Origin of the sequence: Actinomadura litoris (assembly GCF_009733595.1) — a bacterium.
Taxonomy (GTDB): Bacteria; Actinomycetota; Actinomycetes; order Streptosporangiales; family Streptosporangiaceae; genus Spirillospora; species Spirillospora litoris.
In genome coordinates, this window is record NZ_WOFH01000001.1 from 395,978 (window position 1) to 626,663 (window position 230,686).

General features: G+C 69.9%; 193 protein-coding genes, 3 tRNA genes and 10 pseudogenes (1 of these 206 only partly in view). 108 read left to right on the forward strand and 98 right to left on the reverse strand.

Annotated features, from left to right (window positions below):
* The 5 genes in view from GNZ18_RS01805 to GNZ18_RS01825 are tightly spaced (each overlapping or abutting the next) and all read right to left on the reverse strand, a layout consistent with a single transcriptional unit that may run on beyond the window.
* Window positions 1–230, reverse strand: partial view of a hypothetical protein gene (locus GNZ18_RS01805; protein ID WP_156214300.1) — the 5' portion only. Its footprint begins 874 nt before the window's first position; only the first 230 of its 1,104 coding nucleotides appear in the window; the start codon lies at window positions 228–230; the stop codon falls past the left edge of the window.
* Window positions 227–2,056 (reverse strand): serine/threonine-protein kinase, encoded by a 1,830-nt coding sequence (locus tag GNZ18_RS01810; protein ID WP_156214301.1) that lies wholly within the window; start codon window positions 2,054–2,056, stop codon window positions 227–229. The genes GNZ18_RS01805 and GNZ18_RS01810 overlap by 4 nt, the downstream gene beginning before the upstream one ends.
* Window positions 2,043–4,625 carry an AAA family ATPase gene (locus GNZ18_RS01815; protein WP_156214302.1) on the reverse strand — a complete coding sequence of 861 codons (2,583 nt, stop codon included), beginning with the start codon at window positions 4,623–4,625 and terminating at the stop codon, window positions 2,043–2,045. Before GNZ18_RS01815 ends, GNZ18_RS01810 begins: the two co-directional genes overlap by 14 nt.
* The gene (locus GNZ18_RS01820; protein WP_156214303.1) at window positions 4,622–6,013 is read right to left on the reverse strand and encodes a coiled-coil domain-containing protein; all 1,392 of its coding nucleotides are present in this window, start codon (window positions 6,011–6,013) and stop codon (window positions 4,622–4,624) included. The genes GNZ18_RS01815 and GNZ18_RS01820 overlap by 4 nt, the downstream gene beginning before the upstream one ends.
* Window positions 6,010–6,723 (reverse strand): 4Fe-4S single cluster domain-containing protein, encoded by a 714-nt coding sequence (locus tag GNZ18_RS01825; RefSeq protein ID WP_214616231.1) that lies wholly within the window; start codon window positions 6,721–6,723, stop codon window positions 6,010–6,012. The genes GNZ18_RS01820 and GNZ18_RS01825 overlap by 4 nt, the downstream gene beginning before the upstream one ends.
* Window positions 6,724–7,436: 713 nt before the next feature.
* Between GNZ18_RS01825 and GNZ18_RS01830 the strand changes: the two genes are divergently transcribed.
* Window positions 7,437–9,065 carry a DUF4407 domain-containing protein gene (locus GNZ18_RS01830; RefSeq protein WP_156214305.1) on the forward strand — a complete coding sequence of 543 codons (1,629 nt, stop codon included), beginning with the start codon at window positions 7,437–7,439 and terminating at the stop codon, window positions 9,063–9,065.
* Window positions 9,066–9,068: 3 nt separating this feature from the next.
* Here the strand turns inward: GNZ18_RS01830 and GNZ18_RS01835 are convergent, their stop codons facing one another.
* Complete coding sequence (locus GNZ18_RS01835) at window positions 9,069–10,220, reverse strand: acyl-CoA dehydrogenase family protein (protein WP_156214306.1); 1,152 nt, start codon at window positions 10,218–10,220, stop codon at window positions 9,069–9,071.
* 137 nt (window positions 10,221–10,357) lie between these two features.
* Here GNZ18_RS01835 and GNZ18_RS01840 point away from each other — a divergent pair, with 137 nt between their 5' ends.
* Window positions 10,358–10,681, forward strand: a complete 324-nt coding sequence (locus tag GNZ18_RS01840; RefSeq protein ID WP_156214307.1) for a PspC domain-containing protein — start codon at window positions 10,358–10,360, stop codon at window positions 10,679–10,681.
* Here the strand turns inward: GNZ18_RS01840 and GNZ18_RS01845 are convergent, their stop codons facing one another.
* Window positions 10,682–11,965 carry an MFS transporter gene (locus GNZ18_RS01845; protein ID WP_312874246.1) on the reverse strand — a complete coding sequence of 428 codons (1,284 nt, stop codon included), beginning with the start codon at window positions 11,963–11,965 and terminating at the stop codon, window positions 10,682–10,684. It lies immediately after the preceding gene.
* A 156-nt stretch (window positions 11,966–12,121) separates the two neighbouring features.
* Window positions 12,122–12,472, reverse strand: coding sequence for a metallopeptidase family protein (locus tag GNZ18_RS01850; RefSeq protein WP_156214308.1), 351 nt, complete (start codon window positions 12,470–12,472; stop codon window positions 12,122–12,124).
* A gap of 17 nt (window positions 12,473–12,489) precedes the next feature.
* Here GNZ18_RS01850 and GNZ18_RS01855 point away from each other — a divergent pair, with 17 nt between their 5' ends.
* Both GNZ18_RS01855 and GNZ18_RS01860 read left to right on the forward strand, forming a co-directional pair.
* Window positions 12,490–14,070: a metallophosphoesterase family protein gene (locus GNZ18_RS01855; RefSeq protein WP_308165881.1), complete on the forward strand. Its 1,581-nt coding sequence runs from the start codon at window positions 12,490–12,492 to the stop codon at window positions 14,068–14,070.
* 71 nt (window positions 14,071–14,141) lie between these two features.
* A tRNA-Glu gene (locus GNZ18_RS01860) sits at window positions 14,142–14,214 on the forward strand.
* Window positions 14,215–14,825: 611 nt separating this feature from the next.
* On the opposite strand, the pseudogene GNZ18_RS43960 reads toward GNZ18_RS01860, so the two are convergent.
* From GNZ18_RS43960 to GNZ18_RS01880, 3 genes and pseudogenes are all read right to left on the reverse strand, one after another.
* A pseudogene (locus GNZ18_RS43960) lies at window positions 14,826–16,049 on the reverse strand (recombinase family protein); the annotation flags it as partial.
* 561 nt (window positions 16,050–16,610) lie between these two features.
* The gene (locus tag GNZ18_RS01875; protein WP_156214311.1) at window positions 16,611–17,492 is read right to left on the reverse strand and encodes a TRM11 family SAM-dependent methyltransferase; all 882 of its coding nucleotides are present in this window, start codon (window positions 17,490–17,492) and stop codon (window positions 16,611–16,613) included.
* Window positions 17,489–18,349 (reverse strand): hypothetical protein, encoded by an 861-nt coding sequence (locus GNZ18_RS01880; RefSeq protein ID WP_156214312.1) that lies wholly within the window; start codon window positions 18,347–18,349, stop codon window positions 17,489–17,491. Before GNZ18_RS01880 ends, GNZ18_RS01875 begins: the two co-directional genes overlap by 4 nt.
* 692 nt (window positions 18,350–19,041) lie before the next feature.
* Here GNZ18_RS01880 and GNZ18_RS01885 point away from each other — a divergent pair.
* From GNZ18_RS01885 to GNZ18_RS01920, 8 genes are all read left to right on the forward strand, one after another.
* Window positions 19,042–19,335 carry a pilin gene (locus GNZ18_RS01885; RefSeq protein WP_242891133.1) on the forward strand — a complete coding sequence of 98 codons (294 nt, stop codon included), beginning with the start codon at window positions 19,042–19,044 and terminating at the stop codon, window positions 19,333–19,335.
* 80 nt (window positions 19,336–19,415) lie between these two features.
* Window positions 19,416–20,996, forward strand: coding sequence for a TrbL/VirB6 family protein (locus GNZ18_RS01890; protein WP_512698843.1), 1,581 nt, complete (start codon window positions 19,416–19,418; stop codon window positions 20,994–20,996).
* Window positions 20,993–21,970 (forward strand): PrgI family protein, encoded by a 978-nt coding sequence (locus GNZ18_RS01895; protein WP_156214314.1) that lies wholly within the window; start codon window positions 20,993–20,995, stop codon window positions 21,968–21,970. The genes GNZ18_RS01890 and GNZ18_RS01895 overlap by 4 nt, the downstream gene beginning before the upstream one ends.
* 77 nt (window positions 21,971–22,047) lie before the next feature.
* A complete protein-coding gene (locus GNZ18_RS01900) occupies window positions 22,048–23,802 on the forward strand; it encodes a VirB4 family type IV secretion system protein (protein WP_156214315.1) in 1,755 nt (584 codons plus the stop codon).
* The gene (locus GNZ18_RS01905) at window positions 23,799–26,282 is read left to right on the forward strand and encodes a DUF8128 domain-containing protein (RefSeq protein ID WP_156214316.1); all 2,484 of its coding nucleotides are present in this window, start codon (window positions 23,799–23,801) and stop codon (window positions 26,280–26,282) included. The genes GNZ18_RS01900 and GNZ18_RS01905 overlap by 4 nt, the downstream gene beginning before the upstream one ends.
* Window positions 26,279–27,193 (forward strand): replication-relaxation family protein, encoded by a 915-nt coding sequence (locus GNZ18_RS01910; RefSeq protein ID WP_156214317.1) that lies wholly within the window; start codon window positions 26,279–26,281, stop codon window positions 27,191–27,193. The genes GNZ18_RS01905 and GNZ18_RS01910 overlap by 4 nt, the downstream gene beginning before the upstream one ends.
* A complete protein-coding gene (locus GNZ18_RS01915) occupies window positions 27,193–28,140 on the forward strand; it encodes a C40 family peptidase (RefSeq protein ID WP_156214318.1) in 948 nt (315 codons plus the stop codon). Before GNZ18_RS01910 ends, GNZ18_RS01915 begins: the two co-directional genes overlap by 1 nt.
* Window positions 28,137–28,787 carry a DUF2637 domain-containing protein gene (locus GNZ18_RS01920; RefSeq protein WP_156214319.1) on the forward strand — a complete coding sequence of 217 codons (651 nt, stop codon included), beginning with the start codon at window positions 28,137–28,139 and terminating at the stop codon, window positions 28,785–28,787. The genes GNZ18_RS01915 and GNZ18_RS01920 overlap by 4 nt, the downstream gene beginning before the upstream one ends.
* Window positions 28,788–28,834: 47 nt before the next feature.
* On the opposite strand, the gene GNZ18_RS01925 is transcribed toward GNZ18_RS01920, so the two are convergent.
* From GNZ18_RS01925 to GNZ18_RS01945, 5 genes are all read right to left on the reverse strand, one after another.
* Window positions 28,835–29,209, reverse strand: coding sequence for a hypothetical protein (locus GNZ18_RS01925; RefSeq protein ID WP_156214320.1), 375 nt, complete (start codon window positions 29,207–29,209; stop codon window positions 28,835–28,837).
* A gap of 208 nt (window positions 29,210–29,417) precedes the next feature.
* Window positions 29,418–31,160 carry a VWA domain-containing protein gene (locus GNZ18_RS01930; RefSeq protein ID WP_156214321.1) on the reverse strand — a complete coding sequence of 581 codons (1,743 nt, stop codon included), beginning with the start codon at window positions 31,158–31,160 and terminating at the stop codon, window positions 29,418–29,420.
* A 189-nt stretch (window positions 31,161–31,349) separates the two neighbouring features.
* A complete protein-coding gene (locus tag GNZ18_RS01935; protein WP_156214322.1) occupies window positions 31,350–32,528 on the reverse strand; it encodes an AAA family ATPase in 1,179 nt (392 codons plus the stop codon).
* 88 nt (window positions 32,529–32,616) lie between these two features.
* The gene (locus GNZ18_RS01940; RefSeq protein ID WP_173390601.1) at window positions 32,617–33,519 is read right to left on the reverse strand and encodes a winged helix-turn-helix domain-containing protein; all 903 of its coding nucleotides are present in this window, start codon (window positions 33,517–33,519) and stop codon (window positions 32,617–32,619) included.
* Between the two features lie 792 nt (window positions 33,520–34,311).
* On the reverse strand, window positions 34,312–34,803 hold the full coding sequence (locus GNZ18_RS01945; RefSeq protein WP_156214324.1) for an ATP-binding protein: 492 nt from the start codon (window positions 34,801–34,803) through the stop codon (window positions 34,312–34,314).
* A gap of 481 nt (window positions 34,804–35,284) precedes the next feature.
* Between GNZ18_RS01945 and GNZ18_RS01950 the strand changes: the two genes are divergently transcribed.
* The 39 genes and pseudogenes from GNZ18_RS01950 to GNZ18_RS02140 all read left to right on the forward strand — a co-directional run bounded on the left by GNZ18_RS01950 (window position 35,285) and on the right by GNZ18_RS02140 (window position 78,062).
* On the forward strand, window positions 35,285–36,082 hold the full coding sequence (locus GNZ18_RS01950; protein WP_156214325.1) for a sigma-70 family RNA polymerase sigma factor: 798 nt from the start codon (window positions 35,285–35,287) through the stop codon (window positions 36,080–36,082).
* A 240-nt stretch (window positions 36,083–36,322) separates the two neighbouring features.
* Complete coding sequence (locus tag GNZ18_RS01955) at window positions 36,323–36,871, forward strand: hypothetical protein (RefSeq protein ID WP_156214326.1); 549 nt, start codon at window positions 36,323–36,325, stop codon at window positions 36,869–36,871.
* Window positions 36,872–37,788: 917 nt separating this feature from the next.
* On the forward strand, window positions 37,789–38,358 hold the full coding sequence (locus GNZ18_RS01960) for an SAF domain-containing protein (RefSeq protein WP_156214327.1): 570 nt from the start codon (window positions 37,789–37,791) through the stop codon (window positions 38,356–38,358).
* 46 nt (window positions 38,359–38,404) lie between these two features.
* Window positions 38,405–39,166, forward strand: coding sequence for a CpaE/TadZ family protein (locus GNZ18_RS01965; protein WP_156214328.1), 762 nt, complete (start codon window positions 38,405–38,407; stop codon window positions 39,164–39,166).
* A 122-nt stretch (window positions 39,167–39,288) separates the two neighbouring features.
* Window positions 39,289–40,542 carry a TadA family conjugal transfer-associated ATPase gene (locus GNZ18_RS01970; protein ID WP_156214329.1) on the forward strand — a complete coding sequence of 418 codons (1,254 nt, stop codon included), beginning with the start codon at window positions 39,289–39,291 and terminating at the stop codon, window positions 40,540–40,542.
* The gene (locus GNZ18_RS01975; RefSeq protein ID WP_156214330.1) at window positions 40,542–41,423 is read left to right on the forward strand and encodes a type II secretion system F family protein; all 882 of its coding nucleotides are present in this window, start codon (window positions 40,542–40,544) and stop codon (window positions 41,421–41,423) included. Before GNZ18_RS01970 ends, GNZ18_RS01975 begins: the two co-directional genes overlap by 1 nt.
* Window positions 41,420–42,331: a type II secretion system F family protein gene (locus tag GNZ18_RS01980; protein WP_156214331.1), complete on the forward strand. Its 912-nt coding sequence runs from the start codon at window positions 41,420–41,422 to the stop codon at window positions 42,329–42,331. Before GNZ18_RS01975 ends, GNZ18_RS01980 begins: the two co-directional genes overlap by 4 nt.
* A 35-nt stretch (window positions 42,332–42,366) precedes the next feature.
* Window positions 42,367–42,591: a hypothetical protein gene (locus GNZ18_RS01985; protein WP_156214332.1), complete on the forward strand. Its 225-nt coding sequence runs from the start codon at window positions 42,367–42,369 to the stop codon at window positions 42,589–42,591.
* Window positions 42,588–42,983: a TadE/TadG family type IV pilus assembly protein gene (locus GNZ18_RS01990; RefSeq protein WP_376766255.1), complete on the forward strand. Its 396-nt coding sequence runs from the start codon at window positions 42,588–42,590 to the stop codon at window positions 42,981–42,983. Before GNZ18_RS01985 ends, GNZ18_RS01990 begins: the two co-directional genes overlap by 4 nt.
* 59 nt (window positions 42,984–43,042) lie before the next feature.
* On the forward strand, window positions 43,043–43,432 hold the full coding sequence (locus GNZ18_RS01995) for a TadE/TadG family type IV pilus assembly protein (RefSeq protein ID WP_312874247.1): 390 nt from the start codon (window positions 43,043–43,045) through the stop codon (window positions 43,430–43,432).
* Window positions 43,429–43,887 (forward strand): pilus assembly protein TadG-related protein, encoded by a 459-nt coding sequence (locus GNZ18_RS02000; protein ID WP_156214335.1) that lies wholly within the window; start codon window positions 43,429–43,431, stop codon window positions 43,885–43,887. Before GNZ18_RS01995 ends, GNZ18_RS02000 begins: the two co-directional genes overlap by 4 nt.
* The gene (locus GNZ18_RS02005) at window positions 43,884–46,601 is read left to right on the forward strand and encodes a BTAD domain-containing putative transcriptional regulator (RefSeq protein WP_156214336.1); all 2,718 of its coding nucleotides are present in this window, start codon (window positions 43,884–43,886) and stop codon (window positions 46,599–46,601) included. The genes GNZ18_RS02000 and GNZ18_RS02005 overlap by 4 nt, the downstream gene beginning before the upstream one ends.
* Before the next feature lie 287 nt (window positions 46,602–46,888).
* Window positions 46,889–49,342, forward strand: a complete 2,454-nt coding sequence (locus GNZ18_RS02010; protein ID WP_156214337.1) for a UvrD-helicase domain-containing protein — start codon at window positions 46,889–46,891, stop codon at window positions 49,340–49,342.
* A gap of 315 nt (window positions 49,343–49,657) precedes the next feature.
* A complete protein-coding gene (locus GNZ18_RS02015) occupies window positions 49,658–50,293 on the forward strand; it encodes an HAD family hydrolase (RefSeq protein WP_312874248.1) in 636 nt (211 codons plus the stop codon).
* A gap of 62 nt (window positions 50,294–50,355) precedes the next feature.
* The gene (locus tag GNZ18_RS02020) at window positions 50,356–51,546 is read left to right on the forward strand and encodes a helix-turn-helix domain-containing protein (RefSeq protein ID WP_312874249.1); all 1,191 of its coding nucleotides are present in this window, start codon (window positions 50,356–50,358) and stop codon (window positions 51,544–51,546) included.
* 403 nt (window positions 51,547–51,949) lie between these two features.
* Complete coding sequence (locus tag GNZ18_RS02025) at window positions 51,950–52,261, forward strand: hypothetical protein (RefSeq protein ID WP_156214338.1); 312 nt, start codon at window positions 51,950–51,952, stop codon at window positions 52,259–52,261.
* Between the two features lie 128 nt (window positions 52,262–52,389).
* Window positions 52,390–53,226 (forward strand): SAM-dependent methyltransferase, encoded by an 837-nt coding sequence (locus tag GNZ18_RS02030; RefSeq protein WP_173390603.1) that lies wholly within the window; start codon window positions 52,390–52,392, stop codon window positions 53,224–53,226.
* Window positions 53,223–54,104: an SAM-dependent methyltransferase gene (locus GNZ18_RS02035; protein ID WP_173390604.1), complete on the forward strand. Its 882-nt coding sequence runs from the start codon at window positions 53,223–53,225 to the stop codon at window positions 54,102–54,104. The genes GNZ18_RS02030 and GNZ18_RS02035 overlap by 4 nt, the downstream gene beginning before the upstream one ends.
* 635 nt (window positions 54,105–54,739) lie before the next feature.
* Window positions 54,740–55,234, forward strand: coding sequence for an HAD family hydrolase (locus GNZ18_RS02040; protein WP_173390605.1), 495 nt, complete (start codon window positions 54,740–54,742; stop codon window positions 55,232–55,234).
* A 158-nt stretch (window positions 55,235–55,392) separates the two neighbouring features.
* Window positions 55,393–57,501, forward strand: coding sequence for a tetratricopeptide repeat protein (locus GNZ18_RS02045; RefSeq protein ID WP_173390606.1), 2,109 nt, complete (start codon window positions 55,393–55,395; stop codon window positions 57,499–57,501).
* A 63-nt stretch (window positions 57,502–57,564) separates the two neighbouring features.
* Window positions 57,565–58,419 carry an endonuclease/exonuclease/phosphatase family protein gene (locus tag GNZ18_RS02050; protein ID WP_156214343.1) on the forward strand — a complete coding sequence of 285 codons (855 nt, stop codon included), beginning with the start codon at window positions 57,565–57,567 and terminating at the stop codon, window positions 58,417–58,419.
* Window positions 58,420–58,465: 46 nt separating this feature from the next.
* Window positions 58,466–59,344 carry a hypothetical protein gene (locus GNZ18_RS02055; protein ID WP_156214344.1) on the forward strand — a complete coding sequence of 293 codons (879 nt, stop codon included), beginning with the start codon at window positions 58,466–58,468 and terminating at the stop codon, window positions 59,342–59,344.
* A 128-nt stretch (window positions 59,345–59,472) separates the two neighbouring features.
* Window positions 59,473–59,802 carry a hypothetical protein gene (locus GNZ18_RS02060; protein ID WP_173390607.1) on the forward strand — a complete coding sequence of 110 codons (330 nt, stop codon included), beginning with the start codon at window positions 59,473–59,475 and terminating at the stop codon, window positions 59,800–59,802.
* A 96-nt stretch (window positions 59,803–59,898) separates the two neighbouring features.
* Window positions 59,899–60,471 carry a glycine-rich domain-containing protein gene (locus tag GNZ18_RS02065; protein WP_156214346.1) on the forward strand — a complete coding sequence of 191 codons (573 nt, stop codon included), beginning with the start codon at window positions 59,899–59,901 and terminating at the stop codon, window positions 60,469–60,471.
* Window positions 60,468–61,298, forward strand: coding sequence for a phosphotransferase (locus tag GNZ18_RS02070; protein ID WP_173390608.1), 831 nt, complete (start codon window positions 60,468–60,470; stop codon window positions 61,296–61,298). The genes GNZ18_RS02065 and GNZ18_RS02070 overlap by 4 nt, the downstream gene beginning before the upstream one ends.
* Window positions 61,299–61,437: 139 nt before the next feature.
* A complete protein-coding gene (gene fxlM, locus GNZ18_RS02075; RefSeq protein WP_312874250.1) occupies window positions 61,438–62,721 on the forward strand; it encodes a methyltransferase, FxLD system in 1,284 nt (427 codons plus the stop codon).
* Entirely contained in the window at window positions 62,721–62,873 is a 153-nt protein-coding gene (locus GNZ18_RS02080) for an FxLD family lanthipeptide (RefSeq protein WP_156214349.1), read from the forward strand. The genes fxlM and GNZ18_RS02080 overlap by 1 nt, the downstream gene beginning before the upstream one ends.
* A gap of 117 nt (window positions 62,874–62,990) precedes the next feature.
* On the forward strand, window positions 62,991–65,864 hold the full coding sequence (locus tag GNZ18_RS02085) for a lantibiotic dehydratase (protein WP_156214350.1): 2,874 nt from the start codon (window positions 62,991–62,993) through the stop codon (window positions 65,862–65,864).
* On the forward strand, window positions 65,861–66,934 hold the full coding sequence (locus GNZ18_RS02090; RefSeq protein ID WP_156214351.1) for a lanthionine synthetase C family protein: 1,074 nt from the start codon (window positions 65,861–65,863) through the stop codon (window positions 66,932–66,934). The genes GNZ18_RS02085 and GNZ18_RS02090 overlap by 4 nt, the downstream gene beginning before the upstream one ends.
* Window positions 66,935–66,950: 16 nt before the next feature.
* Window positions 66,951–67,724, forward strand: coding sequence for a thiopeptide-type bacteriocin biosynthesis protein (locus GNZ18_RS02095; protein WP_156214352.1), 774 nt, complete (start codon window positions 66,951–66,953; stop codon window positions 67,722–67,724).
* A gap of 510 nt (window positions 67,725–68,234) precedes the next feature.
* Window positions 68,235–70,691 (forward strand): EcoAI/FtnUII family type I restriction enzme subunit R, encoded by a 2,457-nt coding sequence (gene hsdR / locus GNZ18_RS02100; RefSeq protein WP_216651119.1) that lies wholly within the window; start codon window positions 68,235–68,237, stop codon window positions 70,689–70,691.
* Window positions 70,692–71,105: 414 nt separating this feature from the next.
* On the forward strand, window positions 71,106–72,581 hold the full coding sequence (locus GNZ18_RS02105; protein WP_156214353.1) for an HsdM family class I SAM-dependent methyltransferase: 1,476 nt from the start codon (window positions 71,106–71,108) through the stop codon (window positions 72,579–72,581).
* Window positions 72,578–73,714: a restriction endonuclease subunit S gene (locus GNZ18_RS02110; RefSeq protein ID WP_156214354.1), complete on the forward strand. Its 1,137-nt coding sequence runs from the start codon at window positions 72,578–72,580 to the stop codon at window positions 73,712–73,714. The genes GNZ18_RS02105 and GNZ18_RS02110 overlap by 4 nt, the downstream gene beginning before the upstream one ends.
* A gap of 742 nt (window positions 73,715–74,456) precedes the next feature.
* Window positions 74,457–74,618: pseudogene (locus tag GNZ18_RS02115) on the forward strand (helix-turn-helix domain-containing protein); the annotation flags it as partial.
* Window positions 74,619–74,835: 217 nt separating this feature from the next.
* Window positions 74,836–75,180: a hypothetical protein gene (locus tag GNZ18_RS43965; protein ID WP_216651120.1), complete on the forward strand. Its 345-nt coding sequence runs from the start codon at window positions 74,836–74,838 to the stop codon at window positions 75,178–75,180.
* Between the two features lie 271 nt (window positions 75,181–75,451).
* Window positions 75,452–76,246, forward strand: a complete 795-nt coding sequence (locus tag GNZ18_RS02125; RefSeq protein WP_156214356.1) for a transposase family protein — start codon at window positions 75,452–75,454, stop codon at window positions 76,244–76,246.
* A gap of 62 nt (window positions 76,247–76,308) precedes the next feature.
* Window positions 76,309–76,978: pseudogene (locus GNZ18_RS41675) on the forward strand (transposase); the annotation flags it as partial.
* A pseudogene (locus tag GNZ18_RS44195) lies at window positions 76,973–77,206 on the forward strand (transposase); the annotation flags it as partial. The pseudogenes GNZ18_RS41675 and GNZ18_RS44195, both read left to right, overlap by 6 nt.
* 38 nt (window positions 77,207–77,244) lie before the next feature.
* A pseudogene (locus tag GNZ18_RS02140) lies at window positions 77,245–78,062 on the forward strand (IS5 family transposase).
* A gap of 9 nt (window positions 78,063–78,071) precedes the next feature.
* Here GNZ18_RS02140 and GNZ18_RS02145 read toward each other — a convergent pair.
* Window positions 78,072–79,769 carry a GmrSD restriction endonuclease domain-containing protein gene (locus GNZ18_RS02145; RefSeq protein ID WP_156214358.1) on the reverse strand — a complete coding sequence of 566 codons (1,698 nt, stop codon included), beginning with the start codon at window positions 79,767–79,769 and terminating at the stop codon, window positions 78,072–78,074.
* A gap of 276 nt (window positions 79,770–80,045) precedes the next feature.
* Window positions 80,046–80,642: a winged helix-turn-helix domain-containing protein gene (locus GNZ18_RS02150; protein ID WP_173390610.1), complete on the reverse strand. Its 597-nt coding sequence runs from the start codon at window positions 80,640–80,642 to the stop codon at window positions 80,046–80,048.
* A 476-nt stretch (window positions 80,643–81,118) separates the two neighbouring features.
* On the opposite strand from GNZ18_RS02150, the gene GNZ18_RS02155 reads away from it, so the two are divergent.
* From GNZ18_RS02155 to GNZ18_RS02170, 4 genes are all read left to right on the forward strand, one after another.
* A complete protein-coding gene (locus tag GNZ18_RS02155; protein WP_156214360.1) occupies window positions 81,119–83,821 on the forward strand; it encodes an ATP-dependent DNA helicase in 2,703 nt (900 codons plus the stop codon).
* Window positions 83,822–83,860: 39 nt separating this feature from the next.
* Window positions 83,861–84,106, forward strand: coding sequence for a transposase (locus tag GNZ18_RS02160; protein ID WP_156214361.1), 246 nt, complete (start codon window positions 83,861–83,863; stop codon window positions 84,104–84,106).
* 1,330 nt (window positions 84,107–85,436) lie between these two features.
* Window positions 85,437–85,898 (forward strand): nuclear transport factor 2 family protein, encoded by a 462-nt coding sequence (locus GNZ18_RS02165; protein ID WP_156214362.1) that lies wholly within the window; start codon window positions 85,437–85,439, stop codon window positions 85,896–85,898.
* A 388-nt stretch (window positions 85,899–86,286) separates the two neighbouring features.
* Window positions 86,287–86,871, forward strand: a complete 585-nt coding sequence (locus GNZ18_RS02170; RefSeq protein WP_156214363.1) for a CGNR zinc finger domain-containing protein — start codon at window positions 86,287–86,289, stop codon at window positions 86,869–86,871.
* 27 nt (window positions 86,872–86,898) lie between these two features.
* On the opposite strand, the gene GNZ18_RS02175 is transcribed toward GNZ18_RS02170, so the two are convergent.
* The gene (locus GNZ18_RS02175) at window positions 86,899–88,350 is read right to left on the reverse strand and encodes an MFS transporter (protein ID WP_156214364.1); all 1,452 of its coding nucleotides are present in this window, start codon (window positions 88,348–88,350) and stop codon (window positions 86,899–86,901) included.
* A gap of 37 nt (window positions 88,351–88,387) precedes the next feature.
* Window positions 88,388–88,978, reverse strand: a complete 591-nt coding sequence (locus tag GNZ18_RS02180; protein WP_156214365.1) for an NADPH-dependent FMN reductase — start codon at window positions 88,976–88,978, stop codon at window positions 88,388–88,390.
* A gap of 151 nt (window positions 88,979–89,129) precedes the next feature.
* On the opposite strand from GNZ18_RS02180, the gene GNZ18_RS02185 reads away from it, so the two are divergent.
* Entirely contained in the window at window positions 89,130–92,360 is a 3,231-nt protein-coding gene (locus GNZ18_RS02185; protein WP_156214366.1) for an AfsR/SARP family transcriptional regulator, read from the forward strand.
* Between the two features lie 421 nt (window positions 92,361–92,781).
* On the opposite strand, the gene GNZ18_RS41065 is transcribed toward GNZ18_RS02185, so the two are convergent.
* Window positions 92,782–92,889, reverse strand: a complete 108-nt coding sequence (locus GNZ18_RS41065) for a recombinase family protein (protein WP_216651121.1) — start codon at window positions 92,887–92,889, stop codon at window positions 92,782–92,784.
* A gap of 394 nt (window positions 92,890–93,283) precedes the next feature.
* Between GNZ18_RS41065 and GNZ18_RS02190 the strand changes: the two genes are divergently transcribed.
* The 3 genes from GNZ18_RS02190 (at window position 93,284) to GNZ18_RS02200 (ending at window position 95,274) form a co-directional block, all read left to right on the forward strand.
* Complete coding sequence (locus GNZ18_RS02190) at window positions 93,284–93,775, forward strand: AMIN-like domain-containing (lipo)protein (RefSeq protein WP_156214367.1); 492 nt, start codon at window positions 93,284–93,286, stop codon at window positions 93,773–93,775.
* A gap of 357 nt (window positions 93,776–94,132) precedes the next feature.
* Entirely contained in the window at window positions 94,133–94,546 is a 414-nt protein-coding gene (locus GNZ18_RS02195; RefSeq protein ID WP_156214368.1) for a hypothetical protein, read from the forward strand.
* A complete protein-coding gene (locus GNZ18_RS02200; protein ID WP_156214369.1) occupies window positions 94,510–95,274 on the forward strand; it encodes a hypothetical protein in 765 nt (254 codons plus the stop codon). Before GNZ18_RS02195 ends, GNZ18_RS02200 begins: the two co-directional genes overlap by 37 nt.
* On the opposite strand, the gene GNZ18_RS02205 is transcribed toward GNZ18_RS02200, so the two are convergent.
* The 3 genes from GNZ18_RS02205 to GNZ18_RS02215 are packed head-to-tail and all read right to left on the reverse strand — an operon-like array spanning window position 95,251 to window position 97,688.
* Window positions 95,251–95,781 carry a nuclear transport factor 2 family protein gene (locus GNZ18_RS02205; RefSeq protein WP_214616218.1) on the reverse strand — a complete coding sequence of 177 codons (531 nt, stop codon included), beginning with the start codon at window positions 95,779–95,781 and terminating at the stop codon, window positions 95,251–95,253. The genes GNZ18_RS02200 and GNZ18_RS02205 overlap by 24 nt on opposite strands.
* Window positions 95,782–95,783: 2 nt before the next feature.
* Window positions 95,784–97,211 (reverse strand): MFS transporter, encoded by a 1,428-nt coding sequence (locus tag GNZ18_RS02210; RefSeq protein ID WP_216651122.1) that lies wholly within the window; start codon window positions 97,209–97,211, stop codon window positions 95,784–95,786.
* 24 nt (window positions 97,212–97,235) lie between these two features.
* The gene (locus GNZ18_RS02215; protein WP_156214370.1) at window positions 97,236–97,688 is read right to left on the reverse strand and encodes a nuclear transport factor 2 family protein; all 453 of its coding nucleotides are present in this window, start codon (window positions 97,686–97,688) and stop codon (window positions 97,236–97,238) included.
* Between the two features lie 312 nt (window positions 97,689–98,000).
* On the opposite strand from GNZ18_RS02215, the gene GNZ18_RS02220 reads away from it, so the two are divergent.
* Window positions 98,001–98,891 carry a LysR family transcriptional regulator gene (locus GNZ18_RS02220; protein WP_156214371.1) on the forward strand — a complete coding sequence of 297 codons (891 nt, stop codon included), beginning with the start codon at window positions 98,001–98,003 and terminating at the stop codon, window positions 98,889–98,891.
* Between the two features lie 10 nt (window positions 98,892–98,901).
* Here GNZ18_RS02220 and GNZ18_RS02225 read toward each other — a convergent pair whose 3' ends face one another.
* The 6 genes from GNZ18_RS02225 to GNZ18_RS02245 form a co-directional block, all read right to left on the reverse strand.
* Window positions 98,902–99,243, reverse strand: coding sequence for a CATRA system-associated protein (locus GNZ18_RS02225; protein ID WP_156214372.1), 342 nt, complete (start codon window positions 99,241–99,243; stop codon window positions 98,902–98,904).
* An 18-nt stretch (window positions 99,244–99,261) separates the two neighbouring features.
* Entirely contained in the window at window positions 99,262–102,030 is a 2,769-nt protein-coding gene (locus GNZ18_RS02230; RefSeq protein ID WP_173390611.1) for a CHAT domain-containing protein, read from the reverse strand.
* Window positions 102,027–103,451 carry a macro domain-containing protein gene (locus GNZ18_RS40685; RefSeq protein WP_173390612.1) on the reverse strand — a complete coding sequence of 475 codons (1,425 nt, stop codon included), beginning with the start codon at window positions 103,449–103,451 and terminating at the stop codon, window positions 102,027–102,029. The genes GNZ18_RS02230 and GNZ18_RS40685 overlap by 4 nt, the downstream gene beginning before the upstream one ends.
* On the reverse strand, window positions 103,448–105,460 hold the full coding sequence (locus tag GNZ18_RS02235) for a CATRA conflict system CASPASE/TPR repeat-associated protein (RefSeq protein WP_156214374.1): 2,013 nt from the start codon (window positions 105,458–105,460) through the stop codon (window positions 103,448–103,450). Before GNZ18_RS02235 ends, GNZ18_RS40685 begins: the two co-directional genes overlap by 4 nt.
* Before the next feature lie 71 nt (window positions 105,461–105,531).
* Window positions 105,532–106,437 carry an NADP-dependent oxidoreductase gene (locus GNZ18_RS41685; protein ID WP_312874251.1) on the reverse strand — a complete coding sequence of 302 codons (906 nt, stop codon included), beginning with the start codon at window positions 106,435–106,437 and terminating at the stop codon, window positions 105,532–105,534.
* An 89-nt stretch (window positions 106,438–106,526) separates the two neighbouring features.
* Window positions 106,527–107,000 carry an SLOG cluster 4 domain-containing protein gene (locus tag GNZ18_RS02245; RefSeq protein ID WP_312874252.1) on the reverse strand — a complete coding sequence of 158 codons (474 nt, stop codon included), beginning with the start codon at window positions 106,998–107,000 and terminating at the stop codon, window positions 106,527–106,529.
* Between the two features lie 514 nt (window positions 107,001–107,514).
* On the opposite strand from GNZ18_RS02245, the gene GNZ18_RS02250 reads away from it, so the two are divergent.
* From GNZ18_RS02250 to GNZ18_RS40690, 3 genes are read left to right on the forward strand one after another with little or no spacing between them, the layout of a single operon-like run.
* Window positions 107,515–108,357, forward strand: coding sequence for a peptidoglycan-binding domain-containing protein (locus GNZ18_RS02250; protein ID WP_156214376.1), 843 nt, complete (start codon window positions 107,515–107,517; stop codon window positions 108,355–108,357).
* Window positions 108,358–108,396: 39 nt separating this feature from the next.
* Window positions 108,397–109,284 carry a peptidase inhibitor family I36 protein gene (locus GNZ18_RS02255; protein ID WP_156214377.1) on the forward strand — a complete coding sequence of 296 codons (888 nt, stop codon included), beginning with the start codon at window positions 108,397–108,399 and terminating at the stop codon, window positions 109,282–109,284.
* 28 nt (window positions 109,285–109,312) lie between these two features.
* The gene (locus GNZ18_RS40690; protein ID WP_173390613.1) at window positions 109,313–110,242 is read left to right on the forward strand and encodes a SpoIID/LytB domain-containing protein; all 930 of its coding nucleotides are present in this window, start codon (window positions 109,313–109,315) and stop codon (window positions 110,240–110,242) included.
* Here the strand turns inward: GNZ18_RS40690 and GNZ18_RS02265 are convergent.
* The 6 genes from GNZ18_RS02265 to GNZ18_RS02290 all read right to left on the reverse strand — a co-directional run bounded on the left by GNZ18_RS02265 (window position 110,189) and on the right by GNZ18_RS02290 (window position 116,267).
* Window positions 110,189–111,253: an NBR1-Ig-like domain-containing protein gene (locus GNZ18_RS02265; RefSeq protein ID WP_156214378.1), complete on the reverse strand. Its 1,065-nt coding sequence runs from the start codon at window positions 111,251–111,253 to the stop codon at window positions 110,189–110,191. The two genes, GNZ18_RS40690 and GNZ18_RS02265, sit on opposite strands and share 54 nt — an antisense overlap.
* A 516-nt stretch (window positions 111,254–111,769) precedes the next feature.
* Window positions 111,770–112,051 (reverse strand): alpha/beta fold hydrolase, encoded by a 282-nt coding sequence (locus tag GNZ18_RS02270; RefSeq protein ID WP_246249333.1) that lies wholly within the window; start codon window positions 112,049–112,051, stop codon window positions 111,770–111,772.
* 64 nt (window positions 112,052–112,115) lie between these two features.
* On the reverse strand, window positions 112,116–113,711 hold the full coding sequence (locus GNZ18_RS02275; RefSeq protein ID WP_216651123.1) for an FAD-binding oxidoreductase: 1,596 nt from the start codon (window positions 113,709–113,711) through the stop codon (window positions 112,116–112,118).
* A 131-nt stretch (window positions 113,712–113,842) separates the two neighbouring features.
* The gene (locus GNZ18_RS02280) at window positions 113,843–114,268 is read right to left on the reverse strand and encodes a nuclear transport factor 2 family protein (protein ID WP_156214380.1); all 426 of its coding nucleotides are present in this window, start codon (window positions 114,266–114,268) and stop codon (window positions 113,843–113,845) included.
* Between the two features lie 137 nt (window positions 114,269–114,405).
* Window positions 114,406–115,815, reverse strand: a complete 1,410-nt coding sequence (locus tag GNZ18_RS02285) for a zinc ribbon domain-containing protein (protein ID WP_156214381.1) — start codon at window positions 115,813–115,815, stop codon at window positions 114,406–114,408.
* Window positions 115,816–115,856: 41 nt separating this feature from the next.
* Entirely contained in the window at window positions 115,857–116,267 is a 411-nt protein-coding gene (locus GNZ18_RS02290; protein WP_156214382.1) for a DUF302 domain-containing protein, read from the reverse strand.
* Window positions 116,268–116,421: 154 nt separating this feature from the next.
* Here GNZ18_RS02290 and GNZ18_RS02295 point away from each other — a divergent pair, with 154 nt between their 5' ends.
* Together GNZ18_RS02295 and GNZ18_RS02300 are read left to right on the forward strand one after the other, a co-directional pair.
* On the forward strand, window positions 116,422–117,048 hold the full coding sequence (locus tag GNZ18_RS02295; RefSeq protein ID WP_156214383.1) for a maleylpyruvate isomerase family mycothiol-dependent enzyme: 627 nt from the start codon (window positions 116,422–116,424) through the stop codon (window positions 117,046–117,048).
* 28 nt (window positions 117,049–117,076) lie between these two features.
* A complete protein-coding gene (locus tag GNZ18_RS02300; RefSeq protein ID WP_156214384.1) occupies window positions 117,077–117,469 on the forward strand; it encodes a helix-turn-helix domain-containing protein in 393 nt (130 codons plus the stop codon).
* On the opposite strand, the gene GNZ18_RS02305 is transcribed toward GNZ18_RS02300, so the two are convergent.
* From GNZ18_RS02305 to GNZ18_RS02325, 5 genes are all read right to left on the reverse strand, one after another.
* Entirely contained in the window at window positions 117,399–118,937 is a 1,539-nt protein-coding gene (locus GNZ18_RS02305; protein WP_156214385.1) for a DHA2 family efflux MFS transporter permease subunit, read from the reverse strand. The genes GNZ18_RS02300 and GNZ18_RS02305 overlap by 71 nt on opposite strands.
* Complete coding sequence (locus tag GNZ18_RS02310) at window positions 118,934–119,281, reverse strand: hypothetical protein (protein WP_156214386.1); 348 nt, start codon at window positions 119,279–119,281, stop codon at window positions 118,934–118,936. Before GNZ18_RS02310 ends, GNZ18_RS02305 begins: the two co-directional genes overlap by 4 nt.
* On the reverse strand, window positions 119,278–120,687 hold the full coding sequence (locus tag GNZ18_RS02315; protein WP_312874253.1) for an amidase: 1,410 nt from the start codon (window positions 120,685–120,687) through the stop codon (window positions 119,278–119,280). The genes GNZ18_RS02310 and GNZ18_RS02315 overlap by 4 nt, the downstream gene beginning before the upstream one ends.
* 160 nt (window positions 120,688–120,847) lie before the next feature.
* On the reverse strand, window positions 120,848–122,548 hold the full coding sequence (locus tag GNZ18_RS02320) for a hypothetical protein (RefSeq protein WP_156214387.1): 1,701 nt from the start codon (window positions 122,546–122,548) through the stop codon (window positions 120,848–120,850).
* A gap of 173 nt (window positions 122,549–122,721) precedes the next feature.
* A complete protein-coding gene (locus tag GNZ18_RS02325; RefSeq protein ID WP_156214388.1) occupies window positions 122,722–124,008 on the reverse strand; it encodes a tetratricopeptide repeat protein in 1,287 nt (428 codons plus the stop codon).
* A gap of 287 nt (window positions 124,009–124,295) precedes the next feature.
* On the opposite strand from GNZ18_RS02325, the gene GNZ18_RS02330 reads away from it, so the two are divergent.
* Window positions 124,296–125,021 (forward strand): hypothetical protein, encoded by a 726-nt coding sequence (locus GNZ18_RS02330; protein ID WP_156214389.1) that lies wholly within the window; start codon window positions 124,296–124,298, stop codon window positions 125,019–125,021.
* A 14-nt stretch (window positions 125,022–125,035) separates the two neighbouring features.
* Here GNZ18_RS02330 and GNZ18_RS02335 read toward each other — a convergent pair whose 3' ends face one another.
* Window positions 125,036–125,608: a GNAT family N-acetyltransferase gene (locus GNZ18_RS02335; protein WP_156214390.1), complete on the reverse strand. Its 573-nt coding sequence runs from the start codon at window positions 125,606–125,608 to the stop codon at window positions 125,036–125,038.
* 186 nt (window positions 125,609–125,794) lie between these two features.
* Here GNZ18_RS02335 and GNZ18_RS02340 point away from each other — a divergent pair, with 186 nt between their 5' ends.
* Window positions 125,795–126,643, forward strand: coding sequence for an aldo/keto reductase (locus tag GNZ18_RS02340; RefSeq protein WP_156214391.1), 849 nt, complete (start codon window positions 125,795–125,797; stop codon window positions 126,641–126,643).
* Here the strand turns inward: GNZ18_RS02340 and GNZ18_RS02345 are convergent.
* On the reverse strand, window positions 126,613–127,521 hold the full coding sequence (locus GNZ18_RS02345; protein WP_312874254.1) for a LysR family transcriptional regulator: 909 nt from the start codon (window positions 127,519–127,521) through the stop codon (window positions 126,613–126,615). The genes GNZ18_RS02340 and GNZ18_RS02345 overlap by 31 nt on opposite strands.
* Window positions 127,522–127,678: 157 nt before the next feature.
* On the opposite strand from GNZ18_RS02345, the gene GNZ18_RS02350 reads away from it, so the two are divergent.
* The 5 genes from GNZ18_RS02350 to GNZ18_RS02370 all read left to right on the forward strand — a co-directional run bounded on the left by GNZ18_RS02350 (window position 127,679) and on the right by GNZ18_RS02370 (window position 131,718).
* Entirely contained in the window at window positions 127,679–127,978 is a 300-nt protein-coding gene (locus GNZ18_RS02350; RefSeq protein WP_156214392.1) for a hypothetical protein, read from the forward strand.
* A 193-nt stretch (window positions 127,979–128,171) separates the two neighbouring features.
* On the forward strand, window positions 128,172–128,975 hold the full coding sequence (locus GNZ18_RS02355) for a glutamate ABC transporter substrate-binding protein (protein ID WP_312874255.1): 804 nt from the start codon (window positions 128,172–128,174) through the stop codon (window positions 128,973–128,975).
* Window positions 128,976–129,019: 44 nt separating this feature from the next.
* The gene (locus GNZ18_RS02360) at window positions 129,020–129,664 is read left to right on the forward strand and encodes a hypothetical protein (RefSeq protein ID WP_156214393.1); all 645 of its coding nucleotides are present in this window, start codon (window positions 129,020–129,022) and stop codon (window positions 129,662–129,664) included.
* A 14-nt stretch (window positions 129,665–129,678) separates the two neighbouring features.
* On the forward strand, window positions 129,679–130,737 hold the full coding sequence (locus GNZ18_RS02365) for an ImmA/IrrE family metallo-endopeptidase (RefSeq protein WP_156214394.1): 1,059 nt from the start codon (window positions 129,679–129,681) through the stop codon (window positions 130,735–130,737).
* 126 nt (window positions 130,738–130,863) lie between these two features.
* A complete protein-coding gene (locus tag GNZ18_RS02370; RefSeq protein ID WP_312874256.1) occupies window positions 130,864–131,718 on the forward strand; it encodes a helix-turn-helix domain-containing protein in 855 nt (284 codons plus the stop codon).
* Window positions 131,719–131,813: 95 nt separating this feature from the next.
* Here GNZ18_RS02370 and GNZ18_RS02375 read toward each other — a convergent pair whose 3' ends face one another.
* On the reverse strand, window positions 131,814–131,978 hold the full coding sequence (locus GNZ18_RS02375; RefSeq protein ID WP_156214395.1) for a hypothetical protein: 165 nt from the start codon (window positions 131,976–131,978) through the stop codon (window positions 131,814–131,816).
* A gap of 20 nt (window positions 131,979–131,998) precedes the next feature.
* Window positions 131,999–132,286 carry a hypothetical protein gene (locus GNZ18_RS02380; RefSeq protein ID WP_156214396.1) on the reverse strand — a complete coding sequence of 96 codons (288 nt, stop codon included), beginning with the start codon at window positions 132,284–132,286 and terminating at the stop codon, window positions 131,999–132,001.
* A gap of 103 nt (window positions 132,287–132,389) precedes the next feature.
* Here GNZ18_RS02380 and GNZ18_RS02385 point away from each other — a divergent pair, with 103 nt between their 5' ends.
* Window positions 132,390–134,366 carry an ABC1 kinase family protein gene (locus GNZ18_RS02385; protein WP_312874257.1) on the forward strand — a complete coding sequence of 659 codons (1,977 nt, stop codon included), beginning with the start codon at window positions 132,390–132,392 and terminating at the stop codon, window positions 134,364–134,366.
* 385 nt (window positions 134,367–134,751) lie between these two features.
* On the opposite strand, the pseudogene GNZ18_RS41690 reads toward GNZ18_RS02385, so the two are convergent.
* Window positions 134,752–135,714, reverse strand: a pseudogene (locus GNZ18_RS41690) (MFS transporter); the annotation flags it as partial.
* Window positions 135,715–135,761: 47 nt separating this feature from the next.
* Here GNZ18_RS41690 and GNZ18_RS02395 point away from each other — a divergent pair.
* Window positions 135,762–136,433: a pentapeptide repeat-containing protein gene (locus GNZ18_RS02395; RefSeq protein WP_156214398.1), complete on the forward strand. Its 672-nt coding sequence runs from the start codon at window positions 135,762–135,764 to the stop codon at window positions 136,431–136,433.
* A gap of 37 nt (window positions 136,434–136,470) precedes the next feature.
* Entirely contained in the window at window positions 136,471–137,097 is a 627-nt protein-coding gene (locus tag GNZ18_RS02400) for an alpha-ketoglutarate-dependent dioxygenase AlkB (RefSeq protein WP_156214399.1), read from the forward strand.
* Between the two features lie 92 nt (window positions 137,098–137,189).
* Here GNZ18_RS02400 and GNZ18_RS42975 read toward each other — a convergent pair.
* Together GNZ18_RS42975 and GNZ18_RS02410 are read right to left on the reverse strand one after the other, a co-directional pair.
* Window positions 137,190–137,441: pseudogene (locus tag GNZ18_RS42975) on the reverse strand (S10 family serine carboxypeptidase-like protein); the annotation flags it as partial.
* A gap of 48 nt (window positions 137,442–137,489) precedes the next feature.
* A pseudogene (locus GNZ18_RS02410) lies at window positions 137,490–137,789 on the reverse strand (S10 family serine carboxypeptidase-like protein); the annotation flags it as partial.
* A gap of 152 nt (window positions 137,790–137,941) precedes the next feature.
* On the opposite strand from GNZ18_RS02410, the gene GNZ18_RS02415 reads away from it, so the two are divergent.
* Entirely contained in the window at window positions 137,942–140,911 is a 2,970-nt protein-coding gene (locus GNZ18_RS02415; protein WP_156214402.1) for an AAA family ATPase, read from the forward strand.
* A gap of 10 nt (window positions 140,912–140,921) precedes the next feature.
* On the opposite strand, the gene GNZ18_RS02420 is transcribed toward GNZ18_RS02415, so the two are convergent.
* The 4 genes from GNZ18_RS02420 to GNZ18_RS02435 all read right to left on the reverse strand — a co-directional run bounded on the left by GNZ18_RS02420 (window position 140,922) and on the right by GNZ18_RS02435 (window position 147,052).
* Window positions 140,922–142,409 carry an alpha/beta hydrolase gene (locus GNZ18_RS02420; RefSeq protein ID WP_216651124.1) on the reverse strand — a complete coding sequence of 496 codons (1,488 nt, stop codon included), beginning with the start codon at window positions 142,407–142,409 and terminating at the stop codon, window positions 140,922–140,924.
* Window positions 142,410–142,585: 176 nt separating this feature from the next.
* The gene (locus GNZ18_RS02425) at window positions 142,586–145,408 is read right to left on the reverse strand and encodes an FAD-binding and (Fe-S)-binding domain-containing protein (RefSeq protein WP_312874258.1); all 2,823 of its coding nucleotides are present in this window, start codon (window positions 145,406–145,408) and stop codon (window positions 142,586–142,588) included.
* 292 nt (window positions 145,409–145,700) lie between these two features.
* A complete protein-coding gene (locus tag GNZ18_RS02430) occupies window positions 145,701–145,913 on the reverse strand; it encodes a DUF397 domain-containing protein (RefSeq protein WP_156214403.1) in 213 nt (70 codons plus the stop codon).
* A gap of 266 nt (window positions 145,914–146,179) precedes the next feature.
* Entirely contained in the window at window positions 146,180–147,052 is an 873-nt protein-coding gene (locus tag GNZ18_RS02435; protein ID WP_156214404.1) for a helix-turn-helix domain-containing protein, read from the reverse strand.
* 900 nt (window positions 147,053–147,952) lie between these two features.
* Here GNZ18_RS02435 and GNZ18_RS02440 point away from each other — a divergent pair.
* Entirely contained in the window at window positions 147,953–149,581 is a 1,629-nt protein-coding gene (locus GNZ18_RS02440) for a cyclic nucleotide-binding domain-containing protein (protein WP_156214405.1), read from the forward strand.
* A gap of 110 nt (window positions 149,582–149,691) precedes the next feature.
* Here the strand turns inward: GNZ18_RS02440 and GNZ18_RS02445 are convergent, their stop codons facing one another.
* Window positions 149,692–151,026: a sensor histidine kinase gene (locus GNZ18_RS02445; protein WP_156214406.1), complete on the reverse strand. Its 1,335-nt coding sequence runs from the start codon at window positions 151,024–151,026 to the stop codon at window positions 149,692–149,694.
* A 257-nt stretch (window positions 151,027–151,283) separates the two neighbouring features.
* Between GNZ18_RS02445 and GNZ18_RS02450 the strand changes: the two genes are divergently transcribed.
* Window positions 151,284–152,168, forward strand: a complete 885-nt coding sequence (locus tag GNZ18_RS02450; protein WP_156214407.1) for a LysR family transcriptional regulator — start codon at window positions 151,284–151,286, stop codon at window positions 152,166–152,168.
* 99 nt (window positions 152,169–152,267) lie between these two features.
* Here the strand turns inward: GNZ18_RS02450 and GNZ18_RS02455 are convergent, their stop codons facing one another.
* The 3 genes from GNZ18_RS02455 to GNZ18_RS02465 all read right to left on the reverse strand — a co-directional run bounded on the left by GNZ18_RS02455 (window position 152,268) and on the right by GNZ18_RS02465 (window position 156,615).
* Window positions 152,268–153,212 carry a glycerophosphodiester phosphodiesterase gene (locus GNZ18_RS02455; protein ID WP_156214790.1) on the reverse strand — a complete coding sequence of 315 codons (945 nt, stop codon included), beginning with the start codon at window positions 153,210–153,212 and terminating at the stop codon, window positions 152,268–152,270.
* A gap of 158 nt (window positions 153,213–153,370) precedes the next feature.
* Window positions 153,371–155,113 carry an adenylate/guanylate cyclase domain-containing protein gene (locus GNZ18_RS02460; RefSeq protein ID WP_312874259.1) on the reverse strand — a complete coding sequence of 581 codons (1,743 nt, stop codon included), beginning with the start codon at window positions 155,111–155,113 and terminating at the stop codon, window positions 153,371–153,373.
* A gap of 83 nt (window positions 155,114–155,196) precedes the next feature.
* Complete coding sequence (locus GNZ18_RS02465; protein WP_156214408.1) at window positions 155,197–156,615, reverse strand: amino acid permease; 1,419 nt, start codon at window positions 156,613–156,615, stop codon at window positions 155,197–155,199.
* 252 nt (window positions 156,616–156,867) lie between these two features.
* On the opposite strand from GNZ18_RS02465, the gene GNZ18_RS02470 reads away from it, so the two are divergent.
* Window positions 156,868–156,942, forward strand: a tRNA-Asp gene (locus GNZ18_RS02470).
* A 21-nt stretch (window positions 156,943–156,963) separates the two neighbouring features.
* Window positions 156,964–157,037 (forward strand) — tRNA-Phe (locus GNZ18_RS02475).
* A gap of 231 nt (window positions 157,038–157,268) precedes the next feature.
* Here GNZ18_RS02475 and GNZ18_RS42980 read toward each other — a convergent pair.
* Window positions 157,269–157,493 (reverse strand): DUF2188 domain-containing protein, encoded by a 225-nt coding sequence (locus tag GNZ18_RS42980; RefSeq protein WP_173390614.1) that lies wholly within the window; start codon window positions 157,491–157,493, stop codon window positions 157,269–157,271.
* A gap of 146 nt (window positions 157,494–157,639) precedes the next feature.
* Here GNZ18_RS42980 and GNZ18_RS43975 point away from each other — a divergent pair.
* Window positions 157,640–157,828: pseudogene (locus tag GNZ18_RS43975) on the forward strand (helix-turn-helix domain-containing protein); the annotation flags it as partial.
* Between the two features lie 186 nt (window positions 157,829–158,014).
* The gene (locus GNZ18_RS02485; RefSeq protein ID WP_246249334.1) at window positions 158,015–158,953 is read left to right on the forward strand and encodes a hypothetical protein; all 939 of its coding nucleotides are present in this window, start codon (window positions 158,015–158,017) and stop codon (window positions 158,951–158,953) included.
* Between the two features lie 86 nt (window positions 158,954–159,039).
* Here the strand turns inward: GNZ18_RS02485 and GNZ18_RS02490 are convergent, their stop codons facing one another.
* The 16 genes and pseudogenes from GNZ18_RS02490 to GNZ18_RS02560 form a co-directional block, all read right to left on the reverse strand.
* Window positions 159,040–160,443 (reverse strand): tyrosine-type recombinase/integrase, encoded by a 1,404-nt coding sequence (locus GNZ18_RS02490; RefSeq protein WP_156214411.1) that lies wholly within the window; start codon window positions 160,441–160,443, stop codon window positions 159,040–159,042.
* Complete coding sequence (locus GNZ18_RS02495; RefSeq protein WP_312874260.1) at window positions 160,443–160,640, reverse strand: helix-turn-helix transcriptional regulator; 198 nt, start codon at window positions 160,638–160,640, stop codon at window positions 160,443–160,445. Before GNZ18_RS02495 ends, GNZ18_RS02490 begins: the two co-directional genes overlap by 1 nt.
* Before the next feature lie 236 nt (window positions 160,641–160,876).
* A complete protein-coding gene (locus GNZ18_RS02500; protein WP_156214412.1) occupies window positions 160,877–162,868 on the reverse strand; it encodes a DUF3987 domain-containing protein in 1,992 nt (663 codons plus the stop codon).
* Window positions 162,865–163,032, reverse strand: coding sequence for a hypothetical protein (locus GNZ18_RS41695; RefSeq protein WP_246249447.1), 168 nt, complete (start codon window positions 163,030–163,032; stop codon window positions 162,865–162,867). The genes GNZ18_RS02500 and GNZ18_RS41695 overlap by 4 nt, the downstream gene beginning before the upstream one ends.
* A gap of 411 nt (window positions 163,033–163,443) precedes the next feature.
* Window positions 163,444–164,049, reverse strand: a pseudogene (locus tag GNZ18_RS41700) (DNA cytosine methyltransferase); the annotation flags it as partial.
* Entirely contained in the window at window positions 163,938–164,291 is a 354-nt protein-coding gene (locus GNZ18_RS02510; RefSeq protein WP_156214414.1) for a hypothetical protein, read from the reverse strand. The gene GNZ18_RS02510 and the pseudogene GNZ18_RS41700, both read right to left, overlap by 112 nt.
* Before the next feature lie 151 nt (window positions 164,292–164,442).
* Window positions 164,443–164,715, reverse strand: coding sequence for a hypothetical protein (locus GNZ18_RS02515; RefSeq protein WP_156214415.1), 273 nt, complete (start codon window positions 164,713–164,715; stop codon window positions 164,443–164,445).
* Window positions 164,716–164,872: 157 nt separating this feature from the next.
* Entirely contained in the window at window positions 164,873–167,170 is a 2,298-nt protein-coding gene (locus GNZ18_RS02520; RefSeq protein ID WP_156214416.1) for an FtsK/SpoIIIE domain-containing protein, read from the reverse strand.
* Window positions 167,167–168,468, reverse strand: a complete 1,302-nt coding sequence (locus tag GNZ18_RS02525) for a DUF2637 domain-containing protein (protein WP_156214417.1) — start codon at window positions 168,466–168,468, stop codon at window positions 167,167–167,169. The genes GNZ18_RS02520 and GNZ18_RS02525 overlap by 4 nt, the downstream gene beginning before the upstream one ends.
* On the reverse strand, window positions 168,465–168,884 hold the full coding sequence (locus GNZ18_RS02530; protein WP_156214418.1) for an RRQRL motif-containing zinc-binding protein: 420 nt from the start codon (window positions 168,882–168,884) through the stop codon (window positions 168,465–168,467). The genes GNZ18_RS02525 and GNZ18_RS02530 overlap by 4 nt, the downstream gene beginning before the upstream one ends.
* Complete coding sequence (locus tag GNZ18_RS02535) at window positions 168,881–169,144, reverse strand: hypothetical protein (RefSeq protein ID WP_156214419.1); 264 nt, start codon at window positions 169,142–169,144, stop codon at window positions 168,881–168,883. Before GNZ18_RS02535 ends, GNZ18_RS02530 begins: the two co-directional genes overlap by 4 nt.
* Window positions 169,141–169,593, reverse strand: coding sequence for a DUF3307 domain-containing protein (locus GNZ18_RS02540; protein ID WP_156214420.1), 453 nt, complete (start codon window positions 169,591–169,593; stop codon window positions 169,141–169,143). The genes GNZ18_RS02535 and GNZ18_RS02540 overlap by 4 nt, the downstream gene beginning before the upstream one ends.
* Window positions 169,593–170,486, reverse strand: a complete 894-nt coding sequence (locus GNZ18_RS02545; protein ID WP_156214421.1) for a DUF4097 family beta strand repeat-containing protein — start codon at window positions 170,484–170,486, stop codon at window positions 169,593–169,595. The genes GNZ18_RS02540 and GNZ18_RS02545 overlap by 1 nt, the downstream gene beginning before the upstream one ends.
* Window positions 170,483–170,656, reverse strand: coding sequence for a hypothetical protein (locus GNZ18_RS02550; protein ID WP_156214422.1), 174 nt, complete (start codon window positions 170,654–170,656; stop codon window positions 170,483–170,485). The genes GNZ18_RS02545 and GNZ18_RS02550 overlap by 4 nt, the downstream gene beginning before the upstream one ends.
* Before the next feature lies 1 nt (window position 170,657).
* On the reverse strand, window positions 170,658–171,071 hold the full coding sequence (locus GNZ18_RS02555) for a WhiB family transcriptional regulator (RefSeq protein WP_156214423.1): 414 nt from the start codon (window positions 171,069–171,071) through the stop codon (window positions 170,658–170,660).
* Between the two features lie 7 nt (window positions 171,072–171,078).
* Window positions 171,079–171,225, reverse strand: a complete 147-nt coding sequence (locus GNZ18_RS02560) for a hypothetical protein (RefSeq protein WP_156214424.1) — start codon at window positions 171,223–171,225, stop codon at window positions 171,079–171,081.
* Between the two features lie 169 nt (window positions 171,226–171,394).
* Between GNZ18_RS02560 and GNZ18_RS02565 the strand changes: the two genes are divergently transcribed.
* Together GNZ18_RS02565 and GNZ18_RS02570 are read left to right on the forward strand one after the other, a co-directional pair.
* A complete protein-coding gene (locus GNZ18_RS02565; protein WP_156214425.1) occupies window positions 171,395–172,162 on the forward strand; it encodes a GntR family transcriptional regulator in 768 nt (255 codons plus the stop codon).
* Between the two features lie 19 nt (window positions 172,163–172,181).
* Complete coding sequence (locus tag GNZ18_RS02570) at window positions 172,182–173,342, forward strand: type III PLP-dependent enzyme (RefSeq protein WP_156214426.1); 1,161 nt, start codon at window positions 172,182–172,184, stop codon at window positions 173,340–173,342.
* 40 nt (window positions 173,343–173,382) lie between these two features.
* Here GNZ18_RS02570 and GNZ18_RS02575 read toward each other — a convergent pair whose 3' ends face one another.
* The gene (locus GNZ18_RS02575; protein WP_173390615.1) at window positions 173,383–174,417 is read right to left on the reverse strand and encodes a DNA cytosine methyltransferase; all 1,035 of its coding nucleotides are present in this window, start codon (window positions 174,415–174,417) and stop codon (window positions 173,383–173,385) included.
* A gap of 165 nt (window positions 174,418–174,582) precedes the next feature.
* Between GNZ18_RS02575 and GNZ18_RS02580 the strand changes: the two genes are divergently transcribed.
* Entirely contained in the window at window positions 174,583–176,487 is a 1,905-nt protein-coding gene (locus tag GNZ18_RS02580) for an ATP-binding protein (RefSeq protein WP_173390616.1), read from the forward strand.
* Window positions 176,488–177,225: 738 nt separating this feature from the next.
* Here the strand turns inward: GNZ18_RS02580 and GNZ18_RS43510 are convergent.
* From GNZ18_RS43510 to GNZ18_RS02605, 5 genes are all read right to left on the reverse strand, one after another.
* Window positions 177,226–177,882 carry a site-specific integrase gene (locus tag GNZ18_RS43510; RefSeq protein ID WP_312874261.1) on the reverse strand — a complete coding sequence of 219 codons (657 nt, stop codon included), beginning with the start codon at window positions 177,880–177,882 and terminating at the stop codon, window positions 177,226–177,228.
* Between the two features lie 379 nt (window positions 177,883–178,261).
* The gene (locus GNZ18_RS02590; protein ID WP_156214429.1) at window positions 178,262–178,501 is read right to left on the reverse strand and encodes a hypothetical protein; all 240 of its coding nucleotides are present in this window, start codon (window positions 178,499–178,501) and stop codon (window positions 178,262–178,264) included.
* A 487-nt stretch (window positions 178,502–178,988) separates the two neighbouring features.
* Window positions 178,989–180,338, reverse strand: a complete 1,350-nt coding sequence (locus GNZ18_RS02595; RefSeq protein WP_216651126.1) for an MFS transporter — start codon at window positions 180,336–180,338, stop codon at window positions 178,989–178,991.
* A 300-nt stretch (window positions 180,339–180,638) separates the two neighbouring features.
* Window positions 180,639–181,217 carry a TetR/AcrR family transcriptional regulator gene (locus GNZ18_RS02600; RefSeq protein ID WP_156214431.1) on the reverse strand — a complete coding sequence of 193 codons (579 nt, stop codon included), beginning with the start codon at window positions 181,215–181,217 and terminating at the stop codon, window positions 180,639–180,641.
* Between the two features lie 42 nt (window positions 181,218–181,259).
* Window positions 181,260–182,693 carry an amidase gene (locus tag GNZ18_RS02605; RefSeq protein WP_156214432.1) on the reverse strand — a complete coding sequence of 478 codons (1,434 nt, stop codon included), beginning with the start codon at window positions 182,691–182,693 and terminating at the stop codon, window positions 181,260–181,262.
* A gap of 98 nt (window positions 182,694–182,791) precedes the next feature.
* Between GNZ18_RS02605 and GNZ18_RS02610 the strand changes: the two genes are divergently transcribed.
* From GNZ18_RS02610 to GNZ18_RS02620, 3 genes are all read left to right on the forward strand, one after another.
* Complete coding sequence (locus tag GNZ18_RS02610; RefSeq protein WP_216651127.1) at window positions 182,792–183,223, forward strand: HIT family protein; 432 nt, start codon at window positions 182,792–182,794, stop codon at window positions 183,221–183,223.
* A gap of 317 nt (window positions 183,224–183,540) precedes the next feature.
* Window positions 183,541–184,248 (forward strand): HEAT repeat domain-containing protein, encoded by a 708-nt coding sequence (locus tag GNZ18_RS02615; protein ID WP_312874263.1) that lies wholly within the window; start codon window positions 183,541–183,543, stop codon window positions 184,246–184,248.
* Window positions 184,242–185,279 carry a HEAT repeat domain-containing protein gene (locus GNZ18_RS02620; RefSeq protein WP_156214433.1) on the forward strand — a complete coding sequence of 346 codons (1,038 nt, stop codon included), beginning with the start codon at window positions 184,242–184,244 and terminating at the stop codon, window positions 185,277–185,279. The genes GNZ18_RS02615 and GNZ18_RS02620 overlap by 7 nt, the downstream gene beginning before the upstream one ends.
* A gap of 241 nt (window positions 185,280–185,520) precedes the next feature.
* On the opposite strand, the gene GNZ18_RS02625 is transcribed toward GNZ18_RS02620, so the two are convergent.
* The 3 genes from GNZ18_RS02625 to GNZ18_RS02635 form a co-directional block, all read right to left on the reverse strand.
* Window positions 185,521–186,081 carry a sigma-70 family RNA polymerase sigma factor gene (locus GNZ18_RS02625; protein ID WP_308165871.1) on the reverse strand — a complete coding sequence of 187 codons (561 nt, stop codon included), beginning with the start codon at window positions 186,079–186,081 and terminating at the stop codon, window positions 185,521–185,523.
* 913 nt (window positions 186,082–186,994) lie between these two features.
* Complete coding sequence (locus tag GNZ18_RS02630; protein WP_156214434.1) at window positions 186,995–187,579, reverse strand: MFS transporter; 585 nt, start codon at window positions 187,577–187,579, stop codon at window positions 186,995–186,997.
* 294 nt (window positions 187,580–187,873) lie between these two features.
* Window positions 187,874–188,911, reverse strand: coding sequence for a pyridoxal-phosphate dependent enzyme (locus GNZ18_RS02635; protein ID WP_156214435.1), 1,038 nt, complete (start codon window positions 188,909–188,911; stop codon window positions 187,874–187,876).
* 303 nt (window positions 188,912–189,214) lie between these two features.
* On the opposite strand from GNZ18_RS02635, the gene GNZ18_RS02640 reads away from it, so the two are divergent.
* The 5 genes from GNZ18_RS02640 (at window position 189,215) to GNZ18_RS02655 (ending at window position 195,567) form a co-directional block, all read left to right on the forward strand.
* Complete coding sequence (locus GNZ18_RS02640) at window positions 189,215–190,675, forward strand: ABC transporter substrate-binding protein (protein WP_156214436.1); 1,461 nt, start codon at window positions 189,215–189,217, stop codon at window positions 190,673–190,675.
* A complete protein-coding gene (locus GNZ18_RS02645; protein ID WP_156214437.1) occupies window positions 190,672–191,640 on the forward strand; it encodes an ABC transporter permease in 969 nt (322 codons plus the stop codon). The genes GNZ18_RS02640 and GNZ18_RS02645 overlap by 4 nt, the downstream gene beginning before the upstream one ends.
* Window positions 191,641–191,645: 5 nt before the next feature.
* The gene (locus GNZ18_RS40700) at window positions 191,646–193,556 is read left to right on the forward strand and encodes a dipeptide/oligopeptide/nickel ABC transporter permease/ATP-binding protein (RefSeq protein WP_173390617.1); all 1,911 of its coding nucleotides are present in this window, start codon (window positions 191,646–191,648) and stop codon (window positions 193,554–193,556) included.
* A complete protein-coding gene (locus GNZ18_RS40705) occupies window positions 193,550–194,299 on the forward strand; it encodes an ABC transporter ATP-binding protein (protein ID WP_173390618.1) in 750 nt (249 codons plus the stop codon). Before GNZ18_RS40700 ends, GNZ18_RS40705 begins: the two co-directional genes overlap by 7 nt.
* Window positions 194,300–194,364: 65 nt before the next feature.
* The gene (locus GNZ18_RS02655) at window positions 194,365–195,567 is read left to right on the forward strand and encodes an ATP-grasp domain-containing protein (RefSeq protein WP_216651128.1); all 1,203 of its coding nucleotides are present in this window, start codon (window positions 194,365–194,367) and stop codon (window positions 195,565–195,567) included.
* Here the strand turns inward: GNZ18_RS02655 and GNZ18_RS02660 are convergent.
* Window positions 195,564–196,301: a class I SAM-dependent methyltransferase gene (locus tag GNZ18_RS02660; RefSeq protein WP_156214439.1), complete on the reverse strand. Its 738-nt coding sequence runs from the start codon at window positions 196,299–196,301 to the stop codon at window positions 195,564–195,566. The two genes, GNZ18_RS02655 and GNZ18_RS02660, sit on opposite strands and share 4 nt — an antisense overlap.
* 97 nt (window positions 196,302–196,398) lie before the next feature.
* Between GNZ18_RS02660 and GNZ18_RS02665 the strand changes: the two genes are divergently transcribed.
* The 7 genes from GNZ18_RS02665 (at window position 196,399) to GNZ18_RS02695 (ending at window position 204,228) form a co-directional block, all read left to right on the forward strand.
* Window positions 196,399–197,451, forward strand: coding sequence for an enolase C-terminal domain-like protein (locus GNZ18_RS02665; protein ID WP_156214440.1), 1,053 nt, complete (start codon window positions 196,399–196,401; stop codon window positions 197,449–197,451).
* Window positions 197,448–198,194 (forward strand): class I SAM-dependent methyltransferase, encoded by a 747-nt coding sequence (locus tag GNZ18_RS02670; protein WP_312874264.1) that lies wholly within the window; start codon window positions 197,448–197,450, stop codon window positions 198,192–198,194. The genes GNZ18_RS02665 and GNZ18_RS02670 overlap by 4 nt, the downstream gene beginning before the upstream one ends.
* Window positions 198,191–199,372 (forward strand): MFS transporter, encoded by a 1,182-nt coding sequence (locus GNZ18_RS02675; RefSeq protein ID WP_216651129.1) that lies wholly within the window; start codon window positions 198,191–198,193, stop codon window positions 199,370–199,372. Before GNZ18_RS02670 ends, GNZ18_RS02675 begins: the two co-directional genes overlap by 4 nt.
* Window positions 199,369–200,526, forward strand: a complete 1,158-nt coding sequence (locus GNZ18_RS02680) for an acyl-CoA dehydrogenase family protein (RefSeq protein WP_156214441.1) — start codon at window positions 199,369–199,371, stop codon at window positions 200,524–200,526. Before GNZ18_RS02675 ends, GNZ18_RS02680 begins: the two co-directional genes overlap by 4 nt.
* 469 nt (window positions 200,527–200,995) lie before the next feature.
* Window positions 200,996–201,718: a helix-turn-helix transcriptional regulator gene (locus GNZ18_RS02685; protein ID WP_173390619.1), complete on the forward strand. Its 723-nt coding sequence runs from the start codon at window positions 200,996–200,998 to the stop codon at window positions 201,716–201,718.
* A 509-nt stretch (window positions 201,719–202,227) separates the two neighbouring features.
* Window positions 202,228–203,238, forward strand: coding sequence for an aldo/keto reductase (locus GNZ18_RS02690; RefSeq protein WP_376766256.1), 1,011 nt, complete (start codon window positions 202,228–202,230; stop codon window positions 203,236–203,238).
* 663 nt (window positions 203,239–203,901) lie between these two features.
* A complete protein-coding gene (locus GNZ18_RS02695; protein ID WP_156214444.1) occupies window positions 203,902–204,228 on the forward strand; it encodes a helix-turn-helix domain-containing protein in 327 nt (108 codons plus the stop codon).
* Between the two features lie 47 nt (window positions 204,229–204,275).
* On the opposite strand, the gene GNZ18_RS02700 is transcribed toward GNZ18_RS02695, so the two are convergent.
* On the reverse strand, window positions 204,276–205,127 hold the full coding sequence (locus tag GNZ18_RS02700; protein ID WP_156214445.1) for a hypothetical protein: 852 nt from the start codon (window positions 205,125–205,127) through the stop codon (window positions 204,276–204,278).
* Between the two features lie 1,519 nt (window positions 205,128–206,646).
* Here GNZ18_RS02700 and GNZ18_RS02705 point away from each other — a divergent pair.
* Window positions 206,647–209,679 (forward strand): AAA domain-containing protein, encoded by a 3,033-nt coding sequence (locus tag GNZ18_RS02705; protein ID WP_216651130.1) that lies wholly within the window; start codon window positions 206,647–206,649, stop codon window positions 209,677–209,679.
* A gap of 288 nt (window positions 209,680–209,967) precedes the next feature.
* Here the strand turns inward: GNZ18_RS02705 and GNZ18_RS02710 are convergent, their stop codons facing one another.
* Window positions 209,968–210,390 carry a winged helix-turn-helix transcriptional regulator gene (locus tag GNZ18_RS02710; RefSeq protein ID WP_156214446.1) on the reverse strand — a complete coding sequence of 141 codons (423 nt, stop codon included), beginning with the start codon at window positions 210,388–210,390 and terminating at the stop codon, window positions 209,968–209,970.
* 132 nt (window positions 210,391–210,522) lie between these two features.
* On the opposite strand from GNZ18_RS02710, the gene GNZ18_RS02715 reads away from it, so the two are divergent.
* Window positions 210,523–211,926, forward strand: coding sequence for an FAD-dependent monooxygenase (locus GNZ18_RS02715; protein ID WP_156214447.1), 1,404 nt, complete (start codon window positions 210,523–210,525; stop codon window positions 211,924–211,926).
* 87 nt (window positions 211,927–212,013) lie between these two features.
* Here the strand turns inward: GNZ18_RS02715 and GNZ18_RS02720 are convergent, their stop codons facing one another.
* From GNZ18_RS02720 to GNZ18_RS02730, 3 genes are all read right to left on the reverse strand, one after another.
* The gene (locus GNZ18_RS02720; protein WP_156214448.1) at window positions 212,014–213,036 is read right to left on the reverse strand and encodes a hypothetical protein; all 1,023 of its coding nucleotides are present in this window, start codon (window positions 213,034–213,036) and stop codon (window positions 212,014–212,016) included.
* A 706-nt stretch (window positions 213,037–213,742) separates the two neighbouring features.
* A complete protein-coding gene (locus GNZ18_RS02725; RefSeq protein ID WP_156214449.1) occupies window positions 213,743–215,389 on the reverse strand; it encodes a carboxylesterase/lipase family protein in 1,647 nt (548 codons plus the stop codon).
* 124 nt (window positions 215,390–215,513) lie between these two features.
* The gene (locus GNZ18_RS02730; RefSeq protein ID WP_156214450.1) at window positions 215,514–215,903 is read right to left on the reverse strand and encodes a RidA family protein; all 390 of its coding nucleotides are present in this window, start codon (window positions 215,901–215,903) and stop codon (window positions 215,514–215,516) included.
* Between the two features lie 65 nt (window positions 215,904–215,968).
* On the opposite strand from GNZ18_RS02730, the gene GNZ18_RS02735 reads away from it, so the two are divergent.
* Complete coding sequence (locus GNZ18_RS02735) at window positions 215,969–216,574, forward strand: CGNR zinc finger domain-containing protein (RefSeq protein ID WP_156214451.1); 606 nt, start codon at window positions 215,969–215,971, stop codon at window positions 216,572–216,574.
* 31 nt (window positions 216,575–216,605) lie between these two features.
* On the opposite strand, the gene GNZ18_RS02740 is transcribed toward GNZ18_RS02735, so the two are convergent.
* From GNZ18_RS02740 to GNZ18_RS43980, 7 genes are all read right to left on the reverse strand, one after another.
* The gene (locus GNZ18_RS02740) at window positions 216,606–218,108 is read right to left on the reverse strand and encodes a N,N-dimethylformamidase beta subunit family domain-containing protein (RefSeq protein ID WP_156214452.1); all 1,503 of its coding nucleotides are present in this window, start codon (window positions 218,106–218,108) and stop codon (window positions 216,606–216,608) included.
* A gap of 161 nt (window positions 218,109–218,269) precedes the next feature.
* On the reverse strand, window positions 218,270–218,692 hold the full coding sequence (locus GNZ18_RS02745) for a hypothetical protein (RefSeq protein WP_156214453.1): 423 nt from the start codon (window positions 218,690–218,692) through the stop codon (window positions 218,270–218,272).
* Window positions 218,693–218,697: 5 nt separating this feature from the next.
* Complete coding sequence (locus GNZ18_RS02750; RefSeq protein WP_216651131.1) at window positions 218,698–219,141, reverse strand: COG4315 family predicted lipoprotein; 444 nt, start codon at window positions 219,139–219,141, stop codon at window positions 218,698–218,700.
* Between the two features lie 43 nt (window positions 219,142–219,184).
* Entirely contained in the window at window positions 219,185–219,787 is a 603-nt protein-coding gene (locus tag GNZ18_RS02755; RefSeq protein WP_216651132.1) for a COG4315 family predicted lipoprotein, read from the reverse strand.
* A gap of 347 nt (window positions 219,788–220,134) precedes the next feature.
* Entirely contained in the window at window positions 220,135–220,605 is a 471-nt protein-coding gene (locus tag GNZ18_RS02760; protein ID WP_156214454.1) for a DUF8820 family protein, read from the reverse strand.
* Window positions 220,606–220,615: 10 nt separating this feature from the next.
* Complete coding sequence (locus GNZ18_RS02765) at window positions 220,616–221,734, reverse strand: DUF6745 domain-containing protein (protein WP_156214455.1); 1,119 nt, start codon at window positions 221,732–221,734, stop codon at window positions 220,616–220,618.
* Complete coding sequence (locus tag GNZ18_RS43980) at window positions 221,725–222,159, reverse strand: NADH pyrophosphatase zinc ribbon domain-containing protein (protein WP_376766257.1); 435 nt, start codon at window positions 222,157–222,159, stop codon at window positions 221,725–221,727. The genes GNZ18_RS02765 and GNZ18_RS43980 overlap by 10 nt, the downstream gene beginning before the upstream one ends.
* 565 nt (window positions 222,160–222,724) lie before the next feature.
* Between GNZ18_RS43980 and GNZ18_RS02775 the strand changes: the two genes are divergently transcribed.
* From GNZ18_RS02775 to GNZ18_RS02785, 3 genes are all read left to right on the forward strand, one after another.
* On the forward strand, window positions 222,725–223,543 hold the full coding sequence (locus GNZ18_RS02775; protein WP_216651133.1) for a hypothetical protein: 819 nt from the start codon (window positions 222,725–222,727) through the stop codon (window positions 223,541–223,543).
* A 573-nt stretch (window positions 223,544–224,116) separates the two neighbouring features.
* Window positions 224,117–224,914, forward strand: a complete 798-nt coding sequence (locus tag GNZ18_RS02780) for an SRPBCC family protein (protein WP_156214458.1) — start codon at window positions 224,117–224,119, stop codon at window positions 224,912–224,914.
* Between the two features lie 82 nt (window positions 224,915–224,996).
* A complete protein-coding gene (locus GNZ18_RS02785) occupies window positions 224,997–226,040 on the forward strand; it encodes an SRPBCC family protein (RefSeq protein ID WP_216651134.1) in 1,044 nt (347 codons plus the stop codon).
* 83 nt (window positions 226,041–226,123) lie between these two features.
* On the opposite strand, the gene GNZ18_RS02790 is transcribed toward GNZ18_RS02785, so the two are convergent.
* A complete protein-coding gene (locus GNZ18_RS02790; RefSeq protein WP_156214459.1) occupies window positions 226,124–227,362 on the reverse strand; it encodes an MFS transporter in 1,239 nt (412 codons plus the stop codon).
* A gap of 102 nt (window positions 227,363–227,464) precedes the next feature.
* Between GNZ18_RS02790 and GNZ18_RS02795 the strand changes: the two genes are divergently transcribed.
* Window positions 227,465–228,550, forward strand: coding sequence for a DUF5937 family protein (locus GNZ18_RS02795; RefSeq protein WP_156214460.1), 1,086 nt, complete (start codon window positions 227,465–227,467; stop codon window positions 228,548–228,550).
* Between the two features lie 25 nt (window positions 228,551–228,575).
* Here GNZ18_RS02795 and GNZ18_RS02800 read toward each other — a convergent pair whose 3' ends face one another.
* On the reverse strand, window positions 228,576–229,127 hold the full coding sequence (locus GNZ18_RS02800; protein WP_312874265.1) for a MarR family winged helix-turn-helix transcriptional regulator: 552 nt from the start codon (window positions 229,125–229,127) through the stop codon (window positions 228,576–228,578).
* Window positions 229,128–229,194: 67 nt separating this feature from the next.
* On the opposite strand from GNZ18_RS02800, the gene GNZ18_RS02805 reads away from it, so the two are divergent.
* Entirely contained in the window at window positions 229,195–229,914 is a 720-nt protein-coding gene (locus GNZ18_RS02805; protein ID WP_156214461.1) for an SDR family NAD(P)-dependent oxidoreductase, read from the forward strand.
* A 160-nt stretch (window positions 229,915–230,074) separates the two neighbouring features.
* Here the strand turns inward: GNZ18_RS02805 and GNZ18_RS02810 are convergent, their stop codons facing one another.
* Window positions 230,075–230,401: a hypothetical protein gene (locus tag GNZ18_RS02810; RefSeq protein ID WP_156214462.1), complete on the reverse strand. Its 327-nt coding sequence runs from the start codon at window positions 230,399–230,401 to the stop codon at window positions 230,075–230,077.
* Between the last annotated feature and the right edge of the window lie 285 nt (window positions 230,402–230,686).

Here is a 230,686-nt window from a genome sequence, read left to right on the forward strand (position 1 = left end):
AGGAAGTCGTTGGACTCCTCGTTCACGCCGTAGAGCATCCAGTCGCCGGAGGTGCGCAGCACCGCGACCTGGAGCGCGGCGAGGAACGTGGTCTTGCCGCTCTGCGGCGCGCCCCACAGCCCGATGCGCCGCAACTGCCGCTGGGGCTGGGCGATGTCCGGGGGCGGGGGCACCGGTTGTCCGGGCGCCGCGTTCTGCGGCGGCGGGGAGAACTGCGAAGGGGTGGTCACCGGGCACCTCGTTCCAGATCGGCCAGGGGAAGGTTGAGTGTCTGCGGCGCGGACGGGAGCAGGCCGAGCCCCACCCCGAGCCGCCGCGCGTCGATGTCGTCGAGGTCGTGGACGCCCGCCGCGCCGAGGGTGTCCCAGACGGGGTGGTCGCGGAGAGCGGCATCGTGCAGGACGGCCGCGCAGGCGACGCCCGCGTGGGTGATGGCGCCGAGGGCCGACGGCCAGCTCCGCTCGAACTGGCAGGGCAGGACGTCGTCGTCGCCCTGGACGGGCGGGTGCGGCGGCCGTCCGCCGACGGTCAGCAGGATGGTCCGCGCCGGGCGGCCGGGTGCGCGGTGGCGGAAGAGGCGCTCGGCGATCTCGTGCAGGGCGTCCTCGACCGGCGCCGCCTCCGGGTACTCGACCGGGCTCGGGCGCAGCCGCGCCAGGCCCGCGACGGCGGTGGCGGGGGTGTCGAGCCAGCCGCCGAGGACGGGCCTGCGCCCCTCCTTGCCGCGGCCGTAGGCGTGGTCCTGGTACCCGAGCACCGCCACCCGCAGGAGGCCCGAGCCGGGGTAGGTCGCGTCCACGGTCGAGACCAGCTCGCGCAGCAGCCCGAGCCTGCGCCGGACCAGCTCGTCCACGCCGCCCAGCTCGACCGCGCAGATCAGGTCGACGGGCTCGGTGAGGATCTCCAGCCGCTCGGGCAGGCCGTCCAGCAGTTCGGGCAGGCGCTCGGTCACCGGCGCCGGGTCGGCGGGCTCGGCGATGCCCACCCGGCCCGGCCCCTCCAGCACGAACCGGACGTCGGCGGGCAGCGGCACCGCGCCGGCCGTCAGCAGCGTCCAGTGCTCGGCGCTCGCGGCGACGGCCGCGAGCACCGTCGTCTCGGCGGCGCCCGGCGGGCTCTCCAGCCGCAGCGTCCGGACCGTCCCGGCGGGCGTCCCGGCGGGGAACAGCGGGATCAGCCGGGGGCTCACCCGGCGCGTGCCGGGCTCGACCCCGGCCGCGAGCAGGCCCACGTCGTGCCGCGTGGGCAGCGTGGCGATCAGCGGGCCGAGCAGGTCGCGGGCGCTCGACTCCCCGGCGGGCACGACCTCGGCGTTCTGGTGCCGCTTGCGCAGCAGCCGCACGGCCCGGTCGGGGACCGGCCAGCCGATCTCCCGGTAGGCGAGCACGACGTCGTCGCCGGGCTCGTCGAGCCGCGGCGGCAGGCCGTCGCGCAGCGCCCGCCACAGCGTGTCGCGGTCGAGGTCGGCGAGCCCGCCCGCGAGCTGGAAGCGCCGCTCGCCGGGGTCGCGGGACAGGAACGGCAGCAGCGTCTCCCACGGGGTGACCTCGGGGGCGTCGTACCCGCGCGGGATCATCAGCTCGTCCAGCACGACGCGGGTGACGCTCAGCCCGTGGTCGGCGCCGATCTCGGCGACGACCAGGCCCCGGCCCGGCCGCATCCGGTGCAGCGCGTTCCCGAGCACGGACTGGAGCGCCGCGTCGGGCATCGGCGGCGCGTCCACCGCCTGCCTGGCGCGCACCCACTCCTGCGGGGTCGGCGTGCCGCCCCGGACGAACAGGTCGTCGGCGAGGCCCGCGCGGACGACGGCCAGCAGGTCGCGTTCGCGGCGCGCCGCCGCGAGCCGCTCCTCGAAGTCGCGCGCGAACGCCGGGTCGGGGACGCCGAACCGCCACTCGCCGTGCAGCGGCCACCGGCACTCCGAGCAGCCCGCCTCCTCGCTCTTGATCGGGCACCCGCACACCGGGCATCCCGGGCGCGCCCGCATCATGGCGCCCGTGCCCGCGGACTGGTCGTCCGGGGGCCGGTCGCCCGCGGGCTGGTCACCGGTCGGCATGCGGCACCCCCTCGGAGGGCAGGTCGGGGACGTCCTCGGGCAGGAAGGTGTCGACGTCGGCGTCGGGCGCGTCGGCCGTGCGGGCGGCGAGCCGCACCTCCATCGCGGGGAGCAGCCGCTCCCGCACGGCGCGCGCGTTGCCGAAGTCGCCCGGATGCGCGCGGCGCTCGGCGGCCAGCCACGCGAGGGCGCGGGCGCGGGTCGCGTCCGGGACGCGGTACCCCTCGGCCCCGGCCATCTTCTCCAGGATCCGCACCAGCTCCTCGGGCGCGTAGTCGGGGAACTCCACCCGCACCGTGAACCGCGACCGCAGGCCCGTGTTGGCGGCGAGGAACGTCCGCATCTCGTCCGGATAGCCGGCGGCGATCACGGTGATCCGGCCGCGCAGGTTCTCCATCTCCTGGGTGATCGTGTCGAGCGCCTCCCGTCCGAAGTCGCGGCCGTCGTCGCCCCTGGCCAGCGCGTACGCCTCGTCGATGAACAGCACCCCGTCCATCGCCTCGCGGACCTTCTCGCGGGTGCGCGGCGCGGTGTGCCCGATGTACTCGCCGACGAGGTCGGCGCGGCCGGTGTCGACGACGTGCCCGCTGGTGAGCAGCCCGAGGTCGCGGAAGATCCGGCCGATGATCCGGGCGACCGTCGTCTTGCCGGTGCCGGGCGGGCCGAGGAACAGCAGGTGCGGCGCGACCACCTCGCCCCTGCCGCGCCGCTGCTTCAGCCGGACCTGCGCGACCAGGTCGCGGATCGCCTTCTTCACCGGGCCGAGGCCGATCATCTGGTCCAGCTCGCCGAGCAGGACGGGCAGCTCCGGCACCGCCGTGCGCAGGTGCACCCGCAGTCGCTCGGGCACGTCGCCGGGCTCCAGCGGACGGTCGACGTCCGCGCGCGTCCGCAGCACCCACCGGCGTTTCACGTCGTCGGCGAGGTCGCGCATCGCGCCCGCGTTCCCGAACCCGGGGCCGCGCGTGCGGTGCATGCCCGCGACGACGCGGCGCAGGTCGTCCTCGGTCTCCGGGGACCAGGTGAGGCCCTGCTCGCTGAGCCGCGCGAGCGCGATGCCCGCGAGCGTGCCGGCGTCGTAGTCGGGGAACGCGATGACGTTGGCCTCGGGGAAGCGGCGGCGCAGCCCGGGGTTGGCGTCCAGGAAGTCCTTCATCCGGTCGGGGTAGCCCGCCGCGATCACGACGAGCCGCCCCCGGTCGTTCTCCATCCGGGTCAGCAGCACGCCGATCGCGTCGCTCCCGAACCCCTCGGCCTGGTCGGCCAGCATGTACGCCTCGTCGATGAACAGCACCCCGTCGAGCGCGCTGTCGATCACCGCCTGGGTCTTCTGCGCGGTCTCCCCCACGTACTGGCCGACCAGCGTGGAGGCCGTCGCCTCCACCAGGTGCCCGCGCCGCAGCACGCCCAGCTCCCGGTACATCTCGCCGACGAGCCGCGCGACCGTCGTCTTGCCGGTTCCCGGGTTGCCGGTGAACACCAGGTGGTGCGCGGCGGGGTCGGCGGTGCCGCGCCCCTCCGCGCGCATCCGGTTCTCGGCCTCGATGAGCAGCCGCATGCCCGCGAGGTGCTCCTTGACCGCGTCCAGCCCGGCCAGCCGGTCGAGGCGCCGCCACACGTCCTCGTGGCCGGACGCGGCGGAGGTCACCCAGCCCCGCTCGCGCAGCACCGCGCCGTCCAGCGGGACGTCCTCGGCGGCGAGGCCGCGCAGCCGCTGCTCCCACGTCCGCGCGGGCTCGGCCGTCGCCGCCATCGCGCGGACGGTCTGCGCCAGCCCCGCCCAGTCGCCGATCCGCAGCCGGGGCCGCCCGGCCAGCCGCTGCACGTGGACGAGCCGCGCCAGCTCCTCCTCGTCGGGCTCGCCGACCCGACCCGGGCCGCCGCCGCGCTCGGCGAGCCGCCGCGCCCACTCCTCCAGCGTCGGGAAGCCGCGCACGTCCCGGATGAAGTCGCGGACGTCGGCGAGCGACGCCTTCCGCGACACCAGCACGCACTTGTTGCGGGCGCTGCCCCGGTAGGCGACCCACTCGGCGAACACGGTCGCGAGCGCCCGTCCGGCGACGGTGTGGCTCAGCACCTCCTCGGCGTGCAGCACGACGACCGCCGCGCGCATGGCGTCCTGGCGCATGAGGTGGTCGAGCGTCATCACCGCGTGCGCGTCGGACATGCCCGAGTTCGCGGCGGGCTCCTCCGGCGCGGGGGCGGGCGGCCGCGTCACCACCCGGTCGCCCAGCGGGCCGCCGAACCCCGGCCGCATGCGCCGGGGTTCGTTCACCACCGGCCGGGCCGCCGCCGCGTCCGGACGGACGAGCCGCCGCGACTCCGCGTCCCGGAAGTACACCTTGCGGTGCAGCGAGTAGAAGACGATCGCGTCGTACCCGGCGGAGTGCAGCGACTCCCACAGCGCGGCCTCGATCCCGAACGTGCGGTAGGCGCCGTCGACGAACGCGTCGTCGGCGCCGGGGCCGTGCACGATCATCACCGGGTCGCCGTCGACCGCCGCGCGGCGCAGCCCCGCCAGACGCCCCGCGGCCGTGCCCCCGGGCCGCTCCGTCGCCCCCGCCTTCAACGCCGCTCGCCCGGCCGGGACCGGCCGTCCCCGGCACGCGCGGAGATCTCGGTGCCCTCCGCGCGCAGGGAGTCGAAGTCGGTGAGCGCCGGGTCCGCGCGCGGGGCGTCGGCGGTCGGCTCGCCCACCGGCAGGCCGCGATCGCGCAGGCTCGTCGCTATCTCCCGCGCGCGTTCCGTCAGCTCCTCCTCCGACGCGGTGTCGCGGTCGTAGGACAGGATGCGGACGGCGAGCGTCCCCGGTCCGCCGTCCTCCTCCTCGTGCGCGACCTCGATGACGATCTCGTTGTCGTTGAGGTGGCGGAGCTTGCTGTAGAACGCGGCGCGCTGGTCGTCGCCCGCGTAGGCGTTCTCCGCCCAGGAGAACCCGGTCGCGTGCTCGACGGCGTCCACGACCTGCTCGGCGACGTTGACGCGCGCCTGCGAGGCCAGCAGCGCGGCGGTCGCGTGGGAGAGGGTCTCCTCCAGCCGGCGCTCCAGATCGGGCGCGTCCCGGCGGACGATCTCGCGCAGCTCCTCGGTCGTCAGCCCGGTGCCCTCGCCGACCCGGCCCCTGCGCTCCTCGACCTCGGCGCGCAGTTCGGCGAGGCCGCCGCCCGACCAGTGGTCGACGTCGAACGACAGCCCGTCGATCGGCTCGCCGCGCTCGTCGGGCGCCGGGAGGTCCGCGCTGAACCGCACCCGCTCGGCGACGACGGTCAGCGCGTCCAGCGCCGCGAGCCGCGCCGCCTGCCACTCCTGGTCGAGCAGGACGAGGTCGGCGCGCAGCTCCGCGAGGTCGAGGTAGGTCTCCTGGAGCAGGCTCAGCGACTCCGCCGCCAGCCCCGCCGCGAGGTTGGCCTCGGCGGTGGCGATGCGGCGCTCCAGCCGGTCGAGCCGTCCGGGCGCGAACCGCTCGTGCGGCAGCTCCGCGCGGATCGCGTCGCGCATCAGCCGCGCGTCGGCGAGCGCGTTCCCGGCCGCGACGGCCGCGCGGTCGCGGTCGGCGCGCATGCCGTCCAGCTCCCGGCCGAGCTCCTGGATCTCGGCGCGCTGCTCGGCCCGCTCGCGTTCGATCGCCGTGCGGATCCGCTCGTCCTGCTCGGCCCGGAGCTGCTCCACGGCCGAGCCGATCTGCCCGCGCAGCCGGTCGGACTGCTCGCGCAGCCGCTTGGCGGTGCGCAGCTCCGCCCGCTTCGCCTCGTCGCTGAGCCCGGTCAGGACCTGCTCGACGCGCCGCTGCCGCCCCTCCACCTGGTTGAACGTGCGGTCCAGCTCCGCGCGCTGCTCCTTCTTGACGGCCTCGACCAGCTTGGGCATGTCGCTGCGCACCTGGCGCAGCTTCCGCGCCGCGGTCTGCGCCTCGCGCCAGGCGCCCTCGTCCACCGTGATCCGCTTCGCCCCGCTCACCGCGCGCTCCTCCCTGGCGTCCGGCGGCCCGCCTCCGCGCCGTCCCCGTAGCCTCTGCCTTCACGAGGGAGACCGGTCCCCCGCGGTTGGACGCCCGGGGAGGCCGTCGCGTTCGCCTCGTCACCCAGGGTTACCGGCGGGTAAAGCTCGGCGAGCGCGCGGGACGGGACGCCGACGTAGAGCGTCTCGCCCGTCCGGACGCGGACCTCGACCGAGCGCGGCCCGCCCTCCAGCGCCTCGGCGGCCCCGCGCAGCCGACCGGTCAGGTGGTGGACGCGCTGGTTGGCGCTGCCGCGCAGGCCCCGGTCGTCGTTGCGCTCGGCGACGTACAGGCCGTCGATGAGCACGTCCACCTCGGCGAGCAGCGCGGCCACCCCGTCGTTCGGCGGACGGCTGCGAAGCCGTTCGAGCCGGTACCCCGTGAAGCAGACCAACGTCAGGCCGGAACGGTCCCGGCGGGCGATCCGCGCGACCTCCGCGAGCCCGGCGGCCTGCGCCATCGGCTCGCCGCCGGAGAACGTCAGGCCGGTCACGGCGGGGTCGGCGAGCAGCTCGGCGGCCAGCTCGGCCGGCGCGACCGACCGCGCCGGACGGTCGGGGATCCACTCGGGCGCCAGGCACCCCGGGCAGTGGAACGGGCACCCCTGGACCCACACGACCGACCGCGTGCCCGGTCCGAGCGCGCGGGTACCCACGCATGTTTCAGCCACGTTGAGCATTCGACCGTTCGGGGGGATCGGGGATGGGTGAGTGACCGGGTGACGCCTGCCAGTGCGCCGGATTGTACGGGGTTGCCTGCCTCGCACTAATGGCAGGTGACACAAACTGTTGGCGGCGGCTCGGGTATTTTCGGGGGCGGTGACCGGATCCGGTCAGGTTCGGGGAGTGCGCACACCGTGACGCGGAGTCGTTCTTGTTCGCGCGCTATCCTGCCAAATCGGCCCCCGCAGCCGGTCATCATTCCTCACCACCCCGTTCGCCCGAATGAACAGGAATGGCCACCTGACATGGTCCGCGCTCACGAGGACCCTCCGAGCCATGGGGATCCCACCCGGCTACCGCCCCTGCCGCGGGTCACCACGATCGTCCCGCCGGGGGTCATCTTCGACGAGGCCGCCCTCGTCCGCCACAGGCCCGTCATCGTGGGGGCCCGAACCCGGTTCGGCCGGTTCGCGACGGGCCCGCTGCTGCGGCGCCGCCCGCGGCTGCCGCGCTTCGCCGTGGCGCCCGGCCTGCCCCGGGCGCACTGGCAGATGCCGTCCGGCCCGTTCACGCGCTCGCCCGTGATGCGTTCGCCCACGCTGGGTTCCGCGCCGTCCGCCCGGGTGCCGCGGGCACCGGTTCCGGCCCCCCGCGGCACCGCCGTGACCTGGCGATTCCCCCTCCTCGACCGACTTCCCACTCTCCGCCGAAAGCAGCGTCCATGACGAGTGTCCCCAGGCGAACGGTCGGATTTCATCCGCTGATCTGGCTGTCCGGCGCCCGGCCGGAAATTCTCGCGCAATGCCCCACCGAGCGCGGGAAATACCAGGGCATCGGTGCGGCCGTGCTCATCACCGCCGGCATGGCGGCCGTCTCGATGGCGTTCGCGCTGTCGATGGCGATCAAGGCGCCGCTGGTGGTCGCGCTGGTGTTCGCCCTGCTCTGGGGTCTGGCGATCATGATGCTGGACCGCTGGCTGGTCACCACGATCCAGCGCCAGGAGCACAAGCGCCACGCGTTCTACCTCGCCGCGCCCCGGCTGCTGTTCGCGCTGCTGATCGGCATCGTCATCTCCACCCCGCTGGTCCTCCAGATCTTCAAGCCCGAGATCAACGTGCAGCTGGAGCAGATGAAGGCCGAGGCCGCCAACTCCAACGCGCAGAACGCGGAGGCCGGCAAGCTCGGTCAGCGGATCGCCAAGCTGGACGCGGAGGCCAAGCGGCTTGAGGGGATCATCAGCAACAACGGCGACACCGGCACCGACCAGAACGCCGACCGGACGCTCGCCGGGCTGCGCAAGCAGGAGGGCGACGCGCTGAAGCGCGTCAACGCCGCCCGCAAGAAGCTCGGCTGCGAGCTCAGCGGGCAGGGCGGCCAGTGCACGGCCGGCGACGGCCCCCTCGCGCGCCTGAGCAAGCAGGAGCTGGACGACGCCGAGGGCCAGCTCAAGAACATCCGCGACCAGATCGCGGCGCGCCAGGCCCAGTTGCAGCGCGAGGGCTCCACGTCCCGCCAGCAGAACCTCGCCACCGCGAAGCAGCGGCTCCCGCAGGCCCGCAAGGAGCTGGCCGCCGCGCAGCAGCAGCGCGACCGCCTCGACGAGGGCTTCGCCGACAGCAACGCCACCTCCGACGGGCTCCTGCTGCGGATCAAGGCGCTGAACGAGCTCACCGAGCAGCAGAGCACGCTGATGTGGGCGCACCTCCTGCTGCTCCTGCTGTTCACCTCGATCGAGTGCCTGCCGATCTTCGTGAAGCTGCTGCTCACGCTCATGCCGAAGAAGAACCTCTACGAGGAGATCCTGGAGGTCGAGGAGCACCGGCAGCTCCGCGTCGCCGAGGAGCGCGCCCGCCGCGAGCAGAACGCGCAGATCCTGGACGCCGAGGACATCATCACCCAGGCCCGGCTGCTCCGCGAGGCGCGCGACGCCGTCATCCCCCGGATGGTCGAGCAGACCGTCCGGGCGGAGGAGGAGATCGCGCAGGCGGTCCTGCACGAGTGGCGCAACCGGGAGCTGCGCAACATCCCGGGCAACGTCGACAACTACCTGCGCTCCGACCACTTCCCGCGCGTCGACCCGCATCCCGGGCAGCCGCAGGGCGGCGGGGTCCAGCCGGGCGCGCCGATCCCCGGCCATCCCGGACAGCCCGGACCCGCTCCGGTCCCGTCGGTGCCGCCGCGTCCGGGGCCGGGACGCGGGCCGCTCCCGCCGTCCGCGCCGCCGCCGTCGGGCCCGCCCGCGTCCGCGCCGCCCGCCCCGGCTCCGGCGCCCGCTCCGGCTCCGCCGAACGGCGTCCCGAGCAACCGCCACGGGCCGTGGCAGGGGCCGCCGCCCGGCTCGTTCTCCTGACGGTCAGCGGAACGCGTCGAGGCCCGTGACGGCCTTGCCCAGCGTCAGCAGGTGGACCTCCTGGGTGCCCTCGTAGGTGAGGACGCTCTCCAGGTTGTTCATGTGCCGGATCACCGGATACTCCAGCGTGATCCCGTTGGCGCCCAGCACCGTCCGGGCCTCGCGCGCGACGTCCAGCGCCGCGCGGACGTTCGCGAGCTTGCCGAACGACACCTGCTGCGGGGTCGCCTCCCCCGCGTCCTTCAGCCGCCCCACGCGCAGCGCGACGAGCCCCGCCTGGCCGAGCGCGACCTCCATCCAGGCGAGCTTCTCCTGCGTGAGCTGGAACGCCCCGATCGGCCTGCCGAACTGCTCGCGCGTCTTCGCGTACCCGACGGCCGCCTCGTAGCAGGACCGGCCCGCGCCGACCGCGCCCCACACGATCCCGAACCGCGCCTCCGACAGGCAGCCGAGCGGCCCCTTCAGCCCGCGCACGCCGGGCAGCAGCGCCGCGTCCGGCAGGCGCACGCCGTCCAGGACCAGCTCGGAGGTCACCGACGCGCGCAGCGACAGCTTCCGGTGGACGTCGCGCGCCGTGAACCCCGCCGTGCCCCGGGGGACGAGGAAGCCGCGGATGCCCTCGTCCGTCCGCGCCCACACCACGGCGACGTCGGCGACCGACCCGTTGGTGATCCACATCTTGGTGCCGTCCAGCACCCAGTCGGCGCCGTCGCGGCGGGCGCGGGTCCGCATGTCGCCGGGGTCGGAGCCCCGGTCGGGCTCGGTCAGCCCGAAGCAGCCGATCGCCTCGCCCGCCGCCATCCGCGGCAGCCACTCCCGCTTCTGCTCCTCCGACCCGTACCGGTGGACGGCCGTCATCGCCAGCGACCCCTGGACCGACACGAAGCTCCGCAGCCCCGAGTCGGCCGCCTCCAGCTCCCGGCACGCGACCCCGTAGGCGACCGCGCTCGTCCCGGCGCAGCCGTAGCCGCCGAGGTGCATGCCGAGGAGGCCGAGGGCGCCCAACTCGGGCGCCAGCTCGCGGACGGGGAAGGTCCCGTCCTCGAACCAGCCCGCCACGTGCGGCGCGACCCGCTCCGCCGCGAACGCCCGGACCGTGTCGCGGACCATCCGCTCCTCGCCGGTGAGCAGGTCGTCGACGCGCAGCACGTCCATGCGGGGATCCTCCTCGCGGCCGATGTCGCCGCCAGGCTACGGCCTCCGGTCTCCTCCGCCGGGCCAGGGCGCGGGTCAGGGACGAATCAGGGCGAATCCCGATGTCAGGGAACGCCCCGAATGGGCATGATCGGGGCATGGACTTCGAGAAGAGCACCACCACCACGGGCAAACAGCTGCGCCGCACCCGCGACGGACGCATGATCGCCGGGGTCTGCTCCGGCGCGGCGCGGTTCCTCGGCGTGGACGCGAACCTCGTCCGGCTGGGCATCGCCGTCTTCACGCTGTTCGGCGGCGCGGGCATCGCGCTCTACGTCATCGGCTGGGTGCTGATCCCCGAGGAGGGCGCGCCCACCTCGATCGCGGAGGACCTGCTGAAGAAGGCGAGCGACTCCCCCACCGTGCAGGACGCCGTCAACAAGACCAAGGACGCCGTCAACAAGAACCGCTCCCACACCTGATCAGGGCAGTGGGGCCGAGCGGCGGACGGCCCGCCCCGCGGCGAGCGGACGCGCCGCGCGGCCCGAGGCGTCCGCGGGGGCGGCGTCCGGCGGCGGCTCCTTGCGCATGGCCGCGATGACACCGCCGCGGATCTGGTTCCACGTGACGGTCAGCGTCGTGGCCGCCGACAGGCCGAGGACGCCCGCGAACGCGACCACGGTCTCCGGCCCGAGGACCTGCGCGGCGGCGCCGCCGACCAGGATCCCGAAGCCCTGGCCCGCGAGCAGGCCCGACTGGGCGAGCCCGAACGCCTGCCCGCGCCCCTCCGCCGGAACCGCCACCACGTACGCCGCGTTCGCCGCGATCTGGTAGGCGCTGCCCGCGCCCGACAGCGCCCACAGCACCACCACGCCCCACAGCGGCGGCCGCACCCCCGCGCCGATCAGCGGCAGGCACGCCAGCATCGACATCCACCCCATCGCCCGCAGCCGGTTCGCCGGACGGACGAACCGGCTGAACAGGAACGCCCCCGCCACCATCCCCGTCGGCATCGCCGCCATCAGCAGCCCGACCGTCGCCGCGCCGCCGCCGAACGTCGCCGCGTACGGCGCGGCCAGCCCCTCCGGCACCACGTAGAACGCGCACAGCCACGCGAACGACACCAGCGCGCGCAGCGTCAGGTCGCCGAAGACCAGGCGCGCGCCGTCCCGCGTGCCGCGCCACAGCCCGAGCGAGTCCCGTTCCCGGCGCTTGGACGCCGGACGCGGCGCCAGCCCGCCGACCAGGATCACCGCCGAGAGCACGAAGGTCGCCGCGTCCATCGCGAGCGTCCCGTAGGTCCCGACCGCCGCGACGATCGCGCCGCCCGCCAGGAAGCCGAGCATCTGCGTGGCCTGGTGGGTGATGTTGTTGATCGCCGAGCCCGCGACGTAGCGGTCGCCCTCCAGCACGTCCGGCAGGACGGCCGCGCGCGCCGCCGTGAACGGCGCGCCCAGCAGCACCATCAGGAACACCAGCGCGCACAGCCCCCAGAAGGGCATCGCCACCAGCGCCATCACCGTGACGAGCCCGGCCCGCAGCACGTCGCACACGATCATGACCGTCCGGCGCGGGAAGAGGTCCGCGAGCCCCGACAGCACCGGCCCGCCCACGATCGGCGGCACATAGGTCAGCGCGTACGTCAGCGCGGTCAGCAGCGCCGAGTTCGTATGCTCGTACACGAGCACGGCCAGCGCGACCTGGGCGAGCTGGTCGCCCACGAACGACAGCACCTGCGCCAGCCACAGCGCGCGGAACTCCCTCACCGCGAACACCTCGCGGTACGTCGCCTGCGCCTCCGGCGGACGACGATGCCGGCCACTGTGCCTTCCCGTCACGCACGCTCCCTGGGTTGGGCATCCCTCCCCATTAACTCACGCTGCGTGGCAGTTATGTGACCTACAGTGCCCAATTACTCGAATCTAGTAGCCGAGTTCGTGCAACCGCTCGTCGTCGATCCCGAAATGATGCGCGATCTCGTGGACGACAGTGATCCGCACCTCCCGCACCACGTCGTCCGCGGAGTCGCAGATCCGCAGGATCTCGTTACGGTAGATCGAGATGTGATCGGGCAGGACCCCGCCGTACCAGTCGCCGCGCTCGGTGAGTGGTACGCCCTGATAGAGACCGAGCAGCCCCCGCTCGGGCGCGTCGTCCTCGACGACGATGACGACGTTGCGCATGCGGGCGGTCAGCTCGGATGGGATGGTGTCCAGGGCCTCGCCGACCAGGTCCTCGAACGCCTCCCTCGATATATCGATCACACCGTCCATTGTGCAAGGGAGGCCCTGTGTCGCGGACCCCGGTCCGTACCGTCCTGACCGCCGCCGACCGGCTCCGCACCGCCCGGCCCCGGCTCCGCGCCGCCGCGACGGGCCGCTGGGCCAGGCTCGCCCTCGTCCTCGCCGTGGGCCTGCTCGGCGGCTACGCGGGCCTGCTCCTCGGCGGGCACGCCACCACCGCCGTCGGCCCCACCGACGTCCAACTCTCGTTCACGCCGTCCTGGGGCGGCGGCACCACGCTGAAGCTGCCGCCGCTCGGCGCCCTCCACCTCGACACCCACTGGGGCCCGGTCTCCCTCCAGGCCCGCGTCACCGACCTGCGCCCGGAGGAGGCGCGCAAGCTCATCGAGAACGACGCCGAACTCGACCGCGTCACCGACCAGATCGCCGAGCAGATCCGGCACGGCGTGATCGTCATGCTCGCCCGCGCGATCGCCTTCGCGCTGGCCGCCGGCTTCGTCGTCTCCCTCGCCCTGTTCCGCTCCTGGCGGCGCGCCCTGGTCAGCCTCGCCGCGTCCGCGACGGGCCTGGTCGCGCTCGCCCTCACCGCCGCGCTGACCTTCAACCCGCAGTCGGTCGCCGAACCCCGCTACACCGGCCTGATGGCCAACGCCCCCCAGGTCGTCGGCGACACCCAGAGCGTCGCCGCCCGGTTCTCCGTCTACCGCGCCCAGCTCGCCCACCTCGTCGGCAACGTCTCCAAGCTGTACGCGGCGACCTCCACCCTCCCGATCTACGAGCCCGACCCGTCCACGCTGCGCGTCCTGCACGTCTCCGACATCCACATCAACCCCGCCGCCTGGAACGTGATCCGCTCCGTCAGCACCCAGTTCCAGGTGGACGTCATCATCGACAGCGGCGACCTCATGGACCACGGCACCAAGGCCGAGGACAAGTTCGCCAACGACATCTCCGACCTCAAGGTCCCCTACGTCTACGTCCGCGGGAACCACGACTCCAAGAACACCCAGAAGGCCGTCGCCCGCCAGAAGAACGCCATCGTCCTGGACGACGCCACCCGCACGGTCGAGGGCCTGAACATCTACGGCGTCGGCGACCCCCGCTTCACCCCCGACAAGAGCACCCGCGACGACTTCGTCGGCGCCGACCAGCTCCGCGCCGAGGGCCTCTCGCTCGCCGACCGCCTCCGCGCCACCGGCAGGCTCCCCGACATCGCCGTCGCCCACGACCCGGCCGAGAGCGAGGCGTTCTCCGGCCTCACCCCCCTCATCCTCTCCGGCCACGCCCACACCCGCTCCACCAAACTCCTCCCCACCGGCACCCGCCTCTTCGTCCAGGGCTCCACCGGCGGCGCGGGCCTCCGCGGCCTGGAGAAGGAGCAGCCCACCCCCATCGAACTCTCCGTCCTGTACTTCAGCCGCGCCAGCCACCGCCTCCAGGGCTGGGACGACCTCCGCCTCGGCGGCCTCGGCCTCACCTCCGCCCAGATCGAACGCCACCTGGAACCCGACCCCGACCGCCCCATCAAGCCCCCGGCCCCCTCCCCGCCCCCGACTCCCACGTCCCCGTTCCCGTCCGGCGAGCCCACGACCACCCCGCCGACCAGCCCGTCCCCCGGACGCCGATAACCGCTTACCCGCGCCCCCCGGTTGTCCCCTACACTTGACCAGGTCGAGTGGCGGCCACCCCGCCACCCCGGGCCCCCTTCGTCTAGCGGCCTAGGACGCCGCCCTTTCAAGGCGGTAGCGCCGGTTCGAATCCGGTAGGGGGTACGCCTTAGACCGGCGCGCGCTTCCGTCGCGCCGGTGTCGATCGCCGCGCATGCCGCGTCGTGCTGGGTGCCCGCGGTTTCGGATGTGATGGTGACTTCGCACTCCACGAGATCGGCCGTCCGGTCGTACCGCATACGTAGTCGGAACACATCCAGCAGCCGCCGCAGCACCGGTTCGGGAACGCGCCCCAGGTCGATCGCTCCGACGGGGAGCGCGTCCAGCAGTTCGGGACAGGGCCGCTCGGGCGCCGCACTGCGCAGTTCCCGGAGCTTGGTCTGGGTGGCTTCCATGTCGGCGGCGATCTGAGCGGCGCGCTCGTTGATGTTCTGGACGAACGCCTGGCTGGGTTCATCGAGTTGTTCGAGCGGGTCCAGCACCCGCCCCCGGCGTCGCACCAGATCCGCGATCTTGGCTTCCAGCGCCGTGACATGCGCCGCGTGTTCGCGCAGGTGTCGATCATCCAGCCGGACGAGCAGCGTCTGAAGGCGCTCCCGGCGATGAATACCGAAGATCTCGCGGTTGAAGAAGTCGTTCAGGCCCGCCATCAGGGGCTCTTCGCGGACGCGTACCACTGCCGGATGCCCTTCAGGCAGGTGGGCGCGTTTCGGGCTACAGACGTAGTACACCCGTCCCCGATCGTTCTTGCCGAACATCCGGCGTCCGCAATTCCCGCAGAAGATGTAGGACCGCAGGATGTATGTCCGTTTGGCTTGTGTGTTTGGGTTCAGGCCGGAGCGGCTACGTGACCGACTCCGAACCAGCGCGACCTGCTGCGCCTCGATGAAAGTCTTGATACTGACCAGGCCCGGGTGGGTGGGTTCGCTGGACCACACCCAAGCCTCAGGCGGGTTGTTTTTTCCTCCCGCCGAAGAGGTGGCTCTGCGGTTCCACACCATGTAGCCGGTGTACTTGGGATTGGACAGGACGTCGCGGACCGAGGAGTAGGTCCATCTGCCCACTGTCCGGGCCTTGGCCGTGGCGATGGGAGCCGGGTACCGCTCCAGATCAAGGTTGAGCAGGTCAGCGATCGCCTGATATCCGAGACGTTCCGCAATACGAACCTCGAAGATCGCCTGAACGACCGGCCCGCACACCGGGTCTGGAACCAGGACATGCTTGGTCGCTCCCTGCTCGCGGCGCGCCGCGACCGGGTGAGGGACTTTTTTCGCTAGAAAGCCATACGGAGGTCGCCCCACGTTGAAGCCCTGCTCGGTATGGATCTCGAATCCGCCCCAAGCCTTCTCCAGCATCTCAAGGACGAACCACTCGGCCACCCCCTGCTTCACTCGCCGCGTCAATACCTGAGACGAGCGCTTGCCATTGAGGCCGATCGGTTCATCGGAGGCCCACAAGGGGATACCAAGACGTTCGAGATGATTCTCGATCTGTGTTCCCACGTAGGTACGGCGTGCGATCCGGTCGACGGACTCACAGATCACCACATCGAATCGCCGATCGGATTGGCCTGCCTCCAAGAGCAGGTCCTGGATGCCGCCATCACGCGGAACCGAGATGTTGAACCGCTCGTGTCCTCGCCCGAACCCACGTGCATCGAGGTCCTTGCGCCCGGACTCGATATCGTAGAAATGCGCCATGATGACGGCTCGCCCCGGCAGTGCATTGTTCAGCGCAGCCTGACTGTTGGCGAGTTGCCGCGGGAGCGACAGGGTCGGATCTTGCTTGTCCTCGGTCGAGGTCCGTCCTGCGAAAGCCACCCGTAGCGGCCCGTCTAGCCGGAATCCTCCACCGGGGCCAGTCAGCCTGGCGGATCGGCTGCTTTGGGTTCCCCTGGTGAACACGTCGAGTGGGATTGGGCTATGTGATTCACCCACCATTCCAACACCTCCTTGATCACGCCTGCCTGTGCTCGTGCGAGTTCGTCTTCGACAGATGGTTCAGCGAGAATAAGTCGCCAGTCCAGCTCGGGTGGCTCGCCGCTTACCTGCGCCCTCCTCTCCGGTCCACTCACCGTTTCGGCGACCATCAGAAGCCGTAGTCGGGATCGCAGGGATGGTCCAGGTATGACGGCACACCTTGAGGCCCAAGGACAAGGCTGGGGGAACGGTGATCGTTATGGCGCTTGCCGTTGTGCCCCGCAGAGACTCGACGAGTGGCGGGCCTCGCGAGGTCCCGACTGGTCGACGGCAGGGTGACCGGCGGGGTGATGAGCTGGGGACGTCCTGACGGGTTGGTGAGATGCCAGGCGTCGCCGCACCGGTAGGCGCGGAGCCGCACACCGGGAGCGGCGATACGGGCGGCATGCCGGGCAACACGGCGGGAGAGGTATCGGGCGCGGCCACAGCGTCCACACAGGCCGAGTTGGAGTAGGGCCACTATCTCCAGGGCCCGATTGTTTCGTGCTCGCCTACCGTGCCCATTTCTGCGACGGGTACCGGTCATCGGCTCACCTCGGGCAGGTGTGTGGCGAGTTGGAAAAGCAGCAGATCTTCGTGAGCGGTAGCGCATGCGGGGATACCGCGATCGCGGGCACGTCGGGTTTCGAGCATTTGGAAGAAGGAGGCCCGGTTGACCAGGCCGCCGTCCCGCAAGCCGGCGAGGAGGGCGGCGTACCGGCCGGTCAGAGCCAGGTCGTGATGGTGGGCAGTGTCGATGATCTGGCCGGGCAGGTCGATCAGGTCGCCCTTGATCCGGATCGGGCGGGCGGTCACGGCGATCACGCCGCCTGGCCGCAGGAGTGTGGCACTGCCGGCGAGGATGCGCCCGAATCCGGTAAGCAGGCCGGGAAGCGGCTGGTGGGCGAGGTTGCCGCGATCGGTGGAATAGCGGTGATGGTATTTGGTGACCTTGACGCCGCTCTTGTCACGGTTGGTGCGCAGATGTCCGTGGGTGTGAGCTCCGTAGGGCGGTGAGGTGAGCACCAGCGCCGCCCGACCGTGCAGGTCTCTATAGATCGTGGTGATGTTGCGAGCGTCCCCGCAGGCCAGTTGTGATCTCCCGGTGGCGCCTTGGGCCCGGGCGTGGCACAGGTTGTCCAAGGTGAGGTGGACGAAGTCGGGTTCGTACTCCACTCCGGCGGCGTCGCGGCCGAGGTGGATAGCCTCGACCAAGGTGGTCCCGATTCCGCACATCGGGTCGATGACCAGGTCTCCGGGACTGGTGAAGGCCTCGATGACGGTGGAGGCGATGGCGGGCAGCATCTTGCCGGGGTGCCGCATCGAGGCGGGTGTGTAGCGGCCGTGACGCTGGAGGCGAGAGGGCTGCTGACCGGTCGCCAGCACCGATGCCAACCCTCTCGGGATGACAGAGTCTGGGTTCATCGGGCGTCTCCGTCCTGGCCGCGTCGTGGTTTGGTGAACAGGCAGACGTCGGCGTGCACGTTCACCGGTGGAGGCATCGCTCTGGAGCGGGTGTCGCGTAGCTGCGCCAGGTCGGCGGGCCCGGCCTGGACGACCAGGGCGTCTCCGTCGATGGGAACGCGCAGGGCGATGACGTGCTGGACGTAGCGGAATCCCAGGCCTTGGGCTTGGCGGATGACGCGCGGGGCGGGGTCGATCAGCCGCCCGGCCTGCGCACGGGCGGTGGTGGTGATCGCCAGGACACCACCGGGTCGCAGGACCTTCCACGCTGCGGCCAGGAACAGTCCGAGTTGCTGGCTGGTGAGCTGCCACAGGACGGCCCGGCATGCTGGGCAACCGCGCTCCCTGATCGTGCGCGGCGCGTAGCCTCCAGCCTCGTAAGAGGGTGGAGCGGCAATGACCAGTGCGACGTCGCCGAGATGGTCGGCCAGTCCGCGGACCATCTGATCGGGCCGGACGGGTCGCATCTGCACCCGCTTCAACTCCTGCTCGGACAGTCCCGCGCGCAGGCGGGCGCCGACGTGCTGGGCCAGTGGGAAGTGCGGGACCAGCGCGATGGCGTGCCGACCAAGTCCAGCGGCGGCGGCCAGGGTGGCCTCGTTCACGGTGAATCCTTCGGCGATCAGGTCGCCCTCACGGGTGCAGGTGGTGATCAGGTGCCGGGCCAGTTCCCGACCGACCGCGTGACGGTGCCATAGGCACAGGTTTCTCGAGGTGGCGCCGCCGTCTGTGGCGCGGCTACCAGCAGCGCTTGGTTCGGGCGCGGCGCCGACGTCGGTGGTGGTGTCAGAACACAGCCAGACGGTCAGCGGAACCATTCGCCGAGTGGCGGCCGGATCCGCACCAGACCCGGTGGCCGACTGGTTCGGGTTGGACGGTGTGTGATTCATGCGCTGGGTGACCCGAGACGGCCACCCGATCCCCGTACAGCGATGAAGCACCATCGACCGGCCCTGTCTTCACCCCGACGCTCGGTCATGTTCTGGTCAAGCCCCGCCAGGCCCGGCTGCTGCGCTCCAACCCTCAACCGGGCCAGACCAGATAGGCGTGTTCGGCGGTCGGAGCAGGAATACGGAGGCATCAGGGGCCGGTGACGGATCAAGGTTCGGCAAAAGCTGCCGGATGGTGAGCGAATTTCAGCGTGAATCCCGGTGCTTCAGGGGCGCCAGTCGAAATCACCGGTGATGGTGCAGCTCTGGGGCGGACGGATCAGACACCCGGTCCCCGCCATATCCAACCCGTCATCTGTGTTCCTTTGAGGAGGACACCCGCAGCCTCTGGCCGCGCCCTCACCGGTGGTCTCGCCTGGCAGCCCATCTCACCGTCACCGAATCACCGGAGAAACGCTGCCATGCACATCCGCACACGCATTCGCGTCCAGCGTCCACAGCGGCCGCAAACAGACCAACCTGCCACCGCCCCATCTCCCGTCGGCACGCGAGGACGGCGCAGGCGTCCGCTCCGTCGTCGGCTGATGACCGCGTCGGCGTTGTGGACGGCTGGGTGCGGGGTGAGCGCCCTGCTGGTTCCCGGTATCGCCGAGGCGGGCACCGACCTGGCCGCGGCGACGTCGCTCGACCAGGTGATCACAAATCTGCGGAACGTGATCGTGGGTCTGCTCGTAGGGTTGGCAACGTTGTTCGCCACGATCGGCGGGGTCCGCTACATGCTGGCCGGAGGCGACCCGGGCGAGGTGGAGGCCGCCAAGAAGACCTTGCGGTACGCCGCGATCGGATACTCGGTCGCGGTGCTGGCGCCGGTGCTGGTCAAGCTGTTGCAGAGCGTTGTGGGCACGCCCTCATGACCTCAAGGCACATCCCGCGTGGGCCGGAATTGTTGGCGCAGCCAACCATCACGCCCACGGCGAGGGCGCGAGGCAGACTGATGGCTGCACTGGTGCTTGGGGCGTGGCTGTGGGTTTCGGTGCAAACGGCGGAGGCTGCGGCCGACCCACCACCGCGCGCGAATTCCGCCGTGCTCACCCGAACCCCACCCACGTCGCCTCCGACACCGTCATCGTCCCCGTCGCCCACGCCGCCCTTCTCGGCATCCCCGTCCCCGTCGACGTCGCCCGCGACGGGGCGCCCGGACGAACGTGACGATCAGGAGGAGGACGGTTGCGGGTTCACCGATGTGGGTTGTAAGGCTAAGCGGGCGGTGAACGGCTGGTTCACCGATCTTGTGAGCTCGGCCGCCAAGCCGATTTTCGAGGTGTTGCACCAGACGGTTTTGGGCACGCCGACGCTGGATTCACCGCAGATGGTGCGCCCGCGGAATCTGTGGGCGATGTCGCAGACGATCGCCAACACCTGCTACGTGCTGCTGGTCACCGCTGGTGGGGTTTGGCTGATGACGGGGCACAACCTGCCCGGCGCCGAACTCACTCCCGGGCAGCTGGCGGTGCGGCTGGTGGGGGCGTTCCTGGCATCCAACCTCAGCCTGGTCCTGATTGGTTACGGAATCGATTTCGCTAACGGGCTGGCCGGTGCGTTTCTGCAAGCCGGGGCTGGTTCGGTCGATCCAAGTGTGGTCGCCGATGTGGTCGCCGGGTTCGTCGGCACGAGCGCTGTGCCTTCGCAGCCGTTCTTGGCGCTGATCGGGCTGGGTGTGGTGGTGCTGGCGTTGTGTGTGGCGTTCGTTTATGTGATTCGACTGGCGTTGACGATGGTGCTGATAGCGGCGGCGCCGTTGGCGTTGATGTTTCATGCGCTGCCGCTGACGGATGGTTTGGCGCGGTTGTGGTGGCGCGGCATGAGCGGCATTTTGGCGATTCAGGTGTGTCAGTCGCTGGTGCTGGCGACCGCGTTCATGCTGGTGTTCTCCGAGACTGAGGACTCCAGCGCGAATTTGTTCGGTGATTTGTCGAACAACGATGTCACCGATCTGCTGATGGCGGCCTGCCTGTTGTGGTTGATGCTGCGGATCCCGTCCTGGGTGGCGCGCAGCATCTGGCGTCCTGCGCAGCCTCGCATGCTCGGTGGCCTGCTCAAGAGCCTGATCCTTTACCGAGGGCTGGGCGCCCTGTTCGGCAGAGGGAGCCGCATGGTCGCCCCGACACGGGCGATCACGCCGCAGCCTCCGCCACCTCCTCCACGACCGCCACGGATGCCAGGACCTCCCCCGCCCCCGACGCCCCCGACAGGGCCAGCACCAGCCACCTCGCCGACGCCACCGAGCGATCCAGGCGATCTCGATCACGGCCGTGAAGGAGGCGGACGTCCCATGCAGCTCGCGCTCCCGATTCCCCAGCCGCCTGCGAAACCGGTGCCGAGGCGGTCGGTGCAGTTGGCGTTGCCGATCCCGGTCACCCGCACTCCTCGGCCGCCCGCCACCGGTCCGGTGGTCGTGCCGCGGCCTCGGGTGCGGTCGCGGCAGTTGATGTTGCCCGGGATGCCGCGGCGACCGGTGCCGCACCGGCAACTGCCCTTGTGGATCGAGCCACCCAAACGAAGGAGGACCAGGTGAGCGGCTACCGCGAACAGCAGATGAGCGTGAAGATCCCCGCCGACATCGACCAGCCCGACAAGATTCTCTACGGACTCACCGCCCGGCAGTTGGCCGTCCTGGGTGGGACCGCCGCGCTCGTGCTGTGGGTGTTTGTGACCTTTCAGGCGCTAGTGCCGTTCCCGGCGCTGGTCGCGGTGGTGCTGCCTATGGCAGCGGCGGGCGTCGTGGTGGCGATCGCGCGCCACGACGCGATGAGCCTGGACCGCTACGCCCTTGCCGCGCTGAGGTATCTGCGTCAGTCCAATCAGCGGGTGAGCGTTGACGGGCCGGTGCAGGCGCCGCCCTCGTGGTGCCGGATGCGGGGACGGTTGCCGACGCCGTTGCGGCTTCCGGTGCGTGCGGTCCGCCAGGACGGGGTGATGGAGTTGGCCCAGGGCGGTGTCGCGGCGGTCGTCCGGGCCGGGACGGTGGCGTTCAGCCTGCGCACTGCGGGTGAGCAGGCGAGTCTGGTCGCCGGCTTCGGGCGGTGGCTGAACTCTCTGGACGCCCCCGTGCAGATCCTGGTCCAGGCCCGCCCGGTCGACCTTGGGGGTCTGGCCGACCACATCACCGCCCGCGCCACCGACCTTTCTGATCCGGTGTTGGAGCGGGCGGCGGGCGAACATGCCGCGTTCCTGTCCGAGATCGGCGCTGCCCACGACCTGCTGGTCCGCCAGGTCCTCATCGTGATCACCGATGCCGCCTCCGCCTCGTCCGCAACGCCGTGGTGGAAGAGCAGAGGGCAACAAATCGGTTGGGACGCGGGGGCGCAGGTGGTGTTGCGGCGGGCCGAGGAGGCCGTGCAGTCACTAGCCGTGCTCGGCGTGACCGCCGAAGTCCTGAACGCCGACGCGTGCACCGCAGTGCTCGCCGAATCACTGTCCCCAGGTGACCCCCATCCTGTGGATAACGCCGCCCCGCAGGAACTGGTCACCGTCAGGCAGGAGCCGTGATGGCCCAGCTCAGCGCCCTTCTTCGGACCCTCAGTGGCTCAAGGCAAGCCGGAAAGACTGATGATGATTTGTCGGGCATGTTCGGCCCGTCGGCGCTGCGGGTGAACCCGCGTTCGGTGGCGTTGCCAGGCGGGGTATGCGCCTCGTTCGCGGTCGCGGGCTATCCGCGTGACGTCGGCGCGGGCTGGCTGGAGCCGCTCCTCACTTATCCCGGACGCCTGGATGTGTCCTTGCACGTGGAGCCGGTGCCGCCGCTGGTGGCGGCACAACGGCTCCGGCGCCAACTCGCCCGGCTGGAATCGGCCTCCCGCACTGACGCCCAGCGGGGCCGACTGGCCGACTTCGCCGCCGAGGCCGCAGCCGACGATGCCGCCGACCTCGCGGCGTCGTTGGCGCGCGGGCATGGCCGGCTCTTTCGCGTCGGGCTGTATCTGAGCGTCCACGCCACCGATCCCGGCGAGTTGGAAGCACAGGTGCAGCGGGTGCGGGCCCTTGCGGCCTCGCTGCTGCTGGACGCTCAACCCACCACCTTCCGCGCCCTCCAGGGCTGGACCACCACGCTTCCGCTCGGCCACGACAGCGTGAAGACACGGCGGGTGTTCGACACCGCCGCATTGGCGGCGGCGTTCCCCTTCACCTCACCCGACCTCCACCCCAACCTCACCGATGCCCCGGTGCTGTACGGGTTGAACGCCTACTCCTCCGGAGTGGTGGTGTGGGACCGGTTCGCCCAGGACAACTACAACTCGGTCACCATCGCCCGCTCGGGGGCCGGCAAGTCCTACTTCACCAAACTCGAAACCCTCCGCCTGCTCTACCAAGGCGTCCACATCGCCGTCATCGACCCCGAAGACGAATACCAGCGCCTGTGCCATGCGGTCGGCGGCACCCACATCGCGCTCGGCGCCCCGGGCGTCTGTTTCAACCCCTTCGACCTCCCGGATGGGAAGGAGGACGACACCCTCATCCGACGGGCGCTGTTCGTGCAGACGCTCATCGCCGCGATGCTCGGCGAACCCCTCACCCCGGCAGCGCGGTCGGTGCTGGACCGGGCCGTGCTCGCCGCCTACCGGACGTGCGGTATCACCGCCGATCCGCGCACCTGGAACCGCCGCGCCCCGCTTCTGGCCGACCTGACCAGCCAACTCGACCTCTACGCGCAAACCGGCACCCCCAACGCCTGCGCGGCGGCCGACCTTGCGGCACGGCTGGCTCCGTTCGTGACCGGCTCCTATCGAGGCATGTTCGCCGGACCGACCAGCACCCGCCCGCACGGACACCTGATCGTGTTCTCCCTGCGGGATCTGCCTGAGGAGACCCGCACCGTCGGGATGCTGCTCGCTTTGGACGCGATCTGGCGGCAGGTCACTGACCCCGGCGACCGGCGCCGCCGCCTGGTCGTGGTGGACGAGGCGTGGATGCTCATGCGCGAGGACGAGGGCGCCCGGTTCCTGTACCGGCTGGCCAAGTCCGCCCGCAAGCACTGGGCCGGGTTGGCCGTGGTGACTCAGGACGCCGCCGATCTCCTCGGCTCTGATCTGGGGCAGGCCGTGATCGCTAATTCCGCCACCCAGATCCTGCTCCGCCAGGCACCCCAGGCCATCGACAAGATCGGGGCCGCGTTCGACCTCACCGACGGCGAGAAGGGGTTCCTCCTGGCCGCCGACCGCGGCCAAGGGCTGCTGTGCGGAACCGCGACCGGGTCGGACCGGGCAGCGTTCACCGCCATCGCCAGCCAGCACGAGCACCGGCTGACCACCACCGACCCCGCCGAACTCGCCACCCTCGACCACCCAGACAACTCCCCGGGGAAGGAGCTCGATCCGCAATGAGGCCGGGGCTGCGCGGTACCGGTGCCCTGGTCCCAGGACCCTGGCGGTACCCCGACCAACTCGCCGACACCCTCACCGACTACGGGCCTGGCGTCGCCGTCGGCGTTCTCGCTGCCGTATCGGCCGCAGCCGCGGCGCGGTGGGCGCTGTGGCGGTGGCGCAACGGGCGGCTGGTCCCAGGAGCGCGAGTGATCGAGGTCGCGGTTCCCCCCAACGTCGAGGACGGCAGTGCCGTCGCCTGGTGGACTCGTCTGGTCGGCCTGACCCTGCCCGCTTGGAAACGCGCCCTGTACGGGCAGCCGCACCTGGCGTTCGAGTACCTGGCCGACCATACCGGCGTCCGCTTCCAGGTCTGGGTGCCCGGGACGATCCCGCCGGGACTGGTGGAGAAGACGATCCGGTCGGCCTGGCCCGGCGCCACGCTCACCACCGGCCCCGCCGCCCCGCCCCTCCCCCACGACGCCAAGGCGGCGGGAGGTCGGTTGGTCCTGGCGCGTCCCGACCATTTCCCGCTCGCCCACTCCCATGATCAAGATCCGCTGCGAGGGTTGCTAGGGACGGCGTCCGGGCTGGCCGACGGCGAGTACCTGGCGGTACAAGTACTGGCCCGCCCGGCGACCGGACGTCGACTACGGCGCGCCCACCGAGCCGCGTCCACCCTCCGCGGAGCCCGATCCACCGCACCCCAAGGCTTGGTGTTCGACCTGCTCACCCCTGGTATGTCCGGACACCGGGAACCGGGCGAGTTGGCGCGGCAGTTCCCCGAACGCGCCGAACAGGTCCGCGCCATCCTCGCCAAAGCCGCACAGCCCCGCTTCGAGGCCCAGATCCGCTACGGCGTGGCCACCCGCCACCCCGACCAGACCGCGGCGGGGTGGCTACGCACGCACGCGCACGAGACCGCCTCCACCTTCGCGCTGTTCACCTCCGGCCACCAATACCTGCGGCGACGGCGACTCAGACAGCCCGCCGCTCGGCTGGCCGGTCGCCACCTTGGCCGCGGCTCCCTGCTGTCGGTGCCGGAGCTGGCCGTGCTGGCACACTTGCCCTACGACCTCGCCGCGCCCGGCGTCACCCGCGCCGGCGCCCGCCCCATCGCGCCCGCCCCCACCGTCCCGGCCTTCGGCCCCGATATCCGCGTGCTCGGCGATTCCGAGTCCGGGGCGCCGCGACCGGTCGGGCTGACGGTCGCCGGCGCCCGCCAGCACCTGCACGTCCTCGGCCAGACAGGCGTCGGCAAGTCGACGTTCCTAGCCAACCTCATCTTGTCCGACGCCGCCGCCGGGCGCGGCGCGCTGGTCATCGACCCCAAAGGCGACCTGGTCACCGACGTCCTGAACCGCCTCCCCGACCGCGCCATCGGGCGGACGGCGCTGCTGGACCCGGCCGACCGCGGCCGCCCGCCCTGCCTCAACGTCCTGGCCGGAGGCGATCCCGCGTTCGCGGCCGAGTCGATCGTGACCACCTTCCGCCGCTGCTTCTCCTCCTCCTGGGGGCCTCGCCTGGACGACCTGCTGCGCTCAGCCTGCCTCACCCTCACCCGGGTCAACGGGTCCCGCGCGACCTTGGCCGACATCCCCCGCCTGCTGGTCGACACCCCCTACCGCGCCCGCGTCACCGCCCGCCTCACCGACGAGTTGCTGCGCGGCTTCTGGGCGTCCTACGACGAACTGACCCCGGCGGCACGCGCATCGGTGATCGGACCGGTCATGAACAAACTCCGCGCCGTGCTCCTGCGGCCGTTCGTCCGCGACACCCTGTCCGGTGGCACCTCCACCCTCGACATCGGCGCCATGCTCGACACCGGCGGCCTCATCCTGGCCCGGCTCCCCAAAGGCGTCCTCGGCGAGGACGCCGTCCGGCTGCTGGGATCGCTGCTGCTGGCCCACACCTGGCAGGCCATCACCCCACGCGCCACCCGGGCAGAATCCGACCGGCGCGACGCCGCCGCCTACATCGACGAGGCCCACAACTTCCTCAACCTGCCCGGCTCCATCTCCGACATCCTCGCCGAAGCCCGCGCCTACCGCCTCGCCCTCACCCTGGCCCACCAGCACCTGTCCCAACTCCCCAAAGACCTCCGCGACGCCGTCTCCGCCGACGCCCGCAACAAGATCTACTTCGCCGCCTCACCCGAAGACGCCACCGACCTCGCCCGCCACACCGCACCACTCCTGGCCGCCCACGACCTGTCCCACCTGGGCGCCTACCAGGCCGCCGCCCGCCTGATGGACGGCAACACCCCCACCCCGCCCTTCACCTTCCGCACCCGGCCACTCCCCGACCCGGTCCCCGGCCGCGGGACCGCGGTTCGCCGCGCCTCACGCGAACAGTTCGTCACCGGACGCACGAAACGCCGCATCCCCGCCGTAGGGCTCCGCCACCTGGACACCACCACCGCCGCCACTACGCCGACGCCCCTCCGCGACGCCCACCCCAGCGACACCGACTCAACGCCGCACACGGAGGAGGACCTGTGACGCCCCACAACAAAACGGCGAACCGGCTGCGCGGAACCTACATCCGCCCACCACGAATGACCCCAGCACTGATCGCTGAAGTGGCCTACCGCCTCACCGCCCGCGATCGCGACCTGCTCGCCCTGGTCTGGGAACACCGCGTCCTGACCACCGGGCAGCTCACCACGCTGTTGTTCCCCAGCCCCGAACGCGCCCGGCAACGCCTCAACCGACTCCACCGCCTCCACGCGCTGCTGCGCTTCCGGCCCTGGACGCCCGTAGGCTCCCGGCCCTGGCACTGGGTCCTCGGCCCCGCCGGCGCTCACGTCCTGGCCATCGCCCACGGCCAGAGCATCAGCGAGTTCGGGTACCGGCAGGACACCGCCACCGGCATCGCCGTCTCACCCCGCCTCGGCCACCAGGTCGGCGTCAACGACTTCTTCGTCGCCCTGCACGCCCACGCCCACCAGCACGCCGACGGAACCGCCCTGACCCAGTGGTGGTCCGAGCAGCGCTGCGCCGCCCACTGGGGCGACCTGGCCCGCCCGGACGGCTTCGGCCGCTGGACCCGGCACCGCCCCCAGGACACACCCCAGACGCTGGACTTCTTTCTCGAACACGACACCGGCACCGAAACCCTCGCCCGCGTCGCGGGCAAACTCGGCGGCTACGCCGACCTCGCCGAAGCCACCGGCACCACCACACCCGTCCTCATCTGGCTGCCCAGCCCCAAACGCGAATCTAATCTCCGCGCCCTGCTCAGCGCGCCCGAAGTGCCGGTCGCCACGGCCGTCCAAACGCCCACCGCTGCACCGGACGGCCCCGCCGATCCCGTGTGGCAACCCGCCGGAACCACCGGCCACCGGTACCGACTCTCCGACCTCGCCACCTTCTGGGACACCACCCCACGCCACGAGTCGGAGACCCGTTGATGCCGGTAGTGATCGGGCTAGCGGCTGCAGCGTTCGGCCTCATCGCCGTACTCGTAGCCGTCCTCGGCGCGATCATCCCCGGATCCTTGCCCAGCGCCAGCGCATGCCAGCCCACCCCCGGCCGAGCCGCCGCCGACATCCCGCCCACCTATCTGGAGCTCTACCGCAAGGCCGGAAAGGCGTACGGGATCGGCTGGAACCTCCTCGCAGCCGTCGGGAAGATCGAATCTGACCACGGACGCGGCCCCGGCCCCGGCATCACCTCAGGACGCAACCACGCCGGAGCCGCCGGACCCATGCAATTCATGCCCGCGACCTGGGCCGCGTTCGGCATCGACGGCAACCACGACGGCCACATGACCCCCTACGATCCGGCCGACGCCATCCCCGCCGCCGCCCGCTACCTCAAGCACGGCGGCGCACCCCGACGAGTCCGCGCCGCGCTGATGCGGTACAACCACTCCCGTGCCTATGCGGACGCGGTCCTGGCGCAGTCCCGCATCTACGGGACGCGACCCGCGCCAGCTAGAGGCGCTGCAAAGTGCGCCGATGCCGTACTGGCTCCCAGTGCGGCCGCTGCGAAAGCGATCGCGTTCGCCCGCACCCAACTCGGCAAACCGTACGCCTGGGGCGCCGCGGGCCCGAACTTCTTCGACTGCTCGGGACTCACCCGCGCCGCTTACCACGCCGCCGGGATCAACATCCCGCGCGTCTCCGGCGCCCAATGGCGACACGGCGCCCGCATCCCCCAGGGGCAGGAACAGCCGGGCGACCTGGTGTTCTTCAACACCGGGCCCGGCACCTCCGCCACCCACCCCGGACATGTCGGCCTGGTCATCGGCGACGGAAAGATGATCGCCGCACCGCACACCGGCACCGTCGTCCAAGTCCAGCCCTACAACCGCCCCACTCTGCTGGGCTTCACCCGCCCCACCACGCAACGATGAGCACAGCCAAGGACCTCAGAACAGGGCCGATAGCCGACCACCTCATCAAAGTGACCACCGCGCTCGCAGTGATCGCGGTCGCCGCCGTAGCCGCGATCATCTCCTACGCGCACGCCCTCAACCTCGTCCGCACCCACGGCGAGTCCAACACCACGGCATGGCTGGTCCCCTTCACCGTCGACGGACTCATCCTGGCGGCGTCCATGGTCAGCCTGGACGCCAACCGCCGCAACCGCCCCACCCCCGCGCTGGCCACGTGGAGCATGACCGCAGGCATCACCGCCACCGTGGGCGCCAACATGGCACACGGCGCCCCACACGGCCCCATCGGCGCCCTCGTCAGCGCCTGGCCCGCCCTGGCCCTCGTCGGCTCATTCGAGCTGCTCATGACGCTCACCCGCAACGCCAGCGGCCGTCCAGACTTCACGGACGACGGGCGCGCCGAAGTGGAGCACTACGCGCCCGGGTGCACCACAGTGGAGCAGACTCCAGAGCAAGCGGTCCTGCACGAGTACCGCGCGAGCCTCAATGGACCGGGCCGACCGCTTTCTCAGCGCTATCTCGCCGACAAACACGGGATGGACCGGCGCAAGATCAAGCGGATCCTCACCAACGCTGACCGCACCACTCCCACAAATCCCGATTAACCTAACGCCGCTGCGTAAAACGCCTGCCCCCGACCGGGGCCTCCGTTTCAGGACGCGGCGTACCCCGAACCACCGAGGGCATACCCGAGATCGTTGAAGGTCCCGGCGACAGCCGCGCTACCGGCGTGCTGGCCGCAGAGCCCCCCGTCGATCTTCTGGCAGTTGGAGCAAGACTCCGGGGCGACCGGTCGACTGGCGGCGGCGTCGCGAAGGGCAATGAGGAGCGCGTTCTCGCTGGCCAAGACGGGCCCGGCTGCGGCGGCGACCCGGTAGGCGGCCGTGATCAGATCCTGCTCGGCCTGATAACGGTTGCTGGGCTTGGCGTCCAGTGCGGAAGTGGCGTCGATGAGATCGCACAGCGCAAAGATCAGACAGGTTTCGGTCGGCCCGGGCTGCTCGAGGGCTTCTGAAAGGTAACTCATGAAATTCTCCCTGTTCGGTGCGTCAGTGAACGCCGGGCGGACGGGTGTCGCGCTAGCGGGTCAGGAATGTAGGGCTTCTGCGGTCCACGTTCTTTCTCTCCTCCCGGTGTTGGAGATTTTTTGTGAGAATGGCGGCGCTCATAGTCCTGCGCTGGCGTGCACCGTGATCCGCGCTGGTGTGCCGTGGGTCGTGCGGGGCCGGTCCCGGTTAGGCGTTGCGGAGTGCGCGGGTGGCGGCGGCGCCGATGACGTCGGCGGCGCGGGTGGGGTGGGCCAGGGTGACCAGGTGTGCACCGTTCATGACCTTGACGTTGTCCGACAGGGCCAGCCACACCACGGCGCATCCGGCGGCGTTGAGCCGGTCAAGGCGCTTCTGCCCTTCTTTGGGTTGGTCGTCTTTGAAGATCCCGTCGGAGACGATGACCAGAAGGCGGGCGGCTCCGGCGCGTGTCAGTTCGAGGGCGGAGTCGAGGGCGTCGACGGCCTGGACGAAGTCTTCACGGGAGTCTCTGGCGGCGAACTCGGTCACGACGGACGGGATCCGTCCGGGGTGGACGATAGGCCGGACGTGGGTCCCGAAGATGACAGTGGCCCAGCGGGCGTCGGGGATGTATCCGGCGGCGCGGGCCACGATCCACGCGGCGGACGCCACCGGTGCGGCTAGGGCCCTCATGGAGCCGGACACGTCGCATGCGATGCCGATACGTAGCGGCGGCGTGGGGACGCGGCGGCGGATGGTTTGGGTGAACGGCTCGGCGGTGGGAGTGATTCCTGCGGCGCGTTGAGCGTCGGCCGACAGTGCGCCCCTCATGCTGAGCCGTCCGGGCGGTGTGGGTGAGGTGTGGACGGCGGTGACGCGGTCACGGTGCGCGGCCGCGCGTAGTTGGCGGGCCAGACGGCGCGCGGCGGTCTGTTCGTAGGGGTGAGGCTTGCGGGTTCCGGTAATCCGGGTCTGCCCACGCGGAGCGGCCGTCCGGGTGCTTGGGGCGAACACCCGACGTGCGGCACGGTCGGCCTCTTCCCGGGCGTCCCGCTCCTGTTGCCGTCGTCCTTCCGGGTCCGGGCGGCCCGAAGCGGTGGCGGTTGGAGTAGTGCTGGCGTGCACGGCGCGGAGTGTCGCGCGGATGGCGTTGCCCAGGGGCGACGGGTCGCCCGACGCACCCGGGGTACCGGGCGGCGGGGGCGGGGTGGGGCGTTCGGGATGGACGTCCAAGATGCGGCACCAGCGGCGCCCCAGGTCCATCATGGATTCGCTGTCATGGTCTTGGGTTGCGTGCGCGAGGTGCCACAACGCGGCCAGAGCACTCAATCGCGTCGGGCCAAGGACATCGAGGACGGTCTCGGCGACTGGCCGGGTTTCCTTGGGGGTGAGGATTCCGGCGTCGGCGCGGGCCAGCAGGAGCGCTGCGGCGCGTCCGGCGTTCCACGGTGTCATCGCTGCGTTCGGTGTTGCTATCGACGTGCTCGTCGGTCCATTTCCCGCCGGAGTAGCCGGTGAGGTGGAGGGCGGTGTGGAGGGGTTGTAGTCGGCGAGCACGAGGTGGCGCGCGGCCACCCGCAGCCAACGGCGGTCGATGGGACGGCGGCGGATCTGCGCGGCTTCGATCCGTGACTCCTCCAAGGCGAGGGCGGCTTCCGCTGCGGCGTTGGGTGCGCCGTCGGGAACGCTCCACCGGGTGTGGGTGGCGTGTGCGGCCTCGTGCGTCAGCACGCCCCACAGTGACGGGTAGCGTTCCCGGTCGGCGGGCCGGGTCGGGTCGCACGTGCCCGGGTCCTGCCCCAGGTGCGCGGCGTCGAGTTCGATCGTGGCCAATGACGGAACGAAACACCCGGGAGCGCCTCGACCGAAGCCGGGCGCGCACCGTACCGTCAGGTCTTCGCGGTCGGTGAGGTCGGTGACGGCATCGGTGAACGCGGCTGACAACCGCAGCCAGACCTGGTCGAGCCCCATCCACGGCGCGGATGCCGGAGGGGCAGCGGCGGGTGGGGTGCCCGGTCCGGTCCCGGGCGAGGTGGTGGGAGTCGGTGTGGTGATGACGTGCGTAGGCATGGCTTCCTCCGTGCGTGTGGGTGTGCGCGTTCCGGCCCGGTGGCGTGTGGGTGTGCGCGTTCCGGCCCGGTGGCGTGCGGGTGCGCGGGGTTAGACCTGCTCGCCGAGGGCAAGAGGGCTGACGGTGCGGCCGTAGACGGAACTGATGACTTCGGCGACCACGTCGCGGTCTTCGGCAGGCGCGACGCCGAGAAGGTTGGCCACCGCCGCCTCAGGGCCCAGCACTGCGGCCATCTTCTGGAAGGCGATCAGTTCCCGTAGTTGCGGCGCCCAGCCGATTTCGCCGGTTTCTTGCCGATGGGCCAGGTTGCGCGCGACGCGGACGGCGCGCGGTTCGATCCTCAGCTTGCGAGCCAGGTCGTAGTCGGTCGACACCCGGATCTGTGCGGCGAACCGGGACGCCAATGCCTCGGTGAGCACGGCCCCGTGGACGCCGGGATTGTGCCCGGCCACCACGTAGAAGCCGTCCTCAGCGGTGATCGTTTCGCCCTTGTGACTCTTGACGGTGACCTGTCGTCGCCCGTCCATGGCGGGATAAACCACCGCCAGCACCTTCGGCGAGATGAGGGTGGCGTCGTCGATGAGCAACGCCCGGCCCTCGGTCATCGCCGTGATCAGCGGCCCATAGACGAACTCGTAACCGCCGCCGGGCGCCTGGGTGTACTCGCCCACGAAATCGGCGACGACGGTATCGCCGTCCCCTGCCACCGTGATCAGGTCCGGGAACGCCGCTTCGACCAGCGATGTCTTCCCGGTCCCCGGCGGCCCGTACAACAGGGCAGGGATGCAGGCTTCACGCAGCCGTTGTAGGGCCGCGACGTCCGGAAGGTTGGCCAATCGGCGCGGGTGATAGGTCTGCCCGTTCGGTCGTACCACTGGCCCTCCGACACTTGCCCCGCGTGTTGAGGACGTGCCGGAGGTCGGCGCGGGTGTGGCCTTGGAGGGACGTGCGGGCGGTGGCGTTCGGGCACCCGACGTGCCACCGGGTTTGATCGCCTCGCCGGTGGTGGCGGTGGCGCGGTAGCGGCGAGGCTCCTCCGACACCAGTTCAGCCTGCCCACGGTCGGCCAGCACCCTCAGCGCGTTCCCGACCGCGCCCGCAGACCGCTCCAGCTCCTTAGCGACCGCCCCTGGGGTGAACACGGCTTCCGGGCGGTCGACCAGGAGGGCGGCGACCCTTCGACGAAGTTCTCCTTGGCCGAGGCGGCCTCCGCCGCCGGGAGACGACACAGCGGGCGTTGCGGCTCTAGTGGTGGGAACGGTGGTCATGACGTGACTCCATGTGGTGCGTGGGCGGTTCGGCCGCCGGGGCGGGCAGCGGCGCCGCCCTGCCCCGGCGTGGTGATCGGTGCGTTTGTCAGCGGGACGCGGGTCGGGTGGAGGCGGCGGTGAACCGGCGCGGCCGTTCGCATACCAACGTCGCTTCACCAAGTGCGAACAGCCGGTCCAAGGCGTTGGACACCGCGCCCGCTGAGTGCCCGATGGCCTTAGCGACCTCGTTCGCCGTGAACGCTGCCTCGGGGTGGGCGGTCAGGTGGGCGGCGACCTTGGCGCGCATCTCACCCGGCGCCGAACGCGGCGCCCCGGAGGCGTTGCGCGGGCGCCCGTCGGCGACGATGCGCACCAGCCGCCGCGCCCGGCCAGAACCGCTATAGGCCTCCTCAGTGGCCGTCCGCGCCGCCGCCGGGTCGCCGCCGTCCAGGGCGTCCAGCGCGGCGCGGACAGCGTCCCGGATCTTGGTCAGCGCGTCCCGTGCCTCGGCTACCGCCGCCGCGTCCAGACCCGCCTCCGCGTGCCCCCCGCCCCCGGTACTGCCGGTTGGCGGGACGGCGGCGGGGCCGGTGGGGTCGGTCGTCGGCGCGTCGGTGGCGACCGGAGGTTTGGTGTCGACGCCCCCGGTCAGTGCGCCGTCATCGGACACGTCCGGCGCCCCCTCGGCCGACGGACTGGTGTCGGTGACCAGGTGCCAGAGGTCGGGCTGACGCGTCCCGTCCTGGTGTTCGCCGCGTGTCCGGGTGGCGCGTCCATCACGCTCCAGCGCGTTGAGCGCACGCGTGACGGTGGCGCGGCTGACCCCCGACCTTTCTGTGAGCGTGGCGGCCGTGCTGCCGGGGTTGGCCCTTAGCGCGTCCCAGACGTCCCCAGCCGCCCCGGAGGGACGTTCTTCCGCCGTGGCAGCATCGGCGCGGTTGTCGACCGCTTCCGTGCCTGTAGCCCCGTTCCCGGCGCCGTCATTCGCGGGGATCATTTTCGTGGCCATTTCGTCTCCCATCCAATGTAACCGGCACCGGAATTTCGGCGCCGTTCCCGTTCATCGGGAGCTCGACCATTTCTCGATACCACGCCACGACGCAAGCACCTTTGGCGGCTTTCTATTCACCTCAACGGCTGAACACCCTAACCAATCCCACCTAGGACCACTAAACCCCGACTACGGCAAAACAGATTTTCCTCGTAGCCTGCACAAAATTCTCGACACACGGACACCTATTTCAAGGTCCCGCTCGCCTCGAAGGGCGGCGCACTGAAAGGAGTCCCGGTTGAGTACATCGGGGCCCTCTTCTCAGGAAACGGCTGACTGGCCGCGTACCGCACGGCGGGCGCGAGGGCGACGTCGCACCCTTTTTCAACCCGGCCGTCAGGGCAGGCGCCGCATGCGACGTCAGGGGCCAAGGGGGCTCGGGCATCCAGTCAGGGCACCCAGCGGGGCAGGTTCAAACACCATCCGAAACGCGAACTATTACCAGGGGTCGTCCTGGTGGCGAGTCGGGGGCACCAACAGAATAGGCGGCACGCGCCGTGGCCTGCCCTGACACCGCTGGCAGTACCTTGGCTTCATAGGAAGAACCCCGAGAACAAGCACGAAAAGAAGGCCGAACAGAAGGCCGGAACCTTTCGGCGGGCACCCGGATATCGGCCACCCACCATGCCAGCTCCACACGACAGGAGACGGCCCCGCCGAGGGCCCGATAAGACGGACACGCCAGCGGAGCCGCAGCCTGAGCTCCTGACCCCCTACGAGGCCGGTGTGGTGATTCGAGACGGCCTCGCGTTACGACGCCAGCAGTCTGCTTTGCTGTGGGGCTGCCTGGATGGGGCGGCACAGGGCCAGCTCCGCCCAGACGGTGAAGCCGTCGGTAGGGCTGCCATACACACCGATCGCCGACGCCAACTTGGAGACCGTAAGCAGCCCGTAGCCGCTCACCCGAGGTTCACAATTGGGCGTCTCAGACCGGATCGTGGGAACACAGCCCCCGCCCAGATCGGTCACCCCCACATAGGCGATCTCGTCCAGCATCACCTCCATGCCGAACCACCCGGGCTCACCCCCCGAACGTGAATGCCGTATCGCGTTGGCGGCCAACTCCGACACCACAGCCGCCACGTCCGCCTCGCGCCCCGTTCCCTCGCACAAGGCCGTGACGAAGTTCCGCGCCACATGCACCTGGTCCGCCCGTCCCGGGTACGCCCGACGCCACCGCATCGGCTCGGCTCCCGACATCCATGCCAGGGCGGAAGCCCGGCTCCGGCTCAGCTTCTCCATCTTGCGCTCCCCCGTTGGTTCCGTTTGGGCCACGCCGAGCCACTTGATGGCCAGGCGCACCGCCGATCGGCCGCATTGACCCCCACCTCGTTACACGCCGTCAAGTCCCCACGAGCGCCGGCCAACGCAACCCCGTTTCAGCCATCTGAGGGAGTTTGTCTATAAGTGCGCCAACGCGCAGTCGAGGGCGTCATTGCATGAGGCCACCCGGCACCGCCGGTCCGGGGAGCACTCCAGGGCACAGCAGAGATTCTTTACCGAGAAGACGAACATCGAGGTAGCGGCACTTTTATGCACGCTGCTTGCTTTACCTTCGCCACGTGCACACCGCATGCAGGGCGCGTCTCCGCAGGTCAGCGTGCTTTTGGGCCGATCATCAACACCTCGTACACACCCTGCACCGCCCACGGAGTGCTCATGAAGTGCACAGGGAGTGGCCGATACCTGACGCCATCAATCCAGCACGACCTTCGGAGGCGTCATGCACGACCACCAGACCACCAACCAGCGTCCGAGCCCGCCTACCACCACCGGCCCCTACGCGGCGACCGCCCTGACGCTCGCCGACAACGCCTTCCGGCTGCTGACAACGGGACCCGACCCGCTTTCGGTGGATGGCAAGGTGCTCGGCCACGGCCTACCCGCTCGCGCCGTGAGCCTGACCGAGCTGCGGGAACTGCTACTGGAACAGGCCGCCTCCGACGAGCTCAAGGACACCGCGTGGCGCGAGCTCCTGCGCCAGGCGCGGACGGGGGATCCTGACTGGGTGCTGGGCTGCGTTGGTGTCGCAATGCCAGGCCTGAAGAGGACCGCGGCTCGGGTCATCCGATCCAGTCCGGACCAGCTCGTCGACGACATCGTCTCGGAGCTTCTGACCGAGTTCGTTGCGCAGCTGGCCCGCATCGACACCCAACGGCCGCACATCGCCGCGCGACTCATGCTGTGGGCGCGCAAGGGAGCACTCCGCGCCCGCAGCCGGGAGTCCCGCGACATACCGCTTGCGCCCTGGGACCTGCCCGACCGCCCAGCCGCTGCCGCCCCAGACCCGATCATGCTGGTACTGGACGCAGCACGGCAAGGGATCATCGACTCGGCCGCCGCGGAGCTGGTCATCGCCACGCGACTAGACGCAACGTCCGTCCAGACTCTCGCTCAAGCACGCGGCATACCCGCCAGCCGGCTGTACAAGCAGCGCCAGGCCGCCGAGGCCCGTTTGGTCGCCGCGATCAAGGATGGCCAGGTCTCCGCCATATCCGCCTCTCCCGCCTCCGCAATGTAGAGAGCAGCGGCGGCAACTCGCCTACCAACCCAGAGACTAGGCATTTCAAAACAAAGGGAACAAAAGGGAAGGCTAATCGAAACGCCTTGGTCTCTTGCGTACAAGGATTTACCCTTCTCGCGGTGTGATGTGGGAGCGAAGAACCTCCGTTGCACCTACGATCGCTCGACGTCATGTTCGTAGTGCCGCCGCGAACGAACTGCGGCGGCACTACGAACGATCATTCGATGGAGGTAGCGCGTGACGGAGCTCGGTCGACGGGCCGTCGCCACACTCTGCTATTTCGGCGCACTTGGCACGATCCTGATGCTTTCGAGTTGCGGAAGCAACGAGAAGGCAGCCGCCCTTCCATCTCTGACACGCCCTACGCGGATGCCAGCCTCTACGCCCAGTGCGCACGATGAGGAAGAAGTCAAGAAGGCATATACCGCGACCATCAGCCTTCTGGATCACGTGGACTCGCTACCGATAGCCGTTCGCAAACAGCAACTTTCGCAGTTCATGGGGGAGCCGCAACTTTCACGGGTCCTCGGAGGGATCCAGAAGAACCAGAGCGAGAACCACGCTTCCTACGGAAAGATCGTCACCCATATCAGGAGCCTTGAAATCACAGGAAACAGCGCCATCCTGCATGATTGCCAAGACTCCAGCAGGACAGGGCTTCTTGATGTCACGAGCGGAAAGAAGATCAATCGCGGCGTCAAAGAGGAGCGAGTCAAAGCGCACCTGTCCCGGGATAGCGGCCGATGGATAGTCACGGATATAGCTACTCTCGGCCAGGGTTGCTAGGTCATGCTCGCGTCTCTCAACACACCCTACATTCTTCTGAGTGCGACGTCTGCACTGAGTTCGTTTGCAGCGCCTCCGCCCCTGGATCCCATCCCACCAACCACGAATTCGCATAACTATTATTCATTCGGTGCTCAAGATGATGGCGCAACAGGAGAGCCTGGCAGGCCACCCTCGCTACCTAAGAGCGGACATGGGTCCGGCGCCGAGTCGAATGCAATCGGGCCACATGACTGCCGGATGCTAAAGGACGACGTGCAGGTGTGTACGCCGGTCAAGGGCAGCGACATAAAGAAGGTGTCTCCCGCCGAGTTGGCGTTGGTGCGATGGGCACGCATGCCCATTCCTGCACCAAAGGTGCGAACGGCGCCGCCTCGTCGGTCCGAGGCGTTGGTGGGCCTGCCCGAGTGGTTCTGGGTGACGAATTGGCGGGCGGTGAGTGGTCGTGCTGCAGCTCGTGGAGTGTGGGTCGAGGTGACCGCAAGGCCACAGCGTCTGGTGATCGAACCTGGTGATGGACATCAGGTCGAGTGCAGGGGACCAGGCACGGCCTATAAGCCATCCCGCCCCGCGAGTTCGCAACGTACCGACTGCTCGTACACCTTTCCGCGCTCGTCAGCCCACGAGCCGGGCGGCGCCTATCGGGTCCGGGTGTCAGTGACGTGGGGCGGCACGTGGCGAGGGTCGGGCGGAGCGGGTGGGGTGTTGCCGCCGTTGACGCGTTCTCGGACCTTCCCGATGCCGGTAGCCGAAGCGCAGGGACTGTACGGATGAGGGGTTCTGTGAAGCTGGATGCTGAGGCAGTGTCGAAGCCGTCTGTTTCGAGGTCGGCCGGTCCTTCTGTGGCTCCGCCGCTTTCGGGGCGGCTGATGCGGCAGCGGCGGCCAGGGTGGGTCGCGGCCGCTGTCATGTTGGTGGTGGTCGCGGTGCTGACGAACGTGTATCTGTTCCGGTCGGCTGGCAGTCGGGTGCCGGTACTGCGGATGTCGCGGGACGTCCCGGTGGGCCACGAGATTGTTCAGGCCGATGTCGGGGTGGTCCGGGTGGCTGCGGATTCTGCGGTGGAGACGGTGTCGGGACGGCAGTTGCGCGAGGTCGTCGGGCAGCGGGCGGCGGTGGGGCTCCGGCGGGGGACGTTGTTGGCGGCCTCGCAACTGTCGACGCAGTCGAGTCCCCAGCCGGGACAGGCGTTGGTGACGGTTCCATTGAAGGCCGGCTCTTTGCCGCCGGGATTGGCGCCGGGCTGGAGGGTCCGAGTCGTGTTCATCGCTGGAAGCCAGGACCAGGCTGCTGCCGGTCCCCCGCAGGGACGTGCATCGACGACCGCGCTGCGGGACGTGGCGGGGGTGATCGATGACGTGGCGGAGCCGGATGCGGAGGGCACCGTGACTGCGTCCCTGCTGGTGGCGGATTCCGAGAGCAGTACGGTGGCGCGACAGGCGGCGGCCGGGCTTGTTGTGCTCGTGGTGACCGAGAGGCAGGGCTGAGCCGGTGGCGTTGTACTGCTTGCTCTCGCCGGGAGGGTCGCCTGGGGTGACCACGGCCGCGTTGGGTTTGACGTTGACGTGGCCGGGGCGGGTCTTGCTGGCCGAGTGTGACCCGATGGGCCGCCGGGTGTTGCCGGGCTTCATGGCGGACCGGCTGCGGGGACCGGCGGGGCCGGGGCTGCTCGGTGTCATAGCCGACGCCGATCCGCACGCGCCGATCGCGTTGGAGCAATACGTGGTACCGATCGCTGAGGACGGGCGAGTGGAGCTGCTGCACGGCGTCCGTGATCCTCGGCACGGAGTTCGTCTGGGGCCCTTGTCGAACCGGCTGGCCCATGCGTTGAGGGCTCGGAATGGGGACGTGGTCGCCGATCTTGGCCGGGTCGGGGGTACCGACACCCCCTACGGGCTGTTGGAGGCGGCGGACGCGGTGGTCATGGTGCTTAGCGGGGCCTTGGCGCAGGTGGACGCGGCCGCTCCACGGTTGGAGTTGCTGCGGGGGTTGGTGCCCGAACGGGTGCCGTTCGGGTTGTGCCTGGTCGCGGACGGTGCCTACAGCGCAGCCGAGGTAGAGCGAGCGTTGGGGGTCCCGGTGCTGGCGGAGGTGCCGTACGCACCCGAGCATGCTCGGGTGCTGTCGGACGGGGCGCGCCCACGACTGACCTTCAAAACCTCGTTGTTGGTGCGGTCGCTAGGGGGATTGGGCCGACGCCTGCGTGCGGCCGTCAGCAGCTCGGAGATGGTGGAGGACGTCGAGGGGGATGCGACGCATTCGAGGGCCGCGACGACGATAGGCACCTCCCGGTGATCGCGCGGGGAGGGGCGCCGGTGGGACCAGCCGGTTACGGCCACGCGGCCTCAGGCGCTCCGGGCTCAAGGCCACTCGAGCCGATCAGCACGGCTACAGACGTGTGGGCGGCGGTTCGTGAGGTGTCCGCGCAGCTTGTGGACGTCCTCGGTGATGATGTGGATCGGGTGCGGGCGCGGCAGCTGATCGATGCGCAGGTGCAGGCGTGGTCGCATGGGCTGCTGGCGTCCGGTCGGGTGGTGTCGGCGGAGGTGCTGCGCCAGGTCGCCCGCCTGGTATTCGATCGGCGGTTCGGGCTGGGGCCGTTGCAGCCCTATCTGGAGCGCTCCGATGTGGAGAACATCGTCGTCAACGGCTGCGAGCAGACCTGGGTCAGCTACACCGACGGCACCAAGCAACCCGGCCCACCGGTCGCCGAAACCGATGAGGACCTCATCGAGTGGGTGCAGTTGCTGGCGCGCCGCGGGAACACCGGCCGGGAGTTCTCCCACGCCTCACCCCTGCTGGACGTCGCACTCTCCGATGGCGTCCGGCTGGCCGTGGTCGGCTGGGTATCCCGGCGCCCGCACCTGGCGATCCGGGTGCACCGGCTGGTCGACGTCACCTTGCGTCAGCTCACCGACCTGGGCACCCTGACCCGACCGCTGGAGGCTTTTCTGGCGGCGGCGATCCGGGCTCGCCGCAACCTCATCGTGTGCGGGGAGGTCAACACCGGCAAGACGACACTGGTGCGCGCCTTGGCCAACGAAATTCCGGCCCAGGAGCGGGTCATCACCTTGGAGAGCGACTTCGAGTTGTTCCTGGACGACCCGCGGCTGGCGCACCGGCACCACGACGTGGTCGCCCTGGAGGCCCGCCACGCCAACGCCGAAGGCGCGGGCGAGGTCCGCCTGCAAGACCTGGTACCGGCATGCCTGCGGCTCAATCCCGACCGGGTGATCGTGGGCGAGGCGCGGCACGGGGAGCTGGCGCCGATGTTGGAGGTCATGTACTCCGGCGCACGCGGCTCGATGTGCACCCTGCACGTCCACCGACCCGAACACGTGTTCAGCCGCGTCGTCCAACTCGGCCGACGCGCCGACCTCGGCCTCGACGCCGACGACGTCCACCTGATGTTCGGTCTCGCCGAACCCCTGATCGTCTACCTGGAACGCGACCAGACCAGCAACCAACGGTACGTGTCACAGGTGATGGAAATCGGACCACCAGCGGACTCGGCCGAACCGACCCGCAATCACATCTTCACCCCTGGGCCCGACGGCCGCGCCACTCCGGCCGGTGGCCATATTGGCACCGCTTTGCTGGACGAGTTGGCTGCGCAAGGTTTCGACCCCGCTCTACTTGCCACGAGCCCGGCACGTGAGGACTGGTTGTAATGGCGCTGCTGGCTGCTTTCGCCGGTCTGTGCGCCGCCGGAGCCGTCGCCGCCCTTGTGGCTGGGGTACGAGGGACCGTGCCCGGTGCCCAGGTCGGGCGTCCGCCATCCCGCTTGCAGATGCTGGTACGGTCTCCGGCGTGGCCGAATCGCCGCAACCGATTGCTGGCAGGCACGGGCGCCGGTTTGCTCGTGCTGTTGCTGTCACGGTGGCCGGTCGCCGCACTGGCCATCGGCGCCGCGGTATATGCGTTGCCGCCGATGCTGTCGGGACGAGCACCCCAGCGCCAGATCGCGCGCTTGGAAGCGTTGGCGCAGTGGGCAAGGCGGCTGGCCGAGATGATCGGTGCCAGCCGCGGTCTGGAGCAGGCTCTGGCCGACAGCGCCCGTATCGCTCCCGCCGCCATTCGCGGCACTGTGGGGACACTGGCCGCGCGGCTGCGCAACCACGCCAACCCTGAACAGGCGTTGCGGGCGTTTGCCGAAGAGTTGAACGATCCGGTCGCCGACCTGATCGCTTGTGCTCTGGTGCTGGCCGCCCGCCGGCGCGGTCCCGGCACCCGAGAAGCGTTGAGTCTGCTGGCCGATGCGGTGGAGCAGGAGGTGATCGTGCGCCGCGCGGTCGAAGCCGAACGGGCTGGATTGCGGACCACTCTGATCGTGATCGTGGTGTCCATCGCCGCCCTGAGCGCGTTGTTCGTCTCCTCACAGACCCTCTCCGCCCCCTACGGCACCTCGCTCGGCCAAGGCGTGCTCGCCGTGGTCGCCGGGATCTACGCGGGCGGGTTGTGGTGGATGCGGCGGCTGGCGAGCCTGTCCACCGGCGCCCGGTTCTTCCAACCCACCCCCTCGGCAACCGCCGAGGTCAGGAGGTCGCAGTGACTGCGATCGCCGCCCTCGCCGGCTGTCTGACCGCCGTCGGACTCATCCTGCTGGTCTGGGAGCTGCGTCCTCCGCCGCCGAGTTTGGACGCGGCCTTGGCACGCATCCGACCTGGACCGCTCCAGCCTTCGTTGTTCGAGGGCGCCTCGCCCTCTGCCGCCCGCTCGGACGCGGAAGCGGGTTTGGGACGATGGCTTGCCGAGCGGGTCGCACGGCCGACGGGAATGCTCGCGGTCCCCCGGACCGATTTGGCCCTGCTCTCGCGGCCGGTCGAGCGGTTCCTGCTAGACAAGCTCATTCTCTGCATTGTCGGGCTGACAGCACCCTCGATACTGGGCGCGACGGCGGCGCTAGCGGGACGCCCGCTGTCCTGGACGCTACCCGTCCTTGGCGGCCTGCTGCTGGCGGTGACCTTGTCGCTGGTCCCGGACTGGGCCGTGCGGACCCACGCTCGTCAGCATCGGCGGGATTTCCGGTACGCCTTCACCGCCTACCTCCAGCTGGTCGTGCTGGAACGCCAAGCCGGAGCCGCGCTCAACGCTGCGCTGGAAGACCCGGCGAAGATCACCGACGGATGGCCATTCCAGCGCGTCCGCCAAACCTTGACCCGGGCCCGGCACGCACAGCAGCAGCCCTGGCACTCCCTGGCCCAGCTCGGTGAGGAGATCGGCGTTCGGGATCTGATCGATCTCGCGCATACAGCAGAGATCGCCGGAAGCGAGGGCGCGAAGATGCATGACGTCCTGGTCGCCAAGATCACCTCAATGCGGCACGAGGCGTCCGCCGCCGCACGGGCCGAGGCCAACTCCCGCACGACCGCCATGTGGGTGCCGACCAGCCTGCTCATGCTCGGCTTCGTGATCCTGGTCGGCTTCCCGTTCTTCTCCAAACTTCTGGCGTCCGGCTGAACGCCCGGACGTCCACACCAACACATCAGGGGACCATGAACTCGCTCAACACCGCGGCGCTCCGCGTCGCACTCGCCATGCAAGACAGAGGCCGACGCCTCGCCACTGAGTTGCGGGGCCGCCGCGACGCGGGGTCGGGGGTCGTCGAGACGATCATCATCGTGGCCGGTTTCGCCGGGCTGGCGTTCGTCGTCTACCTGGCCGTGTCCAGCAAGGTGCACGGCTGGATCAACAAGATTCCCGGCGCCAGCGGCCCATGAACACGCTCCGACGGGTACGGGGGCGACGCGATGATGGGGCCGCGACCGTCGCCATGGCCATCACTTTCCCCGTCGTGGGTCTGCTGTTCCTGGTGCTGGTGCAGGCGGTGATGGTGTCGGTGGCCCGGGACGTGGCACAGTCGGCCGCTGAAGAGGGACTCCGCATCGCGCGCGCCCGCCAGGGCACCTTTGCAAGAGGGCAAGCCGCCGCGGTGTCTTTCGCCCGCGATGAGCCTGTCCTGCAAGCGCCCTCGGTCACCGTGTCCGGTACCAACACCATCGCCGTCCGGGTCACCGGGAAGGCGCCGTCATTGTTGCCGGGCGTCACCATCACCGTGTCCAAGACGGTGCGCGGTCCTCGTGAACGCTTCACCACCCCGGACTCGGCGTGAACTGGAGGAAGGGAACATCGGTCCGCGCGGGCGGGACACGGGATGCGGGCAACGCGGTCGTGGAGACCGCGATCCTCGCGCCGGTGTTCATCGCCTTCCTCGCCGGGCTGCTGGTGGCGATGCGGGTCTCGCACGGCAGCGCCGTGGTCGCCCAAGCCGCCGCCGACGCCGCACGCCACGCCTCCATCGCCCGCACCGCACACCAAGCCAAAGACGAAGCCAGCACCAGCGCCATGCACACCCTGCGAGACCGGGGCCTGCACTGCACACCCTCCGTCCGACTCGATCTGTCCGGCTTCAACCGCCCCGTCGGGCAACCCGCCACAGTCTCCGCGCGAGTGACCTGCACCATCCAACTCAGCGACGTCGGACTACCGGGGATGCCCGGCGCTCGAACAGTCACCAAAACCCACCGATCACCCATCGACCCCTACCGGGCAACACGATGACCACCGCTCCACAGTCACCCCGCAGGCGTGGGACGCGGCAGCACCGCGAACGCGGGAGCGTCAGCGTCTTCGCCGTCATCATCACCATGGCCGTCGTGGTCTTCTTCGGCGCCGTCATCGACTTCGAGCAGGCCCTCGAAGCCCGACAGGACGCCAACACCGTCGCCCAAGAAGCCGCCCGCGCCGCTGCCGGACGAGTCGACGTCGACCGCGCCTACACAAGCGGCGAACTCATCATGGACCGCCAGTCCGCGATCAGCAGTGCCCGCGCATACCTGAACGCCGGCGGCTACAGAGGCGATGTGACCACCGCCGGGTCACGCACCATCCGCGTCCATGTGGCCCTCACCCGACCCGCACTTTTCCTGCCGGTCATCGGAATTACTCACCTACACGCGGACGCGGTCGCGACCGCCACCCTGATTACCGGAGTGCGAGGACCTCACCGACCATGACCCAGCTCCCGCGCACCCGCGCCGCCGAAATCTGCCGAGGAATCGCTGCTCTTCTGCTCGTCATCGTCCTTCTGGTCGGCGTCCCGATAGGCCTGTACGCGGTGGGCGGCTCGCCCCTCCCACACCAAATCCCCTCGTGGGCCCAGATCACCGCGACGCTGATGGGACCCGACAGCGACCAGCAAGTATTCCTAGCTGCGATCGGGCTGTTGGGTTGGATCGCCTGGGTCCAGTTCGCCATCGCGGTGGGCACCGAGACCGTCTGCTACCTGGCTGGACGGCCCGCGCGATCGCTGCCCCGCCCGGCTCGGCCATTGCAACTGCTGGCCCGAAATCTGATCACCACCGCAACCCTCGCCTTCAGCGCCACCGCGACGCTCACCACCACATCCGCATCCGCGCACACCATCGCTACCGCGCCGTCTGCTCCTCACGAACCCTCACCCGCCCAGGACACCGCCACGAAGGGCACCGCCGATGGCGACGGCTGGGAACCCTTCCTCGGAGATGGCACGGCTCAGCACACCGAATCCCGCGAGCCGACCTGGACGACGCGCATCATCCATCGCGGCGACAACCTGTGGACCCTGGCCCGCCGCGCCTACGGATCCGGCACCTACTATTCCAAGATCTTCAAAGCCAGCCAGCGCCTCGACCAACCCGCAGGTGTGCCAGACCTGACCGACCCCAACCACCTCCACCCAGGTCAACGCGTCCGGCTCCCCCAGATCCGTCACAGGTCTGCTCCCTCTTCCGACTCAGCAGCCATCCCACCGGCCAAAGGCCCACGCCCTTCAGCACCGGTGAAGGCTCCAGGCGACGACGTCCCGGCGCGGCCACGCCCCGCCCCGAAGGAGGCCGCGTCGAGGCAGGTGCCGAATCCCATCGTGGCGCCACCCCGCGCCCCCAGCCCACCAGCACAGACGCCGCACAGAACGGACGACCAACAGCCCTCCTCGAGCATCACCCTGCCGTCCGGATCCACCTTCGGCCTCGGTCTGGCCGCCGCGCTCAGCATCGCCGTCGCCGCCACGCGCCTCCACCGTCGCCGGCGCCACCACCCCGCCGACACCGTCCAAGACACCGCCCCTGCTGAACCGCCCCCGCCGCCGGTCGCCAAGGCCCGCAAGGCCTACCTGGACCGGGCCTTCGCCGACCACGACGCCCCGGTGCCCTCCGACGCCGAACTCCTCACCAGCGACCACACCACCCCCGCACCAGAGCACACCACCCTGGGCACACGCAACGACTCACCAATCCGCCTGCCACTCGCCGGCCTCAGCCTCGGCCTCCACGGCGACGGCGCCCACGCCACCGCCCGCGCCATCACCATCGAACTCCTCGGCAAAGCTTCCCGCGACCGCGCACAGCTTCTCCTCCCCCAGCCCGACTTCGATCTGCTCTTTCCTGGTAGCGACCTCACTTCCGCCGCCTCTACTCCGCCGGGCTTGACCATCACCCCGACGGTGGCCGCCGCGGTCGCCGAGTTGGAGACCGAGCTCCTACGCCGCGCCCGTCTTCTGGAAATCACCGACCAACCCGACCTGGCCGCCCTACGGGCCGCCGATCCCGCCGAACCGCTCCCCACCCTGCTCCTGGTCGCCTCGATCCCCGAACACGCCGCCGCCGTCAACACCATCGCCCAACTCGGCCACCGCCACGGCATCGGCGCCCTCATCCTCAATCCCTGGTCTCACGGCACCAGCCTGCACCTCACCGAACACGCCACCGTCACCCACGCCGAAGGACCTCACGCAGACACCCTCACCGGCGCGCACCTTTTCCACCTGACCAGCGACGACGCCCGCGCCATGCTCGCCATTCTGCGCAGCGCCACCGGCACCCCACCATCCGAAACCGAGGACGCCCCACCCTCCCCCCGCCCCGCCCAAGACCACGCACCAGTACCCGCCCCGCGCCCGGCCCCCGAACTCCCAACACCACCGCGACCATCCGGCAACGATCAGCCCCGACCGATCCGACTACAGCTCCTCGGCCCGGTCCAACTGCACACCACCAACGGCCCCATCACCACGGGCCTACGCCGCAGCGCCCGCGACCTGCTCGCATACCTTGCCCTGCACCCCAACGGCATCACCCGCGCACAAGCCATTTCACACCTATGGCCCGACCACCCACCCGCCAAGGCAACCAGTGCCTTCAACACCGCCGTCGCCAACATCCGCAAAACCCTGCGTACCGCCACCGGCCTCCGCGAACCCATGTTCCTCATCCACACCACCGGGCTCTACCGCCTCGACGCCGTCCTCATCGACGTCGACCTCTGGCACCTCACCACCACCCTCAGCAACGCCAGCCGCGCCACTAACGCCCCTGACCGCATCGCCGCGCTCACCCCAGCGCCCGACCTCTACACCGGCCACTTCGCCAGCGACCTGACCCACGAATGGGCCGAAACACACCGCGAACACCTACGCAGGCGCACCATCGATGCCCTCGCCGACCTCGCCGACCTCCTCCAACACGACCACCCCGAACGAGCCCTCATCACTCTCGAATACGCCATCACCCATGACCCCTACGGCGAAAACCTCTACCGCACCATCATGAAACTCCAAACCCACCTCGGACACCCCGACGCCGCCCAACGCACCTACCAACTCCTCGCCAGCCGCCTCACCGACCTCGACGCCGAACCCGACGATCAAACCCACCAACTCCTCACCGACCTCCAACGCTCCCCCAATCCCTGACCAAGGTCGACAAAGCCGCTATGCAAAGGTGACAACGGCGAACCGCCAAAACTCTGGGGAACCAGTGCTCCGCCAGGGCACCCCTCCTCGCTTCGCTGGTCGGCGCGCAGCGCGGTTCTGAGCTGGGCGCTCAACTGGCTTGGGGGGTGGGTGCCCACGGACGATCACGCTGAGCCGCGACCTAAAGCGGTCACTACGCATTGCGGTAGATCGATTGACGCTCGGTGACTGGGTGGGCAGCCTCAGGGCTGCGGTAAACAAAGCCGCATCTCCCAGAGAGGAACCTGATGGCCATTGAGCCGACCACGGAGCAGCAGGCTGCCCGCGAGGTGTTCGCCGCGGGTCAGGACCTGGCGCTGGTCGCCGGCGCCGGCACAGGTAAGACCTCCACCCTGGTCTTGATGGGCGCCTCCACCCGCAGGCGCGGCCTGTACGTGGCGTTCAACCGGTCGATCGCCGAGGACGCCCGACACCGGTTCGGTCCGAACGTGCAGTGCCGCACCGCGCATTCGCTGGCGTTCCAGGCGGTCGGGCGCCGCTACAGCGACCGGCTCAACGCCGCCGCGCGGATTCCAGCCAAACAGACCGCCCGAATCCTGGGAATCAACCGCAGCATCGACCTCGGCCGCGACCGCCAGATCACCGTCACCCACCAGGCGCGGCTGGTGATGAGCATGATCCGACGGTTCTGTTACAGCACCGACCAGCAGGTGATGGCACACCACGCCGAACCCGTCAACGGCCTGGACACCGACGCCCAGAACTTCTTGGCGCGCATCCTGCTGCGGTACGCGACCATGGCGTGGGAGGACATCACCGCACCGAAGGGCCAGCTGAAGTTCGATCACGACCACTACATGAAGTTGTGGGCGATGGACAGGCCCGTGCTGGACGCCGATTTCGTGCTGCTGGACGAGGCGCAGGACACCAACCCGGTGCTGGAGGAGGTGTTCTTGTCACAGGACGCCCAGCGGGTGTGCGTCGGCGATCCCGCCCAGCAGATCTACGGCTGGCGCAACGCCCGCGACGTGATGACCGGGTTCCCCGCCCAGCACCTGCACCTGACCCAGTCGTTCCGCTTCGGCCCCCAGATCGCCGCGGTCGCCAACCGGTGGCTCAAGCACGCCGAGTCGGCCATGCAGCTCACCGGCCACGGCCCTACCGCCTCCCGCATCGGCCGGACGCCCCACCCCGACGCCGTGCTGTGCCGCGGCAACGCCGACGCCATGGCCGAGGTGCTGGCCTTCCTCGACCTCGGCATCCCGGTCGCACTCACCGGCGGCGGAAGCGCCTTGCAGCGCATCGCCACCGCCGCCATGGAACTCAAGTCCGGCAAACGCACCACCCACCCGGAGCTGTTCTTGTTCACCTCCTGGGAAGAAGTGCAGGAGTACGTCGAGTACGACAGCGCCGGACAGGACCTCAAGGCGATCGTCGGGCTGATCGACACCTACGGCCCCGACCTGATCCTGCAGGCCGTCGACCGCCTGTCACCCCCAGAGCACGCCCAGGTCACGGTGTCCACCGCGCACAAGGCCAAGGGCCGAGAGTGGGAAAGCGTCCGCATCGGCAAGGGCTTCGACGCCCCCCTGGCCGATGAGGACGGCATCCCCCGCGATCTCAACCCCGCCGAGGCCCGCCTGATCTACGTCGCGGTCAGCCGCGCCCGCCGCCTCCTGGACCCCGAGGGCCTTGCCTGGATCGACGACTACGAGAAGTCCCGCGCAGCGACCGGCCGGTCCCTGATCGGCTTGAGTCTCACTGGCCAGCTCAAGCACCCCTCCTCACCGGTCTCGCAGTTCATGCAAACCCACCTGCCCGACACCACGGCCATCGAAGGCGACTACCTCGCCCACCTCACCGGACTACCGCACCCGGTGCAGCCGATCGAGGTTCAGTACCCCGACTGGTCCGCCCTCGGCCATGCCATCGACTACCGGCTCCGGCTGTCGTTCGGCGGCCGCCTCGGCCCAGCGGTCCACCTCGGTGTCCTCGCCTTCGAGGAGGGTGGCCATTTCCCCGGCTCACCGCCCCGCCCGGTCCGCCAAGCCCTGCTGACCGCAGGGCATCAGCTGCTGGCCAACGTTGAGGCCTACCTGACCGACCCCGACCGCCGCCACAAGGACATACGCGCCCAAGAGGCGGTGACCCGACTGTGCTACGTCGCCGCGTTCTTCGAAGACCTCGCCCGGACCGGACACATCCGCCGCAACAGCCTGCTCGGCACCGCCACGCCCACCACCACGCTCGCCGACCTCAGCGCGATGGTCCCCGGCCACGCCGTGAACGACATCCACCAGCAGATACACCTGGCCGGAAAGCCCCTGGCCTCCCTACGAGCCCTGCCCGCCTCAGCCAAGGTGTGCGGGCCGCTGTTCGCAGGCAGCAGCGACCTCGGTGGCGCCGACGCCGACTACATCCTGGACGGCCTCCTGCTGGACTGCAAAGCCACCACCCGCCCACGCCGCCTCGGCCGCGAGGAGATCTACCAACTCGCCGGCTACCTCCTACTCGACTACGACGACCACTACGGTATCAACCGCGTCGGCCTCTACCTCTCCCGGCAGGGCGCACTGATCACCTGGACCGTCGAAGACTTCCTCCGCCGACTCGGCACCACCGCCCCGCTCCCCCTACTACGCCGCCGCTTCCGCAACCACCTACGCGCAGCCCACAACCAAACACCCAAGACCGCTGATCTCCACATTCCCCCCGCGCCGCCATCCACCATGACGTCTTAGCCGAGCTGCGGGCGCCCATACCGGCGGGACGGAGACCATTTACGCCACCGCCGAAGTCGATGGCCTCTTGGCGATGCCCGGCATGGCCCGCAACAAGGAACAGCCCGGTGACAAGGACCCAGCGACGTACTCGCCGCCGCTGGCGTCACTCCGCCTCAAGTGCTGGATCAACGTGAAGCACCGGTACGGCCTCACAGTCGACTCGGCGGAGGAGACGGCGATGCGCCTCTCGCGCGCCAGCGGGAAGGCTTCGGCATCTTTGTGGACGCCCGGTCGTATCGGCCGTGATGGATAGCCCACCCGTACGCTGGAAGGGTGATCTCTGTGGTTTTCGATGTTGGCGAGACCTTGGTGGATGACACGCGGGAGTGGCGGGCGTGGGCCGATTGGCTCGGCGTCCCGCCTCACACCATGTCGGCGCTCGTGGGCGCCGTGACGGCTCAGGGACGCGACAACGCCGACGCGCTTCGGCTCATCCGGCCCGGGTTGGACCTGCTCGCCGAGCGCCAGGCCCGCATCGATGCCGGGTGCGGCGAGCAGATCGCCGAAGCCGACCTTTACGGCGACGTCCTCGAGACTTTGGCCGATCTCCGCGCCCAAGGCCTGTGGGTCGGCATCGCGGGCAACCAGACCGCACGCGCCGGCGACTGCCTGCGTGCGCTGGACCTGCCCGCCGATGCGATCGCCACCTCGCAGGAGTGGGGCGTAGCCAAGCCGGATCCGGCCTTTTTCGCCCGGCTGTCCGAGTGGGCGCCCGGCGCGCCCGATGAAGTCGTCTACGTCGGGGACCATCCGGCCAACGACACCGAGCCTGCCAAGGCCGCCGGCTTGCGGACGGTGCTCGTCCGGCGGGGACCGTGGGGTTACCTGTGGGCCGACGATCCAGCGGGCGGTGGGGCCGCGGACTGGGTAGTCGACAGCTTGGCCGAGCTTCCTGGTCTGCTTCGCTGACATGCGGCGCCCGCCGAGGGGGGCATGTAGCGTTGTCGCAGGATCTACCAGCGGAGCGTACGGTGACCCGGGACATGCAGGTTGGCCATCGCATCGCCGCCAAGCGGGTGGCGCGTCGCCTCACCCAGCGGCAACTGGCCGAAACTGCACACGTCTCGCTCAGCACGTTGCGCAAAGTCGAGCAGGGCAGCCGTCCCGCCACCGACCGGGTTCTGGAGTCGATCGCCGACGCGCTTGGAGTCGAGCCGGAGGCGCTCACTGGGCGCCGGGCTCGCACCGACAGCCGCGTGCACGTTGCAGTCCCCGAGATCCGCAGTGCCATCGATTCCTACGACATTCCTGACGATGGTCCTGTACGTCCTCTGGACCAGCTGCGTGAAGCGACCGATATCGCGATGCGACGCCGCCTGACCTCTCAGTACACACGCCTTGCCGAGGAGCTCCCTCCGCTGCTCGTCGAGCTATCGCGTTCTGTGTTTGAAGGACGGCGCGACCGGCGCTCCGCCGCTCGGATTCTCACTGCGGCCTACCGGTCTGCGGATGCTGTCGCATACAAGTACGGCTACTACGACCTGTCCGCGCGCCTGATCGAGCTGATGCGCCGGACTGCGCAGTTCGCGGAAGATCCCGCACTGATTGCCACTACGGCCTACGTCCGGACCGAAGTGTTCTTCGCGAGCGGCCAAAGTCTCGCCCATGGGCTCAAGGCTCTAGAGATCGCGCTGGATGATATGCCGACCTTGCATTCAGCCGAGCTCCAGGCCGCAGCGGGCGCCCTGCACATGCGCGCGGCCGTGGTGGCAGCCAGATCGACCAAGGACTTCGCAGCTGTCAATGACCACCTCGGCGAGGCCCGGCGCCTGGCGCGAAAAGTTCCAGAGGGGATCTACAACGGCACCGCCTTCGGCCCGGCCTCGCTGCATGTGCATGAAGTTTCAGTGGCCGTGGAACTCGGGGAAGCGGCACGCGCCGTCGAGCTCGCGTCCGGTGGCAAGGACGCCCACAGGAAGGTGCGGCTGGACGCACTGCCCACCGAGCGCCGATCTCACTACTACGTCGATCTGGCCCGCGCTCAGATGTGGCTGGGCATGCGTGACGAGGCGTTCGCTTCGCTTCAGGCGGCCCGACAGGTCGCTCCCCAGCACGTGCGTGAGCATCCATTCGTGCGAGATGCCCTAATAACTCTGCTCCGCCTGCACGTGTCACCTCCACATCCCTTGGTGGCATACGCCGAGTGGGCCCGCGCCATTTAGCCAGCTCAGACGTGGTGACACCAGGTGTGTCACTGCCCGGCTTTGTGAAGCACCAGCATCGGTTCATGGGCTCGATACGGCTGAACGACAGTCCGGGCCCCCGAACACAAGGCGGCCCGGCCCACTGTTAGTCCAGTAGGGGTCCCGGGGCCTGACCGGAGGTGATGTCAGGCATGGGCAAAGTACAGCAGACGCTACGAACCGAGACGGAAAAGGCCTTCGTGCGGGAGGAGTTCCCGGACCGGCCAATCCTGCCCACCACCGACACCAGCCGGTGGTGGATGGTCAGGCCATGGGAACGGACATCTTCAGACGTACTGGCCGAGCGCGTCCAGGACGTCGCCGAACTGTACGCCGACTCGACCCAATCATGCCTCCTACTCACGCACCCTAGCTCGCATTCATGAATGACATGCGGCGACGTCACCAGCGAAGGCACGGGCGCGGGCACCTGCATGAGCGGGTGTACCGGCGCGAGTGGGATGCGGACCGGCGTCGGCAGGCGGCAGAACTCGACCGCGCCGAACGCTTGTGGCACATCACCTGGAGCTTGGAGCACCGGGTCCTGACGGCGTACGCGCTGTTCGACATCGGGGACCAGGCGCGCATCGTGTCCGCTCCCGATCCTGCCCGGCTGACCGCGGCGATGCGCGAGGCCGAACGGCCGGGCATCGATCCCGGCAGCGGGGCAGTGACACCGCCGTCCTCGCTCTAGCACCGGTCCCGCTCGTAACGCCACCGTGATCACAGTCCGCCTCCGACACCATGTCAGGAACTCGCCATGCCCACCCTTGGCCCAATCGCATGTGGCCGCAGCCCACTCGTCGGGTTGGCGGTCGCGGCATGAACAGGCACCTGTGGCAGACCAGCGACGAACCCGCCTACCCGAACATGGACCAGGCGAGCGTGGCTCGTGTCTATGACTGGCTCTTGGGAGGCAAGGACAATTACCGCCCTGACCGCGACTTCGGGAGAAAGATCCTTGAGGAAAACAGACACCTCAAGCGGTTGGTGCGCGACAATAGAGCGTTCCTGGGACGTGCGGTACGTTACCTGACTCAAGAGGCCGGAATTCGGCAGTTCATCGATATCGGCACCGGTCTTCCCACTCAGAACAACGTCCACGATATCGCTCAGAGGTACGCGCCTGAGTCCCGGGTGGCGTATGTCGACAATGACCCGTTGGTCGCAGTCCACGCCCGTGCGCTGCTGGCCTCCACCTCCCCGAGGCTCACGCTCTACATCCACGCCGATGCTCACGAGTCCGTCACGATCTTGGGTAAGGCCAGCGCCGCCGGTCTGGACCTGTCCCAGCCGATCGCGCTGCTATTCGTCGCCGTGTTGCACTTCTTCGAGGACGCCGACGCGGTGGTGGCCCCCTTTTTGGATGCGGCCGCCCCGGGGAGCCATCTAGTCATCTCTCACGGCCTGTCCCGTCCAGAGATGGCCTCGGTCGCCGCCGCTTACCAAGACCAACTCGGAGTCGGAACGCTCCGCACTACCGAGCAGATCACCGCCCTGTTCGGTGGCTGGGAGTTGGTACCGCCAGGAGTGACGCCTCTCCCAGACTGGCGCCCCGCCGTCGGCGAGCCCGCTACCGACCGGGCAGCGGCGGAGCTTGGCCTGGGCGGAGTCGCGCGCAAGCCCGCCAGAGTCGTCGAGAAGGGATGCGTGCGATGACCGACAAAGCCACGTTCGACTGGGCGGCCGCCCGTGCCGACCTCGACGGGTTCGACACCGCGCGGGCGATGATGGCCCGGCTCTGGAACCTGTGGGCGGGCGGCAAGGACGCCTTCCCTGGCGACCGAGAGTTCTGTGATCGGGCGCAGGAGACCTACCCGCAGATCACAAGGCTGGCGCGATACCGGCTGGTGTTTCGGGCCCGCGTGGTGCGAGCCCTGATGAGCAGGTATGGGATCGATCAGTTCTTGATCGTCGGCACCGATCTACCGCTGCATTCGGAAGTCCACGACATCGTTCACCGGGCCGCCCCGCTGGCCCGTGTGGTTTACGCCGACTCCGACGTCTGGGTCATCCGGACCGCCGAGGCGCTACTGAATCCCCTCCCGGGAAGCGTATGCGGCTATGTGTCCGCAGGCTTGGACGACCCCGCCGCGTTGCTGGAAGACACCGCCCGCTGGCTGGATCTGGAGCGCCCCGTCGGTGTCGTGATGCTTAACAGCCTGGACGTGTTGCCCGACCTCTCCGCAGCGGCCGCGCTGAAGGTGCTACGTGCCGCTTTGGCGCCTGGGAGTTGCCTGGCGTTCTGCGCCCTCACCGACGACGGCTACGAAACGAGGCTGTTCGAGGCTATGGGTGCCGGACAGTACCCCTGCCTCGCTCTGCCCCGTAGCCGGGCTGCTGTTCAAGATCTCCTCGCTGGAACACGACTCCTGGCACCTGGGGTCGTGCCGGTATCCCGTTGGTGTCCTGAGTGGCGTTGGCCCGAACTCGACACCGACGACCTGTGGTGCGGCGTCGGCCAGATCCTCGACCAGGATGAGGACGTCGCGGCAGCTCGAAGCCAGCTCACGGACACCACGGCTAGAAGGTCGTGATGGACCCCCAACCAATCTCGGGTGCCGACCCCAGAGCGCCGATGGACCGCGTTCTGTCCCGGCCCGCCGCCTCTGCCGATCCCTACCACGCCCCCAGAGAGAGGACCAGCACTCATGCCACATGAGAAGCACCCGCCCACCCCTGACCTCGGTTCTGCCGACGATCCGCGCCTGGCTGAGACACTCGGAACGAGCCTGCGTCTACAAGCCGCCCTTCAGTACCGCGCCCCACGACTGGAACTCCGCACCGGCTTCGACGGTGAGACCGGCTGCTATCTGTCTGTCCTTTGCAGAGACGGGGCGATGCGCATCGCATGGGCCGGGACGACCTACCGGTGGAGAGCCGAGCCCGATGGCCCTTGGGAGCGGCTGTCTGCGGACCCGGTTCAGGCTGCGGACGATATCGCGCTGGGGCTCGACGTGGACCGACGTCGCGGGCGGCGGCACGTGCTAGCCACCCTGGCGACCGCAGCCCGCGGACTCATGCGCGGCACACCCCGATAGCCGCCTACAGCGCATAGCCCAGCCGTCATTTTCCTGATTCTTGTCTGGCCAGGGGCGTCAGCCCGCACTTGGGATCTTCCGCCCTCGTCATGCGATTCCCTCTCCGGCCGGGCGAGCCAACAGTTCGGAGCATGATGTCCACGCCGATCACAACCGCGGCCATCGCACTGGATTATGGGAAGACGATCTCCCTCGATCATGTCGATCCGGCATTCGGTCAAAAGCCCGTCGATCCCGGCGCGGCCGAGACGTTGCGCGTGCTGTACGGGCGCAAGAAGAGGCTCATCCTCGCGTCGAACACCCTGCCCAGCGAAAGCCGTTGGCCAGCACTCCAAGCCGCCGGTATCGACGACGTGTTCACGCTGGCGCTGCTCTCCCATTCGCTTGGCGTCGGGAAGCCCGATCCGCTGTTCTATCACCTGGTCATCGCCGCTGCGGACTGTCCAGCGCAAGAGATCTTGTTCGTCGGCGACCACCTGGTCAACGACGTGCTTGAGCCGATGGGCCACGGTATGCGTGCGGCGCTTGTGCGCCAGGACGGTCTGCGGGCCGACGAGGAACTTCCCGACGGCGCGGTGCTGATCCGCCACGTCCGCGAGCTGCCCGAACTGCTGGCAGAACAGTGACCACCACCGGATCCAGCACCGCGCCTACCAGCGAGCCCCTCACCGGCTCACAGAACAGGCTTGAGGCAGGGGCACCGGTCGGCACGATGGTGCAGGCCGCCACCGTCCACGGCGGTGTGCATGTGCACACGGCCGTGGACGGGAGTAGACGGCCGCCGATGCTGCTGCCCGCTCCACCCGGCCGGATCCGTGACCGGGAACGTGAGCGCAGCCTCCTGGTAGTTGTGGCGGCCAGGTACTTGACGCCCGACCGAGGTGAAGGGCGCGGCGAAGTTGGTGTACGGCCGGACCTGCTGGTGATCAGCGGGCCGGGCGGTGTCGGCGCTACCGCCCTGGCCGCCGACCTCGCACACCGGGCGGTCCACGCCGGATCAGCGCCCGCCGGCGCCCTGTGGGCCGACCTCAGCGCCCTGGGCAAGGCGGAGATCGCCCCTGCCGCCACCGGTGCCGTGCTCGCGGGCTGGTTGCGGACGCTGGGAGCCGCCTGGATCCCCGCCCACCCAGGCGAAGCCGCCGCGATGCTGCGGTCGCTGACCACGGACGGTGTCGTGGCGGTCATCGACCGTGCGACCAGCGCCGCGCAGGTGCGGGCACTGCTGCCCGCCACCGGCCTGGTCATCGTCACCAGCCGCCACCGGCTGCCCGAGCTGGCCGCCGACGGCGCCCACAATGTTGAGCTGGGCTCGCTGCCATTCGACGCCGGGATGGACGTGGCCGCCGATGTCATCGGTTCCCGCGCCACCGCAGACCCGGCCGGGCTCCGCGCGTTGGTGGCCGCGTGTGGTGGGCTCCCCGCTGCGATCGTCGCCGCCGCATCTTACGTGGCTGCCCGGCCGCACCGCCCCATCGGTGAACTGGCCGCCCGCCTCTCCCGACCCCGCCTCCGTCCGTGCCCGCCGCGCGCCATGGCGGGCCGTGATGATCCACCGCTTTCCAGCACCCCAGAACACACCGTCACCGTCGCTGAGGAGGAGAACATCGTGAACGCCGCTGTGGATGCCGCCTACTCCGAACTGTCCCCCCAACTTCAACACGCCTACCAGGTTCTGGCCGTCCTGCCTGGCCCGATCTTCAGCACCGACGCGGCCGCAGCCGCGCTCCAGCTGCGTGACGAAGCCACCGACAGCGTGCTCGCCCACCTCCGACAGGCGCACCTGGTGCAACACGAGATCGGCGACCAGTGGCGGCTGCGGGACCCCACGCAGGCCGCGCGCCTGGTCGGCCAGATGGCAGCCGACGAGCACGATGCCGTCGTGGCCACCGCCGCCCGCCACTACCTGATGTGGGCCGCCGGCATCGACACCGCCATGTCGCAACGTCGCCGCTACGCCGCGGTTTTCACCTGGCACCCCGAGCGTCCCTCGGCCGTGACCGGACGCCAGGCCGCGATCGCGGCGATGCAGCCATGGGTTGCGACGCTTCTCGCCTCCCAAGCGGCCGCGGCCGACGCGGGCCAGCACTACCTGGCCTGGCAGTTCACCGACGTGCTGTGGGGCTACGTCATCCACCGGCAGGACTACGCCACCGGACAGCAGGTCTGCCAGGTCGCGCTGGACTCGGCCCGGCGCTGCGGCGACGTGGGCGCCCAGGCCCGCATCCACATGCTGGCCGGCGCCCTGGCACGACGCCAGGGTCATCTGGACGCCGCGCTGGATCACCATGCCGTCAGCGACGAACTCGCCCGCCAAGCCGGCGACACCCTCTCCTGCGCCGCCACTCGCGAGCATCTCGGGGCGACGCTGCGGGAGCTGGGACGTCCGGATGAGGCAATAGCCGTCCTGGAAACGGGGCTCGCGCTTTACGACGCGTCACCGCCCTACCCCCGTGGGCGGGCACTGCTGCTCCGCCAACTCGGCGCCGCCCTGAGTGACCGAGGACGCCACCACGAAGCCGCCCCACACTTCGCCGAGGCCGAACAGATCTTCGTCAACCTCGGCGAGGAGTACCCGCGCGCCCGCCTCGCCCTCAATCAGGCCGAAGCAGCCATCAATCGCGGCGACTTCGACCAAGCCCTCGATCGCCTCGACCTCGCCGCCGATCTCCTTCCCGACTCCTCCGCACCCCACGACGGATACCTGCACTGCCTGTATGCCAAGGCCCACACCGGCACCGGGGACACCGACGCCGCCCGCCGAGCCCTGGCCACCGCCGAGCACCTCGGGGCAGCCCTCCCCGCCGACCACCCCACCGCCCACTTCATCCGCTCGATCAGGGACGACCTGGCCGCCACCGGCCCGGAGGTCAACTCGGACGCTAATCCGGTCTGATGGCCGCCGGGCTTCCCTGTCAGAGCGCGCAGATCCTCCACAAACTTCTCGCTGGGAGCACGCATGTCTGAAACGGAGACGTGGGACAAGCCCGTCATCCTCCGGGTCGGCACCTACAACTTGTTCGAAGGCGGCCTGGCCAACCTCGCCGACCACAACCAGTCCGGCGACATCGGCGAGCCCGATCTCGACGATTCCCGCTTGCGCAAGCAGCTCGGGTTGCTGTCACGCCACAACTTCGACGTGGTCGGACTCCAGGAGGCCACCTGGGGTGTGCACTCGCCGCAGCTGGAAAAGCTCGTCGCCGCCGAGCTCGGAATGCGCTGGTCGTTCGTGGGCCGCTCGAACTTCTACGGTTGCGACCTGGCGACCTTCGTCCGCACAGGCGACAATCTCACCGTCGAACACGTCGAGCACCTGACCGGTGCACCATTCGTCCATGGCCTCACCAACGTAACCGTCCGGGTTAACGGGCGCCGTCGGCCCATCCATGTCCTGGTCGGCCACTCAGCCCCCAGCTCCCCCGGCGTTCGGCATCTTGAGGCCGAAACAATCACCGTGCACCGGCACCTCGACGTGATCTACCTATGCGATCACAATTCCGCGGCGCTCGACGACAACCCAAAGACCACCGGACTCGATCCCTACAAAACGGCCAAGAAGCTCGACACCACCCCGGCGCAGGAGCTCGACGCCGCCGGTTTCCGCGACGTCGGCCGCGTCTGGAAGGACCCGACCCCGACCGTGGGGCATGGAACCCCCAACGAGGACGGCGGTGGTGATCATCTCGCCTACCGATGCGACCAGGTCCGAACGACGCTGCCCACCGCATGCATCACCGGGTACGGCGTCGAGCTCAACGGAGACAAATGGTCCGACCACCGTCTCGTGTGGGCTGAGTTCACCATCGGCAGATAGCGCCGCCCCCAGATCCGCCTATCCCCGGAGCAGAGATCCATTCCGCATGACCAATTCCGCGCTCGACGTCGAACCGTTCGGCTCCACCGATCCCACCGCGCGGATCGATCACCTGTACCGCCTGCGCCGCGCGACCCACCATTTCATCGTCCGATACGGCGAAGCCCACTGGGCCGAGGAGCAGCGATTCTCCGGGCGGCTCACCGCCCCGCCGACCATCACCGCTCTCCCCGCCCGCCGACGGCCCAAGGCGCTGGCGGCCGACGAAGCGCGCCGCGTCGCCGACGCACACCTCTACGGGCTGGACGAGGTGGCCGCCACCACCGCCGTCACCCTGGGCGCCCGCATGGTCGAGTTCACCTCCAGCGACGCCGACCCAGACGTCGACCGAGCGTGGAGCCCCGTTGCCAGACCACCCGCCGAGTCCGGCCTCCTGTGGTGGGCCGGCGGCATCGGCTACGACAACCTCGGTGTCCCGTTGGTCGCCGCCCACTGGGGGCCGATGGCGGAGGGCACATGGCTGGCGTTCTGGGCCGATAACCGTGCCGTCGTCCAAAACGAGATGGCCCAGCACGGCTGGACACGTAGCCAAGCCCATCTCGTTCTGCAGGAGTTCGGCCCCCTGGCCACGACCGGGATCGCCGCTGGTCTCAGCCCACGCCTGGATGCCAAGCCGCCCCCCGATCCCGGCGCGAGGCAGCCGCCTCCACCGACCGACTCTCCACTCGCGCTGACCGCGACCGTCGCGGCCTCGTGGGCGCTGCTGACCACGCCCGGCGCCGCCCGCCTGATCACACGCGAACCCGACCCGGACGAGGCCGTCCGCGACCGCCGAGCCGGGCTCACGCCCCGCCCCGCAACCCTGGCCGCCGCGCCGATCGACCCTCAGATCCTCCAACGCCTGTACACCCAGGAGCAGCGGTGAACCGGGACCGAGGCATGCAAGAGCAACGACCTCCGCGCGAGCAGGTCCCTCCGAGACAAGCTCCACGAGAGCAGGCTCCGCAGGAGCAGAAGGCTGCGCCAAGGCGAGGAGGGGACATTCTGACGGCCTTGGGCGCCCTTGCTGCCCAGGCAGAGATCACGATGAAGATCGTGCGCGGCGGCGGCCTAGACGACCTGCCCTTGCCTGGGGTCGTGGACGCGCTGGGATGCCTGATGCACAACGTCGAGGTGCTCCATCAGCTGGTGGCGGCGGTGAACGAACGCGCGGCACAGATCCGAGAGCGAGAGGTCACCGAACGGCCCGCCGGAACCACCCTGGAAACGATGGACTCGGCGCTGATGACGCTGGGCTACGGGCAAGAGACCGCGATGTCGATGCATCGCCTGCTATCGCTGGGGCACCGCGAACTGGTCCTCGTGGACGAGGGCGAGGTGTGATCAGCCCCTGACCATCTTCCTGGCCCCCGAGCCAGTTGACACCCGATCCACCCAGAGGTTGGACAGACACAAGAGAGGCGCGCACAGGAGGTTCCCATGACGATCACTCCAGAGAAGCCCGTAACTGCCGCCCAACCGGACCAGATCAACCAGGTTGGCCGTGACCCGCGTGAACTGATCCCTGCTCCTGCGTTCGCTCTACTGGTCGAGGACGTCCGCAAAGCCACGCACGCCACCCACGACTACTGCCAGCGCGTCGTCGGCCAGCACCTGGTGTTCCTCAAGGCCGTAGGTGAGATCCGCCGCGCCGAGCGCCAAGACCCGAGCAACTACGTCCGCATCGTCCCGACCCCGCCGGTAGATCAGGCGTGGCACCTGAGCCTCCAGCGCACCGAGGTGTACGTTCCGATGAGCTACCGGTTCGCCGAGTCGTTCATCCACCACCGACCGGTCATGGACGACGACATCCGATCCGGTACCGCCCTCGCCCGCACCATCCCTCGACTGCACGCCACCGGCTACTACGTGGACCCGGAGTTCTGGGAGGGCGAGGCCGGGGCGAGCTGCTGTCCGCCTGATTGCAACGACATGGACGGCCGAGGCTGGCGATCGGTGGTGGACTGGAGCGGGCACCTGCCGCTGGAAGCCCCACTCACCATCGCCATTTGAGCGAGAAGGAGCCGCGCGTGCGCACGGACTGGTCTGATCTGCCCGAGGACCTGCGAACCGAGATCGAAGCCCATACCGGCCCCGTCGTCGACGTCGAACCGGCCCCCACGGGCAACCACGCGGACATCGCATCCACCCTGTACACCACCGGCGGCCCCGTGTTCGTCAAGGCCGCACGCAAGCTGGCCGACAGGGACGGTCCCGAGGTCAAGTCGCTGCGCCGCGAAGCCTCCGTCAACCCCGTAGTGACCGAGTTAGCTCCTCGGCTGCGTTGGCAGGTCGAAGCCGGGGAGTGGCTCGCCCTCGGCTTCGACCACGTGCAAGGACGCCCCGCCGACTTCTCTCCAGGGTCGCCCGACCTGGATGTGCTGGCCAAGACCATCCAGGCGATTCACAACGCTCCGTGCCCCGACGCGGTACGACTGGTCGTCGAGCGACGCTGGCAAAAACACACTGCTGACGTGGCCTTTCTAGCCGGGCACACGCTGCTTCACACCGACCTCAACCAGGACAACTTCATCATCACCTCCGACGGCCGCGCCTACGTGGTGGACTGGGCGTTCGTATCCCGCGGTGCCGCCTGGGTGGAGTTGGGGCTGCTGATCCCCTGGCTGCTCAAGGCCGGCCACTCGCCGAACGAAGCCGAGGCGTGGGTTTCCCAGTTCCCGTCCTGGGAGCAGACTGCGGCGGCCGACATCGACACCTTCGCCGCGGCGTTCGCCATGCAGTGGCGGAAGGCGAGTCAGATGCGCGAGGACCCTTGGGTTCACCTTCACGCCGATCTGACCGGGCGGTGGGACGACCACCGCCGCCAGCTGGCAACGTGAAACCGACTATCACCACCCCGCCCGTTCCCTCGACCACGCCAAAGGGCGGATGGTCGAACAGCGACAAGGAGGCTCTCTTCGTGACATCGCACCGTCGCCGGTTCGCACACCGGTTCGTACCGACCCGGGGAAGTGCGTCGTGAGCGTCGACACTGCAAGCCGTGCCGACCGGGCCGAGGAGCTTCGCAACGCCCTGGTCGACACGATCATCACCGACCATCGGGGCAAGGGTTTGGCGATGCCTGCCGAGGTGGAGGCGGCGATGCGGACGGTTCCTCGCGAGGTGTTCACTCCGGGCGTCACGTTGGAGGAGGCGTACGAGAACACTGCGGTGATCACCGCCCGGCGTGGTGAGGAGGCGGTCAGTTCGGTATCGGCGCCATACCTGATCGCCGAGATGCTCGGCCAGGCGGTCGAGGCGCTCGGCGGGTTGGAGGGCCGCGCCGTCCTGGAGGTCGGCAGCGGCGGCTACAACGCCTCGCTGCTGCGCGAGCTCGTCGGCCCGTCCGGGTCGGTCACGACCGTCGACATCGACCCCGAGGTGACCGACCGGGCCGCCTCCTGCCTGGAGCGGGCGGGCTACAACGACGTCACCGTGGTCTGCGCGGACGCCGAGCACCCGGTCGAGCCGGCCCGCCGCTACGACCTGATCACCGTGACTGCGGGGGCCTGGGACATTCCACCCGCGTGGCGCGAGCAACTCGCCGAGGACGGTGTCCTGGTCGTCCCCCTGCGCACGTGGGGGCTGACCCGGTCGTGGGCACTGCGACGCTCCGGAGACCGGTTGACCAGCCTCAGCCACCGGCAGTGCGGGTTCGTCTCAATGCGGGGGGACGGCGGCAGGAGCCTGCGGTACGTCGACGTCGCCGAGGGTGTGCACCTGCGCCTCGATGAGGACACCCTCGCCGCCCCTGACGCGCTCGCCCGCACGGTCGGCGACCTGCTCAGCCAGCCCCGCGAGGTGGCATGGGCCGGGGTAAGCCTTCCGCCCCGCACCATGTTGTCCAACCTGGACCTGTGGCTGGCCACTCGTTTCGCGGGGGAGGCCGGCGAGTTCATGGTGCTGACGGCGCAGGAGGAGGCCGTCGAGTCCGGCATCGTCGCGCCGTCGTGGCGGTTCGGTGCCCCCGCCGCCCTGGTCGAGGGCACGTTCTCCTACCGGTCGGCGCTGAAGTGGACCGACCGGAGGTTTGATCTCGGCGCAACCGCCCACGGACCCGCCGCCGCTGCGGCGGCCGAGCGGATAGTCGAGCACATGCGCGCATGGCTGAACGCCGCCAGTCCGATTCCGGCTCTGGAGGTTCTGCCCGCGCGCACTCCCGACGGCGACCTGCCGGACGGGACCGTCCTGGACAAGCGACACAGCCGCATCGTCCTTTCCTTCCCCACCGTCATCTCCCAGCCAGAAGGGACAAACTCCTGATGGAGCACGACGAGCAGTACGACTTGAACATCCGTCTGGTCGACTCCGGGGACGTCGCCAGCGGTCACGCCACCAGCACCGACGACAACTGCGGCTCGGGCAACACCGACTCGGACGCCTGTACCACCAACGCCGACGCTGGCGTGCGCTAACCACCCCGCAACGCCTCTTGCCGGGCCTGGTCCCGCGCGCGGCTCCGTCCGCAACAGGGCCGGGCCCGGCCCGCGTTGAACGCCCCCTCTGCCGACCGCCAGGACGGTGAGCGACCCATGTTCCACGCGACGAGCGCGGCACTGATCAGAGCGGCCGCCTATCCCGATGATCTGGTCCTGCCCGCCTGGCCCGACCTGGCCGCCGACCAGCCTGGACCGTGGCGGGAGTGGCTGGAGGAGGCGTGGGCGCTGCCCGGGTTCGCGCCCGCTGTCACCTCGGCCGCGCCCGACCTCGCCGCCCAGATCGGGCGCGTACTGGACGGACAGGCCATGCAGACGCGCCGATTACGGCGCCTGGTGGAGGCCACGATCCGATACCTACTGAGGTGGACGACCCGCGCGACTCCCTTCGGCCGCTTCGCCGGTGTGGCGCCGGTCGAGCTCGGCCCGCGCGCGGCGGTGCACTGGAGCGGGCGACACCGTGCCGCAGCCCGTCCCGACGACCGTTTCATTGCGGAGCAGACCGCGCGGGCCGAGCGGGAGCTGCCGGTCCTGCGTGCGGTCGCGGTGATGACCAACCCTCTTGGATACGCCCGTGGCGGACGTTGGGTGCTGCCATGCGCACGCACCGAGCAGGACCGGATGTGGGACGTGGAGATCGAGCTGACCGAACCGGTGCGGGCTGCGGTCGAGCGGGCCGTCTCCGCCGTCGCGTTCACTGATCTTGCCGTTACGGTGGCCGACAAGCTTCCCGATGGTATGGCCGAGGCCGAACGATTGCTGGCCGCGCTGGTGAACGCCGGGGTGCTGGTGTCGGCGATACGACCGCCGATGACCGTGACCGACCCGTCCGCGCACCTGACCCGCCACCTCGCCGACCACGCTGCCGGACGCCTCGACCTGCCCGACCCCGGCGACCAGATCGCCGTCGACCTGCGGGTCGGCTGCTCGGTGACCCTGCCACCAGCAGTGGTCGCCGCCGCTGAAGACGCGGCTAGCACGCTCACCGCCGTGGCGCCGCGGCTGCCCGGCTGGACCGTCTACCATCGCGCGTTCATCGAACGGTGGGGGCCAGGCGCCGCCGTCCCGCTACGCGAGGTGGTGAACGTCCTAGGATTTCCCGCCGGCTACCGAAGCTCGGCCCGTCGCGACCCGGCGGCCTTCACCGCCCGCGACGCGCTGCTCGCCGACCTGGCCCAGCAGTCGGCCTTGGACGGCTGCGCCGACGTCCTGCTCGATGACGACCTGATCGCCGCGCTGCGCGGCGAGGATCCGCGGCCACCGATCCCGCACACCGAACTCCGGTTCACCCTCACCGCCCCGACACCACGGCACCTGGATCGGGGCGCGTTCACCCTGACCGTGGTGAGCGGCGCCCGCCACGCCGGCGTCGCGGCCGCCCGGTTCCTGTACCTGCTCACCCCCGACGAGCTGGAGCGCTTCCGCAGCGTCTACACCTGTCTTCCGGCCGCGATGCCCGGCGCCGACATCGTGCAGCTCTCGGCGCCTCCACTCGACGCGGGCCTGGCGACCCTCGCCCGCACACCCCAGGTGCTGCCCGTGCTGCCGGTCGGGGACTTCCACCCCGCCCCGTCCTGGACGCTGGCGGACCTGGCGGTGGCGGGAGACGGCGAGCGGCTGTGGCTGGTCTCGGCGACCACCGGGCGGCCGGTCGAGCCGCTGCTGTTCAACTGCGTGATGCTGCCGACCGCCCAGCAACCACTCGTGCGGTTCCTGACCGAGATCTGGACAGCGTGGACCGCGCCGTGCGCCCGGTTCGATTGGGGGCACGCCACCGGTTTGCCGTTCCTGCCCAGGGTCCGGCGTGGCCGCGCCGTCCTGCACCCGGCTCGCTGGAGCGTCCGCGCGGCCGCGCTGCCCGGCCGCACCACCTCGTGGCCGCAGTGGCGAGACGCCTGGCAGCGATACCGCGAACGGCACCGGCTGCCGCACCAGGTCTTGATCAGCGCAGGGCGCGGCGTCGATGACGTGCGGTTGCGCCTGGACCTGGACGAGACCGCCCACCTAGTGCTGCTGCGCAGCCACCTGCACCGGCACGACGCCGCCGTCCTCACCGAGGCCGACGGGCCGTCGGGCTGGATCGGCGGCAGACCGGCCGAACTCCTGCTCACCCTCACCTCCACCCCACCACACCCCCGTCGCCCACCCCGGCCTTCCCGCCCCACCGGCATCCTTCAGCACCTGCCCGGACGGTCACGATGGCTGGACGCCCGCGTTTTTGGCCGATCCCAGACCACGATCACCGACATCCTCACCCGCCTCCCCGAACTCCCCGCGGGCTGGTGGTTCCTGCGCTACCCCGACCCCACCCCCCACCTGCGGCTACGAATACCGCTGCGCGACAGGAACCACTTCGCGGCCATCACCCACGACCTCGCCCAGTGGGCCGAGCAGCTGCACAACAACGGATTGGTGAACGACTATGCCCTGGCGACCTACCGACCTGAAACCCGCCACGGAAGCGGCCCGGCCCTGGCCGCGGCCGAAGCGGTCTTCGCCGCCGACTCCCGCGCCGTCCTCGGGCGGCTGTCGGGCGAGTTGGAGGCCGCCGCAGCCGCCGGGATGATCACCATCGCGCACGGGTTCACCGGCGGCGACGGCCTGCGGTGGCTCGTCGACCACGTGCCGCACCGCAGCGGACCACGCCTGGAACCCGCCCAACTCGCCCGCGCCCGCCACCCACACCACGGCCCAGACCACGAGCTGGCGACGGAGTTGGCTACGGCCCTGGCCACCTACCGAGCCATCGCCGCCCGGGACGGGCTGGACACCGACCAGGTATTGGCCGACCTGCTGCACCTGCACCACGCCCGCATGATCGGCGTCGACACCGCATCCGAGCGACACTGCCTGCGACTCGCCCGCACCATCGCCCACACCCACCTCCACACCAACCGCAACAGCTACATGCGCACCAACCTTCATGACCAAGACACTCGTGGCCGCGACCCCATCAGCAGGACGTCATGAGCACGGGGCAAAACCTCGCCGACGGCGCCGCCGGAATCGCCCTCCTCCACCTGGAAACCGGCGACTGGGAAGCCGCGTACACGGCGCTACGGGAGGCCGTCGCCGACGGCGTCAGCATCGCCGGCGGGGCCAGCCTCTACTACGGCGCTCCCGCTCTGGCGTTCGTCCTCGCCGCCTCCGACCGGGCGGACCTTACCCGCGCCAAAGCCGTCGCCGCCGCAGGGACCGCGACGGTGACGCGCCGTCGCCTGGAGGCCGCCCACCGGCGCATCGACCAACGCCAGCGTCCGCCCTACGCCGAATTCGACCTCATCGGCGGGCTCACCGGCCTCGGCGTCGCCCTACGCCGCATCGGCGACCTCGACCTGCTCCGCGACGTCCTGACCTACCTGGTCCGCCTCACCGAGCCACTCGACGGACTCCCCGGCTGGTGGTGCCCCACCGGCCCCCACCGCACCAAACCCGGCCCGCCCGGAGGCCACAGCAACCACGGAATGGCACACGGCATCACCGGACCACTCGCCCTAATGGCGCTGACCCTACGCGACGGCATGCACGTCCCCGGACAACCAGCGGCAATCGCCCGCATCTGCACGTGGCTCGACCAATGGGAACAGCAAACCGATGACGGCTCCGCATGGTGGCCGCAGACCATCACCCTAGAAGAACTACACTACGGCGACACCGATCAGCCGGGCCCGTTGCGGCCGTCGTGGTGCTACGGGACTCCGGGCATCGCCCGCGCCCAGCAACTCGCCGGCCACGCCCTCAGCGACACCGCACGCCAGAGAAAAGCCGAAAAGGCCTTCACCGCATGCGTGAGCGACCACGAACAACTGGTCCTCCTCACCTGCCGCAGCCTCTGCCACGGAACCAGCGGCCTCCTAGCCGCCGGACGACGAATCGCCGCCGACGCCCATGCCCCCATCTCTGCCCCACTGCCGCTGGACCTGCACCCAAAACCCGCCCCACCCGGCGAGCCACCCGGCTTCCTCAACGGGACGGCCGGAGCAGAACTGACCACCACCGGAACCGTCACCTCCTGGGACGCCTGCCTCCTCCTGTGCTGACGAAAGACACCACATCATGGACGAACCCCCCTGCGAGACTTCCTCCTGGACGCAGGTGAACATCGCCTTCCCCGGCCACAACGCCCGTGAGCGCGAACGACGAGCCGCCGCCCATCTCGTGCGGATTCTCCCCGCAGCCGAGGCCGACGGCCGCATCACCTCATGGTTCTTCACCCGCAAGACCCGCTGGCGCATCCGCTACCGCCCCGCAAAAGCCAGCGACAGCCGCCCCCTCCGTTCCCTCCTCACCCAAGGCGTCGACTCGACCAACGACATCTACGAGCCCGAAGTCCACGCCTTCGGCGGCCACCCCAGCATGGAAACCGCGCACCAGCTGTTCCACGCCGACAGCCACCACCTGCTCACCTTCCTCAACGGCGCTCCCACCGACCGCAGAGAACGATCACTGATCCTGCTCACCACACTCATGCGAGCCGCAGGCCTGGAGTTCGGCGAGCAAGGCGACGTATGGGCCCGCGTCGCCGAACAACGCTCCCCCCTACGCAGCGACCTCCCCGAACCCGCAACATGGGCCTCCTTCACCCACGGCGTCCGACACCTCCTCCTCGGCAAGCCCCGACCCGACGACATCGGCAGCCACTGGCTCACCGCGTTCGAGACAGCCGGGGGGCAACTCAAAGACCTGCGCGAGAGGGGCCAGCTCACGCGAGGGATACGCGCGATCACCGCCCTCCATGTGATCTTCCACTGGAACCGAATCGGTCTCACCGGCCCCACGCAGGCAGAACTCGCGCAAGCCGTGAAGGAAGCGATTCTTGCTCCCTACTGAACAGGACCTCGATCACGCTTCTCGCAGGATGCTCGCAGCCAGTTGGTAGTCGATGGGCGCCGCTACTCTTCCCGTCCGGCTCCGCACGATCGCGTCCCGGCCAGGGAGCCCCGGTGCGGCGAACGGCAGGGGGGCAGCATCCGTCTGGTGCTCGCCCAATCACGCGCCCGATGACGGTCCCCGCTCTCGCCACGTCGGATCGTCGCGGACGTCCACGCCGCCGTGGGACGCGGCAACATCGCCCTCGCCGACACGGGGGCGGTGAAGATCCGGATCGCGCGCATGTATCCGACCTAGGAGCCGAACACGATAGATCCAAGGCTGACTGGTCAGTCAGCGCTCTCCGCCTTGCCACATGGCCAGCCCAAGGGTAACGGACCTGCCAGAAGGCAGCCGGGGCCCGGTGAGCCTCCTACCTAGTCCACCAACAGGCCGACCTTACGACAGCCATGTCCCGCAAATGAGGCCGAATGTCTGAACGTGTCAGTGTCTCCGGGTACAAAGGATGCTGTGACTTCCAGCAACGGCCCCCTCGAGGACGAGACCTGCAAGCGCTTCGTCCTACCCGCCCTCGATCGGGCTGGCTGGGGCGAGGACCAGATCAAGGCCCAGTACCGAATCAACCGGGGACGGATCCAGCCCACAGCACGCCGCCACCGCCAGGAACGTCCCCTAGTCGCCGACTATCTGCTGGAGTACTCGGACGGTCTGCCGCTGGCTGTGGTGGAGGCCAAGCGCTCCCGCCGAGACCCTGCCGCTGGCTTCGAACAGGTGAAGCGCTACGCCGCCCTGCTGGACGTGCCGTTCGCCTACACCACCAACGGGACGAAGACCCTCGAGATCGACTCCTGCACCGGCCTCACTACCGAGATCACCGAGTTCCCCGCGCCTGAGGATCTCTGGACGCGCTACTGCGCCACTCGAGGTCTCAATGAGGACTTCCAAACCGCGCTAGCATCCGCCCCGTTCAACCACAATGTCCGAAACTGGGACAACACCCCCAAGGAACCACGGTACTACCAACGCAATGCGATTAATCGGGCGGTGCAGGCGATCGCTCAAGGCGAGAGGCGTGTGCTGCTGGTTCTGGCCACGGGAACCGGCAAGACCCTAGTCGCTTCCCAGATCGTCGCGAAACTGTGGAACGCGAGCTGGCCAGGCGACCGCCGTCCTCGGGTCCTTTACCTCGCTGACCGTAATATCCTCGTCGACCAACCCAAAGACGACTACTTCGAACGAATGTTCGGCGAAGCTGTTCACAAGCTCACCCGCGGCGTCGCGTTGACGAGTCGGAACATCTACTTCGCCCTCTATCAGTCGCTCACACGTGGCGGCGATGCAGAAGATCTCTACCAGCAGTTCGACCGAGACTTCTTCGACGTGATCGTCGTTGACGAATGCCATCGCGGTAGTGCAACCGAGGGTTCCCAATGGCGCGAGGTGCTTGACCACTTCCATTCGGCCATCCAACTCGGCCTGACGGCAACGCCGATCAGCAAGCGCGACGCCGACACCTACGGATACTTCGGCGACCCGATCTACGAATACACTCTGGCTCAGGGTATTCAGGACGGCTTTCTTGCCCCCTACCGGGTCCGCAATGTTCGCCTTGACCTCGACCTGTTCGGCTGGCGACCAAGCGAAGGACAGCTCGACATGTACGGCCGTGAGATCCCGGACGAGCTGTATGGGCCGAGGGAGTTCGAGCGAATCGTAGCAGTCCTCGACCGAACCGACGCCGCAGCACGATATCTGACGGAGTACCTGCATAAGACCAACCGTATGGCCAAGACGATCGTCTTCTGTCAGACGAAAGACCACGCCCTCCGCATGGTGCAAGCGCTGCACAATGCCAACGCCGATCTCGTTCGGCAGTACGGCAACTCCTACGTCTGCCGGATCACCTCCGACGACGGCGACGCTGGCCGCGAGCGTCTCGGGGAGTTCCGCGACGATAGCACCCAGATCCCGACGATCGCGGTAACTGCCAGGCTCTTGTCGACGGGTGTTGACATTCCCACCGTTCGCAACATTGTCATCTTCCGAGTAATCCGGTCTATGCCGGAGTTCAAGCAGACCATCGGCCGCGGCACCCGCCTGTCCCCTGAGACAGACAAGTACGCCTTCGACATCATCGATTTCGTAGAAGCTACTCGCCTCTTCTATGATCCTGACTTCGATGGGCCGCCGATCCGCAGGCTGCGCGACGAGACCGACGACGAGGGCAATATCGTCACCACAATCGCCGAAGACCTGACTGACCCAGACCCTGACCCGGATTCCGACGCAGCGGCCGAACCTGAGCCTGAGTACGAGGAACAGGACAGGGGAGGTCTGCCACCGACAATCGTCACCGACCCTGATGAAATTGACGATATCCGCGCACAAGGCAGCACCTACTACGTCGACGACGTACCGGTCACTGTCTTTGGAACGGCCATGTACGTCACGGAGACTGACGGCTCCGGGACGCGACTGCGTCTGGTGAGCATCGAGCAATATATCCGAGGTCGTCTCCGCGAACTCGACCTATCACCGCACCAACTGCTCACCCAATGGGCCCAAACTGAGAGCCGCAAGGAACTCCGAGATAGACTGGACGAGTTCGGGATCACCCCGGCGGATCTCGGCGAACTGACGGGTCGCCCGGACGCTGACACGATCGATCTGCTTATCTACATTGGTTGGGACCTGCCCGTACTGTCCCGCTCAGAGCGGGCACTCCGATTCAAACTTCGCCATCGCAACTTCCTCGAGTCTTTTGCAGACGATGCCCGCGAGGTCCTGGACCGCGTTCTCGAGCAGTACTCGACTCGAGGCGCGGAGGAGTTGGACGTTCAGGCGCTGAGGTCACCGGCATACGCCGACCTCGGCACAGTCGTTGAGCTAGCTTCCCGATTCGGTGGCGGCGCAGGCCTACGGAGCGCCATCGACGCTCTCGGCGTTCAGTTGTATGAGGCGTCCTAGGAATAATTTGCTTATCTTGTAGCCCAATGCAGGCATCCCACACAAAACCCAACGCGACTATTGGTTCGACATGCGCTATCCTTGGCCCATGCAGCAGCGAGAAGAGGGCCCTCGAGCCCAACTGTGGCGCCGAGCCGCGCAACAGTGTGGCTACTGCACCACTGCGCAGGCCCTGATGGGCGGCTACTCCTACCAGTCGCACTACTTCCGTGTCCGGCTCGGCGGCAGGACACGATCGCCCGCAGCGTCTATCAATTTTACGAATTTGCCAACGTTGCAACTCACGATAGCTACCAAAGCGATACTGTCCCGCCACCAACAGGGGGCGAATTTTTTCACCGCCACAGGAGCCGCTATCTGTCAAACAGAGCTGTCACTGGAACGCGCCTCTAACGAAACGGATCTTTGATAATCATGGCCCCATCCGCGAAGAAGGACACAACATCCCGTGCCCGGCTGTCAGCCGTCATCAAGTCTGCGCGCGACATCATGCGCAAAGATGCGGGCCTCAACGGCGACTTGGACCGCCTGCCTCTGTTGTCGTGGCTGCTGTTCCTGCGCGCCTTCGACGCCCTTGAGGCCGAGCGAGAAGTCACTGGCGAAGAGTCAATCATCAAGCCGGACTACCAGTGGCGCGCGTGGGCGGACGATGAGACCTTCACTGGCGAAGATCTCTTGTCGTTTATCAACAATGAGCTCATTCCTTATCTCAGGGGCCTGAGTAGCGACGAGCCCGGCGACCCTCGAAACGTCCTGAGCCAGGTCTTCGGCGGCGTCCAGAACCGCATGCTTTCGGGCTACCTATTCCGTGATCTGGTCAACCAGATCCGCAAGATTGACTTCAACAGCAGTGACGACATCCATACGATGGCGTTCCTGTACGAGTCGCTACTAAAGGAGATGCGCGATGCCGCCGGCGACTCAGGGGAATTCTACACACCACGTCCAGTCATCCGGTTCATGGTCGAGCAAACATTCCCCAAGCTGGGTGAGTCTATTTTGGACCCAGCTTGCGGGACTGGTGGTTTTCTTGTCGAGGCTTACACCGAACTGGCTCCTCAAGCCACTGGTCGCATGCTCCAGCAACAGTTGGTTTACAACCTGCGCGGCATTGAGAAGAAACCACTTCCCTACTTGCTGTGCATGATGAACCTCACCCTACATGGAATCTCGGCCCCCAATATTCTGAATGCAAACGCCCTACGAAAAATGATCGCCGACACGAGCCCGAGTACTCAAGTCGATATTATCCTCACCAACCCACCTTTCGGCGGCGAGGAAGAGGATTCCATCGCCAAGAGCTTTCCCAGTGGCTACCAGACCCGCGAAACAGCCTGGTTGTTTCTTCACGCGGTTATCCGCAAGCTTAAGCCCGGCGGGCGCTGCGCCATTGTCCTCCCCAACGGTGCTCTCTTCGGCGAAGGAATCGGGACGAAGATTAGAAAGAAGCTTCTACAAGAATGCAATTTGCATACAATTGTGCGGCTTCCTCAGTCCGTCTTCGCTCCGTACACCGACATTCCCTCCAATCTCCTTTTCTTTGAGAAGACCGGCCCGACGAAGGAAATCTGGTTCTACCAGATCGACCCACCCGAAGGACGCAAAGGCTATTCCAAGACCAAACCAATGAGATACGAAGAGTACGCTGCATGCGCTGAATGGTGGGGAGGGGAGGAACGCAAGGAGCGACGGGAAAATGATCACGCGTGGCGAGTGCTAATCAGTGAGATCGCCGAAAGTGGTTATGACCTCAACATCCTTAAGCCAACAGTCGAGGCTAGCTTGCCCCATCATCCACCAGTCGACATCCTTAAGGAAATTATAAGCACCGAAAATTCTATTACGGCGACACTGATCTCCCTCTTGGAAGAATTGGATAGCGAAGCATGAAACTTCCGGAAAGGCCTTTGGGGGATGCCATTAGGCTGAATCTAATGCCAGTCGACGTATCTGCAGGCACCAACTACCCGATCGCTGGGTTGTACAGCTTTGGGAGAGGCTTCATTCGTCGCCCTACCATTGATGGATCAGAAACAGCCTACTCCCGTCTTTTCAGGATAAGCAAGGACCAGCTTGTAATGAGTAAGTTGGGAGCCTGGGAAGGTGCCTTCGCTGTCGTCCCAGATGAATTCGATGGAGCGTTCGTCTCTCCAGAGTACCCAAGCTTTGACATCGACAGTTCAGTCGCCACCACAGCTTATATAGCCCATCTCGTCAGGTGGCCGGCATTTTGGGAGCGAGTGAATCCTCGCGGTTCCATGGCGCGCAGAAAACGTATCACCCCTGCGAGACTGGCAGAAATCGCTGTCCCGCTACCTGATCTGGAAGAGCAGCGACGTATCGCTTCCCGCCTCGACGCTGCCGAGGAACGACTTAAAGAAGTGGGTAGGCAACGGGACTACTCCATCAAGCTTCATGATTCTCTGAGGGAATCAATGTTTTCTAACGAACAACTCGGCGAGCCTGCGAGACTTGGAGACGTACTCACACTCGAAAGAATTCCTGCGATTATCGACCCAGAGGAAAATTATACTCAGATCGGCATTCGGTCCTTTGGCAAGGGCATCTTTCACAGAGATGGCTCTCTAGGGTCCGAGCTGAGCAAATTGAAGTATTATGAGATCCGCCCCGGAAATCTGATTGTAAGCAACATTATGGCATGGGAGGGCGCAATTGCAGTCTCGTCTGAAGCCGACAACGGCTGCATTGGCTCCCACCGGTTCCTCAGTTTCAAACCAACAGAGAGTGTGGATATTCGCTACCTCAGCCATTTCTTCCAGTCCAGGCAAGGACGGGAGCTGATAAAGACAACGTCAACCGGAACCGTGCTACGCAACCAGACACTTTCGATCAAACACTTTGAGAACCTAAAAGTGCCGCTTCCGCCTATCGGCGAGCAGAAGAGAGTGGCATCAATTCTCGAACGAAGCAATGTCATCCAAGGCAGGGTGGCGACGCAAGGAGAGCTTTCAAACACGCTTACCAGGTCCCTCCTGCACGCGGCATTCAGCGGAAAACTCTAGTTTTGCCAAGGCTCTCGCCTACCTCACGAGGGGGAATCAGAGTGCGGTCGGACACCTCGTCCCGTCAGTGGGACGCTCTCTAGGGGCAGACCCGCAGCGTCAAAGAGCACTACGCCTGCTCGTTCGTGACGCAGGCTGCCCAGCAACGGCGCAGCAGCAAAGGCAATGTCCGCCGAGATAGTTGCCCTGCCTTTTGTGTTTCCGGGCGGGCCACTGGCGCTGCGAACTGCTTCGGAGGCCGCAGCGACCCGAGCTGCCCCCGTTATCTTCTCCACGTACCCGGTGATCAGGGATCTTGGTCGCCAGGCCGGGCATGACTGATTGCCCCTGTCGTTGATGATCCCGGCGGGGGTGTTGTCACCGGGTCTGGTGGCGTCGATGAACCGCTGGTAGGGACCGGCCGCCCCGATCGTTGTGGGCAAGTCTCGTCATAACGTAGCTGCCGGGCATCATCGCCTGACCGCGGCCAGGCATGCAGGATTGGTTGGACGGGAGTGTCTTGCAGCAAGTACGCGGTGTTCCTCGGGTTGGACGTCGACAAGAGCGGGCATCACGCGGGCGCGCTGGACCCCTCTGGCAAACGTCTGCACGACAGGGCGCTGCCCAACTGGCTATGTAAGGTCTCATGACTTTGTTGACAGACCGTTCTCTGTAGATGCCTGACAGCGCTCCCCAATGAGTGCTTGTCTTTCCTGGTTCGTCTCGTGAGGGTGGGGGGCATGGGGTGGCGGATCGTTCGTGGATGACGGAGAACCGATACCGGGCGGTGCTGGAGGTTCTGATTGGTGGCCCGGTCACCGAGGTCGCGCGGCGGTACGGGGTGCCTCGCCAAACGATCTACGTATGGTGTAGGCGCTATCGGCAGGACGGCGTCGAGGGGCTCCAGGGGAAGTCCCGCCGCCCCGCTCCAGCCCGACTCGCCTGGCCGCCGACGTCGAGGCGCTGATCTGCGAGAAGAAGGAGCCGCCAGGCGGGGTGGACATCGAACCGGCCGACCACGTCCTCGCCGCTCCCGCGGCGGCCTGACCAGCAAGTTTCATCTGGCCTGCGAACACCGACAGCGCCTGTTGTCCCTGGTCCTCCCCGCTGGGCAGCGCGGCGACAGTCCACAGTTCGTGCCCGTGTCGGCGGCGGTTCTGGTGCCCAGCCTGGGTGCCGGCCTCCAGGGTCTCGGCCTCGGTGCGACCGCCGACGTAGAGTCCGGGCTGGTCCTCATAGAGCGCGATCGGGCCGTTGACCGTCAGATTGCCGGTGATCACGATCAGATCGACATCGTCCTCGTCGTCCTCGCTTCGCAGGGCATTGACGGCGTCCAGGAAGTCCCCGTCGACCGCGAGATCGCCGTCGAAGAACAGCACGCTGTCATAGTCGGACGACTCTCCTTCGCTCTCGAACGCGGCGGACAACGCGCCGCTCAGACGGGCGTCGGCGTCGGCATAGGACAGGGATGCGGGGGTGGGGGATAGCGACATGGCGACGAGCATAGGTCCGCGCTGTGACAGCCCTACGGGAAAGTCCAGCGCCGTCGTGAGGCGGCTGGCTGCCCCGCCGTCGACATCAGTAGCAGAAGTTGAACACAGCCCCACTGTTCATTGGTGAGATCCCCACGCGCCTCATCGGTGAGATCCCCGCGCGCCACACCAGGATCATCCCGGCGTGGCGCGATCAACGCGACAGCGTTCTGAAACACGCCCTAAAGCCTGTTGCAGAAGGCTGTGATCTGGGAACTTTCTGTGTATGGGTGGGGTGTTGCGAGCCGAGCCGTTGTGGGTTGAGGTGTTCACCGGGCTGCGGATGACACAGTTCCAGCGGCTGGTGCGGGCGGTGCGCGAGCGTGGCGGCAACGGTCCGCAGAAGGGTCCACGGATCGGGCGGCCGTGGTGCCTGCCGCTGGCCGACCGGGTACTGCTGGTGGCGATGTACTACCGCACCAACCTGACCATGCGGCAACTGGCACCGCTGTTTGGGACCTCGCCGGCCACGGTGTGCCGGGTGGTGCAGCGGCTGGGCCCACTGCTGGCCCTGGAGCCGGCACCGCGCCCCGCCGAGCCGCTGGAACGGCTGTGGATCGTGGACGGTACCTTGATCCCGGTCTGCGACCGGCGGGTGGGATCCTCCAGCCGCAACTACCGGTTCTCGGCGAACGTGCAGGTCGTGGTGGACGCTGACACTCGGCTGGTGCTGGCCGCAGCCCGCCCGGTGCCGGGCACCACCGCCGACGCCCAGGCCTGGCGTCGCTCGCACCTGCCCGAGTACTGCCGCGGTGTCACCGTGCTGGGCGATGGTGCCTACACCGGCTGTGGACTGGTGATCCCACACCGCAAACGCCCCGGACGGCCGCTGCTGCCGGTCCAGGAGGCCGACAACGCCGAGCACCGCAAGGTCCGTGCCCGCGTCGAGCACACCTTCGCCCGCATGAAGAACTACAAGATCCTGCGCGATTGCCGGCAACGCGGTGACGATCTGCCCAACGCCGTCCAGGCCGTCGCTCACATGCACAACCTCGCCCACACACCCGCCCCAGCAGCGTGATCGACTACCGACGCCCAACAGCTCGAACACGCCTACTCACAGCCTTCTGCAACAGGCTTTAGGTCTTCCCTGTCCCCGAACGCGTTCTCGGGCACAGCTCGACCACCCGGCCGTCCCGGAGATCCTGGCCAGGTTCGACGGGGCGCCCGGCCTGCGTGCTGCCGGGCAGCGCGGCCTGCTCAACCTCGTCCGCAAGCTCGCCCCGTGCATGGGCGAGCAGCTCGTCACCGACAGCATCACTGCTCTGGACGCTCAGACGGTGACCGTCCCGGACTAAACGCCAGCCGAGGCCGTGCTGCCCCGTCTGGCCGTCCCGCTGCGCAACGTCCTCGATCAACGCAAGCAGACCGCCGCGGAGGTCGAAATCATGCTTAATGCGCACCCTCTCGCCAAGGCCCTGACCTCAATGCCGGGCTTCGGGGTCAGGACCGCCTCCCTAGTGCGGCTCGAGGTCGGGTACGGCTCGGCCTTCCCCACGCCCGGCCATCTGGCCGCCTACGCAGGTCTCGCCCCGGTAACCAAGCAGTCCGGCACCTCGATCAAGGACAACGCCCGCCCAAAGGCAGCAACAAGTACCTCAAGCACGCCATGTTCTTGGCCGCCTTCGCCTCCCTCGCTGACCTCGTCAGCAGGGCCTACTACCGCAAGAAGAGAGAACAGGGCAAACGTCACAACGCCGCCCTGATCTGCCTGGCCCAACGACGCAGCGACGACCTGTTCGCCATGCTCCGCGACGGCGGAATCACGCCGCGCATCGCCCGCCCCGGCATCGAGTCCGCAGAACGCCTGGGCCGCCACCGCTGGATGATCGAACGGACGCTGGCCTGGCTGCTGGGCTATCGGCGTCTGACCATCCGCTACGAGCGCCACGGCCACCTGTTCAACGCCTTCCTCGTCCTCTCAGCCACCATCACCTGCTACAAGAAACTCACCCGCGACCCACATGAGACGCCCTCTTAGAGCGTGTCCTATGTGGTGAGGCGGTCGTTGGGTTTGATATGGGTCAAGGTAGGTGGAGTTGGATCGTGCCGGACGGATTATGGGAGATCGCCAAGCCGTTGATCCCGCCGTCGCGGGTGCGCCCGCAGGGCGGGGGAACGCAGGACACCCCTGATGAGACGGTGTTCGCGGCGATCATCTATGTGCTGGTGAGTGGTTGTGCGTGGCGGGCGTTGCCGCCGTGTTTCGGGATGTCGAAGCGACGGCTCACCGCCGGTTTGTAATCTGGTCGCGGGCGAGGGTGTGGGGCCGGTTGCAAGAGGCGGTGCTGCATCGGCTGGATGATGGCGGGCTTGATCGACGTCTCGCGTGTGGTGCTCGATTCGGCCCATGTGAGAGCGAAAAAGGGGGCGAACACACAGGTCCGAGCCCCGTGGACCGGGGTAGGCCGGGTTCCACAATGCATGTGCTGTCGGATGCGAACGGACTGCCCCTGGTCGTCGGCGTCTCGGCCGGCAACGTCCACGACAGCCAGGGTCTGAAGCCCTTGGTGGTCGGCCACCAAACGAGACACGACCCCGATCGCGGCCGCTGCTTCAAACCCCGGCGCCTGCATGCCGACAAAGCCTACGACCGCCCGGACCTGCGCCGTTGGTGACGCGGCCAGCGCATCGGCGTGCGTATAGCCCGCAAAGGCATCGAGTCCAGCAGGCGATGAGGCCGTCGGCGGTGGGTGATCGGACGCACCTTCTCCTGGCTCACCGGTTACCGCAGACTCAACCACCGCTACGAACGCAACTCCCGCAACTACCTGGCCTTCCTCGGCCTCGCAGCCGCCCTGTGCTGCTACAAACGACTCGTCCGCCTCACCACATAGGACACGCTCTTAGTCGTCTGTGTCAGTGTCCTCGACCTCAACCTCGTTCGCGCGCCGCCGTGTGTCGGCGTCCGGTGACGAGATGCTCGCCTCGGTCCTACCACCCCGTCGGATCAAATCCTCAGCCCAGTTCAGTAGGGTCTCGGCCCGCGCGCTTAGGAACGCTTTGTAGTCGCCGCGCATTGCCGCCTCGAATGCAGGCGGCGAAATCAAACAGGTGTCGAGCCGCCGTCTGACCTCAGCCTCTCCACTGAAGTCGATCTCGGCCTGAAGATAAGTGGGCGGTGCCTGGTCGGAGATTTTCTGATTGCTGATAGCCGTCAGCATCACGACGTTTGCCAGTACGTTGGCCTGCTCAAAAGTAAGGCCATCCCTCCCAAGCTTCGCCTTGGGAAAAAGGTGATGGAACTGCATGCTGTTGGTGTCGGCAAGCGCCTTACCCGTGTCGATGGCCGCACCCGTGATCAGATCGACGGGGCCCGCGGCGGCCAGCATGAGCGCCAATGCCTTGGTCCAGGACGATTCCCGTCGGTACTGATTCGACAGCCACCACCGAGTGGACAGCGGCGCGATCTCGACGTCGATGCGCTTGGACTCGCCTTGGGCAAAGGTCGTTACAGCCTCCATGTCTGCGGCCATCTTCCGAGAATTCCAGCCTTCGTAGTACCTGCTGAGTGCAGTCCGCCAGAACCAGCTGCGGATCTCAGCGAACTGTTGCCCATCCGGACGCGGAAGCTGCCGGAAGAGCTCGATGACGACGGCTAGTTGATTTGGGTAGGGAAGCGCTTCGGCGGTGGGGGTGCCGATCTCGACGGTCAGAAAATCGACAGCCAGCCGGGCAGCTCTCTCGGTTTCTTCGATAGTCTTGACTAGATGACCATGGCTAACAGAGGGCAACCGTTCGATATCACCTGTCGCGAAACCGAGGCCAACAGCAGCGGAAATAGCTCTCAGCAGCAGCTTCCGTTCGATCTTGCCGTAATGCTTGGCTGCCAGCGTGTTACGCACGCGGTCGATGGCGTCAAGCAGGTCGAAATCGCGGCGCCATGTCGCAGCACGGATGAACTCGACAGTGGTCAGCGGCGTGCCGCGAGTATTGACTCGCTCAAAGATTCGGCCGATCTCGCTGAATGATGCGGACTTCAGGGTTACGACGGCAGTCTCGTACTTGGTGAAGCTATCAAAGAGGTGGTGGGCGGCGTTCTCCTGTTCCTCGGAATCAAGGCCCGACAACCGTTTGAAGAAGAGTGAGGGTTGCGTCAGCAGGCGGAGCGGGACCTGATGAATGGGCGGTTCCTCGAGATCGGACCGGTGGAGGAAACGCTCTTCATCGAGGTCGTAGACCAGGTTCCAGAAGCTGCGTGGATCGTCCTTGGGCTCCCAGTACAGCGCACCGCAGATGGTCGAGAGGCGCTGGCAACCGTCCAGCAGGTAGGTCCACCGTTCTCGCTCATCGAACTGCTCGATCTCCAGATCAGCGATACTGCGCTCGCTGGCCAAGCTCATGGGGCTGTCCCAGAGCAGTAGACTGCCGATCGGATAGTTCCGCGAGATGGAGTCCAGCAGGTCGATCACCTGCTGACGCGTCCAGACGAATGTCCGCTGGAACTTAGGCAACCTGACCTCCCCCGCTCTGACCCGCGAGGCCAAGTCCGTGATCTTCTCAGGCTGAGGCCGGTGCGCACGCTCCTGGGATCTGGGGGCCATGAAGTCTCATCTCCAAACCGATGTCCGACATAAAAGTCATCGCTCGGATCACGAGGGTTTCATGAAACCGTCAGTCGAGTCAGGTAAACGTCCCCACTGCAGCGAGTCTCCTCGTCCAGGTCCACGTGCACAGGTTGTCCCAGACCAGCACGATCGGGCCGTTCAACTGGTGTGGGCGGCGATCAGCAGGTTCCGGTAGTGGGTCCAGGCGAAGCTGCGGCGTCCGGGCTGCTTGTGGTCGGTGTGGTGGTGGCGCCGGTAGATCAGCCGGGATCGTCACCCGGGCCGATAGCAGGCCAGGGCGGCGATCGAGATGCGCCGCTGCGAGCGGCCCCGCACGGTGACGAGTGGGGTATGGCCGCTTCTGGACCAGGTGCGGCGGGTCGGCGGCGTCGCCCGTGAACCGGGCCTCGTCTTCGAAGAAGATCTATGCCCGATGCGCCGGCACGGTGCTTCCACCTGGAGCCAGGTCTCCTTCACCCATCCACTCACCCGCTCGGGGGTCGCGTTCGCCAGCGCGGCGGCGGGGACCTGGTGGCTCCCGCCGTTGTGGTGCAGCATCTGCGCGATGCCCGAGAAGGTCATGCTCTTGTGGAAACGCCGCCCGATCAGGGTTTTGATGCGCTCCAGTGTCCAGGTCTGATCGCTGTAGCCGTGTGCGAGCGGGCCCTTGGCCAGTTCCTGCTCCAGCGCCCCCAGCAGCTTGGGGCTCAGCTGGACCGTCCGAGCGAGCCTTGTGAGCGCAGTGCGCGATCTCCGTGCTCCTGCCGCGCTCGCCGCCAGCGCTTTGTGATTGATGCGCGAGAAGCTGCCCCATCCCGTTGCAGAATAGCGTTGCTTCGCCCGTGGGTGGCCTGCCAGCCTCTTGGGCATGGCGATTGCTGATAAGCCTGCGCTGCTCCCTGAGGAGTCAGCGCGCTTGCCTAAGGAGGCGATCATCCGGGTGGGTGTGGCCTTCGGACACAGGGCAGCCTTCGCCGAGGCCAGGCGGCGGCGCGGATTGGACCAGTGGGCGTTCTACGTCGGAGCGCGTGCGGGCGGGCTGGGGACTGTCGCGATGCGGATACGGATGTCGCTGTGGCGGTGGGGGACTTCTTCGCGCCACGCCTCACACGCCGGCGTGGTTCGCGCCTCCTCGGGTACTGCCTGGCAGGTGCCGCCCGAGCCCGCCGCGGCCCGGGCAGCGCCGACTTGCTCGGCCCTGCTGCGCTGCGTCAACACCGCGGACAGGGGCACCTACTCGCAGCGGCAACCGAAGGGCTGATCGCCGCTGTGCCGGACAGGCGTGAGTTAGAGCAGATCAGCAGATACTCGACGGATCGGTCGGCGGAGCAAAGAGGTGAAGGTTCATGACCACGGTCGTCGAGCACATTCAGAGCACGGATGAGGCGATCTGTCGGAACATCGACTCGCTGCCGGATCAGCGAGCTCTACTGTCCCAAAACCTCATTGCTCAGCTTCGGAACCTGGTCGAAGGCGTCGCCGTCCGTTTGCACGCGGGCACGGATGACGCTGAGTACAACTACGCGGCAATCGATCCAGGACTCAATTTCGTCAAGGCCAAGGCCAAGCTGAACTTCCTCGGGAAGTTCCACAAGCTCATTCAGATCAGTGCGTCGCACTACACGCTGGACGGGGATGCCTCCGAGCGCCTGATGCTCAAATACTACGAGTATCTCCTGCGCATCCGCACCCTGCTATGGGACAGCTTCGGGGTCGCCGTGCTGGCAAATTTGGAGTCCTTCCCAGTCGATCTCGACCCGTCGCTGCGCGAGTACCACGAAAAGATCGCCGCCCGAATCGAGGCACTGCGTTCGGCAGGATCGGGCAGCGGAGCGCGGCACCGCTACTACATCCATAAGACGCGCCCGTTCTTCGTTGGGGGACGCATCTACTACGAGGTCACCTTCTACCGAGCCGTCAACCAGGTCAGCAAGTTCGACCGCGTGATCGCGTTCACCGACATCGACATGACCGATAAGTACTCGGCCATCCTGACGCTTCAGCGTGACTCGATCGACGTCCTCGACCAGAGCATGCCGATCACGATCATCGGTGAATGGGAGGTGTCAATTCGGCCCTGCGAATTCAACAACTTCGCGCGCCTCCTGGGCATCACCACTAAGGTCCGGACCAATTCCTCCGAGTACAACTACCTGATGCGGGGCCTCACAGTGGGCTCGGGCAGCCTGCTCGACCTTATCGACATGCCCGACGACAAGTACACGGCAACCAAGGCCGAGGGCACCGTCGGTGTCACCAAGGCGCAAATCTTCCCAGTACTGGACGAGGCGCGCCGCATCGTACGGTCAACTGCTCCGGGACACAATGTCATCCGCTACCTCATGCTTCGGATGCACAACCAGGTTCTCAGGCCCCAGCACCACTTGGAGAACTGCGGCCGTCTTTCTGGGCTGAACTTGGTTTACGGCTGCATTCCTTTCGACCAGATGCCCTTCTGCACCTCGCTGCCGGGACACAACCCGCGCTACTGGGATCTCGTTGAGGCCCTTGACATGACCGGGCGAAATCACGAGTTGCTCGCTCGGCGAGTGCGGAACAACGTCGACCGCCACGGAATGCTCTACACATCCGCCGCCGATCTCGAGGAGTTCGGTGACGTCGACAAGTTGATCGCTACTTACAACGGCTTGCTCTATTACAAGCACACCGGGCGCCGACTGGTGCAGGACAAGGGCCAAGTTTTCATCCGTGGGTACGAGGACGACACTGTCGCCATCGTCAAGAAGCTACAGGAGTATGCCTCGTCCGGGATCGACGGCTACACGGTAACCGTCGAGCGCTGGCTGGATGAGGCGCCTCGCGGCATCGACGACGAGGCCAAGAGAGACGCGCTCAAGCGCCTGTTCAGTCAGTCGAAGGTGGCCCTGGTCTACGGCGCGGCCGGCACAGGCAAGTCAACGATGGTCGATCACATCGCGAACTACTTCAACGACAAGGCCAAGCTCTTCCTGGCTCACACCAACCCGGCGATCGACAACCTTAAGCGCAGGGTTACCGCTCAGGGCTCGACCTTCCGGACGATCAGTAGCCAGACCTACCAGCCCACCTTGGATCTGGAGTACGACCTTCTGGTCATCGACGAGTGCAGCATCGTCAGTAACGCTGACCTGCTCAAGGTGCTGGAGAATACGTCCTTCAAGTTGCTTGTCCTGGTGGGCGACGTCTACCAGATCCAGTCGATCCAGTTCGGCAACTGGTTCAGCATCATCCGTTCATTCATTCCAAGCACTTCGGTGTTCGAGCTGACGACGCCGTTCCGAACCACCAGCGAGTCACTCTTGGGCTTCTGGGGCAAGGTGCGCAACCTCGAGGACGATATCGCCGAGGCCATCGCCCGCAACGGCTACTCCACCGTGCTCGACAAGTCTCTGTTCGAGGCTCAGCGCCAGGATGAGATCATCCTGTGCCTGAATTACGACGGGCTGTACGGCATCAACAACGTCAACCGCTTCCTTCAGAGCGGCAACCCGAACCCGGCCACGACCTGGCGTGTCTCCACCTACAAGGTCGACGATCCTGTCCTGTTTCACGAGACCGAGCGGTTCCGGCCCGTGATCTACAACAACCTGAAAGGCCGGATCGTCGACATCGCGGCCGCCCCGGGACATATCCGGTTCGATGTCGAGCTGGATCGGCCACTCACCGAGATCGACGTCGGCGGCGGGGAGCTGGAGCGGGTGGGAGGCTCGACCGTGCGCTTCTCCGTCTACGACCACGACATCAGCGATGAGGACGACGATTCAGTCAATACCTCCGTGCCGTTCCAGGTCGCCTACGCTGTCTCAATCCACAAGGCGCAAGGCCTTGAGTACGACTCCGTCAAGATCGTCATTACGGATGCCAACGAGGACGACATCACACACAGCATCTTCTACACGGCCGTCACTCGGGCGCGGGAGAGCCTTAAGATATTCTGGACACCAGAGACCCAGCAGTCTGTGCTGAAGAGTCTTCAGCGAGGCACGAGCCGGAAGGACGTCGCGCTTCTGTCGAGCCGCCGTGCACTTAGGCATCATCTCAATCGGTGAGTTGGCGGTGGTCTGCTGGCCGTGGCGATGGTCGAATGAATGGTTTCCGAGGAACTGCGGGAGCTGTTCCAGCGGGTGGTGCCGCCCGCTCCGAGGCGGCCGCGGGGCGGTGGTCGGCGGCGGCATGGGGGTCGGGCGGTGCTGGCCGCGATTACCTTTGCGGCGACCACCGGCTGTACCTGGCAGCAACTGCCGCCGGGTTTGGACCGTTGGGGGCGACGGTGCATCGTCGTGCTACCGACTGGGCGCAGGCCCCAATGCTCCGGATGGTGCCCGATGAACTGAGAGCACGCGGTGAGCTGGACTGGTCGCGGTACGCGATCGATTTGGTCGGCGTCAGCGCTGCCAGAAGGGGAGACGACGGGCCCGAGCCCTGTAGATCAGGGCAAGCGCGAGTCGAAAGGCTACGCCTACGCTGACCTGCGGCACTGGCTGCACGGCCGCAGTATACGAGAGCGCTGGTCTCTAGTCCGCAGGTTGTGTATCAAGCTCGCAGGGCCCAGTGCTCCGCGTGCGCTGTGGCTTGTGCCAGTCCTGTCACTCCAGCGTGCGGGGTCACGTGATCGTGAAGCGGGATGGGATGGTTAGGCGGGCGTTGGGTGGGGTGGGGGGTGGAGCCGGTCTGCGGCGGGCCCCGTAGGGGGTACCACGCGGACCGGCGCGCGTGTCCATGGCGCCGCCGTCGATCACCGCACATGCCGCGTCGTGCCGGGTGCCCGCGATCTCGGACGTGATGGTGACTTCACACTCCACGAGATCGGCCGTCCGGTCGTACCGCATGCGTAGCCTGAACACATCCAGCAGTTCGGGACAGGGCCGCTCGGGCGCCGCATTCCGCACTTCCCGTGGCTTGGTCCGGGTGGCTTCCAGGTCGGCAGCGATCTGAGCGGCGGGCGGGTCTACGCGAGACGGGCGCTCTGGTTGATCGTCCGGACGGCTGTTCAGAGGTTCGAGATCGCGGACTCCGCCGCCTCTCGGGGTCACCGGTCCGCTCGGCCGCGAGCCGGCGCAGGTGACGCGGACGCCCCGGTCCTTCACTGGTTCGGCTCGTTGGTGCACCCGGGTACGGACTGTCGATCCTTACACAGGACAACCTGCCACCGCCGCGCGTCCTCGATCGAAGCAAGTGAGTAGGCCCAGGCAGCGCCTGCCCCAGGAGCGGGGCGGTGGGGCCGCGGAGCGGGCACGCGCACATTGCAGCGTCTTCTAATGGATGGAGCACCGCCAAGCGTTTGACATCCACGGAAGAGCCTGCCTAGGATTCTAATGGATACTAGACGTGTATCCGTTAGGTGTGCTGAGGAGCTCCACGTGACCACCTCGATCGCGCGACCGCCACAGGTGCCGCGAAGGAGCTGCTCGACCCGGTCCACGAGGCCCTCGGCACGACTCCGAACATGTCCAGGGCGATGGTGAACGGCCCGGCTCCACATCCGCGCCGCCCCGGGCGCCCCTCCACCCGGTACCCGTGGGCGCAGTCGTGTTGATCGAGTATTCGATCCGTGCCGCGTCCGGTTCAGCGGACGACTCCGTCGGCTTCCACCTGGTTGCCGCGGTCACGGGCCCACCCGCCTCGCCCCCGGCCGCCATAGCCCGCAATCGGAAGGAACCCTTCATGCCCGAGTCCCGCCCGCCGTTCCCGCCCTTCGATGAGGAAACGGCCCTGCAAAAGGTCCAGGCCGCAGAAGACGCCTGGAACACGCGTGACCCGCACCGCGTCTCCCTGGCGTACACGCCCGACTCCGTGTGGCGCAACCGAGACAGCTTCGTCACCGGTCGCGAGGCGATCGTGGAATTCCTCGCCGCCAAGTGGGAACGCGAGCAGGACTACGCGCTGCGCAAGAGCCTGTGGGGCTTTCGCGGCAACCGGATCGCCGTCCGCTTCCAGTACGAGTGGCACGACCACGAGGGCCAATGGTGGCGCAGCTACGGCAACGAACTGTGGGAGTTCACCGACGGGGGCCTGATGTCGCGCCGGGAGGCGAGCATCAACGACCTGGCGATCAGCGAGGCGGAGCGCCGAATCGTCGGCCCACGTCCGGCCCATGAGCACGGAGTCGACATTCCGATTCGGTAGCTTGGCGGCCTGCGCGCAACGTGTCGGGCCCGCGTTCCGAGCCGCGGCAGTGCGCGGCTGTGGGCGTGGAACGGCCAGTACTCGCCGGTGTGCGGGCATCACCTCGGGGCCACGACGTCCGGGCTGATCGTGATCACTCCGGGCGTCGAGGGCAAGTGGTGCGGCCCGGGCGGTCCGGTGGAAAGCTCCCATTGTTCTGCTGCCACGGGGCGATGCCTACGCCGCCATCCCTGCGCGGCGCAAACTTTCGGTCGGCGTCCGAGCGGGCCACGGCATCGATGATCAGGAACCGTCCTGCCATTCGCAGCCTAAGAGCGCACACTAATGCGAAGCAAGCCTTGATACATCAGGGGTTCCGGGCCGCGCCGGGAGCCGAGCACGAGGAGCCATGACGATCGACGACGTGCCCGACCTGTATCCCTCCGAGCCAACGCCGGTGCGCCTGATGAACACGATCTGGGCGGGCGCGGGCGGAGTGCACGACGCTCTGTCCACGGTCGGGCAACTGGAACGCTGGGCGCGGCAATGCGGGATCCCGTCCACCGGCCCACTCGGCGAGGACGACCTGCTCCTGGCCCGGGCACTCCGCGATGCCCTGCGCCGCCTCGCCGCGACCGTGGTGGACGACGAACGTCCCGCCGCCGTGGACACGGGCCTGTCGGTCGACCGCGCCCTGGAGAACCTGAACGGCTTCACCGCGTCCTGCGTCCCCGAACTGAGACGGGAGGGCGAGCGGGGGTTCCGCCGCGACTGGCGGTTCAGCGTCCACGGGTTCGAACGCGAACTCGTCGGCCTGGCTCTCCAGGCCGACGAGTTGCTGTCCGAGCGACCGGAGATCCGGCTCGGCGCCTGCTACGGACCCGGCTGCGTGCTCTACTACCACCGTTCGCGCTCACGACGCGGTTGGTGCTCGCCGGGCTGCGGCAACCGGGCCAGGGTCGCGCGCCACTACCGCCGTCACGCGAGCCCCTGAACCGGCGGGCCGGCGGTCGGGACGAGGTCAGCGGAGGGCGGGCGAGGACTCCTCGGTGGTGCGGGTGGGGGACGGGGCGGCGCGGCGGGGAAGGGCCAGGGCGGCGAGGATGCCGACCAGGGTGAAGCCGGCCGCGATGTAGACCGCGTCGCGCAGTCCGCCGGCCGTGGCCGTGCGCAACGCCTCGCCGGTCAGGTCGCCGAGACCGGAGGTGGAGACCCCGACCAGGACGGCCAGGCCGATGCTCGTCCCGATCTGCATGGCGGTGTTGGCCATGCCCCCGGCGGCGCCCTGGTCCTCGTCGGCGACCCCGGTTCCGGAGGCGCCGAACATGGTCGGGTAGATGGAGCCCATGCCCAGCCCGTAGACGATCAGGCCCGCGAGGATCGTCCAGTACGAGCCGTCGGCGAGCATCCCGGCGGCCATCAGAGCGCCGCCCCCGGAGCCGAGCAGCAGCGCGATGACCAGGGTCGGCCGGGCGCCGATGCGGATGATCAGCCGCTCGGCGACGAAGTTGGCGATCCCGATCACCACCGAGAGGCTCAGGAAGGCCAGCCCGCCCTGGAGCGCCGAGTAGCCGAGCACGCCCTGGAGGTACAGGCTGAGGAAGTAGACGAGGTTCTGCATCGAGATGCCGAAGGTGAGGATCACCAGCAGGGCGGCGCGGACGTTGGGGTTGCCGAACAGCCGCAGCGGCATCAGCGGGTTCTCGGTGCGTGCCTCGACGATGACGAAGGCGGTCAGCAGCGCCACCGCGAGGACGGCGGACGCGGCGACCCGCGGCGCGGTCCAGCCGACCTCCGGGCCCTGCGCGATGGCGAACACCAGCAGGGTCAGCCCGGCCGTTCCGGTCAGGGCGCCCGGGATGTCGAAGCCGCGTCCCCGCGCACGCGGGCCGTCCGGGGAGAGGAGGACGTACGCGCCCACGGTGCCCGCCACGACCAGCGGCACGTTCACCAGGAACACCGCCGCCCAGCCGAACGCGTAGGTCAGGACGCCGCCGAGCAGCGCGCCCAGGCTCAGCCCGCCCGCACCGGCCATGGCCCATACGGCCAGCGCCCGGACGCGGTCGGGGCCTTCGGCGAACCTGGTGGTGACCAGCGAGAGCGTGGCGGGGAACAGCACCGCCCCGCCGACCCCCTGGACGGCCCGCGCGGCGATCAGCAGCGCGGGCGACGCCGCCAGCCCGCCCAGCAGCGACGCGCCGCCGAACAGCAGCATTCCGAGGACGAACATGCGGCGGCGGCCCAGCAGATCGGCCGAGCGGCCGCCCAGCAGCAGGAACCCGCCGAAGAAGACGGCGTAGGCGCTGACCACCCACTGGGTGGCGTGGCCGGACAGGCCGACGTCCCGCGCGATGTCGGGCAGCGCCACGTACACGATGGTGAAGTCGAGCGAGGTGATCAGGCTGGAGAAGGCCAGCAGGCCGAGGACCAGGCGCGGCCCGCCGCCGGTGGCGGTCTTCTCTCGGGGCTTCATGACGGGCTCCTTCACAGCGTCGGGATCAAGGCTTCGGTCAGGCCGCGTAGGGACGTTCGGCGCGGGCGTCGCGCAGGGCGCGCGCCCACCAGGTCAGCTGGCCGATCAGGCTCTCGGCCGCCGCGCCGCAGCCGGCGGCGTCGATCGGCCGGCCATGGTCGTCGAACCTGTCCCGGCAGAAGTGGAAGCTGACCGTGTCGTGGACGGTGACGGCGTGGAGCTCGACGAAGACCTGCCGGAGGTGCTCCACGGCGCGCAGGCCGCCGGATGCCCCGCCGTAGGAGACGAAGCCGACCGGCTTGGCCCGCCATTCGTCCACGAACCAGTCGATGGCCGTCTTGAGCGGGGCGGGGAAGCTGCGGTTGTACTCGGGTGTCACGACCACGAACGCGTCGGCCCGGGCCAGCCGTCCGCCCAGCTCGCGGACCGGCGCGGGCGCGCCGGCGGCGCCCGGCTGGGCGGGGAGGACCTCGGGGAGGACGGCCTCGGCCAGGTCGACGACGTCGAGGGCGAGGCCGGGATGCCGGCCGGCCTCAGCGGCGAACCACCCGGCGACCGTGGGGCCGAATCGGCCGTGCCGCGTGCTGCCGACGATGATGACGATGTTCAGCGGTCCTGACGCGGTCATCGCGCGCTCCCTTCGAATCTCCGTCCTGCGCGGTTCGGTGGGTCGAGCCTGCCGACGGGCGCTTATCCGGCGCCTACCGCGCGCTTTCACGCGCCCGCAAGTGGAGGGCGACCGGACCGATCTCGGAGAAGGCGCCCGTTATCGTGGGGACATGCGATTCGGGGTGCTCGGACCGCTGGAGGTGTGGACAGCGGACGGCACCCCGGTGGCGGTGCGCGGGGCGAAGATACGGGCGCTGCTGGCCGTCCTGCTCGGGCACGAGGGACGGCCGGTGCCGGTGGACCGGTTGATCGACGACCTGTGGGGCGCCGCGCCGCCCCGCGATCCAGCTGGAGCGCTCCAGGTCAAGGTCTCGCAGCTGCGCCGCGTCCTGGACGAGGCCGAGCCGGGCGCCCGGGGCCTGGTGTCCTTCGAGGAGGGGCTGGGGTACCGGCTCCGGGTGGACGCCGAGGCCGTCGACGCGACGCGGTTCACCGGTCTGCTGGCGCGGGCGCGCGAAGCCCCCGACCCGCGGTCGCGGACGGGCCTGCTGACGGAGGCGCTGGAGCTGTGGCGCGGACCGGCCTTCGCCGACTTCGCCGACGAGGAGTTCGCGCGTCCCGCCATCGCCCTCCTGGAGGAGCGGCGGCTCACGGCCGTCGAAGAACGGGCGGAGGCGAGCCTGGAGATCGGCGAGCGGGGAGCGCCGGCGAGCGAGCTGGGCGACCTGGTCGATCGGCATCCCCTGCGCGAACGGCTCCGCGCCGCGTACATGCGCGCCCTGTACGGCGCCGGACGCCAGGGCGAGGCCCTGGAGACCTACGCCGACCTCCAGGCACGCCTGCGCGACGAACTGGGCGTCGACCCCGGCCCCGGGATCGCCGAACTCCACCGGCGGATCCTCGACCAGGACCCCGCCCTCGCCGCGGCGCCCGGAACGCCTCCGCGGACCAACCTCCCCGCGCAGATCAGCGAGCTGGTCGGCCGTGACGAGGCGGTGGCCCGGGTCCGGACGCTGCTGGAGTCCGCCCGGCTGGTCACGCTCACCGGACCCGGCGGCGTCGGCAAGACGCGGCTGGCCCTGGAGACCGCCTCCGGGGCGGCCGAACGCCATCCGGACGGTGTGTGGCTCGTCGAGCTGGCCGGCCTCGACCGCGTGGCGGGGGCCCGCGAGGGCGATCGGCTCGCGGGAGCCCGCGAGGGCGACCTGCTGGCGGAGACCGTGATCGCCGTCCTCGACGTCCGCGATGACGCCGCGCCGGGCCTGCCGCGTTCCGGTGTGGCCGCCGATCCGGTCGAACGGCTCGCCGGGGTGCTGCGGGGCCGGAGGGCGCTGCTCGTCCTGGACAACTGCGAGCACGTGATCGACGCGGTCGCCGCGCTGAGCGAGCGGCTGCTGCGGGCAGCACCGGAAATCACGATCCTCGCCACCAGCCAGGAACCCCTCGGGCTCGCCGGAGAGGCGGTCTGGCCGGTTCCTCCGCTGGAGCTGCCCTACTCTCCCTCCGACAACGGGCCCGCGGCCCTCCGGCGGTTCAGCGCCGTCCGGCTGTTCGAGGCGCGCGCCGCGGCCGCCGCGCCGGGATTCGAGATCGACGCCGCGAACGCCCGCGCGGTCGCGGCGATCTGCCGCCGGCTGGACGGCGTCCCGCTGGCCCTGGAGCTCGCGGCCACCCGCCTGCGGGCGCTGGACGTCCACGACCTGGCGGCACGGCTCGACGACCGGTTCCGGCTGCTCTCGTCCGGGCACCGCGGCGCCCCGGCGCGGCAGCGGACCATGCGCGCGATGATCGACTGGAGCTGGGAACTGCTCTCCGACGCGGAGCGCGTCGTCCTGCGGCGGCTCGCGGTGCACGTCGATGGCTGCACGCTGGAGGCGGCCGAGGAGGTCTGCGCGGACGGCGACGTGGCGTCCGAGGACGTCCTCGGCCTGCTGGCCCGCCTCGTCGACCGCTCGATGGTGGTCAGGGCCGGTGGCCCGGCCGGGACCCGCTACCGGCTGCTGGAATCGGTCGCCGCCTACGCCCTGGAACGCCTGGAGGAGGCCGGGGAGACCGGACGGCTCCGCCTGCGGCACCTGACCTTCTACACGGAACTGGCCGAACGGTCCGAGCGGCGGCTGCGCGGCCATGACCAGCGGCGAGCGCTCCAGCGTCTGGACGCCGAGCACGGCAACCTGCGGGGGGCGCTGGAGGAGGCCGTCCAACGCCGCGACGCCGGCCATGCCCTGCGGCTGGTCAACGCGATGGCCTGGTACCGGTACCTGCGCGGCAGGATCGGCGAGGGACGGCGCGCGTTCGCGACGGCGCTGGGCGTCCAGGACGAGGCCCCCACCGCGACGAGAGCGCGGGCCGAGGCGTGGAAGACCGGCCTGGACCTCCTCGGCGAACGGACCACGCAATTCCGCACGCCCTCGGAGGCCATCGCCGATCCGGGCGAACAGGCCAGAGCGGAGTGGTTCCTCAGCGACGTGCTGCTCGGCGCGGGCGATCTGACCCTCAGCCGGGACCTGGTGAACCGGGCGCTGCCGGTGTTCCGGCGGCTCGGCGACCGCTGGGGCACCGCCGCGGCCCTGGCCACCGAGGCCAACCAGGCCCTCGTCCGCGGCGACCTCGGCACGCTCGGCCGGGCCGGGACGGAGAGCCTCGCGGTGTTCGACGAACTGGGAGACCGGTGGGGGCAGGCCCGGGCCACCGACCTGCTCGCCAGGCTCGCGGAGATCAAGGGCGACCATCGCGAGGCCGCCGCGCTCGTCCGCGGCGGCCTCCGGCCGGCCGAGGAGCTCGGGCTGTGGTTGCAGGTCTCGCTGCTCCAGTCCGCGCTCGGCCGGCTCGCCCTCCTGGCGGGCGACCACGCCGAGTCGGACCGCCGCCACGAGCGGGGCAGGAGCCTCGCCGCCGAGCACGGCTACCGCCCCGGCGAGGCCTTCGCACTCACCGGCCTGGCCCTCACCGCCCGCCGCGCGGGCCGCCTCGACGAGGCCGAGACCCACATGCGCACCGCCCTCGCCTGGGAACGCGAGGTGCGGTTCGCGCCGGGCATCACGCTCGCCCTGGCCGAGCTCGGATTCACCGCCGAGCAGCGCGGGGACGCCCCGGCGGCGGCGGAACTCCACCGGGAGGCCCTCGCCGTCGCGCAGGAAACCGGCGACCCCCGGGCGATCGCGCTGGCCCTCGAAGGCATGGCCGGCGTGGCGGCCCGCACGGGCGCCCCGGCGGACGCCGCACGGCTCCTCGGCGAGGCCGCCGCCCTGCGCGAGTCCACGGGCGCGCCCCTGCCACCCGAAGAACGCGCGGACGTCGACCGCATCACCGGCACGGCACGATCGGCACTCGGCGACGAAGCCTTCACCACGGCGTTCGCCAAGGGCCACACCCTCGACCGTCCGCACCCGCCCAGGTAGCTCGACCGCCGGGACCATCCGCCCCCCAAGTCGCCGAACGTCCCGGGGTCGCCGTGCGACCCATGCGAGGGCACCGTGAGCTCCATGACCGCAAGCCTGCTCGTGGTCGAGGACGAGCCCGGCATCCGTCGGGCGGCGGATTCACCATGCCGACCCGGCGGTGCTCTCGCCCTGCCTGACGACCCGCGCGGTCAAGGAATCGAAATCGTTAGTCGGCAGCGGTGGGTGGTGAATTTGTGAGCGCAGCCATGCGCGCGGTTCCCCATAGGGGTTACCACACCCATGGCCACAAGCCCACCATCCCCATGATCGCCACATTCGCGGCTAGCAGTCATCAGGGCAGGATGAGTGGGCGCGCGGATCCGATCCACGCCTCAGGAAAGTTGTTCCGGCCTCCGGCCGAGGTGGTGGCCTTGCGGTTTTACACCAGGTAGCCGGTGTAGTTGGAATTGGTCAGCACCTCTCGGACCGAGGAGTACGTCCACTTGCTCACACTGCGCTGCTTGGAGGTGACGAGAGCAATGGTCAAGAGCTGTGGATCAAGATCTTTAGGCTACTTTCCGGCAGGCTTGATCGGGTAGGGCGTAGGGTGCGACGAGTCCGCCGTTGATGAAGGCGGCATCGGCGCGGACGGGGGCCACCAAGGTGTGGGATGTTGACCGGGAGCGCAAGCCTGAGAGGTGTTCTACTTCAATACCATGCGTTCCACGCAAGTGAGGCCGGCCTGCATGGGCATGGCCTCTTCCTGCTGCCCGGAGGCATAACTTATGCGTTCAAGATGGCTCCTGGTTGCGGTTTTCCTTCTCGGCGCCACGGCGTGCGGGTCTGACGGGGGGAAGGCCGCCACGGAGGTCAGGAGCGGGTCGCCTGCATCTTCGCCCGTGAATCCGGCCCCATCACCTTCGGCGTCGCATTCTCGGTCATTGCCCCCGTGGCATCTGCACGGCAAGCCGCGCTGCGATCGGCGCTCCTGGGCGTCGAGCCTGTGCCAGCATCCCCGGATCAGCGAGGACAGCGGTGTTCTCACCAAGGTTCAGGCGACCGAGCACAACGGCTACGACCGGGTCACCTTCACGTTTGACGCCTCCCGGCCGCTTCCCGGATACGGGGTGCGGTACGTCCCTGAAGTGATCAAGGATCCGTCGGCGAGAAAAGTGGAAATGCCAGGCCAGGCATACCTGGAGATCTCCTTCAGTTACGCCAATTCCATCACGGGGAAGCAGGGTTTGGGGACGCTGCTCAAGCCGAACCCTGAGCGTCCGGTGCTCATCAGTGGCCTCCACCTGCTACGTGCCTATGTCATGACCTCCGACCGCCATGGCCGTACCGACTTCGTGCTGGGGCTGGGGGACGCGGTGGACTTCCGGGTGCGCAACCGCGGCACCGCGGTATTCCTGGACGTCAGGCATCGCTAGGCGCCCGCTGATACGAGGTTGACCTTGGCGCGGTGGCGAAGGTCGACTCGGGTCTGGAGCCGGAACGTCCGGATTGCTCAGCGCCTTCGGGCGGCGTCCGGAGCGGGGCGCCGAGCCGCTGTTGGCCGGCCGGTTCGACCGGGTCCGCGTAAGGTGCTTCCGCTGCATGAGTAGTCGCCAGGGGCGCCGTTGCAACACTGGTTTAGTAAAGGCGTTGTCACCTCTGAGAAGGGACCTCCGATGCGCCGGATCAGCCCCCTCCTCGCCGCGGCTTTCGCGGTGTTATCGCTTTCCCAAGGTGCGGCGCGGGCCGCGGAAGGCTGGACCGCCTCGCCGGCGACCGGTGTGAACGGTCCGGTGAGCAGCTTCAGCGACACCGACGCCTGGGCCCTCGGCGGCGACCGCGGCTTCGCGCACTGGGACGGCCGGGACTGGCGCAACGTCCCGGCGCCGGACGGCGGCGGGACGATGGAGGCGATCGCCGACGCCGGGCCGTCCGACGCGTGGGCGGTCGGCCGGCGAGGCGCCCCTCCCGCTGGGAAGAACTTCGTCACGCAGATCCAGCACTGGGACGGCGTGAGCTGGAACATCATCCCCAGCCCGGAGTTTCGGGGCCGGTACGCGGCCCTCTGGGGCGTGGCGGCGCTCGCGCCGGACGACGCGTGGGCGGTCGGCTGCGACGAACCACCGCCCTGGCCGAGCACTGGGACGGCGAAGGCTGGAGCCGCGTCACCGTGCCCGTCCCCGGCACCGGGCTCCACTCCCCGCTGACCGCGATCAGCGGGAGCTCGTCGCGCGACATCTGGGCGATCGGCACCTACGGCAACCCCGGGCAGGCCCCGAACTCGCTGTTCGCGACGCACTACGACGGGGCGGCGTGGCGCGCCGTGCCCATGGAGCAGGTCCCGGGCCACGCCGACGGCACCTACGCGCTGCCCCGGTCAGTGGTCGCCATCGGCGCGAACGATGCCTGGGTGGTCGGCTACACGACCGGCACCGGGCAGCGGGGCGGCACGCTGACCGAGCACTGGGACGGGACGCGATGGCGGATCGTCCCCAGCCCGTTCGACCACCCCTCACCCACCTCGACCCCTACCGGCTCGCTGCACAAGGTCACGGCGCGCGCGCCGGACGACGTCTGGGCGGGCGGCTCCACCTACGACCATCTCGGGGGCCACTACGGGGTGCTGCTGCTGCACTGGAACGGCGTCCGCTGGACCCAGGACACCACCGCGCCGACCACAACCTCATCAAGGGGCTCTCCACCACCCTCGGCGGCCACGTCATCTGGGCCACCAACTACGGCCACCCGGAACTCCTCACCCACTCCTAGGTCGCGCACGCCCCTACCGTCCGAGGACCTCGGTGCCTGTGATCCCGGTCAGGTATCGCCTTGTGGTGGTGGTCGGGTCGTCTTCTCGCAGCGCTTCCGCGACGTGGCTGGACGGCTGCGGGGTGGCCGTCCAGCCACGGTGTTACGGCCTTTCGCCTGGGTGTAGGCGTTGCGGGATGTTCGTCAGCGGGAAGTTCTTCCAGAAGTAGGCATCGGCCGCGTGCTGGTCCCCGGGGTAGTTGACGGCCTCGGCGATCCGGCGGCGTTCGATGCGGAACGCCAGGGCCCAGGTGATGTCCAGGCCCTTCGGCTTGGTGCTCCAGCCTCGGTGCAGGTCCACGACCCAGTCGCCGTCCGCCGCGAGGAAAATCGTCTCGGCCTGGAATCCGGCGCGGGCGAGTTGGGCGAAGAACGCCAGCACCTCGTCGACCCCCTTCATCGTCCCGGCCAGCGGGTGATGGCCGGGAATCGTCCATGTGACGTCCGGGGCGAAGAACCGCTCACGGAGCGCCCGGAGGTCGTTCTTGGCGTAGGCGGCGTAGTAACCGCGGATCAGGGTGACGTTGGGATGTTCCTTCGGGGGCTCGGCCGACGCCGCGGGGGTGGCGATGGCTGCGGCCGCTCCGGCCACCGTGAGGCCACGGAGCAGGGTCGCGCGGGAGAGGTCGGACACGGTCACTCCTTCTTCTTGGACGGGGTGGTGCCGCCGTACGGCAGGACCGCGATCACGAGGGCACCGAGCACCGCGACGGCGGCGCCCGCGACATAGGCGGCGTGATAGCCGTCGAGCACGCCGGACGGGGTGCCGGGCGACCCCGCGGCATGGGCGACCGTCACCAGGGCGGCGACGCCGAGACTGCCGCCGAGTTGCTGGGACGTGACGTTCAGGGCGCCGGCCACACCGTGCCGGGCCTGCGGGACGTCGGTGAGCGAGGCCGCCGTCAGCGCGGCGAACGCCAGCCCCTGCCCCACGCTCATGACGGCGATCCCGGGCAGGACGTCCGCCCGGTAGCCGCCGCCGAGGGGAGTCCGCGCCCAGAGGACGCCGACGCCGAGGGCGATGAGCAGCAGGCCGCCGACGATCAGGGGACGCTGGCCCACCCGGGCGAGGACGCGGCCCGCCACGTTGGCGGAGACCATGACGATCAGGCCCATCGGCACGATCGCCAGCCCCGACTCCAGCGGCGAGTAGCCCAGCATCCCTTGCAGGTAGAGGGGCGCGAAGAAGAGCAGGCCCAGCACCGGGGTGAAGAAGGCCACCGCGGCCAGCGTCGCCCGGCGCACCGGTGTGGAATGGAAGATCGTCAGAGGCAGGAGGGGGTCGGCGGTGCGCCGTTCCCAGAACACGAAGCCGATGAGCAGGACGACCGCGACGACGATCGGGGCCCACGTCCGCGCATCGGCCCATCCGTTCGTCGCCGCGTTGCCCACCCCGTACACGGCGGCCACCAGGCCGGAGGTGGCGAGGACCGCGCCCTGCGGGTCCATGCTCTGCCTTTCCCGGGTGCCGGACGGCAGGAGGCTCCGCACCGCCAGCAACACCGCCAGGGCGATCGCGGTGAGGACGGCGAACACCGCGCGCCAGCCGAACGCGTCGGTCAGGACCCCGCCCAGCACCAGGCCGCCGCTGAAGCTGGACGCGCCGACCGAGGTGTAGACGGCCAGGGCCCGGTCGCGGAGCGGACCCTCGGGAAACAGCTGGGTCACCAGGGCGAGCGAGGCCGGGCCGGACAGCGCGGCTCCCAGCCCCTGACCGGCGCGGGCGACGACGAGGACCTCCGCCGTCGGCGCCGCCGCGGCGATCGCCGCGCACACGGTGAAGACGCCGATGCCGAGGGCGAAGACCGGCCGCCGGCCGAGCACGTCCGCCGCCCGGCCGCCGAAGAGCAGGAAGCCGGCGAAGGCCGCCGCGTACAAGGTGATCGTCCATTGCAGCAGGGCGTCGTCCATGTCGAGCTCCCGGCCGATCACCGGCAGGGCGGCGTTCACGACCGCCACGCTGCCGGTGTCGATGGCCAGGCCCGCGGCGAGGACGACCAGGGCCGCCCAGGTGCGTCGGCCGACCCGTTCGCCGTCCCGATGGACGGCGAGGTTGGTGCTCACGTGCACTCCTACGGCGATCGAAGGTCAGTGGTAGCGGCCGAGGACGTCGCGGATCAGGCCGTCGCGGACCAGGAAGGCGTAGGAGAAGCTCTCGCCGCCCCCGCTCCCGGTGGAGAAGTCGTAGTCCACGCGGTAGCGCTCTCCGTCCCACCGGCTTCGGGTGACCTTGTAGCGGCCGCCCGCGTCGAGCACCTCGGGGATGAGGAAGCGGGTCATGATCTCCTCGCGCGAGCGGTAGATCCGGCCGGCGCTGTCGAACCGGGCGTCCTCGGCGAACACGGCGGCCACGCCCTTGCGGTCGCCGGCGTTGGCGGCCTCGACGAAGCGCTGGGCGATGCGTTCGGCCGCCGCCCTGTCGGCCGGTGGCGCAGCCGGGCTTCCGCTGGGGTCCGCACGGCCTGGCCGGGCCGTTCCCGAGCAGCCCGCCGCCAACGCCAACACCAATGCCGCCAAGCCGACCTGCCCGCTGAATCGCATGACCCTTCACCTCTGGTTGGACGAGCTTCATGAACCCGGCCCGGCAGGCGCGGGGGGCTCCCGCCGAGCCGGGTCGGTAGGGAGCCCTCAGACATCGGGCTCCTCGCGCCTTCAGGAAAACGCGGAGCCGCCCGGCGCGTCCAAGACCTTCTGCCATGCAATAACCGCATAGCTGGCGTCAGCCGGTCGGTCGTCCACCCACGGCGTCGACGCCGTCCCGACCGCAGCGGACACTCGGCTTCGCCGCACGGGTCCGGGACCGCGGCCCATACAGTGAACGCATAGATCAACGCCCGGCCAGGGAGGTTGCGCATGGACGTGAACACCCGCTCCCTGCGCTTCTTCATCGAGCTCGCCGAGCAGTTGAACTTCACCCGCGCCTCCGAGCGGCTCTTCATCTCCCAGCCGGCGCTCAGCCGGCGGATCCGCCGGCTTGAGGAGGATCTGCGCACGCCGCTGTTCGAACGGACGGGCCGGGAGGTGCTGCTGACGGCCGCGGGCGAGGCGTTCCTGCCGCTCGCCCGGCAGCTCATCGCCGACTGGCAGGCGGCACAGCGCTCCGCGCGCCTCGTGGCCGCCGCCAGGTCCCGCATCCTGCGGGTCGGGTTCGAGGCGTCGGGCGCGGGCGCGCTGGCCACCCACGCCTACACCGAGTTCATGCGGCGGCACCCCGGCTCCTCCGTGGAGCCCAAGCGTTTCGAGTGGGGCGGGGAGGTCATGGCGCTGCGCGAGGGGCTGGTCGACGTCGCCTTCGTCTGGCTGCCCGCCGACACCACCGGGCTGCACACCGAGGTCGTTGCCACCGAGCGGCGCATGGTCGGCCTGGCGGCGGGGCATCCGCTGGCCGCTCGTGACCGCGTGTCGATCCTGGACCTCGGCGACGAGCCGCTCATGTGGACGCGGCGAGCGCCCAGGGAGTGGGTCGACTGGTGGGCGGTGAACCCGCGCCCGGACGGGCGCGAGCCGGTCTGGGGTCCGGAGAACGACAACGTCGAGGAGATGCTCGAACACGTGGCGTCCGGCGTGGCGATCTGCATCAGCCCGGAGTCGATGGCCCTGCACTACGGCCGACCGGACCTGACCTGGCTTCCCATCGAGGACGTCTCGCCCCTGCGCATCGCGATGTGCTGGCCGGTGGGCACCACGGGCCGGTCCGTGGCCGACTTCGCGGCCGTGGTCAGGCACCTGTCCGAGCGCGCCTAGACCGCGGCGGTCAGGAGGGGACGGGCGGGGGTTCCGGGAGGGGGTCCTCGGGGGTCTCCGGGGCGGTGGGCTCCAGGGCGTGGATCAGTTGGTTGACCCGCTCCAGCACCGGCTCGGGCGGCGGCACGGTGGACGGTTCGCCCAGCCGAGTGACGCGCCGGGCGCAGCACAGTTCGACCCCGGCGGCCGCGGCGTCCAGTTCGGCGATGTCGCGTGCCGCGAGGGCGTCGTCCAAGGCCCGGAGGTACTGTTCCGTGCGGTCCCAGCGGTCGTCGGGCAGGCGCCAGCGCGGGATCTCGTTCAGGAGGTCGAGCAGTTCCTCCCGGACGGACGTCTCAGGCCATCGCTCCACACCAGGGATGCTACGAGGTCACGGGACGCCGAGGAGGACGAATCCGGCCCACGTGTAGGGGTCGCGGTAGACCAGCGGGTGGGAGGCGCGGACCTCCGTCTTGGCCGATCGCAGCGCGTCTGCGGGGCGCGCGCCGGACCGCAGGTGCCGGTGGAAGGCGCGCATCAGCCGGCGGGTGGGGCGGTCCGGTATCGGCCACAGGCTCACCACGAGGGACTGCGCGCCGGCGTAGAACAGCGCCCTGCTCATGCCGACCAGCCCTTCGCCGCGCGTGATGGGGCCGACCGCCGTGTCGCAGGCCGAGCAGACGACGACGTCCGCCGTCAGGTCGAGGCCGAACATCTCGTAGACCCGCAGCGTCGCGCCGCCGGTGAAGGACAGCGCCGAGTAGAGCGGTTCGTGGTCGTCGATGGCGCCGTGGGTGGCCAGATGGACGATCCGGTGCCCGCCGGCCTCGCGGGCGAAGTGCTCCTTGGTCGCGTCCGGCCCGAGCAGGGCGCGGGCGCCGCCGCCGTACTCCGCCGCGATCTCGGCGACCTCGCGCGTGCCGGGCAGCGACTCCTCCAGCCCGACCCCGAGGAAGGGCCCGCCCGCGGGACGCCGCGTCCGGCCCGCCAGCTCGCCGAGGACGGTGGCGGACGGCACGTAGGAGACCACCGCCCGGTCCCCCAGCGGCCCGTCGCGGAACGGCAGCATCTCGAAGGGGAGGTAGGCGAGCGCGCCGCCGGGGACGATGACGAGGCGGCGCGCCGCGTCCAGTTCGGGCGCGACCGGCCCGAGCAGCAGCCCGGCCAGTTCCCGGCGGGCGGCCTCCGTCGCCTCGTCGCCGAGGGCGCCCTCGCGGTAGCGGGCCAGGGCCCGGTCGAGGAGCTCCTTGATCCGGTCCTCGCCGCCCCTGATGTGGACGGCGCGCGAGGTCCCGCGCGTGATCGCCCAGACCGCGCAGCCGTAGGGGGCGAGGTGGTAGGCGAGGAGCAGCGTGCCGCCGTCCAGGAGCCGCTGGGTGGCGGGCAGGTCGAGCGGTTCCGGTTCCTTCAGGGCGGCGTAGCCGGGCAGCTCGTCGCGGATGCGGAGCGTCACCCGCTCAAGCCTCTCCTCCACGCGCCGGTACTCGCGCTGCCCGGGGCTCTGCTCGTGCAGGACGGCCAGGCGCGTGCGCAGGTCCTGCTCCTCGGCCAGCAGCGCCTCCTGCGCGGGGTCCTCGGCCCGGATCTCCAGGCGACGCTCGGAGAGCAGGTCCATGAGCGCGCGGGTGCGGGCGCGTTCGGAGACGTGGAACGCGCGGTCGTGATCCCCCGGGCCGCCGCGGTGCACCAGGAGGGCGACGAGCCCGGTGAACGGCGTCTGGTGCTCGGCGAAGAGGCTCTCGCGCGCCGTCCCGATCCCGGCGCGGGCGCGCAGCGACTCGACGATCTCGACGGCCTCGGCGTAGCGGTCCAGCGCCGCGTCCAGTTCGTCGCGGCCCTCGTGGATGACGCCGAGGTTCACCAGGTCGATCATGGTCGACTCGGACGCCGGGGAGGCCCGCCGCGTGATGTCCAGCGCCCGCCGCGCGGCGGCCAGGGCCTGGTCGAGGTCGCCCTCGGCTCTGGCGATCACGGCGAGGTTGCCGTGGACGACGGCGGCCGAGGGCGAGTCCGGGACGGACTCGGCGTAGATCGACAGCGCCTCCTCGCAGTGCCGCCGGGCCGCGGCCAGGTCCTCGTCGATCAGGAAGCCGCCGAGGTTGCCGAGGTCGCGGGCCGTCTCCAGCGAGCGCGGCGCGGCGGCGCGGTCGATGTCGAGCGCCTCGCGGAACGCGGCGAGCGCGGCCGCGCGGTCCCCGGCGCGGAGCCGCAGGCCGCCGAGCGTGCTCAGCCGGCTCGCCAGCGACGGCGAGCGCGGGACGACCCGCCGGCTGATCTCCACCGCGCGTTCGACGGCGTCCAGCGCCCGGCCGTCCTCGCCGCGCCGCCGGTGGATCGCCGCGATGTTCGCGAGGTCGGTGGCGGTCTCGGTGGAGCCGGGGGCCAGCGCCTCGTCGATGTCGAGCGCGCCGTAGTAGTAGCGCAGGGCCTGGTCGAGGTCTCCGCCGAGCCGGAGCACGTAGCCGACGTTGACGAGTTCGCGGGCGGTCGCCGGCGAGCGGGGGTCCAGCTCGCGCTGCATGACCAGCGCGAGTTCGTAGTGGGTGCGCGCCGCGTCCAGATCGCCGTACTCGACCAGGACCGAGCCGATCAGGCTCAGGTCGGTCGCCGCCGCGCCGGGGTCGGTCTTCCGGTCGACCTCCAGGGCCCGGCGGAACAGGGCGAGCGCCTCGTCCAGCTCCCCCAGCGCGAGGTGCACCGTGCCCGCGTTGCTGAGATAGGACGGATAGGCGTCCGGGACGGGGCTGAGGGCGGACACGATCTCGGCCGCCTTCCGGAACAGCGCGAGCGCCTCGCGCAGTTCTCCGCGCGGCTTGTGCACCGAACCGAGGTTGCTGGTGAACTTCGCCACGTCGGCGCTTCCGGCGTCGATCCCGGTGGCGATGTCGAGTGCTCGCCCGAAGTGCGTCTCGGCCTCGTCCAGCCTGCTCTGCCGCAGCATGAGGTTCCCGAGGACGTCGTGCAGGTACTGGAGGAACGGCAGGAGTTCCGCCCGGTCCTCCTCACGCTCGGCGAGCGCGCGTTCCGCCCAGGGCACCGCCTCCTCGTAGCAGCCGATCGCCTCCAGCTCCTGATGGTCGTCCATCAGCCGCTTGCCGATCCGCGCGTAGGCGACGGCGTTGTTGAGCGGATCCGAGGCGTCGAGTTCCGGTGAGCTCACGCGTCCTCCGGAGTCTTCGGCGGGGTCCACAGCCACGCCTGCTCGGCGAACTCCTTCACCTGGACGTGGACCCTGGTGAACTCGTCCGCGGCGCCCCCGAGGTAGCCGGGTTTGATCACGTAGTCGTACAGGTGGTCGGAGACCAGCACGGCGAGGTCGGCCGCCCGCTCCCCGGCGGCGGCGCGCAGCTCCGGGCTGTCCACCAGGCGGTTGATGCCCACGACCATCGAACCGGAGAATCCCGCCACGCTCGGGCCGATGAGTCCGATGCCCACCGCCATGCGCAGCCGGACCCGGTCGTGCTCCGCCCCGTTGTCGGCGGCGAGCCTGCGCGCGGTCGAGGCGAGCAGTTGCGGGAGCGCCGCCGTCGGGTCGGCGGTGCTGGGGAGGAACGCGACGAACCCGTCCCCGGTCCACTGCTTGTCGGCCGTGTCGATCGAGACGCCGCAGTCGCGGAGGACCCCGGCGACGAGGCGGGCCAGGCGCTCCTGCACCCGCTCCTGGGCCGGGACGCCGCGCCGCCCGTACCCCATGACGTCCACGACGAAGCCCATCTGGAGGCTCCTGCGGCCGGACGGCGGCCTGACGGCGCTCGCCGCGGCGGCGTCCTCCGCGAACGGCGGCGCGAACGGCGGCGCGATGCCCTCCGGGGCCGCGCCGAGCCGCCGCAGGTTCCGGTCGCCGCCGAGGACCCGGTCGCATACGGCCAGCTCACGGTCGGTGTAGGCGAGCAGGTAGACGACCTGGAGGCCGGACGCCGCCCGGGTGCGGTGGAAGTCGAGGACCGCGCCGAGCATGGCCCGGACCGTCCGCTCGACGTCGCCGCCGCCCTGCCCCACGCCGAGCAGCGGGAACAGGACGCTCCGCAGGGGCGGGTCGGCGTCCGCGCGTTCGACCTCCGCGAGCGCGTTGGTCACGCACCGGCCGATCTCGCGCACCTGCCGGAACCCGCCGCCGGGCTCGCCCTGGACCGCCGCGACGTGGACGACGCGGCGCACCCCGCCGCGCGCCAGCATGCCCGCGCCGGTCATCACGGCGGTCGCGGCGGGCAGCGGGGCGCGCCCGGCCGTCGCGCGCGCCAGCTCATGACCCACCAGGTCCTCGACCACCTGCCCGGTGGCGTCCCGCCGGGCCCCCTCGTAGCGGACGATGCTGGACACCGAGAACTCCTCGACGCGGGCCATCTCCATGCTGGTGTTCTCGGAGTTGACCCAGACCTCGGCGCAGCGCGCCCGCCGGATGTCGCCGCAGACGATGCCGACGTAGCGCTCGCCCGCGCCCGCGGTGAACCTGAAGTAGCGGATCTCGCCGCTGTCGAGCGGCCGTCCCGGACCGGTCCGCCGCCCGCGCCGCAGCCACCAGAGGAGCGCGCAGGCCAGGGCCGCCACGCCGACACCGATCAGGGCCGTGGCCGGGCTCATGCCGTCTCGACGCCGTCCGGCGCGCGGGCCGACACCTCGGCGGTGCGTCCGCCGCGCGGGGTGAGCGGCGGGCACTCCGCCAGCAGGGCCGCGCCGTAGGAGGCGGCCGCGAGTGAGGCGTACCTGCGCCAGGTCCGGTCGGTCCGCGTGTCGCCGTAGTCGCTGACACCGCGGACCACCAGCCATTCCAGCCCGCTGGAGAAGCTCGCGACGCCGATGCCCTTGCCCTCCATCTCGACCGCGCGGAGGGCGTGCTCGGCGGCGAGCCGGTCGCGGGTGGCGGCGTTGCGCAGCGCGCGGTCGGCGCTGCCGACGAAGCCGTAGTGCACCTTCGGGTGGCCGGGCCGGTGCCCGCTGGCGGCCCGGTCGGGGTGCGGCGTCGGGGCCTGCGCGCCGTCCGACATGTACAGGACGTCGGTGGCGTCCGGCGGGCGGTCGAAGCCCTGGAGGACGGCGGCTCCCCGGGCGAGGAGGTCCTCCCACGCCCTGCGTCCGAGCTGCTCCTCGGCCTCCAGGTACCTGGCGCGGCGGACGAGCAGCGGCGACGGCCGGGGGAAGGGCTGCCGGAGCGACAGGCCGTCGGGCCGGTCGACCACGTGGTCGTAGTCGATGACGCCCCACGTGGAGACGACGATGTCGCCGAGCCTGACGTGCCGGTCCGGGTGCCCGGGGTCCGGCACGCCCGCGGCGATGCCGACCATCAGCACGTAGCCGACCGTCGGGAAGCTCCGCACCAGGTTGGCGCAGGCGTCGGCGGCCGCGTCGTTGGCCGTGTCCCCCATCAGCGTCAGGGCCACCCCGTGCGGACGGTCCGGGTCCGCGCCGGTCATGGTCCCGACGACGTAGTCGGCGCGGTCGCCCGCCACGTTCCGCCGCCGCGCGTCCCGCACGAACGCCCGGACGGCGTTGAACTCCTCCGGCAGCGCGCTGACGATACCGATCGTCGGCTCCTCCACGGCCCTCCTTCGTTTCGCGCGGCCCGGCGCGTGTGCGTCGAGCCGCCAGAGCCCGCGTCCGGCCTCGGACGCGGCGTCCAGGTAGGCGATCTCGTCGTCGAGCCGCTGCCGGAACCAGCGGGCGAGCCGGAGGTCGTCGGCGACGAACCCGGACTCGGCGGTACCCGGCCCCAGGACGGCGGCGGCGTTGTCCAGCGCGATCTCGACCGTCCGGCGCATGGTCTTCGCTTCCGCCACGCGTCCACTCGCCCTGGCCTGGTCGAGGCCCAGTTCCGCCAGGCGGTCGGCGAGCGCGTCGCCCTGACCGAGGGACCGGGCGAGGGAGAGGGCGTCGGACGCTCCGTCGCGGAGCCGGTCGCAGACGTCCCTGACGTCGGGGAACGTGGCGTGGACCCGCATCTGGTAGCGGCTCTTGGCCATGTGCATGAGGTAGCGGCCGAGGAAGGGCATGTCGTCGGCGGTGCCGCGCGACCAGGTCCAGGCGCTGAGCAGATCGTCCTGGTCGGGCGCGCCGAGCACGCGGATGCGGCGGTCGGCCGTCGGCTGGGCGGCGGGCCCGTACTCCCAGGCGACGATCCCCCCGGGCAGCCGGGCGGGCTGCCTCGACCAGCCCGGCGCCTCCTCGGGCGGGACGCCGTTCCCGGTGGTCTTGCCGAGAGCGAGCAGCGCCGTTCCGATGAACACGTCGGTGGGGCCGAGGACCCGGCCCAGTAACCGTTCGTGATCGGCCCAACCCGGGCCGGGCGTGCCGCCGCGCGGCGCGGCGGACACAAGGACGAGATGGAGGACGTCGTGCTCGCGGCGTAACACCATCTGGAGGTCGTGGTCGCGATGCTCGCGCGCCGCGACGGCGCCGTTCGGGACGCGCTTCAGGGAGGGCGGGACCGTGTCGCGGAGGCCGGTGGAGGGGACCGGCTCCGTCATGCCGAGCACGTCGGCGCACCGCTCCCAGATCCGGCGCAGGGCCGTGAGCGCGGCGGCCGACGCCGGACCGTCCAGGGGCGCGAAGACATGTGCCACGAGCTCCTGCTCCACCACACGGTTCCCGCCCATGTCGGCTCCGCTCAGCCACGAGTGGTCTCGACGATGAAGCAATCGTATAAGGACGCGGTCGGGCGGAGCCGTCAGAAGGCCAGGGTGATCTTTCCGGCCAGGCCGCCCCGACGGAAGCGCTCGTGTGCGGCCTGGATCTCGTGGATGCCGAAGGCGGAGTGCACACGCGGCCGCAGCGCGCCCTGGTCGACGAGCCGGGTGAGTTCGTTCAGCCCCGCGCCGTCCTCGCGCACCTGGTTGACCGTCGTCCGGACGCCGCGCGCGGACAGATCCGGAACCGGACCGGCCTGCGTGGCGATCGACGCGTACCGTCCGCCGTCGGCCACCGCCCCGGTCACGAAGGCCCCGAAGGTGTCGAAGACCGCGTCATAGCCACGGTCCTCAAGGGCGCTTTTGTCGGTGGTGACGAGATCGGCGCCGTGCTCCTGCGCGAAACCGACCTGCGCCTCCCGGGAGACCAGGGCGTCGACCTTGACGCCTCGCGCTCGGGCGATCTGCAGCGCCAGCCCTCCGACCGCGCCCGCCGCACCGGCGATCAGCAGCCGCTCCCCGGCGGACACCGCGAGCCAGTCCAGCGTCTGCGAGGCCGTCAGCCCGGGAAGCGGCAGCGTGGCGGCCTCGTTCAGGCTGACCGCCCCCGGCGCGGCCGCCACCGACCGCGCCGGAAGCGCGACCAGGTCGGCCCAGGTGCCCCGGGCGGAGCCGAGCTGGTGCGACATCGCGATGACGCGGTCCCCGGCGCGCAGGCCGCTGCCGCCGCCCTCGACCACGATCCCGGCCAGGTCCCAGCCGAGCGTCGTCGGCAGCGGCGGAGTCCCGTCCCCGATGGCGCCCTCCCGCGTCTTGTCGTCCACGGGGTTGATGCTGGACGCGATGGTCCGGATAAGCACGTCCTCCGAACCCGGTTCGGGCTCCGGAACCTCCACAAGACGGAGGACGTCGGGGGTGCCGAACCGGTCGATCTGTATAGCGCGCACGGAGAGCCCTTCACTAACTGCCGCTGACCAGCGCACTAACGCCCCCGCCGAGGCCGGGATTCCCGCGCCGCGTCCGCCGGGGCGGACGTTCAGTCCCACAGCCCGGTTCGCGCCAGCGCCTCGGCGGGCGTGTCGGCATAGCGGAGGCCCGGCACCACGTCACCTGCGGCGTCCACGATCCGCCAGCCGCCGAGTTGCACCACGGGCACGCCGCCCCGGCGCTTCGCGAGCGCGAGTTCCGAGAGGGTCCCCCAGGACCCGCCGATGACGATCACCGCGTCGCCGCTGTTCACGATGACGCTGTTGCGGGCCTCGCCGATCCCGGTCGCGATGGCGATGGTGAGGTCGGGACCGGCGCCCTCCCGGTCGGCGCGCGACAGCACCCCGACGACCGTCCCACCGGCGGCCGCCGCACCGGCCGCGACCTCGGCCATCACACCGGTGTAGCCGCCGCAGATCACCACCGCGCCCCGTCCGGCGAGCAGCCGTCCGACCTCGCGGGCGTGCCCGCGGTCGTCAGCGGTGCAGTCGCGGGGCCCGCACACCGACACCTGGATCGCCACTGGACCACCCCCACCCGTCCTTACCCATCCGAAAGGAACGGCAAGACGATCGCGGACGCGACCCCGATATGGCCGCCCAAAGATGAAACGCGAAACACACACACTCAACGCGAAGTATTCAAGCCCGACAAACGCACCCGCCGCCACAGGCGGTCATCCGCCTCCGGCCTCACCCTGGTCCCCTCCTGGTTCTGCAACGGCCCGCCCGTCGGCCGCACCTTCTACACCCGCACCCCCTGGGCAACGCCCTGACCCCTCCCCCATAACCCCCCACCCGTCCAGCGGGGGCGCGTCGGTTGGGTTGGGCCGGGTGGGCTGCTGTTGGCCTGGGTGAACACGGGGTTCGGGTCGGAGATTTCGTGGTGGGGCGGCTGTCAGATCTTGGGTCGGGCCTGTACGGGGGTGTTCGGCGTACAGGCTGACAACAGTGATCATCTTGTGGACACGTGAGTGATCCGTGACGTTTGTCCCCGGCGGGCCCCGCTCCTCCCCACGCCCGCCACCAGGAGGGACGATGAAACTATCCTCATGTGCCGCCGCCCTTGCGGCGACCGCGCTGATCGGGTCTCTGGGCGTGGCGTCCGGGACCGCGGCGCGGGCGGCCGGGGGCACGGCCCTGCCGGGCGTGGACATGGCGGCCACCGTGAAGGCGGCCCAGATCGATCCGCGGCGCGCCGACAGCACGTTGACGCCGGGGGCCAAGGCCAGCGTGCTGCTGGTCGAGGAGGCCCTGCGCGACCGGAACCTGCTGGACGCCAAATGGGTGGACGGCTATTTCGGCACCACGACGATCACCGCGTTCGCCGATTACCAGAAGTCGCTCGGCTACAGCGGTATCGACGCCTCGGGGCTGCCGGGGAAGACCTCGCTCGCCAAGCTCGGAACCGGGCGTTTCACGGTCAACCACATCATCGGCCCGGGGACCCGCGTTTCCGTTGGGGACGCTGTTATCAATACCCGGACGCAGAGCATGCTGGCCGAGGCGGAAAGGCTGCTCGGCCGGGATCTCGCGCTGGACCAGGGCTCCTACAACCCGGGCGGAGACCCGACGTCCGCCGGCACCCATGACGGCGGCGGCGTCGTCGACATCTCGGTCGAGGGAATGAGCGCCGCCACCCGCACCTATGTCTCCCGCACCCTGCGCCGCGTCGGATTCGCGGCGTGGGTGCGCAGCCCCGAGCAGGGCGACTGGCCGTGGCACATCCACGCCGTCGCCATCAGCGACACCGACCTCGCCGCACAGGCACAGCACCAGGTCGGTGACTACTACCTCGGCATGAACGGGCTCGCGAACCGCGGCCCGGACGACGGGCCGAGGCTGACGATCCGCACCTGGGAGGAATACCGGCTCGGCTGACCCATCCGTACCCCAAGCCCCACGGACAAGGAGAACAGCATGAGAACGCTCAAGAGGATCCTCACCGCGACCACCGCCGCGATCGCGTTCGGCGGGACGGCGGTCGCCTTCACCTCCGCCGCCTCGGCGTCCGCGCGTGACGGCGTGTGCGACGCCGGCGAGTTCTGTTACTACTACAACAGCAACAACGAGGGTTCGGTCTCGGACTTCACCGGATCCGTCGCCGACTACGGCACCACGCAACCCTCCTGCTACGACTTCAAGGGCCCCGGGGCCGGCCAGGGGCTGTGCATCAAGAACGCCGCCGCCTCGGTGTGGAACCGCAGTGGTCAGACCGTCCGGGTGCATTACAACAGTGACTATGGCGGCGCCTCCCAGGACTTCGCGGCGGGCGCCAAGGGCAACCTGAGCTCCGCCCTGAAGAACCAGAACGCCTCGCACCAGTTCAACCCGTCGACGCGGACGAACATGTCCTATGGGCTCTACGAGCTGAGCGGCGGCTCGATCACCTGCGGCTTCGACGGCTACACCAGCACCCCCGGACGGCACGAGGGCATCGACATCGCCCGCGGCATCGGGTCGGACGTGCACGCGCTGGTGTCCGGCGAGGTCATCTACATCGCGCGCGGCGCCAATGGCGGTTCGGGGCTCTCCACGATCTCCGTCTACAACTCCTCGCTGAACAAGACGGTCATCTACCTGCACTCCGCGCCGCGGTCCGCGCTGGCCGTGGGTCAGCAGGTCGGCCGCGGCCAGGTCATCGCCGACGAGGCGTGGCGCGGCATCTCCTCCAGCTCGGGCGCGCACACCCACGTCGAGATGCGGCTCGGCCGCCAGACCCACGCCGCCAAGAGCGTCAACGACTACACGCTCGACAACCCGAACCCGACCTCGTTCTGGAATTCCCAGGGCTACAACGTCCACTAGGGCGCCGGGACAGCGGAGGACGGCAACTGTGTCGAAACGAACCATGTGGCTCGTGGCGGCCGCCGCGATGGCGCTCGGCGGGACGGTCTCCATTCCGGGGGCGTCCGCTTCGGCGGCGGGCCGTGACGGCGTGTGCGACGACGGCGAGTTCTGCTACTACTTCAACAGCGACAACCAGGGATCGGTCTCGGACTTCACCGGGTCCGTCGCCGACTACGGCACCACGCAACCCACCTGCTACGACTTCAAGGGGCCGGGCGCGGGCCAGGGGCAATGCGTCAAGAACGCCGCCGCCTCGGTATGGAACCGCACCGGAAAGATCGTCCGTGTCTACTACAACAGCGACTACGACGGCAATTCCCAGGACTTCGCGGCGGGCGCCAAGGGCAACCTGAACTCCGCCCTGAAGAACCAGAACGCCTCGCACCAGCTCTTCGACTCCGCGCCGCCGACCGGGTGCAAGACCGACGGCTCGAACAGCGAACTGCCCTCGACGATCCTCGTCTACCGGGTGTCGCTGAACCGTGTCGAGCGGGTGGCGTTCAAGACCTACGTCCAGAACGTCCTGCCCAACGAATGGGTGACGAGTTGGCCGGCCGAGTCCCTCAAGGCGGGGGCGATGGCGGTCAAGAGCTACGGCTGGTACTGGGCGCTGCACTCGACGCGCAAGACGTCGGGCGGCCAGTGCTTCGACGTCTACGACACCACGTCGAGCCAGGTGTACAAGCCGGGCTCGGCGAAAGCCTCGACGAACGCCGCGGTGGACGCGACATGGGGCACCAGAATGACCCGTGACGGAAAGATCCTCCAAGCCCACTACTGCTCGACGACCACGGCGTGCGGCGGCTGGGTGACCGGGGACTGGATGTCGCAGTACGGCTCGCGTGACAAGGCCAACGCGGGCTCAAGCTACTCCAGCATCCTCAAGGCGTACTACAGCAGGATCGCCCTGTCCTGAGATCCGCAACCCGCCCGGCCCTGGCTCCCCGGCCCGTCCCCCCGGACGGGGAGCCAGGGCTCCTTCTTCGACGATGACCTGGAAGTTGACGGGCCTGTTCCCGGGAAAGGCGACCTTTCCGCCGGCGTCCACCAGCTTGAACCGCACATAGCACAGGCCGGGCTTTCTCGGCGTGGTGATGTCGGTCCGGATGTCGACCTCCTTGCCCGGACGGGTGTCGTCGATCGGGACATCGGAAATGGTCTGGCACTGATCGGCCTGTTGCGGGAGGTCGAGGCGGTGGAGGGAGTACCCCTCCCAGGGGACCGTTCCAGCGTTCTTGAGCCGCCAAATCTTGGTGACGGTCTTTCCCGGGGCGACTCGCGCGCAGTCGGGCAGTGTCACGTCCGCGATGAAGACGGCCGCGTCGCCGTTGTGCGCGGGCGGTGCCGGCGCCGGATTGGACACGTGCACCGGGCAGTCGGCCGGGGTGAGCGCGGCTTTGGACAGGGTTCCGGGCGGTTCGCCCCCGTCCTCGTCGGGCCCGGAGGCGCGGTGGCCGGAGATCGCGATGGCGACCGCCGCGCCCACGCCGACGACCGCCACCGCGAGCACGATCACGACCGGCCTCCGCCGCCGGCCTGCCGGGGCGGGCCGAGGCGGTGGGACGATGCCCAGGATCTCGGCGGGCGGGGGCGGCACGGCCGCGCTCACCGTCCGGGAAAGCCCGGGTCCGAGGGCGATGTGGACGGCGGGACGTTTCGCGACGTCCGTCGTGAGGGTCGCCCGCTCGTCCGGCGGACGCTCGTCGGGGGCGTCCGCCGCGGGCTCGTCCTCGGCGTCCGCCGTCTTCGGCCTGGTGCTCACCGACCTGACCGTCGAGTTCGCCTCCTCCCAGCGTGCACGGTAGGTGGCCGGGTCCGCGCCGCACGCCTTGACGAACTCGACGGTCGTGCCCCAACTCGGGAGCCGGTTACCCTTCGTGGCCTCGTGCAGGGTTGTGTGTGAGATCGCCCCTGATCGTCCCGACATCTCCCGGAACGGTGGGTTGTCTACCGATTGACGAAGTTCTCGAAGGATCGCCGCGAAGTCCGCGATGGCCGCCGCCTGCGCACGCATGTCGCCCACCGGCTGAAGCTAACAGCGCACCCGGGCTTCGCTCAAGATCCAATTCGCATCGGGAAGCGAAGCCAGGGTCCGGATACGAGTTTGTTAGATCTAGACCATCTGGAAGCAAGATCGTCGTCACAAATATCGCGGCCGGCGGCGGCACACGGGACGCGTCGGGGACGCGCCCGGCGTCCTTGAAATTTCACGCTTCCAAAGTACGGCGATGGCTTTGGCCGAGATCACCGAGTTTGCGTGCGCGCGAGGTATTGCGACGGGGTTCACCGGCGCTTGATCAGGCGTTCGACCGCTCGCCCGGTCCGGTGGAAGGGGGCCGGAGATGCGAGCGGGCCGCATTCCTCCCTTTGTCAGATGTTGCTGATCGGCGTCTTGGGAATATGCCCTTGATTCGCGTCATCGTTTGGGCTTCACGCCCCTGCTTCACTCGGACGGAGCCCCTGTCGGCATGGCCACATGTTCCAGGTGGTCGGCCGGCTCGCGCGGCCGGGACAGCATCGCCATGTGGCTGCCGGGAATCTCGTCGGGGGTGATGCCGAGCCGTTCCCTCACATGGCGGCGCACGAAGTCGGGGGTGAAGAAGCGGTCGTCGCGGCAGAGCAGGTACCGCGTCGGGACGTCCGGCCAGGCGGGCGGCGGCCACGGTTCGCGCCCCGCGCGGGCCATGTCCATCCCCGCGGACAGCGCGGCGTCGTGGTCCAGCACGCGCCGGGCCAGGTCCGGGGGACGTCGTGCAGGTAGAGCCCGGTGCCCACTGTTCGCGGAACGGTCAGCCGGAGGATATCGACAGAGCGTGGCGGAAGATGTCGTGCGGATCCCAGCGGCGCTTCACCTGCCGGAGGCGCGAGTAGCCGTCGCCGTAGTAGAGCGCGTGCCAGGGGGTGGCCGACGTGTTCTGCTCGGGGTCGGCCATATCCGTGTCCGGATAGTTGATGAACGCGCCCTCGTCGTCCGCTCCGGCCGGCACGCCACCGCCGCCGGCGTAGATGTCCCGGTAGAACTCGCGGATCCACCCGAGGTGCCTGGCGTCCTCGGACGGGTCGTCCCAGCCGACGAGGAAACCCGCCAGGAAGGTCGAGTCACGGTGCGCCATCGCGGTCGCGCTCGGGGAGACGGTGCTGACCCGGCCGCCATAGGTGTTGATGAACAGATGCCCGTAGGGATGGCCGTAGTCGGTCCGGGTCAGATGGTGGTGGGCGACGGCCATCTGCTTGTCGGTGAAGCGGCGGCGCCGGAACCCCGACTTCATCTTGACGCGGTGGAAGGGCCCGGGGCCGCCGCCGAATCCCTTGGTGGCGGCGAGGAGCCACGGAAGGGTGGAGATCTGGCGCGCCGGTCGGGCGGCGACGCCCCGGCCGAGCGCCTTCAGAAGGTCGTCCAGCAGAGGTCGCGCGCCTTTGTCGGTGGCCACCTGGCCGGACAGCGTGATGGTCTCGGTCGGCCGGCTGGTGAGGGTGAACTCGCCGTAGAGGGCGGCGGCGGGTGAACCCGCGGCGGAGTTGCGCTCCGTCCATTCTCCGTAGTTGCGCAGGAGCCGCACGAATGTGTCCCGATCCAGTTCGTCCCAGGACCAGTCGAGCGAGAAGTCCAGGACGGTGGAGGGCGGCCGGGGCAGTGGTTCGGCGGGGTCGCCGCCCGGCGAACGGAACCAGTAGCGAGTGATGATCCCGAAGTTTCCGCCACCGCTTCCGGTGTGCGCCCACCACAGGTCGTGGTTCGGGTCCGACGCTTCTCGGGTGGCCACGACGCTTGCGGCCCTGCCGTCCCTTCCCACGACGACGACTTCCACGGCATAGAGGTGGTCGACGGTCAGGCCGTGCACCCGGCACAGCGCTCCATAACCTCCGCCGCAGATGTGGCCGCCCATTCCCACGTCCGCGCTGGTGCCTCCGGGAATGGTGACGCCCCACTCCAGAAACAGCCGCTGGTACACCTCGCCGAGCGTGGCGCCCGCCTCGACCATGAAGGCGTTGCGGCGCCGGTCGTACCGGACGTCCGTCATGGTGGACATGTCGACGAGCATGCGGACGGCGGGGTCGTCGACCAGGTTCTCGAAACAGTGGCCGCCGCTGCGAACGGCGATGCGCCGACCCGATCGCACGGCTTCGTCGACGGCCAGAATGACGTCCTGCGTGGAGCCGACCACTCGGATCTGGTCCGGCCTGCATTCGAACCGCCGGTTGTAGCCACGGAACACCAGCGAGTCGTAGCGGGGATCGCCGGGGCCGACCGTGACCGGTGTTCGCTTTCGGGAGAGGGACGAACCGGCGGCGGGAGGGGCCGCTCCGGCGATGGGAATGGTCGCCGCGGTCAGGGCGGCGCCGCGCAGAACTGTTCGCCGAGATGGCGTGTTGTCGTTGGTCACCCCGTCAGGCTCGCCCGCCCGGCGCGGCCGTCGCATCGGCCGATGTGTTCTCCCGGATCGGCGGAAAGAGGACCGGTTCACCGCGTCGGTGTACGACTTTCCGCCGATGCCCGCCACATGGCGGAGAGGGATCAGGGCGCGAACGCCTGGGCGACGGCGAGGCTGTCCTCGTAGACATGGTGCCGCGTGACCAGGCCGTTCTCGACCGTGAGGTGCAGGGCGAAACGGGCGCGGTAGGCGCGTCCGGTGGAACGGGCCGTCTGCCGGATCTCGCCGAGCACCACCGCGTCGGCACCGTCCACCAGGACGCGTTCCACCTCGGTGGCGACATCCTCGGGGACGTGATGCTCGGCGATCTCCCTGAAATGGGCGGCGGCATCGGCACGGGTGGCCCGGTGCCGGATCCAGGGTGTGGCGGCACGGCCGTGTTCGGCCTCGGGCCAGTCCAGCTTCCAGTCGCTGTGCTCGGCGTACATCGCGGCGATTCGCTCGGGATCGCCTTCACCGATCCGCCGCAGCAGTTCCTCGACCGCGGCGCGCGTGCCTGTATCGGACATGGTCGGCCTCCCTCGGGTTGGACGAGGCCAACCTTGGCAGCGCGACTCACTCGGAGGCGATTACCTCCGACGTAACCACCGTGATGACCCATGGACGCCGGGGCCCTTCAGATGGACGGTCGCCGAAGTGCCAGTGGTCAGGATTCGGCCTCCAAATGCGCCAACTCCCGTTCCAGTTCCTCTTGCCGCTCGCGCAGGTCGGCCAGTTCGCCTCTGATCTCGCGGGTGCGGAGCAGTCGTCGCAGCGGCGTCCCCTCGTCGAAGGGCGTGGCGACGGTGACGAACTGCGCATTGACGTCGACACGGCTCGTCAGCAAAGCACGGGCGAGTTCCGAGAAGGCCCACCGGTGGGCGTAGGGGGTGTATCGCGTGAGCCCCGCCGCGTTCAGCGCGCCCTCGTCGCGGACCTTGGAGGCGAAGACGAATCTCTCCACCAGCCGTGCCCGCATCCGCACGAGGTTGTCGACCGACTTCGCCGCGCCGGCGCAGGCGTCGAACAGCGCTATCTTCCTTTCGAGTTCGGCGGTGTAGGCCGCGACCTCCTCGGGGTCGGGTTCCAGTTCGGCGGCCGCCGCCCACGACGGATGCTCGTGCAGCCTGCGGTGCAGGCTCCAGTCGATCTCCCCGTCCACGACGCGCTTCTCGTAGTGCCGAAACCTGCCGTCCTCATGGCGCCTGTCGCAGGTGTAGTGCGCCTCGATCCGCCGGCGGCCCATTCCGCGTTCCGGCGAGGGGACCAGCGGACCGCCGCAGTCACCGCACCGGACGTCGGGCGCCAGCCGCAGCCGGGGCGGATGCGCCCGGTCGAACGCCTCCATCGCGGAAAGGGTGGCCCGGTAGTCGTCGGCCCGGGTGCCGTAGGTGGCGGCCCAGGCGTCGTCATCTCCGGCTATCACGGGCGCGACCAGGCCGAGCGCGATCCATTGGTTCGCCCCGCTGTGCGGCCACAGTGCCAGCGGTTTCAAGCCGTCGCCCAATGCGTGGAATCCGTGCTCGGGGTCGGACGGGCAGGCGTAGGAGACCTCAAGAGAGCCTGGATCGAAGCTGATGGCGGCCTCGGCGTCGCAGTCGTCGCAGGGGACGAGCGCCACTCGGGGTTCGGCCGGTCCGGTGAACGCCCGCCGCTTTCCGATCGCCCGATCCCAGCCGTTCACGATGTCGCTCGCGCGTTCGTCGATCGCGTCGGCGCGGCTCGTCCGCCGCTCCTCCTCGCGCCGGGCCAGTTCCGCTTCGCGCGCCTGCTCGCGCCGCCTCTCCAGGATCGGAACCAGCTTCTCGAACTGCTCCGCCTGGGCGCGGGAGAGTTCCTCGACCAGCGCACCGCCGCAGGTGCGGCAGGGACGGACCTCGCCGCGTGCGCGCAGTTCCCGCGCGGTCATGGTCTCCTCGGCCGGGGTGCGCTTGCCCACCTGCCTGCATTGGGGCGCGTGGGTGACCCCGCTCGTGCTGATACGGACCGTGACGCTGAGTCCCGTCAGCGCGCTCCCTATCTCGTCCAGGCTCAGCAGGGGCGATGAGAGCAGTTCCATCGTCAGCGGTTTCGCCATCGGAGATGTTCACCTCGCAATGCCTCGGCGAAGCGGCGTGTCTATTGAACGGCGGGATCCGTCGCGTGCCGGACGAGCCGCGCGAGTCCCGTCTCGATGGCCTCGACCGCGCTCTCGCTTCCGGCTCCGAGCCCGTGCCGGTCGGCGAGCCACCGGGCCTCGTTGTAGGTCAGCCACACCTTGCCGTCGGCGTCCTCCCAGGCCAGGGCCTTCACCGGAAGGTCGATGCCGCTGGTCTGCCGGTCCCGCATCAACGGGGTCCCGCCGCGGGGGTTGCCGAAGATGAGGAGTTCGGTCGGCCGCAGCTCGAACCCGGCGCGGGCGGCGTTGCCCGCGTGGTCGATCCGGGCGAAGACCAGCAGGTCGGCGCCGGTGGCCGCGGCCTGAAGGCGGTCGATCGTCGCGCCGACGCCCCAGGCGCTGGCGACGGTGACCATTCCTTGATCGCCCATACCGTTCCCTCCTTCCGCGCCGGCCCATCTTCGCGTACGGGTGCGCGATGGACGGACGACCGGCCCGTCCGGATGGTTCCGCCGCCGAGCGATGAGTTCTCGGGCCGCGGCCGGTCTCAGGTGGTGGACGTCGTGAACGGGTGAAGGGGAGACCATGAAGAGCGATGTGTGGCCGATGGTGCACGCCGAGCGCGCGGCGCTCATCGACGATCTCGCGGGGCTGGCGGACGAGCAGTGGCGGATGCCCTCCCTCTGCGGTGAGTGGACGGTGCACGAGGTCGCCGCGCACCTGGTCGACACGGCGCTGACGACGCGCCTCGGTTTCGTGGTCGCGCTCGCCAGGGCGCGGTTCGATTTCGACCGGCAGAACGCGCGCGGTGTGGAGCGCGAGCTGGGCGCGACACCGCGGGTGACACTGGAGCGGTTGCGCCGGGTCGCCGCGCGCACCTCGGCCCCTCCGGCGCCCCTCGACACCCGGCTCGTCGAGGAGGTCGTGCACGGGGAGGACATCCGGCGGCCGCTGGGCCTGGCCCGCGAGTATCCGCGGGAGGCCGTGGTCAGGGCGCTCCGGTTGCAGGCGCGGACGTCGGCGTCCCTCGGCGGCGCCAAGGAGACGGCGTCGCGCGTCCGGCTGACGGCCACGGACGCCGGGGTGTCGATCGGTGACGGACCCGAGGTGAGCGGACCCGCGCTCGCGCTGCTGCTGGTCATCTCCGGGCGGCGGACGGCGCTGGAGGAGCTGGACGGGCCCGGGGTGGCCGCGCTGACGTCCGCCGCCTGAGGATGTCTCGGGCACGCAGAATGGGGACATGGACGATCTGACGCCGATACGGACGGTCTCCGACTGGTTCGGGGTGCCCATCTCGACGTTGCACTACTGGGAACGGCGCGGGCTGCTGGAGCCGCGCCGGCGCTCCGGGCAGCGCTGCTTCGACCCCGAGCAGGTGTACCGGGTGGCGCTGATCAAGCTGTGGCGGGAGACCGGGCTGATGTCCATCGAGGAGATCGGCGTGCTGCTGCGCCGGGCCGAGGCCGGCCCGCGGTGGCGGGAGACCGTACACGACCGCATCGCCGCGCTGGAGGAGCACATCGCCCGGTTGGACGCGGCGCGCGACTACCTCCGCTACCTCCTCACCTGCCGGCACGAGGGCGCCCCTGAGGGCTGCCCGCTGTTCCGGGAGTCCGTTCCCGTGCCCTTCTGAGAGGTCGGTGGGAGCGGGGCATGACCAGGGCCGCGGCCAGCGCGGCGGCGGCCACGCAACCGGCGGAGACGAGGAACGCGACGGTGTGACCGTGCGCGAGCGCGTGCGGGGCGTCCGCGCCACCGCGCCCGGGATGCGCGGCGGCCCAGTTCCCCGCCGCCGACGCCGAGACCGTGCTGATCACGGCGAGCCCGATCGCCCCGCTGGTCTGCCGGACGGTGTTCAGCACACCCGCGGCGAGCCCGTTCCGGGACGGCGGGACGCCGCTGGTCGCCACCACCGTGATCGGCGTGAACGCGGCACCCGTCCCGAAACCGAAGACGCACCCGGACACCACCACCGTGAGCACGTACGAGCCGTCCACGCCGAGGAAGAAGGCCACCCCGGCGAACCCGGCCGCGCCGATCAGGCAGCAGGTCACGACGGCGCGGCGCGGCCCGAGCAGGACCGTCAGCGGGCCCGCGGCCCGCGCCCCGGCGAACATCGCGACACCGACCGGAAGGTAACCGAGCCCGGACCGCAGCGGTGTCCAACCGTGCACGTCCTGGAGGTACAGCGACAGCAGGATCGGGCTGGCGAAGAAGCCCAGGCCGTGCAGGAGCATCACCAGGTTTCCGCTGCTCACGGCCCGTGAGCGGAAGATGCCCAGCGCCAGCAGGGGCTCCCGCGACCAGCGCGCCTGGTGCAGCAGGAACACCCCGAGGAGGGCGAGACCGCCCGTTAGCGCTCCCGTGACCTCAAGGCTCGTCCAGCCCGCGACGGCGGCGTGCGTCACCGCGTACACCACGCCGGTCAGCCCGGCGGTGGCCAGCGCGGCGCCCACCACGTCCAGCCGGGGGCGGCGGCCCGGGGCGTCGCGGCGCGGCAGTCCTCGCGCGGCGCCAATCAGGGCGAGGGCCCCGAGCGGGACCACCACGAAGAACACCCATCGCCAGCCCGCCCACCCGGTCAGGGCGCCCCCGACCAGGGGGCCGGACGCGGCGCCGACCGCCCCGACCGCGCTCCACGTGCCGAGCACCCGCGCCCGCCGCGCCGGATCGGTGAACGTCGTGGTGAGCAGCGACAGCGTCACCGGCGCGAGCAGGGCTCCACCGAGACCCTGCACCGCCCGCGCGGCCAGCAGCGTTACCGGCGTTACCGCGAGCCCGCCGAGCAGGCTCGCGCCGGTGAACACCGACATGCCGGTGAGCAGCATCGCGCGGTGCCCGAACACGTCCGCGCACCGTCCGCCGAGCAGCAGGAACCCCGCGAACGCGAGCGTGTAGGCGTTGACGACCCAGGGCAGCGCGGCGGTCGAGAACGCGAGCGAACCACGGATGTCGGGCAGCGCCACCGACACGATCGTGGCGTCCAGGATGACGACGAACGACCCCGCGCAGGCCAGCGCCATCACCAGCCGCTCGTGCCGCCGGACGTGCTCATCCCGCCGCGGCGCCGCGGCGCGCCGCCCCCGCACCGGCGGCCTCATGCGGGCTCCTCGTCGCGCTCGCCCGGCCGGGCGGAGACGCGGCGCTCCAGCACCGGGCTCGCGTAGCGCGCCTCCGGCACGTCGAACAGGCCGTCGATGGCGGGGCGGGCAGCGGCATAGGACGCGACGAGCCCGGCGACCTGCTTCTCGCCCGCGGGAAGGAAAGCGGCGGCAAGCAGACTCCGCACCCGCACGGTCACGTCGCGGTACACCGCGCTCTCCTCGGTTGCCGCGGTAGGCCGCGCCTCATCGGGCGAGCTCGCGCGCCCCTCACCTGCTACTACCACTTCGCTTTCCGCGCGCCGTGTGCCTGGGTCCCCCGGGTTCTCGTCGCGCGTGGTCACGCGGTCACCTCCGCCGCCGGTTCGGTGGCCGCCGCGTCCAGGCCGGGGGTGCGCCGGTGCCAGGCGGTGTTCCGCTGGAAGGCGTCGCCGACCCGGAGGATCGCGGCCTCGCCCGCCACCGGCCCCGCGATCTGCATCGACAGGGGCAGCCCGGACGCGGTGAACCCCATCGGCACCGCGAGCACGGGATTGGCGAGCGGGTTCCAGTACGGCGTGTGGATCTTCCCGAAAGCGCCCGCGTCGTCCTGGTGGCCCGCCTCGTCGGCCAGGGCGTCGAACGGCGGCGCGCCGATCGACGCGGTGGGGCAGACGATCACGTCGACGTCCGCGAACAGCGCGTCGACGGCCTGCTGCGCCACCTGCCGGACGCGCTGCGCCTGGACGTACTCCGCGCCCGACACCAGCGCGCCCATGGCGAGCAGCCCGCGCGCGGCGGCGGTGTAGTCGTCCCAGCGGCGGGACAGGTCGGCGCGGTGGTAGGCCAGGCCCTCGCTGGTCGCGGTGACGAAGGTCGCGGTGACCATCTCCCGCCGGTAGGGCAGGCCGACCTCCACCGGGACCGCGCCCAGCCCGGCCAGGACGGACACGGCCTCCTCGAACGCGCCGGGCACCGCCGGGTCGCCGTCCGCCGGGAAATGGTGCTCGCGCACGACACCGACCCGCATTCCGGACAGGTCTCCCTCGAAGCGAGGTTCGGTGAAGGAGGCCGTCCCGGCGATAACGCCCAGTACCGCCGAGCAGTCGCGGGCGCTGCGGGCCAGGGGGCCGACGCGGTCGAGGCTGTATCCGAGCGGCACGCACCCTTCGACCGGGACGCGGCCGAACGTCGGCATCAGCCCCGTCACCCCGCAGAAGGCGGCGGGCATGCGGATGCTTCCGCCGGTGTCGCCGCCGAGCCCGGCGAGGAACATCCCCGCCGCGACCCCGCTGCCGGAACCCGAGCTGGAGCCCCCGGCCCAGGACCCGTGCCGCCAGGGGTTGCGCGGGACCGGGAAGGGTTCGTCCGGCTCCGGGAGCCCGCACCCGAACTCCATAGCGGTCGTCTTCCCGGTGAGCACGGCGCCGGCCGCGCGCAGCCGGGCCACGACCGGCGCGTCCCGTCCGGCGCCCCAGGCCGGGTCGAGGACGAGGCTCTGCGCGGTGGTCGGGCCGTCGGCCACCGCGATCGTGTCCTTGACGCCGACGGGGACGCCGTGCAGCGGCCCCCGGTCGACTCCGCGCGCCAGTTCCTCGTCCGCGCGCCGGGCCGCCGCGAGCGCCTGCTCGTCGAACCGCGCCAGATACACCCCGAGCACCGCGTCGGACCGGTCCGCCGCGGCGATCGCCGCCTCGGTCAGCCCGACGCTGGTCGCCGTGCCGTCCCGCAGCGCCTCCGCGGCCTCGGTCAGGGTCAACGCCTCGATCACGTTCCACCTCCGTCACTCCGCCCCTGTCGGGCGGCAGGCAGAACGCAACCTTCGTAACTCAACCCGGGTTGAGTGCAACCGGGTGTGAGTGACGTCTCCCCTCGGCGGGACGGCCCCGGGGCGTCCGGGGAGGACGCCCCGGGACCGTGACTTCAGGGTGTCAGCGCAGGCCGTAGGCGCGGGTAACGGTCTGCTGGACCGCGTTCCCGGAGCCGTCGGCGGCCTTGAACCTCAGGGCCGCGTAGCCGTTGCCGGTGGCGGGATGGGCGATCCCGGCCGTCCAGCGGTCGGTGCCGGCCGGGGTCAGCGGCGCGGCGGTCCAGGTCGCGCCGTCGTTGAAGGAGACCTCAAGCGACACCGAGGTCACGGCGGTTCCGCCCTCGGGACGCTCGACGGCGACCGCCAGCGGGAACGTGGTGCCGTACGGCGCGCGGCCGTTGGCGTCGAAGCCACCGGTGATCCGCGGCTGGAGCAGGCCGCGCAGGTGCTCGAACGGGTCCTCGGGCCGTTCGGTGGACGTGAAGCTCCAGCTCGTCTTGATGCCCGTGGCGTATCTCGACCAGGGGACCTGGCGGGTCGCGGAAAGGTCGAGCCGGTACTGCGCGCTGTCGGCGGGCACCGTCCAGTCTCCGGCGAGGGGGTTGGTGCTGGTCTCGCCGAACTTCTGCCCATTGCGGAAAAGGGTGAGCGTGCCGGTGGTGCCCTGCGAATTGTTGCCGGCGGAGTTCTCGTAGCCGAGCTGCCCGGTGTCGGCGAGCATCGGACGGGCGAGAAGCAGCCCCTGGCCGTGCCCGACCTTCATGGTCGGGCCGAAGGCCGCCTTGTTCCATGTCGCGGAAGAGGTGGTACCGGCGGTGTAGGAGCGGAACCCGGTCTGTTGCTCCACCACCTGGACGCCGTTCAAGTAGTAGAAGTACAGCCCCTTCCATTTCACGCCGTTCGCGGTGTAGTAGACGCGCTGGGTACTGGGCGCGCCGGCCGGGTGCTGGAGTCCGGGTGCCGCGCCGATCCCGTTGAAATCGGCGTAGTCGATATGCGGGCCAGGGGTCACCGATGGCACCCCTTGCGTGCTGTAGGTGGTGTTCACCAGGGCGAGGCTTTCCGGCGTCGCGGCGAAGGTCAGCGTGGACGGAATATGACCGGCCGTCGGGAACGCCAGGTTGTAGACGCGTGGGGACGGAAGGGTCGTCAGCGGTTCCGACTGACTTTCCGCATACAGGAAATGGTAGGGGCGGGTGGTATTGGCCGACGGCCATGCGCGCAGGCTGAGCCCTGGATAGCCGCTGATGATCGTGACGAGTTCCTGGCCCGCGATCGTCTGGACGAGTTGGGCGTGGTTGACGACGCGCGCGGCGGTCGCGGACGGGCTGACCGCCTTGACCTCCGCCGCCGTCCGCGCGTCCAGCAGGAGGTCGACGTCCGCGTGCACCTGGAGCGTGGGGTCGCCGTACAGCGCCAGGTCGGTGGGCGCCTCGCGGGGCCCGGTGAGCACGATGCCCGTCAGGCTGTAGTCGCCGTCCGGGACGCTTCCGGTGAGCGTGTCACCGGCCTCGACCAGCGCGAACTCCGCGCCGGTCGTCGCATCGACCAGGCTCGCGAGCGGTGCGACCGGGTTTCCGTCGACGTTGACGCCGCGCAGGGTGACCGTGTGGTCGGCGGCCTTGGGCTTCGGTTTGGCTTTGATCTTGCTGTGGCCGAGGGTGAACAGGGGCCCTGAGGAGCCGGGGAGCGGTGGCCGGGCGGCCGCGCCGGGCTCCGCCCGGGTGGCCGGGGTCGCCGGGGACGCCGTCGCCGCCTGCGGGGCGACGAGCAGCGCCGCGAGCGCGGCCCCGATGGTCAGGGTAGTTCTCCAACGCCTCACCTGGTTTCCCTTCTGTGCGATGACAGGAGGTCGAGGAGTGGGCGCAGAACCGGACGGAGTGATCCTGCGGGAGGATCGCACCTGCGGGGAGTTCCGTCCCTTCTTACATGATCACCCTAACCTTGATCGCACCGATTTTGTCCCGCGCCAATCGCGATAGTGATCATCGAGGTTCAGGAGTCCCCGGTTGCGGATGTGGCGAAAGGGTCGAGAGAGGCGCGAAGGATCGCCGGGAAGCGGAGGTCGAGGTAAGGGTTGATCCGGCGGGCGACAGCACGATCACGTGCGGACGCGGCGTGGTCGCCCAAGGCCGCGCGGATATCGGCGCGGTGCCGGTAGAACAGCGCGTTGCGCCAGCCGAGGCGCATCGCCCGCCGCTCGTAGCGGAGCGCTTGGCGGTCGCGGCCGTTGAGGTGCAGGGCCCAGGCGAGCGCGTCCGCGACGGTCACGGCGTGGCGGCGCGACCATTCGGCCCGTGCGTGCCGGAGCGCGCCCGCCGCGTCGCCGGAGTCGGCGGCGTACTCGGCGGCCTCCAGGTCGCCGACGACGCCGTTGGCGGCGAGCGACCGCCATTCCGCGCGCAGCAGTCCGTCCTGGCGGGCTGCCTCGCTCCGGTGCCCGGCGGCTCTCAGGACCTCGATGTACTCGATGAGATTTTGTGGACGCGGAACGCGGGCGACGAGGTCGCGGTAGCCCTCGGCCGCCGATTCCAGATCGCCGCGCAACGCGTGCACCCTGGCCCTTCCGCGCCGGGCGGGAACGAACGCCGGATCGGTGGCGAGCACGGCCCGGTAATGCCGGTCGGCCGCGTCCAGGTCGCCGGATCGGAAGGCGATGTCACCGAGGCGGGAACGGGCGCACACGACGTCCGACGAGGTGGCGGCCGTTTCGAGGACGCGTTCCGCGATCGCCCGCGCCCCGGCGTCGTCGCCCCTCATCTCCCGTTCGCGGGAGGCGCGGGCGGCGAACGCGGTACCGGAGCCGTCCATTCGGCCGATCGCCGCGCCGGCGGCCCGGTGGGCGCCGAGTTGGGTGTAGGCGTCGGCGAGCACGCCCTGGACATCGGCGCCGATCGCGGCGCCCCGCTCACCCCAGCCGACGGCGTCGGCGTATTCGTGCCGGGCATCGGCCAGTGACGCCATCGCGGCCGTCGCCGGACGGTTGCCGCCGCCGTTGATGCTCAGCGACCGGCGAAGGGCCTCCTCCGCCTTCGGGTAGAAGGCGGGATCGACGGTGGCCTCGGCCCGTTCGATGTAGGCGGCTCCGAGGGCCGCCCACGTCCGGTAGTCGCCCGGCGTGCGGCGCAGGCTGTTCTGGTACCGGACGATGGCGCCGGACGAAACCGCGACATGGCGCCTTTCGGGCGCGGTGCGATAGTGCGCCACATCGGCGCCGACCACCACGGTGACGGCCAATGCCGTGGCCGCCGCCAGGCGCAGCGCGTCGCGATGGGTCGGCACGGCCGCTTCTCCGTCTCCAGGGCGCGGAGCGAGACGCGGGGCAACCGCGGGGCGAAAGCTCCCTTATGCTCGTCCGCTAACGAATACTTCCGCTATCGGCGCAAAGTAGACGTCGAACGCCGTCGCACGGAAACCGTCACCCATTATTCGGCGCGGCCGTCCGAGGCCGGGAACGAACACGGTCTTTTGGCGAACAAGTTACCGCCGGATGGTATTGGCGGCGACCCGGGGCGCTATTTCGTGCCCGGCGGGATAGAGGGCGCGAGAGGCGGGGCATGATTGGGCCCATGGGCGCCTGGTTCACACGGGAGATCGTCGACAGCGGCCGGCTGCGGCTGTTCGTCTTCCTGGTGGCCTTCATCGCGGCGTTCCTTTTCATCCGGTTCAGCGTGCGGATGATCCGGCGCGGGGCCCGGTGGTGGCCGGGCAATGTCACGCCGGGCGGCCACCACGTCCACCATGTGGTCTTCGGGCTGGTGTTCATGTGCGTGGGCGGCATCAGCGGGCTGCTGGTCGCCGACGAGACCTCCGCCCTGGCCGGGGTGCTGGCGGGCGTCTTCGGCGTCGGGACGGCCCTGGTCCTGGACGAGTTCGCGCTCGTCCTCCACCTCGACGACGTCTACTGGAGCGAGCAGGGGCGCCTTTCGGTGCAGGTCGTCTTCATCGCCATCGCGCTGTGCGGCCTGGCGCTGCTCGGGCTGCGCCCGCTCGGCATCGGGGACGAGCAGGGCACCGCGGTGGCGATCGCCCTGACCCTGCTGTTCAACCTCCTGGTGACGCTGGTCGCGCTCGTCAAGGGCAAGGTGTGGACGGGCCTGATCGGACTGTTCATCGGCATCGTGGCCATTGTCGGCGCGATACGGCTGGCCCGTCCGGGCTCGCCTTGGGCGCGGCGCCGCTACGGCGAGCGGAAACTCGCCCGCGCCACCGCGCGCGACAAACGGCTGCGCGGCCCGTTCCAGCGCCTCGGCACCCGCCTGGCCGATCTGATCGCCGGTCGCCCCAGTTCCTGAAAGCCCGGAGGCGGCTACTCGGCCACCCGCGCGTGCAGGTGCATGTCGTGCCAGCCGTCCTCGTGGAGTACCGAGCTGCGCGCGGTTCCCTCCAGGGCATAGCCGCCTTTTATCGCGACGCTGCATGAGGGCATGTTCTCCACGGAGTGATAAAGCTCGACGCGGTGAAGCCCCGCGACGCCGAGGGCCCATTCGGACAGCGCGCGCAGCGCCTTGGGCGCTATGCCCTGCCCACGCGCCAACGGCCGCACCCAGTAGGCGCATTCGGCGACGCCCTCCTTGAGGTCCATCGTCCGCAGCCCGGCATGCCCGAAAATCTCCTCGCCTCTCGCGACCGCCCACCCGGCGGTCGTCTCGGTCTTCCAGCCGTCCGCCCAGGCGGTGATCATCTCCTCCGCCTCCTCGACCGACTCGACGCTGCGCACGCCCCACCGGCGGATCGACGGGTCCTGCCTGGCCGCGAGGAGGACGGGCGCGTCCCGGTGCGTCCACGGCCGCAGCACCAGGCCGTCGCCCGCGTCGATGACGGGCTGGGCGGACGCGGCGAGAGAGCCGGGTGGGACGACCGGGGGGACGAGGTTCGGCATGCCGCCATTCAACCCCACGGGCACCCGCCGCAGACGTCCCTCCCCCGCCGCGAACGGGCCTTCGGAGGGGCCGGACGCCGCCGTCCGCACCGGGGTTAAGCGAGACCGAAAGGTGCGGTGAAGCAGCCCTCACGCCAGCGGACCGTCCCGCTTGAGAGAATGGGGTGACCCGTTAAAGGAGACGTGATGCACGACCTGACCATCACCATCGGCGGAGACCTGCCCGTCCGCAGGCTCGGTTTCGGCGCCATGCAGCTCACCGGCCCCCAGATCTGGGCCCCTCCGGCCGACCGGCCCGGGGCCGTCGCCGTGGCGCGCCGCGCCGTGGAACTGGGCGTCACCTTCATCGACACCGCCGATTCCTACGCGCTCGGGGCGAACGAGGAACTGCTCGCCGAGGCCCTGCACCCCTATCCGGAGAACCTGCTCATCGCCACGAAGGCGGGGCAGAGCCGGCCCAGCGCGTCCGAATGGGTTCCGCTCGGACGCCCCGAGTACCTGCGCCAGCAGGCGGAGTTGAGCCTGCGGCGGCTGCGCGTCGAACGCATCGACCTGTACCAGTTGCACCGCATCGACCCGAAGGTCCCGGCCGCCGACCAGTTCGGCGCGCTCAAGGGCCTCCAGGACGAGGGCAAGGTGCGCCACATCGGCCTTTCCGAGGTCTCCGTGGCGGAGATCGAGGCGGCCCGGGAGGTGGTCGACATCGTCAGCGTGCAGAACCTCTACAACCTGGAGAGCCGCCAGCACGAGGACGTCCTCGACTATTGCGAGCGCGAGGGCATCGCGTTCATCCCGTGGATTCCGATCGCGTCCGGGAAGCTGACCCGTCCCGGCGGACCCGTCGCCCGGGTCGCCGAGGAAGCGGGCGCCACGGCCGCGCAGGTCTCCATCGCGTGGCTGCTCCAGCGGTCCCCGGCGATGCTGCCGATCCCGGGGACCTCGTCGATCGCCCACCTGGAGGAGAACCTCGCCTCGGCCGACCTGGAACTGACCGACGACCAGTTTCAGTTCCTCTCCAAGATCGCCGCGCCGTAGCCCGCGGCGGCGGCCAACTCCTCGACCATCGCGCCGATGGCGGGCCGCCGCGCCGCCTCCCGCCGCCACACCGCGTAGACGTGCCGGCTGAGCACCGGCCGCACCTCGGCGACGGTGACGCCCGGCGGCACCTCGTCCCTGCCGAGCCGCGGGAGGACGCACACCCCGAGCCCCGCCGCGACCAGCGCCAGCTGCGTCGGGTGCTCGGCGGCCGTGTGGACCACCCGCGGCTCGGCGAACGTCCGCAGCAGCCACCCGTGGCAGACGGCGCCGACGGGCCAGGTGATCCATTCCTCGCCCGCCAACTCCTCCACCCCGACGACGGCGCATCCCGCGAGCCGGTGCGAGTCCGGCAGGGCGATGTCGACGACGTCGTCCAGAAGGGGCGCCTTCAGCAGTCCGTCGGGCAGTTCGAGCGGCGCGTTGAACCAGTCCTGGACGATCGCGACGTCCAGTTCCCCGCGTGCCACGCGCGTGCTCGCCGTGCCCGGTTCCAGTTCCGAGACCTCCACCGCGAGATCCGGATACCGCACCCGCATGGCCCCGAGGGCGGTCGGCAGCAATCCGCGCACCGCGGTGGAGAAACCGGCGACGGAAAGGCGCCCGGCGACCGTGCCGCGATGCCCCTCCAGGATGGCCTCGGCCTCGTCGACCAGCGACAGAATGCGCTCGCCGTATCCGACGAGGACCATGGCCGCGCCGGTCAGCGCGACGCCGCGTCCGGCCCGCTCGACCATCGGCTGACCGGTCTCCCGCTCCAACTTCGCGATCCGCTGGGAAACCGCGGACGGCGTTATGTACAGCGCCTCCGCCGCACCGGTCAGCGATCCATGATCACGCACCGCGCACAACGCCTGAAGCAACAAGAAATCGAACACCGAACCCCCTCACCCGAACCTTAGCGACAATGCGGGCTGATAATGTGACCGGTGGTGGTCGAGCCCATGCGGACGGTCGCCTTCCGCCGGTCCCCGAGGCCGAACACCGCCGCACCCTTCGGGCCAATCCCCCTGACCAAAGGGACAGGTGTTGCACGTGTCAGAATCCGTGGAAAGCGTGACGCCGGAGACCGAGGCCTCCTGGCTCGGGCGCCTCGTCGCCCTGTTCACCCCGGTCTTCTCCGTGGCGGCCGGCTGGTTCGCCGGGCTGATCGCCGAGATCGTCCCCGGCGCCGAGCTGGACCAGACGCAGCTCACGACCTTCATGGTCGCGGCCATGACGGCGGCCCTCGCCACCGCCTGGAAATGGCTCCAGGGCTGGCAGCAGCACGAACGCCTCGTGGCCGAGGGGAAGGCCGTCCCGGTGAAAAGCGCACGTTCCAAAAAGCGCGCCTGAACCCGCGCCGCCTCGGCCAGGAAGGGCACTTGATCTGCGACTTTATCCCGTGCGCTTCCTGACGTTCACCCGGCGTCGTAGATCGTCATCACGGAAAGCACGGCCGGGCGACCCCGAGTTCGGTCGCGATCGGTGAATTCCGACGTTTCCTGGCGTTCACCTCAGGGACGCTTTGGGTTGGTAGCCATGGCGCGTGAACAGTGGATTGGTTTGGGCGGTCGCGCTGTCGTGCCTGGGCCTCACCGGATGCGCCGCGGCAACCGCGTCGGTGTCCAGCAAGGACACGATCGTCGTCGGCGTCAAGGACGACCAGCCGGGGCTCGGGCTCATGGAACGCGGTTCCCACCGCGGGTTCGAGGTCGACGTCGGAACCTACATCGCCGAGCACATGGGCGCGAAGCACATCACCTTTCGGACCGTCCGCTCGGACAACCGGGAACGGCTCCTGAACGCGCACACGGTCGACCTTGTGCTGGCCTCGTACTCGATTACTCCCGACCGTGCGAAACTCGTCACTTTCGGTGGCCCGTACTATGTCGCCCACCAGGACATCATGGTCCGGCGGCCCGAGAACAGGATCCGGGGGGTGCGCGACCTCGCCGGACGGCGGATGTGCCAGGCGAGCGGCTCGGTCTCCACTGAGCGGGTGGTGATCGGGCTGGGGATCCGCCCAACGCTCGTGCCCGCGTCGTCCTACAGCGAGTGCGTCGGAAGGCTGCTCGCCGGCAAGGTGGACGTGGTGTCGACCGGTGACCTCGTCCTGGCCGGGTTCGCGGCCCGCTACCGGGACCGTGTGAAGATCATCAACGCGCCCTTCACCGACGAGCGGTACGGCGTCGGGCTGCGCAGGGGCGACATCGACGGGTGCGAGGGCGTGAACCGGGCCCTCACCACCATGTACCAGGACGGAACCGCCGCGCGGCTCCTGAGCAAGTGGTTCGGCGCCTCCGAGCTGAAGATGACGACGTCCGTCCCCGAGTTCGAGGGCTGCTCGTAGCCGTCGCGCCGGGAAATGTCGGTGGCGGCCGTTAGCGTGGGGTGATGCACGAGGAACGGGATGTCTGGGAGGAGCTGCGGGGCGCCGGGTTCCTGCACGCGGTGCGGGAGGCGCACCGCGAGGCCACGCTGGCGGTCTTCGGGGGGCTGAGCCGCGCCGCGGGGTTCAAGGAGCGCTCGTTCGGGGTCGGGGCGTTCGACGTGCTGGAATCGCAGATCGACCGCGTCTTCGAGGGCGACGGGCGGGTCGTCCGGGACGATCTGAACGGGTCGCCCGGCTGGCGCTACGGCCCGTACCGGGTGCTGACGAAGCGGCACGAGTTCGGCGCCGTGCGGGCGGTCCGGTGGGACCGCGACAGCCCGACCAAGCAGGCCGTGGCACGGCAGGGCTACGCGGAGGACCCGCAGCTCGCGCTGGATCTCGGGATCGCCCGCGACACGCCCGGGGTCCTGACGCTGGTGCTGGCCCACAGCGCCAGCGAGGAGCCGCTGGAGATGGAGCTCTACCTGGGGCGGCCCAGGTGGAACGCGGACGGGGGGACGGCCTGGCACTGGGTGCGGGAGCTGAGTGACGAGGCGCTGGGGCGTGATCCACGTCGTAAGCTCGTCGAGCGGACGTTGCCGCTGTGGAGCGATGCGGCCGATGTGCCCATGCGGCTCCGGGAAGAGACGAGCACTGAAACGGCCTAGTGGACGATGAACGGATGGCCCGGCGGGCCGCCGGGCCGCCGTTCGACTGCGAGCGGCTGACGCTGGCCCGGCGGCTCAGGGGGCTGCGCAAGAACCAGCTCGCGCAGCGCGTCGGGACCACGCCGAAGGCGATCGGGCAGTACGAGGCGGGCGTCCACCGCCCGCCGGACGCGACGCTCGCGCGGCTGGCGATCGCGCTCGGCGTCCCGGTCGAGTTCTTCCGGCCGGGCCGGAGCCCGGTCTCGATGGACGGCGCGCACTTCCGGTCGCTGCGGTCGACGTCGCAGATCGAGCGCGACCAGGCGCTCGCCTACGGCCGCATCGCGACCGACGTCGTCGCCGCGCTGGAGCACGCCGTCGACTTCCCGGCCGTCGACCTGCCCGAGTACTCCGTCCCGCCCGACGAGATCGCCGGCAGCGGCCCGGTGGAGGCGGCGAAGGTCACCAGGAAGGCGCTGCTCGGCGAACCGGGCCCGGTCGCGCACGTGGTGCGGCTGCTGGAGGCGCACGGCGTGATCGTCCTCGTCCTGCCGGACGCGGCGGAGCGGGTGGACGCCTTCAGCGTCGGGATCCACCCCCGCCCGATGGTGTTCTTCAACCCGGCGAAAGGCGACTACTGGCGCAACCGCTTCGACGGCGCGCACGAGCTGGGCCACCTGGTGATGCACGCCGACGCCGAACCCGGTGAACGGATCGTCGAAGATCAGGCGAACCGTTTCGCGGCGGAATTCCTGATGCCCGAAGAGGGAATCTCCGAGCAATTGCCGGGAACCGCCGACTGGGACCGGCTCGCCGAGTTGAAGCGGGTATGGGGCGTCAGCATGGCCGCGCTCCTTTACCGCTCCCGCACGCTCGGGATCATGAAGGAGAACGCGTACCGGAACGCGATGAGCACGATGAGCGCACGCGGCTGGCGGCGCCAGGAACCGGGCGGCGTCAGAGCGCTCGAACGGCCCACGATGCTGACCAGGGCGGTCGAACTGGTCGGCGCGGCGGGCACCGACCGTGACCGGCTCGCCGAAAGCGCGCGCGTCACCCGCGCCGATCTGGACCTTCTCGTTCCGCCCCGTTAGAACGCCATTTTGGAGCGGTCCTGAAGGGCGAAATGAGTTACATATCTCTGTCCGGCGGTTCCCTGCGCGCCCGCCATTGACTGTGAGAAGCTCCCAGGGTTGTCAGAAACGAGACCTGGAGATCTTGTGCTGGACAATCGGCAGGCCGCGCCGACCGCGATGCGCATGCAGATCGGCGCCCGGCTGCGGCGCCTGCGGGAGGAGAAGGGCATCGGGCGCGCCCAGGCGGGCGCGGCGATCCGCGGCTCGGCGTCCAAGATGAGCAGGCTGGAACTCGGCCGGCACGCCTTCAAGCCCCGGGACGTCCACGACCTCCTCGACCTCTACGGCGTACACGACGCGGGCGAGCGCGAGGGGCTGCTCGACCTCGTCCGGCAGGCGCGGCGGCCCGGCTGGTGGCAGTCCTTCGGCGACGTCGTGCCGAACTGGTTCGAGCAGTACCTCGGGCTGGAGCAGTCGGCGTCCTCGATCCACTGCTACGAGGTCCAGTACATCCCCGGCCTGCTCCAGACCCGCGAGTACGCACAGGCGGTCATCGGCCTGGAGCACCAGGAGGGCGTCGACCGGCGCCTCTCCGTCCGGATGGCCCGGCAGGAGATCCTGCGCCGCCCCGACCGTCCCGCGCAGCTGCGGGCGGTGATCGACGAGGCGGCCCTGCGCCGCCCGATCGGCGGGCCCGCCACGATGCGCGGCCAGATCGAACACCTCATCGCGGTCTCGGAGGGCATGGACAACGTGAACGTGCGCATCCTGCCGTTCGCGGCGGGCGGCCACGTCGCGCTCGGCGGCCCGATCACGGTCGTCCGCTTCGCCCACCACGACCTGCACGACGTCGTCTACCTCGAACAACTCACCGGAGCGCGCTACCCCGAGGGCCATGAGGCCGCCCGCTACCAGGAGATCATGGACCTGGTCACCGGCCGCGCCTGCCACCCGGCCCGCACCGCCGCCTTCCTCAAGGACCTCCTCTCCGACCTCTGACCCGCCGAGGATCACGGGCGAGGCGGTGGCGGTGCTGATGAGGCCGATGAGATGGCCCTCTGGGTCGTTGAACTTGCCCATGGTCAGGCCGCCCCTCACCACGTCCGGGCCTGGCGCTCGGCCTGCGCCGACGCGGTCTCGACGTCGTCGACCTCCACGAAGATCGTGACGTGGCCCCGGCAGCCCTCGGCGCGGGTCGGTCCGCGCCAGGAGGACGACGGGGTCTCCGGGACCTCGAACACGGCGCCGCCGATTCCCACGCTCGGCCCTGACGTCCTCCTCACCTGACACCAGCCCGTAGCGCTGGATTGTCCGCGCTGATCAGCCAGCCGACCATGTCGGAGTAGAACCTCTGGGCGGCCTCGCCGTCCCTGCCCTCGATCTCGAAGTGGACAACAGCGTTTCCCACCGAGACCACCAGCGCACCGCTCCCTGAGCGGACCACGCGGCCCACCGGCGGCGCCCGCACCCGCGCCCGCATCGGCACCCGCATCGGCACCCGCATCGGCGCCCGCATCGGCGGTGGCGGCAGCGGCGGCGGTGGCGGCTTCCGCAGCGGTGGGGGCATGCCGTGTTCGTCGGGCCGGTCGGAGGGTCGGCTCGTTCTGGTGGGGGACGTTGTCCCTCGGATGGGGGAGTTCGTGGCGCGCGGACGTTCCTAGGCTCGCCGCGTGACTTCATCGACCTGGGGTTTCTCGGCCGCGATCGCGTTCGCCGGGGGCCTGCTGCTCAACACACTGATCATGGCCTACGGCGCGCGGCGGTTGCTGGACGCGCGTTTCTCGCTGTTCCGGACGGTCGTCGCCGGGGTCATGGGGCAGGCCGCGGCGAGCCCGATCATCGGCGCGCTCGTCGGCGGGCTGGACGCGCGCCGGGAGCTGACCGCGATCGCGTGGTTCGTCATGCTGGGGCTCGCGTGCGCGCTGCTCGTGTCGATGACCGTCCTGGTGCTGTGGGAGGCGTTCGTCCCGACCGGGTCCGTCCCGTCGCCGCTGCTGTGGACCCGGGGCGTGCGGTCGCGGATCGCGCGGGCGCGGCGGTACCGGCAGATCACGTTCGTGCTGCTGCGTCGCGGGCTCGGCCCCTACCTGCGGGGACGGGCGCGGCGCGGGCCGAGCACGCGGGCGGGGCGGGAGCGGCTCGCGCGGTCGCTGACCTCGGCGCTGGAGGAGGGCGGCGTGGTGTTCGTCAAGCTCGGCCAGGTGCTGTCGACGCGGCGGGACGTCCTGCCGCCGGAGTTCGTCGCGGAACTCGGGCGGCTCCAGGACCGTGCCGCGCCCGTCCCGTGGCCGGAGATCGAGCGGGTGGTCCGGGAGGAGTTGGGCGCGCCGCCCGAGGACGTCTTCGCCGCTTTCGACCGGGTTCCGCTGGCCGCCGCGTCGGTCGCGCAGGTGCACACGGCGAGGCTGCGGTCCGGGGAGGAGGTCGTCGTGAAGATCCAGCGGCCGGACGTCCGCGCGGTCGTGGAACGGGACCTTGACATCGTCGGACGGCTGGCCCGCACGTTGCGGGCCCGCGCCGGGTGGGCGCGCTCGATGGGCGTGGTGGACCTCGCCGAGGGGTTCGCGGCCGCGTTGCGCGAGGAACTGGACTTCCGGGTCGAGGCGGGCAACATGGCCTCGGTGGCGGCGGCCGCGACGGCGCGCGGGTCGGACGTCCTCCTCCCGCGCCCGCACGCGGACCTGTGCACCGGGCGCGTGCTGGTGATGCAGCGGCTGCCCGGGGTCGCGCTGAGCAAGGCGGGCCCGTCGATCGACGCGCGCGGGCTCGACCGGAAGGCGCTGGCGCGCGTGCTGCTCGACACGCTGCTGCGCCAGATCGTCTTGGACGGGATCTTCCACGCCGATCCGCATCCGGGCAATGTCCTGCTGCTGGACGACGGGCGCCTCGGCCTGATCGACTTCGGCTCCGTCGGACGCCTGGACTCCGAGCTGCGCGCCGCGCTGCGGCGGATGCTGCTCGCGATGAACCGCGCCGACCCGGTCGCGGTGGCCGACGCGTTCCTGGAGGTCGTCGCCCGCCCGGACGAGCTGGACGAGCAGGGCCTCGTCCGCGCGCTCGGCGCGTTCATGACCCGCCACCTCGGCGCCGGCACGACCCCGGGCATGGCGATGTTCACCGAGCTGTTCCGCCTGGTCGCGCGGTACGACCTGGCGGTCCCGGCGGAGATCGCGGCGGTATTCCGGGCGCTCGCGACGCTGGAGGGCGGCCTCACCGAGCTGGCGCCGGGCTTGAGCATCGTCACCGAGGCACAAACGTTCGGCGAGACCTACCTGCGGGAGCAGATGCACCCCGAGTCGGTGCGGGACGCCGCCGCGGACGAGCTGACCGCGCTGCTGCCGATGCTGCGCCGCCTCCCCCGCCGTCTGGACCGCATCGCCGCGGCCGCCGAGGCCGGACGGCTGACCCTGAACATCCGCCTGTTCAGCGACGAACGGGACCGCCGGACGGTCACCGGCCTCCTCCAGCAGGTGCTCATCACGTTCCTCGCCTCGACGGCGGGGATCATGGCGGTGATGCTGCTCGGCCTCGGCGACGGCCCGCCCATGACCGGCGAGGTGACCCTGTACGAGTTCTTCGGCTACTGCCTCCTCGTCGTCTGCTCGGTGCTCGCCCTCCGCGTGCTGGCGGTGATCTTCCGCCGCTGATCCGGCCGGTTCCGGGCCGTCGCCCGTGTCGCCGCCGGGGCAGCGCCAGCAGGAGCGGGACCAGGAGGCACGCCGCGCCGGCCGTGACCATCGCTCCCCCGGTCAGCGCGACCAGCCCCGGGACGGCGGGCTGGGCGATCCCCCAGGAGGAGCCGTGGAAGGCGAACCATCGCGGCCGGTCGGCCTCCGGCGCCGTCTCTGCGATCAGGGCGGGCCAGCGCCCTTGCAGGACGCTGTCGACCGCCGCCCACGCGAGGTAGCCCGCCGCCATGAGCGGGACGGAGCGTCCGACGGCCATGGCGAGCGTGAGGACGCCCAAGGCGACCGTCCCGATGACCAGGACGCGCTCGTGCCCGAGGCCGCGCAGGGCGTGGCGGCCCAGACGTCCCGTCAGCGGCGCCACCAGGGCGGCACCGGTCAGCGTCAGGCCGGGCAGCCACGCCGGAGCCCCGCGCTGGAGCAGGACGAACGGCACGAACATCAGCACCGCGAGATAGCCGCAGGCGAACGCCGTCCCCGCCGCCGTCAACCGCACCAGCGCGCCGGGCGGTCGCCACCCCGTCACGCCACGTCGTCCGAAGAAGCGAACCCGGGTGGTCGTCGTTTCAGGATCAGCGTGGCCCCTGGCGGGCGCCTCCCTTCCGGATGCCGGGGAACCGGGGTTGGGAAACGGGGCCTTCGAAGCGTCGGAGGCCGCCAAGCCGGATGCGTTTGAACTGGGCGTCTCCACGGCAAGGGTCTCGGGACCGGGAATGCGCGAGGCGGAGGGAAGTGGGTTCGTCGTCGGCGGGCGTGGAGGGCTTCGGGTGGGCTGGTCGGGGGTGAGGAGCGCCAGGGCCACGCCTGCGGCCAGGAGGCAGGTCAGGCCGTCCGCCACGATGAGCCATCGGGCGCCGAGCGGCAGCAGGAGCGCGGCGAGCAGGCCGCCGACCGCGCCGGACGCGACCAGTGACGTCCCGAGGAATCCGTAGACGTCGGTCTGGGCGTGACGATCGGTCAGCCGGGCCAGCGACTCCTGCGTGGCGGGTTCGTAGATCTCGAAGGCGAGCCCGACCAGTGCGACGGCGGCCAGCACCCACCCGGGGTCGCGGGCTCCGGCCAGCAGGAGCATGGTGGCGCCGGTCGCCGTCAGGCCCAGGACGATCACCGAGCGGGGCGCCAGGTGATCGAGGAGCAGGCCGCCCAACCAGCGCGAGACGAGCGCCGCGGCACCGAACACGCCGAGCGCCCAGGCCGCCAGGTCATGGCCCGCGAGGACGGCGAGGAACGGCAGGACGTACGCGCCCAGCTGGTTGAGCACGCGCACGCCCACCAGCGCCTTCACATCTCTCCGCAGTCTCTCGGTCACGCTGCGAGAGTACGACTCGGCTCTGACATTTCAGTACGGTCGCCTCCATGCCTCCGACGAAGACGTCCCGCATCAAAGAGCCCGCGCGTCCCAAGCTTCCGGCCGCGCCCGCGCCCGCCGGGCCCGAGCACGATCTCGTGGACGACGAGGTCCTGCGCGAGCTGCGGTTCGGCGCGCGGGACCTCTCCGGACGGGACGCGCAGGACGTCGAGATCGAGCGCTGCGTGTTCGACGGGACGCGGCTCCCCGCGACCGTCCTGGAGCGGGCGACGGTCGCCGACTCCGCGTTCGACCGCTGCGACCTGGCGAACCTGAGGCTCACCAACGCGCGGATGTTCAACGCGACCGTCACCGGGTCGCGGATGACCGGCGCCGCGCTGACCGACTGCGCGTTCCAGGACGTGGTGTACGAGGCGTGCCGCGCCGACCTCGCCGGGTTCCGGTTCAGCACGTTCAAGCGGGTCGTGTTCCGCGACTGCAACCTGGAGGGCGCGACGTTCCAGAACGCCGACCTGCGCGGGGTCCGGTTCCAGGAATGCCGACTCGGCGGCGCGCAGTTCAGCGGCGCGACGATGACGGGCGCGCGGTTCTCCGGCTGCGATCTGCGCGGGGTGGCGGGGGTGCAGAGCATGCGCGGCGTGACCGTGTCGGCGATGGACGCGCCGGGGCTGCTCGCCAGTTTCGCGGCGGAGCTCGACATCACGATCGAGGACGGCTGATCGAACACGTGTTTGACCCGCCGGATACATTGGGGGCATGACAGGCGCTTTTCAAGGCTCGCTGCTGGACGACACGGACGAGACAGGCCCGCGGCCCCTCACCTCCGCCCGCCGGACGCGGCTGGCCCACGGCGCCTGGATCGACGTCCTGCCCGGCTGGGTCCCGGGGGCCGACGCGCTCTTCGAACGGCTCCTCACGGCCGTCCCGTGGCGGGCGGAGAGCCGCCGCATGTACGACCGGGTCGTGGACGTCCCCCGCATGCTGGCCTTCTACCGGGAGGGCGACACACTGCCCGATCCCGTCCTGGACGAGGCGAAGGCCGCCCTCGACGAGCACTACACCCCGGAGCTGGGCGAGCCGTTCAGCACGGCCGGGCTCTGCCTGTACCGCGACGGCCGCGACAGCGTCGCCTGGCACGGCGACACGCTCGGACGCGGCGCGACGCAGGACACGATGATCGCGATCCTGTCCGTCGGGACGCCGCGTCCGCTGCTCCTGCGCCCGCGCGGTGGCGGCCCGACGATCCGCCGCGAACTCGGGCACGGCGACCTCATCGTGATGGGCGGAAGCTGCCAGCGGACCTGGGAGCACGCGATTCCGAAGTCGGCCCGCGCGCTCGGCCCGAGGATCAGCGTCCAGTACCGCCCGCACAACGTCCGCTGAGCCGTCCCCGGGCACGCGGGCGTCTCCAGCCGTCCCCGGGCAGGCGGGCGTCTCCAGCCGTCCCCGGGCACGCGGGCGTCTCCAGGCCGTGCCTACCGCCTGTGCCCGCCCTCGCCGTTGTGCTCCTTCGCCAGCTGCTGCGGGTCGTATCCGTGGAACGGGCGGTCGAAGACCCAGTTGTAGATCATCTCCCGGCAGATCTCGGGCTGGAACGCGGGCGCCTGGTGGCCGGAGTCCGGCAGGCTGACCTGCGTCAGGTTCCGGTACGCGCGGACGAACCCCTTCGGATCGCCTTGGGCCTGCGTCCAGGACGTCCTCGTAGTCCCGGTACAGGCTCTCCTTCTGGTCGATGCCGATGAACCCGGTCGTGTACACGTAGTCGACCAGGATCTTCAGCGACAGCTCGGGTTTGATCCAGCCGTTGCCGATGGCGATGCCCTGGAGGTCGAGTGCCGGCCCTCGTTCTGCCGGTTCTTCTCGTCGATCTTCGAGGCGATGTGCGGCACGTACTTCCCGCCGTGGCTCTGGCCGGCGATGGAGAGCGGGCACCGCGCGTACGCCTCGTGTTCGGCGAAGGACCTCTGGAGGCCCTCCCAGAACATCTCGCTGAGCGTGTCCTCGTCCTTGACGTACTCGGCGAGGTCGGAACAGCTGTAACCGGTGCCCACGGGCTGGTCCCAGAAGGCGACGTGCGCCTGCTGGTTGCCGCCGACGCGTGGACGCGCGGGGGCGACCGCCGCGTCGTCCTCCTCCCCTCACCATCCGGGGGCGGTAAAGCCTCGCCGACGACCGAGGGGCGGTGGCACGATTACGATGGTCCCCGCCCGTGGCCGAGGAGGTTCGTTTGCTGCGTCTGGTCGTCTCTCAGACCTCCCCCCGGGCGTACCGGACGGTCCTGGACGCGCTCCAGGCCCCGCTGCCGCCCTACAGCCCGCCGGGCCGGCACATCATGATCGAGCCGGGGCAGTACCCGGCGACGGGCTTCCGCAGCTCGGGCGACTTCGTGCTGACGGCCGCCGCGGGCCCCGGGTCGGTCACGCTCGACGGCGCGACGGACGCGACGATCGAGGTCACCGGGAACGTGACACTCCAGGGGCTGATCGTCCGGAACTGGAGCGATGAGGGCAACGCGCTGGACGTGGCGAAGGGCAGCGTCCTCGCCGAGCAGTGCCAGTTCGTGAGCCGCGCCGGGACGGTCGCGGTGAGCGTGTGGAACGGCGGGCGGCTGGCGCTCAAGGGCTGCCGGGTGCAGGACGGCGCGGTCGTGTACTCGGCCTCGTCCGGGCTCGTCGAGTCCACCGACCTCGCGGGGACGCAGAGCAACGCGCTGGCGATCCGCAAGGGCAGCGCGGTGACGGTGCGGGGCTGCCGCATCGAGGGCGCGACCGGCAGCGGGATCTGGGTGACCGAGGGGTCCAAGCCGCTGATCGAGCAGTGCACGATCTCGGCGCCGGGGTCGGCGGCGGTCCTGGTGGACGACCACGCGGACGCCGCGATCCGCAACTCGGCGTTCCACGGCAGCGGGACGTGCTCGCTGGTCGTCCGGGACAAGGGCAAGGCGCTCGCGGAGGACTGCCTGATCACCGACGCGGCGATGGAGGCGGTGTGGGTGACCGCCGCCGGATCGCTGACCGCGCGGCGGCTGCGGCTCCAGACGCCGCGCCGGACCGGCGTGGTCGTCGAGGAGGGCACCGGGTACTTCGAGGACTGCGAGATCCTCGGCGCGGGCAAGCACGGCGTGTTCGTCGGCGAGCGGGGGCGCGGCACGTTCGTCCGAGGGCGGGTGGCGGACGCGGCGGAGATCGGCGTCGCGGCGGTCGAGGGCGGCAGCGGGACGTTCACCGGCGTGACCGTGACCGGCAGCGGGGACATCGGCGCGAACGCCGACCCGGACTGCGAGATGACCCTGCGGGACTGCGCGATCGTCGACAACCCCGGCACGGGCCTCGTCATGGCGAGGACGGCGCGCGTCCACATGTCGGGGGTGACGAGCGAGCGGAACGGCGGGGAGGACATCCTCGACTTCGAGCCGGAGGTCGTCACCGCGAAGGTCGTGGAGACGGCGCTGGGCGCGGCCGCGGAGGCGGACGCGAAGGCGGGCGGCGCCAAGGCGGCGCCGGGCCCGAAGCCCCCCGAGCGGGCGTCCGCCGACGAACTGCTCGCCGAGCTGGACGCGATGATCGGCCTCGCCGGGGTGAAGCGGGAGATCAGGAAGCTCACCAACCTCCAGAAGGTCGCCGAGCAGCGGCGGCTCGCGGGCCTGCCGCCGGGCCCGACGATCGGGCGGCACATGGTGTTCGCGGGCCCGCCCGGGACGGGCAAGACGACGGTCGCGCGCCTGTACGGCCGGATCCTCGCGGCGCTCGGCGTGGTCGAGAAGGGCCAGGTCGTCGAGGTCAGCCGCGGCGACCTCGTATCGGAGAACGTCGGCGGGACGGCGCTGAAGACGGCCGACGCATTCGAGCGCGCGAAGGGCGGCGTCCTGTTCGTGGACGAGGCGTACGCGCTGGCCCGCGAGACCACCGGCACCGACTTCGGGCAGGAGGCCATCGACACCCTCGTCAAGCTCATGGAGGACCACCGCGACGAGGTCGTGGTGATCGCGGCCGGGTACTCGGCGGAGATGCGCGAGTTCCTCAGCGCGAACCCGGGGCTGAAGTCGCGGATATCCCGGACGGTCGAGTTCGAGAACTACGCCCCCGCCGAGCTGCTCCAGATCGTCGAGCTCCAGGCGGGCAAGGACGGCTACCGGCTCGCCGGCGACGCGCGGACCGCCGTCCTCGACCACTTCACCGCGGTGAAGCGGGACGCGAGCTTCGGCAACGGGCGCGCGGCGCGGCGGGTGTTCGAGGCGGCGGTCGAGCGGCAGGCGCAGCGGCTGGCCGAGCTGGTCGAGCTGCCGTCCAGCGAGGAGCTGAGCCTGCTGCTCGCCGAGGACCTCGACGTCGAGACGGGCCTGGCGGCGCGGTTCGGCGAGGCGCGGGACGCGGGGCAGGTCCGCGACGTCCTGGCGAAGCTGACCGGCATGACGGGCCTGGCGGGCGTCAAGCGGGAGATCGGCGACCTGCTCGACCTGCTCGCCTCGGCGCGGCGGCGCCGCGAGGCCGGGCTGGAGGCCGAGCCGTTCACCGGGCACCTGATCTTCGCGGGCCCGCCCGGGACGGGCAAGACGACCGTCGCGCGCCTGTACGGGGAGCTGCTCGCGGCGCTCGGCGTCCTCGCGCAGGGCCAGGTGGTCGAGACGGCGCGCGTCGACCTGGTCGGGCAGTACGTCGGGCACACCGCGAAGCGGACCGCGGACGTCTTCGAGCGGGCCCGCGGCGGGGTCCTGTTCATCGACGAGGCGTACACGCTGGCCCGGTCCACCGGCGGCACCGGGCACGACTTCGGCCAGGAGGCCATCGACACCCTCGTCAAGCTGATGGAGGACCACCGCGACGAGGTGATCGTCGTCGCGGCGGGCTACACCTCCGAGATGGAGGGGTTCCTGGCGGCGAACCCGGGCCTGGCGTCCCGGTTCGCGCGCACGCTCACGTTCGAGCCCTACGACGTGGACGGCCTCGTGTCGATCTTCGTGGGCAAGGCGGAGGGCGCCGACTACCTCGTCCCGGACGAGACGCGCGCGGCCCTCGCCGGCCACCTCGCGGCCGAGCGCGACCGGTTCCGGGAGGGCAACGGCCGCGAGGTGGACAAGCTGTTCCGGACGGCGGTCACCGCGCACGCCCGCCGCACCGAGCAGCTCGCGAACGGCGGCGAGGAACTGACCAAGGCGCAACTGGCGACCCTGCTCCCCGCCGACATCACGCCCGCCTAGTTCACCCTGCTCAGGTCGCCGGGCAGGTCGTGCCGGGCGCGGGGCGCTCTCCGGTGACGAGGTAGTGGTCGATCGTGTCCTGCATGCACGGGCCGCGGTTGTAGGAGCCGTGGCCGGAGCCCTCGTAGGTGAGGAGCGTGGCCGTCCTGCCGAGCTGCCGCGCGACGGTGCGCGCCCAGGAGTAGGGCGTGGCGGGGTCGTGCACCGCGTTCGCCAGCAGGATCGGCGCGTTTCCCTTCACACGCAGCTTGTGCTGCGGGTTCTTGACGGGGCCCGGCCAGCCGAGGCAGGCGGAGACGGCCATGACGGGACGCGCCTGGCTCATGTCCGGCGCGATCTTCTCGGCGCCTCGCATGATCTTCGCGTAGTCGGCGTACCCGCGCACCGGCAGGCTCCAGTCGGAGCAGAACTGCGCGGTGAACGGGTCCGTGCCGGTCGCCGTCCCGGTCGTGCGGGGCGACGTCCGGAGCGACCTCTGAGGCGACGTCTGGGGCGACGCGCCTCGGGTCGCGACGGGCTTGGACGCGTCCAGCGCGGCGAGCCTCGTCGCGAGGTCCGCCCAGTCGGGGCCGTAGAACGCCTTGTAGGCGAGCACGACGAGGTCGAACTCCGGGAGCGCGGAGCCGGGGTTCCGCGGATCCGGCAGCTTGCCGCGCGCCGCCCGCGCGCGGAGGTCGCGCCAGAGGGCGCGGACGTCGCGGCCGTGCAGCGCGCACTCCTCCGTCCTGTCGCACCAGGCCGCGAACTGGTCGAAGGAGTCCTGGGCCGCCGCCACCTCGGAGTTCACGAACCGCCGGGTGTCGCGGAGGCTGTGGTCGTCGACGCTCTCCAGGACCATCGTCCGGAACCGCTTCGGGAACGTCTCGGCGTACATCTCCCCCAGCAGCGTCCCGTAGGAGCTGCCGTGGAAGTTCAGCCGGGTCTCGCCCAGCGCGGCGCGTATGGCGTCCACGTCCCGGACGGTGCTGAGCGTATCGGCGTGGTCGTAGAGGGGGCCCGTCCGCGTGCGGCAGTCGTCCCGCAGGCGCTTGTTGTAGGCGAGCGTCGCGTCGAACTCCTTCCGGCTCTTCATGACCGGGGACGGACGCGCCGCCAGGAGTTCCGCCGAGCACGTCACCGGGTTGCTGGCGCCGATGCCGCGCGGGTCGAAGCTGACGATGTCGAAGCGGTTCTGGAGCCGCTCGCTGAACCGGTCGATGCCGCCCTTGAGCCTCGTGACGCGCTGGACGCCCGAGTCGCCGGGCCCGCCGGGGCCGAACACGAGCGTGCCGACGCGCGCGTCCGGGTCCTTGGCCTTGCGGCGCGCGATGGCGAGGCCGAAGGACGGGCCGTCCGGCCGCGCCCAGTCGACCGGCAGCCGCAGCGTCGCGCACTCCGCCTTGCCGTCGTCGCCGCATTCCGTCCACGCGATGGACTGCGCCCGCGCCGGTTGCGACATCACCGGCACGGCCGCCGCGACGAGCGCCAGGCTCGCCGCCATCATCACCGCACGCTGCATATATGTGGTCCCCTCACTCAGGTCCGCCTTCCGGCGGGCGCCGCCCGAGAGATCAAGTTAGGGCGGTGCGAGGGGCCTCGTAAGGCCGCCCAGGGAAGGACCAGGGTCGGCTCAGGGTGACCTCAGGGTCGAGGTCCCACCGCGCCAGGGCCACAGTTTTGTGGCAGCGCCCGCTTTCACGGCAGGGCGCGGCGGAGGAGCTGCGCCAGGTGCAGGGCCTCGCGGCCGGTGCCCTGGGCGACCTGCGTCCGGCAGGAGAAGCCGTCGGCGAGGACCAGCTCGCCGTCGGCGGCGCGCACCTTCGGGTACAGCTCGCGTTCGGCGCAGCTCTGCGAGACCTCCCAGTGGCCGGGCTCGAACCCGAAGTTCCCGGCGAGACCGCAGCAGCCGGACCCGATGACGTCGGTGTCCACGCCGAGGCGCCGCAGGACGGCGAGGTCGGGCGCGTAGGAGCCCTTGGCGTCCTGGTGGCAGTGCACCTGCGCGATCGCGCGGGCGTCCAGCGTCCCGAACGGCCAGTCGCCCTCGTGTTCCGCGACCAGCTCGGCGAGCGTGACCGTGGCGTCCGCGAGGCGCCGCGCGCGCGGGTCGTCCGGGAACAGCTCGGGCGCCTCGTTCCGCAGCATCACCGTGCAGGACGGCTCCAGCCCGACGACCGGCAGCCCGGCGTCGAGCGCGGGCGCCAGCACGTCCAGCGAGCGCCGCAGGACGCGCTTGGCGACCCCGAGCTGCCCCGTCGAGTGCCAGGTCAGGCCGCAGCAGACGCGGCCCGGCGGGATCAGCACCCGGTACCCGAGCGCCTCCAGCACCTCGACGGCGTCCCGTCCGGCCTCGGGCGCGTGGTACTCGGTGAACGTGTCGGGCCACAGGACGACCGTCCGCCCGCGCCCGGCCGGCGGCCTCGCGCGGAACCAGTCGCGCAGCGTCCGCTCCGCGAACCGGATCATCTGGCGGCGCGGCTCGACGCCCGCCGCCCGCTTGACCACCCGGGCGACCCGTCCGCGCGACAGCGCGGCGTTGACCAGGCGGGCCGTGCCGGGGACGGCGGTGACGGCGCGCGACCACAGCGGCAGCCAGCCCATCGAGTAATGCGCCATCGGACGCCGCCGCCGCGCGTAGTACCGATGCAGGAACTCGGCCTTGTACGTCGCCATGTCGACGTTCACCGGGCACTCGCTCGCGCACGCCTTGCACGACAGGCACAGGTCCAGCGCGTCGTGCGCCTCACGCGAGCGCCATCCGTCCGGCAGCGACTCGCCGCGCAGCATCTCCGCGAGGACGCGCGCCCGGCCCCGCGTGGAGTGCACCTCGTCCCGGGTCGCCTTGAAGGACGGGCACATCGCCCCCGTGTCGAGGTTGCGGCAGGCGCCGACGCCCACGCAGCGGTGGACGGCGGCGGCGAACGAGCCGTGGTCGCGGGTCAGCGCGTGCACGGGCGTGATCTTCAGGGCGTCGCGTCCGGGGCCGGGGCGCAGGTCGGCGTCCAGCGGGGCGGGATCGACGATCACACCGGGGTTGAGCCGGCGGCCCGGGTCGAACACGGCCTTGAACGCGGCGAACGCGTCCAGCAGGCCGGAGGAGTACATCGCGGCGAGCAGCTCCGAGCGGGCGCGGCCGTCACCGTGCTCGCCCGACACCGTCCCGCCGTGGGACACGACGAGGCGCGCCGCGTCCTCGGCGAACGCGCGGTAGCCCGCGACGCCGCGCGGCTCCTCCAGGTCGAAGTCGACGCGCAGGTGCAGGCAGCCCTCACCGAAATGCCCGTACGGGACACCGCGCAACCCGTGCCCGCGCATCAAACCGTAGAGTTCGCGCAGGTAACCGGCGAGCCGCTCGGGCGGGACGGCGGAGTCCTCCCAGCCGGGCCACGCCTCGCTGCCGTCCGGGAGCCGCGTCACGATCCCCGACCCGGCCTCGCGGATCCACCACAGCGCCCGCATCCGCGCCGGTTCGCCGACGACGACCGCCGTCGTCCCCGGAACCCGCTCCTGGACGGCCTCGGCGAGCGCCCGCGCCGCGTCCTGCGCCTCACCGATCGTGTCCCCGCCGACCTCGCAGTAGAGCCAGCCGCCACCCGGCGGGAGGTCGGAGCCCGCGTCGGCGCGGCCGGGCTGGTCACGCAGCGCGATGAGCAGGTCGGCGGCCATCCCCTCGACGGTCAGCGCCCCCGACCGCGCAACGAACGGCGCCACCTCGGCGGCCACGAAGACGTCAGGGAACCCCAGCACGGCCAGCGCGCGCGCCTTCGGAACCGGGACGAGCCGGACCGTCGCCTCCGTGACGATCCCGCACGTCCCCTCCGCGCCGACCAGAGCCTTCGCGACGTCGAACCCGTTCTCGGGCAGCAGATGATGCAGACCGTAACCGGAGACCTGGCGGCTGAACCTGCCGAGCTCGGTGCGGATCGCGCCGAGGTGCGCGTCGCGGAGCCGCCGCAGCTCGGCGTCGATCGCCGCGTCCCCGGACGTGCCGCGCTCGGCCCCGACCTCCCGTCCGCCGGGGAGCAGCACCCGCAGCGCCTCGACGTTCCCGGACGTGATCCCCCAGGCCACGCTGTGCGACCCGCACGCGTTGTTGCCGATCATCCCGCCGAGCGTGCAGCGCGAGTGGCTGGACGGGTCGGGCCCGAACGTGAGCCCGTACCGGGCGGCCTCGGCGCGCAGGTCGTCCAGCACCACGCCGGGCTCGACGACGGCCGTCCGCGCGTCCGGGTCGATCGACAGGACGCGTCGCAGGTGCCGCGAGGTGTCGACCACGATCCCGGTGCCGACGGAGTTCCCCGCGATCGACGTCCCGCCGCCGCGCATGGTCACGGGCAGGCCCTCGTCCTCGGCCAGCTCCAGCACCCGGCCCAGCTCCGCGGCGGTGCGCGGCTCGGCGACGGCGAGCGGGACGCACCGGTAGACCGACGCGTCCGACGAATAGGCGGTCCGGACGGTCAGTCCGGTACGGAAGACCCCGGGAAGCGCGGCCTCCAGCCGCCGAGCGAGTTCGGCCACACCCTCAAGGTTAGGACCGCCCGGCCAAGACGCCCCACACGACACCACCACCAACACCAACCCCGCACCACCCGCCGCGCCGCCCCGCCGCGGTGGGGCGCCGCGGCGCGGTTCCGCGTTGCGTCGTCGTCGCCTGAGGGGGCGGGGGGCGGCGGGTGCGGGGCACCGTACCGGGGTGGGCGATGCGCGCCTTCCGCGCGGGACGGTGCCTGGCAACAATCACCGGAAATGCTTCACTTCATTGTGGCGCCCGACAATTTCCGAGAAAAGTGGGGAGTTTGAGTCCCATGACTCAGCGGCCGTCCAACTCTCCGCTCCGGATGACGCGCACCAGCGCGCGCCACTGCGTGGAATTGAGCGAGAGCAGACCCGCCGCGTGGTCGTGGGAGTCGCGGACCAGCACCGAGGGCCCGGCCGCGGCGACTTCGACGCAATCTTGCCCCTCGCCGCTCGCACTGGCCTTGCGCCAGTTCAGCGTCCTCCCCTGATCCGGCCGATACACCATCCAGCAACCCTCCATCCATTGCCGGCGGGTGCCGTCTCGCCACCGATCGGGCAAGAACACCCGCCCGACGCGAGCCAAGCAGGGCACAACAAACCACGACCTTGTGGAAAATTTCCCGATCACGAGTGTAAACGGTTCCAGTTATTCCGCCTACACGGGAACACAAGATCACTCTGTGTGCTATGAAGGCCACTCGCCTTGGGGGTCGCCGGTGCGGCCGTCACCTCCGTTCTGCGCGGGAGCGGATAGGGAAGTCGGGCGTTCGGTCAGTCCATCAGCTCCTCGGCCGCCTGCCGGATCAGAGCGATCGACTTCTCCGGGGTGAGCGCCTCGTCCAGCAGGGTCTCGAAGTTGTCGCGGTACTCGGCGATCCGGGTGTCCTCGCCGGTGACCATCACGCTCGCGCTGGCCCGCCCCTCCAGGTAGAGGACGTCGCTGAGCCCGCCCTCGAACTCCAGCAGCGAGAACGGCCCGAAGATGCCGAGATGCGCGCCCGCGCTGAAAGGGATGACGCGGACGGTCAGCAGCTCGTCGGCCTCGGCGGACTCGGCGATGTGGCGGAGCTGGTTCGGCATGATCGCGGGATCGACCTTCACGCCGACATGGCGGCGGATCACGGCCTCGTCGATGATGTAGTTCTGGCGGGGCGGATCGTCGCGCTTGGCCAGCTCACGCTGCCGCTGCATGCGCAGCTTCACTCCGAACGCCTGCTGCTGCGGGGAGACGACGCCGGTGTACAGGACCTGGGCGTACTCCTCCGTCTGCAACATGCCGGGGACGAGCGTCCCGTGGAAGTGCCGGATGTAGGCCGCTCCGGCGGTGTACCCGACATAGGTGAGGAAGGTTTCGTCGAACTCGCCCCGGTAGGCGTTCCACCAGGCGGGCTCGCGCGCGCCGCGCGCCCACGACTGGAGCCGCTCCTGGCGGCTCTCCGACACGACGTCGTACACCGTGAGCAGCGCCTGAAGATCGGTGCGGGTGATCGTGTTCTTGCCGCCCTCGACCCTGATGAGCTTCGACGGGGACCATTCCAGGCGGTTCGCGACCTGCTCCTGTGTCATCCCCTTCTCTTTTCGGAGGCGCACGAGCTCGGTGCGCAGCAGCGCGCTCTGGACGATGGGCCCCTGGTCAGTGGTCATCTGTATCGCTCACCCTGTGTAGTCGGCGCCAGCAGCCCGTCTGCCAGGTGGCAGTCGGCGACCCGGCGGCGTACATGACGCCACTCCGTCATGTCCCTTCCCCCGAAGGTCGCGATCTGCCGACTCCTATCCCCACAACTGCGCTGAAATCTAGCATCTGGAGCTGGCGGCGTGCTGCATGTCGGCTGAGTATGTTGTAGCGTGCTTGGTAGCAGATTAGCAGGCTTCACGATGCGATAGGACGTCCCGCTAGCGAGAAGCCTAAGAATCTGGGAACGGAGGGTGAGGGGAAGGCGTCGACCCGGGTCGCCGCACGAACCTCGCCCGGACGGGAACCGCTCAGGAGGACAGCCTGATACGACACATTCGGCCGGTGCCGACGGACCGGCCAGATGCAGGAAACAAAACAGAGCCGCTCTCACTTCTCGCCGGTCACCGGTTGCGAGCCATGACGATCGACGAAAAGTGCGAGCGACTCCTGGAGACCGCGAGGGACGTCGCGCCGGGCCGTTCCGACATCCTGCAAAGACGCAGAGACACCGGCGTTGACCTGGCAAAACATTCCCTGCGGACTCACCCAGTCTAACCGCGATCACGCGGCATGGGCTATAGGTGACCGCGACTGTGTCGGCGAAGCGACCGCGTCCCCGGACCTCCCCGCGGCCGGCGTGCTGCGCCAGCAGACGCAAATCGAGACATGGGGTTCTCGAACATGATGTCAAGAAAGCAAGATCGTTCCCCGACCTCTGACGTCCGCCCCACACCCCGGACGAACCGTCCGCGCGCACCGAGAACGAACCGTCCGCATGCGGCCTCGGCGGCTCGCCCGGAAGCGCTCCGGACGCACCGTCCGGGCCCGTCCCGGCCAGGCCGACCGGGCTTTCCCGAGGGGGTGCGGTGATGGCCGACCGCGAGCACCGGCACGACCCCGACCAGATCGTCCCCACCGTGTTCGGGATGTCCGGCGACCATCCCCAGCCCCCGACTCCGACCCGCCACGCCTCGTCCGAGGGCGCACCCCCGGAGCACGACGCGGCCGACACGGCGGGCGAGCACGGCTCCGTGCAGGGTTCCGTTCAGGGCTCGGCGGAGGGCCTCGCGCCGTCCGTCCCGCCCGCCGAAGTGGCCGGTTCCGGCGACGCGGACCGCACCCGGGGCTTCTGGCGGGCGCTCACCTCGGCCGAGCGGGACGCGCTGCTGCTGTCCGCGCGGGAGGTCGTCTTCCCGGTCGGCGGAGTCCTCTGGGAGGAGGGCGACGTCGCCGACCACGTCCTGGTGATCCTGTCCGGCCCGGTCAGGATCTGCGTCGAGCGGGACGGCGGCGAGCGGATCATCGCCTTCCGCGGCCCGGGGGACATCGTCGGCGAGCGCGCCGCGCTGCTGCTGCGGCTCCGCTCGGCCACCGTCGTGGCGATGGACGACGTCCGGGCCCTGCGCATGAGCACGCAGGAGTTCGCCGGCTACCTGACCGACCATCCGCGCGTCCTCGCCGTCCTCGAACACGAGATGTACAAGCGGATGACCGAGCGGCCGACCCTTGAGCCGCTCCTCTCGCCCGGCGGATACATGTCGCCGTACGAGACGGGCACTCAACCCTCACCGTACGGAACAGCCACGCACCCCTCACCGTATGGAACGCCCACCCACCCCGTCACGAACCCGCACGACACGTCCCGCCCGCCGTGGGGGGTTCCCGCGCAGCGGTACGCGAGCGAGCCGCCGGTCCTCGGGCATCCGCACGCGGCCCATCCGCCGATCGCGTGCCCCTACGCCTGGCATCTGCACGCGAGCCTCAACCGCTACGCGGGGATCCCGCCCTACCAGCACGACCAGAACGGCCATTCCATGATGGCCCACGTCCCCGAAGGACACGCCCCGATGGCCCTCACGCGGCGCGCCGGTGGCGCGCCGCGGCGCGGGACCGCCGCGTCACCGTCGTGGGCGGGCCAGAACTGCACCATCGTCTTCACCGACATCGCCGGCTTCAGCGACGTCGTCCACCGCGACGACCCGGCCCGCCTGGAGATGCGCGGCTGGATGTACGGGTTCCTCCGGCAGGCGTTCGAGGAGTCGCACGTCCCCTGGACGATGTGCCACCGCGAGGACAGGGGCGACGGCGCGCTGATCATCGTCCCGCCCGACACGCCGACCACCGCCGTCATCGACCCCATGGTCGCCCGGCTCGCCGCGCTGCTGAACGGCCACAACCGCCGCTCCAGCAGGGCGGTCCGGATGCAGCTCAGGCTCGCGCTGAACGTCGGGCCCGTCGTGCAGGACGAGGAGGGCGTCTCCGGCTGGGCCCTCATCCAGACGTCCCGGCTGCTGGACGCGCAGATCCTCAAGGACCGCCTTGAGGAGACCGGCGCCGACCTCGGTTTCATCGCCTCGTCGTTCGTCTACGAATCCGTCATCGCCCACCACCGGCACATGAACGCCGCCGAATACGAACTCGTCCGCTGCCGCGTCAAGCAGACGGACGTCCAAGGCTGGATGCACATGCTGGGCGCCCCCGTCCAGCCCGCGCACTGACCCCGATCCCCCAGTAACACGAGGCCCGTTCCCCGCACGGGCCCCCAGTGCGGCCCCCGCCCGCACTGGCCCCCCGCCACCGCGCGGGGTCTTCTTTTTCACGCCCCTTTTCACGAGCCGCCGTCGTCACCGCGGCGCGGGCCGGGGCCGTACGGGATGCGCATGACGAACCGGGCGCCGCGCGCGCTGTCCTCGATCGTGAGTTCGCCGCCGTGCGACCTGGCGATCTCGTGCGCGATCGGGAGTCCGAGCCCGGTGCCGTTCGCGTCCTTGGCCCTGCCGTCCCGCAGCCGCGCGAACCGCTGGAACACGATCTCGCGGTCGGCCGGGGCGATGCCGACGCCGTCGTCGAGCACCTCCAGGACGGCGACGCCGTCCTCGCGCCGGACGCTGATGTCGACCCGCTCCTCCGCGTGCCGCTCGGCGTTGTCGAGCAGGTTCGTCAGCAGCCGGACGAGCCGCAGCCGGTCCCCGTTGACCGTCACGCCCTCCTGGAGGTGCGTGACGACGCGCTTGCTCCGCTCCGTCCTGGCCAGCTCGATCGTGACGAGGGCGCCGAGGTCGACCGGCTCGGCCTCGGCCCACTTGCCCGCGTCCAGGCGCGCCAGCTCCAGCAGGTCGGTCACGATCGCCTGGAGCCGGTCGAGGCTCTGCAGGACGGTCCGCCCCGTGCGCGGCCAGTCCACCTCGTCCGGATACATGAGCGCCTCCTCCAACTGCGCCCGCGCGGCGGCGATGGGGCTGCGCAGGTCGTGGGACGCGTCGGAGGTGAAGCTGCGCTGGCGCTCCAGCGCCGCGTCCAGCCGGTCGAGGGTCGCGTTCGCCGCCTCGGCCAGCAGCCGCACCTCGTCCCGGTTCTCCGGGACGGGAACGCGGTGCCCGGACCGGCGCGCCGTGATCTCGGTCAGCTCCGCGCGGATCGCGTCCACCGGCGCGAGGGCGTGGTCGACCGTCCGCCACGCCCACAGCCCCGCCAGGAGGGTCGCCAGGAGCGACACGCAGACCAGGAACGTGAACAGGCTCGCGCTCACGTACCAGGGGGTCCGGTCGGCGGCGGCGTAGACCGTCCAGTCGCCGCCCGGCTCGTACACGCGGAACGCCACGACGGACATGCAGCCGTGCAGCCCGGCGGGCGGGCACAGCGTCTTGGACGCGTAGACGCTGCTCACCTCCGGGACGATGGAGGCGAGGGGCGGCCCGTGCAGCGCCTCGGGGGTCGCGGCGACCACGGCCCGCCGCTCGTCCAGCACCTGGAGGACGAGGTGGCGCCGGGCGTCCAGCTCCGCCGGGACGTTCCCGCCCCTGATCTGGTAGGCGAGCCGCAGCGCCGCCGTGGTGGCCTGCTCGCGCCGGTGGTCGGCGACGTGCCCGCGCACGCCCGCGAGGATCCCCACGGTCAGGACGGCACAGATGACGGCGGCGACCGCCCCGGCTATGACGGTCATCCGCACCCGTATGGACCATGTGCGACGTCCGTGCACCCGACCTCCCGCAGGTGAGGTAATCACCCGGGAGACCGGAATCAGTCCTGAAAACGGGGCGCTCTCGCCCAAGAGAGGTCAAAGAAATGGTTCATCCGGTGGCGGAACGACCGACGCGTCCCGTGTGCGAAGCCGCTCGCGGTCCGTTTCCGGAAGCATCGCCCGACTGTGGCCATCAGAAGCAGGGGAAATGAGAAATCCCGCTGTTAGCATCGCTGATTATGGAGCTGCGCCAGCTTGAGTACTTCGTGGCGGTGACGGAGGAGGCCAGCTTCACCAAGGCCGCCGCCCGCCTGCACGTCGCCCAGCCGGGCGTCAGCGCGCAGATCCGGCAACTCGAACGCGAACTCGGCCAGCCCCTGCTGGACCGCTCCGGGCGGACCGTCCGGCTGACGGAGGTGGGCGCCGCCGTCCTGCCCTACGCGCGCGCGGCGCTGGCCGCGGTCGAGGGCGCGCGGCTGTCGGTGGACGAGCTGACCGGCCTGCTGCGCGGGCACGTCACGATCGGCACGATCGACTGGATCAGGTCGCTGGAGCTGCCCGCGATGCTGGCCGCCTTCCACCGCGACCACCCGAACGTGGAGATCACCGTCACGCAGGAGGACACGGCCACCCTCGCCGCCGGCCTGCGCGCCGGACGGATCGACCTCGCGTTCCTCAGCCTCGCCTCCGAGCCGCCCGAGGGCCTGCGGACGCAGGTCGTCATCGAGCAGGACGTCTACGCGGCGGTCGCGCCCGGGCACGAGCTGGCGGGCCGTCCGACGATCACGCTGGCGGCGCTCGCCGGGCACGACCTCGTCAGCCTGCCGAGGGGCACCGGGCTGCGCGCCGTCCTGGAGGAGGCGTGCGCGGACGCGGGCGTGCGCCCGCGCGTGGCGTTCGAGGCCGCCGAGCCGCCCGTCCTCGCGCAGCTCGCCGCGCACGGCCTGGGCGTGGCGATCCTGCCGGAGTCCGCCGCCCGCGCGTACGCGGACGAGCTGCGCCTGATGCCGATCGTCCGCCCGCGGTTGAGCGGACGCATCGCGCTGGCCTGGCGGGCCGAGGGTCCCCGCAGCCCCGCGGCCCGCGCGCTCATCGACCGCGCCCGCGCCCTCCCTCCGGTCTGACGCGCACGCGGGTGTTACGTTCCAGACATATGGCTATATCGGCGCCTGGCCGGATCGCTGCCCGATGGTCCCCCTCGGCCTCCGTCACGAGGGGAGGGATCAGGCGGACCCGGCCCTGGCGTCCCGCAGCACGCCGTAGAGCACGTCCGGCTTGTTGGTGATGATGCCGTCGACACCGGCGCCGGCGGCCTGGCGCATCTTGGCGGGGTCGTCGACCGTCCACGTCTGGACGCGCATGTGCGCCGCGTGAATCTTCTTCACATACGACGCGGAAAGGTCGCGGAACGTCGGGTTGATCTGGTCGGCGTACTTCGCGAGCGCGGGCAGCTCGTCGGTCTCGGGCGTGCCGAGCAGCGCGGTCGGCACGGCGGGCAGCTTCGCGTGGAAGCGCTTCACCGACGCCCAGTCGAACGACTGGACCGTCAGCCTGCGCTGGCTCGCGTCGGGCCGCAGCCACGACGGGTAGCGCTTCAGCTCGGTGGCGATCCGGCCCTCGATGCCGGGGTAGCTCGCCGGGTTCTTGATCTCCAGCAGCAGGCCGAGCCCGCGGCCGTTCATCGTCTTCAGGACCTCACCGAGCGTCGGAACCCGCTCGCCCTTGTACTTGGTGGAGAACCACGACCCCGCGTCCAGCTTCTTGATCTGGGCGAGCGTGAACGAGGAGACCTTCGTCCCCCGGCCGGGGAAGACGCTCTCCACATTGGTCGTGCGGGCGAGGGTGCCGTCGTGGACGATGACGAGCTTGTGGTCCTTGGTCTCCTGGACGTCGAGTTCGAACACGTCCGCGTGCTTGGCGCGTGCCAAGCGGAACGCCGCGATCGTGTTCTCCGGCGCGTAGGCCGACCCGCCGCGGTGCGCGACGTTGGAGATCTTGGAGCTGAGCGCGCCGGCCGCCGGGGCGGCGGTTCCGGGCCGCAGGTCGGGAGAACCTGGAAGCAGAGAGAGGGCGGGGGGCGGATCCGCGATCGCGGCGTCCGTCACGGATCCGGTGATCGTCGTCGTGGTCGCGACCGCGGCGAGCGCGAGACCGTACCGTCGGAACATCTTCACCTCTCGAAGGCTGGGTGATGTCACCCCCACGGTTGATCCGCTTGATGACACGGGAGTGACGAAGCGGTAGCAGGCTATGTACGAGCAGTGACAATACGTATCCGCGACCGTGCGGCGCGAGGGCAACACGGAGTGTTCCTGAAATGTTGCAGCTATTCGCTTTCTTCTGATTTGTCGGACTCGACCGGAAGGGGTGCGCCGGGCTCCAGCTCCGCGGGCGGCCCCTGCCGGGACAGCCGCGCCGCCCGCGCGAGGATCAGCGTCCCGGCCAGCACCCTGCGGCTCCGGCGCAGCCCCGGCGGGCGCGGGAAGCGGACGCGGCGGGCCGACGGCGGCCCGCCCCGCGCGGGCCGGTCCGCCTTGGGCATCGGCACCGGGACGGCGGGCGGGCGCGGCGCGGCCAGCCGCGTCGGACGCCTCCTCCCCCGCAGCGTGACCGACTTGCCGAGCGCCCACTCGTCCGCCTCGCCGAGGTGGGCGAGGTCCAGCACGGGCGCCGAGGCGAGCACCCGTCCTGAGGTCATCTTCGCGAGGTCGCTCAGCCGCGCCGCCTCGTTCACCGGGTCGCCGATCACCGTGTACTCGAAGCGCTGCTCGGCGCCGATGTACCCGGCGACGACCGGACCGGCCGACACGCCGATCCCCGCGTCCAGCGTCGGGACGTCCTCGCGCAGCCGCGCCGCCAGCTCCCGCGCGGCGCCGAGCGCCCCGCCCGCCGGGTCCGGCAGCTCGGCGGGCGCGCCGAAGATCGCGAGCGCCGCGTCGCCCTCGAACTTGTTGATCCACCCGCCGTGCCGCGCGACCACGGCCACCACCACGCCGAAGAACCGGTTGAGCAGGCTCACCACCTCGTCCGGGCTGCGCGTCTCGGCCAGCCGCGTGGACCCGGTCAGGTCGACGAACAGCACCGCCACCTCGCGCGTCTCGCCGCCGAGCCGGACGTCGCGCTCCAGCGCCAGGCCCGCGACCTCCTCGCCGACATGCCGCTCGAACAGGTCCCGGAGCCGCTCATGATCGCGGAGACCGGCCACCATGTGGTTGAACCCCGCCTGGAGCTGCCCGACCTCGCTCGCGTCGTACACCGACACCTCGGCCCCGAGATCGCCCCGCTCGACCTGGGCCATGCCCATCCGCACCGACTTGATCGGATCGGCGATCGCCCGTGTCGCCATATAGGTGACATAGACGCCGACGATCAGCGCGGCGCCGCCCAGCCCCAGAATGGTGATCGCGAGTTGGGTGGCGCCGATGTCGGGCGCCGCGAGCGCGGCGACGGCCACGCAGATCAGCCCGAACACCGGGATCGCGGTGCCGAGCGCCCACGCCAGCATCACCCGCGTGGTCACCCCCGGCAGCCGGAACCTCCGGGGCGGCTCCGCCGCGAGCACCAGCGCCGCCGCGGGCCGCAGCAGCCGCTCCGACAGCAGATACATGATCGTGCACGTCGTCGCGGCGCCGAGCAGGCACGTCAGGCCCGTCTTCACAGCGAGCCGTCCGGTGAACAGCACGAGGTCGAGGACGGCCCAGCCGATCGCCCCGAGCACCCACAGACCGCCCATGAGCATCGTCAACCGGAGCGGTCCAAGCAGGACCGCGCGTCCCTGCCGCCGGTCGGGGATCCCCCCGTCCCGCGCCAGCCGGACGACCGGACGCCACAACCGCAGCCCCGCCGCCAGCGCCACCGGCACCGCGAACGCCGGGTAGCCGAAGAACGCGGCGGCGTTCACCAGGTGCACGTGGTTCCGGTCCTTCAGCGGCGGATCCGGGACCACGAACGTCGCGAACAGCAGCACCACCAGCGCGCCGACCATGTTCGCCACACCGACCACGATCAGCAGGACCCAGCGGACGCGGACCTCCAGCATGGTGCGCGGCACGACGGACAGGCGGGTCACGGGGCGCCTCCGGGGGTCAAGGCCCCATCATCGCACCGGGGGACGGGGCGGGACGCCCACTCCGGCGTCCCGACCCCGCCCGTTCACGCGCTGGTGCTCTCCTCCGCCAGCGGCGCGCTCACCGCCGGGGTCTGCGACGTCCGCCGGACGAACGGCCAGCCCACCACCACGAGGGCGAGCCATCCCGCCATCACATACAGCGCGATCCTCGTGTCGGACTCCCACGCGATCGTCACCGTGACGAACACGAAGAACGCGAGGACCATCCAGTTCGTGTACGGCGCCCACGGCATCCGGTACGACACCTTGGGCAGCGCGCCCGCCGCCACCTTCCGCCGGTAGGCCATGTGCGCGACGAGGATGACCGCCCACACCAGGATGGCCCCACCCGTCGACACCGAGGTGATGTACTCGAACGCCTTCTCCGGCACCACCGCGTTGATCACGACGCCGATGCCCATGACCAGCGTCGAGATCACCAGCGTCAGCACCGGCACACCGCGCCCGTTCAGGGCGGCCACCGCCTTCGGGCCGTCCCCGTTCACGCCGGCCGTCCGCAGCATCCGCGACGTCGAGTACAACCCGCCCGCGTTACACGAGGACAGCGCCGCCGTGAGCACGACGAAGTTGACGATGTCCCCGCCGCCCGGAATGCCGATCTTGTCGAAGGCCAGCACGAACGGGCTCGCGCCGCCCTTGAACTCCGTCCACGGCACCACCGCGAGGATCACCAGCAGCGACCCGAGGTAGAACAGCGCGAACCGCAGCGGCAGCGAGTTGATCGCCCGCGGGATGTTCTTCTCCGGGTCCTTCGCCTCGCTCGCCGTCACACCCACCAGCTCGACGCCCAGGTAGGCGAACATCACCATCTGCAATGTCATGATCATCGGGCTGACGCCCTCGGGGAAGAACCCGCCATGCGACCACAGGTTCTGGACCTCCGCCGTGTCGCCCGCGTCGCTGAACCCGAAGGCGAGCACCCCGATCCCGACCAGGATCATCATCACGATCGCCGCGACCTTGATCATCGCGAACCAGAACTCCAGCTCGCCGAACAGCTTGACCGAGATCAGGTTGACCACGAACAGCACGATGAGCGCCACCAGCGCCGTCTGCCACTGCTCGACGCCCGGCCACCACTTCTGGATGTAGGTCCCGGCCGCGGTCAGCTCCGCCATGCCGGTCGTGACCCAGATGATCCAGTACGTCCACGTCGTGGCGTACCCCCAGAAGGGCCCCAGGAACTCCCGCGCGTACCCCGCGAAACCCCCCTCCACCCGCCGATAGCTGAGCAGCTCACCGAGCGCCCGCATCACGAAGAACAACATCAGTCCGGCGACCGCGTAGGTCAGGATCAGGCTGGGCCCCGCCTTGGCGATGTTCTCCCCGGCCCCGAGGAACAGCCCGGTACCGATCGTCCCGCCGATCGCCAGCATCTGGATCTGGCGCGTTCCAAGCCCTCGTTGGTAGTCCTCTGCCTGGTCCGGGAGCTTTTCGACCATGCACTCGGCCTCTCTCGCACGTCTACTCTGACCCGGGTCAGAGTAGGAACTCAGACCACAAAAGCGAAACACCCACCACACCGGACTCCGAACCCGCTCTCGATCGGTATCGCCCCGGTACCGCCCCGTTACCCTCCGTCCCCCCGGCCAACCGCAATCGAGTTGGCGCCGCCCTCGGCCATCGCGTATGCTCTCGGACGTCGCCAAGCGCCGGTGACACCCCTCCCGAGCAAGCCAGGCTCGGATCAGCAAGGTCCTGTGGAGCAGTTAGGAGTGCTCGCCACCCTGTCAAGGTGGAGGCCGCGGGTTCAAATCCCGTCAGGACCGCGCAGGCGCCCCGCGCGCCCTGGGCAGGTAGCTCAGTCGGTACGAGCGTCCGCCTGAAAAGCGGAAGGTCGGCGGTTCGACCCCGCCCCTGCCCACACTTACAAGCAGCAAAGAATGGCCTCTGACCAGTGCTTACGCGGTCAGGGGCCGTTTCTATCTGTCCGGCTGTGTCCGGCCGCCACCGGCTGGTTCCGGCTGGCCGTGCGGAATACATGCGGAAAGCCCAAGCCCCGCGCTTGATCAGCACGGGGCCTGGCTACACTCACATCTGCATCATCGAGGGGCGTTCGGGATGGCTACTTGACCGGTCTCCATCCCGGCGCACCTCACCCCTCCGGGGGGTAGGGGTCGTGCCCGTAGGTGCTCTCGAACTCGATCGTCCCGTCCTCGCGCATCACCTTGAGCTGGCTCGGCGCGTTCGCCTTCGCCACCCGGCGGCCCTCGGCAACTGCGACGGCCTTCAGGACGTGCTCGAACAGCACGCGCCGGCTGTGCTTCACCTGCCACTTTGAGTCGTGGGGTACGACCCAGTAGACCTTGCGATCGGTCACGGCTTCTTGCTCCCTCCTCCTACGCAGGTACCTGCGTAGAAGTCGTTACAATGCTGCTGACGACGAACATCGCCACGAGCAGGATCGTAGGGACTCGGGGGGCTAACGTCAAACGGTGCGGCTGATCTGAAACACGGAGTAGAATCATGGCAGGTCGGAGCAGGTTGGACACGGAGAGTCTCTACGCGGCCTTGGACGCACAGCGCCAAGGACGAGGACTGTCCTGGAGACAGCTCGCGAAGGAAGTCGGAGTGAGTCCGTCTACGATGACAAGGCTCGCCCAGGGGCAACGCCCCGATGTCGATGCTTTTGCCGCCTTGGTCCGTTGGCTCGGCCAGCCAGCCGACACCTTCCTGATAGCCGACTCAGCGCATAGAGTTGGCTCACCGGTAACGGCCGAAGAGACTGACCTCGTCGCCCAACTCGCTCCAACCCTGAGAGGTCGCCGAGATCTTGACGAAGGAGACGTACGCTACCTGGAAGATCTCCTTAGGGTCGCATACCAAGGACTCAAGACCAAGATGAATCACAAATTCAGCGACCTGTACGAGCCGTTCGTTGAATGGGTTTATGATCGCGCGGATAGCCCTCTCGGCGACGTCGATTTCCGCGATTTCAGCGACGCCTATCACTTGGACGTAAGCGCTTCCTTTGCACTTCTGCGTTACTGCAAGGAGCGGGGACTGCTGGACGACAGGTTCAGTACACTCGGCAGCCCGGCTGCGAATATGACCCCGATGGGCACCCAGTGGGTGGAGGATCGCCGGCGTCGACGCAAAGATCCGACACTCAGAATCGCCGCTGCTCGCAGAGGTCTCCTTATCTGGCTCTGGAAGCAGAAGCAATCTGGAGCACATTTCCCGATCACAGAGAAGTTCCTCGACTTCGACGACTCCGTTTTCGAGGGTGACCGCCTTCTAATGGATGAAGTCGACCGAGCAAGCGCCTACCTCGCGGAAAAGGGACTCATCCACGGAGTAGAGGTTGACCAGAGGCGTGGACCCGTCCGAGCTGAGACGACGCCCGCTGGAGACGATTGCGTAGAACGTTTCGGAGGAGATGTGGCCGAGTACGAGCGTCGAGGCGTCCAGGACAGTGGACCTGTCTTCCACATCTATGGAGACAATACCGGCAACATCGCAGCGAATAGCCGCGACATCACCATGAACGCCAAGACCATCAAAGGCATAGCCATGGCGGATGTGGTGATGTTTGCTCGGGCCCTACGCCAATCAACACCGTTGCTGGGCCTTCCCGAAGAAGAAGCCGCTGAACTGGTGGACTTGGCAAACCGGATAGAACAAGAGGCTTCCGGTGAAGCACCAGACCTCAATCGCCTCCAGCGATGGGGGGCCAACGCGCTTGGGTTGCTGAACTCTCCCGTCGTCAGCGGAGCGCTCGGAGGAGTTCTGGCCTCTTACGGAGGTACCGTGCTTCCCGGCTTGCCGCCAACGTCATGAGTAGTTAAGCCATGACATCCGGATGTTAGACAGTGAGGGCACCCAATCGTCAAAGATTGGGTGCCCAGGTCGCCGAGCTTCTAAGGTCACTCGCGCAACGCTTGCTCAATGCGGCGTTTGGCGGCCTCGTCTTGCCCTTGGATGCACTTGGCGTAGACGCGGAGCAGGACTTCGACGCTGTGGCCGGCCCACTTGGCGATGTCTGTCGGCGGCACTCCCCCGTTAAGCCAGGTGGACACGCACGCGTGCCGGAGGTCGTAGACCCTCCTGGCGAGCGGTGAAGCGTAGTCGACGTCACTCAGCGCCGCCTGGCGGGCCGCATCCCACGCGCGGCGGTAGGTGATGCTGGCTAGTTCGCCGCCGCGGATTCCCCAGAATAGGCGCCCGCCGGGGCCGGGGCCGATGTCGCGCAGGTGGGCGCGCAGGATGCGGGTAAGCGGCGGCGGGGTCGGCACGCGGCGCCATGCGCCCTCGGCGCGGCCTTTGAGCTGGCGCTGTTCCCGGTTGGCGCCGTCGTCGGTCCAGTCGGTTCCGACTTCCGGGCTGGCGGTGTTGAAGCGCAGTTCCCCCCAGTCGTCGGCGGGTTCTTGCCACTTCTGGGCTTCGTCGTCCCAGACCAGAGCGGGAAGCGTGACGTTCTCGACGCGGAGGTTCACGGCTTCTTCCGGGCGAAGCGCGGCGTAGTAGATGACGGCGAAGAAGGCCATGAGGCGTTCCCCGCTCGGTCTCTGCCGACGGACCGCTTCGAGGAGTCGGCGCGCTTGGGTGTGGTTGACCACCGAACGGCGGTCGACCTCGGCGGAACTCTTGCTCCGTGCCTTCCATTTCGTCGTCTTGATCGGGTTGTTGGGCAGCACGTCGATTTCCACGGCGTATTCGCACGCGTGGTGCAGGATCGCGCGGTTGCGTTGGACGGAGGACGGCGCGGCCGGCTTGCCGTCGAGGCGCGTGGCCGCGGCGTCGAGGAGTTCCCGGACGGCGGCGGGGTCGTTCAGCACGGACATGGGCTTGGTGTTGTTCTCGACCCAGCGCAGGACCTCGGCGGCGTTCGGCGGGCACGCCGGGCGGTTCTTGGTGTTGAACGCCCATCGGCGAAGCGCGGTCCGGATGTGCTGGTCTTTGGGCTTGCCGCGTTCGGTGGCGAGCATCGCGGGCGTGACGGTGACGAGAGCCCATGCCGTGTTCGCGCGGTGCTTGGCAGAGATGCCCTTCCACTTTATGTCGATGTAGGCGAGGCAGAACGCATACCAGGACATGTCTTTCTTGGCGCGGCCCCAACTCACCGGGCGGCCGGTGGTGAGGTCGAACGCCTCGCCCTTACGGGCGGCGGCGCGCAACTCTGCTTGGAAGCTGTCGACTTGAGCCTTGACACGGAAGGATTCGCGCCACACCTGGGGACCAACCTTCCACCGGGCGGTGTAAGTGGTGACGCTCTTTCCCTTGTAGACCTCGGTCTTGTAGATGCGAACGTCGTAGGTGATGTTGTGCATCAGGCGGCCACCTTCCGGGCTTCCCACCACGCGTCGAGGTCTTCGCGGCTGACACGCAGCTCGCCGTTCGGAATTTTCGAACATTCCGGCGCGAGTCCCTTGGCGCGCCAGTCGTAGAAGGTGGATCGCGAGATCTTGATTTCGGCGCACACCTCGGCGAGGGTGAACATTTCCTTGGCGCGGATCGCCGTTTTCACGGGCGACCTCCACTTCTGGGGGCGATTGGCTGGCGTTGCCGGCGGCGTGCTTGGTGGCTTGGGCGCCGGTGACGCTGTGTGACGTGGTGCGGGCGGTGGTGGTGCGTGGGGACAGGGGACGTGGTGACAGAAGCCGACAGAAGTCCTTTTGTCGGCTTCTGTCACCGTGTCCTGGTGTCCCTGGCGTGGGGGCGGCGGCGGGTGCCGTGACGGTGCGTGGCGGGGGGTGGGTGTGGTCACTGCGGGTTGTGTGTGAGGTCGGGGTGGGTTTCGTAGGTGGGGGCGGTGGGGCGTCCGCCGGTGGGGGTGCTGGGGGTTCTGCGGGTCCAGCCGTGGGTTTCTAGGACGCGTAGGGCGGGGTCGAGGTCGGTGACTTTGCGGGCGCGGTTTTTGAGGGGGCCGCGCATGAGGTCGCGTGCGGTGAAGCGGGTGATGTCGTTGCGGCGTGCCCATTCCAGGACGGTGCGGGCGTGGTTGATGGCGGGGTCGGCGCCGATGGCGTCATAGGCGGCTTGAGCGTGCGCGGTGAAGTACTCGCCGAGCTGGACGGCCCGTTGGAACGTCGCCAGGGTGATGGGGTGGCCGTAGCCGTCGCGGAGGTGTTCGCCGAGGTGCAGCAGGGCGGCGAGGCGGACGATGGCGCCGATGAGTTTGCCGCCCCAATCGGTCATGTGGGCCAGGTCGCCGGTACCGGGACGGAACCGGGGTTCGGTGGCCTCCAACAGGTCGACGACGGCGTCTTGTGCCTCGCTGGTGAAGGTGAGGGTGACCGGGGTGGCGTCAGGGTCGCCGAGTCGGCGCAGCGAGAGCACGAGCGTGTTCAGGGTGCGCTCGTAGGTGGTGGTGATGTGCGGGGGGATGGGGTCGGGTCGGGCGTTGCGGTGTCCGAGCATGGATTCGGGCATCGCGACCAGGAGCCGTCCGAGTAGGCCTTGCTCGCGGAATTCGGGGGTGTCGCCGAGTCCGGCGAGGACGCCGGGTTGCAGGCAGACACCGATGGTGAGGGCGGCGGCGTCGATGCGTTCGGAGGGGCGCCCCATGCGTTCGATGCGCATTTCTTCGCCGGCGTGCCCGGACAGGAACACCCCGATGTCGGGGCTTCCGGAGTAGCGTCCGCCAGCGATGGAGAACAGTTTGCCGCCCTCGGGTGCGAGCACGGCGTAGCGGCCGTTCTGTTCGGCCAGGCGGGAGGTGACCTTCTCCACGGTGGAGTCGTTGCCGCCGAACAGGGCGGGTTCGGCGGGGACGTGGGCGTTGTCGAGGGCGAGGCGGGCGGCGGAGGCGTTGGCGAGCTTGTTGGGGTCGTCGGGGTGGGCGGCGGCGGCTTTCTCGGTGCGTTCGGCGTCGGCCTCGGCGACCTTGCGGGCGATGGCGGCTTCGGCGATGACGGGTCCGGCGTGTTCGATCAGGGTCGTTTCGGCGGCGCGGATGGGGGCGGTCATGGCCTTGTAGACCTCGGATTTGCGGTTGCCGGGTGGCAGCACCATGACCAGGAACAGGTTCGTCGGTTCGGTCCATGCGCCGGCGTTGACGGTGACGTTGCCGCCGGCGGCGACGGCGAGCGCGGCCAGGGCGAGTCCGCCAGCGAGGTCGACGGGGGTTTGGGTGAGGTCGGCGACGCAGGCGGCGTATTCGGCGGCCCACTCGGGCAGGCATCCGATCGGGAAGCGCGGGAGGTCGGGGGCGGTGGTGAGCGGGGTGGGGTCGGGCCAGCCTCGCCGGTCGGCGCCGGTCACGGCGGCGACCTCGGCGGCGACGCGGGCGCGCAGGTCGGCCGGGTCGCTGTCGGTGGCGGCGAGTTGGAGGAGTCGGGTTCCGGTCTCGGCGACGGTGCGGGCGTAGGCCAGGGCGCGGACCATGTGCGCCCAGTAGCCAGCGTTCGCCGCGGCGGGGACGTGGCTGATGAGGGTGTGCAGGTAGGGGGCGCCGCCGATCGTGGCCAGGTTGCGGGTGCCGATCTCGGCGCCGACGGTGAGGGGGTCGGCGGGTGCGCCGCGGTCGGTCAGCGCGCAGACGGCGTCCCAGATGCGGGCGTGCGCGGGCCGGTAGAAGTCACCGTTGTCGAGCAGCGGCCGGACCTCGGCGAGCGCGGCCGGAGAGAGCATCACCGCGCCGAGCACGCATTGTTCGGCTTGGATGTTGTGCGGCGCGGCCTCGCCGAGGGCGCCGCCGAGGGCTTCGCCGTCCGGTTGGGTGCGGATGACGCGCAGCGGGGTGGGGCTGGTCATGCGGCGGTCCCCTCGTAGGGCGTGCGGTCGGCGGCGAGGCGGCCGAGCAGGACGGCCAGGGCGGCGGCGCCCTGGGCGGGGACGACGCCGTTGCCTAGCAGGGTGAGTTGCCGGGTGCGCGACAGGCCGGGTACGTCGGTGACCCACCCGTCCGGGAGGCCCATGAGCCATTCGACGAAGCGGGGGCTCAGCCGGTGGGCGCCTCCGCGTCCGGTGGGTTCAGTGGGATGAGGAGCTGTTCGGCCGGTGAGGTGTTGCCAGCGGGTGATGGCGAGGGCGTAGCGGCCCCAGACGGCAGGGTCGGCAGGGACGGGTCGCCGGCTCGTGAGGGCAGGTCGGTACCCTTGCCGTCCCGCGTGGTAGGGGTCGGGGTCGGCAGCTTGACTACGGCGGAGGGCAGCATCAGGTCGCCCTTGCTGCCCCGTTGGTTGGGGCCGCCCTTGGTGCCGTCGGTCGCACGGGATGTGGGGAGCAGCGTGACGGCGGTGCGCAGGTCCGGGCCGCCCTGGCCACGGGTGCCCGTTCCGTTGGTGTCGGAGGTGCGCGGTGTCGGCAACAGCGCTGGCGGGGTCGTGGGCCAGTAGGAGCCAGCGGGCGCGCTCGTGGGGGGCGCCGATGTCGGACGCGCGTAGAGTCGTCCATTCCGCAGTGAGCCCGAGGGCGGCAAGGTCAGCGAGAACGACATCGAGTCCGGGACGCCGGGCAACGATGGCTGCGACGTTCTCCAGGACGAGGTAGCGGGGTCGTAGGACGCCCACGGCGTCGGCGATGGCGTACCAGAGTCCACTACGGGTCCCTTCACGGATACCGGCACCCTGGCCGGCGTACGACAGGTCTTGGCAGGGGAACCCGGCACACAGCACGTCCACGCGCGGCACCTGGCCGAAGTCGACGGCGGTGAGGTCGCCGAGGTTGGACACGCCGGGGAAGCGGTGCGCCAGCACGGCGGCGGCGCCGGGCGCGGGGTCGGCGACCCACACCGGGCGGACATCGAGTACCTGCGCGGCGGCCATCTCCAGTCCGCCGTAGCCCGAGCACAGCGAACCGAGGGCCAACGGTCGCGGGGCGCTCATGCGGCGTCCCCGGGAAGGATGATCAGGCCCTCGGGGGTGTGCACGAATTCGTGGCCGTGGTGGCAGGTCCACAGGTCGCCGCCGTGGTTGGGAGCGAGCGCGGCCCATGAGGTGATCTCGGTGTGGCAGCGGGGGCAGTCGGGGCCGTCCAGGACCGGCCATCGGGTGGTGGGGATGGGCCAGTCGGTGGGGCAGGCGCGGCAGTGCCAGACGCTCACCTCGGCGCCGGTCGCGGTGGTGGTGGGTCCGATCCAGGTGACGTCGGTGTCGCGTCCGCAGGTGGGGCAGTCGGGCCCGGCGAGGATGGGCCATTGCTGGACGGGCGGGAAGATCGGCGGGTGGTGCGTCATGATGGAGACGCCTCCTTTTGCGGGTCCTCGTTGGGGTCCGTGAGCGGTTGGGGCAAGGGCGGTCCGGCGGCGTGCTTGGTGGCTTGTGCGCCGGGCCGCTCGTCTGCGTGTTGGGCGAGGTGCGGCGGCGCCGCCGGGACCGGTGGGCGGGCTACTTGCGGCGGTCGCGGTCGATGCTTTTGAGGTGGGTCCAGATGCGGCGGCCGGGGCGGAGTTGTGCGCCCTTGCCGTTACAGCGGTTGCAGTAGCGCCAGGCGCGGCCGGACGGTGAGCGGAACCGCCCGGCGCCGCCGCATTTGCGGCATGACCGATACGGCCAGATGACGCAGTGAAGCAGGTAGCTGGCGGCGGCGAGGACGGCGAGGAGCAGCCACGCGCCGGTGGGGTGGGCGGTGTGAGTAGCGGCGGCGGTCAGCAGGGTCATGACGGCCCTCCTAGGGCGTTGTGCTGGGGTTTCAGGGCGCACGGGGTCTACGCGCTACGGCGCTGGTCGTGATCGGTATCGGGGTCTACGAGGGGGGTCTACGGGTAGCGGGGTGGGCGGCTACCCGTAGACCGGGTTCGGCGGCGCCGGCGGGCGGTCAGCGGCCCGGGGTGGCGGCGTTGTCGAGGGCGTCGAGGATGTGTGCGCGGACGATGCCGCGGCTGTTCTCGCGCTCGCCGTTTGGTGCTGTCCGATTCACCTGCACGGTGCGGATGCCGTGTGGCTTGAGCGCGGCGGCCAGCGTGGTGGCCTTGGCGGTCTTGTGCTCGGCGTCGCTGGCGCCTTCCGGGCGCACGGCCCACGGGCCGTACACCGGGGGGCGGAGTTCAGCGAGGCGATCCACGATGACGTGGGACCAGATCTTGTCTTCGGTGTCGGTGGTGACGGAGGTGATGTCGGTGAGCAGGGTGGCGCCGTCGTCGCTGTCATTGGTGGTGTCGAGGTCGGTGCCAGCGGCGTAGCCGGTGAGGTAGCCGGTGGCGGTGCGCATGGCGCGGGCGCGCAGCGCGATGGTTTCGGCGGCGGGGGCGTCGATGTACATCGAGCGGACGATGCGGGCGGCGTCGCCCTCGCCGCGCAGGTAGCAGATGCCCTTGTCGTTGAGGCTGAACATGGTGGCCTTCAGCCCCGTCTTGTGCGCCGAGGTGCCCAGGATGAGGTCGTTGGCGGTGTGGTCCATGACCTTGAGGCAGATGCGCATGCCGGCGACGCCGGAGATGGGGGTGGGGATGGCGGCTTTGTCGGGCCGCTGGGTGGCCAGGATCAGCACGATGCCGGTCGCCGGGCCGCGCTTGGCCAGGTCGGTGCAGATCTCCTCGAACTCGGCGCCGTGCTTCTTGTGCTCGAACCACACCTGGCACTCGTCCACCGCGATGACGATCGGGTGCAGTCCTAGGGTTTTGTCCGATGCCAGTTCGGTGGTGACCTTGTTCTCCGGGCAGCGGTCCTTGGGCAGTTCCCGGATGACCTTGGTGCGGCGCCGCATCTCCTTGCGCAGGGCGCGCATGTCGGTCAGCGCGTAGGCGATGTCCTCGTCATCGTCGCCGGCGCGGTAGGCGTGCGCGACCGGTTCCAGCGCCGACAGGTCACCGGTACCCTTGAGGTCGTAAAGGTGCAGTTCGGCGCGGACATCGAGGGCGGCGATCAGGGCCAGCAGGCGCAGGATGAACGTCTTGCCCATGCGCGGGATGGCGCCGATGATCACCGAGACGAACATCAGGGTGACGTCGGTGAACCGGCCGCGCTGGTCGGTGCCGAACGGGGCGGGGGTGAACAGGTCGACCTTGCCGACCTTGGCCAGCGGCCATGCGGGCTGCTTAACCTTGGCCATGGGGCGGTCACCGACCCACAGCACCAGGCGGCCGGCGTGTTCTTCCTCCTCGCCGGCTTCTGGCCACACGCACCCGATCGGGCGGCGCAGCCCGGACGCCAGTTCCTTGCGCTTTTCCATGATGGCGTCGGCGGTGACGTCGTGCGGAAGGTCGATGTCGGAGCGCCAGCCGGGGCCGTCGCGGGTGATCGGGGACGGGAAGGCGATGCCCTCGCCGCCCTTGCCGACCGCGCGGTTGATCTCGGCGATGCCCAGCGACGCCAGCGCCCGCACCACCACATCGCTGGTGAGCTTGGGCGCCTTGGTCGCGGTCACTGCGGTGTCGAGGATGCGCTTGTCCTTAGGCGTGCCGAGCCAGCCCAGTACCGCGACCATGGCGGCCAGCACCACCGTTTGCGTGAGTCCGCTGGCGGCCGCGACCGCGGCGGCGGCCAGCCCGGTACCGGCCAGCCCGGCGCTGGTGACGAACAGCCGGGCGCGGACGCGGTCGTTGCGCTCGCTCATCAGCTTGAGGTAGGCGTCATCGTTGTTGCGGTCGATGGCGTGCGTGCGCAGCGGTCGGGACTCGATGTCGTAAGTCCATCGCCATGTGCCCGCGGCCACCCGGTACAGCCCACGCGGCGACCGCAGCGCCAGCCGCAGCGAGTACAGCGGGATGCGGGCGGCGTGGTAACCGGTGACGTGTCCGGCGTACCCGACCGCCCACCGGATCGTGGCACGGGCCTCGTTGGGGTCGCGCAGCCACGGCGCGATGATCGGGCGGCGCTTGGCGCTCTCGCCGGCCAGCCGCCGCGCGGTCACGTCCGGGCGGTAGGCGTGGGGCTGGTCGACCAACACCCGCCCCTCGATCACCTCGCCGTCGTCCCCGTCCGCCTCGCCGTCGCGGTTGCCGGGGTCGCTGAACGGGGAGGGGATGAGCTTGGGCGGGTCGGACGGCGGGGCACCAGCGCCGGCGTTGCGGGATGCGGTCTGCGGGGCGTCGAGGTCGAGTACCGGGTCGTTGGCGTGGTCGGCGTGCTGGACGGGCAGGCGGACAACCTCGCCCATGGCCTTGGTGAAGCTCATGATGCGTTCTCTCCCTCGGCGTCCGGGGCGTCGGCGGTCTGGGTGTTGGTGGGGGCGGTGGGTGCTTCGGTCTTGAGGCGGGCCAGCAGGGCGCCGACGCGGGCGTTGCCGGCGGTCTGTCCGGCGGCGCGCAGCCGCGCAGCCAGGGTGTTGCGGGTCAGGGGTTCACCGGCGGCTAGGTCGGCGACGATGCGCCACCCCAGCGGCATGAGGTCGGCCACATCCGGCGGCGGGGTCTTGGCGGTCTTGCGGGTGCGGGACCGTCCGGGCCTGCCGGAGGTGGACCGAGCGGCGCCGGTCCGCTTGCGCGGCGCGGACGGCCCAGCAGACCGGACACCGGACGGTCCGGCGGTCGGCGTGGTGGACGTTCCGGACTCCAGCGCCGGACGGTCCCCCTCGGCCACGGCCGGACGGTCCGCCGCCGCGTCAGCGGACGGGACGGCGGTCACGTTGGCGGCCGGTCCACTGGATGTGGGGGTGAGTTCGCCGAGGCGGTAGAGCGCGCGGACGCGGCGGGGTGCGCGGCGGCGCCATGCCCACCGGCCGTAGGTGTCCTGTAGGTCGGTCAGGGCGAGCACTCGGGCGCGTTCGCGGGTCAGAGCGTCGGGGTAGGAGCGGATCTCCCACAGCACCATCCGGCGCCACAGCTTGAGGGTCGGCCAGGGCGCGAGGATCCACCGGGACGGGCGGATGCCGTCCATGCGGGTGCCGTCCATGCGGGTGCCGGCAGCGATGCCGGCGCGGATCCGGATCACATGCGCGGCGATCTCCACCGCGCACACCCACAGCGCCGGGAGAACCGCGTGCGCGAGGCGCCCGAACGCGGTCGACTGCTCGGCGACGTTGAGATAGACGGTCGCGGCGGTCAGCGTCCAAGGGACCAGCCGCAGCCACCGCACCCGCATGTCGAGCCGGGCCAGCACGATATCGAGGGCGGCGAAGATCGCGATGCCCAGGTCGATACCGAGAGGCACCGACCACGCCAGCCGCCCGAACGACGGGCGGGCAGCGTCGGCGACCGCGGCGAAGCTGTTGACGAACCCCAGCAGTCCAAGCACGGCCACCAGCGCGGCGACGGTGCATACCGCGGTGAACTCGTTACTGGTCAGCGCCCGCCCCTGCGGGGCGTCGCCCCCGGCGCGGTCCGACGCGTCGGCCGCCGGCGGGTTGGTCGAGGTGGGCGGGGTGCCGTTGAGGTGCGTGATCGGTCGGAGCGGCAGGGCGGTCGGCTCGGCGGCGTGCGGATTGGTGGCCTGTGCGCCGAGGGCCGCCGGGACGTGGAGCGGCGGAGCCTTCATGCCGCGTGCCTCCTTTCCAGCGTGGTGCGGGTCGAGGTGGCGCCGCTGTCGGCGCAGTCCAGGCAGGTGCCGAGGTGGCGGGGCAGGACGTATCCGGCGTCGCGTCCGCAGTCGGGGCAGCGTCGGCGGGCGGCCAGTGCCTTGCCGAGGGCGGCGCGCTGACGCTCGGACGGGGTCCGCTTGGGCAACGCCAGGCGGACGTCGTACAGGTAGGCGGCGCGCACACCGCAGCGGTAGCGGCGGGAGTTCCAGAGCACCTGTCCGGCGATGTCCTGACCACCGGGCCGCAGGCCCTCGGCGGTGAGTTGGCGGCGGGTGCGCAGGTGCGGCGGCGCCATCCGCCACGGCCATGTGGGGATGCCGAACCGGGCGCCGGTCGGGTCGAAGAACCGGGCGGAGCTGCGGCGGCGGGTCATGCGGCCACACCTCCCGCACGGCTCATCGCGTACGCGGGCCGCTGGACTGTGACCAGGTACCAGCCGCCGTCACGCAGCGACCGATAGGCCATCCGGCCGGCGGTCACCGTCACGGCCAGCGCCGCCACGGCGGTAAGCGCGAACGTCGGGACGGGGTGAACGATCAGCAGGACAGCGCCGGCGGCGGCGAGGCGAAGCGGGGACAGGCACAGCCAGCACGCCGCGGCGAGCACAGCCAGCGCGAGAATTAGGGCGGTCATGCCGACACCCCCAGCGAGGCCAGCAGCGCCGCGGCGAACAACCAGCCGATGTGCCAGGACTGGTCCAGGGCGTAGGCGCCGGTACCGGCCGGCGCGGCGGCACCGTCGCCGAGGGCCGCGAACTCGCCCTTGCCGGTCAGCCGGGCGAGGGTGAGCAGGGTGGAACGCCGATCGGCCCAGTAGTGCGAGACCGCGTCCACCGTCAGCGCGACCGCAGCGACGCCGGGGTTGACCGGCAACCCCAGCACGACGGCCGCGAGGGTCACCGCGGCGGCCTTGACAGCGGTCAGCGTCACCACGTGCCGGACGCATAGCCACCGGCCACGCCATCCCCGCGCACCCTTGCCGATCGCCTCGCTACTGCGCTGCAACCAGTGGTCGCCGACCTCGTGCGCGGCGTACAGCGCGGCGAACACCGCCGGGAACACCATCGGGTCAGCGCCCCACATCACGCGCCCCCGTTCGTGCGGCGCGGCTGGCGGACGTGAGAGGCGGACGCGGCGCCGGGCGGGGTGTCGGTGGGCGTGGTCACGCGGCCGGTGCGGGAGGTGGCGTTGACGGCCAGCCCCTCCGCCAGCGCCGTACCGTTCGCGGTCACCGTCACGTCACCCGACACCGACCGGGCGGCGATGGCGGCGCCCGCGGTCGCGCGGATCCGGATGTCACCCGAGACGGTCGACACCTCGGCACGGCCGGCGAAGTCGGTCACCGTGACGTCCCCAGAGGTGGTCGCGGCGTACACATCATCGGCGCGGCCGAGATGGACATCACCCGACACCGACCGCACCACCGCGGCACCGTCCACCACCGCGGCCGACACATCACCCGAGGTGGTCTTGGCACGCAACGCCCCAACACCACCGGCCGACACATCACCCGCGGTCGAGGTGAAGTCGACCTCGGCGAACTCCCCCAAACACGCCAGCGACGCCGACCGGGTCAGAGCGGCCACCGACGACCCCTCGGGAAGCTTCGCAATGATCTCGATACGGCCACCGGTCGCGCCGCGACCGGTGATCTCCACACCACCGATCACGACACGGCCGCCGAGGTTGACGACGCCACCGATCTCGACGCCGGTCACGGTCTGAGTGCTACCTGCGAAGGCGACGCTGGCGGCGGTGGGGTGAACCCGCACGGTCAGGGTGCCGGTCGGCTCGTCCCACCGCAGGACGGCGTCACAGACGGCCTCGTGGACGGCGGGGTCATCGCCGCGGGCCGTCACGGTGACCTCGGCGACCGTGCGGGACGGGTCGGTGATGACGCGGATCTCACCGGCCGGCAGGTCGACCAAGAAGGCCATCGGGCCGGGACGCGTCGCGGTCAGGGTGCGGGCGGTCATCGGGCGTTCTCCTCAAGGCGCTCCATCAGCGCCAACAGCCGGGACTCGACGTCTTCGAGAGTCAGTTGCCGGTCGGCGGTCCACTTGTCGGCCGACTCGGCGAAGCACGCAGCGATGCGGCCGGTGATCTCGGCGAGTTCGACGGTGATCTGCCGGTTGGTCAGCGCCATGTCAGGCCACCTCGCCGAGGTCGAAGTTGGACAGGTCGGAGAGGGTGGCGAGTTCGGTGGCGGTGAAACCGGCCCACACCCCGTACTCGGGGCGGATCCGCATCGCCAGCTCCAAGCACGCGCCACGCAGCGGGCAGGACTCGCACACCTCCCTGGCGACCAGTTCGCGGGCCGCGCGCTCGTCCGAGGTCTCCTCGCCGTCCGGGCCGGTGTGCAACTCGGGATCGAACCGGCACTGAGCGCCGGTAATGGGCTCGCCGCGCAGGTCGACACCGGCGAGCGCGGCCGACGGAGACAGGAAGCGGGACATGGTCACCTCGTGTGAGACGGTGATCGGTCGTGAGGAGCGGTCCTCGGCGGCGTGCTTGGTGGCTTGTGCGCCGAAGGCGAGCGGCTGTGAGCGATAGACGGTCATTGCGGAATCAACCCAGGTGGCCGGAGAACGTAGTGATGGCGTGGATCACCTGGTTGACCAGCGCCGCGGCCTTCACCGGGTTGTTGATCGCGAAGATGGCCAGCGCGATGCCGGCGAGCCACTGCGGGATGTTGCTGGACTTCTGCGGAATCACGGCACGACTCCTGACGTTGAGGCGATATGCCAAACGTTTGTCGTTTGACGTAAGTCAGAGTGCGCCCGAGTCGCTGTACCTGTCAAGGGTCGCCAGTCGTTTGGCGTTTGACGTTTCGTCTGGTTAGGTAGACCTAAGCAGCACACAGACAGCAGGAAGGGGCAGTTAGATGCCCAACTCAGAGCGTCACGGGTTCCGCGAGATCGCGGCGAAAATCCGTGAAGAAATCTACGAGGGGGCGTACCCCACGGGGAGCGTCCTGCCCGCCGAACCCGAGCTGGCGGAGCGCTACGGCGCCTCGCGCAGCTTGGTGAACCGGGCGATGCAGATGCTCGCAGCCGAGGGCATCGTGCGACCCCGTCAGGGACGCGGAACCATGGTGACGTGGCTACCGCCGATGCTTCACTCGCCGGCCCGGTACGACCGCGCGGAGCGTGAGAACAACGGTGCCCGCGGCGCGTTCGACGCCGAGGTGCGAGCGCGCGGCCTGGAGCCTCAACACGAGATCACCACCGAACACGCCGAACCGCGGGCACATGTCGCCGAGCTGCTCGGCCTGCCCGCCGGCGAGGTGAACTGTCTCGTCCGGCGCCGCCGTCTGCTGGCCAGCGGCATCCCCGTCCGGCTTAACGCCAGTTGGTTCCCGCTGGAGATCGCGGGCGGGACGGTCCTGGAAGAGGAGGGGCCGGTCATCGTGGGTGGGGTCAAGAGCGCCCTCGGCGAACTCGGCTACCCACAGGTCACGGCGCGCGAAGAGATCACGCCCAGCCGTCTGCCCACCGACGCCGAAGCGCGGGCGCTGGAAATCAGCCCGGAACGTACCGTGGTGGAGATAACCCACGTGGGCATGACCGCCGAGGGCCGCGCCGTCGAGGTCACGATCTCTGTCGCCCCCGCCCACTACCTCACGGCACAGTACGAGTTCCCGCTCGCCTGACATCCGGAGACCACACCCCATGATCACGCGACTCGTCGAAGACCACGCCCGGACGCTCGCCGCGGACGCGCACCTACCCGCGTTCGTCTACGACCTCGCCGCACTCCGGGACCACGCAGCCGAGGTCAAGGCGGCACTCTCAGCGCCAGGCGCGCCGGAGATCTTCTATGCCGCCAAAGCCAACCCCGATGTCCCGATCCTGCGCGCCCTCGCTCTATACGTCGACGGCATCGAGGTCGCGTCCGGCGGTGAGCTGGCGCACGTGCGCGAGGCACTCCCGGACGCACGGTTGGCTTTCGGCGGCCCCGGCAAGACCGATGACGAACTCGAACTAGCGCTCAACCTCGGAGTCGAGCGCATCCACGTCGAAAGCCCGTACGAGCTCTCCCGCCTCGCGCGCATCGCCGAGGCGGCCGGGCGCGAAATCGACATCCTGCTACGAGTCAACCTCGCCAGCGACCGCAGCAGCGTCGTGCTGGCCATGAGCGGCCCGTTTGGCATGGACCCCGAACTCATGGACACCTGCACCGACACCCTGACCGCCTCGCCGCACGTACGCCTACGCGGAATCCACGCGCACCTAGCGTCCGGGCTGGACGCAACCGCCATGGCGGCCCAGTCCGCCGAGATCCTCGCATGGGGCCGCGCATGGCTCGACAGGATCGGCCACACCGGGCCGCGGGAGTTCAACCTCGGCGGCGGCATGGCCGTCGACTACAGCACACCGGGTACCCGCTTCGACTGGAAGCAGTACGGCGCCGAGGTCGCCGCCCTCGCCGAGCCAGGCGAGACATTGCGCATCGAACCGGGCCGGTCCATCAGCGTCTACGCAGGCTGGTACGTCACCGAAGTACTGGACGTAAAGAAGGCACACGGCCAGTGGTACGCCGTCCTACGCGGCGGCACCATGCACATCCGGACACCGGTCACCAAACAACACAACCACCCGTTCGACGTCCTCACCGGCAACAGCGACGGCCCCACGGTCGCCGACGAGCCCGTCACGCTCGTCGGCCAGCTCTGCACACCAAAGGACGTCTTCGCACGCGAGGTCCCCACAGACCGCATCGCAGTCGGCGACCTAGTCGCCTTCTCCATGGCCGGCGCCTACGCCTGGAACATCTCCCACCACGACTTCCTCATGCACCCGAAGCCGCACTTTAGATACTTGGACGCATAATCCTTTTGAGGCCCCGGGCACATCTGCCCGGGGCCGACTATTAGCGCCCGAGTATAGCCCGCACCACCTCGCCGAGGGCGGCCGCCATGCGAACCGGAACGGCGTTGCCTATCTGCTGTTCTATAGACCCATAGTGGCCCATGAACCGATAGGTCAGCGGGAAAGTCTGAAGAACTGCCGCCTCCCGAAGAGTTATTCCCCGATGCTCCGTGGGGTGGATGAAACTTCCACACGCCGGTGTGGTGCATCGAGTCGTCATCGTCGGCGCGGGCGCGTCAAGACGAATGCGTCCGTAAGATGCCGTCGCTGTCCGCCCTGTAACCCGCCTATGGCAATCGAGTTGAAGGTCAGGTGGCAGATCAAACCTACTGCCGTTCACCGGAACCGCAGCAATGCGGGCCGCCACCTGGGGGCTGTTCTGCCGATATCGATCGAGAGGATCGTCGCGGATTTCACTCTTGCGGAGCAGATCAAAAGCTTCTTTGACTGTAGTTTCAGTCAGTTCAAAGCGCTCCGGGATTAGATCTGTTATTTTCTCCGGGAGGCGGCGCCGAACAGCTCTTGACGCACCAATGATAATGAGCCTCTTGCGGCGTTGAGGTACGCCCAGATCAGCAGCGTTCACCTTGTACTGTTTGAAGCGATAGCCCACCGCTTCCAGCGTTGCCAGGAGTTTCGGAAGTCGATTATCCCGCGCAAGGCCCGGTACATTTTCCAGCAAAATCACGCGAGGTCTGAACGCGAATACGAAATTGGCAACATCAAGAACTAGATCATTGCGTTCTTCGTCAATATCACCACTTGCAAGAGTGGAGAATCCTTGACACGGAGGACATGCTTTAAGTAGCTCAAGGCTGCCTCGCCTCAATCCCAATTCTCGCCTAAAGGCATCAGGATCGAGCTGCCGTATATCGATTTGCTTGAGTAGTACGTCGGGATGGTTGGCCTGGTATGACTGACACGCGTAGGCGTCATTCTCCACTGCGCCGATGACCGAGATGCCAGCCTGGCGCAGCCCAGCCGTAGCGCCGCCGGCGCCGGCGAACAGGTCCACAGCTCTCACAGCGCTGCCCACCCACCTGATCTTAGTGGCCACTACCGGCTCTTGTCTTGCTCCAACTTGCCAAACGAGTGACGCTATGCCTTGCCATGCCTCACCCCAGTCGTGAGGACGACCCGTCCAGGAAGGGTATCTAGCATGACGGATGGCCGGCTGCAACTGAAGTTTGGCGGATCCTTGGTGGAGCAGCTCGGAGCACAGCTGTATCCCAGCGTCACCGCCACAGTCGCCGAGCTAATCTCGAACGCTTGGGATGCCGACGCTAAGCACGTTTGGATTCAGATACCGTTCGGTAAGTGGCAACCGGACGATGAGATCGTGGTGCTGGACGACGGGCATGGCATGACCCGCCAGCAGGCTCAGGACACGTATCTCGTCGTTGGCAGAAAGCGGCGAATCCAGTTTGGCAACAAGTCGGAAAGCCAGGGCAGGCTTGTTCATGGACGCAAAGGTATTGGAAAGCTTGCCGCGTTCGGGACGGCTGGTGTTTTGGACTGCACCACAATTCGCTCAGGCGAACGCACTGACTTTCGATTGGATTACGATCACATTCGACAGCTTTCGCCTGCCGAGGATTATGAGGTTGAAGACGTATCAGAGCTACAACCGATGGTGACCCCTGATGGAGACGTCCTAGAGCACGGAACGCGTGTCCGGCTTTCGCGACTTAAGCTTAAGAAGAGTATCTCGCGGGACCAATTTATGCGCTCAATGTCCCGCCGCTTTGCCCTCAGCGAGAACGAAATGCAGATCATCATCAACTCGTCCGAGGGGCTGAAGCGCTTCGACATCAAATGTCAGTTCAGGTTTCCGAAAGACGGCGTACCTACCGGTGATGTTCACGTAGCTGCTAACGGCTGGGCGGAAGAGACGCTGATCAACGAGGCTGGGGATCCCCGCCCGGTCCGATGGTGGATCGGCTTTACCGAGAAGCCTCTTGACGAGGATGCACAGCAAGGAATCTCCATAATCGCCAATGGAAAGATGGCGCAGCGCCCCTTCAAGTTCGAATCCTCCCAGGGGACGGAGGGGCAATTGGGACAGGAATATCTCGTCGGCGAAGTGCGCGCCGACTGGCTTGACATTGGCGTGGACATAGAAGACGACCTCATCCAGTCGAATCGCGACCAGTTGCAGCTGGAGGACGAGAGGCTGCAATTCTTCCTCGACTGGGGGCGCAGACGTCTCCGCTGGGCACTGAAGGAGCGCAACACGCTGCGCCGAGAGGCCACATATGAAAAGGTGCAGGTTAATGAGGATGTGAAGGAGATCCTAAAGCCGTACACAAAGACGGAGCAGCGACGGCTTCTTAATGTCGCGCGCACCGTGTCGAAGATACCGGAGATAGACGAGCGTGGCCTCGCCGACGCCATGAAGTCGGTCGTCAATGCTCAGTCCGAGAAAGCCGTACGAGAACTTATGGAGGAGATCGAAGAACAAGACGACGCATTTCAGGAGCGCGTTTGGCAGATTGTGCACGACTTCGGCCTCATAGATGCGAGGCGAGTGCTGAGCATAATTGAGGCACGACTTGCAACGATCAGAAAGCTGAAAGACGCTATCAAGAACGGCGCCCGCGAGGTGCCAGAGATCCATAAGATCGTCATATCTGATCCATGGCTTCTGGATCCCAGGTGGAACATTATCGCCGACGAGGTCGACGTATCAACGCTGGGCGTTGCCTACGATCCGGAGGAAGGCGAAGACGGACTTCGCCTTGATTTCATCTTTGCCCTTGCTCCTCATCCGCCAGCAAGGCTGGACGAGGTCATCGTGGTCGAAATCAAAAGAGGTACAGACGCAAAGGGCAAGGAACGAAAGGTGACACATGACGAGGTCACGAAGTTTCACCTATACGTGCTCGCAGTCAGGGAGCATTACCAGAGAAGCACGGAACATCCCGCCGTGCGCGGTTTGATGATCACTCAAGCGTACACGGCCCAGGCGGATAGCTTGAGGCGCAGTCTTGAAAGCTCGACCGACGTTCGTCTCTCCTTCAGGACATGGGACAGGGTCATCGAGGAAACCGAGCGCATGCACGTCGCTTGGCTTAACGTCTCCAAAGACCGCATCGCCGAAGGATGAGGCATGGTTAAACCACGCGGCGAGCTGGCGCGGCTGGTCGGCGTCGAGCCAGGACCGCGTGACCGCGTAGCTACGCGTCGCGGGTGCGGCCAAGGTCTGACCCGCGCCGTCGCAGAATCCGCAGAACCCTCGCGCCGCTTGTCGGCCGGGTTGCCGACCTCAGAACCGCGCGCCGCGTATTGCCGCGGAAATCCGCGTAATCCCGTGACCTGCGACGATACCCGCCAGGTGGCAGGGGCGACGGGGTTTCTGCGGCGGTTCGCCGGGCCTTCTGCGCACACCGCGTGACCTGGGCGGCCGCCCGCCGGCGAGGTCGAGACGGCTTTCTGCGGATTCTGCGGATTCTGCGGCGGGGGTCCGCGGGTTCCGGCCCCTCCCACCCAGGGCGCGGCCGACTCTGAGCATTCGTGATCAACTGCTGAATCCGGGGCTCTGAACCGTCCCCTGAGCGCCGACCAGACCTCGGTGAGACTGATGGGAAGGGGACGGTTGGCGATCTCGGCAGAGGGGCGTTCCCGCTTGATCGTGCGGAACTTGTGCGCAAGTCGTCGTCCGGCCGCCGCCTGCTAGCAGCGTTCTAGCAGGTCACACGGGGTGCGCGGGAGCCGAAGCGTCGTTCACTGAAAAGCGGAAGGTCGGCGGTTCGACCCCGCCCCTGCCCACTCCATTGACCAGCCAAAAGGCCCGGAACCATTCACGGTTCCGGGCCTTTTGACGGCAACCCTGACGGCAACGTCCCTAGCCGAGGGCATCCCCCAGCATCCGCAGCGCCGCCCGCTTGTCATCCAGCGAGGTGTGCGCGTAGATCGTCATCGTCACTTCGATGTCGCTGTGCCCGACGATGTCGCGGACGACGTTGGGTGCGATGCCCAGGGCGAGGAGCAGCGAGACGCAGGTGTGCCGCATGTCGTGAAAGCGCACCCCCTCCAGGCCGACGGCGGCACGGACGCGGCCCCAGGAACGGCGGAGGTTGTCCGGCTCCATGGGGGTGCCGCGCCGGGAGGGGAAGACCAGGCCGTGATCCTCCCAGTCGTCCCAGGCGCTCGCGCGTTCGGCCTCCTGCCTGACCTTGTGTTCGCACAAGGCGGCGATGCAGACCGGCGGCAGCGGAATGGTCCGTTCGGAGTCTTCGGTCTTGGGGCGGACGAACCGCAGCGCTCCCCCGACCCGTTGGAGCGTCTGTGCGACTTCCAGCGTGGCGCTTTCGATGCCACTACCGGCACAGGTCCGGCACTCGGCTCCGTCCGGTTCGCCGCCCTCCCCCTCGCAGGTCCGGCAGCCGACGAGCCGGACGTCTTCCCAGCGTAGGCCGAGGAGTTCGCCGCGCCGCAGGCCGAGGCAGAGCGCCAGGACGTACAGCGCGTACAGGCGTTCGTCGCGGGCCGCCTTGAGCACGTCGCGCGCCTGGTCAACTGTAAGCCCGCAGTTCACCTTTTACTTCGGCGCACCGACCTTGACGAGCTTGGCGACGTTACGGGGCACGACGCGCACGGCCGGCTTGCCTAGCCGCTTCTTGCCGAGTTCGGGGACCAGGTAGAGCCTTACGACGCCCTCATGTCCCTGCGCCGTTCGCGGCTTGCGCTCCGGACGGACGACATGGTCCAGCCAGTGGGGGAGGTACTGCTCTACCGTCCAACTCCCGGCCGACACGGGGAGGCCCTGGTCGGCCTGTCCATGGCCTTGGTCGGCTTGCGCCGCACCTCTTTAAAATCTCGCCGCGCAGCCCGGCCGAGCCCATCCCAGCCCCTCTCCGCGGAGGATGTTCGGCTCTTGCTCACCAGCCCATGTCCTTGGCGACCTCGTTCTGCGCAGCCGCGATGTCTTCCTCGGTCACGCCGCCGATGTCGACATCGGCTTTCCACTCAAAGCTGGTACACAGGTCGGTCAACGCCTGCTTTTGCGCGGGATGGGTGATAGGCACAGTGTTCAGGTCAGTACTCCTGAGCCAGTCGAAGAGCACTATCGCGTCAGCCCGCCAAAGCCTCAGGTTCACGGTCGGCACATCAGAGTCCATGGTTGTTATGGTTCCCGGAGCCGGCTGGAGTGGCAAGCAGATCCGGCAGGGACTTCTAGTCCATCAACCGGCCTGACAGTCTGGAGTCGGCGATGGACGATCGCCGCCACGGCCTCTGCCGCGGCTCGAAACACCTCCGAAGGGGCGTGTCGATTTCCGAAGTCGACTGCACAGTTCCCCGATTCCTCTGCACACTCTGATGCGTCGCCGCGCAGAGGTGTTGCAGTATTGGGCAACTCTTGGGTGATCTACCAATTGGATGGGTGCGGCGCCGCGGAAGGCGGCCTGGGCGCCGGTGCGGGCGAGTGGGGCGCCGTCGCAGCGCGGCGCGGCGACTTCCCCGAGGCGGCCGCGTTCATCGTCCGCTGCCCGGGCGCGGGGACCATGTACTGCGTCGCGCATCGGTCGCAGTGCGGGTCCGCAGCTCACTTGTGATCGGTCCGGCTCATGTACATGACTTGCCATCGTGGAGCCGTTCGAGCTCAGATCACCGGCTCGTGCCGGCGTGGATGATTTCTCGTGGAATGAGACGTAGGGCGCTCGCGGCCGCGATCAGGCACATGCCGATGGCGATGGTGATGGCTGCGAAGGTGCCCCTGTCGGGGTCTGTTGCGACGACCGCCCCGAGTAGTGCGACCCCGAGTGCGCCGCCTGTCTGCCGGGCCGTGTTCAAGGCACTCGATCCCATGTTCTGGTGCCGGTCGGGGGCGAACGTCATGACGGCGAGCGTTTGGGAGGGTGCGGAGAGCCCCATACCGATGGAGAAGACGCAGAAGCCGACTGCGATGAGTGGGTATGGTGCGGAGGCGACGGTGAGGGGCGCGAGTCCGATGGCCGAGAGGGTCATTCCGGTGGCCAATCCGCTGCGCGGGCCGAACGCGGTGATGAAACGGGCACCGAGAAAGGTCGAGGCGAGGGTGGCGGCCACGGTCAAGGGGATGAAGGCCGACCCGGTCTGCAAGGCCGAGTAGCCACGTAGCTGCTGGAAGTTGAACGTGTAGACGATCAGCATCCCGTAGAGCGTGAAGTTGTACGTCGCTCCGCCGAGCAGGCCGGCGAGCACGGGACGCGCGGCGATGATGGCGGGGGGCAGGAGGACCTGTCGCCCGTCTCGCGCCCAGGAATACTGCGCTGCGACGAACACGACGAGGGCCGCGCTGCCGCCCGCGAGAGCCGTGAGCACGGCGGGGTCGCGCCAGCCCGCGACACTCGACTCGACCAGCGCCCACACCATGGCGGCGAGGCCGACGATCGCGAGGGCCTGCCCGCGGATGTCGAACGGCACGCGTTGCAGCGGAACCTCCGCCACATGTCGGGCGACAAGCCAGCCGGTGGCGGCGGCGACCGGGACGTTGAGCAGGAAGATGCTCCGCCAGCCGAGAGTGTCGACCAGCAGTCCACCGATGAACGGGCCGATCACGAAGCCGATACCGCCTACGCTCACCCAGACCGCGACAGCTCTGGTGCGTTCGGTCGGCACGGTGAAGATGCGGGTGATCAAGGTCAGCGGTGCCGGGGCGAGGAGCGCTGCTCCCAGACCTTGGCAGGCGCGGCCAAGGACGAGCAGGCCCGTGTTGGGAGCGACCGTGCAGGCGATCGAGGCAACGGCGAACAACCCCAGTCCGGTCAGGTAGCCGCGTCGGGCACCGATCCGATCTCCGAGCCGGCCCGCGGACAGCAGCAGGGCGGCGAACACGAGCGTGTAGGCGTCGATGGCCCACAGTCCGCCGGCCAGGCTCGCGTGCAGGTCGGCACGTATCACTGGGATCGCGACGTTGATGACGTTCGCTTCCATGACGATCAGAGCGGTGCCGAGACACAGGCCGGTGAGGCCCAATGTCCGGCTGGTGGCGGAAGCAGGTGGTAGCCGATTCTTGGCAGCGTTAGGTGACACGGTCACTCCGATGGGATATGGGAGAACACGCCCTCGTCGGGAGGCGACGGCTGTGGCAGCTGCTTGGCGCATGCCGAAGGTTGATGGGGAGAGAAGGTTCCCGGTGCCAGTGGCGTCGCTACCCGATGGGGTTATGGCCGAGCGAGGAGCGGCTGGAGCCCCGAGCCGGCGTCTGCGGGCACGGGAAGAGAAGGGCTTTCGAACTCGTCGAGGGCCCTGGCCGATGGGGGGTGGTGCCTGGGTTCAGTTCGCGTGCGGAGCGCTCGCCCGTAGAAGTGAGAGCACTCCCCTGATGGCGCGGTCGAAGGGCTCTATCGCCTGCGCCGCGCGGGCCAGGGCGTAGGCGCCCTGGATGACGGCGGCGATGGCGGAAGCGGTCTCGTCGATGTCCAGGTCGCCGGCGAATTCCCCGGCCGCCACGCCTTCGGCGATCGTGCGCCGGAGGTGTTCGTGCAGCACCTCGAAGGTTTCCCGGATCGGTGCGCGCAAGGTGTCGTCGGCCATGACCTCCGGATCGGCGGTGAGCCGTCCCACGCTGCATCCACGCAACACGTCGCGTTCGCGCCCTAGATATCTTGTGATGCGTTCGAGCGCATTGCCTTCAGCGGCGAACGCTTCGACGATCTGCTGTTGCATCAGTTCCGCGCTGCGCTGCTCGGCCGCCAACACCAGATCCGGCTTACCATCGAAATGGTGGTACATGCTGCCCTGGCCGACGCCTGAGCGCGCCAGAATCGCGGTCGGACTGGTGCCGACGTATCCACGCTCCCACAGCAGTTGCCGCGTGCCCTCGATCAGGCGCTCCCGAGCGTTCGGTTTCATCGTGCCTCCCAGCAATGCGGTGCGTGCCTGTCGCGGCCCGCATTACAGGGCCGGATGCCGCAGGTGCCAGTCCGTCTCACGCTGGTAGGCGTGGCCGAGCTGAATCAGTGGTCGTTCCTCGAACGGCCGGCCGACGAACTGGAATCCCAGCGGCATGTCGTCCTCGCCGAAACCGCCCGGCAGGGTGATGGTCGGGACGCCGGCCATGTTGAACGGAGTGACGAAGCGGAGGAAGTCCGTCAGGGCTTCGGGGTCGGTATACACCGCCTCCTTCTGCGCAAGCGTGAGGCTCGTGGTCGGCTGCACCGGAGCCAGCAGGACATCCACCTCGCATAGGGTACGCGCCAGTCCGCCGGTGAACGCGAGCCGCTGATGGTGCGCGTGCATCAGCTCGATCGCGGAGACCGTGTGGCCGTGCGTGATGAGCCCGGCGATCGATCCGGGTGTGTCGGCCGGGCCGTATTCCGAGGCGCGCGAGGGATAGCTGGCCTGGTGGGCGATCGCGGCCTCCACACCGGCGTATCGGGACCACATGGCATTGATGGTGCTGGTATCGGGAAGGGTGACCTCGACGATCGTCGCGCCGAGGCGGCGCAATACGGCGACGACGTCATCAAGCATGCCGATGGTCGCCTGGTCGACACGGGTCTCGTTGTAGGCGCGGTCCACTCCGATGCGTACCGGCCCGATCGGGGCGCCGAGGCCGGTCAGATAGTCGGGCACGGGCATGGGGGCCGCGGTCGGGTCATGCGGGTCTGCTCCGGCGATCGCTCCCAGGATCGCAGCCGCGTCCTGCACCGAGCGCGCCATCGGGCCGACGTGGTCGAGGCTCGCGGCGAGCGCAAAGATGCCGTGCCTGCTTACCCGTCCCCACGTGGGTTTGATGCCGGTGATGCCGTTGGCCGCGGAGGGGTACCGGATCGACCCGCCGGTGTCGGTGCCCAGGGAACCGAAGGCGAGGCCGGCCGCCACCGCGACGCCGGAACCGCTTGAGGAGGCGCCGGACCAGTACTCCGTGTTCCAGGGGTTGCGGGGTGGTGTGACAGACGGGTGGTGCTCGGCGAATGCGCTTTCGGTCAGCTGCAGCTTACCGAGCAGAATGGCCCCGGCTTGCGAAAGACGCCGGACCACTGTCGCATCGTAGGTGGGCACATGGCCGGAGCGGATCGTGGTGCCGGCCGCGGTGACGATTCCGGCGGTGAAGCAGAGGTCTTTCACAGCGATCGGCACGCCGTGCAGGGGGCCTCGGTATTGGCCCGCTGCCAGTTCGGCCTCGGCGTTCCTGGCTTGAGCGACGGCGACGTCCGCCGTCACCGTGGCGTAGCTGCGCAGCACCGGATCAACCTGGTCGATCCGTGCCAGCAGTGTCTCGGTCAACTCCACAGGCGTGAGTTCGCGTGCGCGTAGCTTCGCAGCGACTTCCAGCAGGCTCGCATAGTGCACACGGGACTCGGGTGCGGTGCGTGTGAGGGTCATGAGAGCCACCATACATACTAGTATGTATGGCGTCGAGTGTCGCGAGCGCTGGGGAGAGAAGGGCATGCGGGATGGTCTCGGGATGTCCTGTGGTGGCGGTGGGTTCGTGGCTGGGTGTCTTGCGTGTGATCTTCTTGTCGGGGTGGGTGGTCGAGCACTCGGTGGGGCCGCTCGGCCTGGGGGCTCTGGTGGTCAAGCCGGTGCGGCATGTCGTCCATGTCGCCGAGTTGAACGATGCCGAGAGTGCGGCTCTGGGGCCGTTGCTGCGCCGGGTCGCCGCGGCGGTGACGGAAGTCGTCCGACCAGAGCAGGTGTATGTGTGCCTGTGGTCCCATGCGGATGCCGTGCCCGGGCACCTGCATTTCGTCGTCCAGCCCGCAAGGAAAGCCGACATGGAGCGGTTCGACGCGTACGGGCCCGCCTTGCAGATGGAGATGTTCCGCGAAGGGGCCGTGCCGGACGAGACCGAGGTGGAAGCGTTGTGCCGGCGCCTCCGACCGATCTTGGTCCGCTCGGTCGCCAGCTCGTGAGCTGGGGATTTCGCTCTGACGGGTTGAAGCTCGGTTCGGATGGGCGGGGTTGTGGGGCGGGGCCGCCGACTCCGGCGGGTTGTCGCCGGGAGCGGTGGAGGGGCTGCGGTCGGATTCGATCTTGCTGATTGCGGCGTCCAGGTACCGGCGCAGGTAGGTGGGCGCGATGTTGCTTTTGGAGTCGGCGGCGATTGGCGCTGATGCTTCTGGCGGGTACCGGCAGCGTTCCCTCATGTCGCCTTGGGCGAGCGCGGTCGGGTTTCCTGATTCACTGGTCGTGGGCTTGACCTTGACACGGTGACAAGGTCTCCACTTGTGTGAAGGAGGTGGTCCAGATCGACGGAACAACCCCGCAGCAGGCTCGGGTGGTCAACGCCCTGAGTGCCGAGGACGCTTCAGTGCGGCTTCGAGCGGCCCTGGCGGTCGGCTCGAACCCCGACCCGGTGTTCCTGGAGGCGCTTGTTGAGCGGTGCGCGGTCGAGCCGGACTTCTTTGTGCGGGACATGTTGTCCTGGGCGCTGACCTGTCTCTCCCGGGAGATCACCCTGCCCCGGATCCGGCAGGAGCTCGACTCCGAGCGGCCCCAGGCCCGTAGCCAGGCGCTACATACGCTCTCCAAGATCGGCGACAGGGGGGCATGGGATTGGATCGCCCGCGACATGCTGCACGACGCCGACGATGAGGTCGCACGGACCGCGTGGCGCGTCGCGGTCGCCTTCGTCCCGGAGGAGGGGAAGAAGGACTTGGTGAACGAGCTCGTCCTGCAGCTCGGGCGCGGTGACCGCAGCGTGCGGTTGAGCCTGAGCCGCGCCTTCGTCGAACTCGGCGAGGTGATCAAGCCCGCCTTGGAGAAGGCCGCCGAGGACCCCGACCCGGAAGTGGCCGCGCACGCCCGTGCCACCGAGTCGCTCCGGCAGAACCCGGAGACCGGTTTCGACGCGGCCATCGAAGAGGCCAAGCGCGTGGCCGTGGTCGGCGCGAACTCAGCGAAGGCCGAAGAGGCTCGGGAGGCCGCGGATTGCTGATCGGCGATGTGGCCCGCCGGTCGGGGGTGAGCACCCGGATGCTCCGGCACTACGACGCGTTGGGGCTGGTGCGGCCGACGGGGCGCACGGCCGGCGGCTACCGCGAGTACTCCGCGGAGGACGTCCGCAAGATCTTCCAGGTGGAGAGCTTGCGGACCCTCGGGCTCTCGCTCAAGCAGATCGGACGTGCGCTGGAGGACCCGGCCTTCACGCCGTCCGTCCTGGTCGGTGACCTCATCCGGTGGACGCGGGACCGCTTGGCGCGCGAGCAGGAACTGCTCGCCCGGCTCCGCGCGATCGACGCGTCGGCGCCCACCGACTGGCAGGACGTGCTGCGCATCGTCGAGCTCATGCGGGGACTCAACTCGACCAGTGCCGCGCGCAGGCAACAGGCTGTTCTGGTCCAGTCGGAGGGCGTGTCGGTTCCTGCGGAACTGCTGGCCGGGGCGGTCCTGGCCGAATCCGATCCGCATGTCGCGGGTGCTTTGGTTTGGGCGCTCGCCCGATCGGGCGGTGAGGGGCTGGCGGTGCTGGAGGCCGGCCTGCGCTCGCCGGACGTCGACGTCCGGCGGCGCGCGGTGCGGGCGATCGCCGAGATGCCCGATGCCGCGGGTGCCGCCGCAGCGCTCGCGGACGCCCTCGGGGACCCGGACATGACGGTGCGCAGGCACGCCGCCCTGGCTTTGGGCAGGCACGGCGTGACGGCGGCTGTTCCCGCGCTTGTCGGCATGGTGGTCGAAGGCTTCGACGACGTCGCCGCGGCGGAGGTCCTGGGGACGCTGTCCCAGGACCCCAGGCATGCGGACCAGATCATGACCGCGCTGGTCGACGAGCTCTCCGCGCCCACCGCGGACTCCGCGACGCGGATCCGCCTCGTCCAGGCACTGGTCGAACTCTCGGGAGCCGCTGGGCAGGAAGTCCTGCGCGAACTGGCTTATGACGACGACCGCGCTGTCGCCCTCGTCGCCTCGGCCCTCGTCGGCGTTCTCCAACAGCGCTCCGCCGGAGAGCAAGCCGACCAGGACTCCTGAAGAGGAGTCCTAGAGCGCGTCCGGAGGCGCCGCACGGCTGTTCTCGTGCCAGGGCCGCTTCGGTCGTTCTTCTCGTCGAGGTCGTCGCGCTCCCTCCTGAATTCAGCGGCATACCGGTGACAAACGATCTTCGGAGGGCCGCTAGACGGTTGACGCCTTCACTGTTCGTGAAGGCGCCCGCCGAGACTGGCGAGGCACGACCTCCGTCCCGGGCCGGGGCAGGTCCGGCCCGGAACGGGGGTCAGATCGCCTGCTCGGCGGCGCGGATGGTGCCGATCAGCTGGGTTCGGGCCCGGGCCACGCGCGAGCGGATCGTGCCGATGGGGCAACCCAGGATCTCGGCTGCCTCGGCATAGGACAGGCCCAGGATCTGGGTGAGTACGAACGGCGCACGCCGTTCCCACGGCACCTCGGCCAGCAGGGCGGTCAGTGCCACGCCTTCCTCCCATCCGGGAGATGCGGCGGTTTGACCTCTTTCCACGGCTCGTTGCCAGTCGGCCAGATCGGAGACCACCGGTCGGCGGGCGGCCGACCGGTAGCGGTCGATGACGACCCGCCGGGCGATGGACAGCAGCCAGGTGCGGGCGGAGGAGCGGCCGGCGAAGGCGGGGAGGCTGTTCAGCACGTGCACGAAGGTCTCCTGGGTGAGGTCTTCGGCCCCGTGCGTGCCGTCCAGGTAGGAGATGAAGCGTCGTACGTCGGTGTAGACGGCGCGGGTGAAAGCCTCCACATCCGCAGGCGCGCCGTGGCGCGCGGACAGGGCGAGCCGGGTGAGTTGCTGGTCGTCGATGCCAGTGTTCACGCTGATCGTTCCTTTGAACGGTCGGTCGGGGCAGGGGGCGGGGACGCGTGGAACCTGAGCGGCCGGGGAGCTTGGCACGCATGGTGGATCCTTGAGGCGATACGCGGGTCGATGCGGCAATGGGCTCGCCACCGCGGGGGTGTCGGCCGCCTGACATTCCTCCGCTGCGCGGAGGTCTCCGTTTCGGGTGATCCGCTGGTCTGGGACGCGGTCGGCATTGTTGCGTTGGGTGCCGCGGCCACTGCGGTGTCCGTGGTCGCGGTCATGAGGGCCCCCGCGTCGGGGGCGGCGGCAGGGAGCTTCGCGTTCGTTCTGGAGTAGATGGCCGATTGCGGGCTGTGGGGTGCCGACCGGCTCTCGTCGTCGGACCGCTGTGACTGCGGACGGCAAGGTCCATCGGTGTCCCGGTGGGACGTGCCATCGCACGGCGCCGGGACGGGATGCTCGGCCCTTGAGCCATGTGACATGCCACCCGGCACGTGCTCCTCAGAGCGCTCGTCCTGCCGCCTGCCCCGACCAAGGTCCTCGGCCATGGGTTCAGGTCAGCGCCTTGACCGGGGCGGGGGTGTTGGCCCGGTCCACAGTGATCACGTCATGATCAGGGGCGGGGAGGTCGACGATCGTGGCTCGTCCGGACTTGACGCCGGACGGGGCATCGCCGTCGGGAGCGATGGTTCGGCGCGCAGCCGAGGGCGGGGACGGTCTGTAGATTTTAAGTGACGTTCCGTCACAATGGAGCGAGAGCAAGCGCAACATCGACGACTCCAAGAAGAGTGGGGAGCGGCTTACGCCCGGATGGCACAAGGTCATCCGGTGGCGGAGTCGGCCTCGTCCTTGTCGTCACACAGATCTGTCGGTGAGCTCAGAGACGCGAGCACCCGATGTGCATGGGCGCTGAAGGATCTGGCGGTGTTCAGACGAGGGCGACGTGCCCCGCTGGAGGCCCTCTCCGCACCATGGCGTGCTTCAGCGCCTGGGCGGGACGAGGGTGGCGCCCTCTGAAAACGGATCTGATCCACGCGGGGCCGTGCACGACGGTGGGCCGCAGCCAGGTCAGGGAGCGCAGCGCCCAGGTGGCCACGCAGCGGACCAGGGCGCACAGGCCCGCCTCGCCGCGTTCCAGCCACCACGAGGTGATCAGCACGGCGATCGCGTGCGCCAGCAGCATGCTGAGGCCGGGCGAACCGTCCGACGCGGCGGACATGCCGTGCGCGGTCATGCCGTCCGCGGTGGTGGTCATGCCGTGGGCCGGGGAACTCCCTGACAGGAGGAGGTGCAGAACCACCTGGCAGAGGGCGACGGCGGGCAGGATCGTGCCGATCGAGCGTTCCCGGCGGGTCAGTAGCAGGGCCGGGACGAACATCGCGGCGAAGCCGATGGCCAGGACGAGCGGTTCGACCGCCCCGCCCGCGGCCAGGTGGCCGCCGGCCGCGAGACCGGCGCACGTCGCGGCGAACGTCGCCGCGCGCACCAGCCGCACTACCGACCACAGCTCCATGATGCGTGGATTCTTACATAATTCCCGATTGGCGTCATTATTCCCAGGACACGTCGATCGATGCGTTTGTCGTTAAGTTCACTCCGGCCACATCCACAACCTGGTCTCAAGCAGGATCGCGGTGCGCTCGACCCACGGCCGCCCCGGGAGGGGCCTGCGGTTTCCCGTCCCGGGATCGCCTCGAAAGCGCTCTGGCTATACCCGGGCGGGGGAATTCGTCGGCCGTTCCAGGGGATTTTTGACATATCCGAATTAGCGACGAGCGGTCTGATCGCGCGCAGGCGTCGGCCGCCGTCATGCACCCGGGTGGCGGCGGCGGCCCCAGGCCATCGCGGACCAGGGCGGTGCCAGCTCGTCCAGGGAACCTATTTCGGTCGGTTTCAGCGTGTCCGGGTCGAGCGCCTCCCGGTGCCGGGCGAAGACCTTCTCCACGTACCGGTGGCCGGTGTCCGCGCCGATCACGAGGAGCGTGCGCTCGGGATGGCGGCGTGCCTCCTGCGCCGCGACCAGGTAGGCGGCGCCGGTCGACAGGCCCGCGAAGACGGCGTGCGCGCGCATCAGGCCGATCGTGCCGGCCATGGCGTGCTGGAAGCTCAGCCAGTGCATCTGGTCGTAGAGTTCGGGACGGACGTTGCCGAACGGGATCGCGCTGCCGATGCCCGCGATGATCGCCTCCGGGTCCTGGAACCGTTCGCTGCCGAAGCTCACGCTGCCGAACGGCTGGACCCCGACGAGCGGGGTCGACGGGTCGTGCAGGCGCAGCGGCTGGATCAGGCCCGCGCTGGACGCTCCCGTCCCGACACTGGCCACCACGGCGAGGCGCGTGTCCGGCAGCGCGAGGCGTACCAGGTCGGCGAGTTCGGCGTACCCGAGGCGGTGCACCGGGTCGTGGTACTGGCGCATCCAGTGCATGCCGGTGCCGGCCCGCAGCAGCTGGTGTATCCGGTCGACCCGGCGGCCCTGGTCGAGGCGCAGGTCGGACTCGGCGGGCATCTGGTCGACGGTCGCGCCGAGGATCTCCAGTTGGACCCGGATCGTCGAGGTGACCGTGGTCGAGGCGACGATGTGGCAGCGCAGGCCGTAGCGGTGGCAGACCATCGCCAGGGCCAGCGCGTAGATGCCGCTCGAACTGTCGACGAGCGTGTCACCGGGCCGCACCGTGCCGTCGGCGAGCAGGGCCCGCACCGCGCCGAGGGCCGCGTAGATCTTCAGGGTCTCGAAGCGGATGAGCACCACGTTGTCGGAGAGCCGGATCAGGCTCGGCGCCCGGATCCCGTCGGTGATGTGGTCGTGGACGGTCGTGGAGATGGCGGGCGGGACCAGGAATGGCATGGGCGGTCGTCCCTCGGGTCGTGCCGTCATGCGGGCGGCAGGTGTGTCCCTGTCGATGTGCTGACCGGTCTTGGAAGAGGTCGCGCGCGAGATCGAATTGGTTCCCCCGGCGACAGGCCGACCGATGTCGCGGGAACCGGACCCGCGCTCCCGCCGACTACCTCTGCGGCGGGTGACCGCCTGGTGCACCGTCCGCTTGGAGGAGCCTTGTCACGACTTCGTCCAATCGCGGCGCTTGTCGCGTCGTTGACGCTGGTCAGCGCGTGTGGTGGCGGTGCCAGTAGCGGCGCCTCCACGAGCCCGGTGCTGCGCATCGGCTTGAGCGAGGAGTCCGGCGCCCTGGACCCGCACGCCTTCACCGGCAACTTCCTGATGATCGACGCGATCTACGAGCCGCTCGTCACCTACGCCGCGGGCGGAAGGCTCGAACCGGGGCTCGCGGAGTCGTGGCGGGTGGCCGAGGACGGCAGGCAGGTGACGTTCGACCTGCGCGACAACGTCCGGTTCACCGACGGGACGCCGCTCGACTCCGCCGCCGTCAAGTGGAACTTCGACCGGTGGGTCGGCAACAAGAAGTTCAGCTTCTTCCGGGCCTCACAGATCATCTCTTCCGTTGACACTCCGAACGCCGACACGGTCCGGCTGACGCTGTCGGAGCCCTACGAGCCGCTGTTGCAGGAGCTGTCGATCGTCCGGCCGGTGCGGTTGCTCAGCCCGAAGTCCGCGAACGCCGCAGGGAGGTTCCAGACCCCGGTCGGCACCGGGCCGTGGAAGCTGGTGTCGAACTCGGCCAAGGGGGCGACGCTGGCCCGCAACGACGGCTACTGGGGTGCCAAGCCCCGGTTGCGGCGGCTGGAGTTCAAGGTCATCCCCAGTTCCCAGGCGCGGGTGGACGCGCTCGCCAACCGCGAACTCGACCTCATCGGCGGCTCCTACCTGTCCGCCATCACGCCGGTGGAGGCCAGGGCGCTGAGCAGGCGCGCCAACGTCAGGCTGCTCACCGGCGCGCCGGACGTCTCGATCATGCTCGGCTTCCAGCCGAAGGGCCCGGCCGGGGACAAGGCCGTCCGCGAGGCCGTCCGCCAGGCCATCGACACCGCGTCCCTGAGCAAGGCGCTGTTCATGGGCTACGCCGAGCCCGCGCGCCGGGTGTTCCCGCCGGAGGTGCCCGACTCCGGCACCGACCTCCCGCTCTACTTCGACCAGGCCGCCGCCCGCCGGACGCTGGACGCCGCCGGATACACACTCAACGGCGGCACCCGGGTCAAGGACGGCAAGCCGCTCTCCCTGAAGCTGCTCATCCCCTCGACACCGGCGCAGGGGCAGCTCGACCCCCGGTCCATGGCCGCCGCCGTCGTCGCCGCCCTCAAGCAGGTCGGCATCACCGTGCGGATCGCCCAGGTCGACGCGGCCTCCTACTACGACGAGCGGGCGGAGGACGACTGGGACCTCACGTTCTTCGAGGGGCTCGGCGCGCCCTACGACCCGTCCGGCTCGGTCGTGTCCATGTTCACCACCGACGCGCGCGGGCCGCTCTGGGCCACCCCGGCCACCAAGGCCGCGGTCGACCGGGCCGTGTTCGCCCGCGACGCCGCCTCCCGCGCCGCCGCCTACCAGAGGCTCTACGCCGTGCTCGCCGCCGACGCCGGGTTCGTGCCGCTGGTCTACCGGAAGCGGCTGTGGGCCGTCCGGGACGCGGTGAAGGGCTTCGCGGTGCCGCCCACCGACCTCGACCTCGGGGTCGCCGGGGTCACCGTCCGGTGAAGGCGCCCGACCGGCTGACCACCGGGGGCCGGTACGCCGCCCGCTGGGCCCTCGACACCGCCGGCGTGCTGCTGGCGATGACGGTGGGCACCTTCGCGCTGGTCCTGTTCGCCCGCGGCGACCCCGCGTCGGTGCTCGCCGCGACGCGGGCCGGGCGCCCGGCCACCCGCGAGCAGGTCGAGGCCGTCCGCGTCGAACTCGGCCTCGACGCCCCCGCCCCGATCCGGTACCTGCGCTGGCTCGCCCACGCGTGCACCGGCGACTTCGGGCTGTCGCTGCGGACGGACCTGCCCGTGGGGCCCGAGGTCGCCGACAGGCTCGGTGTCACGCTCGGGCTGGTCGCGGGTTCCGCGGTGGTCGGCATCCTGGCCGGCCTGGCCGTGGGGGTGGCGGGGGCGCTGCTCCCGCGCGGCGTCCTGCGCGGCGCGCTGCGGGCCGGTGCGCTGCTGCTGACCTCGGTGCCGGTGTTCTGGCTGAGCTACCTGCTGGTGCTGGTGTTCGCCCTGCGACTGGGGCTGGTGCCGACCTCGGGCATGGCCGGGCCGGAGACGTGGGTCATGCCGATCGCGGTGCTCGCCATGCCGACCGCCGGTGTGCTCAGCCGGGTCGTGGCGGTCACGCTGCGCGAGGCCCTGGACAGGCCGTACGTGCGGGCGGCGCAGGCCCGGGGCAGCGGGACGCTGTCGATCGTGCTCCGCGACGGGCTGCCGAACGCGGCGGGGCCGATCCTCTCGGTCGCCGCGTTCGGCATCGGCGGCCTGCTCGTCGGCACGGTCGTGGTGGAGGAGGTCTTCGGCTGGCCCGGCCTCGGGTCCTACCTCGTGCACGCGGCCGGTTCCCGCGACGTGCCGGCGCTGCAAGCCGCCGTGCTCGTGATGGGCGGCGGGTTCATCCTGACCAACCGGTGCGCGGATCTCGTGCAGGGGCTCATCGACCCCCGCTCCCGGCGGCGGTGGACGAGATGAACGGCATGCTCCGCCGACCGGGGACGCGCACCGCGCTGATCGCGGTCCCCCTGGTCCTGTTCGCGGTCGCGGGCGCGCTGGCGCCGCTGCTGGCTCCGGCCGACCCGAACGTCGGCGACCTCGCCGCCTCGCTGCGACCGCCGTCGCGGGAGTACCCGCTGGGCACGGACCAGCTCGGCCGCGACCAGCTCAGCCGGCTCCTGCACGGCGCGCGGATCTCCATCACGATCACGGCGGCGGTGCTGGCGATCTCGCTCGCCACCGGCGCCGTCGTCGGGGCCACCGCCGGTTACCTGGGCGGATGGGTCGACTGGGGCGTCGCCCGGGTGATCGACGTCGTGGTGTCGCTGCCCGGCATGCTGGTCGCGCTGGCGGTGATCGGTGCGCGCGGGCCCGGCGTGCAGAGCCTCGTCCTGGCCCTGTCGCTGTGGTCGTGGGCGCCCTACGCGCGGATCGCCCGCGCCCGCGTCGCCGGGATGCGCGACAGCCCCCACATGGACGCGCTGCGGCTGCTCGGGGCGGGCCGCGTGCGCGTCATCGGCCGGCACCTCCTGCCGCCGGCGCTGGCGCCGTGCCTGGTCTACGCCAGCACGGACGTCGGCATGATCGTCCTCGGCGTCGCCACGCTGAGCTTCCTCGGCCTCGGTGTCGCGCCGCCGCACGCCGAATGGGGCCAGATGCTCATCGAGGGGCAGCCGTTCCTGGACTCCGCGTGGTGGCTGGCCTACCCGCCCGGCATCGCCGTCACGGCGGTGGTCTTCGCCAGCAACCTGCTCGGCGAGCGGCTCGCGGCGGGCGAGGAGCGGCCGTCGCTCCTCCGGCTGGCCCTTCCCGGACGGATCCGGCGGACGGCGCGCCCGAAGGCCGCGGCGGGAACGACCGTGGTCGCGGAACCGTCCGTCACCCAGGACTCTGTGCTGGTGGTGCGGGACCTGTCCGTCGCGTACCCGGGCGAGGGCGGGCCGCGCCGGGTCGCGGCCGGCATCTCCTACGAGGTGCGGCGCGGGCAGGTGCTGGCGCTCGTCGGCGAGACCGGAAGCGGGAAGACCACGGCCGCGCTGGCGCCGTTCGGCCTGCTGGACCCGCGGGCGGCGGTCACGGGGGCCGTGACGCTCGGCACCCGCGAGCCGCTCGGACCCGATCCCCGGGACCGGCGCCGGGTCGGCGTGGTCTTCCAGGACAGCGCCGCCGCGCTCAACCCGCTGCGGACGATCGGCGCGCACATCGACGAGGCGGTCCGGAACGCGGGCCGGGGCGGACGGCGCGGCGCGACCCGCCGGGTGACCGAGGAGCTGCTGGCCACGGCCGGTCTGCCGGACCCCGCACCGGTCGCCCGCCGGTTCCCGCACGAGCTCTCCGGCGGCATGCGGCAGCGGGCGCAGATCGCCATGGCGCTCGCGGGGGAACCGGAGTTGCTGATCGCGGACGAACCCACGTCCGCGCTCGACGTGACCGTCCAGGCGCAGCTGCTCGAACTGCTGGCCCGCCTCCGGGACGAACTGGACATGGCCATGGTCATCGTCAGCCACGACCTGGCGGTGGTGGCGCGCCTCGCCGACAGCGTGGCCGTCCTGTACGGCGGACGGATCGTGGAGTCGGGGCCGCTGGAGGAGCTGATCAAGGCCCCCGACCACCCCTACACCCGCGGCCTGCTGGACGCCGTGCCGCGTCCCGGCGCGGCACCGGGCACCCGGTTCCGCACCATGCCGGGCCGGGCCGGGATCGGCCCGGACGACACGCCGGGGTGCGGGTTCGCGCCGCGCTGCGCGCTCGCGGTACCGGCCTGCACGACCGTGCCGCCGACGCTGGAACCGCTGGTCGGCCCGGCGCTGGAGCCGTTGGCCGGCTCGGCCGCGCGCCGGTCGGCGTGCCTGCGCCATCCGAGCACCTCCACGACCGCGGACGGGCCATGCTAGAGATCGAGGGCGTCAGCGCGGGCTACGGCCGTGCCGGCACGACCGTGATCGAGGACGTCACGCTGCGGGTCGCGGCGGGCGAGATCGTCGGACTGGTCGGCGAGTCCGGCTGCGGCAAGTCGACGCTGGCCCGCGTCGTCACCGGCCTGCACCGGCCCAGCGCGGGAACGGTTCGCGTCGCCGGAGTGGACGTGCGGGCGCTCCGGGGCAAGGCGCTGCGGGCCCACCGGCGGCAGGTCCAGATGGTGTTCCAGGACCCCTACCTGTCGCTCAGCCCGCGGCAGACCGTACGCCAGGCCCTCACCGAGCCGCTGGCCATCCACCGCGTCGGCGATGCCCGGTCCCGGGCCGCGCGGGTGAGCGAGCTGCTGGAGCTGGTCGAACTCGACCCGCAGGTCGGGGCCCGCCGTCGCGGGCAGCTGTCGGGCGGGCAGCAGCAGCGGGTGGCGATCGCCCGCGCGCTGGCCCTGGAGCCGCGCCTGCTGGTCTGCGACGAGCCGGTCACCGCGCTCGACGTGTCGGTCCAGGCGAAGGTGCTGAACCTGCTCTGCGACCTGCGGGACCGGCTCGACTTCGGCTGCCTGTTCATCGCCCACGACCTCGCGGTGGTCGCCCAGCTCGCGGACCGGATCGCGGTCATGTCGCGCGGCCGGATCGTCGAACAGGGCCCGACCGCGGACGTGACCACCGACCCTCGGCACCCCTACACGCGCCTGCTGCTCTCGGCGACGCCCACGATGTGACGACGGCCGGGAACCATCCGGGCCATCGGGCCGACATACTGATGGTGACCATCGCCTGCCTTGAGATGCTCTCCTTCGGACTCGCCCACCTCGCGCGGGCCGCCCGCGGCACCGGCGAGCGACTGGTGCTGCTGACCGGCGTCGAGTCGCTGTACCTGCACGAGCTCGCCACGCTGCCGCCCGGGACGATCGAGGTCGTTCCCGTTGACACCGGCGACCGCCGGGCGGTCGCCGAGGCCCTGAACGCCATCGAGGGCCTCCAGGGTCTGATCAGCTCCACCGACACCTGGGGCGTCACGGGCGCCGAACTCGCCGCCGAACTCGGCCTGCCCGGCATCGACCCGGCGGTCATCCGGCTGGTGCGCGACAAGTTCGAGGTCCGCGACCTCCTCCACCGCAAGGGCCTGAGCCCGTTCGCGCCGTTCGCGGTGGACGACGCGTCCGCGCTGGACCTCGACCGGCTCGCCGCGGCCGTGGGGCTCCCCGCCATCGTCAAGGACACGGCGGGCACCAGCAGCCGGAACGTGTGGCTCGTCCGCGACGCCGGCGACCTCGCCCGCCTCCGCCGCGAGGCCGCGGAGGCGACGCTGTTCGGACGGCTGTTCGCGGAGCCGTTCCTCGCCGGGCCGGTGTACAGCGCCGAGACGCTCACCTGGGCCGGGCGCACCCGGCTGCTGGGGCTGTCGAGCCGCCTCATGTCGCCGCAGCCCTGGTTCCGCGAGGACGTCACCGCGTTCCCGGTGGCGCTGCCGCCCGGCGACGCCCGCGAGATCGAGAGGTGGCTCTCCGAGCTGCTGGCGGTGCTCGGCTACACCGACCGGTTCGCCCACGTCGAGCTGGCCATGACCGCCGACGGGCCGCGCCTGATCGAGGTGAACCCGCGCATCGGCGGCGCGCTCGTCGGCGAGTCGATGTGCCGTGCCCTGAACGCCAACGTCTACGAGGGGCTGGTCGACCCCGCGCTCGGGCGACGCCCGCGACTGCTCGACGCGCCCCTGGGCGGCGGACCGGCCGTGGCGTTCGTCCTGGCCTACCCGGATCGGGCCGGGGAGCTGGTCGCCGTGCACGGCCTCGACGACGTCGCCCGCTATCCGGGGCGGACGGAGTGGTATCCGACCAAGGAGATCGGCGCGGACATCGCGCACGTCACCGACGGGCGCGGCCACGCCGGGATCCTGCTCGCCGAGGGGCCGACGGCGGAGATCGCCACACACCGCGCCGTCGCCGCGGCGGCCGCCCTGCGCGTCGAGACGCGTCCCGCGTGCTAGGCCCGGACGCCCCGCACGATCAGCCGCCGCGCGCGGTGGTCGTAGGGCTCGGCGTCGAACCCGCCGAAGCACTCGACGCCGGTGAAGCCCGCCTCGGCGAGCATCCGCTTGAGCTCGACGGCGCTGTAGAGGTGGTGGACGATGGACGCCTGCCGCACCCGGCCGTCCCGCACGAGGTAGAAGTCGTCCCGGAAGCGGGTCCAGTCGTCGAGGACCGTCCCGCGCACGATGAGCGTGCCGCCCTCGACGTCGAGGATCTTCGGTCGGGCCCCGTCCCGGGCCATGACCTCCTTGCCGTACAGGTCGATCAGGAGCCGGCCGCCGGGCGCCAGGCAGGTCCGCGCGTTGCGCAGCACCCGCATGTTCTCCTCGTGGTCGTCGAACAGGCCGAACGAGGTGTACATGCTGATCACCAGGTCGAACCGGTCGGCCTCGGCGAACTCGCGCATGTCCGCCCGGACGAGCCGGACCTCGGTGCCGGCCTCGGACGCGGCCGTCGAGGCGCGGTCGAGCAGCGCCGCGCTGAGGTCCACACCCGTGACCTCCGCTCCCCGGCGGGCCAGGGGCACCGTGTAGGTTCCCGGCCCGCATCCGAGGTCGAGCACCCTGGTCCCGGGCGCCACCCGCAGCAGCGGCGACGAGGCGGCCCGCGTCTCGGCCTCGGCGGCGCGCTCGGCGGAGAACAGCACGTCCGTGAAGTCGGCCCACAGCGCCTCGTCCTCGAACCACTCCATCGCAGTCCCCTCCACAATCGGCCGGTTGCCCTGTGCAGTAGGTCGCCTCCGGCGTCCGGCTGGTTCCCGCCTCCTCCGACATCTGGAAAGGGCCGTCATGGATCTGAGCCTGTCCGTCCACCGCGTGTCGTTACGGCTGACCGAGACCGTGCGAAGCTCCCGCGGTGAGATCGACTCCGTCGACACCTGCGTGGTCGCCCTCACGCACGGCGGCGTCGTCGCCTACGGAGAGGGCACACCCGTCGAGTACGACGGGGTCACCGCGGAGGATGTCGCGCGGGCGATCGAGTCCGGCGGGCCGGACCTGCTCGGCCACGACCTGGGCGATCCGCGCGCGGCCCTCGACCGGGTCGAGCGGTGGGACGCGCCCGCGGGCGCCCGGATGGCCCTCGACGGCGCGCTGCACGACTGGATCGGCAAGGCCGCCCGGCGGCCGACCTGGAACGTGCTCGGCACGCCCCGCGAGATCGGACCGACCGTGTACACGATCGGGATCGCGAGCCCCGGCGAGGCGGCGCGGGCGGTCCGGGACGCGCCGCCGGTGGGCGCGTTCAAGGTGAAGGTCGGCGGCTCCGACGACATCGAGGTCCTTGCGGCCGTCCGGCGGGCGACCCCGCTGCCGATACGCATCGACGCGAACGAGGCATGGGATCTCGACCTCGCCCGCGCCCTCACGCCCCGGCTGCGCGCGCTCGGCATCCAGCTCATCGAGCAGCCCTTCCCCCGGGCGGCGATCGACGACTACCACCGGTACCGGGAGGTCCCCGGCCGGCTCCCGGTCGTCCTCGACGAGGGATGCACCGACGTGGCCAGCGTCCACGCCGCCGGGCGGCACTCCGACGGCGTCGTCGTCAAGCTGTGCAAGGCCGGCGGCGTCCGGGGCGCCCGGCGGGTCATGGAGGCGGCCCGCCGGGCCGGGCTCACGGTCCTGCTCAGCTGCATGTGCGAGTCGGAGCTCGCCATCAGCCAGGCCGCGCTGCTCGCGCCGCTGGCCGACCACATCGACCTCGACGGCCATCTCTACCTGCGCGAACCGCCCTTCCGCGGGCTCGGCCTGGAGGACGGGCGGATCGTCCTCGGCAAGGCGCCCGGCCTCGGGGTGACGCCCCGAGCCGCTTTCCCACCCGATCCGGATCGGAGGAGACCGTGAACTGGTACGAGGACATGCACCTGTGGTCGGGCTTTTCGGAGGTCCTCTTCACACCCGAGCGGGCGCGCGCCGCCGCCGAGGTGGTGGCCTCCTCGCCCCTGTTCGCGTTCCCCCCGGGAAGCCGCGTGCTCGACCAGTGCTGCGGCGTCGGCTTCTTCACCGAGCCGCTGGCCCGCCACGGCCACCGCGTGACCGGCGTGGACCTCCATCCCGAACTGCTCGAACGCGCGGCGGCCGCGTGCGCCGCCGCCGGGGTGAAGGCGACGCTCGTGCGGGCGGACGTGCGCGAACACGTGGCGCCGGACGCCTACGACGTCGTGGTGAACATGTACACCTCCTTCGGCTACTTCGACGACCACGAGGACAACCTGCGGGTCCTGCGCAACGCCCACCGCTCCCTCGCCCCGGGCGGTCATCTGATCGTGGACCTGTTGAGCAAGGAGACGTACGCGTCCTGGGCCGGCACCCCGAAGGTCGTCGACGTGCGCGGCGGCATGGTGGTCATGCGCGACACGATCCTGGACGACTGGGCCCGCTACCGCACCGACTGGACGCTCGTCCGGGGCGACAGGGCCGAGCACACCTCGCTCACCTGCTACGTCTACAGCGCCGCCGAGTTGCGCGCCATGTTCGTCCAGGCCGGGTTCGAGGACGTCGAGTGCTTCGGCACCCTGGACGGCGGCCCGTACGACGCGGGCGCCACCCGCCTGATCGTCCGGGGCGCCAAGGCACGGCCGAGGTGACACCGGGCGGTGCCCGCTCGTTCACCGGCGTCCAGACCGCGCTGCTCGGGAGCGGGCTGCTCGTCAACCTCATCAGCTTCTCGGTGTACCCCTACCTCGCGGTGCTGCTCCGCGACCGGATGGGCCTCGGCATGGACCAGGTCGGTGTCGTGCTCGGGCTGGCCACGCTCGTCCAGTTCGCCGGGGGGCTGCCCGGCGCGGCGCTCGCGGAACGCCTCGGGCTCCAGCGGTCCCTGCTGCTGGCGATGGCGCTGCAAACGCTCGGATCGCTGGGCTTCCTCGCCGGCGGAGCCTGGCCGGCGGTGACGATCGCCGCGCTCTTCCTCCGGTCGGCGGCGACCGCGCTGTACTCGCCGAGCGTCCGCGGCTACGTGGTGCACGGCGCGGGCCCGGACGAGCGGCCGCGGCTGGTGTCGGCGAGCTACGCCACCGGCAACGTCGGGGTCGCGCTCGGGCCGGTGGTGGGGGCCGTGTTCATCCACGACCCGGGCGGGATGTTCGCCGTCGCCGTCGCGCTGCACGCGGCGCTCACGATCGCGCACGCCCTGCTGCCCCGCGAGGCCCGCGACGACCGCGAGGTGATCGAGCCGCTGCGCCGGGCGCTGGGGGGCCTCGCGGCCCTGCCGTTCGCGGTCACCGCCCTGACCATCTACCTGCACATGAACTTCTACCAGTACCTCTCTTCCTACGCGGAGGGCCGGGTGCCCACGATGTTCTACGGATCCGCCATGATGGGCTACTCGCTGCTGCTCGTCGTGCTGCAACCACTGATCACGGGCCGGGTCGAGCGGATGCGGTACGAGTACGCGATGGCGCTCGGCTTCGGTGGCCTTGCCGCCGGCGCGCTCGCCTTCACCGGCGGGAACGAGATCTCGATCGCCGCCGGGATCGCCGTCATCGCCGCCGGGAACTCGGTCCTCTTCCTCAAGAACGTTCTTGAGGCGCTCGCCCGCACCCCCCGCTCACCGGCGGTCGTCTTCGGGCACCAGCGGCTGGCCGAGGGCACCGGCGCGTCCCTGAGCGGGCTCGTCGGCGGCGGAACGTACCAGGCGTTCGAGTCCGCCGACCTGCTCCCCGGATTCTGGGCGGCCGTCGCCGCCCAGTGCCTGCTGCTGCCCGCGGTCGTGCTCGTGCTGCATCGCCGGCTCCGGCGCCCCGCGATGGGAGACCCCCGATGAACCCGGCGGAAGCACTCGCGGCCGCCCGCGCCGTCGCCGACCGGCTGCGCGCGGACGCCGTCGCCCGCGACCGCGCCAACCGGCCGCCCCGCGCCGAGATCGACCTGCTGCGCGGCAGCGGCCTCCTCGCCCTCGCCCCGGACGACCACCGCACCACGCACGCGGTCACCCGGATCGTCGCGGCGGGCGACGCCTCGATCGGCCACCTCCTCGGCTACCACTACCTGCACCTGTGGCGGGCCGCGCTGTACGACAACGCCGACCTGGCCCGCTCCCTGTGGCGGGAGGCCGCCACCGGCACGCACTTCGTGGCCGCGGTCAGCAACCCGCGCGACACCCTCACGGCCGCCGCGTCCGGCGACGCCCTGTCGATCTCCGGCCGGGGCGCGTTCGCCACGGGGTGCGCGGTCGCGGACCGGCTGCTGATCAGCGCGGTCCGCGAGGACCGCGCGTCCCGCCTCGTCGCGGTGGTCCGCGGTGGCGCGGACGGGGTCTCCCACCCCCCGGACTGGGACAACCTGGGCCAGCGCCTGACCGCCAGCGGCAGCATCGTCCTCCACGACGTCCGGGTCGGCCATGGCGACGTGCTGGGCACCTTTCCGGCCGGCGAGGACGAGTCGAGCCCGCGCTGGCTCCGGCTGTCACTGGTCCCGCTGGCCTTCCAGGCGGTGCTCACCCAGGTCCTCGTCGGCATCGCCGAGGGAGCGCTGGACGAGGCCGCCCGGTACACACGCGAGCGGTCACGCCCGTGGCCCGCCAGCGGCCTCGACCGGGCCGTCGACGACCCGCACGTCCGCGCCGGGTACGGAGAACTCGCCGCCACCCTCCACGCGGCCCGCCTCCTGGCCGACGACGCGACCCGCGCCTTCGCGGAAGCCGACGCCCGCGGTCCCGGCCTCACCGCCGCCGAGCGGGGCCGGGCCGCCCTGACCGCCTCCGCCGCGAAGGTGGTGTCCACCCGGCTCGCCACGGAGGCCACGAGCCGGATCTTCGAGTTCACCGGCGCCCGCGCGACGACCCGCTCGACCGGCCTCGACCGGTTCTGGCGCGACGCCCGCACCCTCACCGTGCACGACCCCGTCGCCTACAAGGCACACGAACTCGGCACCTTCCTCCTCACCGGCGCCCTCCCCCCGATCACGGCCTACAGCTGAGACCGCCCGTCCCCGCTCGGCGGCCCGACCGTCCGGCCTGTATCCCAGCCCAACCGAACCGCCTCGAAGGACCGCTTGGCACGCGAGCAGGAACTACTCGCGCGACTCCGCGCCATCCTTCATGCGCCTTTACGAGGAAGGCCGCCCCCGCTTGGGACGATTTCGGCGGCTGCATACCGGGAAAGTCATCACGTCGATGCTCAATCGCAAGTCGGCGGGTGAGTGGTGCCGCGGGGGAATACGGCTGAGTGGGCCCTTGCTGTGTGAATCTGTGGGGGGCGCCGAGGTGATCGAGGGTCTGGGGCGGGTGGCCGCAGTCTGTCGGGAGACGCTGGGTGGCGGGCCAAGAATCAGACGTCCTCTGGCGGAGGGTTCGTCCCTCGACATTGTCGAGATCACCTGTTGTGACGATCGGCGGTCGTTTCGTCCGCCGGTCTTGGTCTCCGGGCCGAAGGCCGGGGTCACGCGGATGCTGTTGGTCCGATCCGGCGGGTTCCTGGCGCGGGTCAACGGCCGCGAGGAGTTCACCGACCCGGTCACAGGATTCGTGCTCCGCCAGGGCGATGAGGTGGCCTTCGCCCACCCGGCCCACACCCGCGACATCAGCACGATGCTCGATCTCGGCCTGGACGTGTACGGCGACGTCTGCGGTGACCTCCTGCCACCGGCCCAGAATCCTGTCGTACCGGTTACCGCCGCGCTCGACCTGGCCCACCGGCGGCTGGTCTCCGCCTGCCGGGCAGGGATTGACGGCTTCGAGGTCGCCGAGCGGGTGCATCACCTGCTCACCACAGTCCCCACCCCGCACACTCCGGCACGGACCGGGCGGCGCGCCGCCACCGTCCAGGCGCACCGCAGGCTGGTCGACCACACGCGGGCGGTGCTGATCGACGGGCCGCTGACGGTGAGCCTGGAGGAACTCGGCCGCCAGGTGGGCTGCTCCCCCTTCCACCTCAGCAGGGTGTTCCACCAAGTCACCGGGCAGACCCTCAACCGCTACCGCAACCAGCTACGGGTCCGCGCCGTGGCCGAAGACCTCGCCGGCGGACACTCCTCACTGCGGACGCTGGCCGCCACCTACGGCTTCGCCGACCAGGCCCACCTGACCCGTGTGTTCCGGCAGCACACAGGGCAGGTACCGAGCGCGGTCCGGGCGATGCTGAGACCCGCCGGCCCAGGTGAGCGAATATGAACAGGAATCTTCTACGCCACCGCTGTGCGCCTACGTGACGATCATCAACATGAAGACCGTTGCGTTCTCTGGCCATCGAGCCAGATCCATGCGCTGTCGCATGCTGGGGATCTCGGAGCCGCACCGCTTGGCAACGAAGAGCCTTGTATGGTGGCGGCCGCCGTGGCGCTACTGGTCACCATAGGATCGGGTCAGTTCTCCTGCTGCCGCAGCTGACATTGACCCAACGAAACCGCCCGTTCACACCGGCACGACGGCGAAGCCGTCAAGCCAACGGGTATCGGGATTCGGGGCACCGTATACGGCGACATCTGGGCGCATGCCGTGCCTCACATATACACCCCGATCACATATTCACCGCACACAATCCTGGGCTACTCGACCTCAAAACTGGATTGTTAACACTGCTCAGGACTCTGGTTTGGGCGGCCCGGGGCGCGGTAGCGCAGAGCGCGTTGCGGAAGTGCCGTTGACGCTGCCACTGACTGGTCTAAATGAGAGGACCTGGGGTGCAATACCGCACTATCGGCGCTGACCCGGCGACACGGCGCGAGGTGAGCGTGCTCAGTCTCGGCGCGATGTTGTTCGGCACGACCACCGACGAGGCGACGTCGTTCGCGATTCTCGATCGGTATGTCGATGCGGGCGGCACGTTCATCGACACCGCGAACAACTACGCGTACTGGAACACCGGCAGCCAGGGCGGGGAGAGCGAGGCGCTGCTCGGCCGCTGGCGGCGCAGCCGCGGGGTCGGCGAGGAGATCACCATCGCCACCAAGCTCGGCGGCCGGCCGACCGCCACCACCAAGCCGACCGGCTCCACCAGCGGGCTGGTCCCCTCAGACGGCGTCGAGGGGGTGAACGCCAAGGTGATCCGGGAGGCTTCGGCCGCCAGCCGCGAGCGCCTCGGCGTGGAGAAGCTGGACCTGTTGTATGCGCACATCGGGTTTCCGGACGCGCCATGGCAGGAGATCGTTGAGGCGTTCGGCGAACTGGTCGCAGCCGGCACGGTCGGCCTGCTGGGCGCCAGCAACCACTGGGCGTGGAGCGTGGAGCGGGCCAGGAACCTGGCCGCCGCCGCCGGCCTGCCCGGCTACGAGATCCTCCAGTACCACCACAGCTACCTGCGGCGGCGGGGCGACCTACCCGGCAGGCGCTCCCCAGACGGGGAGTTCGGCATAGCCTCTGGTGACCTGCTCAGCTATGTGCGGGCCGAGCCCGGCCTCGCGCTGGTCGCCTACTCCCCGCTGCTGGGCGGTGCCTACGTACGCCAGGACAAACCCCTGGACGCCGGCTTCGACCACGCGGGCACACCCGCCCGCCTCGCGGCCCTACACCAGGTGGCCGAGGAAACCGGGGCGACCCCCAACCAGGTGGTGCTGTCCTGGCTCATCGGCGGCGAGATACCGGTCATCCCCCTGGTCGGGGCGTCCTCGGTGGCGCAACTGGAGGAGAGTCTGGCGGCCGTGGACCTGGAGCTGACCGGGGAGCAGCGCGCCAAACTGGACGCGGCACACTGAGCCCCTCCGTAGCGGTTGGCAACGGTGTGTGATCCCCAAAACAGCCCGCCCGGTGGCCCAACCCCCGGAAGGCCGCAAAGCGTGTCCTCACTTGCCGCATACTCCGCCACGCGGAACATGCGGCGGGAGGCGGTCCTGGTCTTGCCGAGTCTCCAACTCGACGGCCTACGTGGTGCGCTCCGTCGGCTCCCTCGCCGACATCGGCGAGCGGGGAGACGACGGCCTGCTGCTCGGTCGGTGGCCCCAGGGCCGGCGCCTCCGAGCACACCTTGCCGATGCGGAATCTCAAAGCGGTGCATATCGGACAAGAAGCCATGAAAGGCGCATTAACTTGCTTCTCTTAACAAATGGTCCGTAGACGTCACGTAGCCTCTCCGGTCGCAACCGCCCCAGGCCATCGGACTCTCACGACCAAATCCGACACCGCCGATTGGCCATTTCAGGCCAGGAGTACCCACCTGGGGAGCCAATCGGCTCACCTACAGCGAAACCACGAGGCCGCATTGTGGCTGGTTGCGGGCCATTTTGCTCCTTATCTTGATCCTTTTATTCGACCTGGTCAATCCATCATGCCATCGAAGTCACTGCCCGTAGTTTTGACCAAGAGCTTTAGGGAAAGCTAAACTTAACGTAGATCCCGAGTAAGGGAAGGGGTGGTGCGCCATGGTCTTTTATGGTCGGCGCGAAGGCGCAGGTGACGTCCGCGCTCCCGCAGAAAGCGAGACTTGCCTGGCCAGCGCCGTGATGAATGAGATCGCCTGGTTCATGCGCAAGAACGGAATCAAGCGATCCCAACTCGCGGACGAGATGAGCGTCTCCCCGGGCCGGGTGACCCAGATCCTCTCGGGCGAGGAGAACGTCACGTTACGAACCCTGGAGACCGTGGTGACGGCTCTGGGAGCCCGCCTGGAGGTGCGGATGCACCCTCTGCACGACTCGACTCTGCCCCTGCCGAAGGGTGACCGCCAGCCGGTCGGCCGGCTGTTCTGAGGTCCCGGCAGCTCCCGGGAAGCCGCCGGGACGCCGGGGGGGACCGGTCACACCCTGTCGGGGCCCGTGGAGCTCAGCGGCACCCCCGTGAACAGCCCGGGCTTGTACCCCCAGCGCAGAGCACAGGTGAGGATCCGTTGGATCTCGCCCATCGCATCCGAGAGCAACCGTCCTCGCAGCTCGGTCAGATCCTCCCGCCTGGCCCGATCCTCATAGCCCTGGCCGCCCAGCAGTCCATGCAGTTCCAGGGCCCGCAGCACCCTCTCGGACGCACGGTCGCCGGTGTCCTCGCACAGCGCGGCGACGCCGACCAGATCGTGGATGTGATCGCTCAGACGCTGCAGTTCGCGCCTGCGCTCATCCGGACTCTCTCCGCCCGCGACCTGCTTGCGCAGTCGCTGGCAGAAGAACCTCGTCGCCGCGATGATCTCCTCGGGGTCGCGCTCGCCATCCAGCCACTCCGGGTCCTTGAAGCAGCGCCCGGCCCATGACACATCGTCATCCGCCAACGATCGTTCGAACCGAAACAGCAGGTAGGCGATGCCGACACTGGCGATCATCATGGTCTGCGTCGGCGCCGACTCAGTGATCTGCCTGACCTGGACACCCCGCCTGATCTCACCGCCGAGCAGTGCCCCGACCGCCGTCAGTGACGCTCCCGCCCCCCACAAGGGGTGAGGCATGAGCACGGCGACATTTCCCAGCACCGTGGCCGCCGCGCCGATGGTCCCGATGACCGCCAGGGTCCACGGGCGGCTGACCTTGCCGAACATCTTGTGCTGGCCCCGGCAGCGAAGCTCCAGACAACCAGCGGCCGCCAGGCACGAAAGCACGAACGACAGCGCCCATCCGCCAGTGGTCTCCCATGACAGCCCCAGCATCGCCTGCAGCCTCCCCATGGCCGGCACGTGAGCCCCTGATCGCCCTCCCGTGCGCCCCCGCACGCAATGCGATCACTCACGCGTTGATCGATTGCTTTACTTCATTTTTGCCTACTCTTTGGTCTCTTTACACCGCATACACTCAGCGTTGTCCAATCGTGGCCGACAAGTCTCGTCCATAGGCGTTTGTCGCACAGATTGCGATCTTTGAAATCGCCTCAATACGGTCATTTCTGACATCAATGGAGGGGCGCATATCCGCAGGGTGTGAGATCGCCGGGCCCGCTGAGGGAGCCATTGGGACAGCGGATCACACCGAGTGGTGTCAGATCGCATGGTCCACAACGCCGCCCCTCCACCCGCCATCGCCGCAGCGCCGAGTGCCCCGATCTTGAGGCTCGTCACCTCGACCTCACCGGCAAATCCCGCCAGGACGGAGATCACGGTCAGGAGAGCGCCGACCATGCCGGCAATTGCGCGATCACAGGAGGCCGCCGTACGGACTCGCGAGGGGACCGAGTGCGGAACTCAGCGATGGTCGCCGGGGTCCCTGGAGGAGAGGAAACGGCCGGTGGCGGCGGTGGGCCTTGTCCAGGAGGCGTGTCCGCGCGTGTGGGGAGGCTCGCGAGCAGTGCGACGGGACGCGCGGTTCGGTGCAGACCCGGCTGCACCGGATCACGACGAATGCCTACCCGACCGTGCTGAAGTCTCGGGGCGGCATGCCACTGCCGGCGAGGTTGGCGGACGCGTCGGACCCGCTCGCCCCGGGAGGGCATGCCCGCCTCCGCCCCTGCCCCCGCCGGGGGGCAGGCGACTCGGCTGTGGCCGTGATCGACGCGACGAACTCACCCCGACGAGCAGGCCGTACTCGGCAAGCCACTGCGCACGCTTCCGCTTTCCCTGGGCGACCGGGCTAGGAGCCCTTTAGAGGACCGGTCGACCAACGGCGGCGGCGGGGGGGCCGTGGGGCCGTAGCTCATCGGCCAATGCGGGCCTTGAGCCGGGCGCGGTGACCGGGCGGTCTCGGGGGCGGGCCCGCGGACGGTGGCCAAGTCGAGGGGATGGAGCCGGTCGCCTCCGCCGTGGCTCCCCATGCCCGTGAGTATCGCTGGGCCCTGAAGTCAGCCGTCCCCGCGATGTCCGACGAGCGTGGGCACCGGACGAACGTCCGGTCAGCGCGAATTGCTCAATTATCCCTATTTGCACGATTTGTCTGCACGGGCTCGGGCCGCACGGCGCAATCCGTCGAGGGCGGCTGGAGGCAGGCACGCTGAGCTGCGCGCGCTCATCGGCCGCTCCCGATCGGCGAGTCGGCGCCGCCCATTCGACTCAAGATCAACTCTCGGTCAAGGGGCTCGGCATGGCGGACCGCTTCTGGCACACTGCGAACCGTTCGCTACCGAGCAAAACCCTATCTAGTGGGGCATTCTGGGGGAAGCAACGACTGCGCGGCACACTCGGGCGGGTGCCCCGCTCAGGCTCCACGAGGCGCGGTTCGGTCGCGCTCGTCAGGTTCCACGGCGTTCGGAAGGAATCGATGGCGGAGAAGCAGACCGGGCCGTACCCCGTAGCCCATTTGCAGCGTGCGGTGCGGTTGGAGATCGAGGCCATCCTGCACGACGACATGACGAATGCGGAGAAATTGTCCCTGCATGACGGTCGACTCGTCCAGCAGTCGGGGTCCGAGCGGGAGTATCTGTTCCTCTGCAAGGGATGGAAGGAAGCCTTCGGCAGTAAGGACCTGCTGATCCGGACGTCGCGGTCCCGCGGTCCGTGGGAGCGCGCCGAGGCGACCCGGTCGCCGGACGGGAGGATCCGGGTGGCCACGGAGGCCGACCTTGGCGCCCAGCCGGTGAACGCGCAGCTGGTCGAGGACGACACCGCGGGCCTGGTGGCGCTGGCCGAGCGGCTGGAGCAGACGGGCACCAGCGCGCCAGGGGTGAACCTCACCGCCGCGGGGTGGCTGGTCGACCAGGGCAAGCCGAAGATCGGCCGCTGCTCCGACACGGAGCGGTTCGTCCCGGGGTACCGGAACCGCCGGTTGAACACCCGGCAGCGGCAGGCCGTGGAACGGGCGCTCGACAGCGAGCTGACCTTCGTCTGGGGGCCGCCGGGCACCGGGAAGACCGACGTGGTCGCGAGCATCGTGGAGGGCTGTTACCGGCAGGGCCTGCGCGTGCTCTTCCTGGCGCCCACGCACGTCGCGGTCGACCAGGCACTGCTGCGGATGTGCGACCTGCTCGCCCGGGAACCCGAATTCGGGTCGGGGCTGGTGCAGCGCGCCGGGGACATCGCCGTCGCGTCCCTCGCCGCGAAGTACGGGGAGCAGATCGACCGGGGCCGCATCGCCGAAAGGCTGACGGGCGAGTTGGACGCCGAGATCGCACAGATCACGCCGGAACTCGCGGGGGTGCGCGCGGGCATCGCCCGCCACGACGAGGCGACGCGTGCCGTCAACGGGCGCCAGGAGCTCGGGCAGCGGCTGGTGGCCGCCCACCGGTCCGTCCTCGACGCCGAGGCGGCGGTGAACACCGCCGCCGCGCAGATCGCCCGGGTCCGGGAGCAGATCGACCGCATCGGGCCTCCGTCCGGGATGTTCGCTCAACGCAAGCAGGCGAAGCTGGACGCGCTCGACAGCGATCTGTACCACCACCGCCATGCTTTGGAGACCGGCCGGCAGCGGCTTGGAGCCGCCCGCGCGGACTCCCAGCGTTGCGAATCCGAGCTGGCCGCCATCACAGCGGCCTTGCCGAGCCTCCTGGCCCGGGTGGAGGGCCTGGCCCCGGTCGCGCGGCTGCGCGAGGACGCCGACCGGTTGCAGCACCGGCTCGACCATCTGCGCAAGGAACTCCAGAGGATCGCGGACACCGTGCGGAGCCGCTGCCGGATCCTGGGCACGACGGTGTCCAAGGCGGTGCAGACCCGCCGGCTGATGGACGAGATCGACGTCGTGGTCATCGACGAGGCCGGGATGGTGAACCTGCCGTCCGCCTGGTACACGGCGGGCCTGGCCCGCAAGCGGGTCGTGCTGGCCGGCGACTTCCGGCAGTTGCCCGCCGTCACACGCGGTTCGAACAACCGCGGGGCATCGCCCCAGGACAAGGAGCACTCGCGGCTGTGGATGGACCGGGACGCGTTCCACGCCGCGGGGCTCGTCGATCCGCACGGCGGCGCCCGCGTCGGCGACACCAGGATGGTCGCGCTCAACGAGCAGTACCGCATGCGCCGGGCGATCTGCGCCGTGGTGAACGAGGTCGCGTATCCGGACGCGCCGCTGCTGACCGGCAGGGAGGAGGGGACACGGCTGCCGTCCTCACCACTGATCGAGAGCCCGCTGGTGCTCGTCGACACCTCCAGCCGCGTCCCGGACCGGGGAAGGCGGAACGCCCACACCACCAACGCCGTCCACGAAGCCGTGATCCACGAGCTGATCCGGGGCTTGCAGTACGACACCGTGCTGCCCGCCCGCAAGCACACCGGGCTCGCCGAGGGGGAGGGGGCGGCCGACCGGCTCGCCGTCATCTGCCCTTACAAGAACCAGAAGAAGGCGCTGAACACGAGCCTCGCCCACCGCTTCGGCGAGACCTACGACGGTGTGGTGGACACCGTCCACCGCTTCCAGGGAAGCCAGCGTCCGCTGGTGGTGATCGACACCGTCGCGGGAGCCGGTGACCGGCTCGGCTACTTCTACGAGGGCCTCGGGCTGGCCTCGGCCACCTGCCGGCTGCTGAACGTCGCGCTGAGCCGCGCGCAGGACCATCTCGTCCTGGTCGCCAACACCGAGTTCATGCACCGCGGGCTCAGCCGCACGAGCGAGGCCGCCCGCATGCTCGCGCACTTCGAGAAGCACGCCCAGCGGCTCCCGGTCGAGGACCTCGTCCCGGTGCGCAGCGCCGCCGACCTGGGCGGCCTGGCCCCCGAGGAACTGGCGCGCCCCGCGTTCTTCCCCGCCGACGAGGTCTCCCGCGCCGTGGAATGGGACATCGCGCAGGCCCGCCAGAGCATCGACATCTACTGCGCCTTCCTCGCCCCGGCCCCGGTGCGGTACTGGCTCCGGCATCTCGCGCCGCGGATCGCCGACGGCACACGCGTCACCGTCCACACCCGGCGACAGGAACCCGGCACGAAGGACGCCGACCTCGTCGCGGCGATGCAGGCGGCCGGCTGCCGCATCGAGGCCCGCGAGCGCATGCACGAGAAGGTCCTGATCGTCGACGACACCGTCCTCTGGCACGGCTCCCTGAACCTCCTGGCCCACGGCGGCTCGACCGACCTGATGATGCGGATCACCGACCCGACGGCGTGCGAACGGGTACGGCGCATCGTCGACCGCGCCCGCATGGACCGTCCCGCCCGTCCCGGGCCCCCGGCGCCCCGCCGATCCTCGAACAACGGCATCTCCCCCGGCGACGTGGTCGACGGCCGCCTCTACCTGAACGTTCCCTACGAGGAGAAGGACGAGGCGAAGCGCCTGGTAAAGGCGAGATGGGACCCCAAAAACCAGCTCTGGCACGTCGCGGCGGCCACGCCGAGAACACACCTGACCCGCTGGCTCCCCAAATCCCCTTGAACCGCACCTCGCGCTGCCCGACCACGTGCTCGACGGGCACGGAGCATCGATCCAGGAGAAGGGCGTCTTTCTCACGCACTTGAAAGTGCCTTTTGTAGGCCCTTTCTCAGTCACTCATGATGGTGTTACGCACTACCAGTGAGGTGAGGAAGATGGTGGAGAAGGCGGCAGGCCGGTTCAAGATCATGAGACGATCCGTCGAGCCGGACCCGGACGCACGATCCCGGCACCGGGGTGTGCCGCGTCCACACCGTCCACGAGACAACGGACCGATCTGCCGCCGACGGCTCAGCCCGTCGGCGCGCTGACCGCGGCCTTGGCCCGGCCTACTCCGGTCAGCTCGCTGGCGGCCCGGTTGCCGGCGATCTCGCCGTGGTGGGCGACGGCCCAGTCGGCCATCGCCATCACCGCGTCGATCAGCGACCGGCCCAGGTCCGTCAGCGCGTACTCCACTCGCGGCGGGACCTCGGCGTACGCGGTCCGCGTGACCAGGCCGTCGCGCTCCAGATGCTTGAGCGTCTGGGTCAGCATCCGCTGGGAGATCCCGGGGATGCTCGCCTGCAGGTCGGAGTAGCGCAGCGAGCCGGCGCCCAGAGTGCTGACGGTCAGCACCGTCCATTTGTCGCCGATGCGGTCGAGCACCTCACGGATGAAGGCGCTGCTCTCGGGCCATTCCCCGCACGGACCACTGATCTGTCGCGCCGGCGCCATCTCGATCACCTCTCATCCGAATGCAACCGCACCACCAGTATGTAACGCCCGCGAGGCGTCCACGCACCCGTGCACGGCTCCGGCGGATCACCGGAGCGCGCTCTCCAACCACTCTGAAAAGGAATTCCACCCATGTCTTTGAACGCACACGACACCATCGTGGTCGGCGCGGGCCCGGCCGGGCTGTGGACGGCGGCGGAGCTGGCCCTGGGCGGCGGGCGGCCGCTGGTCCTGGAACGGGCCGAGCGGCGCAGCCCGCACTCGAAGGCGCTGGCCGTCCACCCGCGCACGATCGAGGTGCTGGCGATGCGCGGGCAGGAGCGGGCCTTCCTCGACGGCGGGCTGCCCGTCCCGGACGGGCATTTCGGCATGCTGCCCGCCCGCCTGGACTTCCGCGGCCTGGCCACGCCGTTCCGGTTCCTGCTCGCGCACCCGCAACTGCGCACCGAGGAGCTGCTCGAACAGCACGCCCTGACCCTCGGGGTGGTGATCCGGCGCGGGCACCAGGTGTCCGGGCTGAGCCAGGACGAACAGGGCGTGACGCTGCGGGTCGACGGGCCGGACGGCGAGTACGAGATCACCGCGGACCACGTGGTCGGGGCGGACGGGGCGGGCAGCACCGTGCGCCGGGCGGCGGGCATCGACTTCCCCGGCACCGACTCGACCGTCTTCGGCTTCCTCGGTGACGTCGAACTGGACGACCCGCCAGACCGGCTGGGCTTCTGGCACAACGAGCACGGCGCGCTGATCGTGGCCCCGATCCCTGGCGGGCTCTACCGCGTCACCGGGTACGCCCCGTCAGATCCCACGCCGACCCTGGAGTCCCTGCGGGAGACGACGAAGCGGATCGCGGGCACGGACTTCGGCATGCACTCCCCCGCGTGGCTGTCCCGTTTCGGCAACGCCACCAGGCTCGCGGCGGAGTACCGGAGGGGCCGGGTGTTCCTGGCGGGCGACGCCGCGCACATGCACTTCCCGGCGGGCGGCGTCGGGCTGAACGTGGGAGTGCAGGACGCGATGAACCTGGGCTGGAAGCTCGCCGCCGTCCAGCGGGGCCGGGCGGACGCGGCCCTGCTGGACACCTACCACTCGGAACGCCACCCCGTCGGCGCGGCCCTGGGCGAGCACACCAAGGCCCAGACCGCCCTGATCACCGCCACGACCGAGGAGGGCCGGTCCCTGCGCCGGTTCATGGCCGATCTGCTGCGAACCCATCCCGACGTGGCGACCGCGCTGGCCGACACGCTGACCGCGCTGGACGTGCGCTATCCGGGCGCCCATCCCCTGGCAGGCCGGCGCCTCCCGGCCACCCGCGAACAACTGCACCTGTTGCGCGAGGGCCGCCCGGTGCTGCTGGCCCAGGATGCCGGCCCGGCGATGAAGGACCTGGCCATGAGCGCCGACCTCCATCTGTACGAGACCGAACTGCCCTGGCCCACGGCCGCCGTGCTGATGCGCCCGGACGGACATGTGTGGGCCGCCGGGGACACTGCGGGAGAGTTGGCGGACGCCATGGCGGAACTGCCCCTGACCTGACGGAAAGCGCCGGCCCCCGGGAAAGTCCCCGGGGGCCGCGGGACCGGGGGCGCATATCGCCCACGTCCCGGCCTTCGACCACCTAGGTCACGAAGCGCTTCGTGAGGCGACGAAGGTGTACTCGCCGAGCAGAATGAACCGACCCGGCTCCGCGGCCTCCTGCGCGCCGGTGAGGGGGACGGCGAGTCGGTGTTCGAGCGTGCCGGGACTGCTGGTCACCGGGTTGTAGGCGCGCAGCATGAGCGTGGCGTCACACGGAAGGGGCTGGGAGAACTCGACCACCACCGTGACCGTCCCGGAATAGTGGGGAGGCAGAGTGATCGAGCGGGAGTACACCTCGTCCTCGCCGGGCGCGTAGATCTGTACCGGCGGCAGAACGAACGGGAACCGCTGGTCGGTGCTGGAGAAGACGGCGGTGCCGTCGGGCAGGTGGGTTCCCGATACGCCGAAGACGTACTTGGTCGGGGTGTCGTTGAGGTTCCCGATGGTCAGGCTGGTCAGGACGTACCTTCGCTGCTCGCACGGGATGACGTCGATGTTGCGCCAGCAGACATCGGGGTTGTTCTTGACCCAGTTGACGTAGTCGACGTTGGAGTTGAAGACCGGTAGTCGCGGGGGCATGGGGTGGGCGGGCGTGTCCACCGTGCCGATCATGCAGTAGTGGCCCGGTGGCAGCCGGTTCGGTAGGACGAAGGCGTTCGCGCTGACACAGATCTGTCCGGGAGCGATCTGCCTGGAGCCGCCGCGCGCGACGAACGGCACGGTGAGGTCGCCGCTCTCCGCGTAGATCGGATGCCAGGCCCGCGGATCCAGGAACAGTCCGCCGGCGGCGTAGTAGAGCCTGACGTGACCGGACGCGGGGCAGCCGCTTCTCAGGCTCTTTCCGCGCACATAGACGCGGTTGAGCCCCCCGTACACAATGGGGTGGCGAACCCCGAGGTCGGGACCGTTGTAGCTGGATTCCAGCAGGTCGAAGTCGAGGATGTCGCTGCCGAAGGGGATGAGGTCGGGGGACCGCCACATGGGGTCGGGTGTGGGAGTCTGCCCCTGGTCCTGGAAGTTGTCCCTGACCAGGATGTCGTCCCATCCGGCCTTCTGTTCAACGGGCACGGTGCCTCCCTGATCGTGGTGCCGCCCCTGTTCGGGGGCCGGGGCTTCCTCAACTCTCGTCCGCGGTAAGCGGGGGAGGCCATACCGGTCAGGGAAACGGAGGGTTACCGCAAGGACACACATTTCCTGTTGCATGGTTTTAAAGGCGTTCCGAATCAGCCTTACCCACATCACTCGCGAACAAAAGAAGCCGCCGTGCGGCTTTGGCCACCCGGAATTTGAGAACGCCGAGCCTGCCAGTAGGAAGTGGCACCCAGGGAGGGGTGGTCCCTTGGGTCCGAAAAGGGAGAACGAGCCGGATGCCTACAGGCCGCCACAGCGGGCCGCGTCTTCTTTGAGGAATGGGACACGTACTCACACCGGCCCCATTGCCATGGTCCTTCCGGGAGCCGTCGGCGGCGGGGTGGCAAATTCGTTAACGCAGAGCAAGAGTTTCCGACTTTTCGACACCCCAACGCGCGCGCGGGTGCGGATGGCGGGCCTGATCGGCGTCTCCGGGGAGCGGCGGCCCGACCTCGCCGGGTAAGGGTCCCGCGGATTCTGAGGTCGGAGGGGCCGGCGCTGGCGTCGCGCGGGCCTGGGGACCGGCCCCCGCGCGAGCGGGGGCCGGTCCCCAGGCGGATGGTCCCGTGATGGAGCGGAAGGGCCCGTCGGTCCTCGGCGCTTCCTGGTTCGTACGTGCGCCGGCTGTCTTACTTCGTTCTGGTCAGAGGTTCTTCCAGAAGGTGTACCCGTGTTCCTTCGCGAAGTCGATCCGCCGGATGCCGCCCTCGCCGGGGGCGAGCACCTGAGTTGCGTTTCCTCCCTCACGCCAGGTCGGCGCGCCCGCGCCGTTGGGGTCGCCTGTGCGGGCGAACCTCGTCCAGTAACCCGTCATCTGATCGGCCAGGTTCCGCTGGGCGGCGCTCAGCCGGCTCTCGTCGAAGTAGTCGGTCTCGAACTGGTATTGCAGTTCGGCGGCGTGGAAGGCGCCGGTCGGGAAACCGGGCCTCCGCACATTCGCGACCCACGGCGATTCGGCGTCCGCGAATTCGTAGGCATACGCGGGCACCCGGCTTGCGGCGGAGCGGCCGAGGTCGGTCACCGAACGCGCGAACGTGGCGTCCGTGACGAGAGCGGACCATGCCTCACTCGGCGAGCCGTAGTCCCGGAGCGGATACCGGGCCAGCACCTTCGGCGCCTTCTCGGCGCCGACATAGGCGCGCACGCGGGCGGCGTACTCCGCCTCGTCCGCCAGCGGGGGAACGCCCATGAGCTGCTGCGCGGCCTCGAACGTGCGGTACTCATCGCGCGTCATGCCGTACATGACCGGGACCTTCGCGAACCTCCCGTCGAGCAGCGCCCGCTTCGGCGAGTACGGGAGCACGCCCCCGCCGCCGTACACCGGCGCGAAGCCGTACTCCGACTCCTTCAGCAGCTTCGACGTCGGCAGCGCGCGCAGGCACGCGGCGGCCGTGGCGGGGGCGGGGCAGCCGAGCTTGGCGGCGACCGCCTGGCCCTGACGCTCGGCCTTGCCGCGCGGACGCGGCAGCCACGCGCCGGACGGTTCGAGCGTCCCGTCCCAGTCGGGCCAGTTCTCGACCGTGCACGGACCGCTCTGGACGATCGCCCGCTGGAAGAGGCCCGCGGCGCCCGGGGCGGTGAGCTGCGAACACGTGCTCACCCCGCCCGCCGACTCACCGAACACCGTGACGTTGCGGGCGTCGCCGCCGAACGCCGCCGCGTTCCTGCGCACCCAACCGAGGGCGGCCTGCTGATCCTCCAGGCCGAAGTTCCCCGAACGGTTCCTGGCCGGGCCGCCGTCCAGCGACGGGTGGTCGAGGAAGCCGAAGATCCCGAGCCTGTAGTTCACGGTCACGACGATCACGTCGCCGCGCGCGGCCATCCTGGCCGGGCGGTACAGGGCACCGGAGCCATTCCGGAATCCGCTGCCGTGGATCCAGACCATGACCGGCAGCCGCTTGCCCTTCGCGGACCGCCGGGGCGTGGTCACGTTCAGGTAGAGGCAGTCCTCGCTGTCGCTCGCCTTCTCACCGAAGAACCCCGCATTCTGGGCGCACGCGTTGCCCGGCTTCGTCGCGTCCCGCGGTGAACTCCAGGGCTTCGCCGCTTGCGGCGAACCCCACCGGACGGGCGGCGCCGCGTACGGGACGCCGAGGAATTCCCGGGTGTCCGCGCTGACGGTGCCCCGCACCGGGCCTTTGTCGGTGACCACCAGCGAACCGCCGCCGGCCGCCGGAGCGGCCGCCGCCGCGACCCCGTCGAGTCCCGTCCCGGCGAGCCCTATGGCCGCGACACCGCCGATCGCGGCCAGCGACCTTCCCCACGCGCGCCGCTTCCGATATGTGTCCATGAAGGCTCCCGTCCCGTTGGCTCGACTTCCTCTACGGTCTCGGGACCCGGTACACGGGCACAGGAGCCTTTCCTCTAGACCTCCGGTAGAGCTAGCTCTACCCCTTCGCACCGAAACGCGGAGGTCAGATAACGGCGACGGCGTCGATCTCGACCAGGAAGCCCGGGGACAGTCCGGCGACGACGTGGACGGTGATGGCCGGCGGCGGGTCGGCCCGGTTCCACACCTGCTGGAAGGCGGCCACCCCCTCGTCGAAGGAGTGGCCGTCGACCACGGCGATCCGCCAGTGGACGATGTCGGACAGGCTCGCGCCCTCGCTCCGCAGGATGGTCTGAAGGTTGCGGAACGCCTGGGCGGACTGCTCTCCAAGCGTGGGGCCGACGATCTTGCCATCGGCGTCGACGCCGTTCTGCCCGCCGATGTAGATGGTCTTGGCGGGCTGCTCGACCACGACGGCCTGGCTGAAGGCCGGGCTGCGGTGCAGCCCCTCGGGGTTGATGTGCCGGACGCCCATGTCGATCTCCTTCTTCGAGACACCGGTTAAAGTGGTGTCGTTGCGACACCAGTTATACTGGTTGCATGCGAACGGGGACAACCGGGCGGGTGCTGCACGACCCCAAGGGCGGGTCGTTCCGGTTCGACGCCGGCGCGGTCTGCCTGGACTTCGCCCACACCGGCGGGGAGGGCGACTACGCGGTCTTCGAGACCCTCCACGAGCCCGGCGACCTCGCCGGATGGCTGGCCCAGCCGCCCCTGGACGCGGCCTTGACCACCCCCGTCACGTCCCGCGAACTGGCCGCGGCCAAGACCTTGCGGCAGGCGATCTGGGAGGCCGCGCACGCCCGCGCCGCGGAGCGCCCCCTGCCCGCCGAAGCGGTGGCCGCCATCAACCGGGCCGCCCAGGCGGCGCCGCTCGTCCCGGAGCTGTCCGTCGGGGGCACCGCCGCGACGTGGGCGTCACCCGTGCGGGCGACGCAGGCGCTGTCGGCGCTGGCGCGCGAGATGATCGACCTGCTGGCCGGGCCGCTGTCCGGGCGCGTCCGCGAATGCGCCGGCGACGACTGCCCGCTGGTGTTCGTCGACACCTCCCGCCCCGGCGCGCGGCGATGGTGCTCGATGGAACGCTGCGGCAACCGGCACAAACTTCGCGCCCTACGCGCCCGGCGGGCCACCGGCCCGCCCTGACCACCGTCCTCCCCTCGGTCGCCATGGCGCTTCATTCCTGGTCGGCGCCGAGTTTGTAGTTGGGACGGGACGGATGCACCCGCCCCAGCGGCCCTTCGGCCATGGCGCGGATGAGCGTCCGGCTGACCTGTGTGACGAACCGGCGTCCCGCCTCGGTGACACCGTGCCCGCAGGCGGGGCCGCGCATGGCGCAGACCCAGCGCATGGTGCCGGTCGCGAACACGCCCGCGCCTTCGCCGGTGGTGTAGTAGGAGGCGTGCGCGACGGCCCGGCGGTCCCCGCAGGTGATCGGCGAGCTGGCGACGATCTCCAGGGTGGCCGGGGTGGGCCCGGCGCGGTTGAGCGCGTCGGCCTCCGGGCCGATGACGCCGGGGAACCTCGTCCCGGCGCGCACCCCGGTGCCCCGGAACAGCCAGAAGTCCGGCCGCGCGACGGTGAAGGCGCCCTCGGCCGGGAAGCACATGTACTGGATGCCGATGATGTCGCTCTCCGGCCGAGGCTCGGGGGGCAGCCGCCAGTCCTGGGTCGTCTCGCTGGGGTCGGTCCGCGCCATGGGGTCGGCGGCGGCGTCCTTGTAGCAGACGACCAGCCGGTTCGACCCGAGCGGGGTGGCGGCGAACCTGATGTGCCGGTTGACCGCGTTGGCGCCCAGGAAGGCGATGTTGACGCCCTGGTCGCGGGCCTGCGTGGCGCGCCGGCGCATGGTGGACGACCAGTACTCGTCATGCCCGAGGGTCAGCAGGCCGCGTGCCCCCTTGAGCAGCCCGGGGTCGGCGTGCAGGTCGTTGTCGGTCGCGTACGCCAGCGGCACGCCCAGCTTCTCCGCGAGCGCGATCGCGGGCTGCTCGTAGACTATGAACTTGCCCGCGCCGTTTCCGTCGTAAGGACGGTCGAAGCTGACCGCGCTGGCCCGGTCCCCCTCCCCGCCCGACGGTCCCTTGTACAGGTCGTAGCCGCCCCACATGTTGTAGGCCTGCCAGGTGGTGGTCGCGTTCAGCACGACGACGCGTCCCGCCGCGCTGGGCGAGCGGAGGGTCACCGGCACGTACCGCCGCGCCCCCGAGGTGGCGGTCAGCATGACCAGGTAGCTGCCCGCGGGCCATCCGGAGGTGGACACGGTCAGCGACGGCCGCCAGGGAGCCGACACCGTCCGGGTCGCCTTGCCGACATGGGCGCCCGCCTGCCGCACCCCGGGGTTGAGCCCGGAGCGCCATACCCGGCGCGCCTGCGCGCCGCCGTACCAGCCCATCCTGAACGCCTGGGCGGAGAACCCGGAGGACGTGGTGGACACGAACAACCGGAAGGGCTCACCCGGCAGCACGCTCACGCGGTCGGCGTAGCCCTCGATCTCGTGCTCGGATCCGAGGTTCCTGCGGACGATCCGCCAGTCCGCGTCGCCGCGTTTGGCGTTCTCGGCTACCTGGGCCGCCTTCGGCGCCCGCCGCCCGCCGGCGTCGCGGCCGTGTGCCCCGGACGAGCAGGCCGAGGCCAGGACGAGAACCAGGGCGAGCACGGCCGCGCCCCGTCCTGGCATCGTCGTGGTCCGCCCGTGCCGGCCAGGTCCGCTTCTGCCGGGCGCACGGCTTCCCACGACGACTCCCCTCGACGGTCGGCTGCTGCGGAAGTCCTCCCCCGTCCGGGCGAGCCGGAAGCCACAGCACCGACTAACAGATGGTCATCAGGGAACCGGAAGGCTCATCCCGCGTCGGTGGAGGGCCGTCCCCGCGTCCGGCGCGTTTCGAGCGCCGCGAACCCGAGCAGCACCACCACGGCGGCGCCCTCCAGAGCGAGCGCGAGCACGATCACGGACCGGTAGCCGTACTCGTGGAACCCGAACAGGCTGGCCTGCTCGCTGATCAGCAGGCCGATGATCGTGCCCAGCGCGAACCCGGCCGCCCCGAGCGCCACGAGTGCGAGCGGCGCGCGTCCGAACAGGGGCGGCCACCGCGGCGGGCTCGCCAGGACGATCCCCATGGCCACCGCCCCGGCGAAGTTGAGCGCGAACAGGACCCCGATGATCGGGATGACCCGGTAATGGTCGGCGACGTACTCGCGCAGATGGACGGCGCCGATGCCGAACAGCAGCAGCACGCCGAGGTAGCGCAGCACGTGACGCACGGGGGTCACCCGCCCGGGACGAGGGAGCCACGACTCACTCCGCCCTGGACCTGCTCACCCTGAGGTGAGACGGCGTACCATTCGGCGCCGAACTGCGTGAGCGCCTGGCCTCGGATGTCACCGCGTCCGGTATCGGCCTGGTAGTAGTACAGCGGGTGGCCCGCGTAGACGAGCTGGCGCGGCCCCTCGGAGCGGGCGATCGTGGTGATCTGGGACCGCTGGGCGGCACCGTCCGCGATCGCCGGGCCCTGGGAGGTCGCGGGCGGCCAGATGGCGGCGCACGCCCCGCCGCAGCTCGACCGGTTCGGCAGGTCGGCGACGAACAGGTAGAGCGTGCGGCCCTTCCCGTCCACCAGGATCCGCCCGAGCGAGGGCACCCGCTCCGTGCCGATCCGCGCCCGGCCGGGATGCAGCGAGTTCGTCGCCATCGCGCAGCCAGTGGCCGCCATCACCGGGACGGCGACGAGCGGAGCCCACCACCGGCGGCGCATGTCAGTAGCCGCCGCCCTTGGGCTCGACCTTGCCGCCGGACCCCGACAGCACGTACCACTCGGCGCCGAACTGGTTCAGGCCCTCCCCCTTGGCGCTGCCGGGAGTCATGCCGTCAGGCACGTAGTAGTAGACGGGATGTCCGCCATAGGTGACCTGCGTCGAGCCGTCCGGACGCTTGGTGGTGCCCAGCTTCGCCGCGTCCGCGCCCGGCCCGGCGGTGGGCCGCCCCGCGGTGGCGACCGGCGGCCACACCGCCGCACACGACCCGGTGCACGACGACATGCCGCCCGTGTCCTTCTCGAACAGGTAGACCGTCCGGCCCTGACCGTCGACCAGGATCTGCCCCAGGGCCCCCACGGACGCCGTTTTGATGGTCTGACCACCGGACGGAGACGCGGACGCCGACCCCGCCAGAGCCGGGGATCTCGGTGCCTGCGAGTCGGACGACTTGTCCCCCTCTCCACCGCCGCACCCGGCGAGCGCCAGTACGGCCGCCGCGACGACGGCCGGCACCCCTGCGGCCACCGATGTTCGCGGTCGCCGCCGTGTCCGGGGCACCGCCACGGCCGCGCGGACCAGGTCGGGCATCTGTGACTCAGACATTCGCGAAACCTCCCCCGAAAGGCGAACGGGTGGGTCATCTGCGTTCATCTTCCGCCGCCACCTACCCGGCCGACCGACCCGTGAACTGCCAGATCCCAGCTCTGACCTGGTCTTTCCTTAGCGCCGCGATGATCTACCCGCTGTTCCCCAAGAGTGGTCGCCAACGGGGCATCGTTCGTCCGGCACCGAGCAGGGAGCGCGGCGCAAAGCGACCGCGGCCTCGGACGCGAACCACCCGGGCCGGGATGATCGCGCTCGCATCGGCGGCGGCCTCGGTCGCCCTGATGCATCGCGAAAGGTCACGCGCTCGTGCAGGTGAGGCCCCAGCGCGGCCCGCGATCAATGGTTCAGTCGTCTACGAGTCCGAACAGGTCGTGGGACGTGCCTGACGCGGTCCGTGGCGCGGCGTCGAAGGCGACCTTCGCCTGGCGTTTGCGGTTGATGACGTACTCGCCCGGCCCGATGCCGTTGGCTCCGTGCTCGTCGGTGTGGATCAGGAGGGCCGTCTGACCGCCGGGGACCCGCAGGTGTCCGACCGCGAGGCCGTCCTCCTGGCCGCTCGCGGGCAGCCAGGACACCCCTGGGCTGTCGAAGCCGGGGTGGAGCCAGTGGGTGTTGCCGGTCGCTTCGCCGCGGACGACCCGCACTCCCGTCGCGGGGACGGTCCGCCAGTCCTTGGAGCGGGGCGCGCCGGTGGGGATGACCAGCAGGTCCCCCTGGGCTTGGGGCCCGGTCAGGATCGGGACCTCGGCGTCGGCGGTGAGATGGCCGGGGACGGTGACGCCGATCAGTTTCAGTGCGGTCGCGTAGGTGTGCATGGCGCTCTCCTCAGGTTCGTCGTTCCAGTCGCCGGTAGACGTCCACGGGGCAGCCGTACTGCCAGGCGGCGGCTTCGACCGGATCGTCCAGATGTCCGGGGACCGGTTCCGCATAGTCGCGGTGCGCGCCGGACCGGTCGGGGCTGCCGTTGCGCATCACCAGCAGTCGTGCGTCGGCGCCGGGGATGTCGTAAAGGCGCAGGACGGCACCGGGGTTGCCGGGATCCTCCGTTTCGGCCAGCGGTTCGAGCCCGGCCCTGGAAATGAATCTCTCCCAGCCCATGCGTTCGATGGCCAGGCGCCGCAACTCGCTGTTCCGTGTTCTTTCGATCTGCTGAATGTTCCATTCGCCATCGAACAGTTCCTTCGGCACCAGGGTGCCGTGCAGGAAGAAGTGCTCTTCACCGTTCGGCCATCGCAGCGCGGCCACGTCGTCCGCGTGCGGGCGGGTGGTTCCGTCGGGCAGCGCCTCGGTGTGCATGACCGAGGGCGGCTCGACCACGATCACCAGGCCGCGGAACGTCGCGCAGGCGAACGCCCGCCCTGGGACTCCGAAGTGGAGGCAGCCGCGCAGGTCCGCGATATCGCCTCCCTGGAAGAGGGCCGAAGAGATCCGGAGCATGGGGAGCAGCGGATCGAACCGGGGGCTCTCAGGTTTCAGCGCGCGCAGCCTCACCCGGTCGTCGCCCAGATCCAGTAGATCGAGACCGCCCTCTCCATCGATGGCATGTAAGGCGCAGCACAGATAGACGAAAAGGGCGAAGAACGAATATATTCCCAGAGCTTTCGGCAGGCTCAGCTCGGCGATGCTCGCGCCGATCATCCCCGCCGGCCTGTCGTCCATGCGGCAGACGATGTAGACGCCCGCCCCCAAGGGAATGAAGACCAGGTAGAGCAAGAGCGCCGAGAGCGACAGCGACAGCGCGTACCGGCACCGAGCCCGGATGCGCTCTCCGGCGGTCAGTTTCGCGGATCGGCTGCTCCGGTGCCGGTACCTCCGGAGGTGCTCCGGGGACTCGACCCAGATCACGCGGCGGTGCCAGCGTCTCCGGGATGCCCGGTAGGCATCGCGCAGTCCGGCGACGATCTCGGCGCGATCCTGATCGCTCAGCGGCCCGTCTACTGCCACGACGCCCCCTCGGCACGCACCATGAGGTCAGCACAGCCGTCCGACGAGCGGGCGGATCGAGCTGCGCTCCGTTCTCCCCCGTCCCAGCGCAGCAGGTCGTCCGCCGGGCAGACCCGGACGTGCCCGGCCGAGGCGACCCTCGTCCCGGTGCCGCAGCGCGGGCAGAACCGGTGCGTGGCATGCCAGTGCTCCAGCGCGCCGGCGTGCGTGAGCAGCCCGGAGTCGCGGTCGGCGAGGAGCGCGCCGACCTGGCACAGGCCGGCGGGCTCAGCGCCCTCGACGGCGGGCAGCGGCGCCGTCACGCCGAAGTAGACGGTGCCCTCGGCGTCCTCCCCGAGACGCCACCCCGGCGTGCCCCGACCGAGCGGGAGGGCTGCGGCGCCGCCGGCGACGAGGACCGTACGGCGACCGGTCGGAGGCGTCATCCGAGCTCCTCGCACGGGACGGGCTGTCACCCCAAAATCGCTGGAAAATGGTTCTGTCTCAAGGGGACCCGGGACGGTCGGCCACAACCGGAACCGCCACGCGATCGCAAGCATGACCGGGTGGTCGGAAGGACCCCTGCTCACCGGCGCGGATGACGGCGGTGATGGGGCACTAGCAAACAAGCCGATGTAGATCGGCGGGGCCAGTCCTCCCCGAGCCGCAGAACACCGACCTCAGTGAACGATCCGCTTCCGTTTTCCGGAGACGAAGGCCCCACGACGCGCTGTCCCGGACGACGCACTCGATGTGTTTCGGTCCGTCCGCGGCCGGGCTTCGGCCGCCCCGCCCCTGGGTCGAGCGGCCCCCTCGACGGCGGCGACATGAATGGGGGAGGTTACTACTTGCGTCTAGAGCCGTGACACGAACCGAACTTGACAGCGGCCGCCTCGTCCTGCGGCAGGGACATGTTTCGCCGCGAGGTAATCGATCTACTCCCCGGGCACGTATTTACGCTCCGCAGCCCGCGGTGGATGATTTGTTCCTCTCTTGACGGAGGAGGAGCGCATGGCCCACAACAGCAACTGTGCCCGGGCTCGACTACCCGGATGTAAATGCGAGTGCGGTGGTGCGATGCACGCTTGCCAAGGGGCCTTCGAAATCGCGGATGGAACGGAGAAACGTGTACGTGAGTACCTCGCGGAACAGGAGGGAAACTGGGACACAAGGCCGCCGGGGGTGACCCTGAAACAGGCAGCGATCGGCTGCGCGAGGGCGGACGTCGTTTACTGGCTGTACCGTGATGAGGCGTTGCGGAGGTGCGCTCGGAGCGCGGACGAAAGGGCTTTCGAGGACGCACCGGGCGTCTCCGACAGCGGGCTGGTGCTGCGCGGCCTGTCCGCTCATCTCGGGGCACAACGAATGCAAGCATTCCAGCTCTGGGCGCGCAGTACCCACTTCTGGTGCGAGTTGCTCGCTCAGATCGCCCACGCCATCACTCAGTACGAGCAACTCCGGGACAGAATTTTCCGTATGGCGGAAGAGGCTCTTCGCCTGAGAAGCACAGAACCTCTCGCGGATGAGTTGCGCTGTGCGAGAGCAATAGAGGTCGCGGTGTGGTCGGCTTGGAGGTACCTGTTCGAGGGCATCATCTCGACGTTAGACGCCGGGATGAGCCTGCGAGCATTGCTGAACAGCGGGGATGTCGCGCCGCTCCTTTGGCCTATCCGGGTCCTCGCGGTTCTGATGTGCCCGGACGCGTCCGGCCATCCGGCGGTCAGAAGATACTGCTGGGACCCGATCGTGCGCCACGGCGGCGCCGAGGTCCGCCAGAAGGTCCGCGAGCGCCTTACTCAGATGTTCCCCGATGATCCGTGGTTTGCCTAGCAAACACAGGCTCCGGAGTCATCGAGTGATGCTGCCCACAAGGGCGCCCTTCTGATGCCACCTGCGCCGGGCACGGGGGTGTCTAGGGGTTGCGCCCGTCGGCGCCGGACGCGTCGAGCACATGGAGCCGGAGGGGCGGATCGTCGCGGTCCGGGAGCGCCACGCCGATCACACCCGGGCCCCGGGGAGCCGCCGCACCGTGAGGGGGACCACCTGGCCGTCGGCGGTCCGGGCCTGTATCGCCTCTGCGGATGGCGGGGCGGCGGGCAGCCCGACGTGGATGCACACCGAGTCGCATGGCGCGGCTCAGGGGTGCCTCGCGTTCGGTGGTGGTCAGGTGGAGCCGGGCTGGCAGTTCGTCGTCCGACAATGCGGCGCGAGAGGCGGCGGCCAGGGGGTTCGGTGAGGGTGTCCGGCGGGCGGTAGGGCGTGTTACCAGGTGGTCACTGTGTGCTAACCGAGGCGGTATCACGGTGGCATGGAAGTCCGGGGCTCGGCCTGTGGCCTGTTTTGTCCCTCTTTACGCGGGTAGCCCGCCGCTCGACTCCGAGTAGACGGCGAGGTGACGAGGACATGAAACTCCGGACCGGGCTCGCCGCCGGCGTGGCAGGCGCGGGCGGCGTCCTGGGCGCGGTCGCCGTCGGCCGGGTCGGGCGCCGGCTGGCGAGCCGGGTCGTCGGCCGGTACGAGGCGAGGCTGGCGCGCTCCGTCCGGCGGCTGGCGGTGCGGGCCGAGTACGGCGGGCCGCTCGCCAAGGCGTCCCTCGCCGGGGCGCGGGCGCTCGCCCAGGGCAAGTCGCCCGCGCGGGCGCTGGTGAGCTTCGGCTGGACGGCGCTGAAGGAGACGCTCAAGCGGATCTTCGGCGGCGGACGGCGCGGCGGCCGGGTCGACATCGTCGAGCAGACCGATGTCGGCGCGCCCTGCCGGCTGGTCTACGACCAGTGGACCCGCTTCGAGGACTTCCCGTCCTTCATGAAGAAGGTGGTGAGCGTCGACCAGGCGTCCGAGGAGAAGCTGAACTGGAAGGCGAAGGTCTTCTGGTCGAGCCGGACCTGGCAGTCGACGATCGTGGAACAGGTCCCCGACCGGCACATCGTGTGGCGCTCGGCGGCGGGGAAGGGCCGGGTGGACGGGACGGTCAGCTTCCACGAGCTGACGCCCGACCTGACCCGCGTCCTGCTCGTCCTGGAGTACCACCCGCAGGGCCTGTTCGAGCGGACCGCCAACCTCTGGCGCGCGCAGGGCCGCCGCGTCCGGCTGGAGCTCAAGCACTTCCGCCGCCATGTCATGACCCGCGCGCTGGTCGCCCCCGGCGAGGTGGAGGGCTGGCGCGGCGAGATCCATGACGGCGAGGTCGTCCGGACGGCGTGAGCGGCCCGCAGTGAGACAGAACCCCGAAACCCAATCCATGCGGAGGAGCACGAATATGAAACGCGGAACCAAGGTGGGCCCGATGCCCATCGGCCGAATCGCGAAACGGCTGCCGGTCGGCCGGAAGAGCCCGTCGGGCCTCGGCCGGATCACGCAGAACCTGCCGGGCGGCATTCCCGGTGGCAAGGCGCTCGGGACCACCGGCGGCGTCCTGCTCGGCGCCGGTGCCGCCGTCGCGGCCGGCCGCGCGCTCAGCCGCCGCAACGGCGAGGACGGCGAGCAGGAGCAGACCGAGACCAAGAGCGGCGGACGCGGCGCCGGTGCCGCCAAGGGTGCGGCGAAGAGCGCCAAGGGCGCGGCCCAGAGCGCCAAGGACACCGCGAAGAACGCCGCCGAGAAGCCCGCCGAAGGGGCCAAGGGCCTGTTCGGCCGGCTGAAGGACACCGTCGGGGGCGCCCTGAAGAAGGGCGGCGGTGGCGGCAAGAAGGTGAAGGTCACCAACATCGTCGAGCACACCGACGTCGGTGCGCCGCGCCGCCTCGTCTACGACCAGTTCACGCAGTTCCAGGAGTTCCCGTCCTTCATGAAGAAGGTCGTCAGCGTCGACCAGGCGGACGAGGAGAAGCTGAACTGGCAGGCGAAGATCTTCTGGTCCAAGCGGACGTGGGAGGCCACGATCGTCGAGCAGGTGCCGGACGAGCACATCGTCTGGCGCTCGAAGGGCAACAAGGGCCACGTCGACGGGACGATCAGCTTCCACGAGCTGGCGCCGAACCTCACCCGCGTCCTGGTGGCGCTGGAGTACCACCCGCAGGGCCTGTTCGAGCGGACCGGCAACCTCTGGCGGGCGCAGGGCCGCCGCGTCCGGCTGGAGCTCAAGCACTTCCGCCGGTACGTGATGACGCAGTCGCTGACCCGCGCCGACGAGATCGAGGGCTGGCGCGGCGAGATCCACGACAGCGAGGTCGTCAAGTCCCATGAGGACGCGCTGAAGGAGGAGGAGAAGTCCGGCGACGGCCCGAAGGGCAGGTCCGGCTCCAGCGCGAGGAACGGCCGCAGGAACGGCTCCAAGGGCGGCAGCAGGGACAGCAAGGAGCCGGAGTACGAGGAGGCTTCCAACAAGTAAGCCGCCGCGGGGCGGTCGGCAGCCGGTCCGGGCGAGAGCCCGGACCTGCCGCCGCCGCCCGCCCGCGTCCGGAGCGGCGACGATCACGTTGCCTCTTCGGTGCGAGCGTGCTCGTGCCCGACCGTCGAGCCGTGGTCCTTCTCGGCGGCGACGGCGGAGGCGGACAGGAGCGTCCCGGCGGTGAGGCCGCCCCACAGCGCGGCCGGGCCGTGGGAGGCGAGGGCGGTGATGATCGCCGGGGAGACGGCGAGGCCGAAACCGGTGGAGAGCTGGAAGCGGGCCAGGGCGCGTCCGAGGACGTGGGCCGGGGCGAGGGCGGTGACGAGCGCGGTCGCGCTGCCCGCGTAGATGATCTCGCCGATCGTGCAGACCACGGACACCGCGGCGACGGCCGGGGCGCCCCAGCCGTGTCCCAGGGAGGTGGCCGCGAGGAAGCCGAGGTAGGACGCGGCGAGCACCACGCCGGAGAGGACCAGCGTGGTCCGGCGGGAGTAGCGGGACATCAGCACGGTGACCGGCACCTGGAAGGCGACGACCAGCACGGTGTTGGCCACGAAGACGGCCGCCGGCCACACCGGCGACGCGTGGAACCGCGTCACCAGGATCAAGGGAATGGCGATTTCGGGAACGTTGAGGCAGAAGACGTAGACCACGTTGGCGGCGAGTAGCGCGGTCATCCGGGGCGCGGGACCCTCGTCCCGGGCCGAGGCGGCGTCCGCCGGCTGTGCGCGCACGTGGGCCGACCACGCCAGAGCGGCGGCGAGCAGGTAGGCGAGCACGGTGGCGGCCGCCAGCGCCCGCAGTGCGGTGGTGCCGCCGGCCAGGCATGCGGCGGCGAGGAGCGCTCCGACGCCCAGGGCCGCGTTGCGCAGGGCGCGGGCCGCCGCGAGGGCGGTGTCGCGTTCCCGTCCGTGGGCGACCGTGGCCACGAGCGCGGCGTGGGCGGTCGGCCATGCCTGGTTGCCGATGCCGAGGAACAGGGCGGCCGAAGCGAAGAGCCAGACGTGCCCCGCCGGGGCGGCCGCCAGCAGCGCCGCGCCCAGCACCCGCACCAGCATTGACGCGGCCACGACCGTGCTGCGCGCGCCCCGGTCCAGCCACCGGCCCACCGCGGGCATGCAGACCAGGCCCGCGACGATGCCGACCGTCATGGCGGTGCCGGTGGCCGGGGCGGACAGCCCCAGCACCGTCACGCCGTAGAGCAGCAGGAAGGGCCGCAGCAGGCCGGTGCCGAGCGCGTCCACCGCAAGGGCGACGGCGTAGCGCGGGCCTCCGGAGGCGCGGACGAGGGCACGGGGCTGGATCCTGGTGGTGGTCGCCATGGCGTCAGACAGTGCGCCGACCCGCCGGGGCGGGGCACGTCGGTTGACGGTTGTCGTCAATCGATGCCGTGACCAGGCCGTCCGGGCGGTGATGATGGGTGAATGACGCTGAGGATCGACATCAGCGGCCTGCCGTCCGAACGGGTGCGGTTCGCCGCCTCCCCACTGGCGGAGCTGACCGCGATGCTGCACGTGCTGGCCGAGCCCGGCCACCATCCGCAGTTCTCCGGCTGGGCCGCGGACGTCTGGGCCGGGCTTCGGCCGGAGCCGGCCGAGCGGCTCCGGGAGGCGGAGTTCCTCTGGCGTTCCTCGCAGGCCGACTTCCTGATCCCCGCGAGACCCCGGCCGACCCTCGCCGAGGAGCTGGACGACGTGGACCGGCTCGACGACGAGACCTATGTGACCGCCGCGCTCGTCACCACGTGCGGCAGCAACCGGGTCCATTTCCCCGGGGCGTCGCCGCTGACCGACACGACCGCGCGCGAGCGGGCCCTGGTCGTGGCCCAGGCCCGCGGCGAACTACAGGAGGCGTTCGCGGAACGGCTGCTCGCGGACCCCGCCGCGGTGCGGGCGCGGGTACGCCGCACCCTCGAAGAATGCGCCGAGGCGTTCTTCGACGACGCCTGGGCGGGCGTCACCGTGCGACTCGCCGACGATCTGCGTCTGAAGAACGAGATGCTCAGGCGCCAGGGCCTTCGCGCGGCGCTCGCCTCGGTCTCCGGCGCGGTCGCCCTGGCACCGGACGGCGACTGCATCGTCGTGGACAAGGTGCAGGACAAGGCGACCACCGCCCACGGCGCCGGGGTCACCTTCATCCCCAGCGTCTTCGGCCGCCCGCACCTGGTGGCGGTCCACACGCCCGGATGGCATCCGGTGGTGCAGTACCCCGTCGCCGAGCCGGGTCCGGCGGAACCGGTCTCGCTGGAGACGGTCACCCTCCGGCTGGAGGCTCTCGCGCATCCGGTGCGGCTGCGGCTGCTGCGCACGCTGGCCCGCGGCCCGCACACCACCAGCGAGCTGGCCGACTTCTGGGAGCTCTCGCCCCCGGAGGTGTCCCGCCACCTCGCCGCCCTGCGCCGCGCGGGCCTGCTCACGTCCCGCCGCCACGGCCGCTACGTCCGCTACACCCTCAACCTGCCCGACCTGACGGCCTTGGGCACCGACCTGCTGGCAGCCGTCCTGCGCTAGCCGCGACCCCGCCGCGCGCGGGGTTTCAGTCCTGGCCGACGTGCGTTATCCGGTCGTCGTCGGTGCGGTGCTGAACCTGTTGGAGCAGGACGCGGAGCAACTCGGTGAGCTGGGTCCGCTGGTCGGGTGTGAGACCGCTGATCAGTTCGGCCTCCCGGTGGAGCACCTGGTCGACGGTCGCCTCGACCACCTCGTGCCCGGCGGCGGTCAGGGCGACCTGCACGGTGCGGGGGCGCCCCTGGGCGGGATGGCGTTCGACCAGGCCCTCGCGTTCGGCGCGGGCGACGCGCTGCGAGATCGCCCCCGCCGTGACCAGGGAGCGACGGCTCAGCTCGCGGGTGCTGAGCGTGTACGGGGGGCCGCTGCGGCGCAGGACGCTGAGCAGGTCCAGGGTGGCGGCGTCCACCCCCGCGCGGGCCAGGACCGAGCGCCGATCATCGCCGAACAGCTTGGCCAGCTGCCAGATCGGCGTGACGATCCGGATCGAGGAGACCGGCGTGCCGGGGCGCTCCCGCTCCCAGGCGGCGGCGATCTCATAGACGGGATGCCCGGCGCCGTCCTCGTCGTCTGTTGCCACAAGCCCCTCCCTGGAGGATATGTTTAGATCTAAATTTAGACCTCAACGCTAGTGAGGGGCCCAGCTTATGACACGCACCATCCTGGTCACCGGCGGCGGTACGGGCATCGGCCGCGCCATCGCGCGGGGTTTCGCCGAGCGGCACGAGGCCGTCGTCATCACCGGCCGCCGCCCCGGTCCCCTCAAGGAGACGGCGGACGCGCTCGGCGTCCGAGCCCTGAAATGCGACCACACCGACCCTGAGGCGCTCATGGGGACACTGGCGGAGCTGCCCGGCAGGATCGACGTGCTGGTCAACAACGCCGGGGGCAACACCGACTTCGACGCCGACGGCAGGACGGACCTCGCCGCCTACGCTCGGGACTTCCGCGCCAACCTCGACGCGAACCTGGTCAGCGCCGCGCTGACGACCAAGGCGGTGGACGAGCGCCTCGTCCCAGGCGGCGCGGTGGTCCACATCGGGTCGATCGCCGCCGACCAGGGCGCCGGTTCCTACGGCGCCGCCAAGGCCGGGCTCGCCTCCTGGAACCTCGACCTGGCGGGCGAGCTGGGCCCACGCGGCATCACCGCCAATGTCGTCTCGCCGGGATACGTCGCCGACACCGAGTTCTTCCGCGACCGGCTGCCGGACGAAAGGCGCGGAGAGTTGGTCTCCTCGACCGCGACCGGCCGCGCCGCCTCCCCCGACGACATCGCCGAGGCGGTCATTTTTCTCGCGTCACCTGCGGCACGCCACATCACAGGGCAGGTGCTGAACGTGAACGGAGGCGCATACAGAACCCGCTGAACCCGGCCGCGCCACAGTCGCATATCCATATGGGTCTCGACGCGTTCCGCATACGCCACCATGGCACGGACTCCGCGCCACCTCGCCCGGTTTCCCGGCCCAGATGCCGGCGGTGGGGCGCCCGTCGGCGGGCGCCCCACCGCCGGCCGGCCGCGAGCGGCTACTCCAGAATCAGGACGCTCTCATTCGGCGCGTAGCGCGTGGTCGTCGATGGCGGGAGGTTGAACCAACCGGCCTGGTCGGTGCAGTTCGGACCCATGATGACCTTGATCGGCCTGGTGGTCTCGTTCCCGACGAGGCCGATCTTGGTGTGCCCGGCCTGGGCCGAGAGGTTGTAGCAGGCTCCGGCGGGCGGGTTCTCGATGGTGATCCGGTAACCGTTGCCCTGGTCGAAAGTCAGCTTGCCGGATGCGGCGTTCGCCGGGGACGGTACGGCGAGGGCCCCCGCAACCGCCAGAACTCCGATGGTGATCGCGACTCGTCGCATATCATCTCCTCACAGGAACAGGCGATTCTTAGTGAGTTGACAAATTCGCTGGAAAAAGCCGGAATACGTGATCATTGTGGCGCACCGCGGTCGTCGGCGGCAAGCCCATTTTCGCGTGATGGTCCCGTAGCGGCTCGGAAACACCTCCAGGGAATGTGCGCCGTCAACCTGCCGATGCCACTCGCAGTGTTCGATACCACGCACTCGGCAACGCCGTTCCTGAACCCGTTCGGTGGGTGGCGAGCCGGTGACACAAACCCGTCACCCATGCTCTGTCTCGCTCAA

Bases quoted from the DNA above. Each gene is read 5' to 3' on its own strand.
- GNZ18_RS01810 (WP_156214301.1), bottom strand. From the start codon at position 2,056: ATGCCGACCGGTGACCAGCCCGCGGGCGACCGGCCCCCGGACGACCAG.
- GNZ18_RS01830 (WP_156214305.1), top strand. From the start codon at position 7,437: ATGACGAGTGTCCCCAGGCGAACGGTCGGATTTCATCCGCTGATCTGG.
- GNZ18_RS01835 (WP_156214306.1), bottom strand. From the start codon at position 10,220: ATGGACGTGCTGCGCGTCGACGACCTGCTCACCGGCGAGGAGCGGATG.
- GNZ18_RS01840 (WP_156214307.1), top strand. From the start codon at position 10,358: ATGGACTTCGAGAAGAGCACCACCACCACGGGCAAACAGCTGCGCCGC.
- GNZ18_RS01850 (WP_156214308.1), bottom strand. From the start codon at position 12,472: ATGGACGGTGTGATCGATATATCGAGGGAGGCGTTCGAGGACCTGGTC.
- GNZ18_RS01875 (WP_156214311.1), bottom strand. From the start codon at position 17,492: ATGAACCCAGACTCTGTCATCCCGAGAGGGTTGGCATCGGTGCTGGCG.
- GNZ18_RS01880 (WP_156214312.1), bottom strand. From the start codon at position 18,349: ATGGTTCCGCTGACCGTCTGGCTGTGTTCTGACACCACCACCGACGTC.
- GNZ18_RS01890 (WP_512698843.1), top strand. From the start codon at position 19,416: ATGGCTGCACTGGTGCTTGGGGCGTGGCTGTGGGTTTCGGTGCAAACG.
- GNZ18_RS01900 (WP_156214315.1), top strand. From the start codon at position 22,048: ATGTTCGGCCCGTCGGCGCTGCGGGTGAACCCGCGTTCGGTGGCGTTG.
- GNZ18_RS01905 (WP_156214316.1), top strand. From the start codon at position 23,799: ATGAGGCCGGGGCTGCGCGGTACCGGTGCCCTGGTCCCAGGACCCTGG.
- GNZ18_RS01915 (WP_156214318.1), top strand. From the start codon at position 27,193: ATGCCGGTAGTGATCGGGCTAGCGGCTGCAGCGTTCGGCCTCATCGCC.
- GNZ18_RS01920 (WP_156214319.1), top strand. From the start codon at position 28,137: ATGAGCACAGCCAAGGACCTCAGAACAGGGCCGATAGCCGACCACCTC.
- GNZ18_RS01925 (WP_156214320.1), bottom strand. From the start codon at position 29,209: ATGAGTTACCTTTCAGAAGCCCTCGAGCAGCCCGGGCCGACCGAAACC.
- GNZ18_RS01930 (WP_156214321.1), bottom strand. From the start codon at position 31,160: ATGGGGCTCGACCAGGTCTGGCTGCGGTTGTCAGCCGCGTTCACCGAT.
- GNZ18_RS01935 (WP_156214322.1), bottom strand. From the start codon at position 32,528: ATGACCACCGTTCCCACCACTAGAGCCGCAACGCCCGCTGTGTCGTCT.
- GNZ18_RS01940 (WP_173390601.1), bottom strand. From the start codon at position 33,519: ATGGCCACGAAAATGATCCCCGCGAATGACGGCGCCGGGAACGGGGCT.
- GNZ18_RS01945 (WP_156214324.1), bottom strand. From the start codon at position 34,803: ATGGAGAAGCTGAGCCGGAGCCGGGCTTCCGCCCTGGCATGGATGTCG.
- GNZ18_RS01950 (WP_156214325.1), top strand. From the start codon at position 35,285: ATGCACGACCACCAGACCACCAACCAGCGTCCGAGCCCGCCTACCACC.
- GNZ18_RS01975 (WP_156214330.1), top strand. From the start codon at position 40,542: ATGGCGCTGCTGGCTGCTTTCGCCGGTCTGTGCGCCGCCGGAGCCGTC.
- GNZ18_RS01985 (WP_156214332.1), top strand. From the start codon at position 42,367: ATGAACTCGCTCAACACCGCGGCGCTCCGCGTCGCACTCGCCATGCAA.
- GNZ18_RS01990 (WP_376766255.1), top strand. From the start codon at position 42,588: ATGAACACGCTCCGACGGGTACGGGGGCGACGCGATGATGGGGCCGCG.
- GNZ18_RS02000 (WP_156214335.1), top strand. From the start codon at position 43,429: ATGACCACCGCTCCACAGTCACCCCGCAGGCGTGGGACGCGGCAGCAC.
- GNZ18_RS02005 (WP_156214336.1), top strand. From the start codon at position 43,884: ATGACCCAGCTCCCGCGCACCCGCGCCGCCGAAATCTGCCGAGGAATC.
- GNZ18_RS02010 (WP_156214337.1), top strand. From the start codon at position 46,889: ATGGCCATTGAGCCGACCACGGAGCAGCAGGCTGCCCGCGAGGTGTTC.
- GNZ18_RS02025 (WP_156214338.1), top strand. From the start codon at position 51,950: ATGAATGACATGCGGCGACGTCACCAGCGAAGGCACGGGCGCGGGCAC.
- GNZ18_RS02030 (WP_173390603.1), top strand. From the start codon at position 52,390: ATGAACAGGCACCTGTGGCAGACCAGCGACGAACCCGCCTACCCGAAC.
- GNZ18_RS02035 (WP_173390604.1), top strand. From the start codon at position 53,223: ATGACCGACAAAGCCACGTTCGACTGGGCGGCCGCCCGTGCCGACCTC.
- GNZ18_RS02040 (WP_173390605.1), top strand. From the start codon at position 54,740: ATGATGTCCACGCCGATCACAACCGCGGCCATCGCACTGGATTATGGG.
- GNZ18_RS02045 (WP_173390606.1), top strand. From the start codon at position 55,393: ATGCTGCTGCCCGCTCCACCCGGCCGGATCCGTGACCGGGAACGTGAG.
- GNZ18_RS02050 (WP_156214343.1), top strand. From the start codon at position 57,565: ATGTCTGAAACGGAGACGTGGGACAAGCCCGTCATCCTCCGGGTCGGC.
- GNZ18_RS02055 (WP_156214344.1), top strand. From the start codon at position 58,466: ATGACCAATTCCGCGCTCGACGTCGAACCGTTCGGCTCCACCGATCCC.
- GNZ18_RS02065 (WP_156214346.1), top strand. From the start codon at position 59,899: ATGACGATCACTCCAGAGAAGCCCGTAACTGCCGCCCAACCGGACCAG.
- GNZ18_RS02080 (WP_156214349.1), top strand. From the start codon at position 62,721: ATGGAGCACGACGAGCAGTACGACTTGAACATCCGTCTGGTCGACTCC.
- GNZ18_RS02085 (WP_156214350.1), top strand. From the start codon at position 62,991: ATGTTCCACGCGACGAGCGCGGCACTGATCAGAGCGGCCGCCTATCCC.
- GNZ18_RS02090 (WP_156214351.1), top strand. From the start codon at position 65,861: ATGAGCACGGGGCAAAACCTCGCCGACGGCGCCGCCGGAATCGCCCTC.
- GNZ18_RS02095 (WP_156214352.1), top strand. From the start codon at position 66,951: ATGGACGAACCCCCCTGCGAGACTTCCTCCTGGACGCAGGTGAACATC.
- GNZ18_RS02105 (WP_156214353.1), top strand. From the start codon at position 71,106: ATGGCCCCATCCGCGAAGAAGGACACAACATCCCGTGCCCGGCTGTCA.
- GNZ18_RS02110 (WP_156214354.1), top strand. From the start codon at position 72,578: ATGAAACTTCCGGAAAGGCCTTTGGGGGATGCCATTAGGCTGAATCTA.
- GNZ18_RS02125 (WP_156214356.1), top strand. From the start codon at position 75,452: ATGGGTGGGGTGTTGCGAGCCGAGCCGTTGTGGGTTGAGGTGTTCACC.
- GNZ18_RS02145 (WP_156214358.1), bottom strand. From the start codon at position 79,769: ATGGCCCCCAGATCCCAGGAGCGTGCGCACCGGCCTCAGCCTGAGAAG.
- GNZ18_RS02150 (WP_173390610.1), bottom strand. From the start codon at position 80,642: ATGCCCAAGAGGCTGGCAGGCCACCCACGGGCGAAGCAACGCTATTCT.
- GNZ18_RS02155 (WP_156214360.1), top strand. From the start codon at position 81,119: ATGACCACGGTCGTCGAGCACATTCAGAGCACGGATGAGGCGATCTGT.
- GNZ18_RS02160 (WP_156214361.1), top strand. From the start codon at position 83,861: ATGGTTTCCGAGGAACTGCGGGAGCTGTTCCAGCGGGTGGTGCCGCCC.
- GNZ18_RS02165 (WP_156214362.1), top strand. From the start codon at position 85,437: ATGCCCGAGTCCCGCCCGCCGTTCCCGCCCTTCGATGAGGAAACGGCC.
- GNZ18_RS02170 (WP_156214363.1), top strand. From the start codon at position 86,287: ATGACGATCGACGACGTGCCCGACCTGTATCCCTCCGAGCCAACGCCG.
- GNZ18_RS02175 (WP_156214364.1), bottom strand. From the start codon at position 88,350: ATGAAGCCCCGAGAGAAGACCGCCACCGGCGGCGGGCCGCGCCTGGTC.
- GNZ18_RS02180 (WP_156214365.1), bottom strand. From the start codon at position 88,978: ATGACCGCGTCAGGACCGCTGAACATCGTCATCATCGTCGGCAGCACG.
- GNZ18_RS02185 (WP_156214366.1), top strand. From the start codon at position 89,130: ATGCGATTCGGGGTGCTCGGACCGCTGGAGGTGTGGACAGCGGACGGC.
- GNZ18_RS02215 (WP_156214370.1), bottom strand. From the start codon at position 97,688: ATGCGATTCAGCGGGCAGGTCGGCTTGGCGGCATTGGTGTTGGCGTTG.
- GNZ18_RS02220 (WP_156214371.1), top strand. From the start codon at position 98,001: ATGGACGTGAACACCCGCTCCCTGCGCTTCTTCATCGAGCTCGCCGAG.
- GNZ18_RS40685 (WP_173390612.1), bottom strand. From the start codon at position 103,451: ATGAGCCCGGCCACGGCCCTGATCGGTGTCGGCGTGGCGGCCCTGGCC.
- GNZ18_RS02235 (WP_156214374.1), bottom strand. From the start codon at position 105,460: ATGGGCGGGAACCGTGTGGTGGAGCAGGAGCTCGTGGCACATGTCTTC.
- GNZ18_RS02250 (WP_156214376.1), top strand. From the start codon at position 107,515: ATGAAACTATCCTCATGTGCCGCCGCCCTTGCGGCGACCGCGCTGATC.
- GNZ18_RS02255 (WP_156214377.1), top strand. From the start codon at position 108,397: ATGAGAACGCTCAAGAGGATCCTCACCGCGACCACCGCCGCGATCGCG.
- GNZ18_RS02265 (WP_156214378.1), bottom strand. From the start codon at position 111,253: ATGTCGGGACGATCAGGGGCGATCTCACACACAACCCTGCACGAGGCC.
- GNZ18_RS02280 (WP_156214380.1), bottom strand. From the start codon at position 114,268: ATGTCCGATACAGGCACGCGCGCCGCGGTCGAGGAACTGCTGCGGCGG.
- GNZ18_RS02285 (WP_156214381.1), bottom strand. From the start codon at position 115,815: ATGGCGAAACCGCTGACGATGGAACTGCTCTCATCGCCCCTGCTGAGC.
- GNZ18_RS02290 (WP_156214382.1), bottom strand. From the start codon at position 116,267: ATGGGCGATCAAGGAATGGTCACCGTCGCCAGCGCCTGGGGCGTCGGC.
- GNZ18_RS02295 (WP_156214383.1), top strand. From the start codon at position 116,422: ATGAAGAGCGATGTGTGGCCGATGGTGCACGCCGAGCGCGCGGCGCTC.
- GNZ18_RS02300 (WP_156214384.1), top strand. From the start codon at position 117,077: ATGGACGATCTGACGCCGATACGGACGGTCTCCGACTGGTTCGGGGTG.
- GNZ18_RS02305 (WP_156214385.1), bottom strand. From the start codon at position 118,937: ATGAGGCCGCCGGTGCGGGGGCGGCGCGCCGCGGCGCCGCGGCGGGAT.
- GNZ18_RS02330 (WP_156214389.1), top strand. From the start codon at position 124,296: ATGGGCGCCTGGTTCACACGGGAGATCGTCGACAGCGGCCGGCTGCGG.
- GNZ18_RS02335 (WP_156214390.1), bottom strand. From the start codon at position 125,608: ATGCCGAACCTCGTCCCCCCGGTCGTCCCACCCGGCTCTCTCGCCGCG.
- GNZ18_RS02340 (WP_156214391.1), top strand. From the start codon at position 125,795: ATGCACGACCTGACCATCACCATCGGCGGAGACCTGCCCGTCCGCAGG.
- GNZ18_RS02360 (WP_156214393.1), top strand. From the start codon at position 129,020: ATGCACGAGGAACGGGATGTCTGGGAGGAGCTGCGGGGCGCCGGGTTC.
- GNZ18_RS02365 (WP_156214394.1), top strand. From the start codon at position 129,679: ATGGCCCGGCGGGCCGCCGGGCCGCCGTTCGACTGCGAGCGGCTGACG.
- GNZ18_RS02380 (WP_156214396.1), bottom strand. From the start codon at position 132,286: ATGCCCCCACCGCTGCGGAAGCCGCCACCGCCGCCGCTGCCGCCACCG.
- GNZ18_RS02395 (WP_156214398.1), top strand. From the start codon at position 135,762: ATGCCTCCGACGAAGACGTCCCGCATCAAAGAGCCCGCGCGTCCCAAG.
- GNZ18_RS02400 (WP_156214399.1), top strand. From the start codon at position 136,471: ATGACAGGCGCTTTTCAAGGCTCGCTGCTGGACGACACGGACGAGACA.
- GNZ18_RS02420 (WP_216651124.1), bottom strand. From the start codon at position 142,409: ATGCAGCGTGCGGTGATGATGGCGGCGAGCCTGGCGCTCGTCGCGGCG.
- GNZ18_RS02430 (WP_156214403.1), bottom strand. From the start codon at position 145,913: ATGGTGTATCGGCCGGATCAGGGGAGGACGCTGAACTGGCGCAAGGCC.
- GNZ18_RS02435 (WP_156214404.1), bottom strand. From the start codon at position 147,052: ATGACCACTGACCAGGGGCCCATCGTCCAGAGCGCGCTGCTGCGCACC.
- GNZ18_RS02440 (WP_156214405.1), top strand. From the start codon at position 147,953: ATGGCCGACCGCGAGCACCGGCACGACCCCGACCAGATCGTCCCCACC.
- GNZ18_RS02445 (WP_156214406.1), bottom strand. From the start codon at position 151,026: ATGACCGTCATAGCCGGGGCGGTCGCCGCCGTCATCTGTGCCGTCCTG.
- GNZ18_RS02450 (WP_156214407.1), top strand. From the start codon at position 151,284: ATGGAGCTGCGCCAGCTTGAGTACTTCGTGGCGGTGACGGAGGAGGCC.
- GNZ18_RS02455 (WP_156214790.1), bottom strand. From the start codon at position 153,212: ATGTTCCGACGGTACGGTCTCGCGCTCGCCGCGGTCGCGACCACGACG.
- GNZ18_RS02465 (WP_156214408.1), bottom strand. From the start codon at position 156,615: ATGGTCGAAAAGCTCCCGGACCAGGCAGAGGACTACCAACGAGGGCTT.
- GNZ18_RS02485 (WP_246249334.1), top strand. From the start codon at position 158,015: ATGAATCACAAATTCAGCGACCTGTACGAGCCGTTCGTTGAATGGGTT.
- GNZ18_RS02490 (WP_156214411.1), bottom strand. From the start codon at position 160,443: ATGCACAACATCACCTACGACGTTCGCATCTACAAGACCGAGGTCTAC.
- GNZ18_RS02500 (WP_156214412.1), bottom strand. From the start codon at position 162,868: ATGACCAGCCCCACCCCGCTGCGCGTCATCCGCACCCAACCGGACGGC.
- GNZ18_RS41695 (WP_246249447.1), bottom strand. From the start codon at position 163,032: ATGGGCCTCCCGGACGGGTGGGTCACCGACGTACCCGGCCTGTCGCGC.
- GNZ18_RS02510 (WP_156214414.1), bottom strand. From the start codon at position 164,291: ATGACGCACCACCCGCCGATCTTCCCGCCCGTCCAGCAATGGCCCATC.
- GNZ18_RS02515 (WP_156214415.1), bottom strand. From the start codon at position 164,715: ATGACCCTGCTGACCGCCGCCGCTACTCACACCGCCCACCCCACCGGC.
- GNZ18_RS02520 (WP_156214416.1), bottom strand. From the start codon at position 167,170: ATGAGCTTCACCAAGGCCATGGGCGAGGTTGTCCGCCTGCCCGTCCAG.
- GNZ18_RS02525 (WP_156214417.1), bottom strand. From the start codon at position 168,468: ATGAAGGCTCCGCCGCTCCACGTCCCGGCGGCCCTCGGCGCACAGGCC.
- GNZ18_RS02530 (WP_156214418.1), bottom strand. From the start codon at position 168,884: ATGACCCGCCGCCGCAGCTCCGCCCGGTTCTTCGACCCGACCGGCGCC.
- GNZ18_RS02535 (WP_156214419.1), bottom strand. From the start codon at position 169,144: ATGACCGCCCTAATTCTCGCGCTGGCTGTGCTCGCCGCGGCGTGCTGG.
- GNZ18_RS02540 (WP_156214420.1), bottom strand. From the start codon at position 169,593: ATGTGGGGCGCTGACCCGATGGTGTTCCCGGCGGTGTTCGCCGCGCTG.
- GNZ18_RS02545 (WP_156214421.1), bottom strand. From the start codon at position 170,486: ATGACCGCCCGCACCCTGACCGCGACGCGTCCCGGCCCGATGGCCTTC.
- GNZ18_RS02550 (WP_156214422.1), bottom strand. From the start codon at position 170,656: ATGGCGCTGACCAACCGGCAGATCACCGTCGAACTCGCCGAGATCACC.
- GNZ18_RS02555 (WP_156214423.1), bottom strand. From the start codon at position 171,071: ATGACCGTCTATCGCTCACAGCCGCTCGCCTTCGGCGCACAAGCCACC.
- GNZ18_RS02565 (WP_156214425.1), top strand. From the start codon at position 171,395: ATGCCCAACTCAGAGCGTCACGGGTTCCGCGAGATCGCGGCGAAAATC.
- GNZ18_RS02570 (WP_156214426.1), top strand. From the start codon at position 172,182: ATGATCACGCGACTCGTCGAAGACCACGCCCGGACGCTCGCCGCGGAC.
- GNZ18_RS02590 (WP_156214429.1), bottom strand. From the start codon at position 178,501: ATGGACTCTGATGTGCCGACCGTGAACCTGAGGCTTTGGCGGGCTGAC.
- GNZ18_RS02600 (WP_156214431.1), bottom strand. From the start codon at position 181,217: ATGAAACCGAACGCTCGGGAGCGCCTGATCGAGGGCACGCGGCAACTG.
- GNZ18_RS02605 (WP_156214432.1), bottom strand. From the start codon at position 182,693: ATGACCCTCACACGCACCGCACCCGAGTCCCGTGTGCACTATGCGAGC.
- GNZ18_RS02630 (WP_156214434.1), bottom strand. From the start codon at position 187,579: ATGGAGCTGTGGTCGGTAGTGCGGCTGGTGCGCGCGGCGACGTTCGCC.
- GNZ18_RS02635 (WP_156214435.1), bottom strand. From the start codon at position 188,911: ATGCCATTCCTGGTCCCGCCCGCCATCTCCACGACCGTCCACGACCAC.
- GNZ18_RS40700 (WP_173390617.1), top strand. From the start codon at position 191,646: ATGCTCCGCCGACCGGGGACGCGCACCGCGCTGATCGCGGTCCCCCTG.
- GNZ18_RS40705 (WP_173390618.1), top strand. From the start codon at position 193,550: ATGCTAGAGATCGAGGGCGTCAGCGCGGGCTACGGCCGTGCCGGCACG.
- GNZ18_RS02655 (WP_216651128.1), top strand. From the start codon at position 194,365: ATGCTCTCCTTCGGACTCGCCCACCTCGCGCGGGCCGCCCGCGGCACC.
- GNZ18_RS02660 (WP_156214439.1), bottom strand. From the start codon at position 196,301: ATGGAGTGGTTCGAGGACGAGGCGCTGTGGGCCGACTTCACGGACGTG.
- GNZ18_RS02665 (WP_156214440.1), top strand. From the start codon at position 196,399: ATGGATCTGAGCCTGTCCGTCCACCGCGTGTCGTTACGGCTGACCGAG.
- GNZ18_RS02680 (WP_156214441.1), top strand. From the start codon at position 199,369: ATGAACCCGGCGGAAGCACTCGCGGCCGCCCGCGCCGTCGCCGACCGG.
- GNZ18_RS02685 (WP_173390619.1), top strand. From the start codon at position 200,996: ATGCTGTTGGTCCGATCCGGCGGGTTCCTGGCGCGGGTCAACGGCCGC.
- GNZ18_RS02695 (WP_156214444.1), top strand. From the start codon at position 203,902: ATGGTCTTTTATGGTCGGCGCGAAGGCGCAGGTGACGTCCGCGCTCCC.
- GNZ18_RS02700 (WP_156214445.1), bottom strand. From the start codon at position 205,127: ATGGGGAGGCTGCAGGCGATGCTGGGGCTGTCATGGGAGACCACTGGC.
- GNZ18_RS02705 (WP_216651130.1), top strand. From the start codon at position 206,647: ATGGCGGAGAAGCAGACCGGGCCGTACCCCGTAGCCCATTTGCAGCGT.
- GNZ18_RS02710 (WP_156214446.1), bottom strand. From the start codon at position 210,390: ATGGCGCCGGCGCGACAGATCAGTGGTCCGTGCGGGGAATGGCCCGAG.
- GNZ18_RS02715 (WP_156214447.1), top strand. From the start codon at position 210,523: ATGTCTTTGAACGCACACGACACCATCGTGGTCGGCGCGGGCCCGGCC.
- GNZ18_RS02725 (WP_156214449.1), bottom strand. From the start codon at position 215,389: ATGGACACATATCGGAAGCGGCGCGCGTGGGGAAGGTCGCTGGCCGCG.
- GNZ18_RS02730 (WP_156214450.1), bottom strand. From the start codon at position 215,903: ATGGGCGTCCGGCACATCAACCCCGAGGGGCTGCACCGCAGCCCGGCC.
- GNZ18_RS02735 (WP_156214451.1), top strand. From the start codon at position 215,969: ATGCGAACGGGGACAACCGGGCGGGTGCTGCACGACCCCAAGGGCGGG.
- GNZ18_RS02740 (WP_156214452.1), bottom strand. From the start codon at position 218,108: ATGCCAGGACGGGGCGCGGCCGTGCTCGCCCTGGTTCTCGTCCTGGCC.
- GNZ18_RS02750 (WP_216651131.1), bottom strand. From the start codon at position 219,141: ATGGCGGCCACTGGCTGCGCGATGGCGACGAACTCGCTGCATCCCGGC.
- GNZ18_RS02755 (WP_216651132.1), bottom strand. From the start codon at position 219,787: ATGTCTGAGTCACAGATGCCCGACCTGGTCCGCGCGGCCGTGGCGGTG.
- GNZ18_RS02760 (WP_156214454.1), bottom strand. From the start codon at position 220,605: ATGCACACCTACGCGACCGCACTGAAACTGATCGGCGTCACCGTCCCC.
- GNZ18_RS43980 (WP_376766257.1), bottom strand. From the start codon at position 222,159: ATGACGCCTCCGACCGGTCGCCGTACGGTCCTCGTCGCCGGCGGCGCC.
- GNZ18_RS02775 (WP_216651133.1), top strand. From the start codon at position 222,725: ATGGCCCACAACAGCAACTGTGCCCGGGCTCGACTACCCGGATGTAAA.
- GNZ18_RS02780 (WP_156214458.1), top strand. From the start codon at position 224,117: ATGAAACTCCGGACCGGGCTCGCCGCCGGCGTGGCAGGCGCGGGCGGC.
- GNZ18_RS02785 (WP_216651134.1), top strand. From the start codon at position 224,997: ATGCCCATCGGCCGAATCGCGAAACGGCTGCCGGTCGGCCGGAAGAGC.
- GNZ18_RS02790 (WP_156214459.1), bottom strand. From the start codon at position 227,362: ATGGCGACCACCACCAGGATCCAGCCCCGTGCCCTCGTCCGCGCCTCC.
- GNZ18_RS02795 (WP_156214460.1), top strand. From the start codon at position 227,465: ATGACGCTGAGGATCGACATCAGCGGCCTGCCGTCCGAACGGGTGCGG.
- GNZ18_RS02805 (WP_156214461.1), top strand. From the start codon at position 229,195: ATGACACGCACCATCCTGGTCACCGGCGGCGGTACGGGCATCGGCCGC.
- GNZ18_RS02810 (WP_156214462.1), bottom strand. From the start codon at position 230,401: ATGCGACGAGTCGCGATCACCATCGGAGTTCTGGCGGTTGCGGGGGCC.